The sequence below is a fragment of the Candidatus Solirubrobacter pratensis genome, from assembly GCF_000425945.1.
GTDB lineage: Bacteria > Actinomycetota > Thermoleophilia > Solirubrobacterales > Solirubrobacteraceae > Solirubrobacter > Solirubrobacter pratensis.
Window position 1 is genome coordinate 559,741 of sequence record NZ_AUEK01000003.1, and the last position, 161,855, is coordinate 721,595.

Consider the following 161,855-nt stretch of genomic DNA (forward strand, 5'->3'; position numbering starts at 1 on the left):
CGGCGGCATCTTCATCGTCACCGAGGCCGTCGGGCAACTCGGTGACGGGGCCCATGCGCTCGAGGCGCGCTGGTACATCTTCGTCGTGATCGGCGTCGCGCTGCTGGTCGATCTGTCACGCATCGCCGTGTCTGTGAGCACCGCGCGCAGGTACAGGTCGGCTGCGCTGCGTTCCAACGCCTTCCATTTCGCGGGCGACATGGCGGGCTCGCTGGCGGTGCTGGGCGGGCTCGTCGCCGTGGCGGCCGGCTTCGCGCAGGGTGACGCGGTGGCGGCGCTGGTCGTGGCATGCATCATCTTCGCGGCCGCCGCCCGGCTGGTGTACGAGAACGCGCGCGTGCTCATGGACACCGCGCCCGCCGATGCGCACGCCCGCGCCCAAGCCGCCATCAACCGGCTCGGCGACGCGGTGGAGCTGCGCCGGCTTCGCGTGCGCGAGTCCGGCGGCCACTACTTCGCCGACGCCGTCGTCGGAGTGCCGGCGGGGCAGGCGGTCGTGGAAGGACACGGCACGGCGGACGCGGTCGAGGCCGCCGTCCGCGATGCGCTGCCCGACACCGACGTGGTGGTGCATCTCGAGCCGCGACAGGAGGGCCTGGATCTGCGCGACCGCGCGCTGGCCGTCGCCCTCGCCGAGCCGCTCGTCCGAGAGGCGCATGACATCACCATCTACGAGCACGGCGGCCAGACCAGCGTGTCCCTCCATCTCAAGATGGCGCCCGACGTCGGCGTCGGAGAGGCGCACGACGTCGCCGAGCGCGTAGAGGCGGCCCTGCGGGACGAAGGCGGCGTCGATGACGTCCAGACGCATCTCGAACCGCTCGAGCAGCCGGTGGCGGCGCGCCCGGACGACGACCACGCTCGTCCCAACGAGGCCCAGCGAGAACGCATCGGCGCGCTCGTTCGCGACCGCACGGGCCAGCCGCCGCGCGAGCTTCGCCTGCTGCACGCGGCGGGAGGGCTCGTGGTGTTCGTCTCGGTGGCCGTGCCCGCCGACATGACGCTGTCCGCGGCGCACGACCTGGCGAGCCGGCTGGAGGACGACATCCGCGACGGCCAGCCGCACATGCAGGACGTCGTCGTGCACACCGAGCCGTGACCGCGGCGCCCCACGGCCGCGGGCGAGCTCGGTGTGATACCAATTAGGCCGTCCTAATTCGGGCGACCTAATCCAGGAGCACGCATGTCCTTCGCCGAAACCGCGGGCCTCGGAGCGATCGCGGGATTCACGATCTTCCTCGGCCTGCCGATCGGGCGCGCCGAGGGCCTGAGCACCCGGGTCCGGGTCGGCCTGTCGATGCTGTCGGCCGGAATCCTCGCGTTCCTCTTCATGGACGTCGGCGCCGAAGGGCTCGGGATCGTCGAGTCGCATCTCGACGCCTTCAAGTCGCACGAGGCCACGCTCTGGCCGGTCGTGGGGCTGTTCGCGCTGCTGAGCGTCGGCTTCCTGGCCGGCGTCGGCGGCATCGCGAGCGTCCAGCGCCGCCTCGCCGGCCCTCGACGCGAACCGCCGCGGATCGCCGGCGGCGAGTCGGCGGCCGTCATGAGCCAGGCGGAGCTCGCCGAGCACCGGCGCGCGTTCGCCGACGTGGATGCCCGCGCGTTGCGCACGGCCATGGTGATCGCCGCCGCGATCGGCCTGCACAACTTCGCCGAGGGCCTGGCGATCGGCGTCTCGGCGCACGCCGGCGAGATCGGGCTCGCGACGGTGCTGATCATCGGCTTCGCGCTGCACAACTCGACCGAGGGCTTCGGCATCGTCGGCCCGCTGAGCGGCGTGCGTCCTTCGTGGCGCTGGCTCGCGCTCGCGGGCGTGGTGGCCGGCGGCCCGACGTTCCTGGGAGCGATGGTCGGCTACCAGGTGACCAGCGACGCGCTGGAGCTCTGCTTCTTCGCGCTCGCCGGCGGCGCGATCCTGTACGTGATCGGCGAGATCTGGTCCGGGGTGCGCCGCCAAGGCCACACCGAGCTCGGGCTCTACATGCTCGGGGTCGGCTTCCTCCTCGGCATCGCCACCGACCTCGTGGTCGCCTACGGCGGCGCGTGATCACGGCTAGGAGCCGTTGCTCGAGACGAGCTTGAAGAAGGTGCTGTCCTCGCCGCTCGCCTTCTGCTCCTGGTAGAGGAACGCGAGGCCGTTCGCGTCGAACTTCTCGAACCAGTCGTCCCAGGAGATGTGCTCGAGCGCGTCCTCGCCGGCGCCTCCGGGGAAGTCGATCCGGAGCACCCCGGCGTCGTCGCCCTCCTCGGTGCCGCGCACCGTGGCGGGCTTGCCGTCGTGCTCCTCCACCCAGCGGCGGATCTCGTCGTGGTCGGTCGTCGTGTTGGTCTTCGAAGCCATGACCGATCCTTTCGTCGACTACTCCGAGGGCCTACCCACCGTCTCCTCTCGATGCGCCGTCAGCTGCCTGACGGCCTGTATCGCGGCGTCAGCTCGCGGTCACCGACACCGCTTGCACGTCGGCGCGTCGCCCGCGCCGGGGTAGAGCCGCGCTGGGATGGAAGGCCGGTCGCGATGACTCGACTGGGGACGCCGGCGGGAGCAGGTCCCCGTGTGGGCCTGGCAGGTGTCCTGCTCGCGCTCGCGGTGAGCGGATGCGGTGGGGGCTCGAACCCGAGCCGGACCGCGACGCCCTCGCCCACGACCGCATCGTCCTCCGCCGAGCCCCCGGCCTCGGCGGGCCGCGCGACTGACATCCCGTCGCTGGTCAGGCGACTGTCGCCGTCGGTCGTCGACATGCAGGTGCAGACGGCGCAAGGCGGTGCTGAAGGCTCGGGTGTGGTGTGGGACGACAAGGGCGACATCGTGACCAACAACCACGTCATCGACGGCGCGACGCAGGTGCTGGTGCAGGCGACGAAGGGCGGCCGCCTGCCCGCGAAGGTCGTCGCGGCAGACCCTCGCACCGACCTCGCTGTCGTCAAGGTCGACGCGGACCTCCCGCCCGCGGGCTTCGCCGACGAGCTGCCCGAGGTCGGCTCGCTCGCGCTCGCTCTCGGAAGCCCGCTCGGGCTTGCGAACACCGCCACCGCGGGCATCGTGTCCGGGCTCGATCGCTCGCTGCCCACCGACCAGGACCAGGAATCGCTCGTCGGGCTGCTGCAGACCGACGCGGCCATCTCGCCCGGCAACTCCGGCGGCGCCCTCGTCGGGCCGAGCGGCACGGTGATCGGGATCAACGTCGCCTATCTGCCGCCGCAGGCGACCGGCGCCGTCTCGATCGGGTTCGCCATCCCCGCGCCGACGGTCCGCGACATCGTCACCCAGTTGATCGACAAGGGCCGTGTCGAGCATCCGTACCTCGGCGTCCGCCTGGCGCCCGGCGCGGCCGGGACGACGCCGCAGGTCGTGGTCGCGGCGGTCGAGAGCGGTGGGCCCGCGGACGACGCCGGCATCCGGCCCGGCGACGTCGTGACGAGGATCGGCGACCGCGACATCGCCGCCATCGAGGACGTCTACGACGCGCTGCGCGGACGCAAGCCGGGTGACACGGTCTCTGTGGTCGTCACCCGCGGCGGCGAGCGGAAGACGCTGAACGTCAAGCTCGGAGAGCGCCCGGAGCCTGCGGCCGGCGTTCTGCCCCGCGAAGGCTGAGGCGTGAGGGTGGCGATGGAGACTCGAACGCGGAGCGACACCGGTAGGGCCACCCCCCGGCGGGCGGGCGCAGCCCGCAGTTTGCGACGCGGGCTCGCGGCGTGTGGGACGCCTGCCAGCCGCCCGGCGACACCCGCCGTCGGGTGCGAGAGTTCGAGGTGTCGTGAATCCCTCCTTGATCCACCTCCTTCGCGCCGACGCATCTAAGGCCGACCGCACGTCGCGCCGTCGCTCCCGCAAGCCCCGCCGCTAGACAGAGAGCCCCTGCCATGACCTTCCGCGCCGCCACCACCGCACGCCACCGCCCCGCCTCGCACGCCTTCGTGGTCCCGGTCGTGCGCGAGCTCCCGGCGCAGACGCAGGGGGCGTCGGCCGGCTCGGCCTGGTAGCCGGGGTCGATCTCAGCCGGCGCAGGCGCGCACCGCGCCGGTCATCACGTCCGCGGCCGCGGCGTCGTCGAGCCCCTCGCGGTCGAGGCGCTGCCAGGTCCAGAAGTCGAGCGCGAGCGCGACGAGCGGATTCGCCTCCGGGCGGCCGAAGCCCGCGGAGAGGCCTGCGGCGAGCTCGGCGAGCATCGGATCCGTCGACCGCGCCATCCACGCGTCGAGCTCCGGAACCGTCGCGCGCTCGCCGCCCCGCTGCGCCGCCACAGCCGCGAGGACGAGTACTCCTACGTGCTCGAAGGGCGGATGGGCGCGCTGCTCGGCGACGCCGTCGTCCACGCCGAGCCGGCGACCTCGTCCACAAGCCGCGCAACCAGTGGCACACGTCCTGGAACGACGGGGACGAGCCCTGCCGGATCCTCGAGATCATCGCCCCCGGCGGGCTCGAGCGCTTCTTCGACGAGCTCGCCGTCGCGGGCGCCGCCGGACCGCCCGCGCCCGAGTGGCTTGCCGCGCTCGACGCTCGCTAGGGCCTCGAGTCCGACCTCGGGTCGATCCCCGCGCTGTGCGAGCGGTTCGGGCTCACCTTCGGCTGAGCTCAGGCCGGCTGGGACTCGAGCAGCGCCCCCAGCCCCCGGCGGATCGCGTCGACGTCGGCGCCGAGCGCGCGGAGGGTCCGGGCCGCGCCGCCGGTTTCGTCGATCAGCGTCCCGAGCAGCAGGTGCTCGACCTCGATCCGGCCGCGGCCGCGCCCGCGCGCCTCGCGCGCGGGCGCCGCGAGCAGCGCATGCATGTCCTCGGTCCCGGCATCGCGCTGGAACAGCGGCGTGCGCGGGGTCGCGGCCTCGACCTGGGTGCGGGCGCGCTCGAGCGTGATGCCCGCGCTGCGCAGCAGCGCCGCGGCCGGGAGGTCGGCGGCGCGCAGCACGGCCAGGACGATGTGCTCGCCGCGCGGCGGGTCGGCGCCGAGCGCCGCCGCCTCCTCGCGCGCGTAGCGGAGAACGCGCCGCGCCTCGGGTGTCGTGAGCAGCGGCAGCTCGGCCGCTGCGAGCTCGCGGAAGCGGCGGTGGGCGGCCTGGCGCGAGACGCCGAGTCCGCGGGCGATCCTGGCGAAGGTGGCCCCCTCGGCGAGCGCCCGCGCGACCTGCTGGCGCTCGAACGTGTCGAGCTCGCGGCGGAGCTCGGTCACCCTTCGCAGCGCCTCGAGCGGCGTCGACGCCGCGGCCGCCTCAGCCGCGAGCTGGGTGATCCGCTGACCGGCGGCCAAGCGATTCGCCTACCTGTCGGCTGGGAGCCCACATGGGACGTATCAGCACAAATTGACGGACGAGTCCTGCCAATACAAATTGACCTGGCGCTTCTCCGCTCGGTCAACGCATCTTGACGCGCGTGTCAACGTCTGTTTCTCCAGCCGAGGCTCTCATCTCGGTCAAGGCCCGTTGACGCCAAGCGGATATCGCGGATTCTGGCCGTTTTGCCGGTACGGCGAGCCCCGGCGCGCTCGGCTCAGCGGCGAGGGGCGCGTTTTTGCCACACCGCTGCTTCGGCAGCGGCAGGCTTGGGTAGCCGCCACGCCAGGGGAAGCTCGGCAAGGCGGTATCCCCCAGCGTCCGCCTCGCCCGAGAAGCGACTGCACCTGGAGGTGCGGAATATGGCTGAGATCACAAAGCAAGCCGCCCGCCGCGGCAAGAACGTGACCGAGCAGGCTGACGGCGCGCGCGGCGAGGAGGAAGCGCCCGATATGACCGAGGACTCCGAGTCCAACCGGACCATCACCAGCGAGCTCAGGGACACGTTCCGGGAGGCCGCGATCGAGGTCCTGAAGCCTGTGATGCGCAAGGCGACGACGTCTGCGGCCAAATACGCCGTCACTCAGGGCCCGGGCCTGGTGAAAGACAAGGTCGCGCCGCGAGTCCAGGAGGCGGGGGGCGCCGCCGCCCTCGCCAAGGGCGTGGCCTCGAAGGGCGGCGGCGTTGCCGAGATGGTCGGCGGCGTCGCATCGGGGCTCGGCGGCAAGTTCGGCGGGAAGAAGAAGGAAGGCGAGTCGCCGAGCGGCACCGGCCGCGGCCGGCGGCTGCCGGTCGAGGAGTTCATCGACATCGGCGCCGACCTCGAGACGGTCTACGACCAGTTCACGCAGTTCGAAGAGTGGCCGAAGTTCATGCACCGCGTCGAGCGGATCGAGCAGCGCGACGACACCACGCTGATGTGGCACGAGAACATCTGGAGCGTCCGGCGCTCCTGGGAGGCGGAGATCACCGATCAGGAGCCGTGCGTGCGCATCGCCTGGCGCAGCAAGGGCGGCCCGCAGACGGTCGGCGTCGTCTCGTTCCACCGGCTCAGCGAGCACCTGACCAGGATCTGCATGACCGTCGACTTCCAGCCGAAGGGCCTGTTCGAGAAGACCGCGTCGGGCATGCGGATCTCGCGCCGCGCGATCAAGTCCGACCTGATGCGCTTCAAGGCGTTCATCGAGCTGCGCGACGAGGCCACGGGCGAGTGGCGAGGGCGCATCGAGGAGGGCGAGCTCGTCGAGGAGGAGGAAGGCCGCGAGGACGAGGAGCCTCGCGCCGCTGAGGACGAGGAGATGGAGGAGGACGAGGAGCCTGTCGCCTCCGAGGACGAGGAGGAAGAGGAGGAGCCCGTCGCCTCCGAGGACGAGGACGAATACGAGGAAGACGAAGAAGAGGAGGAGGAAGAGGAAGAGGAAGAGCCGGCGGCGAGCGGTAAGCGCGGCCGTTTCGCCCGCGACGAGGAAGAGGCCGAAGAGGAGGAGCCGGAGGAGGAGGCGCCGAAGCCTCGCCGGCGCCGCCGTTCCACCGCCCCGCCGAGCCGCGGAGCCTCGTAGACATGGCCGTCTCGGCATCGCAGAACCGGTACGTCGGCGGGCCCTCGCCCAGCGGGCTCGCCGACGTCCTCGACCTGATCCTCGACAAGGGCCTGGTCATCGACCTCTACCTGCGGGTCTCGCTCGTCGGGATCGAGCTGCTGACCGTGGACGCCCGGATCGTCGTGGCGAGCGTGGACACGTACCTGCGCTTCGCCGAGGCGGTCGGGAGGCTGAACATCGACGAGGACGGCAAGCAGGGCCTCCCCGAGCTCGTCGAGGGCATGACGAGCGGCGCCGCCAAGAGCAAGACGAGCGGCGCCATCGACTCCGCCAAGGAGAAGTTCGAGGAGGTCTTCTCCGACGACGACGATGACGAGAAAGAGCGCGCGCCCGTGCGCCGGCCGCGCCGCAGCAAGCGCCGGGAGGACGGCGAATGACCCGCAGCGGCGGATCGCCGGCCGCCGGACTGCCCGCCACGGACGGCGGGACGTCCTCCGTCTATGTGTACGCCGTCGTCCGGGCGCCGTTCGACGGCGTCTCGGGCGACGGCGTGGGCGCGCGGCCAGGGCCGGTGCGCAAGATCGAAGCCTCCGGCTTCGTCGCCGTGGTCAGCGACGTGCCGGAGAGCTGGCGCGCCGCCGGCCGGGCGGACGTGGAGGCCCACGACCGCGTCCTTGCCGGGCTGCTCGAGCGCTGGACCGTGGTCCCGATGCGCTTCGGCATCGTGATGGCGACCGACGACGAGGTGCGCGAGCGCCTGCTCGAGCGCCATGCGGAGGATCTGGAGGCGCTGTTCGAGCGGCTCGACGGCCGCCAGCAGATGACCGTCAAGGCGTACTACGTCAACGAAGGTCTCTTGCGTGAGGTGCTGAGGCGCAATCCGGAGCTCAAGCGGCGCTCGGATGCGCTCGAGCGCGAGCCGCCCGCCGCGTCGCATCAGCAGCGCATCGACCTCGGCCGCGAGGTGGCCGCGGCGGTCGAGGAACAGCGCGCGCTCGACGAGCGCGTGCTGGTGGAGCCGCTCGGCGAGGCCGCGGAGGCCATCCGGGTCGAGCCGCCCGTGAGCGAGAAGCAGGCCGTCACCGTCCAGCTCCTGGTCGACGCGCAGCGCCGGTCGCGGCTCGACGCGGCGGTCCAGCGCCTGTCCGCCGAGCACGCCGACCGGCTCGCGTTCCGGTACGTCGGCCCGCTGCCGCCGTACTCGTTCTGCGACCTGATCCTCGACGAGGAGCGGTGAGCGTGGGCCTCTTCACCGGTCTCTTGACGCTGCCGCTGGCTCCCGTGCGCGGGACCATATGGATCGCCGAGATACTGGCGGAAGAGGCCGAGCGCGAGCTGGAGATGGCCGAGTCGCCCGAGCGTGGGCTCGCGGAGCTGGAGGCGGCGCACCTGGCGGGCGAGCTGTCCGACGAGGAGTTCGCGGAGGCCCAGGCCCAGCTGATCGATCTGACGATCACCCTGCGCGCGCACCAGGAGGGTCGTTGACGTGGTGTCGCGGAAGCTGCTCCACGCCGCGCGCCAGCAGGTCGCCGAGGTGACCGGCCGTCCCGTGGAGACGATCTCCGGCTTCCACCGCAACGGCGACGGGTGGGTCGTCACCGTCGAGGTACTCGAGCTCGAGCGCGTGCCGAACACGATGGACCTGCTCGCGACCTACGCCGTGACGATCTCCGACGACGGCGACGTGCTCGGCTTCGAGCGGCGCCGGAGATACCACCGCGCCGCCGTCGACGAAGGGGGCTGACGTGGCGATCAATCACCGCACCGGCAGCGAGCTGAGCGGCCACCCGCGCAGCGACAGCCTGGCCGACGTCCTCGAGCGGGTGCTCGACAAGGGCATCGTGATCGCCGGCGACATCCAGATCAACCTGCTCGACATCGAGCTGCTGACGATCAAGCTCCGGCTCGTCGTCGCCTCCGTCGACAAGGCCAAGGAGATCGGGATCGACTGGTGGGAGAGCGACCCGGAGCTCAACAGCAACTCCCGGCGGCTCGTCGAGGAGAACGACCGCCTGCGCGAACGGCTCGAGCGGATGGAAGGCCAGCTCGCGCGGCTCGAGAAGGGCGGCGATCGGGTGGAGGAAGGCGGCGATGGCTGACGCGCTGCTGTGGGCCTACGGGGTCGTGCCAGGTCCGGCGGCCCCGCCCGCGCGTGGCGTCGCCGGCCGGCCGGTCACGCCGATCGCGCACGGCAAGCTCGCCGTGCTGGCCAGCGCCGCGCCCTTCTCGGCCGGTGAGCTCCAGCAGCGCCTCGAGGACATGGAGACGCTCGCGTCGCTGGCGCGCGCGCACGACGCCGTGCTCGAGGCCGCCTTCGATCGGGGCGACGTCGTCCCGTTCCGGATGGGGACGCTGTACGAGACGCCGCAGGCGATACGCGACATGCTCGCCGCCGAGACCGACCGCTTCGCAGCCGTCCTCACGCGGCTGCACGACAAGGCCGAATGGGGCGTCAAGGCGTTCCTGGCGCCCCCGCGCAGCGAGCCGTCGCCGTCCTCCGGCACCGAGTACCTCGCCCGCCGGCGCGCGCAGCGCGATCAGACCGAAGAGAGCTCCGAGGCGGCGGCCGACGTCCACGCCCGCCTCGCGGAGTACGCCGCAGGCGCGGTCCTGAGCCGGCTGCAGGACCGTGGGGTGAGCGGGCGCGACACGGAGATGGTCCTCAACGGCTCCTACCTCGTCCCGCGCGCCGAGGCCGCGGACTTCGCCGCGCTGGTCGAGGCGCTCGGGCGCGAGCACCAGGGGCTGACGCTCGAGCTCACCGGACCCTGGCCGCCCTACCACTTCGTCGCATGAGCGCCACGCGCGAGGACATCGCCCGCCAGCGCGAGGTCGCCCTCGTCGATCTCGTCGACCGGCTGCTCGCCGGAGGCGTCGTGATCGGCGGCGACATCACGCTCTCGATCGCCGACGTCGACCTCGTCTACGTCGGCCTGCGCGCGCTGATCACCTCGGTCGCGACCGCCGAGGAGCTCGGCATGTCCATCCGCCCGGTCCCCGGAGCGCCGCACCGATGATCTGGGTCTACGGCATCTGCAACCGGCCCACACTGACCCCGCCCCGGCGCCGCGGGCTCGCACAGGCTCCGCTCGAGGGCATGCGCGAGGGCGCGCTGCTGGCCGTGTTCACGCGCCACGAGCGGTCGGTCGCCGAGCCGGCGCCTGACGCGCTGTGGAGGCACGAGCGCGTGGTGGAGCGCCTGATGCTCGACCGCACCGTGCTGCCGATGCGCTTCGGGAGCCAAGTGGACGACGAGGACGCGCTGCGGCAGTTCCTCGTGGAGCGGCAGGACTCGCTCGTCGCCGCGCTGGAGCGCGTCGGCGGCCACGTCGAGCTCGGCGTCCGTGTCCTCGAGCCGGCCGCGCGCGAAGCCGTCGCCGTCGCGGCGCCGGCCTCCGGGCGCGACTACCTGATGGCAAAGCTGCGCGACGGCCGGCGGTCGTCGTCCGTCCACGAGGAGCTGCAGGCGCTGGCCACCGAGGCGCGCACGCAGGCGAGGCGCAGCGGCGACGAGGTCCTCAGGAGCGCGTACCTCGTGCCCCGCCGCGTCGTCCCGCGGTTCCGGACGGCGGTCGAGCGCCTGCAGAACGCGCACCCCGACCTGGCCATCCTCTGCACGGGACCGTGGCCCCCCTACACGTTCGTCGACGACGCCGAGGAGTGACATGACGGACTCGCCCGCCGACAAGCTGCTGGCCGCACCCGCCAACCTCGACCCGTTCGCGCGCGACCTGCGCCGCCTCGACGACGCGCTCACGAGCCGCGTCCGGGCGGACCCGGAGAACGTCGAGCGCGGGCTCGCCTCGCTCGTGCTGACCATCGTCGAGCTGCTGCGGCAGCTGATGGAGCGTCAGGCGCTGCGGCGCGTCGAGGCCGGCGGCCTCGACGACGAGACCGTGGAGCGGCTCGGGAGCACGCTGATGGCGCTCGAGGCGCGCATGAACGAGCTGAAGGAGACCTTCGGTCTCGACGACGAGGACCTCAATCTCGATCTCGGCCCGCTCGGCCGGCTCTTGTGACCGTCAAACACCCACCGAGGAGACTGCGATGACCCGTGACGAGGCGAATGGATGGCTGGTCAACGTGCTGATCCAGAAGATCCGTAACGACCGCTATCCGAGCGCGACCCAACTCGCGATCATCGAGGAGGTCCTGCCGCGCGAGATGGTGCCGGACTATCTCGAGGTCCTGATGGAGAAGGCGGCGCAGGACAACGTGCCGAGCGTCCCGCTCCTGCGGCGGATCGAGCGCTTGGCCGCGACCCTTCCCGCCGCCGAGCGGAGGCGCTGAGCACGCCTCGCGCGGGTCAGCGCGCGAGCGGGTGCCGCTTGTCCTTGAGCGCGACGCGGTAGAGGGCGAGCAGGATCATCACGCCGATGATCGCGCCCAGCAGTCCACCGAGGTCGAACATGCGGTCGTCGCCGATGCCGAGCAACTCGGTGAACACCAGGAAGCCGATGACGGCACCGGCGAGCCCGAGCAGCATGGTGGCGATGAACCCCATCTTGTCGCGGCCGGGCATCAGCAACCTGCCGAGGTACCCGGCCACGATTCCTAGAACGATCGCTCCGATCACGGTCTTCCCCTTTTCCGAGAGCGAATGGCGAGATCAGCGTCCCCGCGGAAAGTGCGCTCGAAACGGATCCCCGGAATTCGGCGTGGCACACGTCAACACGTACTGACAGCTCCGCCGGTCACTGTCAAAGTGCATTGACCCGCGGTGGTTTCGAAGCCGGCTCACGGTGGGAAGAGCAGGGCAACGACCTGAAAGTGAAGGTGCGGCCCCAATGCCCCATAGAGGCGCCCTCACCAGCCCCATCGCCCTGCCGCGGAGCACGTGGAAGGGCACGCTCGCCCGTACCGCGGTCGAGTTCAAGCACGACAAGCTCAACCACTGGGGCGCCGCCCTGACCTACTACGCGGTGCTCTCGCTGTTTCCCGCGCTGCTCGTCCTGGTCTCGCTCGTCGGGCTGTTCGCGAGCCCGGAGCGTGTCACCAAGGTCCTCACCGACACCGTCTCACAGCTCGGCCCCGCGTCCGCCGCCAAGACCTTCCAGGGGCCGATCGAGTCCATCACCGCCAACCGCGGCACCGCCGGGGTGATGTTCGTCGTCGGCGTGCTGTCGGCGCTGTGGGCGGCATCGGGCTACGTGAGCGCGTTCGCCGACGCGTCCAACACCATCTACGAGGTCGACGAGGGACGGCCGTTCTGGAAGCTCAAGCCGCTGCAGGTCGTCGTCACCTTCGTGCTGATCGTGCTGGCCTCGCTGGTCGCCCTGGCGCTCGTGCTCAGCGGGCCGATCGTCGGCGCGCTCGGCGCCTCGCTCGGCATCAGCGACATGGCGCTGACGGCGTGGCGGCTCGCCAAGTGGCCGGCCATGGTGATCCTCGTGCTGGTGATCTTCGGCGCGCTCTATTACACGTCGCCGAATGCGCGCGTCAGCGGCGTCCGGTGGGTCACGGGCGGAGCGCTGCTCGCGCTCGCGTTGTGGGTCCTGGCCTCGATCGCCCTGGCGCTCTATGTGGCCAACTTCGGGTCATATGACAAGACGTACGGAACCCTCGGCGGGGTGGTCGTGTTCCTCGTCTGGCTGTGGGTCACGAACATGGCGATCCTGCTCGGCGCGGAGTTCAATGCCGAGACCGAGCGGGCGCGCCAGATCGAGACCGGTGTGCCGGGCGCCGAGGACGACCTCAAGCTGCAGGAGCGCGAGCCCGCTCGCGCCGAGTGAATGACGCCAAAGCCCCAGAAAGGATCGATCCAATGAGGTCGTCACGACGCGATCGCGCCGCGGGCGCCGTCGATACCCTCGCCGGCCGCGTCCTCGAGGCGTTCGGCAAGCTGACCGGCAAGCGATCCACCGCCGCCAAGGGCAAGGCCGCACGGGGGCGCGGCGCCGGCCGGTCGGCCAAGGGACGCGTCAAGCGCGGCGCTCGCCGCTAGCCGTCGTCCGAGCCGCCGCCTGACCGCAGGAGGCGGTAGGCGAGCACCGCGGCGCCGGCGCCGATGATGATGGCGGCGCCCAATGCGCGCAGCCGCGACGGCTCGTCGCCCGCGAGGCGCTGCGTCACCGCTTCTCCTACGAAATCGGACATGGGTCACCGTTACCCATGATGGTCCGCTCGGTTAACGGTAAGTGATCAGTCGTCGGGGATGGCGTCGGCGATCTCGTCTGTGACGGCGTCCACCGCGCCTCCGGCGGCGGCTCTTTTCATACGCGACTTCGCGGTGCGCTTGAGCTCGAGCGGCGTCTCCTTCGCGGCCTCCAGATCGAGCCGGCCGACGGCCTCGGCGAAGCGGAGGTAGGTGTCCACGCTGGCCACGACGATGCGGGCGTCGACGGTCAGGATCTCGATGCCGACCAGCGACAGGCGGACGTAGGCGTCGATGACGAGGCCTTTGTCGAGGATCAGATCGAGCACGTCGGCCAGTCCGCTGGGCGACGGCCCGCCGGCGTACCGATTCGAAGCGGCCATCCCGCATCCTTCCGGCGCCGGAGCGCCGTTGGTGATGTGCGAAGGGCGTACCGAGGCCGCGCGGGCCGCAAACACGTCCGCGCCCGACGTGGCGACGGTCAACGGCACGCCGAGCACGGTCTCGGTGTTCCTGAGGCAGCCGGGCGGCGGGTTCGCGGAGGAGGCCGGCTCGCCGTTCGCGGTCGGCTCGGGGCCGGGCGGCGCTGCGGTCGGCGACTACAACGGCGACGGCCTACTCGACCTCGCGGTGGCCAACTACAGCTCCAGCAGCGTCTCGGTGCTCCTGCGGCAGCCCGGCGGCGGGTTCGCGAGCGGGCAGACGATCTCAATCCCGGGCAACCCGCAGGCGATCGTCGCGGGCGACTTCGACGGCCAGGGCCTCACGGACCTCGCGGTGTCGCTCTACAACGCCGGCCAGGCCGCGGTCCTGCTGAACACGGGCACCGGGTTCGCGCCACAGCCGGACATCGCGACCGGGACCCAGCCCTCGGTCAACACGGCGGCCGACTTCAATGGCGACGGGCTGACCGACATCGCGCTGATCAACGTCGGCAGCAACAGCGTGTCCGTCCTGATCCGCGTGCCGGCCGGCGGGTTCGCCGCCGAGCCGCAGGTCCCGGTGGGCCAGCGCCCCGGCGGCATTGCCACGGCCGACTTCAACGGCGACGGCCGCGCCGACCTCGCGACGACCGACTACGGCTCCGGCACCGTGTCGATCCTGCTGCGCAACGCGCAGAACAGCGGCTTCGCCGAAGAGGCGGGCTCGCCGATCGCCGTCAGCGCCGGTCCTGTCGGCATCACCGCCGCGGATCTCGACCGCGACGGCCGGCCGGATCTCGCCGTCGCCGCGAACAGCGGCGCGGTCGACGTGCTCCGCCGCAACGCCGCCGGCGGCTTCACGCGCGACCCCGCGATCCCGCTCGCCGGCGCGCAGAACGGCATCGCCGCCGCGGACTTCGACGGCGACGGACGCCCGGACCTCGCCGTGTCGGAGATCACGAACGAGACGTTCAGCGCGCTGTTGAACCCCGCGCCTCCGCCGCCGCCCGCCCCGACGCCGGTTCCGCCATTGCCTGCGCCCGTCGCCGGCAAGACGGTCAACGTCACGCCCGTCTCCGGCAAGGTGCTGATCAAGCTGCCGCGCGGCACCCGCTACACGCCGCTGACCGCCGCCGCGCAGATCCCCGTCGGCGCCTCGATCGACACGCGCGCCGGGCGCATCACGATCACCGCCGCGCAGGGCAAGGGCAGGACCGCCTCGGCCGACTTCTACGACGGGCTCTTCACGCTCACGCAGACGAAGGGCTCCAAGCCGCTCGCGACGCTCACGCTGACCGAGAAGCTCAGCTGCCCGCGCCGCGGCCGCGGCTCTGCGGCGGCCGCGAAGAAGAGGTCGCGCAAGCTGTGGGGCGACGGCTCCGGCGCCTTCCGGACCCGCGGGCAGTACAGCTCCGCGACCGTGCGCGGCACGCGCTGGCTCACGCAGGACAGCTGCGGCGCCACGCTCACGCTCGTGGCCAAGGGCGCCGTGAGCGTCCGCGACCTCGTCAGGCGCAGGACGGCGATCGTTCGCGCGGGCAAGCGCTACACCGCGCGCCGCAGGCGCTGACCGCTCCGCACCTGCAGGTACGGCCAACCCCCGGTCGCCGGGTGGAACCCCGACCTCGAAACGCGGGTTGAGTCCGCGCGAGACGCCAGCCAGCCGTGTGCCATCGCGGCCCCGGCTGCGAGAACGTTTCCAGTACACCGCAGCTCCTCCAAAGCCGCCACGCAGACAGAGAGCCAGCCATGACCGTCCTCGCCACCTCCAGCCGCCGCCCGTCCACCGACCACTCCTTCGTGGTTCCCGTCGTGGAGGAGGTCTCGCCGCAGCAGGCAAAGCCCGCGGCGGGCCCCCGCCTGCTGACGGCCCAGCGCGGGTAGACAGTCGTCCATGGACGACGACGAGCGGGTCGACCCGAGCGAGCAGCGCGGCGGGACGACACCGGGCGACGCCGAGGCCCGGGAGAAGGGCGAGTGGGTCCAGGCCGCGGCGGAGGGCGTCGTCCCCGCCGGGCTGGGGGGATCGGATGCGCCCGAGGAGAAGCTCGGCACCGATCCCGAGCTCAAGAGCGCCGCGCTCGGGCGCACGACGGGCAGCGACGAGCCCGCCACCTCGGAGGGGATCGACCTCGAGGCCGGCGACGCGGCCGACGCGACGACCGACGCCCGGCCGCCGATCCCCGCGGATGCCGAGCCCGACCTCAAGGATGCGACGGCAGGCCCGCGCAAGCCGGACGCGGACTCGGCGGCGTAGCTCGGCCGCTAGCCGAACAGGCCGGCGAGCCAGGAGCCGCCGAAGAGCAGCACCGCGACGAAGACGGCGAGCGGAAGGCGATAGCCGGCCCCGAAGCTGAGCGCGGCGAGAAACGATCCGGCGCGGTTCAGCGCGCCCGGCCCCGAGTCCCAGCGGCGCGTGTCGAGATCGGCGCCGCAGATCGCGCAGCCGGCCGCGTAGGGCGAAACTCGCTCCCTGCAGTCGGGGCAGCGGCTGCGATCAGGCATCCATATCCATTCCGGTCATGTGCCGCGAAGAGTAGGCGCAGCGGCGCTCGCCGCCAACTGGACGTCCGCACTGGGATCACGTGCCGCCGCAGGCGCGCGGCGTCGTGACGGCGGGATCCGGGATCGGATCCGGGCGGCCGGAGATCTTGCAGTAGGCGAACCGCCCGCTGTCGAAGTGCACGAGGGCGCGGTACGGATAGCCGATCGCGCCCGCCTCGCCGCCCGCGCTGCGCTGGATGTCGGCGACCACGGCGACGCAGGCGTAGCGGCCGTCGGTCCGCGAGAGGTCGCGCTCGGGCGGCGTCCCGCCGACGGTGCGCGGGAAGCGCTCGCAGGTGGCGCGCAGGATCGGTCCGCGCAGGCGGCGCTCCGCCACGCGCCGGCGGGCGTCGGTGAGGATCGCCGAGGAGACGTCGGACATGAGCCCCGCGCGGGCGTCGAGCCGGGCGTGCGAAGAGGCGCCGGCCGGGGCCACCGAACGGGAGCGGCCGCTGCGCGGGCTCTGCTCGGCCTGCAGCTCGCGGATCATCCGCGCGTGCTGCGCGGCGACGATCCGCGCCGAGCGCGCCGAGCGCTCCGAGCGCGAGTGGCTGATCGAGGGCGCCAGCACCGCCGCCGCGGCGATCGCTGCCACCAGCGTCACGCCCACCGCGATCCGGACCGCGACCCCGGTCCGGCGCCAGAGCCAGCCCGGGAGCTGGGCGAATCCGGGCAGCGGCTCGTAGCGGTCTGAGGACACGCGCCGAGTGTGCGGGGCGCACAGCACAAGCACAAGCACCGATGACTACCGCCGAGCGTAAGCTCAGCTGATGCTCGACGTCAAGCGCCTCCGCCTCCTGAGCGAGCTTGCGCGCCGCGGGACGATCGCCGCCGTCGCCCGCACGGTCGGCTACACGCCCTCGGCGGTCTCCCAGTCGCTCGCCCAGCTCGAGCGCGAGGCCGGCGTGGCCCTGCTCGAGCGCGACGGCCGCCGCGTCCGCCTGACGCCGGCCGCGCGTGCCCTCGTGCGGCGTGCGGACCGGATCCTGCAGGAGCTCGACGCCGCCGAGGCCGCGCTTGCCGCCGAGCACGAGACGGTCAAGGGCGCGCTCGTGATCGGGGCGTTCCCGAGCGCCGCGACGGCGCTCGTCGTGCCCGCCGTCAGGCAGCTCGCCGTCCGCCACCCGGAGCTGGGCTGCACGATTCGCGAGCACGAGCCGGAGGAGGGGATCCCGCTGCTGCGCGCGGGTGAGCTGGATCTGCTCGTCTCCGAGAGCTACGACGGCGTCGCCGACGCGCCCGCCGGCGGGCTGGAGCGCCACCCGCTGCTGAGCGAGCCGCTGCTGCTCGTGCTCCCCGACGGCCCGGCCCCGGCCGACCTGGACGCCCTGCCGTGGATCGGCGGCCTCGCCGGCACGCAGTACGCCGCCGCGCTCCAGCTGGCCTGCCGCGCGGCCGGCCTGCAGCCGCGGTTCGCGCACCGCGCCGACGAGGCGTCGGTGCACGTCGCGCTCGTCGCCGCCGGCCTCGGCATCGGGCTGCTCCCGGCGCTCGCGTGCACGCCCGCGCCCGGCGTGCGCTTCACCGAGTTCGAGCACGCCCCGCGCCGCCACGTCTTCGCGCTCGCCCGCCGCGGCGCGGCGCGGCGGCCGACGGTCGCCGCCGCGCTGGAGGCGATGCGCTGAGCTGCGCTACGCGTCGTGCACGCGCTCGCGCAGCTCGGCGGCGATCTCGTCCTCCGGCCGGTTGCCGTCGACCTCCACCAGCACGTCGCGGTAGTGGTCCACGAGCGGGCGCGTGTCGCGCTGGTACTCGCGCAGGCGCTCGGCGATCACGTCCTCGCGGTCGTCTTCGCGCCCCCGTCCGAGCAGCCGGCGCACCAGCTCCGTCTCGGGCACGTCGAGGTGGACGACGGCGTCGAAGTCCACCTGCCGGGCCTGCGGAAGCGTGCGCGGGAAGCCGTCGAGCACGTAGCCGTCGTGGTGCCCGAGCACCGGCAGGACGGCCTCGGTCACCAGCTCGTCCGGCGCGAGCCGGCCCGCGTCCATGTGCGACGCGACCTCGCGGCCGAGCGGCGTGTCCTCCGCCACGGCCTCGCGCAGCAGGTCGCCGGAGGAGATGTGGTCGACGCCGAGCTCGCGGGCGAGCCGCGCGCCTTGCGTGCCCTTCCCGCTCCCGGGCGCCCCGAGCATCAGTACCTTCATCGCTTAACCAGTACCCGCTCAGGGGGCGCAGCGCCAGAACGGCTTCACGAATGGCGCTTGCCCGTACGCGCGGGACTCCGGTAGCGTCGCGCCGTGACCCGGCCGGAGCGTGAGCAGCGGGAAGCGCAGCCGGGGCCTGAGCGCGCGCCGAAGCCGCCCTCCGCTCCCGCCGCCCCGGCCGTCGGCCGCCTGCTGGCGCTGCAGCGCGCGGCGGGCAACTCCGCCGTCACCGCGATGCTGGCCCGCATCGGCGGCGCTCCCGCCGTCGCGCCGCCGCCGGTCGCCTCGGTCCATCACACGCAGGCCGAGCTCGAGGCGATGACGCTCGAGGAGTTCGAGAGGTTCGCCGAAGGCCAGGCCGACTGGGCGGCCGAGCCGGGGCGGCCCGCCGCCACGCCCACGCTGGGGCCCGCGTTCAAGGCCAAGCTCCGCGCGCTGCTGGAGTTCGCGCGCGAGGACGACGGCGGCGTCCGGCCGGTGCTCGCCGGCTGCGGCACGATGACCGTCCGCGACCTGGTCGCGACGGGGCTGACGTTCAGCGTGCGGGCGAAGCTGCGCAGCTACGCCCAGGCGGTCGCGCAGTCGCACGTCACGATCCAGGTGCAGCCGACCGCCGACGTCGCGCGCGCCCAGGTGCTGGGCGAGGCGGTGAGGAAGCTCGAGGCGATGCCGGGGCCGGGCGTCAGCCACACGATCTTCAAGCAGACCGATGCCGACTCGCTCGGCGACCTGGTCGACTCCGGTCACCTGGACGACTTCATCGCCTATTGCCGCCGCTGCCACCCGCTGCTGGAGGCGCCCGGCGCCGAGATCGACTCCTATCTGGCGCTGCGCAACGAGGGCGCCGATCCGATCGCCTACAGCAGCCGCCTGGCCGACGTCCGCAACTTCCACCGCTTCGAGAAGGCCGCGCTGGACGCGCTCGTGCTCAACCGCCGCCACACGGCCAAGGACCGGCCGCTGTTCCTGATCCTGCACTCCAACTTCGACCACAACGGCGCCTTCCACCGCGATCCGAACCTGACCGCGGTGATCACCGAAGCGCGCCATCTGACGCTGCTGATCGAGGGCAAGGAGACGCTGGACGAGATCTCCTCCGAGCTCTCGCCGCTCGCCCATCGCTACGGCCAGGGCAACCAGGTCTCGCAGGTGATGTTCGCCGGACACGGCAACAGCAACGTGATCCAGATGGCGGGCACGATGGACACCACCGCGCTGGACGCCGGCGAGGCGCCCGAGCGTGCGGAGCTCGGTCACGACATCACGTCGGCGCCTGGTCAGACCGCGGACACGGACAGGCTGCTGCACGAGCTGCTGGCGCACATGGCGACCGACGGCAGCGCCCGCATCGTGCTCAACGGCTGCCTGACGGCGTCCAACTCGGTCAACGCGCCGCTGGACCCCGACCCGAGGAGGGCGGCGGCGCAGGTCCAGGCCGCGATCTCCGCCGAGCCGAGCCTTGCCACCTACCTCGGCCAGGCCGCGGCCGCGAGCAACGTCAGCGTGCGCGGCGCCAACGCCTCCTTCGGGCAGGTCGGGCTGATGGACCCGTCCGGCAACCTCGACATCGTCGCGGCCGGCGGCGCGGATCCGATGCTGACGGCGCCCAAGATCGACTACATCCGCGGCGGCACCGAGCCGCAGGGCGCGCTGCGCGCGGTGCTGGAGGTGTGGGCGGCGGACCGCGCCGCCTCGCCGCCGGGCACGTCGGCGCTGGACGCGATGCGCAACCGGCTGGCGACCGAGGCGCCTACGCCCGACTGGGACGCCCGCATCATCCGCACGCTCTACACGATCGTCGGCGCCAACTCCGACAACGGCGAGCTGATCCGCCGGCTCGGCAACTGCGCGGGCGACCTGAGCGAGCTCAAGCACGCCGAGCAGTGCCGCGTCGGCGCGCTCGCGAGCGTTCCCGCGGCGCAGGTGGCGACGATCTTCAACGGCGTCACGCCGACCGACCTGTGGGCGACGCAACCGCGCATCCCGCTCGTGATCCTCCAGCGCTGGCTGCACGACGACGCGACCAAGAAGGCGGCGTTCCTCGCCCAGCTCGGCGGTGCGGCGTTCACGTGCAACACCGCCAAGGGCTTCGTCGACATCCCGCTGCTGGGCGCGAAGCTCGGCGAGCTGATTCCGGTCGCCGACGCGCCGCGCGCCACGCCCGGGCAGCTGAAGCTCTCGCTCCTCGGCGCCGCCCGCGGCGCGCCGGACGCGACCTGCCGCGACTTCCTGCGCGCGGTCGTCGGCGGCAACCCCGGATTCCCGCCCGCGCTCGGCATCGACGGGCTGCTCGGCGGCATGTCGACGCAGGCCGACGTGGAGATCGCGATCGGCGTGCGCGGGCCGGCGGCGACCCCTCCGGTGGGCGGTCCGGCGGCGCCCCCGAACAACGTCGACCTCGACGGCGACGGCGTCAACGACTTCCGGGTCGAGCCGATCACCCGCCGCGGCGCGGTCACCGCCTCGAGCCTGCACGTGCGCCGGCGCCCCGACGTCGGCGCGGACTCGCTCGACCTGCTGCCGCGGGGGGCGCGCGTGAGCCTGATCGGCACGTCGGGCGACTGGTACGCGATCGAGCACCGTCCCGGGACGGCGTTCGTCCACCACGACTGGGTCGAGCTACGCGACCAGCTCTAGGGCTGCCACGCCGCCGGCCGGCCCGGCGCGCGCGGCCAGCAGGCGCTTGCCGGAGGGGTGGAAGGCCAGGCCGGTGACGGGCGCGCCGGCGTCGAGCTGACCGAGCAGGTCGCCGGCGAGCGACCACAGGCGCACGAGGCCGTCCTCGCCGCCGGTCGCGAGCGCCTCGCCGCCGGGGTGCCACGCGAGCCCGGCCGCCTCGCCCTCGTGCGCGAGCCAGCGCGCGACCTCCTCCCACGTGCCGGAGTCCCAGACGGCGACGGTGCCGTCCGCGGAGCCGGCCGCCAAGTGCGCGCCGTCGAGCCGCAGCGTGCGGGCGACGGTGGCGAACGCGGCGAGCACCGCGAGCGGGCGGCCGGACGCGCGGTCGCGCACGTCGATCGCGCGCCCCCCGGAGGCGACGAGCGCGTCGCCGACGACGATCGCCGTCCTCGGCTCCGAGCGCGTGCCCTCCCAGATCACGAGCGGCGCGTCGCCGTCGAGCAGCACCAGGCGGGCCGGCGGGCCGCTCCAGCCGGCGCCGGCGGAGGTCCCGCGCGGCGGGCGGTACTCGCCGTAGAGCGCGAGCGCGCTGCCGTCAGGCGCCCAGGCGCCGGCGCTCGCCATGAAGCCCTCGGCGGCCTCGCTCGGCAGGCCGGTCGCGAGCGTCTCGGCGACGGGCGGCCGCGGAGCCCAGGCGCGCGCGCCGCGGTCGTAGGCGAGCGGGGCGACGAGCACGCGGGCGCCGTCGGAGGAGAACGTCAGCTCGCCGAGGATCTCGCCCGCGACGCCCTCGGCCGCGACGAGCGCATCGTCCTCGAACAGGCGCAGCTCCTGCCGGGACGAGCAGGCCCACGCGCTGCCGTCGGGCGCGTAGGCCACGCGCTGGCCGATCGCGTCGTGCCATTCGCGCGCCAGCTCGAGCCCGACGGCGGTCATGCGCGAACCCTACCTGGGGCGCGGTGGCCGGCGGCAGATCAGGCGTGCGTCAGGACGGGCTCGCCGGCGCCGTGCGGCGCCTCGGCGGCCTTGGGCTGCCGCAGCACCGTCAGCGCGACGCCGATCGCGGCGACGGTGAGCGCGGCGGCGACGTAGAACGCGAGGTGGTAGCCGCCGGTGAGCGACGCCGGCGTGGGGTGCGAGCCGGCGCGAGACGAGGAGAGCGTCGCCAGCACCGCCAGGCCGAGCGCCCCGCCGACCTGCGCCGTCGTGTTGATCAGGCCGGACGTCAGGCCCGCATCCTCGGGCGTCGCGGCCGACATCGCGAGGCCCATCAGCGCCGGGAAGCAGAGGCCGGCGCCCGTGCCGAGCAGGACCATCACCGGCAGCACGTGCGTCGCGTAGCTGCCGTCGACCGGCGCCTGCGCGAACAGGACCAGCGCCGCCGCGATCAGGACGAGGCCCGGGAGGAGCGTGTTGCGCGCGCCGAAGCGCGTGATCAGCGGCTCGCTGTAGCGGACCGACAGCGTGCCCATGATCAACGTCACCGGCAGGAACGCGAGCCCGGTCTCGAGCGCGTCGTAGCCGAGGATGCGCTGCACGTAGAGGGCGCCGAGGAAGAACGTGCCGAACATCCCGGCGACGGACAGGACCTGCACCAGGTTGGCGCCCGTGACATTGCGCGAGCGGAAGACGCGCAGCGGCATGAGCGGGTTGGCCGCCGTCGCCTCGCGGACGACGAAGGCGGTCAGCAGTGCCAGGGCGATCGCGCCGAGCGACAGCGTCCCGGCGTCGCCCCAGCCGTTCTCGGCGGCCGGCTTGACGATCGTGTAGACGGCCAGCATCAGCGCGCTCGTGACGAGCGCCGCGCCCGGGAGGTCTGCGCCGCGGGAGAGGCCGATGCCCTTGTCGTGGTCGATCAGCCGCGAGGCCAGGATCGCGGTGGCGATCCCGATCGGGACGTTGATGAAGAAGATCCAGTGCCAGTTGATGGCCTGCGTGAGCACGCCGCCGGCGAGCAGGCCGACCGCGCCGCCGGCCGAGGCGACGAACGCGTAGACGCCGATCGCCTTCGCCATCTCGCGCGGCTCGGGGAACATCGTCACGATCATCCCGAGGATCACGGCCGAGGTCAGCGCGCCGCCGGCGCCCTGGAGGAAGCGCGCCGCCACGAGCATCTCCTGGCTCTGCGACGCGCCGCACAGCAGCGATGCAGCGACGAAGACCCCGAGGCCGGCGAGGAAGACGCGCTTGCGGGAGATCAGGTCGCCGAGCCGGCCGGCGAGCAGCAGCAGGCCGCCGAACGCGATCATGTACGCGTTCACGACCCACGCGAGGCTGGAGGACGAGAAGCCGAGGTCGTCCTGGATCGACGGCAGCGCCACGTTCGTGACGGTCGCGTCGAGCACGATCATCAGCATTCCGGCGCACAGCACGTAGAGGGCGAGCCGGCGCTGCCCTTGCTCGTTCGCGGTCATCTCGATCCTCCGGTTCGTCATTTGCCTGTTGAGACCAGACCGGGGCCTGGAACTCATCGCTCATGACCAGGTCGGAGTCAGCCGGCGGGACTCGACATCGCCGGTTGCGGCAGCCGTCCCGCGCCGCGCGGGAGCGACGCCAGCGCCAGCGCAGCGATCAGCGCACCCGCCAGCGCGACCGCCAGCACGCCCGTCCCGGTGGCGACCGCGGCTGACGCTCCCGCGTGCTCGCGCGCGCGGTAGATCGTCTCTGCCGCCGCCAGCGCGATCGCGCCGCCGATCTGGCGCCCGAGCAGCAGCGTGCCCATCGCCGCGCCGATGTCGGCGGGGGCGATGGAGCGCTGGAGCGCGATCTGCAGTCCTGAGAGCGTCGGCCCGATGCCGACGCCGAGCAGGCCCATGAACGCGAGCGACTGCCAGTCCGGCGTCGAGCCGTCGAAGGTCGCGAACCCGAGCGCGCCGAGCGCCGCCAGCGCGTAGCCCCACAGCACCGTCCCGCGGAACGCGAGCCGGCGCACGATGATCGCCGCCGCGACGTTGACCGCGACGAGCAGCCCGAGCATCAGCGGGTAGATCAGCAGCCCGGAGTGCGTCGCGCTGACGTCGCGCACCGTCTGGAAGTAGCGCGGCAGCAGCAGCACGCCCGCGAACAGGCCGAACATCGCCGTCGCGCCCGACAGCAGGATCGCGCCGGTGCGCCGGTCGGTCAGCAGCCGCAGCGGCACGATCGGCGCGGCCGCCCGCCGCTCGATCGCGACGAACGCCGCCAGCAGCGCGAGGCCGGCGGCGATCAGGCCGCCGACGCGCGGCTCCGTCCAGGCGGGGAGCATCCCGGACGCGTCGGCGCGCGTGCGCTCGTTGAGTCCCACCAGCAGGAGTCCGACGGCCGCCGTCAGCGATATGATCCCGGCGACGTCGAGTGGGGTGGACCGCGCCTCGCTGCGTCCGATCCAGCCCGGCAGCACGCGCGCGACGACGGCCATCGCGGCGACGCCGACAGGCAGGTTGACCGCGAAGACCGAGCGCCAGCCGACCTGGTCGGCGAGGAACCCGCCGATCAGCGGCCCGGCGATGAAGCTCACGCCCATCAAGGCCGCCAGCGCGCCCTGCAGCGCCGCGTTGCGGCGCCCGCCGAAGAAGTCGGCGACGAGGATGAAGCTCAGCCCCTCGAGTGCGCCCGCGCCGAGTCCCTGCAATCCGCGGAACGCGATCAGCTGCGTCATGTCCTGCGCCGTCGCGGCCAGCGCGGAGCCGGTCAGGAAGAGCGCCATGCCGGTCAGCAGCAGCGCCTTGCGCCCGTAGCGGTCCGACAGCCGCGCGTAGATCGGCAGGGTGACGGTCGCCGGCACGAGATACGCGGTGATCGCCCACACGTACAGCGACGAGCCGCCGAGCTCGCGCACGATCGTCGGCAGCGCGGTCCCGACGATCGTCTGGTCGAGCATCGCGAGGAGCAGACCCGACATGACGGCGGCCAGCAGCAGCCGCTGGCGGGCAGGGGAGAACTGGTCGGCGACTGGCATATGTCGAGACTGACATGTCAATTCCGACATGTCAAACTTGGGACATCTCGCTCCGCCACTCGATCCTCGGACTGCTCGCCCTGGCGCCGTCCAACGGCTACGAGCTCACGCGGCGCTTCGACGACTCGCTCGGCCACGCCTGGCATGCCGGGCACAGCCAGATCTATCCCGAGCTGGCCAAGCTCGAGCAGGCCGGGATGGTCGAGGTGGTCGGCGAGGGCGCGCGCGGGAGCCGCACGTTCGCGGTCACCGACGCGGGTCGCGCCGAGGTCCGGCGCTGGATGGCCGAGGAGGAGCCCGGCCGCGGCCAGCGCAGCGAGACCGCCGTGCGCTGGTTCCTCGCGTTCCTGCTCGAGCCGGCCGAGCGGCGCGCGTTCTTCGAAGGCGAGCTCGCCTATCTCGAGGCGCACGACGCGAGCATGCGCGCGCTGCGCGAGGAGCTCGAGGCGTCGGGCCGGCGCGGCGGCTTCCGCCCGGTGCTGGAGATGGGGCTTCGCGTCAACGATGTCATGCGCGAGTGGCTGCGGGAGCAGATCCAGGCCGCATCGGCGGCGGAGTGAGCGCGGCGGCGGCGATCACGAGCGCGAACGCGGCGAGGCGCACGAGCAGCGCGCCGGCCTCGGTCGGCAGCGGCTCGCCGAACACCACGGGCCCGGCGGCGATCGTCAGCGCGTTGGCCGTCGCGCTCGTCAGCGCGATCACCGACACGACCGGCCCGAGCTGGAGCGAGCGGGCGGACACGAGCAGGCCGACGAGCGAGAGCGCGAGGATCACGAACGCGAACGGGTGGACGATCACGAGCACGCCGAGGTCGCCGGCCTTCCCGCTCACCGCCTTGATCGTCACGTCCGACCCCGCCCACATCAGTCCGGCGGCGACCGCCAGCGGCGGGCCGGTGCGCCCGCGGTAGGCGAGCGCGGCGCCGGCGATGGTGACGGCGCCGACCGCCGCCAGCAGGACCAGGTCGTCGTAGTCGGCGTGCGCGGAGTCGCCGGTCTTCTCGAGCGTGGCGGCCAGGAAGGCGAGGCCGGCGGCGGTGAGCGCGACGCCGATCCACTCGCGCCGCGTCACGGGCTGGTGGAACACGCGGCCGGCGACCATCGTGACGAGCACGAGGCCGCCGGCGATCACCGACTGCACGAGCGAGATCGGCGCGAGCGCGAGCGCGCCGACGTGGAAGCCCCACGACGTCGTCGCCACGACGCAGCCGATCGTGTAGACCGGCGAGCGGAACAGCGCGACCGTGCTGGCCCAGGGCCGCCGCCACTCCACGGCGGGGGCGGCGACGGCGCCGGCGTGCTTGAGGAAGAACCCCACGACGCTCATCAGTGAGGTGACGAGCGCGAGCAGCAGGCCGAGCTGGACCGAGAATGGCACGGCCGACAGTATGGGGTCAGCGCTCGAGCGTGACCTTCAGCGACCCGTCGAGGGCGCCGAAGCGCACGGTCACGAGCAGCTTGACGCTGCGCTTGCGGCGAAGCGACCTCTTCGCGGCCTTCGTGAAGCGCAGGACCACGGTGGCCGGACCGGCCTTCTTGACCTTTGAGGAGCCCGACGCGCCCTTGGCCGTGGCGGTCAGCTTGCCCGCGGACGGCACGGTCACCCGGAGCTTGAGGCCGTGGGCGAGGGCGCGTGCCAGCTTCACCTTGCTCGCCGAGACGGCGAGCGCCTTCGTCGCCCCGGGCGTCGTGTTGGGGCCGGGCGCCGGTGCGGCGCCGCGGGTGACGTGCTCGCAGTCGGGGGCGACGACGTCGACGGCGTCCGCGTAGACCGTGTCGTCGCCGAAGCCGCAGCTGACGCTGTCCTGCTCGCCGTCGCGCGCGTCGATCGTGTCGTTGCCGAACGGCAGCTTGCACCAGATCGGGCCGCAGTCGCCGCCGCGGCGGTCGCCCGCGATGCTGTCGCGGCCGGGGCCGCCGGTGATCGTGTCGTCGCCGAAGCCGGCGTCGATGTTGTCGTCGCCGGCGCCGCCGTCGATCGTGTCCGGGCCGTCGCTCGCGCGCAGCGTGTCGTTGCCGCCGCCGCCGCGGATCGTGCTGGGCGACGTGACCTGGACGACCTCGAGGTACTCGTCGGCGTCGGTGCCGACCAGCGTGCTCGGGCCGTAGGTCTGGACCTTCTCGACGTTGCGGACGTCGTCGCCCTCGCCGGGCAGGCCGTCGTCGGCGCCGGCGCCGAGCGTCACGTTGTAGGTGTTCGCCTCCGTGTAGCTGGAGCGGGTCCAGTCGATCCGGTCATAGCCGGGGCCACCGTCGATCACGTCGGGCGAGGGCTGGCGGTTGGCGTCGCCGCTGAGCACGTCGTCGCCGGCGCCGCCGTCGAGGCGGTCGGAGCCCGACCAGCCGTCGAGGTCGTCGTTGCCGTCGCCGCCGATCAGCGTGTCCGTCCCGGGGCCGCCCTGGAGCTTGTCGGCGCCCGGTCCGCCGTCGAGCGTCGTCGGCTGGCCGTCGAGCGAGGCGCGCAGGTCGTCGTTGCCGGCGCCGCCGGAGATCGCCATCGGGACATTGGGCAGGTCGGAGGAGATGTAGCCGTCGTCGTCGCCGTCTCCGAGGTCGACGCGCACGCCGGCCGCGGGCAGCGGACAGCTCACGAGGTCGACGCCGATCGCCGCGCACGTCGCCGGCGCCGTCACGGTCAGGTCGGGCTTGCCCTCGTAGACGCGCACCCGCGTCGTGTCGCTGGGATCGGACTGGATGCCGATGCGGTTGGTCTCGCCGGGGGCGGCGGTCACCACGAGCGCGCCATCGGCGCCGTAGGTGACGGTGCTCGCGTGGGCGGCGGGCACGGCGACGCCGGCCAGGCCGAGCGTCACCAGTGCGGTCAGGATCATCTTCATCCGCGGACCGTCGCCGCCGCCGGTTGCCCGCGGCTTGCTGCGACGTTGCCATCCGCTCGCCGCTGCGCGAGGGGGCGCTCGTCTCGCCGCCGGGCATGGGGTCCCCGGGCGACGGAGTACCACCCGGGGCTCGAGCGCGCGACGCTCGCGAACCTGGCGGTCTCCACGGCGTTGACGCAGCCGGGCGACCGGCGGGCATCTCAACCCCATGCGGCCGGCGCGCCGGGCGTGCGCGGCTCGAGGTCGTCGACGACGTCGACGCGCTGCGGGTGTTCCTGGAGCGCGAGCTGCGTGCCGTGTTCGCGTCCGTCACGCCCCTTCTCTCCCGGCGAACGTCAACTGCGCGGTAGTTCGAAGGAACGTCGCGCACCCCCTCGCACGCCGTGATCGTTTGGGCCGCCGTTGACGTCCGCCGGCGCCCTGCGACAGATCGCGGCTCGGCGCGGAGCGCGGGTGCACCGCCCCCCACCCCGTGGTGATCGACGCTCGCCGGCACCGGATTGCGATGGTGCCTCGGGGCTGCCGATCTTCCATGACATGCGGATCGCGTGGGGGCTGGGAGCCGTCGTGTTCGTCGCCGGCCTGGCGGCGATCCTGTTCGTGCGCGGCGGGACGGCGGACCTGGTCGAAGGCTCGTTCGCATCGCGTGGGGACGGGCGCTGGCGCGACGGCTCGGGCGCCGGCGGCGAGCCGGTGCGCACGCTGCTGCTCGCCTACCGGCCGGGCGAAGACGCGAGCCTCACGCTGTCGGTGCGCAACCGCGGAAAGCGGGCGGTGAAGCTCGTCGGCGCGGAGGTGCTCGGGCGCGGGCTGATGTTCGCGCCGCGCGCGGCTCGCTTCAAGCCGACGCCGGCCGAGCCGCACGCCGTGCGGCCCGGCGCCGCGGTCTCGCTGCCCGCGGGCAAGGAGGCCGCCGTCGAGCTGACGGGGCGCTTCACCGGCTGCGGGGACTACGAGCGCGGCGCGGAGACGTCGGACCGCACGCTGACGGTCGCGTACGAGTCAGGCGGCGAGATGCGGACCGTGGACGTGCCGCTGCGCGACGAGATCCGCGTGATCTCGCCCGACCCCTGCGCCTAGTAGCGCGGGGACCAGTGCCGCGAGTGCGGGGCGCGCCGGCGGCGCACGGCCTGCGACACCAGCAGCCCGAGCAGGATGAACGGGCCGAACGCGAAGCCGAGCACGAACACGGCGACCATGATCGCCATCACCAGCGCCATCGCGACCGCGACGCCGCCGGCCAGCAGCGTCGGCACGGTCAGCAGGGCGAGCAGCGCGAGGCCGAGCATCAGCACGACCGGAGGGTGCTGGCGGCGCGCCGGGCGCTGCGGCGCGACCCGTGCGGCCGGCACCCGGCGGTGCGGCAGGTCCTCGATCAGGTCCTCGAGCTCACCCGCCGTCTTCGCGCGGTAGGCGCCGCCGATGCGATCTTCGAGCTCCTCGTGATCCAGCCGACCCTCGAGCGCCTGCTCACGCAGGAACGCGGCGACACGCTCGCGCTCGTCGTCGGATACGCGCATCCGGCGGGGATCCATGGTCCAAGTGTGCGGTGATCCGCGCTCGATTGCAAGGCGGGATCGGGTTAGCCCCACCTCCGCGGAGTGCGGAGGGATCTGCACGCCGAAGTGGTTGACAGCGGAGTGGCCGGACCGGTTCAGTCCTCCTGCCCGGAATCAACGGATGGGAGGGGTCCGTCGTGAAACTGCTCTGTGGGCTCGCGTGCGCCGTCGCGTGCATGCTCGCCGCCGCGCCTGCCCGCGCCGCCGGTCAGGCGCTCGATCTCGAGCGCCTGACCGTCGCCGACGCGCAGGCGCAGATGGCCGCCGGCGAGCTGACGAGCGTTCAGCTCACGCGCGCGTACATCGACCGCATCGCCGCGGTCAACTCACGCGGCGTCGGGCTCAACGCCGTGCGGATGATCAATCCCGCCGCGCTCCAGGAGGCCGCGCAGCTCGACCTCGAGCGCGCCACCGGCCACGTGCGCGGCCCGCTGCACGGCGTGCCCGTGCTCGTCAAGGACAACCTCGACGCCGCGGGGATCCCGACCACGGCCGGCTCGGTCGCGCTCGAGCACTCGGTCCCCGACCGCGACAGCACGGTCGTCGCGAAGCTGCGCGCCGCCGGCGCCGTCATCCTCGGCAAGACCAACCTGACCGAGTTCGCGAACTTCATGTCGTCCTCGGGCATGCCGAGCGGCTACTCCTCGCTCGGCGGCCAGGTCCTCAACCCGTACGACATCGACGCGACGCCCAGCGGCTCCTCGAGCGGGTCGGGCGCCGCCGCCGCTGCCGGCCTCGCGATGGTCACCATCGGGACCGAGACGTCGGGTTCGATCGTCAGCCCGTCCGCCGCTCAGGGCGACGTCGGGCTGCGGCCCACGATCGGCCTCGTCAGCCGCACCGGCATCGTGCCGATCTCGGCGACGCAGGACACCGCCGGCCCGATCACCCGCACGGTCGCGGACGCTGCTGCCGAGCTGCAGGCGATCGCCGGCAAGGACCCCGAAGACGCTGCCACGGCCGGCGCGCCGCCGGTGCCGGACTACCTCGCCGGGCTGACGACGACGGCGCTCCAGGGCAAGCGCATCGGCGTCATCGCCAACGCCAATGCGCAGTACCAGGCGGCGATCCAGGCCGTCCAGGCGCTCGGCGCGACCACGGTGACGGTCGCCGCGCCGGCCGCGCCTGCGGCGCCCGACATCCTCACGCCTGAGTTCAAGCGCGATCTCAACGCCTACCTCGCGCGCCTGCCCGCGAGCGCGCCGATGAAGTCGCTCGCCGACATCATCGCCTACAACGCCGCGCACGCCGGCGAGGCGCTCAAGTTCGGCCAGGGCCAGCTCACCGCCAGCCAGGCGACCGACCTCACCGACCCGGCCCAGCAGGCGCAGTACCAGCTCGACCGCGACGCCAGCCGCAATCCCGCGCGGGCTGCGATCGACGCGACGCTCACGTCGAACGGCCTCGACGCGATCATGACGCCGTCAGGCACGCTGACCGGGCTCGGCGCCCGCGCCGGCTACCCGCAGCTCGTCGTCCCGGCGGGCTACAGCGCGACCAATCGCACGCCCGTCGGCATCGCCTTCAACGGCACGGCCTACAGCGAGGCGAAGCTGCTCGCGTTCGGCTACGCGTACGAGCAGGCGACGAAGCTGCGCCGGCCCGTCTCCTTCATCAACCCCGCGGTCTGGCGCTGCATCCCCGGCGGCGCGTTCGGCCCGCGCTCGTGCGGTCCCGGCCGGGAGCTGCTCGACACGCTCGGGGCCGTCCCCGACCTTCCGTTCTCGCTCGAGACCGCGACGGTCGCCGACCTGCAGGCGCGCATGGCCGCCGGCAGCCTGAGCGCGGTGCAGCTTGCGAAGGCCTACCTGAAGCGGATCGCGCTCACCAACCGCGAGGGCCCGTCGCTGAACGCCGTCCGGTCGCTCAACCCCAAGGCGCTGCAGGAGGCCGCAGCGCTCGACGCCGAGCGCGCGGCGGGCCACGTCCGCGGCCCGCTGCACGGCATCCCCGTGATCGTCAAGGACAACCTCGACGCCGCGGGGCTCCCGACCACGGCGGGCAGCGTCGCGCTCGAGGACTCGATCCCCGACCGCGACTCGCCCGTGGTCGCCCGGCTGCGCGCCGCGGGCGCCGTGCTGCTCGGCAAGGCGAACCTGAGCGAGTTCGCCAACTTCCTCACGAACGGCATGCCGAGCGGCTACTCGTCGCTCGGCGGCCAGGTCCTCAACCCGACCGACGCCGACACCACGCCGAGCGGCTCGTCGTCCGGCTCCGGCGCGATCGCGGCGTCGGGCCTGGCGGCGATCACGATCGGCACCGAGACCTCGGGCTCGATCACGAGCCCGGCGGCGGCGCAGGGCATCGTCGGGCTGCGGCCGACGATCGGCCTCGTCAGCCGGACCGGCATCGTGCCGATCTCCGCTACGCAGGACACCGCCGGGCCGATGACCCGCACCGTGGCCGACGCGGCGGCAGAGCTGGCCGCGATCGCCGGCAAGGACCCGGAGGATCCGGAGACGGCGGGGCAGCCGCCGGTCCCCGACTACCTCGCCGCGCTCTCGGCCGACGCGCTGCGCGGCCGGCGCATCGGCGTCATCAGCAGCTCCAACGCGCAGTACCAGGCGGCCGTCCAGGCGATCCAGTCGCTCGGCGCCACGACCGTGACGGTGAGCACCCCGTCGAGCAGCGCGCCCGACATCCTCACGCCGGAGTTCAAGCGTGACCTGAACGCGTACCTCGGGAGGCTCCCCGCGAGCGCACCGATGAAGTCGCTCGCCGACATCATCGCCTACAACGACGCGCACGCGCAGGAGGCGCTCAAGTACGGCGAGACACAGCTGCTCGCCAGCCAGGCGACCGACCTGACCGACCCCGCGCAGCTCGCGACCTACACGGCCAATCGCGCCGCGTCGCGCGGCAACGCCCGCACGGCGATCGACAACGTGCTGGCGCAGAACGACGTCGAGGCGATCATGACGCCCGCGGCGACCCTGACGGCGATCGGCGCCCGCGCCGGCTACCCGCAGCTCGTCGTCCCGGCCGGCTACAGCGCGACGACGCGCAACCCCGTGGGGATCGCATTCAACGGCACGGCCTACAGCGAGGCCAAGCTGCTCGCGTTCGGCTACGCGTACGAGCAGGCGACGAAGCTGCGCCGCCCGCCGAGCGAGACGAACCCGAGCCTGTGGCGCTGCGTGCCGGGCAACGCGTACGTCGTCGCGCGCGGGGCCTGCGCGCCCGGCGAGCCGGCCAACGCGGACGTCGTCGCCGCGCCGGTCGGCGGCACGGTCCCCGCGACGCTCTCGCTCTCGCTCGGCGCGCCGGCGAGCTTCGGCGCGTTCGCGCCCGGCCGCGACGCGGAGTACACGGCCGCCACGACCGCGACCGTCATCTCCACCGCGGGCGACGCGGCGCTCGGCGTCTCCGACCCCGGCCACCTCGCCAACGGCCCGTTCTCGCTGCCCGACCCGCTGCGCGTCGAGCTGTCGAAGACGGCGTGGACCGCGCCGGTCTCCAACGATCACGTCGCGATCACGTTCCGCCAGCACATCGGCGCGACCGACGCGCTGCGAACCGGGAGCTACGCGAGGACGGTGACGTTCACGCTGTCGACCTCGAGGCCCTGAGCGCGGCGAGCTCGGCTCCCACGCGCAACGCGTTCACCTGGCCGCGGGCGTCCGCCGTCCACGTCCCGGCCAGGTCGAACGCGGTGCCGTGGTCGACCGAGGTGCGGATCACCGGCAGCCCCAGCGTCGCGCTGACCGTCCCGAAGAAGTCGAGCGTCTTGGACGCGATGTGCCCCTGGTCGTGGAACAGCGAGATGACGCCGTCGGAGCGGCCCTCGTGGCCCTGGTGGAAGACCGCGTCGGCGGGCACCGGGCCGGACACGCGGATGCCGTCCGCGCGCGCCTGCTCGACCGCCGGGCGCAGCACCTCGATCTCCTCGTCGCCCATCATCCCGCCCTCGCCCGCGTGCGGGTTCAGCGCGGCGAGCGCGACGTGCGGATCCTCGACGCCGAGCTCGCGCAGCAGCCCGTCGACGCGCACGATCCCGTCGTGCACGCGCTCGACGGTCAGCGCGTCGATCGCGTCGCGCAGCGACAGGTGGCGGGTGAGGAAGAAGATCCGCAGCTTGCCGACGACGAACATCGTGAAGACGCCGCCGGGGTCGGCGCCGAGCAGGTCGGCGAGCAGCTCCGTGTGACCCGGGAACCGCATTCCCCCCGCGCGCGCCGCCTCCTTGTTGATCGGCCCGGTGACGATGCCGTCGACCGCGCCCTCGCGCGCCAGCGCGCACGCTCGCTCGATCCAGTCCAGCGCGGCGCGCCCGTGCGCGGCGTCGATCTCGCCGAAGCGCGCCTCGGCCAGGTCGCCGGCGTCGATCAGGTCGATCGTGCCGCGCTCGCCGCGCGCGCCGGCGGGCGCGTCCACCACCCGCACCGCGAGCTCCAGCTGCGCACCATCGATCACCTGCTCGAGCACGCCGCGCGAGCCGATCGCAACCGGCTTGAGCAGGTCGTAGGCGGAGCCCTCGGCGAGCGCCTTGGCCATGATCTCGGGGCCGATCCCGGCGGGATCGCCGAGCGTCAGCGCGAGCGTGGGGCGGTCCATTTCAGGTCTCCTTCCAGAGGTCGTCCACCAGCGCGGCGAGCGTACCGTCGGTACCGATCAGGCCGCCCTTGGTGATGACGGACAGGCCCGACCAGGGACCGCCTGCGACGGTACCGCGCGCGCACAGCGGCACCACCTCGCCGGCGACCGCGAGCCGCGGTGCGTCCAGCGCGTCGACCAGGCGCGAGGCCATGTGGCCGCCGCTGGCGACGATCCCGCGGCAGCGCTCGCCGCGCGCGTGGGCCGCCTCGAGCAGCGCGGCCGCCTCGTCGGCGGCGCGGTCGGCCAGGGCGGGATCGCGGCGCCGGTCGTCGGGCGTCGAGCCGAGGATCGTCTGCACGACGCGCGTGCGCGCGTCGCCGCGCTCGTTCAGCCGCGCCAGCTGGCGGTGGTTGAGCTCGGTGTTGGACCCGAGCACGACGAGCACGAACTCCCCGCGCGAGCGCGGGTGGTACTTCAGCCAACCGCCGGGCGAGGCCGTCACGACGCCGAGCCCGTCGACCGCCTGGGCCGTCGCGCGCAGGTCGTCCTCGCTCTCGCCGTCGACCACCAGGCGCGTGGCGCCCGCGTCGAGGCGCGCGCGAAGCGCCTCGGGCCGCACGACCTCCGCGGCCGCGCCGAACAGGCGCTCCGCCACGTCCACGCCGGCCTGCACGCCGCCGGTGCACACGCGCCCCGCCGCCGGGAACGCCGGTACGGCGACGACGGGCGCGTCGCGCAGGTCAGCGCCCTCCAGCAGGCCGGACAGCTCCTCGGCGGGCGCGCCGCGCAGCGTCGAGTCGATCCGCTGCTCGAAGCGCGCGCAGCCGAGCTCGCGCAGCCGGGCCGCCCAGGTCGCGGCGGTGCGGCGCGGGCCGAGCGGCGAATCGCGGGTGCGCATGTCCACCACCGCCGCGCGCGGCGGCTCGCGCAGGTCGCCGGGGCGCCAGACGACGACGGGATCGAGGCCGCCCGCCTTCAGGCGGGCGGCCGAGCCGAGCGCGCCGGTGAGGTCGTCGGCCAGGACCCCGATCGCGGTCACCTGACGAGCTGCGCGTCCCTCGCCGTCTCGGTGCGCGTGAAGCGGCCGGTGCGCTCGCGCGGGGCGTGCTCCGCCGCCGGGTCGTGCGCGACGCGCGTCGCGACGACCGAGCCGATCGCCAGGATCGCGGCGAGCGTGAGCAGGCCGCCGTCGGTCGACCCGGTGGCGTCCTTGACGAGGCCGACCAGGTACGGGCCGCCGAACCCGCCGAGGTTGCCGATCGAGTTGATCATCGCGATGCCCGCGGCCGCGGCGGTGCCGCCGAGCAGCGCCGCCGGCATCGTCCAGAAGACGCCGTGCACGCCGAGCAGGAAGAACAGCCCGACGGCGAGCGCGCCGACCGCCGCGACCGGCGACACGATCGTGCTGATCGCGAAGGCGGCCGCGGCGAGCGCGAGGCATGCCGCGACGTGGAGCTTGCGCTCGCCGGTGCGATCGGAGTGGCGCGGGATCACGACCATGCCGACGATCGCGATCGCGTACGGGATCGCCGTCACGAAGCCCTTGCCGACGTCGCTCAGCCCGTTGACCTTGTCGACGATCTCGCCGACCCAGAACGACAGGCCGTAGACGTTGATCACCATCGTGAAGTACAGGAGCGCGAACACGAGCAGGCGGCGGTCGCGCAGCACCTGGGTGAGCGGAGCGTGCTCGCGCGCATCGTCCTCGCCGTCGAGCCGCATGCGCAGCCAGTCACGCTCGTCCTGCTCGAGCCAGCCCGCCTGCTCCGGCCCGTCGGGCAGCTTCCAGAACACGAGGACGCCGCCGACGATCGCGGGGATCGCCTCCAGCACGAACAGCCACTGCCAGTCCTTGAGCCCGGCGACGCCGTCGAACACGGACATGATGCCGCCGGAGATCGGCGCGCCGATCGCGTAGGAGATTGCGATCGCCGACATGAACAGGCCGACCGCGCGGGCGCGCTCGCGCGCCGGGAACCAGTACGACAGGTACAGGATCATGCCGGGGAAGAAGCCGGCCTCGGCCATGCCGAGGAGGAACCGGACGACGTAGAAGCTCGCGGCGCTCGACACGAACATCGTGCAGGCCGAGATCAGCCCCCAGGTGATCATGATCCGCGCCATCCACTTCCGCGCGCCGAAGCGGTGGAGCGCAAGGTTGCTCGGCACCTCCAGCAGGAAGTAGCCGATGAAGAAGATGCCGGCGCCCAGGCCGTAGACGGCGCCGGAGAAGCCGAGGTCCGCCTCCAGCTTGTCCTGCGCGAACGTCACGTTCACGCGGTCGAGGTAGGCGACGATGTAGAGGACCAGCAGCGCCGGGATCAGCCTCGTGACCACCTTGCGCATGGTCCGCGTCTGCAGATCGGTTGTGAGCGTCTCTCCTCCCATGCCAAAAGGGTGCCCTCGAGGCGCCGTCTGAAACGATTGCCGGCGATGAGGATCACCGGTGTGCATACCGCCGTCGTCGAGGCGAACTACGACTGGACCTTCGTGCGGATCGACGCGGGCGAGGAGCTCTCCGGCCTCGGAGAATGCTTCACCGCGCCGGGCCTGACCGGCATCGTCCGCGACCTCGCGCCGCTGCTGATCGGCGAGGATCCGCGCGACGTCGACCGTCTGTGGAGCAAGCTGCGCTGGGGGGCGTCCGGCGCCGGCTCGCCCGGGGGCATCGTCTACAACGCGATCTCCGGCATCGAGGCCGCGCTGTGGGATCTCGTCGGCAAGGCCTACGGCGTGCCGATCCACCGCCTGCTCGGAGGTCGCTTCCGTGACAGCGTGCGTATCTATGCGGACTGCCACGCGGGCGAGGCGCTGCACTCGATGGACGCCACCATGGTGCCGCGCCCGGCGCGCTGGGCGCAGGAGCCGCCGGAGGCGATCGCCGCCGGCACGCTGCGCAACCCCGAGCACGGGCGCGCGTACGCGAAGGCGGCGCCGGACGAGTTCTTCACGGCCGAGATGTACGCGGCGCGGGCGCGCCAGGTCGTCGACGAGCTCGGCTTCAGCGCGCTGAAGTTCGACCTCGACGTGCCGACGCCGTACCAGCAGGACACGGCCTCGGGCACGCTCACCCGGGCGGAGATCGGGGCGATGGTGGAGCTCGCGGCGGCCGTGATCGAGGCGGTCGGCCCGGAGGTGGACGTCGCGTTCGACTGCCACTGGCGCTACCAGGTCGCCGACGCGCAGCGGCTCGCGCACGAGCTCGAGCCGCTCGGGCTGCTGTGGCTCGAGGACCCCGTCCCGCCGGAGAACGCGGCGGCGCTGCGCCGCGTGACGGAGTCGACCACGACGCCGATCGCGACCGGCGAGAACGGCTACCTGCGCCACGGCTTCCGCGAGGCGTTCGAGACCGGCGCGATCTCGATCGCCGCGCCGGACTTCCAGAAGACCGGCGGGCTGCTCGAGGCGCGCCGGATCGCCGACTTCGCCGACACGCACTACATCTCGCTCGCGCCGCACTGCATCGCGAGCCCGATCGGCACGGTCGCGTCCGCGCACGTCGCCGCGGCGATCCCCAACTTCCTCGCACTGGAGTGGCATGGCATGAGCGTCCCGTTCTGGGAGGACCTGGCGGTGGGCTTCGACGGGCCCGTGATCTCCGGCGGGCGCATCCAGGTGCCCGAGGCGCCGGGGCTCGGCGTGGAGCTCAACCTGGACGTGGCGCGCGAGTACGCGCGCGAGAACGAGCCCTTCTTCGACGAGTGATGCGCGCCGCGGTCTATCGCGCCGACGGCGTGCTCTCGGTCGAGGAGGTCGAGACCCCGTCCCCCGGCCCGGGCGAGGTGCGCGTGAAGGTGACGGTGTCGGGCGTGAACCCGACGGACTGGAAGTCGCGCGGCTCGGGCGCCGAGTTCCAGGTGCCCAACCAGGACGGCGCGGGCGTGATCGAGTCCGTCGGCGAGGGGGTAGATCCCGGCCGGGTCGGCGAGCGCGTGTGGCTCTACCTCGCGGCCTATCAGCGGCCGTGGGGGACGGCGGCGGAGTACACCGTCGTCCCGGCCGAGCAGGCGGTGCCGCTCACGGCGCCGGACGACCTCGGCGCGTCGCTGGGCGTCCCGGCGCTGACGGCGCACTTCTGCCTGCTCGCGGACGGCCCGGTCGAAGGGCGCACGGTGCTCGTCCCCGGCGGCGCCGGCGCGGTGGGCCACGCGGCGATCGAGCTCGGCAAGTGGGCCGGCGCACGGGTGATCAGCACGGTGTCCTCCGAGGAGAAGGCCGAGCTGGCGCGCTCGGCCGGCGCCGACGCGGTCGTCAACTACCACGATGACGACGCGGCCGAGCAGATCCGCGCGGCCGCGCCGGACGGCGTCGACCGCGTGGTGGAGGTGGCGCTCGACGCCAACCTCGCGCTCGACCTCGACGTGGTCGCGCCGCACGCGGTCATCACCAGCTACGCGGCCTCGCCCGACACGGAGGCGGTCGTGCCCGTGCGGCGGCTGATGGGGCCGGGGATCGTGCTGCGCTTCATGCTGCTCTACACGATCCCGCGGGACGCGCTTCGCGCCGCGGTGCAGGACGTCGGCCGGGCCGTGGATGTGGACGCGCTGACAACGTTGCCGGTGCACCGCTTCCCGTTGGATCGCGTCGCTGACGCGCACGACGCCGTCGAGGGCGGCGCGGTCGGGAAAGTCGTCATCGACATCCCCTGAACGGCTTTGTAGGGTCGGGGGCATGACGGAGCGGGAGCACGAGGAAGTCGCCGTCGCGCGGGAGCGGCGGCGCGAGCCGGAGCCGGCGCCGCCGGTGCGGGCAGGATCGCTCGAGTGGGCCTCGGCGGTCGGCAGCCAGGCGGTCGCGCGGCTGGCGCGCGAGCGGATGGTCGCGCGCGAGGCGGTCGAGGAGGAGGAGCCGGAGGCCGAAGGCGCGGAGGCGCCGCCCCAGGCCATCCTCGAGGAGGACGAGCTGCCCGAGGACGAGCTGTCCGAGTAGGGCGTGAAGCAGGGCCATGAGCGGGACGCGGCGGTCGCCGCGAAGCCGGACCGTGCGCCCGAGCGCCCGGCGGTCCTCCCGAGCCCGAAGGCGCCGCTGACCCCGGCGCGCGTCGTCGCGCTGCAGCGGCTGGTCGGCAACGCCGCCGTCTCCGCGCTGGTCGACGAGCGCCGCCCGGCGAAGGAGGGGTCGCCGCCGGCCTCGGCCGAAGCCTCCTTGAAGGACCCGCACGCCGACCCCCGCTTCCAGTCGATGAAGGCGCGGGCGAAGTCCGCCGCCGGCGGCGCCAAGGCCCATGCGCCGGCGAAGTCCGGGGCGGCCGCCGCGCAGGCCGCCGCGCTCCCGCCCGGCAACGACGTGGCCAGCCAGGCCGCGGCCGCGCAGGTCGACACGATGTCCGAGCAGAAGCCGGGCGCCTTCGACCGCGCCGCGTTCATCGCCGCCGTCAAGGCCGCGATCGATGACGCGGCGCCGAAGAACCTCGAGGAGGCCGACGACTTCAAGGCCGGCGGCGTCAAGGAGGCGGTGTCCGGCCAGGTCAAGAACGGCAAGAAGGGCGCGGAGAAGGACATCAAGGGCGCGACCGATGCGGCGCCCGACACCTCCAAGGCCAAGCCCAAGCCGGTCACGCCGCTGGCGCCCGAAGAGGTCGGCCCCGCCCCGCCGAAGGTCGGCGCGGGGGACGCGATGCCGGCGAAGGCCCCCGCCGCACAGACCGATCTCCGCGACGGTCCCGCGGAGGTCGACAAGCAGATGGCCGACGCGGAGGTCACCGACGAGCAGATCCACAAGTCCAACGAACCGGACTTCAAGGCCGCGCTCGGCGCGCGCGACGCGGCCAAGGAGCACGCGCAGACCGCGCCGGACGGCTACCGCAAGCAGGAGCAGGACGTGCTCGGCAAGGCGCATGGCGCCGCCGAGCAGGCGGAGCTCGCGCAGCTCGCGGGCATGCACTCGGCGCGCGGCGGCGCGCTGGCCAAGGCCGCCGGGCACAAGCAGGGCGCGAAGTCCCAGGACGAGGCCAAGCGGGCCAAGGTCGCGACCGACGTCCAGGGCATCTACGACCGCACCAAGGCCGACGTCACCAAGACGCTCGACGGGCTCGACGGCAAGGTCGACTCGGCATTCACCGCAGGCGAGGCGGCCGCGCGCAAGCGCTTCGAGGACTACGTCTCCCAGCAGATGGACGCCTACAAGGAGGACCGCTACAGCGGCCTCCTGGGCAAGGGCCGCTGGCTCAAGGACAAGCTCACGGGCATGCCGGCGGAGGTCAACCGGTACTACGCGCAGGGCCGCAATCGCTACGTCGCCGAGATGGACGCCGTCATCGGCCGCGTCGCCGACGTCGTCGGCGCCGAGCTGACCGCCGCGCGCGCCCGCATCGCGCAGGGCAAGGCCGAGGTCCACAAGTACGTCACGTCGCTCCCGAAGGACCTGCAGGAGGTCGGCAAGGAGGCGGAGTCCAACCTCCAGTCGCAGTTCGACCAGCTCTCCTCCGACGTGGACTCCAAGCAGGACGAGCTCGTCGACACGCTCGCGCGCAAGTACGTCGAGGCGCGCGACGCGCTGGACTCGCGCATCGACGAGATGAAGGCGGCGAACCGCGGCCTGGTCGACAAGGCGATCGACGCCGTCGGCGGCGTGATCAAGACGATCCTCCAGCTCAAGACCATGCTGATGGGCGTCCTGGCCAAGGCCGCGGACGTGATCGGGGAGATCATCAAGGACCCGATCGGCTTCCTCGGCAAGCTGATCGACGGCATCAGGGCCGGGCTGACCCGCTTCGTCGGCAACATCGCCTCCCATCTCCAGGAAGGCCTGATGGGCTGGCTGTTCGGGACGCTCGGCGGCGCCGGCATCACGATCCCGAAGACGTTCGACCTCGCGGGCATCGTCGATCTCGTCCTGCAGGTCCTCGGCCTCACCTACCAGAACATCCGCGCCCGGGTGGTCAGGCTCGTCGGCGAGCCGGTCATGCAGCGGCTCGAGCAGACCGTCGACGTGTTCAAGACGCTCGTCAGCGAGGGCGTCGGCGGCCTGTGGAAGTGGATCAAGGACCGCGTCGGCGACCTCGAGGAGCTCGTCCTCGGCCAGATCAAGACGTTCATCATCGAGAAGGTCATCAAGGCCGGCGTCGTCTGGCTGATCGCCTTCCTCAACCCGGCCGCCGCGTTCATCAAGGCGTGCAAGGCGATCTACGACATCGTGATGTTCCTGGTCGAGCGCGGCAGCGAGATCATGAGCTTCGTCAGCTCGATCCTCGACTCGCTGGGCGCGATCGCCAAGGGCGCGATCGGGATCGTCGCCGAGAAGGTCGAGGGCAGCCTCGCCAAGGCGCTGCCGCTGGCGATCTCCTTCCTCGCCGGCCTGCTCGGCCTCGGCGGCATCAGCGAGAAGATCCACCAGGTCATCGACAAGGTCCGCTCGCCGATCAACAAGGCGGTCGACTTCGTCGTGATGGGTGCGGTCAAGGGCGCGCGCAAGCTCTTCGGCCGCGCACGGGGCTGGGCCAAGGGCAAGGTCAAGGGCGCCAAGGACTGGGCGCGGGGCCAGGCGCAGGGCGTCAAGGACCGCTTCACGGGCAAGCGGCGCGCCGGCCAAGAGCGGGACGGGCAGCAGCCTGGCGCCGCGGAGGACGCCAAGCGCGTCGAGGCGCCGTTCACGATGCACGGCAAGCCGCACAAGCTCGTCGCGAAGGGCGGCAAGGGGCGAGAGCTCGAGATGCACTCCACGCCGCTCGACCTCGTCTCCAAGATCGAGTCGATGTACGACGCGCTGACGCAGGCGAAGCCCTCGGAGGCGGGCGGCGCCGGCATCGCGGCGCTGCGGCAGGAGATGATCCAGGAGTCGCACGTGCTGCTGGAGGCCGCGATGGACCTGTGGACCCGGGCGGGCCGCGATCCGTCGGTCGTCCCCGCCGAGCTGCCCGGGCTCGCGGCGAGGATCTCGTCCTTCGGCGAGCGCTTCGACCGCCGCGACATCGATCCGGCGGCCGCCGAGGCGGCGAAGGCCCGGCGCAGGGACCTGGTCACCGATCCGGTTCCGGCGCTGTTCGAGGGGATCGATCCCCAGCGGCCCCCGCGCGGCTGGACGTTCACGGACACCGTGATCGAGCGGGGCCCGGACATCGTCCGCGTCGAGACGGCGATCACGGACCCCACCGGCGGCACCGGGAACATCCGGCGCGAGTACGACCGCAAGACGAAGAAGTGGACGCTCAGCTCGGCGTTCCTCGATCGGCTCGAGGCGTGGGTGCCCGCGACGGTGCCGCTCGGGAGCCGCGGCATCAACCTGGTCACGTACGCCACGCTGCGCCAGAAGAAGCTCGCCGGCGTCGGCGCGGGCGACGTCCAGCCCGCCATCAAGAAGCAGAAGTGGTCCAGCATCGTCAACGAGCGCACCATGCTGCAGCTGGCCAAGCTCGGCGGCGACGAGGGCCGCCGCGACGGGGCGATCACCTCGACCCACAGCTGGAGCTACGCCATGACCGCACTGACGCAGGCCCGCTATCGGGTCGTGCCCGGGACCGCGCGCGTGCTCGGCGGTCTGCCGCTGCGGGTGCGCGAGATGGACACGTTCGTGCGGGCGATCCAGAGCGACGGTGAGGCGAAGGCCGCGGAGAAGCTCGCGAGGATGGACGCGAGCCTGACCCTCGACAGCACGACCTGGTACGGATTCGACATCGAGGCCGAGGTGGAGCCGATCCCGTGACCGGGTTCCTGCTGGCGCCGGAGGGCGTCGTCACGATCAACGAGGGCGGCAGGCCGCCCGTGCGCGTGCCGCTGCGCGAGCAGCGCGGCTACGACCGGCTCGCGAGCGCGCTCGGGGAGCGGCTCGGAGCGACGATCGAGGTGGTCACCGAGGCCGGCCCCGCGCTGCGCGACTCGTTTCCGCAGCTGGTCCCGGCGATCGTCGCCGACGACGCGCCGGCGCCCGAATCGACGATGCTCCTCGACGCGTCGCCGAGCGACGCGGTCCAGGTCGTGCGGGGCTCGATGCTCGGTGCGCTGACCGCCGAGGGGCTCGACCGCTGGCGCGCCGGCGAGCCCGCAGGCGACCGCGCGCTGCTGGGCCGCGCGGACGTGGCCGAGCGGATCGACGGGGTCACCGCGGTCCCGCATCCGGGCGGCTACGCGTATCTGTCGAGCACGGAGCCGACCGACCTGATCGTGCTCGTGGCGGCCTACCTGCGGGCCGCCGAGGAGGTCCGGCGCCAGTAAGGTGGGTCGGGCGGTGAGGGTCGGGCTCTTCGTCACCTGCCTGGTCGACCTCGTCTCGCCCGAGGTGGGAGTGGCGACGGCGCGCGTGCTCCAGCGCGCGGGGCACGAGGTCGTGTTCCCCGAGGGGCAGACGTGCTGCGGGCAGCCGGCGTTCAACTCCGGCTATCGCGACGAGGCCGCCAAGGTGCTGCGCACGACGCTCCGCGCGCTGGCGGCGGCGGACGCCGACGCGTACGTCGCGCCGGCCGGGTCGTGCACGACGATGATCCGCACGTTCGCCGAGCAGCTCGACGACTCGCCGGAGCTCACGGCCGTCGCGCCGAAGCTGTACGAGCTGAGCGAGTTCCTCGCCGCGCATGGCGGTGCGCTGTCGGGCACGCTGCGCGCGCGGGTCGCGTACCACGACTCCTGCCACATGCTGCGCGAGCTTGGGCTCGCGCGCGAGCCTCGTGCCGCGCTGGAGCGGCTCGACGGCGTCGAGCTGGCGGACTGGGACGCGGAGCGCTGCTGCGGCTTCGGCGGCACGTTCGCGGTGCGCCAGCCCGAGCTGTCGGTCGCGATGGCCGACGAGAAGCTGCGCACGCTCGGCGGCGCCGACACGCTGTGCGGCGCCGATCCTTCGTGCCTGATGCACCTGCGCGGGCGCCTGCGGCGGCTCGGCTCGCAGGTGCGGGTGGCGCATCTGGCGGAGCTGCTCGAGGAGGGGACGCGGTGACGCTGCGCGAGCGCGAGCGGGCGGCGCTCGCGGGCGACGGGCGCCTGCAGGCGTCGATCCGGCGCAGCGCCGACAACGTGCACGACCGCTGGCTGCTGACGCGCACCGAGCTCGAGGACGCGGACGGCCTGCGCGAGGCGGCGCGCTCGCTGCGCAGCGCGGCGATCGCCCGGCTGCCGGAGCTGCTCGCGCAGCTCGCCGACAACGTCGAGGCGGCGGGTGGGAGCGTCTTCTTCGCCGGTGATGCGGAGGAGGCCTCGGGCTACGTCGCCGGCGTCGCGCGCCGCCGCGGCGTGAAGCTGGCCGTGAAGTCGAAGTCGATGGTCAGCGAGGAGATCGGGCTCAGCGAGCGGCTCCAGGCGATCGGCGTGGAGGCGATCGAGACCGACCTCGGCGAATGGGCGCAGCAACTCGACGGCGAGCCGCCGTCGCACATCCTCGCGCCGGCGATGCACAAGTCCTACGAGGACTGGGTGCGCGTGCTCGCGCCGCTGGGCTACGACGGCGGCGTCGACGCGAACGCGATGACGGCGTTCGCGCGGCGCACGCTGCGGCAGTCGTTCCTCGAGGCGGGCATGGGCATCACCGGCGTCAACCTCGCGATCGCCGAGTCCGGGACCCTGATGACGGTCACCAACGAGGGCAACGGGCGCCTGACCGCGGGCCGGCCGCCCGTGCACGTCGCGATCATGGGGATGGAGCGCATCGTCGCGAGCTGGGCGGAGGCGGACCTCCTGCTCGCGCTGCTCTCGCGCGCCGGCGCGGGCGTCTCGATCGGGACCTACGTGAACTTCGTCACCGGCCCGCGGCGGCCGGGCGATCTCGACGGCCCCGAGGAGCTGCACCTCGTGATCGTCGACAACGGGCGCTCGAACGTGCTCGGGAGCGCGAGCCAGGAGGCGCTCAACTGCATCCGCTGCGGCGCCTGCCTGAACGCGTGTCCGGTCTTCCGGCAGATCGGCGGGCACGCGTACGGCGACGTCTACTCGGGGCCGATCGGCGCCGTGATCGTGCCGCTGCTGCGCGAGGGGCAGGAGGAGCTCTCGCACGCGTCGTCGCTGTGCGGGGCGTGCTGGAAGGCCTGCCCGGTCGCGATCCCGCTGCACGACCTGCTGCTGCAGGGCCGCGCTGACCACGCCGGCTCCGAGCGGGCGCTGTGGCGCGCCTGGGCCGCGGCGTGGTCGAGCCCGCGCGCGTTCGCGCTGTCCGGCGCGCCGGCCGGCCTGCGCCCACCCCAGTCGCTCGTGCCGCCACCGTTCCGCGAGTGGGCGCGGGGGAGGGAGCTCCCGCATCGGGAGGGAGCCACGTTCCGGGCGCGCTGGCGGCGCGGCGAGGTGCTCGAGTGAGGCGCGGCGGCGATGACCTGCGCGTTGCGCCACGCGGGGACGAGGGGCGTGGCGCGCGGCGCGGGGATGACGGGCGTGGTTCGCGGCGCGGGGATGACGGGCGTGGCGCGCGGCGCCGCCATCACGCGGGCGGTGCGCGGCATGGCGGGGCGGCGCCGTGAACCGGGAGGCGTTCCTCGGGCGGCTTCGCGAGCGGCTGGAGCACGCCGTCCCGCCCGGCACCGCACACCCGCCGGGGCCTCCGCCCGCCGCCGTCCCGCGCGTCGACTACCCGCCGGACCCGCGCCCGCTCGAGGAGCGCTTCGCCGCCGCGCTGCACGCGATCCGCGGCCGCGTCGCCACGGCGGACGAGCTGCCCGCGCTGCTGCAAGCGCACGGCGTGCGGACCGCGGTCGTGACCGAGGAGCGCGTGCCGCTGCCGCCCGGCATCGAGCGGCTCCCGCTCGATCGCGCCCACGAGGCCGACGCCGGCTTCACGGCCGCGCGCGCTGCGTGCGCCGTGACCGGCACGGTCGTCGTGTCCGACGCGTCGCGGATGGCGAGCCTGCTCCCGCGCGTGCACGTCGTCGCCGTCCCCCGCGACCGGCTCGTGGAGACGCCCGGCGACGTCCTGCGCGACCTCCCGAGCCTCTTCCCCGAGGGCCTGCCGGCCAACTTCGCCCTCGCCAGCGGCCCGAGCCGCTCGGCCGACATCGCCGGCGAGGTCGTCTACGGCGTCCACGGCCCGCTCGCCGTGATCGCCGTCTTCGTCTGACCCTCAGGCCGTCCTGCCGATCGCCTGCAGCGCGGTCGGCAGGATCGTCAGCTCGGGCACATACGCGCGCGGAGGCAGGCCGACGGCGAACACGCACGCCGCCGCGACGTCCTCCGGGTGCAGCATCAGCGCGCGCGTCTCGGCGTCCGGCGGTTCCGGGCGGTTGTCGAGGATCGGCGTGTCGACCACGCCGGGCAGGATCGCGGTCACGCGCAGCTGCCCGTCGGCCTCCCAGCCGATGGCGCGGGCGAGCGCGAGCACCCCCGCCTTGGCGGCCTGGTAGGCGGCACCGGAGCGGTCGGGCCAGCTGCCCGAGACGCTGCCGATCAGCACGATCGACCCGCGTGACGCGAACAGCGCGTCGCGGAACGCATGCACGAGGTTCCACGTGCCGGTCAGGTTCGCGCCGAGCACGTGGTCCCACGACTCGTGGGAGAGCTCGCGCAGCCGCCGCTGCTTGATGTTGGCTCCCGCCGAGACGACCAGCGCGTCGAGCGCGCCGATCTCCTGCGCCAGCGCCGCGACCGCCTCGCGGTCGGTGACGTCGAGCGCGTGCGCCGTCACGCCCGGCGCGTCGATCTCCCGCCGCGCCGCCGCATGGACCGCGTCGCCGAGCTCCGCGAACGCGCGCGCGGTCGCCAGCCCGATGCCGCTCGACGCCCCCGCGACCAGGACGCTGCGGCTCACGCCTCGCGGCCCGCGCCGGCGAGGAAGACCTTGAACTCGGCCGGCGTCCCCGCCGCGAGCCGCGCGAACTGCTCGGGTCCTTCTTCCAGCGGCCGCACGGCCGTGAGGTCGTCGCCGAGGCTCGCCTCGCCGCTCACCAGCCACGCGTGCGCCTGCTCGAAGTCGTCCATCGTGTACGCGTAGGAGCCCTGGATCCGATGCTGGCTGCGCACGATGTCGTGGAAGCCGAGCGTCGTCTCGTCGGCCGCGAGCCCGATGCAGACCATCGTCCCGGCCGGCCGCAGCAGCTCGAGCCCGAGCTGCCGCGTGGCCTGCGCGCCGACCGCGTCGAGCACGAGGTCGAAGTCGCGCTCATCGCCGACCTCGTGGGCGCCGAGCGCCAGCGCCCGCTCGCGCCGTGCGTCGTGCCGCTCGACCACCGCCACGTGCGCGATCCCCGACAGCAGCGCGGCCTGCAGGGTGACGAGGCCGATGGTGCCCGCCCCGAGCACGACGGCGCGCTCCGCCGGGCCTCCCAGGCGCACGGCATGCACGCCGTTGGCCAGCGGCTCCATCAGGGCGCCCACGCGCGCCGGGACGCCGTCGGGCAGCACGCGGGCGTCGGCGGCGCGCACCTTCACGAGGTCGGCGAACGCGCCCGGCGCGTGGACGCCGACCAGGACGCGGTCCTTGCACACGTTCGAGAGCCCGGCGCGGCACAGCGCGCACTCGCCGCAGCCGCTCAGGGGATTCACGGCGACGCGCGCGCCCTCGAGCTCGTCCGCGCCGGAGCCAACGGCGACGACCGTCCCCGCGAACTCGTGCCCCATGACCAGCGGCGGCTTGCGGTTGCCCATGTGCCCGAGGTAGCCCTCGACCTCCGAGCCGCAGATGCCGACCGCCTCGGCCCGCAGGATCAGCTCGCCCGGGCCGGGATCGCCCGGCTCCGGCACGTCCTCGATCGTCATCCGCTCCGGTCCCTGCCAGACGATCGCCTTCACGAGCCGACCTCCTCGACGGTGTTCACCAGCTCCCCGAGGCCCGTGATCGCGATCCGCACCTCGTCGCCCGAGCGCAGTGTGAACTCCGGCTCGGGAATGATCGACGTGCCCGTCAGCAACACGACGCCGGCCGGGAAGTCCTGGGCCCTGAAGAGCCAGCGCACGAGCTCGTCCGGCGTGCGGTGCAGCTTCGAGAGCTGCGTGAAGCCGGTGAAGATGTCCTCGCGGTCGCGCGCGATCGTCAGCGAGATCTCGAGCTCGGCCAGCGGGGGCGCCTCGTCGACGCCGATGATGCACGGCCCGAGCGCGCACGAGCCGCGGTAGACCTTGGCCTGCGGCAGGTAGAGCGGGTTCTCGCCCTCGATCGAGCGCGAGGAGACGTCGTTGCCGATCGTGTAGCCGAGGATCTTCCCGGCGGCCGAGATCATGAGCGCCAGCTCGGGCTCAGGGACGTCCCAGCCGGAGTCCCCGCGCACGCCGATCAGGCCGCCGGGCCCGCGCACGCGTCCCGGCGCCGCCTTGAAGAACAGCTCGGGCCGCTGCGCGTCGTAGACCTTGTCGTAGAAGTCGTGGCCGCCCGACTCCTCGTTGCGCGCGACGCGGCTCGACTCGTAGGTCACGCCCGCCGCCCACACCTCCTGGCTCTGGACCGGCGCGAGCACGACCGAGCCCGCGGGCACGGCGCCGGCGCCCTCGCCATCGAGCGATCCGGCGGCCAGCAGCCGGTCGATCGTCAGCCCGTTCGGCAGCAGCTCGGAGGGCCCGGTCTCGACCGGGCCCTTGGCGAGCCGCTCGCCCTGCGCGGTGCTGATGCGCCAGATCGCCACTACGCGCCGAGCGGCCCGATCGTGATCGTGTGCGTGGACGTGTAGAGCTCGCGCGCCGCCTTGCCCTGCTCGCGCGGACCGAACGAGGACTGCTTCTCGCCGCCGAACGGCGCGTGGAAATCGACTCCCGAGGTCGGCATGTTGACGCGGATCATGCCGGATTCGAGCCCGTCGACGACGGTGAGCGCGGAATCGACGTCGCGCGTGAAGACCGAGGTGACCAGTCCGAACGGCACGCCGTTGGAGATCTGGACCGCCTGCTCGGCCGTCTCGGCGCGCAGGACGGTGACGATCGGGCCGAAGACCTCGTCCTGCGCGAGCCGCGCGTCCGGCGACTGGCCGTCGACGACCGTGGGCGTGACGAACAGGCCCGGGCCGTCGATCGCGGTGCCGCCGGTCACGATGCGGCCGCCGTCGGTGGCGACCGCGCGCGCGGCGTCGAGGACCTCGTCGCGCGCGGGCGGGTTGATGACCGGGCCGACGACGGTGTCCGCGGCGGCGGGATCGCCGAGCGGCAGGCCCTCGACGGCGGCCGCGAGCGCATCGGTGATCGGCGCCGCGTCGCCCACGACGATCACGCGGCCGGTCGCGGTGCACTTCTGGCCGGCGTAGCCCATCGCGGCGCCGGCGATCACCTTCGCGGCCGCCTCGACGTCGGCGTCGGGCAGCACGATCGACGCGTTCAGGCCGCCCATCTCGGCCTGGCTGGCGATCCCGCGCGCGGTCGCCGCGGCGGCGACCTGGAGGCCGACCGCCGTCGACCCGGTGAAGGAGACGACGTCGGCCTGCTCGATGATCGCCTGGCCGGTCTCGCCGCCGCCGGGGACGACGGTGAAGACGCCCTCGGGCAGGTGCCGGTTGAGGATCTCCTCGAGCAGCAGCGCGGACGCCAGCGCGTCCGAGGACGGCTTGAGCACGACCGCGTTGCCGTAGGCCAGCGCGGGCGCAGCCTTCCACAGCGGGATCGCGAACGGGAAGTTCCAGGGCGTGATCAGCCCGGCGACGCCGCGCGGGCGGCGGCGGCTGAGCAGCAGCGTGCGCAGGTCCGACGGCGGCGCGGCGGGGTAGGTGTCGCCGTCGGGGTCCAGCGCCGACTGCGACTGGTAGCGCAGGATGCGCACGCTGCGCGCGTGCTCGCCGACGGACTCCGTCAGCGGCTTGCCGACCTCGCGGATCATCAGGTCGACGATCTGGTCCTTGGCGGCGTCGACGGCGGCGGCCGCGGCGGTCAGCGCGTCGGCGCGCGCGAGCGCGGAGCGCGACCACTCCCGCTGCGCGGCGCGGGCGCGCGCGACCGCGGCGGCGACCGCGGCGCGGTCGGAGGCCGGGGCGGTGACGACGACCTCTGACTGGTCCTGCGGCGAACGGCTCTCGATCGTGGCGGTGCTCATGACGCGACGGACGCTAGCGCGTACCGGTCCGCGTCAGTACTGCCAGCAGTGCTTGAGGGCGATCTTGCCCTCGGTCTTGAACGCGAGGGCGTTGGTCTTCTCCACGCGCTCGCCCATGCCGTTGAGGTCGCTCTTCGAGCTCCCGCTCGGGCCGATCGAGAAGGCGCCGGTGGTGTCCACGCCCGCCCCCAGACCGAGGAAGGCGGTGTTGACGTTGGCGTAGCCCTTGGCGTTGAGGCAGTCCAGCGTCAGCTCGCCGCCGATCGTGCCGTAGAGCGGTCCGTACTTCTCCGTGATCTCCGCCACGACCGTCGTGCCGGAGTCGGCGACGTCGCCGTTGAAGTCGACCGAGACGCCCGCGCCCGCCCCGAGCCCACCCTCGGCGCAGACCGAGTCCTTGCCGTTCTCGATGTTGTGGCAGTACGTCACGCCGCCGCCGATCACGTCGTAGAACGAGCCGCCGATGCAGTACAGACCGGTCGGGTCGCGGTGGCCGACGGGGTCCGAGCCTGCATAGGCGTAGAGGTTGCCGCCTGAGCCGTCGAAGAAGGAGGGGTCGCGGGCGGTGAAGCGGCCGCTCGCGGGGTCGTAGTCGCGCGCGCCCATGCGGACCAGGCCGGTCAGCGGGTCGGCGAGCCCGCCGGCGAAGCCGATCGGGAGGTCGAAGCTCGGGTCGCTCTCCGACAGCAGCCGGCCGAACGCGTCGTAGGCGCGCGTGTCGACGACCGTGCCGTCGCCCTTGAACACGACCTTCGGCGTGCCGGTCTGGTCGGCGCCGACGTAGTAGCGCGTCCCGCCGCGGTCGAAGGCGAGCAGCGCGCCCTCGTCGTCGTAGAGGTAGGTGGTCAGCACGCCGTCGCGGCGCGATGCGGTCAGCCGCAGCGGGTTGCCGGGGTCGCCGTAGAGATACTGCTCGGTGACGCCGCCCTGCGTGCGCGCGACGCGGCGGCCGAGCGCGTCGGAGGCGTAGGTGACGGTCGTGCCGCCGGCCGTCGCCGAGAGCAGATCGCCGGACGCGCCGTAGTGGAACGTGGCGTCGCCGCTCGCGTGCAGGATCCCGTCGGCGTCGAACGTCTGCGCCGGCGCGCCGCCGCGGTTGCCGTCGAGGTCGTAGGCATAGGCCTCGAGCGCGCTCGCGCCCTGCTTGACCGAGGTCAGCTCGCCCAGGCCGTCGTAGCCGTAGTCGAGCGGGGCGACCGTGCCCGCGACGGTCTCGGTCCGCCGGCTCACGCGCCCGCGGGCGTCGTAGGTGAGCTCGGACCTGTACTTCTCCGTCCCGCCGACGCTCAGGCTGCGCGTCGCGAGCCGTCCCAGCGCGTCGTGCGTGTAGGCCGCCGTCAGCGTGCCGTCGGCGATGCCGCTGACGGCGCCGTCGGTGCTCGAGCGCGTGAGCGTGAGCGAGCCCTCCTTGGTGACGAGCCCGTCGGCGTCGTAGCCGTAGGCCGTCTGCGCGGTGTCGGCGCCGGCGGTCAGCGTCGCCTGCGTGAGGCGCAACGCGTCGCCGTACTCGTACGAATACGCGCCGGCGTCCGCGCTCAGCCCGGTCGTCAGCGCGCCGTCGCGCGCGAAGGCGAGCGACTGCCCGCTGCGCGTGACGCTGTCGGGATCCTCGCTCGAGCCGGTGTAGGCGTAGACGTCGGCCTCGTCGCCGTAGCCCTCGCCGGTCTGGCGGCCGGCGGCGTCGTAGGACGGGTCGCGCGCGGCGCCGCTCGGGAGCGTGAACAGCTCGAGCGCGCCGTCGCGGTCGAACGTGCGCGTGTAGCTCCCGCCTCCCGGCGGCGCGTAGCCCATGACGCGTCCGTCGGCGTCGGTGGTGAACGTGTGCACCTGGCCGCTCGGCATCGTCAGCGTGTGCGGAAGCCCGCCGGCGGTATATCCGTAGCGGTAGGTGCGGCCGCCGGGGAGCTGCGCCTCGGTCAGCCGGTCGGCGTCGTCGTAGGCGTAGTGGACGGTGGCGCCGCCGGCGTCGGTGCGCGAGGACACGCGGCCACGCGCGTCGTAGCCGTAGGTCTCCGACTCGCCGCCGCGGGCGATCTTCGCGATCCGCCCGTGCGCGTCGTAGGCGACCGTCACCGGCGCCCCCGCGCCGGCCGAGACGACGCGCCCGCGGGCGTCGAGCGTGGTCGTGGCGGTGCGGCCCGCGGGCGAGGTGACGGTGATCGTGTGCCGCGCCGCGTCGTAGGCCGTGTCGGTCTCCTCGTTGGTGCCGCGCACGACGGCGGTGTCGAGGCTGGTGACGCTCAGCGGATCCTTCGGGTCGGCGAGCACCGCGGTGCGCGACTCGCGCACGGTCGACGTCTTGCCTGCCGGAGTGACGGTGGTCGTCGAGGCCGCGATCGGGGCGAGCATGCCCCAGCGCGGATCCTGGCCGGGTACGGTCGTCGTCTTCGTGCCGTCGGGCCCGGTCAGCACCTGCGTACCGTCGGGGTGCACGATCAGCGTCGTGGTGGCGCCGCTCGGGAGCGTCACCGTGCGCCGCCGGTCGCCCCCGGCCAGCGCCTCGGCCACGTACTTCGTGACGCGCTGCTCGCCGCCGGTGACGTCGACCTCGGTGCGGTCGGCGGTCTCGGTGCGGGCGAGCGTCTGCACGGCGCCGGACGGGCTCGTGTCCTTGGTCAGGCGGCCGCCGGCGTCGTACTCGAACGTCGAGGTGCGGTCGCCGGGCAGCGTGAAGCGGTTCAGCAGGCCGCCGGCGCCGTACGCGAGCGACGTCGTCTCGCCCGCCGGGTCGGTCACGCCCGTCACGCGGCCGCCGCTCATCGCGAGCGTCGTGCGCTGCCCGCCGGGTGCGACGATCGCGGTCGGCGTGCCGTCGGCGGTGCGCTCGATCGCCAGCGTGTTCCCGTCGCCGTCCGCGACGGCGCCGAGGCGGCCGGCCGCGTCGTACGCGAAGCTCCAGCGCACCGCGCCGGTCAGGCCGTCGAGCGTCTTGAGATGGCGGCCCGCCGGATCGAAGACGTAGACCTCGGTCCCGTCGGGGGACGGCAGCGCGACCGAGTCGGGACCGAAGCCCGGCAGCGCCGGCGTGATGCGACGCACGACGTAGCGGCCGTCGCTGATGACCGGGATGCCGTCCGGCTCGACCTCGAGCCCGACGGAGTTGCTCGTGATGTAGGCGCCGTTGGCCGGCGCCCCGTCGGGATCCAGGCACGAGTTGCAGGCCGGCGCCGTGGTGCGGCCGGCAACGGGGTCGATGATCCCGTCGGCGCCGATCTTGACGACCTTCACCGGGCTTCCGGACTGGCGGTAGTCGTCGTTGACGCGCACGTAGAGCGTGCCGTCGGGTGCCAGGGCGACCTTGGTCGGCGCGCCGATCGCGTTGCCGGCGGCGAGCGATCCGGTTGCCACAGGCGCGTTCCTCGGCCCGCCCGCGACGCGGGTGAGGATGCCGTTCGGCGAGACCTTCTGCACGCGCTGCGCGGTCGGGTCGGCGAGGTAGAGCGTGCCGTCGGGCGCGACGGCGATGCCGTAGACGACGCCCAGCGCCTGGTCGCGCGCAGGCTCGCCGGCGCCGAGATCCTGGTCGTCGGCCGCGTTGTCGGTTCCGCCGCCGGCGACCGTGGTGACGATGCCGTTCGGGGCGATCTTGCGCACGACCGCCTTGTTGGCGTTGGAGTAGCCCGCGCGCTCTGAGAAGTAGAGGCTCCCGTCCGGCCCGATCGCGATGTCGCGCGGGTCGGACAGCTTGGCCTGCGCGGCCGGGCCGCCGTCGCCGTTGGCGCCGGAGGCGATGTGGACGGGGCTCGACGTGCTGCTGGACCATTTCGTCCCCGCGATCGTGGAGAGCGTCCCGTCGGGCGCGATCTTCCGGATGTAGCCGACCGACGAGGCGCCATCGGTGACGAAGTAGACGGACCCGTCGGCCCCGATCGCCAGCGCGCCCGCGTCGACGCCGAGGACGGCGCCGAGCGCCGGGCCGCCGTCGCCCGCGGGCTCGCCGGAGAACGCCGGACCGACGCCGCCGCCGATCGCGCGCACCGTGCCATCAGGCGTCGCGCGCCAGATCTGGTGCTGGTTGAGGCCCGAGGAGCCGTAGACGCTGCCGTCCGGCCCGAGCGCGAAGTCGTTGAGGTAGTCGATGCTGACCTTGCTCGCGTCCTGCGGCGCGCCTGTCGGGAACGACCCGCCGGGGCCGACCACGTTGTCGAGCACGGTGCCGAGCGGCTCGCTGCGGATCGTCGTCCCGTCGCCCTTGTAGACCACGCGCTCCTGCGGGTCGTAGCCGTGGTGGACGCTGAGCGTCAGGCCGCCGAGCCCGTCGACCTCGCCGGCGTTCCACGCCCCGATGGCGCGGTGCGTGGTCTGGCGCGAGTCGATCCCGCAGTAGAAGTGCTGGGAGCGGTTGGCGTCCCCGCGCAGCCACGGATTCTGGTTGCCGCAGTAAGGGGCGCCGTTGAACGTCTCCGTGCCCTCCGGAAAGGCGCCGAAGCTGGCTTGGAAGTCGTCCTTCGCGCCGTAGTAGTTGAACTCGTAGACGTAGGTGACGCGTACGGTGGCGACAGGCCGCCCGAGCACGGGGCGCCCGTAGGCGTCCTTGCCGTCCCAGCCGAGCGTGTAGCTCAGGTTCGGCGCGACGTCGTCGAGGCCGGCGCAGGTCACCGACGTCGTGGTCGGGAAGCTCGGGTCGCACCAGCGCTTGGAGAAGTGGCGGCCGGCGACGTCGACCTCGACCTCGACCCCCTTCAGCAGCGGCGGCAGCGAGGCGCCCGTGACCGGTACCTGCAGGCTCGCGGAGGCGTTGTAGCCGGGGCTGCGGCTCGACGTGTAGTCGAGCGCGATCGGGGTGCCGGTGATCGGGATCTCCTCGCCGAGCGTCTGGGACTCGCAGCCGATGATCGAGCCCTTCCTGATGCAGGGGTCGCTCGGGTCCTTCCACTCGAAGTCCTTCAGCTTCGGCGGCTCGGCTCCGGGCGGCGGGCCGTAGGGCCAGTTGAAGTCCCACGGGGTGAAGTGGTCGATCGCCACGCGCCACAGCTCGGTGCCGGCGCCGTAGCGGTGCGCCAGCTCGGTCAGCTCGTCGTCGCCGATGGCCAGCCCGGAGGCGCCGTCGAGCACGGCCTTGCCCCCGGACACGGACGTGATCCTGATCACGCGGCCATCGGCCGACGGCACCCAGCGGCCGGCCGCGCGGTCGTAGTAGGCGGCGGGGACGGGGCTGCCGACCGGCGCGCCGATGAAGTTGGGCGTGTAGTCGATCACCGGCTTGGAGAACGTCACGCTGCTCGTGCCGGCCTGGTCGACGGTGAACTCGGCGGCGTACGTCGGGCCCGCGGTGCCCGGCATCGTGCCCGGCAGGCTGTCGAGGCCCCCGGCGGGGTATTCGGTCACCCGTACGCCGAGCGGCCCGGAGATCGGGCCGCCGGCGGTCGAGGCCTGGTCGCCCTTGGGGAACAGCAGCGTCGAGGGCGGGCCCCCGTTGGGCGGCGCCTCGCCCTCGGCGGCCTGGAACGGCGCGGCGGCGCTCGTGTCGACGCTGGTGACCTTCGCGCTCAGGGGCGTCATCGCGGCGGTGTCGACGATCGCGTAGTCCTGCCACGGCGCGTCGACCAGCCGCTGCACCGGCAGATAGCCGGCCTTCGCGTAGGCCAGCGTGATCCGCGCACCGTTGACGACCATGTCGAACCAGCCGTCGGCGCGCGTGTGCGTGACGCCGTACTCCGGGCGCCCGAGCACGGTGACGGTGACGTCCGGCAGCGGCTCGCCGCGCTCGTCGGTGATCTGGCCGCGCAGGACGGCGACGCGCCGGTCGGAGATCGTGCCGGGCGCGACGCCGGTCTGGACCGCGCCCGACCCCCGATACAGGAACGCGCTCGAGTCCTGCAGGGACGGGACGGTGCCGGGCATGCGCGGGGTGGGAGCGCTCGGTGTCGCGTTGGGCGTGGGCGCCGGCGTCGGCGCGGTGGTCGGCGCCGGCGTCGGCACCGGCGTCGGCACCGGCGTGGCCGGGGAGCCGGCGGGAATCGGCGCGCCGGTCGCGGGCGGCGCCTGGGGAACGCCGAACGCGGGCGCGAGCACGCGCAGCGGCGCGCCCGCGAGGCAGTTGTTGCGCTCGTTCGTCTCGCGCACCTTCGCGCCGGAGTCGGCGCAGGCGATCAGCCGGTAGGCGCCCGATGCCGGCGCCGTCGCGCGCATGTGGATCGTCACGCGCTTGCCGGCCGCGAGGGCCTTGACCTTCGCCGTGGCCAGCCGCGCGTCGTGCTTGTCCGCCTTGGCGTCGGCCGAGAGCAGCAGCTGCAGCGTGCTCGCGTGCGCCTTCGCGCGACCGATGTTGCGGATCGTGACGGTCAGCTGCAGCGACGCGCCCGGCCGGACGGTCGCGGGCGCGCCGCTCAGGGCCGCGGCCCGTAGGTCGGGGCCGCGCCTGGCGGCCCCCGCGGCGGTGGGCGCGAGCAGCGCCACGGCGATCGCGAGGATCGCGCACCGAGCTTCCTTGCCGGTCATCGTGCGTTGACTATCCGGAGGCCATGCGCCGGCGCAAGAGCCAAGCCCAAAGTTCAGGGGAGATCTTGGGGGGTGTCGCTAATGTGCCGCGGCTGTGGATGCCTTCCAGGCCATCGTCCTCGGCATCGTGCAGGGACTGACGGAGTTCCTGCCGATCTCGAGCACCGCGCACCTGCGCATCGTTCCCGCCTTCTGCGGCTGGGAGGATCCGGGCTCCGCGTTCACCGCCGTCGTACAGCTCGGAACGATGGCCGCGGTGCTGATCTACTTCCGCGAGGATCTCTGGCGGATCGCCAAGACCTGGTGGCTGAGCCTGCGCCGGCCGGAGCTGCGGTCGACGCGCGACGCGCGGATGGGCTGGTACATCGGCCTCGGAACGATCCCGATCGGCATCTTCGGCTTCATCTTCCGCGACCAGATCGAGAGCGGCGGGCGCGACCTGTACCTGATCGGCTGCACGCTGATCGTGATGGGTCTCGTGCTGCTGTACGCCGAGCACGTCGCCAAGCGCAACCGCGACCTGACCCGGATCGACTCTCGCGACGCGACGGTCATCGGCTTCGCGCAGGCGCTCGCGCTCGTCCCGGGCGTCTCGCGCTCCGGGGCGACGATCACCGCCGGCCTGTTCCGCGATTTCGACCGCGAGTCGGCCGCGCGCTACTCGTTCCTGCTCTCCGTGCCCGCCGTCGTGCTGTCCGGCCTGTTCGAGGCGCGCAAGATCGGGGATCCCGGCGGCGCCGGCTTCGCGCCGACGCTGATCGCCACGGTGCTCGCCTTCATCGTCGGCTATGCGTCGATCGCGTGGCTGCTGCGCTGGCTGGTGGGCCACTCGACCGCCGTGTTCGTCGCGTATCGCGTCGGCCTCGGTGCGCTCGTGCTGGCGCTCACCGCCGCCGGCGCGATCTCTTAACATCATTCGGAATGGCCGTTCGCGAGCGCGTGCGCATGGCGCCGTCCGTCTTCCGCCTGCCGGTCGAGAAGCTCCGCGACGGCTACTACTCGGACGCGTACTTCAACCTGACGAAGTCGCTGCTGGAGGCGGACGACCACCATCCGCGCGTGCTGATGCAGGTCTTCCAGCGCAATGAGTCGATCCTCGGCGGCATCGACGAGGCGATCGCGGTGATCAAGCAGGGCGCGGGCCACTACGACGGCGATCGTTGGGTCGACGGCTGGGACCGCCTCGACGTGCGGGCGCTGCACGAGGGCGACGAGATCTCCCCGTGGGAGACCGTGCTGACGATCGAGGGCGACTACGCGGACTTCGCCCATCTGGAGACCGTCTATCTCGGCGTGATGGCACGCCGCACGTTGATCATGCGCAACGTGCGCGAGGTCGTCGACGCCGCGCGCGGCAAGCCGATCCTCTACTTCCCCGCCCGCCACGACCACTGGCTGGTGCAGACCGGCGACGGCTGGGCCGCGCACATCGCGGGCGCGATCGGCGTCTCGACCGACGCGCAGGCGTCATGGTGGGGCGGCCGCGGCGTGGGGACGGTCCCGCACGGGCTGATCGCGGCCTACGGCGGCGACACCGCCTTGGCCGCGCGCAAGTTCGCCGATCGCTTCAAGCGCGACATGAACGTCACCGTCCTGGTCGACTTCGAGAACGACTCGGTCAAGACCGCGCTCGAGGTCGCCGAGGTGCTGGGCGAGGACCTCTGGGGCGTGCGGCTGGACACGTCCGACAAGCTCGCCGACGCCTCGCTGCAGCGCCTGCACGGGACTGCGGCTCCGACGGGCGTCGCCGCCGAGCTCGTGCACCTGGTGCGCGACGAGCTCGACGCTCACGGCCTCCCCGCCGTGAAGATCGTCGCCTCGGGCGGCTTCAACGCGTCGCGCATCCACGAGTTCGAGGAGGCCGGCGTGCCGGTCGACTCCTACGGCGTCGGCTCGTCGCTGATCCGCGGCGCGAACGACTTCACGGCCGACGTGGTGATGGTCGACGGGCGCCCGTGCGCGAAGGTCGGCCGCGAGCTGCGCCCCAACCCGCGCCTGGAGCCCGTCCGCTGACTCTCGCCGGCCTCGAGGCGCTCGTCACGGAGCTGTGCGCCGTCCCGGCTCCGTCAGGCGCCGAGGCGGAGCTCACCGGCCTGCTGGAGCGGCGCTGGGCGCCGCGCTGCGTGGAGGTCCGCCGCGACGCGGTCGGCAACCTCATCGCCCGCGCGGGCGGCGCCGGGCCGCGGCTGCTCGTGCAGGCGCACATGGATCAGGTGGGCTACCTCGTCCGCCACGTCACCGACGAGGGGTTCCTGCTGCTCGACGGTTCGCAGGGCGACCGGCGCATGGGTCCCGAGCGGCGCCACCCGGTCGGCCAGCCGGTCCGCGCGCTCGCCCGCGACGGCTCGTGGCTCGAGGGCCTGCTCGCCGCGGCCAGCGGGCACGTGCTGACCGCGGCGCAGCGCGAGGAGCATCGCCTCGGCTACGACGACTTCTGGGTCGAGCTCGGACTCCCGGACCGCGAGGCCGTGGTCGGCGCCGGGATCCACGTCGGGTCGCCCGTGGTGTTCGCCGCGCCGGTGCGCCGGATCGGCGAGCTGCTCGCCGGGCCGGCGATGGACGACCGCGTCGGCCTCGCGCTCATGGACGCGCTGCTCGACGCGGTGGCGGACGGGACGCTCGGATGCGAGCTGTGGCTGGCGGCGACGGTCCAGGAGGAGAACGGGCTGCACGGCGCCCGGGCGCTCGCGCACGCCGAGCGCTTCGACGCGGCGATCGCGCTCGACGTCGGCCTCGTCGGCGACATCCCGGCGGTCCAGGAGCGCGAGCACCCGACGCGCCTCGGCGCCGGACCGATCGTCGTGCACCGCGACACCGGCATCGTCTACGACCGCGCGCTCAGCCAGCACCTGCTGGCGCTCGCCGCCGCCAACGGCGTGCCGGCCCAGGACGGGCTGTTCGCCGGCTACGGCTCGGACGGCCTGGCGCTGGCGGAGTCCGGCTCGCCGACGGCGCTGCTCACGGTGCCGACACGCTACACGCACACCGCGTTCGAGACGATCCACCCGGGGGATCTCACGGCGACCGTCGAGCTGCTGCGCCTGCTCGCCGCCGGCGGGCCGCCATCTGGCAGGCTGTGAGCGTGGAGCTGATCGAGCGACTGCTGGGAATCGACGTGTCGGCGCTGTCGGACGCCGACAAGACTTTGCCCGTGCTTGACCCGGGGATCCGGGCCATGATCCCCGATGTGCGGATGGCGGGCACGGCGTTCACCGTCCTCGCCGAGGACGACCATCTGCCGGTGATGAGCGCGCTCGCCGAGGCCGGCCCCGGCGACGTGCTCGTGATCGCGACCAACGGCGGGTCGCGCGCCGTCTTCGGCGAGCTGTTCGCGACCGAGGCGCACCGGCGCGGGCTGGCCGGGATCGTGGCGGACGGGTTCTGCCGCGACCTCCAGGGTCTGCGCCGGATCGGGCTGCCCGTGTTCGCGCGCGGTACGACGCCGCGCTCCGGCACGACCGTGTCGCGCGCCGCGCTCGGCGCGGCGATCCGCTGCGGCGGGGTGGAGATCGGCCCGGGCGACATCGTGTTCGGCGACGACGACGGCGTGCTGGTCGCGCCGGCGGCCGGCATCGAGGCCGCGCTGGAGGCCGCCGAGCTGATCGGCCGCAGCGAGCGCGCCATCCTCGCCGCGCAGGCCCGCGGCGAGGCGCTGCACGGACTCACCAACCACGCCGATCACGTCGCGGCGCTCGACCGCGGCGAGTCCAGCGCCCTGGCGTTCCTGGTCGATGCCTGACTTCGCGCACGCATTCGCGCGCCGGACGCGCCTGCGCGGCGGCGACGAGCTGACCGCGATCCTCGCCGGCAGCCCGCCCGGCGTGCTGTCGATGACCGGCGGCTTCCCGAATCCGGCGACGTTCGCCACCGACGAGCTCGACGCGATCGCCGGGCGGCTCGTGCGCGAGGACGCCGCGGTCGCGCTGCAGTACACGCCCTGCACCGGCATCCCGAGCGTGCGCGAGTACCTGATCGAGCGCCAGGAGGAGCTGCAGGGCCGGCGCCCCGCGACCCGCGAGCTGATGGTGACCAGCGGCGGGATGGAGTGCATCGCGCTGATGTGCCAGGCGCTGATCGATCCGGGCGACGCGGTCGCCGTCGAGGCTCCGACGTACCTCGGCGCCCTGATGGCGTTCGGCGCCGCGGAGGCCGAGGTCGTGCCGGTCGCGATGGACGAGGACGGCCTGCTCGTCGACGCGCTCGCCGAGCGGCTCGAGGCCGGCGTGCGCCCGAAGTTCCTCTACACGATCCCGGACTACCAGAACCCGACCGGGCGGACGCTGCCGCTCGAGCGCCGCCGCGCGCTGGTCGAGCTGTGCCGGCGCCACGGGGTCCTGATCCTCGAGGACGTCGCGTACCGCGAGCTGACCTTCGGCGGCGCGTCGCTGCCGACGCTGTGGTCGCTCGCGCCGGACGTCGTGCTCCAGGCGGGGACGTTCTCGAAGATCCTCTTCCCCGGCGTGCGGCTCGGGTGGGCGGCCGGTCCGGCGGACGTGATCGCCGAGCTCGCCGCGGCCAAGCAGAACACCGATCAGTGCGCGGGCGGCCTCGGGCAGCGCCTCGTGGAGGAGTACGGCCGCGCGGGCGGGTTCGAGCGCCACCTCCCGGCGGCCAGGGCGCTGTACGCGTCGCACTGGGCGGCGCTGTCGGGCGCGCTCGCTGCGACGATGCCCGCGGAGGTCTCCTGGACCGAGCCGTCCGGCGGCTTCCTGACGCTGGTGACGCTGCCGGAGGGCATCGACACGCTCGCGCTGCGCCCCGCCGCGCTGGCCGCCGGCGTGGCCTACGTCCCCGGGCCGCCGTTCTACGTCGGCGACGCGGGCGCGAACACGCTCCGGCTCTCGTTCAGCCACCTGGGCGAGGCGGACCTCGCCGCCGCGGCGGAGCGCCTCGCAGGCGTCGTGCGCGAGGCGCTCGAGCGGCGGGCGGCGGCCTAGGAGCCTGTTGGACTTTCCCCGCCGCGCGATGCGGCACGCCCGCGGCGCCGGATTGGCCGGGCCCGTGCCCAGGAAGACGCGCCGGTATGCCTAGGCACGGGCCCGGCGCCCGGCATCCACGGGCGCACCACCTCGCATCGACGGATCGAAGATCAACAGACTCCTAGATCAGCGGGACGAAGCGCACGCGCTCGAGCGAGGTCCGCTCCAGGCCCGCGGCGCCGCGGCGCAGGAGCACGAGCCGCTGCTCGCCGTTCTCGACCGGCGCGACGAGCCGGCCGCCGGGGGCGAGCTGTTCCTCGAGCGCGTGCGGGATCTCGGCGCCGGCGGCGGCGACGTTGATCGCGTCGAACGGCGCGGCGTCCGGGAAGCCGCGCGTGCCGTCGCCGACGGCGAGCGTGACGTTGTGCACGTCAGTGGCCTGCAGGTTGCGGGCGGCCGCCGCCGACAGCGCGGCGTGGCGCTCGACGCTCCAGACGTGCGCGACCAGCCGGGCGAGCACCGCCGCGTGGTAGCCGGAGCCGGTGCCGACGTCGAGCACGCGCTCGTCCCCTTCGAGCTCGAGCAGCTCGCACATGCGCGCGACCACCAGCGGCTGGGAGATGGTCTGGCCGCAGCCGATCGGCAGCGGCGCGTTCTCCCACGCCTGCTCGGCCAGCTCCTGCGGGACGAACGCGTCACGCGGGACGGCGGCGATCGCCTGCAGGACACGCTCGTCGACGACGTGCTTGCGCAGCGTGGCGAGCAGCTTGTCCTTCACACGATCACGCCTCCGGCCGCGCGGATCTCCTCGAGCGCCCGCTCGGAGTCGCCCGGCTGCACCTCGACGCCCCGCACGCCCGCGCCGTCGACCGTGACCGCGAACCCCTGGCGCAGGCCGTCGAGCGCCGTGTGCTTGACGCAGTAGTCGGTCGCCAGCCCGACGATCGTCAGGGTGTCGATCCCGCGCTCGCGCAGCAGCGACTCCAGCGCCGTCCCCTCGAAGCCGCTGTAGCCCTCGGCGTCGGCCGTCACGCCCGTGTCGATCACGTCCTCGACGCGCGAGCGGTCGAACGCCGGGTGGAAATCGGCGCCGGGCGTGCCCTGGACGCAGTGCGCCGGCCACGGCCCGCCCTGCTGCCGGAACGAGCGGTGATCGGCCGGGTGCCAGTCGCGCGTCGCGACGACCAGGTCGAAGTCGCCCGAGGCGGCGAGGGCGTTCACGCGCGGCGCGATCTCGTCGCCGCCGGCGACGGCGAGCGCACCGCCGGGGGTGAAGTCGTTCTGGAAGTCGACTACGACGAGCGCGCGGCCCATATCGTGCCCGCCAGGTCCTCTTCACCGTGGCCGGCGGCGATCGCCTTGGCCATCTGGTCGCGGATCGCGGCGGGGAGCGGCAGGTCGAGACCTGCCGCGCGGGCGGCTTCGTCCACCAGGCCGGCGTCCTTGGCCGCGTGGGCGAGCGGGAAGCTCGGCTGGAAGTCGCGCTCGATCATCGCCGTGCCCTTGAGATTGGCATACGGGGAGCCCATCGGGGCACCGTCGATGATGTCGAGGAACAGCTGCGGATCGAGCTCCAGCCCCTCTGCGAGCGCGATCGACTCGGCGACGCCCTCGACCAGCGTGACGATCCACAGGTTGAGCACGAGCTTGAGCTTCGTTGCGGCGCCGATCTCGTCGCCGAGGTCGACCACCTTGGCGGCCACCGGCTCGAACACCGGGCCCAGCCGGTCGCGTCCCGGCCCCGACGCGAGCACGGTGAGCTTGCCCTGCTCGGCCGGCTGGCGCGTGCCGAGCACCGGACCGTCGGCGAACTGCGCCTCGCCGGCGAGCCGCGCCAGCCGCTCGGTCGCCGCGATGCCGACGGTGCTCGACTGCCACCAGACCTGGCCGGCCTCGAGCGCGACGCCGTCCATCACCGACTCGACCGCGTCGCCGTCGGACAGCATCGTGATCAGCACGTCGGCGCCCTCGGCGGTCGGCGCCTCGAGCACCTCGAGGCCCATCTCCTCGGCCTTGGCGCGCGTGCGGTTCCACACGCGCACGTCGTGGCCGGCGGCGGCGAGGTTGCGGGCCATGGGCGCACCCATGATGCCCGTGCCCAGCACCACGATCCGCATCAGAATCTCAGGACCGCGCCGATCCCGCCCAGCGGCTGGAGATCGTCGAAGTAGCGCACCACGACCGGGCTCGCGGACTGCTCGAGCGCCTTCTCGATCGCCGGCTCGACGATGTCCTCGACGGGCTCGCCCGCGTCGGCCTCCTCGGGCAGCAGCAGCCCGGCCTCGAAGTCCCGCCGCCCGCCGGCGCGGAAGTTCTCGGCGATCAGCAGCGTCTCCACCCGCGCCTGGTTGAGCGCGTCGAGCACCTGCGAGATCCCGGCGGCGCCGCGGCCGCCGCGGCCCACGGCCTCCACGAGCCGGTCCAGCGCCTCGCGCTCGCACTTGCGCGCGTGCGCCTCGATCGCGACCGCCGCCTCGGCGCGGACCTCGTCCAGCGACGCGTTCTCCACGTCGACGCCGATCTTGCCCGCGATCCGCTCGCGCAGGTACGGGTGCAGCTTGCCCTTGAACTCGTGCAGCAGCTCCTCCGGCGCGCCGATCAGCACGCGGTCCACCCCGCGCCGCTTGTAGATCTCGAACGCGACCTCTGCGGCACGGCCGAGGTGGTCGGACACGTCCTTCTCGATCGAGCGCTGGTAGTTGAGCTGCGACCAGCCGCCCTGGTCGTGCTGGGAGTGCACGTCGTCGACGATCCGGTCGGTCTCCGCCAGCGCGTCACCGGGACCGACGAAGATGCGCGCAGCGCGCCGGTTGGTGAGGACGACCATCCACTGCTCGTCGGTGCCCTGCATCACCAGCGGCTCCACGAACGCGGTGCGGTCCAGCACCACCTTGGAGTCGACCGGGCGCCGCAGCCGGACGACCTCCAGCAGGCCGGCCTCGCCGCAGGCGAAGACCGCGACCCCGCGCGTCCCGTTGCCGGCGATGCCCGAGCCGGCCAGCACCTCGCCGACGCGCTCGACGTCGGCGCGCAGCCCGATGCGCTCCTCGTGGCTCAGGCCCTCCTTGGACTCGATCTTGTGCGCCGCCGCCGTCATCACCGACGTGATCGCCGACGATCGCGCGGGAGGCGTGGCGAACTCGGTCGGATCGAGGTTCAGGAAGACGGACAGCACGCGACCGCGCTCCGGGCGCACGTCTGCGAGCGCGCGAAGGCGGGTCTGAGTGATCGGTTCGGCCATGTTCGGTCGCCTACCCCACGGGTGCGGAGGTCGAACCGCGGGGTGTGAGCACCCGCACGCGCGGCTCGCCGCCGGTCGTCGGCTTCGCCTCGGGTACCACGCCGAGGCCTTCGAGCATGACGAAGAACGCGCGTGCGAAGGGCGACTCGCCGGTTCGCGCACGGACGTCGTCCCAGTCGATGCGCTCGCGCAGCGCGCGCGAGATCGCCAGCAGCGACTCGTAGCGCAGGGCGTGCTCGGACAGCGCCATCAGCTTGGTGACCAGCACGTCCTCGAGCGCCATCACGCGCATCTCCATGCCCAGGACGGAGAGTACCTCCCCGCGTGCGAGCGCCTCGTCGTCCATCGGGATGCCCTTGGGAGCGAAGATCAGGTCGACCAGGGTGTTGCCGTCCCACGCCTTGACCAGCCACTCCTCGGGCGGATCCTCGAAGCGCATGCCGGCCTCCTCGAGCGCGGCGACCGCGCGCTCGACGTCCTCCGGCTTGATCATCAGGTCGAGGTCGTGCCGCGTCTCCGGCCCGCCGCGGGCCCAGCTCGCCAGGCTGCCGCCGAGCAGGAACGGGACACCGGCCCGCCGCAGGGCCGCAGCCGAGCGCTTCAGCGCCTGCTCGAGATCGGAGAACGGCTGCTCGTCTTCACTCGCCATGGGTACCTCATTACCCGGATCGGGTAGCCGCACAGCGATGGACCAGTGCCGGATACGGATCGCTGCCGCAGGGGACATCCACTTCGGCGAGCGCCCGAACGACCGTGAGCGCGCCGCCGAGGCGTTCGGCGGGCTCGCCGGGCGCGCCGACGTCGTGCTGCTGGCCGGCGACCTGACGACGCACGGCGAGCCAGAGCAGGGCGCGATCGTCGCCGGCGCAGTGCGCGACCTCGACATCCCGGTCGTGACCGTGCTCGGCAACCACGACTGGCACTCCAACCAGGCGGGCGAGCTGACCGCGGTGCTCCAGGAGGCCGGGATCACGGTGCTGGACCGCTCGCACACGATCCTCGACGTGTGCGACGTCGAGGTCGGGATCGCCGGCGCGAAGGGGTTCGTCGGCGGGTTCGCGGGCAGCCACCTGCCCGATTTCGGCGAGCCGTCGCTGCGCGCGGTCTACGCCGAGGGGATGGACGAGGTGCGCGGGCTCGACGAGAGCCTGCGCGCGATCGCGCTGTGCCCGTTCCGGATCGCGCTGCTGCACTACGCGCCCACGAGCGACACGCTGGTCGGCGAGCGCCGCGACATCTGGACGTTCCTGGGCACCGACCGCCTCGCGCCGCCGATCCTCGAGCACGCGCCGAACCTCGTCCTGCACGGCCACGCGCACGCCGGGACCTTCGAGGGCAGGGTCGGCGAGGTGCCCGTCTACAACGTCTCGGTTCCGGTACTCGGCGAGGACTGGTGGGTCTTCGAGCTGGCGGGGGAGGCCCGGGCGCCCTCGGAAGTGCGCTGAGAGACTAGGCTCAGCGGTCACTAACCCTCCTTCACGGGAGCTGAACCTGTGTCTGACAATTCCTTCGACGCCCGTGCCGACCTCGAGGTCGGCGGGCGCAGTTATGAGATCCATCGCCTGGACGCCCTGCAGGAGCGCTTCGACGTAGCGCGCCTGCCCTTCTCCTTGAAGGTGCTGCTCGAGAACCTGCTGCGCAACGAGGACGGCGTATCCGTCCGCAAGCAGGACATCGAGGCGCTGGCGGGCTGGGACCACACCGCCGAGCCATCCAAGGAGATCGCCTTCACGCCCGCGCGCGTGGTGATGCAGGACTTCACCGGCGTGCCCGCGGTGGTCGACCTCGCCGCAATGCGCGACGCGATGGCCGACCTCGGCGGCGATCCGGCGAAGATCAACCCGCTGGTGCCGGCCGAGCTGGTGATCGACCACTCCGTGCAGGTCGACGTGTTCGGCACGCGGGATGCCTTCCGCATCAACGCCGAGCGCGAGTTCGAGCGAAACAAGGAGCGCTACGCGTTCCTGCGCTGGGGCCAGGGCGGGTTCGAGGGCTTCGTCGTCGTCCCGCCCGACACCGGCATCGTGCATCAGGTCAACCTCGAGTACCTCGCCCGCGTGGTGTTCGAGAACGAGGGGACGCTGTATCCCGACACGCTGGTCGGGACCGACTCGCACACGACGATGATCAACGGCCTCGGCGTGCTCGGCTGGGGCGTCGGCGGCATCGAGGCCGAGGCGGCGATGCTCGGCCAGGCGATGCCGCTGCTGATCCCGCGCGTGGTCGGCTTCAAGCTGTCGGGCGCGCTGCCCGAGGGCGCGACGGCGACCGACCTCGTGCTCACGGTCACGCAGATGCTGCGCGAGCACGGCGTCGTCGGCAAGTTCGTCGAGTTCTACGGCCCGGGCATCCCGAACCTGCCGTTGGCCGACCGCGCGACGATCGGCAATATGAGCCCGGAGTTCGGCTCGACGTGCGCGATGTTCCCGATCGACGCCGAGACGCTGCGCTACCTGGAGTTCTCCGGGCGCTCGAAGGAGCGGATCGAGATCGTCGAGGCCTACGCGCGCGCCCAGGGCCTGTGGCACGACGAGGACTCCGAGGAGCCGACCTACTCCGAGACGCTGGAGCTGGACCTCGGCGACGTCGTGCCGTCGCTGGCCGGCCCGAAGCGCCCGCAGGACCGGGTCTCGCTGACGGAGTCCAAGGCCGCGTTCCGGCTCGCGCTCGAGGACCTGCTGCCGGAGAAGGACTCGCGCGGCGTCGACGAGGAGGTCGCGGAGTCGTTCCCGGCGTCCGACCCGCCCGGCCACAACGGCAGCGGCTCCGGGCACGACGACTCCGAGCCCGTCCACGGCGGCACCGGCGGCCTGCAGGTCGCCGAGCGCGAGGAGCACGCGGTGCCGGTCACGCTCGCCGACGGCAGCGAGACCGAGCTCGACCACGGCCACGTGGTGATCGCGGCGATCACGTCCTGCACGAACACGTCGAACCCGTCGGTCATGCTCGGCGCGGGCCTGCTGGCCAAGAACGCCGTCGAGCGCGGTCTGAAGGCCAAGCCGTGGGTCAAGACATCCTTGGCCCCGGGGTCGAAGGTCGTCATGGAGTACTACGAGCGCGCCGAGCTCATCCCGTACCTGGAGCAGCTCGGCTTCCACCTCGTCGGCTACGGGTGCACGACCTGCATCGGCAACTCCGGCCCGCTGCCGGAGGAGATCTCCGCGGTCGTGCAGGCCGAGGACCTCGCGGTGGTGAGCGTCCTCAGCGGCAATCGCAACTTCGAGGGCCGCATCAACCCCGACGTGAAGATGAACTACCTCGCGTCGCCGCCGCTGGTGGTCGCCTACGCGCTGGCGGGGACGATGGACATCGACCTGCTCGACGAGCCGCTCGGGCAGGACTCCGAGGGCGCCGACGTCTACCTCAAGGACGTCTGGCCCTCCGCCGAGGACGTCGCCCGGCTGGTCGAGGAGGCCGTCCACGAGGACATGTTCACGTCCTCCTACGGCGAGGTCTTCGACGGCGACGAGCGCTGGAACTCGCTCGAGGTGCCCGAGGGCGACCGATTCGCGTGGAACCCGGAGTCGACGTACGTGCGGCGGCCCTCGTTCCTCGAGAACGTGCCGAAGGAGCCGACCACGCCCGGCGACATCGAGGGCGCGCGCGTGCTCGCCAAGCTCGGCGACAGCGTCACGACCGACCACATCTCACCCGCGGGCGCGATCAAGAAGGGCTCGCCGGCCGCGCTGTACCTCAACGAGCACGGGGTCGAGCAGAAGGACTTCAACTCCTACGGCTCCCGCCGCGGCAACCACGAGGTGATGGTGCGCGGCACGTTCGCCAACATCCGCCTGCGCAACCAGCTCGCGCCGGGCACGGAGGGCGGCGTCACGCGCCATCTGCCGGACGGCGAGGAGATGTCGATCTACGACGCGGCGATGAAGTACGCCGAGGAGGGCGTCCCGCTGGTGGTCCTGGCCGGCAAGGAGTACGGCTCGGGCTCCTCGCGCGACTGGGCTGCCAAGGGCACCAACCTGCTGGGCGTGCGCGCGGTGATCGCGGAGTCCTTCGAGCGCATCCACCGCTCCAACCTGGTCGGCATGGGCGTGCTGCCGCTGCAGTTCATGGATGGGGAGAACGCGGAGTCGCTCGGGCTGTCGGGGGAGGAGGAGTTCTCCATCACCGGCATCGACGGCGGCGAGGCCAAGGAGGTCACCGTCCGCGCCGGCGACAAGGAGTTCACCGCGCGCGTGCGCATCGACACCCCGAAAGAGGTGCAGTACTTCCAACACGGCGGCATCCTCCCGTTCGTGCTGAGGCAGCTGCTCGCGCAGTAACCTCCCCCGCCGCATGTCGCTGCCTGAAACGCTCCACAAGCTGGTGACCGCCGCCGGGCCCTCGGGGTACGAGCAGGCGCCGGCGGCCGTCTTCCGCGAGGCGGCCGCCGCGTTTGCGGAGGTCTCCTACGACTCGGTCGGCTCGACCGTCGCCCGCGTGCCCGGCACCGGCGACGGTCCGTCGGTCGCGGTCGTCGGCCACATCGACGAGATCGGCCTGATCGTCCACCACATCGACGACGACGGGTACCTGTGGTTCACGGGCGTCGGCGGCTGGGATCCGATCATCCTCGTGGGCCAGCGGGTCGAGGTGGCGACGCGCGCGGGGCGCATCGCGGGCGTGGTCGGCAAGAAGCCGATCCACCTGATGCGCGACGACGACCGCAAGAAGGTGCCGCAGCTCAAGGACCTGCACATCGACATCGGCGCCGCCGACGGCGACGCGGCGCGCCGCCTCGTGCGCATCGGCGACGTCGCGGTGATCGACGCGGAGCCGGTGGAGCTGCCGAACGGGCGCTACGTCTCGCGCTCGTTCGACAACCGGCTCGGCTGCTACGTCGCGCTGGAGGCCGCGCGGCTCGTCTCGGAGGCGGGCGGGGCAACGGGGGACGTGTTCGCGGTCGCGGTCACGCAGGAGGAGATCACCTTCGGCGGCGCGCGGACGACCGCGTACTCGCTGGAGCCCGACATCGCGATCGTCGTCGACGTGACGTTCGCCACCGACCAGCCGGGGATCGACGAGAAGGAGCTCGGCAAGCACCGGTTCGGCTCAGGCGGCGTGCTCAACCGCGGCTCGACGATGGACCCGCAGGTGTTCGAGCTGCTGCACGCGGCGGGCGAGGAGGAGGGCATCCCGTTCACCGTCTCCGCCTCGGCGCGGGCGACGGGGACCGACGCGGACGCGTTCCACATCTCGCGCGGCGGGATCCCCACGGGCGTCGTGTCCGTGCCGCTGCGCTACATGCACTCTCCTGTCGAGATGGTCCAGCTCGACGACGTGGACAACGCGGCCCGGCTGATCGCGGCCTTCGCGCGCCGGCTGCGCCCGGACATCGACTTCAAGCGCTGAAGCCTCTACTGCTCCTGTTCGACATCGACGGCACGCTGCTGCAGCGTGCCTCGGTGGAGCACGCCCTGGCGCTGCGGGAGGCCGCCGCGATGGTGCACGGGCTGCCGTCGCTGGACGGCCACGTCGTCGAGGCGGCAGGGCGGACCGACCTGGCGATCGGGCGCGACCTGCTGCTGGCGGCCGGGGTGACGGCGGACCGGATCGACGCCGAGCTCGGAGCGGTGGCCGGCGCGACGGTCGAGGCGTTCGAGCGGCTGTGCCCGCGGGACCTCTCCAACAAGCTCGCGCCGGGCGTGTTCGCGCTGCTGCCGAAGCTCGCGTCGCGGCCGCACCAGTACCAGCTCTCGCTCGTGACCGGGAACCTCGAGGCGGTCGCGCGGCTGAAGCTCGATCGCGCGGGCATCGGCGGCTACTTCCCGCCGGGCCAGGGCGCGTTCGGCTCGGACTCCGAGAACCGCGACGAGCTGCCGGCGATCGCCCGCTCGCGCGCGGCCCTGCCGGCATGGCCGCGCGAGCGGACGGTCGTGATCGGCGACACGCCGCGCGACATCGCGTGCGCGCGGGCGGACGGCGTGCGCGTGGTCGCGGTGGGGACGGGCCCGTTCGGGGTCGAGGCACTGGCGGACGCGGACGCCGTGGTGAGCGACGCCCGCGCCCTGCTGCCGGTGCTCGAGGACTGGATCAGCGCCCCGGAGTGACCACCGCCGCGGCTCCTCCGCCACGGCGCTTCGGCTCGGCCACGGCGACGAAGCTCGGGCCGCGCCTACGGCTCTTTCCGCGCCGGAACTCGATCCCGGTCGCGGCGCCGATCTCGTTCCCCGCCGGCAGCCGGTACGCCTCCTTGTAGGTGCTGATCAGCTGCTGCCCCTCGGGCGCGGACTGGAACGCCGGCTCGGCCTCCGTGGTCGCCGAGTTGCGCTGGCTCGCGCGCGGCGCGGCGATGGCGTCGGGCAGCGTCATGTGGAGGTCGATCCGGTCGACCAGTATCTGCAGCACCGTCGTGATGATCGAGGCTCCGCCGGGCGAGCCGACGGTCATGAACGGCTGCTTCCGTCGCGTGACGATCGTCGGCGCGATCGAGGAGCGCGGCCGCTTGTGCCCCTCTGCGCGGTTCGGGGCGGTGGTGGACGCGGTGTCGAAGTCGGTCAGCTCGTTGTTCAGCAGGAAGCCGTAGCCGGGGACGACGATGCCGTTGCCGCCGGTCTGCTCGATCGTGAACGTGTAGGCGACGACGTTGCCCGAGCGATCGGCGACGCTGAGGTGGGTGGTGGAGCCGACGCGGTCGACCGAGGCGGCGTCGCCGGCGGGCACGGTGGCGGCCGGCTCGCCCGCCGCTACGGGGCCCTGCGGCGCGGTAGCGCCGATCAGCGCGGCGCGCTGGGCGGCGTAGCCGCCACTGAGCAGCCCCGCAAGGGGGTTGCGCACGAAGGCAGGGTCGCCGAGGTAGGCGTTGCGGTCGGCATACGCGAGCCGCGAGGCCTCGAGGTAGCGGTACAGCGTCTGGATGCGGCTGGCCGGCGGCGTGCTGTGCTGGAGGATGTTCAGCGCTTCGAGGCTCGTCGTGCCGCCCGAGGACGACGGGGGCATGCCCCACACCTCGTAGCCGTGGTAGTCGATGTGGACCGGGACGCGGCGCCGGACGCGGTAGACGCTGAGGTCGCTCTTCGTCATCAGCCCCTTGCGCCAGGTGTGTGTCGCGGTCGGGGCGAGCGGCGGGTTGTCGGCGGCCGCCACGATCGCGGCGGCGAGTGGGCCGCGGTAGAACCCGCGCTCGACGCCCTTGCGGGCGATCAGCCTGTACGTCTTCGCGAGGTCAGGGTTGCGGATCGTGCTGCCGACGTCGCGCGGCGTGCCGTCGGGGTCGAGGTAGATCGCCGCCGTCGAGGGCACGTCGGCGAAGTAGGGGACGTTCGGGGTCGTCTGGTCGAAGAACGTCTGGTCGACGGTGAAGCCGTGCTCGGCGACCCTCTCGCCGTAGCTCAGTGCCTTGGCGAGCGAGTACGTGCCGTAGCGGCGCAGGACGTACTCCCACAGCGCGGGCGTGCCGGGGACGCCGGTGCTCAGGCCGCTGTAGCGGTTGATGGGGAACTGCGCGTCGGTCGGCGGCTGCCCGTCGATGAAGAACGAGTTCGGCGTCATCGCCTTCGGCGAGGTCTCGCGCGAGTCCAGTGTGACGATCCGGCCGCTGCTTCCCTCGCGGATCGTCATGTAGCCGCCGCCGCCGACCCCGCTGCTGTACGGCTCGACCACGCCGAGCACGCTCGCGGCCGCGATCGCCGCGTCGAACGCGTTGCCGCCCTTGCGCAGGACGTCGATCGCCGCTCGGGTAGCGAGCGGATCCACGCTCGCCGCCGCTCCGCCGGTGCCTCGGGCGGTCGGCTGCTTCTCCTGTGCCGCCGCGACCGGCGCGGCAAGGACCGCGCACGCGGCGGTGACGCCGAGCAGCGTCCGGACTCGTCGCATCATCAACGCCTCCCTGTGGAACTATGCCGGAGGCTCGCTTACCCCTTCGCCTGGGGTCACAAGCTCATCGTCGACTCGTGATGCGCAGGACCGCGGTCTCCGTCGGCGCGCCGGCCCGCTGTCGCAGCCGGGTGACGTAGACGGCGTCGGCGGCGGTGGCGGTCGTCGTCAGCGTGATCGCCTCGCCGGCGCGGGGACGCGGCCAGAGGTCGCGGCGGTGCCCAGGCGCGTTCTTGTGCTTGCCGCCTTCCTCGCCGGCGTCGCGGCGGCCGGTCGGCACGGTGCCGTAGAGCGCGCGGTCGCGCGCGGGCGACCGCCGGGCGAGCGGTCCGGTCAGCACCTGCTGGCGGCGGTAGGTGGCGCAGACGTAGACGAGCTGCCCGTTCAGCGCCGACGGCCCCCGCAGCTGGGCGCGGGCCTGGCGGCGCAGCGTCGTCCGCGCGCCGGTCGCGAGGTCGATCCCGTCGATGCGCCTGGCGGCGACGTCGAAGACCAGGAGGCCGCCGTCGAGCGCCGGGCGGCCCGCGTCGATCGCCACGCGCGCGACGGCGCCGAAGCCGGTCGGGAGGATGGGCGCGACCCACAGCGCGGTGGCGGCCCGCCACGCGACATAGGTCGCCGACACCGCGACGGCGTTGACGCCGGCGGCCGGGATGGCGCCGACGTTCGCGACCACCACGGCGTCGCCGGCCACCCACGCGACGCGGCCGCCGCCGACCGCGGGACGCGCGCCGGGAGCGGGCTGGATCCCGGCCGGCCCGCGCAGCTCGCCGATCCCGCCGGGGCGGTGCAGCGCGAGCGTCGCCCCGTCCGCGCTGGGGTCGGCGAACCCGGGCGCCGCGATCGTCGCGGCGGCCTGGGCGGGGGAGGCGAACAGGGCGATGGCGCAGGCGGCGAGCGCGGCGGCGTCGACGGCGCGCAGCGAGCGCAGGATGCGCGGCCGCTCGGCCATCGCCGCCGCGAACGCGCCGCCGCCCGAGGGCGCGAGCGCGATCACCGGCAGCGCGCGTCCGGCGCCGAACGCGAGCCCTGCCGCCGCTCCGAGCGCGGGATCCCCGAGCGCCACGCTGATCCCCGCCAGCGCCCACACGGCGAACGAGAGGATGAAGGTGGTGAAGCCGAGGCCGAGCAGGACGCCGTAGAGGCCGGCGGCGAGCGGCACTGGCATGACGCGTCGCCAGGACTCCGGCACCTGGCGCCGGACCTGCGGGACGATGCGAGCGCCGCGCGCCTCCCCGGCGGCGGCAGCGAGTGCGACGAGCGCCGCGACCGCGGGCGCGCCGGCGCCGAGCGCCCGCCCGAGCAGCGAGAGGCCGCCGAACGTGACGACGCCTCCGGCGAGCGCGCCGAGGGTGAAGGTCACGCACGCGACGACGGTCGTCCTCACCCGCCCGGCGTAGCCCGCGGGCGCGAGCGTCTCGACCATCGAGAACCCGCACGGCGACCACGCGCCGGTCACGCCGGCGGCCACGGCGGCGACGACGATCACCGCCGTCAGCACTTCACCCTCGTGTCGTAGTACGTGACGCAGAAGACCTTGCGGCCGTGGTAGCAGTAGCCCGTCAGCGCCCCGTCGCCGTTGATCCGGTTGCGGACGTATCCGCAGCAGTCGACGAGCTTGCGCACGTGGCCGCCGCAGCAGCGGTACCACGCGCCGTCGATCTGCGGCTTGAACCCGTGCGCGGCGCCCGCGGCGGTGCACACGCGCGTGCGCGACGCCTTGGGGAGCGGCGCGCCGTCGGCATCGACGAGCGGGCGCCCGTCGTCGCCCACCGGATCGCCCTGCGCGTCGACGTAGCGGCCGAGGTCGTCGACGGGGCGGCCGTCAGCGGCCTTCAGCGGGAAACCCTTCGCGTCGATGCGTGGGAGGCCGGTGGGATGCGGGCACGAGTCGGTCGTGTAGATGTGGCCGCAGAAGTGGTATGCCTCGGCCTCGCCGGGCGCCACCAGCGCCCCGACCGTGCGGGCGCCCGCGAGTCCCATCACGGCGCCGCCGACCTTGGCGAGGAAGCCCCGCCGCGAGCTCGACGCCGCGACTGAGTCCGCGATCCGCCCGCCCGCGCCCGCACCGTCACGCGACGCTCCGCCGCGCCGCCTCAAGCCCGCACGGCTCCTCGCCGCCGCTCCGCCGCCGCCAGCACGGTCTCGAGCTGGGCACCGGTGTTGAACGTGCCCTTCGCGAGCACCGTCCCATCGGCGTCGAGCGCGACCGCGAACGGACTCCCAGGCACGTCAGCCGCCGCCCAGGCGTCCGCATCGGTGACCTCGTCGAATGTCCGCAGCACGATCGCCGAGTGCATCCCGAACGCGGCGACCGTCGGCGCCAGCGCCCGGCAGAGCCCGCAGCCCTCCGAGGTGAACACGGCGAGTCCGACCTGCGCGAACGAGATCTCGCCGCCGAACGCGTCCCAGAGCGGCGAGCGCGCACCGACCTCCGGCCCCTCGTGCGAGACCTCCAGCGCCCCGCGCGGCGACACCGCCAGCCGGAGCATCCCGACCTCGCGGGCCAGCGCGAGCACCACCACGCCCAGCGCGGCCAGCCCGAGCAGTGCGACGGCCAGCCCGATCGCGAGCCACCCCTCACTCGACACCTCGTCGCGCGGCAGCAGCGGCAGCAGCGCGAGCCCGGCGGCGAGCGCCGCGGCCCGCCCGGCCGATCCCGACCCGACCCGCCCGCGAGCGCCGAAGCACCCGCACGGAGCCCCACGCCGCCCGGCCGCGATCGCCCCGACCTGCACCGCACACGCCGCGGCCATCAGCACCGCCGCGGCCTCCGAAGCCCAGTCCAGCCCGGCGCCGACAGCGACGCCGAGACCACCCTCGACCACGACCAACCCAGCCCACACGGGCCACGTGAACCGCCGGATCCCGTACGTCCCCAGCGCCTCCCGAGCCGCCGCCCCATTGAAGGCCTTCAGGCCGGCAGCGGCGATCAGGACGAGCCCGAGGACCAAGCAGGCGACAACCGACACCATGTAAGACCGCGAACCTACAGCACCAGGCGGGGAAGGGCGGCACCACGCCGTTTAACGGCGCGGCGCCACTTCCCTCAGCAGGATGCGGGCTTCGTCGCCCCCGGCGGCAGGCACTGCGTGGTCACCTTCGGCGCCTTGCGCTTGCCGACCTCCATGATCTTCACGGCACCGATCGCTCCGGGCCGGGTGACATCGACCCGCAACCGCGTCCCCGCCTTCAGCGGCTTGGAGATGAGCTTGGACAGGTTGATCGTGCCGAAGGCATCGCGGAGGACGAGCGGCTTCGCGACCAGCGTCGTCTGCTTCTTGCCGCGCTTCTTGACGGTCTTCTTCTTCACCAGCGCCGTCGGACAGGTGCCCTTGATGCACGTCACGGTCACCGTCGCGCCGGCGGGCACGCCGCTCACGCTCAAGCGCGTGAACTTCGTGAGCTTCGCGGTCGAGCTCGAGAACGCGAAGCCGAGCACGACGCTGAGCTTCTGCGGCGGCTGAGGAGGCAGCGGCGCGGGCGTCGGCTGCGGCCCGGGCAGGACCGCCGGCGCCGGCTGCACGTCGAGCGTCACCGTGGCCGCCGAGGAGCGCACGCCCTGACCGGTCGCCGTGTACTGGAAGCTGTCGGGTCCGCTGAACCCGAGCGGCGGGCTGTAGCGCACGGTGTTGTTGCTCGAGTCGATCGTGCCGCCGCCGCCGAGCGTGCCGTTGAGCGGCTGGGCGGCGACGGCGAGGCTCAGCGCGTCGCCGTTGCGGTCGGTGCACGTGAGGGGGACCGCGACGGACGTCTGGTACGGCACGCTGATGGTCTTCGAGTCGCACGTCGGCGCGAAGTCGCGATGCATGGTGACGACGGCGCCGGGGCCGTTGCCGGTCAGATAGACGAACTGCGAGTCGGCCGACACGACCGCGTTGCCGAAGCCGCCGAGCGCCGGGAGGGCCTCGCACGAGCCGCCGCTGCCATCCGTCGTCAGGCAGCGCTTCGTCCCGGCCTTCTGCGACAGCGCGCCGGTGTTCGGGTCGCGCGTCAGGAAGGTGAAGCCATTGAACGTGTTGCTACCGGCGATCAGGTCCCCGCCGTCGGGCGTCACCGCCATGCGATAGACGTCGCCGATCGCGGTCCCGTCGGTGCACCCGGCGATGCTCATGCCCGCGCGCCGCAGGCAGCTCTTCTCGGTCAGCGCACCGGACGCCCCGTTTCGTGCGTACGTGATGATCGCGTTCGCGGTTCCGACGTAAACGGAGTTGCCGTCGGGGGAGACCGTGACGCTGCGGGCCTGGTCGAGCGCGTCATTGCCGTCCTTGCACCGCATCGGCGCGAGAGGGGTGAAGAAGCCGGCGCCCCCGGTCGCGCCGGTGTTCGAGATGCAGCCGTTGGGGTCGGCGGCCTGCGTCAACGTGCCGTTGGCCTTGCGTCCGAACACCGCGACAGAGCCGGTCGGCGGCTGGTTCACCGCGCAGATCGTCGGAGGATTGCCGCAGATGCTGAAGGAGACGAGGTACCCGTCGTTGTGGCCGACGGTGTAGAGGTTGGTGTTCGTGACCGCCATCTGCCAGCCCTGTTGCGCGATCCCCGCCGCCGTCGTGCATGAGCCCTGGGGGGCCTCCGACCAACATCCATCCGGGGCGGCCTTCTGCGTGAGCCGGCCGTCCGCGGAGCGGGTGAAGACGAGCAAGGTGCCAAGTCCCTGACCGGAGCCGGCCGCGGACTGCGTCGTCCGCGCGTACAGCGTCGTGCCGTCCGGCGAGAGCGCCAGCGAGTGCGGGACGCCCATCCCCGTGATTGCCGTGCACGGCGCGCCTATGCCCTGGCACTCGTTGATCAGCGTCAGCGAACCGTCAGGCGCCCGCCGCAGCTCGATGATCGACCTGGTGTTCACGTTCGACACGTACACGCTCGTGCCGTCCGGGCTGATGATGATGTCCTGCGGGTTGTCGAGTTGCGACGCCTGTACGCAGGCGCCGGAGCTGCCCGTCTTGGTGACGCACCCGTTCGGCCGCCGGGCCAGCTTCCCAGTGGCGGGGTCGCGGTCGAACGTGATCACCGCGGCGGGTTCGCTGGCCCCATTGCCGGCGGCGGCGACGTACAGCTGCCTGCCGTCGGGCGAGAGGACCTCCGGCCACGCCGCGCTGATCCCCGGCGCCGCCGCACAGTTCGGCTTCGCCGCTCCCGTGTTCAAGCACGCGTCGACGAACTCGTCTCCGACCGCGGCGCGCGCCACGGTCGCCGTCCAGGGCCACTCCCATGAGAGCGAGCGCCATTGCCGCAACGGCAAGAACTCCGGTCCGCCGCCTGCTCGTCAAACCCTGCATTCCGCCCTCCGGAGCTTCCTTGTGTGCGTCCTTGGCATCCTCGTCCCTGCGAACGCGGACGCTATCCGCGGGATTTTCGCGGCGTCAACACCATTTGGAGGGCGGGCCCGAGCGGCGGGCGTCCGGCTGGACGCGTGTCGCAGGCGCAGGTCAGCGCGAAGACATCACCGTCGCGACCCGCGGCGGCGTCCCCTACGCCCGCGTGAGCTTCTTGTACGTGATCCGGTGCGGCCGATCGGCGTCGGCACCGAGACGCGCGTGGCGGCTCTCCTCGTAGGCCTCGAAGTTGCCCTCGAACCAGACGACCTGCGAGTCGCCCTCGAACGCGAGCACGTGCGTCGCGACGCGGTCCAGGAACCAGCGATCGTGGGAGATGACCACCGCGCAGCCCGGGAACGCGAGCAGCGCCTCCTCGAGCGCGCGCAGCGTGTCGACGTCGAGGTCGTTGGTCGGCTCGTCGAGCAGCAGCACGTTGCCGCCGCGCCGCAGCAGCTTCGCCAGGTGCACGCGGTTGCGCTCGCCGCCGGAGAGCACGCCGACCTTGCGCTGCTGGTCGGAGCCCTTGAAGTTGAAGCCCGCGACGTACGCGCGCGACTGCACCTCGCGCTCGCCGAGCTTGATGTGCTCGTAGCCGTCGGAGATCTCCTCCCAGACGGTCTTGTCCGGGTCCAGCGCGTCGCGCGACTGGTCGACGTACGCGAGGTCCACGGTCGACCCGAGCTTCAGAGCGCCGGCGTCAGGCTGCTCCTGGCCGACCAGCATCCGGAACAGCGTCGTCTTGCCGGCGCCGTTGGGCCCGATCACGCCGACGATGCCCGCGGGCGGCAGCGAGAACGAGAGGTCCTCGATCAGCAGCCGCTCGCCGAAGCCCTTGCGCAGCGCCTCGGCCTCGATCACCGTCGAGCCGAGCCGCTGCCCTGCCGGGATGTGGATCTGGACGTCCTCGAGCTTCGCGTTGCGCTCCTCGGCCAGCAGCGCCTCGTACCGGTTCAGGCGGGCGCGCGACTTCGTGCGCCGGCCCTTCGGGTTCGTGCGCACCCACTCGAGCTCCTGCTTGATCGTGCGCTGGCGGGCGGACTCGGTCTTCTCCTCCTGCGCGAGCCGCGTCTGCTTCTGCTCGAGCCAGCTCGAGTAGTTGCCCTTGAACGGGATGCCGTACCCGCGGTCCAGCTCGAGGATCCAGCCGGCGACGTTGTCGAGGAAGTAGCGATCGTGGGTGACGGCCACGATGGTGCCCTTGTAATCGGCGAGGTGTTGCTCGAGCCAGGCCACCGACTCAGCGTCCAGGTGGTTCGTCGGCTCGTCCAGCAGCAACAGGTCGGGGGCGCTGAGGAGGAGCCTGGCGAGTGCGACCCGGCGCTTCTCGCCGCCGGACAGCGACGCCACGGGCGAGTCGCCCGGCGGACAGCGCAGCGCGTCCATCGCCTGATCGAGCATCTGGTCGAGCTCCCACGCGCCGGCCGCGTCGATGCGGTCCTGCAGGCGCGAGAACTCGTCGGCGGTCTCGTCGGAGTAGTTGGCCGCCAGCTCGTTGAAGCGGTCGAGCAGGTCGCGCAGCTCGCGCACGCCGTCCTCGACGTTGCCGCGCACGTCCTTGGACTCGTCCAGGTGCGGCTCCTGCTCGAGCAGCCCGACGCTCGCGCCGGGCGCCAGCTGAGCGTCGCCGCGGTACTCGGTGTCAAGCCCGGCCATGATCCGCAGCAGCGTGGACTTTCCGGTCCCGTTGAGTCCGAGGACGCCGATCTTGGCCCCGGGGTAGAAGCTCAGCGAGATCTCCTTCAGGACGGTCTTGTCCGGAGGATGGACTCGGCTGAGCTTGTACATCGTGTAGATGTATTGGCTCGACATCGCGCCCTGGAGCATAGAAAGCGACCGATTGTCGAAACCCGCGGCGCCGAAGTTGGACAAGCGGGGGGTGTGGTCCGCCGCCGAAGTGCCGATCATCAGGGAATGCGCCCCTTGATCGGCGTCACCACCTCCGAGATGCGTGCCAGCACGCTGGCGACCACGCGCCGCCACGGCGAGCCGCCGCATCCGGAGATGGCGCTGGGCATGACGTACATGCGCACGCTCGAGGCGGCCGGCGCGATGCCCGTCGTGCTGCCGCCGGTCGGGGACGCGGGCGCGTACCTCGACCGCCTCGACGCCATCTGCGTGTCCGGCGGCCCCGACCTCGACCCGGGCGCCTATGGGGCGCGCGAGCGCCATCCGGAGCTCGGGCCGACCGAGCCGAGCCTCGACGCGTTCGAGCTCGCGCTGATCAGCGGGGCCCTGGAGCGCGGGCTGCCGATCCTCGCGATCTGCCGCGGCGCGCAGGCGCTCAACGTCGCCTGTGGCGGAACGCTGCACCAGCACGTCCCGGGCCACCGCCAGACCGAGCTCGCGACGCAGCCGAGCCACGACGTCGCGCTCGTCGCGGGCACGCGGCTGCACCGCATCATGGGCGCGCGCGAGCTGCCGGTGAACTCCTTCCATCACCAGGCCGTCGACCGCCTCGGCACCGGCCTGCGCGTCGTCGCGCGAGCGAGCGACGGGACCGTCGAGGCGATCGAGGGCCCCGGCTTCGTCGTCGGCGTGCAATGGCACGCCGAGACGCTGATCGAGCACCGCCGCCTGTTCGAGGCGCTGGTCCTCGCCGCCTCGCAGGACGAACTCCTCGCCGCCGCGTAAGCCGAGCTTCGACGCCGGCTGCGATGAGTCCGGGGCGCCGCCCTGGTCTACACCGGCATGAGCACCCTCCATTCCGCCGACGGCACGGTCATCGCGTACGAGACGACGGGCGACGGGCCGCCGGTGATCCTCGTCGACGGCGCCCTCTGCCACCGCTCGTCCGGTCCCGCCCGGCCGCTCGCCGCCGAGCTGGCGCGCGAGTTCACGGTGTACACCTACGACCGCCGCGGCCGCGGCGAGAGCGGCGACACCGCGCCGTACGCCGTCGAACGAGAGATCGAGGACATCGAGGCGCTGGTCGAGGCGGCCGGCGGCCCGGTCTGCGTCTATGGCATCTCCTCCGGCGCGGCGCTCGCCCTCGAGGCGGCGGTGCGGATGCCCGCCATCGAGCGCCTCGCGCTCTATGAGGCGCCGTTCATCGTCGACGACAGCCGGACGCCGATCGCGCTGAGCTACGACGGCCTGAGCCGCGCCGCCGCGGTACGGGCGTTCATGCGCGCGGTCGGCGTGCCGCGGCCGTTCGCCGCCCTGATGAGCCACATGGGCAAGCTCAAGGCGGTCGCGCACACGCTGCCCTACGACGCCGCGATCGTCGGCCCGCACCAGCTCGGCAAGCCGCTCCCGCGCTGGCACGTCACGGCGGACACGGTCGTGATCGCGGGCGGCAAGAGCCACACGTGGATGAAGAACGCCAACCGCGCGCTCGCGGAGGCGACGGACGCCGAGTTCCGCGTGCTCGAGGGCTCGAACCACATGGTCAAGGCGAAGGCGCTCGCGCCCGTGCTGGCGGCGCACTTCGCCGCCCGTCATCCTGAGAGGGCGTGAGCGCCCTCCGGCTGAGCGGAGTCGTCAAGCGGTTCGGCTCGCTGACCGCTGTCGACCACCTGGACCTCGACGTGCCGGAGGGCACGTGCGTCGGCCTGCTCGGGCCCAACGGGGCGGGCAAGTCGACGACGATGAAGCTGCTGACCGCCCAGGCGCTGCCCGACGCGGGCGCGATCGAGATCCTCGGCTACACGCTCCCGCGCGACTCCAAGGCCGCGCGCGCCGAGTGCGGCGTCGTGCCGCAGCTCGACAACCTCGACACGACGCTGACGGTCGAGCAGAACCTCGTCGTGTTCGCGCACCTGTACCGCATCCCGCGCGGCAGGCGGCGCGCCGCGGTCGAGCGGGCGCTCGAGATCGCCAACCTGGGCGATCGCCGCGACACCGTCGTGGACAAGCTCAGCGGCGGCATGCGCCGGCGCCTGCTGATCGCGCGCGGGCTCGTGCACGAGCCGCGGCTCGTGCTGCTCGACGAGCCGACCGTCGGCCTCGATCCGCAGGTGCGCCAGGAGCTGTGGGCGCTGATCGACCGGCTGCGCTCCGACGGCGTCTCGATCCTGATGTCCACGCACTACATCGAGGAGGCCGAGCGGCTCGCCGACACCGTGACGATCATGTCGCACGGGCAGGCCGTCGCCACCGGACCGCCGGGCGCGCTGATCGCCGAGCACGCGGGCGAGCAGGCGGTCGAGGTCTACGGGCCGCCGGCGAAGCTGCTCGATGTCGAGCGCGAGGCGCGCGAGGCGGGCCACAAGACGCGCCGCACCGGCACCAGCGTGTCGATCCTCGGCGCCAACGGCTACCAGGGCGAACGCCGCCCGGCGAACCTGGAGGACGTGTTCGTGCTGCTGACCGGAGAGGAGATCTCGTGAGCCGCGCGATCGGCCGCCTCGAGCGCCCCGCCCTGATGGGCGTGCTGGTGCGCGAGATCATCAACTTCAGCTCCTTCTGGCGCTCGAGCACGTTCAGCGCCACGGTGGAGCCGACCGTCTACCTGCTCGCGTTCGGCTTCGGCTTCGGCTCGCTCGTCTCGACGGTCGGCGGCTACGACTACGTCGACTACGTCGGCACCGGGACGGTCGCGACCGCCGTGCTGTTCTCGAGCGCGTTCCCCGGGATGTTCTCGACGTTCGTGAAGTACAAGTTCCAGCGCACCTACGACGCGATCCTCGCCGCTCCGGTGGACACCGAGGAGCTCGTGACCGCCGAGGCGCTGTGGATCGCGACGCGCGCCGGCACGTACGGCTGCGCGCCGATGCTCGTCGCGATGGTGTTCGGGCTCGATCCGAGCTTCGGGATGCTGCTGGTGCCGTTCATCGGCTTCCTGGCCGGCTTCGGCTGGGCGTGCTTCGGCATCGCCGTCGCCGCGCGGATGAGCTCGATCGACAACTTCAGCTACGTCATCAGCGCCGTGCTGACGCCGCTGTTCCTCATCGCCGGGACGTTCTTCCCGATCGACGGGCTGCCGGAGTGGGCGCAGGTCGTCGCGCAGGTCAACCCGCTGTACCACCTCGTGCAGCTCGTGCGCCACGCGGTCTTCGGCCTGGAGGCCGTCGATCTCGTGCACCTCGGCGTGCTGCTGGTCTACGGCCTGCTCACCTGGCGGATCAGCGTCCGCTGGATGGAACGCCGGCTCGTCGTCTAAGCCTGGATCTCAGGCTAAGCCGGCGGCCCGAGGACGAACGGGCCGTCGAGGACGCCGCGTACGCGGCGCTGGACCTGCAGCTCGGTCTCGAGGTCGGCGATGTGGCCGAGGTGCTCGGTCTGGCGCCCGCGCAGGACCTGCGTGGCGAACAGCCAGACGAGCCTGCCGTCGAGCTGCGTGCCGGCGACGCGGCGCAGCTCGTCCTCGGCCTCGGCGGCGGACATCGGGATGCGATAGGAGTCCGGCGCCGTCAGCACGTCGTAGACCTCGGCGACGGCGAGGATGCGCGCGGCCATCGGGATCGACTCGCCGCCGAGCCCGTCGGGGTAGCCGCGGCCGTCGATGCGCTCGTGGTGGGCGAGCACGGCGGCGGCCACCTCGCCCATGCCCTCGACGCGCAGGAGCAGGCGCGCGCCGTCGGCGGGATGCCGCTCGATCAGCCGCCGCTCGGCCGGGTGCAGCTCGCTGCGCCCGAGCAGGATGTGGTCGGGCAGCGCCTCCTTGCCGAGGTCGTGCAGCAGGCCGGCGGTGTGCACCACCGCCTGTTCGCGCTCCGACAGCCCGGCCGCGCGCGCGAGCTCGTGCGCATAGTGCGCGACGGCCGCCGCGTGGCGGGCGGCGGACGGGTCGCGCAGGGCAAGCGTCTCGAGCAGCAGCCCGAGCATCCCCTCGTGCCGCACGTCCAGCTGGTCGGTTCTTCGCTCGATCTCCTCCGAGTGCATCTGGCCCTCGAGCAGCGCGCGCAGCAGCAGTTGGTAGGCGCCGAGCGCCAGCGCGAACAGGCCGATGATCCCGGCGCCGTAGGCCTCGAAGCCGTAGACCGCCATCGCCGTCATGACGGCGCTCGCGATCTCCCATGGCAGCACGGGGAGGAAGACCGTCCGCAGCATGTCGGGGAGCGAGCCGCCGCGTAGGATCCGCGTGTGCCCGGCGATCATGAGGAAGTTGAGCGCGTTGGCGGCGATGAAGACGCCGAACACCGCGACCGCGTAGCCGCCCTGCTCGGGCTCGGAGTTGTCCAGCGCGTGCAGCACGGCGCCGCCGAGCAGGGGGAACGTGACGTACGTGAGCAGGTTGTTGAGCAGATACGTCCCGCGCACCCGCCGCCGCACGGCGTCGATGCTCGCCGAGGCCAGGCCGAGCGCCGCCGCCGGAGCCGGCCCGAGCAGCGCCATTGCAAGGACCAGCCCGGTGAACGAGCCGCCGATCCGGAAGCGCTTGGCGTCCAGGACGAGGATGTCGCTGCCGAGCACCAGCAGGGCGATCAGCCCGACGAGCGGAGCGGACTCCCACTGATCGGTCGAGGAGAGGTACGCGGCGCTGCCGATGGCGATGACGAGCAGCACGGCCTGAGTGGCCGCGAGCAGCTTGCGGCGTCCGGCGAACGGCGCTCTGGGCCCGCGCGGCCTCGCATGGCGATCGGGATCGGTCGTCACCGGGCGGTCGGAGCCGGCCGCCGCGCGTACGACGGACAGCGACCAGACGACCAGCGCCAGCCATACGACGAGTGCCAACCAGACCACCACGGAGAGCACGGTAGTGCGTATCGCGCCGTCTGCGCAATCAGGCCCCGGCCTTAGTCGAGGTGCCTACCCGCAGTGACCGCGTTTCAAATGAACATCGCGCCGGAATGCGGTTGGTGACATAGTGCTTGTTGGTGCGGGCATCTGCACCGCGAGTTCCGAGGTCCACGACCAACAGGGGGGTCATCATGGGTTGGCGGAACTAGCCGGCAGCTGCGGCGTGCCGGCCCGGCGGGGTAGTAGGGGCCGCCGGGCCGGCAGCAGCTTCCGCCAGCACGCGCCCGCGGTGCGCTTGGTACACGCGCGTAACCACCCGTTTCCGGGGTGAGCTAGGCCCGCTACCGTAAGGGCGTTATGCCTCAGGTGCTGGACATCGAGCAGGCGGTCCTGCTTTTGGAGATCGAGCCGCCGTTCGACAAGCGCGACATCCAGCTCGCGCGCCGGAGGCTGGCCAAGCAGTGGCATCCCGACATCGCGCCGCCCGGCAAGCAGCTGGAGCACGAGCGCCACCTGAAGGCGATCAACGAGGCGGCGGACCAGCTCGAGAGCCTCGCCGAGGACTCGCGTGGCGGGCGCGTGACCAAGAACGCCGTCAAGGTCTCCGCCGCGGCGGCCCGCAAACGGCGCGCCGAGGAGGGCGCCAGGGCGTATGCGGAGGATCAGGAGCGCCGCGCGCACGACGCCGACCGCGCCGAGCACGACCCGTTCGGCTCGCGCGTGCCTGACCACTCGGTCGTGCACCGTTACGCGCGCTGTCTCTCCTATCCGGAGTGGGGCGTCGGGAGCGTGAACGGCATCTACTTCACGGGCGACGGCGACGACGTCCAGCAGTGGGCGCGTGTGAGCTTCCAAGTTGGCATCCGGACGGTACCCGCAGGCTCGCTGCAGTTCGTCGACTTCACGCGGCCCGATCCGGGAGCCGACCGCGTGCAGCGCTTCATGACCGCCGCGCAGCACGCGCTGGCGGAGGGCGACTTCGCGCTCGCCGCCCGGCGGCTGATCTTCGCCCGCGACGCCGAGCCCGGCAATACGCAGGTGCTGCGGCTGCTGACGCTGGCGTTCTGGCAGTCCGCCGACTACTCCGCGGCGGCGCGCGCGGCGCGTGACTGGATCCGCGCCGAGCGCGAGCGCCCGGCGCCCTACCGCTACGCCGCGCGTATCTATGAAGACATGGGCGCGCTGTCGCAGGCCGTCGACGCGGCCGAGCGCGAGGTCGAGGCGGGGCCCGACGACGCGAGCGCGTGGGAGCGGCTCGGGCGTCTGCGCCTACGGGTGTTCGACCGCGCCGGCGCGCGCGAGGCGCTCGAGCGCGCGCGGGAGCTGCAGCCGAGCGAGCAGGGCCTGCTCGACCTCGCGCTCGTCGCGAACCTCGAGGGCGACGTCGGCGCCGAGGTGACCGCCTGCGAGCAGGCGACGACGCTCTACCCGGAGTCCCACGCGTCCTGGGCGCGCTACGCCCACGCGCTCGCGCGCACCGATCGCGTGTCGGCCTGCCTGGACGCGTGCGAGCGTGCGCTCGAGCTCGGCGACGACCCCGAGGTCCGCGACCTGCGCGACCAGGTCGCCCGCTCGGCGCCGCGCGAGCTGCGCGCCGCTTAGCCTGGATTCACCGATCCCCGCGGCGCCTCGCCGCCGTGGCCAGCGCCCCTGGCCGATCGGCCGGGACCCGAAGGGGCCACCCTGCAGGTGCCCGGCCGATCGACCATGGACGGAGCCCACGACGCCGAGGCATCCACGGATCATCGGTGGATCCGGGCTTAATCGGCGCGCGTCTTGAGCGGGTGCTCGGGCAGTGCGAGCGCCAGCGCCAGGATGAGCGCCGCGAGCGGCACGACGGCGACGAACACGGCGTGCGTCGCGCCGGCGAGCTCTGACGGCGAGCCCGTCCCGCGCGCGACCAGCAGCGCCCCGAGCGCCGCCACGGCGACGCTGCCGCCCATCGAGCGGAAGAACTGGATCGCCGCCGTCGCGACGCCGAGCTCGGAGCGCTCGACCCGGTTCTGCGTCGCGATCACGAACGTCTGGAACATCGTGCCCATGCCGATCCCGATCACCACGAGATCCGCCGATACGGCGGCGCGCGAGGAACTCGCGTCGAGCTGCGTGAGCAGCACCGTGCCGGCCAGGACGAGGATGCTCCCGATCAGCGGGTAGACGCGGTAGCGGCCGGTGCGCGCGATCAGCTGGCCGGACACGACGCTCGCCGCCACCCAGCCGAGCGACAGCGGGATCAGGATCACGCCCGAGCTCGTCGCCGAGGAGCCGAGCACGCCCTGGGTGTAGACGGGGACGTAGATCGTCACGCCGAACAGCACGGCGCCGATCAGCAGCGACGCGGCCGTGCTCACCGCGACGGTGCGCATGCGGAAGAGCTCGAGCGGGACCAGCGGCTCCGCCGCGCGCCGCTCCGCCCAGGCGAAGGCGGCCAGCGCGAGCACGGCGACGACCGCCGCGCCGGCGACTTCGACCGAGTCCCACGGATACGTCGTCCCGCCCCAGGCGCACGCGAGCAGCGCGGCGGTGACGCCGACGGTCAGCAGCGTCGCGCCGCGGTAGTCGATCGAGTGCTCGCGCGGCTCGAACGGCACGCGCAGCGTCTTGACCACGACCGCGAGGGCGAGGATGCCGAGCGGCAGGTTGATGAAGAAGATCCAGCGCCACGACACGCTGTCGGTCAGCGTGCCTCCGGCCAGTGGCCCCGCGACCGCGGCCGTCGCCCACATCGCGCCGACGTAGCCCTGATAGCGGCCACGCTCGCGCGGCGAGAAGAGGTCGGCGATCGCCGCCTGGCTGAGCGGGATCAGGCCGCCGGCGCCGACGCCCTGCAGCGCCCGGAACGCGATCAGCTCGCCCATGCTCTGCGAGATCCCGCACAGCGCGGAGCCGAGCAGGAAGACGCTGATCGACACCACGAACAGCCGGCGGCGGCCATAGAGGTCGCTCAGCTTGCCGTACAGCGGCACGGTGACCGTGGTCGTGAGCAGGTATGCGGTGACGACCCACGAGAGGTCGTCGAAGCCGTGCAGATCGGCGGCGATCTTGGGCAGCGCCGTGGCGACGATCGTCTGGTCCAGCGCGGCCAGCAGCGTCGCCAGCATGATCGCGCCGAACGCGACCAGCACCTGGCGCTGGGAGCGAGCTTCGGTGGCCATCGAACGACTACGGTAGCCATCCGGGGTGGGCGCTAGCTTGCCTGCTCCGATGCGCCTGATCGTCGCCCGCTGCTCCGTCGACTACTCCGGCCGCCTTTCCGCCCACCTGCCGGAGGCGCTGCGGCTGATCATCCTCAAGGCAGACGGATCGGTGCTCGTGCACGCCGACGCGGGCGGCTACAAGCCGCTCAACTGGATGACCCCGCCGACGGCGATCACCGAGGAGGGCGACACGCTGGTGGTGCGCAAGCTCAAGGGCGAGGACATGCTCGAGATCCACCTCGCCGAGGTCGTCTCGGACGTCACGCACACCATGGACTTCGACGCCGACCGCCTGAGCAAGGACGGCGTGGAGGCGGACCTGCAGATCGCGCTGGCCGCGGCGCCGCGGTTCTGCGGGGAGGGCTTCCGGCTCGTGCGGCGCGAGTGGCCGACGGACATCGGTCCTGTGGACCTCATGTGCCGCGACGAGGCCGACGGCTGGATCGCGGTCGAGATCAAGCGGATCGGGACGATCGACGCCGTCGAGCAGCTCGCGCGCTACCTCGAGCGCATCCGGCTGGACCCGGGCAAGGCCGAGTGCCGCGGCGTGCTCGCGGCGCAGCTGATCAAGCCGCAGGCGCGCGTGCTCGCCGAGGCGCGCGGGATCGCGTGCGTCGAGGTCGATCTGGCGGAGCTGCGCGGCGAGCGCGAGCCGGCGCTGACGCTATTCGCCTGAGAGCGTGAGGATGAGCGCCCGCGGGCCGCCGCGGTCGCGGTGCTCGCACAGGTAGATGCCCTGCCAGGTGCCGACGGCGAGGCGGCCGCCGGACACGGGGATGCTGAGCGACGGGCCGAGCAGGGAGGCCTTGATGTGCGCCGGCATGTCGTCGGGACCCTCGAGCGTGTGCGTCCAGTAGCGCGCGTCCTCCGGCACGGCCTCGTTGAAATAGGCCTCGAAGTCGTCGCGCACGTCCGGCGACGCGTTCTCGTTGAGCGTCAGCGACGCCGACGTGTGGCGGATGAAGACGTGCAGCAGGCCGGCGCGCAGCGCGGCGATCTCGGGCATCGACTCCAGGACGTCGCGCGTGATGAGGTGGAACCCGCGCGGCCGCGGCCGCAGCGTGATCTCGCGCTGGACCCACATCACGGCACCCGGGCGGCGCGCATGTCGACCCGCTCCCCGCGGAACGGCACGCCCTCGGCCTCGAGCAGCCTGCGCTGTCTGTCGCCCTGCGTGAGCGAGCCGTCGGCGCGGACGATCCGGAACCACGGGAGATCCGGGTCGCTATCTCCGTGCAGGACGGCGCCCGCGAAGCGCGGCGCGCCGGGGGAGACGTCCCCGTAGGTGCGCACGAAGCCGGGAGGCGTCGCGCGGATGCGCGCGAGCACCGCCTCGCGGCGCTCGCCGGCGTCCCGCCCGCGTGTCGCGCCGCCGCCGTCGCGGGCCCAGCTCGCGGCACCGCCCAACCCTTCGCGGCGCCCGAGACCGTCGCGGTCGCTAGTGTCGCCCCGATGCGGCATGGCACGTATTCAATCGTGGCCCTCGATCCCGAGACGGGCGAGCTCGGTGCGGCGGTCCAGTCGCACTGGTTCTCCGTCGGCTCCCTCTGCGTCTGGGCGCGAGCGGGAATCGGCGCGGTGGCGACGCAGTCGGTGGTCGAGCCCGCCTACGGCCCGGACGCCCTGGACCGCCTCGCGGACGGCATCGGCGCCCAGCAGGCGCTCGGCGAGCTGCTGTCCGCCGATCCGATGGCCGCCGTGCGGCAGGTCGCGGTCGTCGACGTCCACGGCGGCGTCTCGGTCCACACCGGCTCCGAGTGCATCGCCCACGCGGGTCACGTCTCCGGCGAGCACCACAGCGCGCAGGCGAACATGATGGCCCGCGACACCGTCCCGACGGCGATGTCGGCGGCGTTCACGGCGGCCGAGGGCCCGCTCCACGAGCGGCTGCTGACCGCGCTGGAGGCGGCCGAGGGAGAGGGCGGCGACGTCCGCGGGCGCCAGAGCGCCGCGCTGGTCGTCGTGCCCGCCGAGGGCGAGTCGTGGCGCCGCACGGTCGACCTGCGCGTCGAGGACCACGCCGACCCGCTCGTGGAGCTGCGCCGGCTCGTCAAGCTCCAGCGCGCCTACGACCTTGCCGGAGCCGGCGACGAGCTGCTCGCCGCCGGCCGCGTCGAGGAGGCGGGCAACCTCTACCGCGAGGCCTCCCGCCTCGCGCCCGAGTCCGACGAGCTGCTCTTCTGGGCCGGCCTCGCGCTGGCCCAGGCCGGCGACTTCGAAGGCGGCGTCGCGGCCGTCCGGAGGGCGGCCGAGAAGCAGCCGAACTGGATCGTGCTCCTCGACCGCCTCACACCGGACTTCGCGCCGGCCGGCGCCGCGGTCCGATCGGCGCTGCGGGCCGGCTCCTAGCCCGTCACGCGCACCGAGACCGGGCGGCTGTACGTGGCGGCGAACGGGTAGCCGCCCTGGCGCAGCACGCGGATGCGGAAGCGGTAGCGGACGCTTCCCGTGGTCGCCGTGAACCGGTACGCCGCGCGGAAGCGGCCCGCCGGAGTCGTCCGGATCGTCTTGAAGGTCAGCCAGCGACCGTCCAGCCCGCTCGCCTGCAGGCTCAGCGTGAGCCCCGTCGGCGGGATCGAGCCGCCGGTGACGCGCCCGCCGAAGCGCACGCGCCGCCCGGTCCGGAGCCGCTTCGGGCTCGCGCTCAACGTCGTCCGCGGCCGCACGTTCACGGTCAGCGAGCGGCTGTCCACGAACGTCGGGCTCTCCGAGTCGCTCACGTACGCGAACCGCACCTCGCGCGAGGGTCCGGGCGCGAGCCGTACCCTGACGCCGCCGAGCCGCGACGTCGTCAGCGACCGCGTCGCCCGCCACGTCCGCGAGCCCGACTCCCGCTCGATCACCGACACGACCGCGTTCGCGACCGGCTTTCCGCCCGCCGTGACGCGCGCGATCAGCGTCGGCGACGACGGATACGTGCTCGTCGCCCGCGCCGGCCGCCCGATCTGGCGCCCGTGGCGGACGCGCCGCGCGTACGCGTCGACCACCGCATCCCGCGAGGCGTTGAGGCCATTGGCCACGTACCCGGGCCGGTCGCCCATCGGGTTCACCAGCCCCACCACGCCCCGCGCGTCGAACAACCGCCGCGCCGGGTCCGACAGCACGTTCATCGCCCCGCTATAGATCGCCCGCGAGTTCCCCGCGGCGTCCTCGATGCTCGCCGAGATCTCGTGCGCCCCCGGCGCGATCCGGTTGAGATCGAGCGCGATTCGTCCGTCGACCTTCGCCGCACACGGAAGCGTGTAGTCGAACTCGTACGGCGTCCCCCAACCCGGCATCGCGTCGTAGCACTTGCCGCCATTGCCGTTGGCGACCTCCTCCACGAGCGTGTTCCCGTCGACCACAAGCTTGTGCCGGTACACCCCGCCGCCGACGTCCGTGGCCTTGTACGTCAGGCTCGCGACGCCCCACACGGGTCGTGTCGAGGCGAGCGACCCCCCAACCTCGGAAGTCGTCGGCCGCGCATTGTCTTCAAGCACCATCCTTGCCGCGGAAACGTAGGCTGCTGTGCTAGGGCCATAGCCGCTGTCGGAGCAAGCGCCGTTCTCGCAGGCGACCTCGACCACCACCTCAGGGAATCCGAACTGATCAGGCGAGCGGCGAAGGTCGAGGCCGCTGACCGTCACATCCCCATCAGGGATCGCTGTGCATGACAGCCGAGGATCGCAGCCTTCGCGCACGACCTCGTTGACGCCGCTGATGCTCGAGCGGGTGATCGTGCTGAGGCGGTACGTGAAGTTGCCCGTCCCACTGGAGGGGGACACGTTTACGTGCCGGTGCAGCATGAACGCTCTAAGCGTGACGCCCTCGCTGGGAATCCAGCTGATCCGAGCACTCGCAGGACCCGTCGTGTCGTAGGGCACCCACGCATACATGGCAAGCGCGGGCGAGGCGCATGCCCACGCAAGCCCGCCCCCTCTCTGATCGGGCCACCAGTTGTCCGTCGGCGCGCGCGTGCCGTCGGGATGCTGGCAGGAGAACTGGGTATAGGTGCCCGCTCGCGCCGAGGGTGGTAGCGCGGACAGGACCAGCGCGATGAGCGTCGCGGCGCGAAGGAGATGAGTCCACATGCTCGGCATAGCCACACCGTACGAAAACTCGCCCCCTTAAACGACGGAGCCCGCGGCATTGCCGCGGGCTCGGTCAAGACCGGCTTGTCGCCGATGTTCAGCAGATGACCTGCAGGTGGAACGAGTTGTCGAGGGTCCCCCCGAGATTGACGGTCACCTTGGTCGGCTGGTTCTGAGTCGACTGGACACCGGGCGACGTGGCTGCCGCGGCGCCGACGACCGACGCGGTGTACGAACACTTGCTCACGTCGCGGTTGAACTCGACCGTGTAGACGGGGGTCGTCGCGTCCTTGGTCGACGAGATGGCGCCGCGCTTGTTGTCGCCGAGGCTGCCATTGGCGTTGACCGTGGCGAACAGGAGACCGGCAGACAGCGCCTGGACATCGCTCGCCGCTGCGAAGTCCGTCGCATCCTTGCCGTCGACCTTGTCGGCGTTCAGGCCCGTGGCCACGCCGGTCGCGTTCGTCGTGAACGGGGCGCCCGTCGTCTTGGCGACGGTGATCGAGCCCGCGGTCGAGCCGGTGGTGGTGAACTGGAACGCCTGGCCGCCGTTGAGATTGGACGCGCGGACGCAGGCCGGCGCGCCGGCTGTCGCCGCGGCGCGACAACCGTAGATGGCGCCGCCGCCGGAGCCCTTGTTGGACTGGCGGGTGCCGTAGGTCGAGTTGCTGGCGATGATCTCGGTCTCGCTCGTCAGCGTACGGGACCCGCTGGAGGACGGGTTGCGCTTACCGAGCAGGAGGTTGCGGCCCTCGCCGAAGCCCATGGCGGTCGTGGGCACGCCGATGGCGAAGATGAGCGCGCAGATGATGGCCGCGCGGCCGGAGAATGGAATCCGCTTCATGCACATTCCGACACCCCTACGCAGTGAGAGTTGCGCCCTGCAAGAGCAGTGTCAGGCCGCCGGCGCGGGGCGCGGAAACACCGCAACCCGGCGCCTGCGACCGCGGGCGAGCGGCTAGCGCTCGCCCGGCTGCTTCTTCGGATTCACCGACACCGGGATGTCGAGATCCAGCGCGGTGCGGATGATCCGGTTCTGCTCGATCGTGTGGGCGGCCGGGTAGCCCTCGCCCGGCGACGCGCGCTCGGGACGGCCGATGTAGCCGAACTCGATGTCGGCCGGCAGGATCTGCAGCAGGCGCGGCGACATGTGCGCGCGGGCGCCCATGTTGCGCGGCTCCTCCTGCACCCACACGACCTCGCGCAGGTTCGGGTAGCGCTTGACCTCTTCCATGATCTGCGCCTGCGGGAACGGGTACAGCAGCTCGACGCGGGTGATCGCGACGCCCTCGTTGTTCTCGCGCGTCGCGTGGCCCTTGAGGTCGTAGTAGAGCTTGCCGGTGCAGAGGACCAGGCGCGTCACCTTCTCCTCGTCCACCCGCGGCTCCGGCAGGACCGGGAAGAAGCGCCCGTCGGCCAGGTGGTCGACCCGCGACGTCGCCTGCGGGAGGCGCAGGAGCGACTTCGGCGTCATGATCACCAGCGGCCGCTGCTTGGCCACCCGCGCCTGGCGGCGCAGGAGGTGGAAGTACTGCGACGGCGTCGTGAGGTTCGCGACGCGGATGTTGCCCTCGGCGGCGAGCGTGAGAAAGCGCTCCATGCGGGCGGAGGAGTGCTCCGGGCCCGAGCCCTCGTAGCCGTGCGGGAGCAGCAGCGTCAGGCGCGTCGTCTGACCCCACTTCGCGAGCGCGCTCACGATGAACTGGTCGATGATGACCTGCGCCGAGTTCACGAAGTCGCCGAACTGCGCCTCCCACAGCACGAGCGTCTCGGGCGCCTCCATCGAGTAGCCGTACTCGAAGCCGAGGCACGCGACCTCGCTCAGCGGCGAGTTGTGCAGCTCCATCGGCGCAAGCGCGCCCGGCAGCGACTGGATCGGAGAGATCCGCTGGCCGGTCTTGGCGTCGTGCAGCACCAGGTGGCGCTGGGAGAACGTGCCGCGCTCGGCGTCCTGGCCGGTCAGGCGCACCGGCGTGCCCTCGGTCAGCAGCGACGCGAAGGCGAGCGCCTCGGCCTGCGACCAGTCGATGCCGCCGTCGGGACCGATCGTCGTGCGCCGGCGATCGAGCTGCTTGACCAGCTTCGGATGGACCGTGAACCCGTCGGGGACGCGCAGGAGGTCCTCGTTGAGCGACTCCAGCCGCTCGCGCGAGACCGCCGTCTTGACCTCCGGCGAGGCCGAGCGGTCGAGCTCATAGCCGCCGGTCGGCTGCTCGGCACCGGCCGAGGCCAGGCGCTCCTTGAGCTCGCGGTGGCGGCGCGCGAGGTCGTCCCAGATCTCCTGGGCGAGCGCGTCGGACTCCTCCTGCGTGATCACGCCGGAGGACACGAGGGCTTGCGCGTAGAGCTCGCGGGCAGGCTTCTTGGCCTTGATCTTGGCCGACATCTCCGGCTGCGTGTAGGCCGGCTCGTCGGCCTCGTTGTGGCCGTAGCGGCGGTAGCCGATGAGGTCGATCAGGACGTCGTGGCCGAACTCCTGGCGGAACGCGAACGCGAGCCGCACGGCGGAGATGCACGCCTCGACGTCGTCCGCGTTGACGTGGATGATCGGGACGTCGAAGCCCTTCGCGAGGTCCGAGGCCCAGCGCGTGGAGCGCGAGTCGTCGGGGTCCGTCGTGAAGCCGACCTGGTTGTTCTGGATCAGGTGCAGCGAGCCGCCGACGGTGTAGCCGTCGAGCGCCTGGAGGTTGAAGGTCTCCGCGACGACGCCCTGGCCGGGGAAGGCCGCGTCGCCGTGCAGGATGATCGGCATCGCCGCGTTGGTGTCCAGTTGCGCATGCGTGCCCTGGCGCGTCGTCTGGACGGCGCGCGTGGCGCCCTCCACGACCGGGCTGACGTACTCGAGGTGGCTCGGGTTGGACTCGAGCCGGACGAGCACGGACTGGTCTTCGGACAGCTGGTAGGTGCCCTGCGCGCCGTGGTGGTACTTGACGTCGCCGGTCCCGCCCTGCGGGATCGTCGTGACGGCCTCGATCGACGACGCACCCTCGAACTCGCGGAAGATCGTCTCGTACGCGCGCCCGAGGTTGTGCGCAAGCACGTTCAGCCGGCCGCGATGCGCCATGCCGATGACCACCTCGCGCGCCCCCTCGGACGCCGACAGCTGGATCATCTCGTCCAGCATCGGGACCGTCATGTCCAGGCCCTCGACCGAGAACTGCTTCTGGCCCAGGTAGGCCTTGTGCATGAAGCGCTCGAGCGAGTCGACCTGGGTCAGGCGGCGCAGGAGCGCCTTCTTCTCCTCGTCGGTGAGCGGCGTGCGGTAGACGCCGGTCTCGATCTTCTCGCGCAGCCACACGCGCTGCCGGTGCGACGCGATGTGCTCGATCTCGTACGCGATCGTGCCGCAGTACGTCTCGCGCAGGTGCGGCAGGACGTCGGCCAGCGTGTCGCCCGGGACGCCGACGCGCAGGATCGACGCCGGGATCTTGCGCATCAGCTCCGGCGTCAGGCCAAGCGGCTCGGGGTCGAGCGCCGGATCGCCCTCGGGCTCGGAGCCCAGCGGATCCAGCCGGGCGGCGAGATGGCCATGCGTGCGGTGCGCCTTGATCAGCGACATCGCGGCCTGGACCGCCTGCAGCAGCGCGAGGTCCGGCTCGGCCGAGACCGTCGGCGCGGGGGCGGGAGCGGTGGTCGGCGCGGACACCGTCCCCACGGGCCCGGGCGCCGGCGGCGCGGCGGGCGCCTCGATGCCGAGGTCGCGGAAGACCTGCTCGTAGAACTCGTGCTCGCCCTGGAGGTACGCCTCGACGACCTGCAGGAACTGGCCCGACTCGGCGCCCTGGATGATCCGATGGTCGTACGTCGACGTCATCGTCATCACCTTCTCGGCGCCGATCGTGGCCCCGATGGCGCCGAGGCCGGGCGGGTAGCCGATCGAGCCGGTGGCGACGATCGTCCCCTGGCCGTTCATCAGGCGCGGGACGGAGGCGATCGTGCCGATGCCGCCCGGGTTGGTGAGCGAGACGTTCGCGCCCTGGAGGTCGTCCGCCGTGAGCTTGTTCTCGCGCGCCTTGGCGATCAGCTCGTTGAAGGCGTCGAGGAACTGCGGGAAGGTGAGCCGGCCCGCGTCGCGGATGACCGGCACCATGAGGGTGCGGCCGCCGCCCTTCTTCTCGACGTCGACGGCGATGCCGAGGTTGACCTGGCCGTCGTCGATCACGTGCGGCTTGCCGTCGACCTCGGCGAAGTGCGTCGCCATCACCGGCATCGACTCCGTCGCGGCGCGCGCGATCGCGTGTGCGATCAGGTGCGTGAAGGAGACGCGGTGGCCGGCGTCCTTGAGCTGCTTGCGGCGGCCGTCGAGGACGCTGACGGTGATCGTGCGGAAGGACGTCGCGGTCGGGATCGCCCGCGACTCGTCCATGTAGCGCGCGAGCATCGCGCTCGCGCCCTTGAGCAGCGTGGACTTGGCCTGGACGGGAGCCGCGGCCGTCGCGGGCGCGGCGTACCCGTTCTCGGAGTAAGACAGGACGTCGGACTTCGAGATGCGGCCGGCCGGGCCGGTGCCGTGGACGTTGCCGAGGTCGACGCCGTGGGCGGCGGCGACGCGGCCGGCGACCGGCGTCGCCTTGACACCTTCGGGCAGGCGGACCGTCTCGACATCGCCCGCGGGACGCGGCGCGGCGGTCGGCTCCGGAGCCTTCGGCGCGGGCTTGGCGCCGTTCGCCCCGGCGCTCATGCGCGCGATCACCTGACCGACCGTGACCGTGTCGCCGGCGTCGGCGAGCACCTCGGTCAGCGTGCCGGACGCGGGCGCGGGGACCTCGGCGTCGACCTTGTCGGTCGAGATCTCGACGATCGTCTCGTCCTCGGCGACGGAGTCGCCCGGCTGCTTGGCCCACTCGAGGATGGTCCCCTCGGAGACGGACTCGCCCATCTGGGGCATCACGATCTCGACGACGGACTCCTGGGCCGCGGGCGGGGGAGATTCTTCGGCGTCGACCGGCGCCGGCGGACCGGACCCGTTGCCCGGCGCGATCTCCGCGAGGATCGCTCCGACGTTGACCGTGTCCCCCTCGGCGGCGTGGATCTTCACCACGGTGCCGGAGATCGGCGCGGGGACTTCTGCGTCGACCTTGTCAGTCGAGATCTCGACGAGTGTCTCGTCCTCTGAGACCTCGTCGCCCTCCTGTTTGTGCCACTCCAGGATGGACCCCTCGGAAACCGAGTCGCCCATCGCGGGCATGACCACTTCGACCGTGGTGTTGACCGCCATATCGAGACCTAGACCATACCGCGCTGGACAGGACGAGAAGTGGAACTTCCTCGCCGTTCTTCATACACAAAGCCGATGCTTCCGGCGAACGGACCGACACCTCCGATGACGGCCACCATGACACCGAGCCACAGGGGGATCGTCCGCGACCTGACCGCGGCGATCGCCAGCAGCGACATGACGATCCAGCCGATCCCGTGGGCCCATCCGAGCACGTACTTGAGGTCGTCCGCGCCGGCCACCCAGCTGATCAGCAGCGCCGTGTAGACCGCCGAGTGCGTGAACGAGAGGTATTTGAGCGTGCGGAAGCTCACACGAGCAACAACGTCGCCATGCGCCGGAGTTGCGGGTGTGCCTCCTCCGGCCAGTCCGCGGGGTCGCGCGGCCACCACGCGTGCGCGTCGTGCTCGGCGTCGCGCGTGAGCTGCGCGCCCTCCGGCAACCACGCCTGGCCGACCAGCATCGCCATGTCGCCGGGGGTCGCGATCAGCGCCTCGACGGCGAGGCGCTCGGGCACCACGCCCCATTCCTCCTCGAGCTCTCGCGCGAGCGCGATCGCGGGATCCTCTCCGACGTCGACCGCGCCGCCGGCGCCGAGCGCCCACACGCCGGCCCAGGTCGCGACCCACGAGGCGCGCCGGCCGGCGAGCCAGCGGCCCTCGTGGTCGCGCACGACGCACAGGACCGAGAGCGCGCCGGACGCTCCACCGTTCACAAGTCGTAACGCCCAGCGCATCGGCTGCAACTCGAGTTGCAGCTCGCCGTCGGCAACGCTGTAGCCCTCGAGCCGCGCCGCGACGCCGTCGTGCGCCGGCGAGCCGCGCTCGCGCAGCGCCTCTATCGCCTCGTCGGCGGCGGCCAGCTTCTCCGCGCCCGGGTCGTAGCGCTCGTCGCGCCAGCGCGCGGAGACCCGGCCGGGCGGCCAGGGACCGCGCGCGAGGATGCCGGGCGGATAGGGCAAGACTCCTCCCAGGGTACGATCAAAGCGTGTCCCTCGAAGCCTCCAGCAAGAACATGGAAGCCGTCTGCAAGGCGAAGGAAGTGCACGACCGCACGTGCGTGTGGGGCGGCAAGGCGACCGAGGTCCACCTCGCCTACTTCGACATCGAGCGCATCGGCTGGGAGGAGGGCGACGTCATCTGCGGCCTCGTCGTGGTCGGCGACGCCACGGTGGCGACCGGGATGATGCGCGTGACCTGCGACGCCGAGCCCGACGACGATCGGCAGGAGGAGGAAGAGGTCGAGGAGGTCGTCGACGCCGTGGCCGACCGCGAGCTCGTGATCCCCGGCCGCAGCACCTCCTACAACTAGCTTGAAGCTCGACCTCGGCCCGGACGAGCTGCTCTCGACCACGCGGTCGGTCCGGCTGCGGCTGGATCTCGAGCGGCCGCTCGAGCGCGAGGTGCTCGAGGACTGCCTGCGGCTGGCGCAGCAGGCGCCGACCGGCGGCAACGCGCAGGGCTGGAGCTTCGTCGTGGTCACCGATCCGGCCAAGCGCGAGCAGCTCGCCGTGTGGTGGCGCGAGGTCGCCGACGGCTATCTCGCGGCGCGCCCCGGGGGCGGCCGCATCCGCGACGGCGTCCGCCACCTCGCCGACAACCTGCAGCGCGTGCCGGCGCACGTGATCCCGTGCATCTCACCCCGCACCGACGGCAAGCCCGCAGCGGCGCAGGCCGGCACGTGGGGCTCGATCATCCCGGCGGCGTGGAGCTTCATGCTCGCGGCGCGCTCGCGCGGACTCGGGACCGTGTGGACCACGTTCCACCTCGCGCACGAGCGCGAGGCGGCGGAGCTGCTCGGCATCCCCTACGAAGAGGTGATGCAGGTCGCGCTGATCCCGGTCGCCTACACCAAGGGCACCGACTTCAATCCGGCGCCTCGCCGCCCGCTCGGCAGCATGGTCCGCTGGGACGGCTGGGACACCGCCTAGGCACCCGGTCAGGCTCGCCTGTCCAAACTGGACTTTACGTCGAGAGGCGGACCTGTAAATCTGGACGCACCCGCCCTTCGCCGGCGTAGGTGACGCCGGTTTGCTCCCCGGAAGGTCAACGTCCCGCCGGAGGTCGCATGAGCAAGGTCACCGCTGCACCCCCTTCCGCCCCTGCGGCGGCGGATGAGCACCATCTCGCGAAAGACGTGCTCGGGCTGCCCCAGGTGCTGTTCTGCATCGTCACGGGCGCCGCGCCGCTCGCGGCGATGATGTTCAACGTGCCGGTCGCCGTATCCGGCGGCGGCTACGCCGTGCCTGCGGCGTTCATCCTCGCGACCCTGGCGCTGACGATCTTCTCGACGGGCTACATCGAGATGGCGCGGCGCGTCACCGCGGCCGGCGGCTTCTACACGTTCATCTCGCGCGGCCTGGGCCAGGTCATGGGGATGGGCGCGGGCCTGCTGATCGCGTTCTGCTACATCATCTTCGCCGCCGCCGTGACCGGCGTCGGCAGCTACTTCGCGTCGACCTCGATCGACACGTGGTTCGGCATAAACGTGCCCGCCTGGGGCTACATGGCGTTGTTCCTCGCGCTGATGACGAGCTTCGCCTGGTTCCACATCGAGCTGACCGCCAAGATCCTCGGCGTCGCGCTCGTCTCCGAGGTGCTGGCGCTGCTGATCCTGGCCATCGGGATCATCGTCAGCGGCGGAGGGCCGGACGGCTTCAGCGCGGCGCCGCTGAACCCGGCCAACATCTTCGACAACGACGCCGCAGTGAAGGTCTTCGGCGCCGCGGCGGCGGGCGTGGCGCTGTTCGGCGCGTTCTGGTCCTGGGTCGGCTTCGAGATGGCGCCGAACTACGCGGAGGAGTCGCGTGAGCCGAAGAAGATGATGAAGTCCGCGACGTACGGCTCGGTGATCGGGCTCGGCATCTTCTACGTCTTCATCTCGTACATGTTCGTCACCGGCTGGGGCCTGACCGGCTCGGCCCAGGCGGTCAAGGCCCAGTACGACGGCAAGATCGCCTCGGCGTTCTATCCGCTCAGCGACAAGTTCGTCGGCGGCGGCCTGACGACGATCATCGAGATCCTCATCATCACGAGCTCGTTCGCGTGCGCGATGGCCTTCTACAACACCGGCTCGCGCTACCTCTTCTCGCTCGCGCGCGAGGGGGTGATGCCGAAGGCGCTCGGCCGCGTGCACCCGACGCAGCGCGGCCCGGTCAACGCGTCGATGACGGTGTCGGCGATCGTCGGCGTCTACATGCTCGCGTTCGTGATCTCGGACTCGAGCACGCTCGCCTCGCTGCTGAAGCTGGGGACCTGGACGCCGCTGCTCGGCGTGCTGGGCATCCTCGCCGTGCAGGGCATCTGCTCGCTCGCGATCATCCGCTTCTTCCTGACGGAGGCGCGCGACGGCTTCCACTGGTTCAGGACGCTGGTCGCGCCTGTCATCGGCTTCCTCGCGATGGCAGGGGCGTGCTACCTGCTGATCGACAACCGCGCGGGCCTGTCCGGCGCAGGCGACGCCCTCTACATCAAGCTCGTGCCTTGGGTCGTGCTCGCGGTGTACCTGATCGGCATCGCGATCGCGCTCTACCTGCGGGTCAACGCTTCCGACCGCTACCAGAACATCGGGCGCTTCACGCGCGAAGACGAAGTGGAGGTGATGGCGTGAGCATGCTCGACGCGCCGCCGGTCCTGCACCCGCTCGAGCCGCTCGCCGCCGAGGAGGTGAGCGCCGCCTCGGCGATCCTGAAGGCCGAGAAGCGCCTGGGCCCGACGGCCCGGTTCGTGTTCATCACGCTGCACGAGCCGCCCAAGGCGGCCGTGCAGGCGGGCGAGACCGTGCCGCGCGAGGCGTTCGTGGTGCTCTACGAGCGCTCGGAGCGCAAGACCTACGAGGCGGTGGTCTCGCTCACCGACGAGCGCGTCGTCGCGTGGAAGCACGTCGACGGCGTCCAGCCGCCGATCACGTTCGAGGAGTTCATGGCCTGCGAGGCGGCTGTCCAGGCCGACCCCGGCTGGCAGGAGGCGATGCGCAAGCGCGGCGTCGAGGACTTCTCGCTGGCGATGATCGACCCGTGGGCGGCCGGCTACATGGGCGAGGAGGACGCCGCCACCGCGCGGCGCATCCTGCGCCCGCTGACCTGGGTGCGCTCGGAGCCGGGAGAGCACGGGTACGCGCGGCCGGTGGAGGGCCTCGTCGTCGAGTTCGACCTCGACAAGATGGCCGTCGCCGCCGTGCACGACTACGGCGTCGTCCCGCTGCCGCCGAAGGCCGGCAACTACGACGCCGAGCGCGTCGCCTCGCCCGAGAACGTGCCGAGCTTCCCCGCGCCGCGCGCGGACCTCAAGCCGATCGAGATCACCCAGCCCGAGGGCCCGAGCTTCACGGTCGAGGGTCACAAGGTCACGTGGCAGAAGTGGCAGGTGCGGATCGGCTTCACGCCGCGCGAGGGTCTCGTGCTGCACGACATCGGCTATCTGGACCGCGGCACGCTGCGGCCGATCGTCTACCGCGCGTCGCTGGCGGAGATGTTCGTCCCGTACGGCGACCCGGCGCCGACGCACCGCTTCAAGAACGTGTTCGACATGGGCGAGTACGGCGTCGGCTGGCTCGCCAACCCGCTCGCGCTGGGCTGCGACTGCCTCGGGGAGATCCGCTACTTCGACGGCGTCGTCAACGACCAGGACGGCGAGCCGATGACGATCCCGAACGCGATCTGCATGCACGAGGAGGACGTGGGCGTCGGCTGGAAGCACACCGACTTCCGCACCGAGGAGGTCGAGGTGCGGCGGCTGCGGCGCCTGGTCATCTCCACGATCGCGACCGTCGGCAACTACGAGTACGGGTACTTCTGGTACCTCTACACGGACGGCACGATCGAGTACGAGGTCAAGCTCTCGGGCGTGATCTCGACCGGAGCGGTGCCGGTCGGGGAGAAGCCGGGCCACGGCACGCTCGTCGCGCCGGGGCTCTACGGGCCGCACCACCAGCACTTCTTCTGCGTGCGGCTGGACATGGCGGTCGACGGCAACGAGAACTCGGTCGTGCAGGTCGACTCCGAGCCGATGCCGCCGGGGCCTGACAACCCGATGGGCAGTGCGTGGGTGACCAAGCGGACCGTCTACGCGAGCGAGGCGCAGGCGCAGGCGCGCATCGACCCGCTGAACGGGCGCTACTGGCGGATCGAGAACGCCGGCAAGCCGTCCGCGCTCGGGGACCCGGTGGCGTACAAGCTCGAGCCGGGCGCCAACGTCGCGCCGATGTTCGCGCCGGACTGCCGCTTCGCCCAGCGCGCGGGCTTCACGCGCAACCACGTGTGGGTGACGGCGTACGACCCGGAGCAGCGCTTCGCGGCCGGCGATTACCCGTACCAGCACTCGGGCGGTGACGGCCTGCCGCGGTTCTCCGAGTCCGACCGGCCGACCGAGAACACCGACGTGGTGCTCTGGTACACGTTCGGCGCCCACCATGTCGTGCGGCCGGAGGACTGGCCCGTCATGCCCGTGACGCACATCGGCTTCAAGCTCAAGCCGAGCGGGTTCTTCGACGGCAACCCGGCGCTGGACATGCCGGCCCCGTCACGCCACTGCCATCACGAGGCGTAGAAGGAGGCCTCTTCGCGACCCAGCTCCGTGACCGGCGGATCGCCGTAGATCCACTCGCGGGCGATCCGGTGCCAGTTGGCCCGGGCACGGAGCTGGCCGAGGACGGCCAGCGTCAGCATCTCCACCCGCCGGCCGAAGATGTGGTCGGCGGGCAGGGTCTCGTGGCGCATCTGGCCGAAGTGCTCCGAGCGCGGGTCGGACATGTCGATCATGACCTGCGTGGCGATCTCCGGCCCGAGCGCGATCTCCTCGTCGGTCAGGTACCACCAGGTCGCGTCGAGGAACTGGGAGAGCAGCTTGTCGGGCCGGAACCGCTCCGGCTTGCGGAGCAGGCCGCCCTCGGCCCAGATCTCCCACAGCCGCTGCGCGTCGCCCTCGTGGCCGGCGCGCTGGGTCTCGAGCTCGAGGTCGATCAGGCGCTGCGGCATGACCTTGAAGAGCCCGAAGTCCACGAACGCCATCCGGCCGTCGGGCAGCATCAGGAAGTTGCCCGGGTGCGGATCGCCGGAGAACTGCCGGTGGCGGTACATGCAGCCGAAGTAGAAGCGGAAGACGATCTCGCCGGCGCGGTCGCGCGTCGCCTGGCCGGTGTGCTTGAGCGTGTCGAAGCCGTCGCCGTGGACGTACTCGCTCACGAGCACCCGCTCGCGTGAGAGGCTCGTGACCACGTCGGGGACGACGATGAACGGGTGGCCCTTGAAGATCCGCGCCAGCGCGCGCTGGTTGTGGGCCTCGAGCTCGTAGTCGAGCTCGTCGCCGATGCGCCCGCGGATCTCCTCCGCGGTGGCCTTGACGTCGAGTCCCGGCGCGATCCGCTTCATCAGCCGCAGGATCATCCCGAGGTTCTGCATGTCCGCCCGCACCGCGGCGGCGACGCCCGGGTACTGCACCTTGACCGCGACGTCGCGCCCGTCGTGCAGCACGGCGCGGTAGACCTGACCGATCGACGCCGCGGCGATCGGCTCGGTGTCGAAGTGCGCGAAGATGTCGCGCAGCGGCGCCTCGAGCTCGGCCTCGATCACCTTGCGCATGTCGTCGAACCGGACCTTGGGCGCGGCGTCGCGCAGGGCGCCGAGCTTGCGTTGGAACTCCTCGCGGTGCTCCTCCGGGACGAGCCCGACGTCGAGGAAGCTCATCACCTGCCCGAGCTTCATCGCGGCGCCCTTCATGGTGCCGAGCGCGGTGACGATCTGCTCGGCCGCCTCGAGGTGGCGGCGCTCCAGCGCGGCGCTCCTGCCCTCCTGCGAGCGCGCCAGGTTCGTCGCGTGCGTGCCGAGCTGGCGCGCGGCCTGCCCGGCGGCCAGGCTCGAGACGCGCGCCGTCCGCGAGACCCTGGAGGTCGGGATCCTGTCCTTGGCCACTAGGGCGTGACCGTCGGCGTCGGCGCGGCCCCCGCGGGGGTGGCGGTCGGCGTCGCCTGCGGCGGCGTCGCGCTCGCCGAAGGGGTGGCGCTGGGCGTGGCGCTCTCGGTCGCGTCGGGCGTCGCCGTTGGTGTGCCGGTCGGCGTCCCGGAGGGCGTGGCGGTCTCCGTCGGCGTGGGCGTCGGCGTCGGCGTCGGCGTCGACGTGCGGGCCTTGCCGCCCCACAGGCCCGTGGAGCGGCTCGGCTGGCCGATGCTGTGCTTGAACACGGCGAGCTCCGACGCCGTGACGACCCCGGCGCCGATCACCGCGGCCAGCAGGCCGGTGAGGACCGCGATGCGCAGTGGCATGCGGCGCCGCGGGCGCTCTTCGGCGTAGAGGCCGAACGGGTCGTCGCGGCGCGGCGGGAGCTGCTCGGGGCCTTCGCCGCGGGCGCCGACGCCGGTCGGTGTCTGCCGGCGTACCGCGGCGCCGGTCGCGGTCCGTCTCGTGACGCGCGGCGCGACGGTCTGGATCGCCTTGGCCGGGCGGTTGAGCGCCTCGCTGACGATCGCGACGATCATCGGCGTCACGGCCGTGGCGATCAGCGACCCGCGCTCCCAGAACATCGGGACGACGATCGCCGCGGCGACGGCCGCGAGGCTCGAGATCAAGAGCGTGACGAGCGACAGCCCGCCGCCGCCACCGTTCTTCGGCTCGGGACTCACGCCCTCCGAGACTAGCGCTCGACCCTGGAGCCGCCGACGATGTCGTCGGAGCCGTCGGGCCAGCGCACCCATGCCTTGTGGCCGCCGTCGTAGTCCGGGCCCCAGAGGATGAGGGTGGCGGGATCGCCCAGCGCGGTGACCTGCTCGGCGCCCTCCTCGTCGAGGCCGCGCCAGATGCGCACGAACGCGTTGCCCTCGAGCTCCTCGGCGACGGTGGTGGGGTCCGTGTGGCCGGGGCGGATGACGGTCTCGGGCGGGAGCGCGAGCAGCGTCTCCATGACCGAGCGCTTGAGGTCGGCGTAGGACGTCGACCCGGGCGCGCGGACGCCGCCGACCGAGCCCTTGAAGAGCGTGTCGCCGGTGAACACCTGACCGTCGACCAGCAGCGCGAGCATGCCGGCGGTGTGCCCCGGCGTGTGCAGGGCCTTCACGGTGAGCCCGCCGATCTCGACCTCGTCGCCCGGCTTGAGATCCCCCGTCGTGCCGGGCACGCGCTCCTCGGGGTGCGCGAGCACGGTCGCCTCCGGCCAGCGCTCGAGCGCGGCGCCCAGCTCGGCTACGTGATCGTGATGATGGTGGGTGAGCAGGATGTGCGTCACGGTCAGTCCCTGTGCGTGGGCCGCGGCGAACAGCGGGTCGAGCGGCCCGCCCGCGTCGACCAGGAAGGCGTCGGAGTTCGGACCTGCCGCGACCAGGTAGGTGTTCGACAGCCAGCTGTCGTTCATGGAGCGCTCGACGATCATGGGCGCCACGGTACCCTCGCGAGCGTCATGGAGCTCATACATACGTGCTACCGGATCGGCGAGATCGACCGGTCCGTCGCCTTCTATGAGGCGCTCGGCTTCGAGGAGCGCCGCCGGATGCCGATCCGCGAAGAGGCGATCAACGTCTTCATGGGCCTGCCGGGCGACGGCGATCGCCTGGAGCTGACCTACAACCACGGCGTCGACTCCTACGAGCTGGGCACGGGGTACAACCACATCGCGCTCACCGTGGACGACCTCGACAGCACGCTGGCGAACCTCGGCGAGAAGGGCATCGACCCCGAGAAGCCGCCGTACCGGGTGCGCGAGGGCGGATCGCGGATCTGCTTCGTCCGCGATCCGGATGGCTACCGGATCGAGCTGATCGAGAAGAGCTAGGGCCATGGAGGACCGGCTCGCCGTCATCGACGTCGGGTCGAACTCCTTCCGGCTGGTCGTCTTCACCTCCACCGAGCACTGGTGGAAGCGCACCGACGAGATCCACGAGTCCGTGCGCGTCGGAGAAGGGCTCGACGCGGCCGGGGAGCTGCAGCCTGAGCCGATGGAGCGCGCGCTGGAGACGCTCGAGCTCTACGCGCACTTCTGCCGCGCGACGGGGATCGAGCGCGTGCGCCCCGTCGCCACCTCGGCGATCCGCGACGCGGGCAACCAGGCGGAGTTCCTGCGCGCCGCCAGGCAGCGCTCGGGGCTCGACGTCGAGGTCCTCCCGGGCGAGGAGGAGGCGCGCTACGGCTATCTCGCGGCGGTCAACTCGACGACGCTCGAGGACGGCGTCGTGCTGGATCTCGGCGGCGGGTCGATGCAGCTGACGCGCGTGCGCGGACGCCGCGCCGCCGAGGCGCGCTCGTGGCCGCTCGGCGCGGTGCGCATGACCGAGCGGTTCTTCAACGGCGGTGCGGCCAAGCGCAAGCAGCTCAAGGCGCTGCGCGAGCACGTGGCGGCGGAGCTCGAAGCCGCGCCGTGGCTCGCCGACGGCGGCCGCATGGCCGGCATCGGCGGCACGGTCCGCAACCTCGCGGCGGCCGCGCAGCTCGCCGCCGGCCTGCCGTCCTACGGGATCCAGGGCTTCCGGCTCACGCGCGACGCGCTCGGCGAGCTGATCGGCGAGCTCGCCGCGATGACGCCGGCCGAGCGCGGCAAGGTCGCGGGCATCAAGTCAGAGCGCGGCGACCTCATCCTCGCCGGCGCGCTCGTGGTCGAGGCGGTGATGGAGGCCGCCGGCTACGACGATCTCGAGGCGACCGAGGCGGGCCTGCGCGAAGGCGTGTTCTTCGAGACGCTGCTCGGCGACCCGCCGCTCTTCGAGGACGTGCGCGTCGCCTCGGTGCACAACCTCGCCGCCCAGTACCACGCGGACTTCGCGCACACGAACCACGTGGCCCAGCTGGCGCTCGAGATGTGGGACGCGCTCGCCGCGCAAGGCGTGCATCGCGGCGACGCCGAGGAGCGCGACCTCCTGTGGGCGGCGGCGATGCTGCACGACATCGGCGTCGCGGTCGACTACGACGATCACCACAAGCACTCGCGCTACCTGATCCTCAACGCCGGCCTGCCGGGCTACTCGCCGCGCGAGTCGGCGCTGATCGGCCAGGCCGCGCGCTATCACCGCAAGGGCACGCCCGGCCTGGGCGAGTTCGCGCCGCTCGCGCGCGCCGGCGACGCTGAGATGCTCGACCGGCTGTCGGCGATCCTCCGGCTCGCCGAGCAGCTCGAGCGCTCGCGCGACCAGGCCGTGCACGCGACCGACGTCGACGTGCACGACGGGAGCGTCGAGCTCCGGCTGCACGCGTCCGAGGACGTGACGATCGCCCGCTGGGCGGCGGAGCGCCAGGGCGACCTCTTCCGCCGCGCCTTCGGCCGCGACCTCAGCGTGAGCGCATGACGGCCTCGCCGCGCGGCGAGAGCCGGTAGCCGACCGGCAGGCTCTCGGTCAGCCCGAGCTCCTTGAGCTTGCGCACGTCGAGCTTGAACGGCTGGGTCTCGCGCCCGTAGCCGGCGGCGAGATCCGGCGCGCGGACGCCGGGGCGCTCATGGATCGTGCGCAGGTAGTCGTAGGTCCACGCACCCATGCGCTCGAGCCGCGCGTGGATCGCCGCCAGCTCCTCGGGCGCCGGCTCGGATTCGCGCAGCGCGATCCGCGGGTCCGGCCCGGCGAGGTGCAGCTCGATCCGGTAGAGGTCGCCTTCCCGCCCGGCCCACGCCTCCTGCATCGCGGCGGCCGACGCGTACCCCGCGCGCCGGGCGTCGCGGTCGGACACGCGGCTGACCTTCTTCACGGCGTCGAAGGCGATCACGCCGATGCGCGTCCGCTGCGAGCCGCCGGGCTTCACGCGCGGCCTGTCCCAGCGCCGGAACGCGAGGTCGATCGTTCCGGCCTGGATCCCGTCGAGGTCGCGCTGCGGGAACAGCATCAGCGCGCGAAGCGGGCGGTGAAGCCGGGGCCTTCAGGCGCCGCGCACATCGGCCCGGCGAGCACCGTCGCCTCCGGCGGCAGCGGCGCGAGCCGGATCGGCTGCTCGCCCGCGAGCAGCTGCACCGCGTCGCGGTCGCGGACGGCGCGAATGCTCCACCAGCCGTCGGCGTCGGGCGGCGGCGCGGGCTGCTGGGACCAGTCCGAGAGCCCGCGCGTCACGACGACGCTGAGCCAGTCGCGCCCGTCGGCGCGCTCGATGCCGGCCTTGATCCACGTCTCGGCGTCGACGCGCAGCATCAGCCCGGCCTGGTCGTACTGCGCCGCGAAGTCGCCCCCGAAGCGCAGCGAGATCTCGCCCGCGAGCTCCTCGTAGGCGAAGTGGCCGCTGTCGCGCACGAAGCCGTAGTGCGTCGTGCGCCAGAAATCGGTCTCCGGCTCGACCTCGACGGTCAGCGCGCCGAGGTCGCCGGACCAGCGCGCCGGCTCGTTGAGCCAGCGCACCGCTAGACCTCCTGGATCTGCAGGAGGCTCGTCGTCCCAGGCTTGCCCGACGGCAGGCCGGCGGTGATGCCCACGCGGTCGCCCTTCTTCAGCCAGCCCAGCTCCACCACGCGCGCGGCGGCCGCCGCGATCAGCTCCTCGGTGACCTCGTAGCGGCGCATCGACGCCGCCTGCACGCCCCACATCAGCCCGCACCGGCGCACGGTCTCGCGCCCCGGTGAGAGCGCCAGGATCGGGACCGTCGGCCGGTGGGCGGAGATCAGCCGCGCGCTGCGGCCCGACAGCGTCGGGCACACGAGCGCGGCGAGCCCGAGCTCATGCGCCGCGCGCGTCGCGGTGTAGGCGAGCGTGTACGCCGGGTCGCGGCGGTCGCGGCGCACGCGGCGCTCGTTCCACTCGCGGTACGGCGCCGTCATCTCGGTCCGCACGGCGATCGACGCGAGCATCGCGACCGACTCGACCGGCCACTGGCCCGCCGCGCTCTCCGCGGAGAGCATGACCGCGTCGGTGCCGTCGAGGATCGCGTTCGCGACGTCGGTCACCTCGGCGCGCGTCGGGCGCGAGGAGATGATCATCGACTCGAGCATCTGCGTCGCGGTGATCACCGGCCGCGCGAGCGCGCCCGCGAGGCTGATGATCTGCTTCTGCACGATCGGGACCTCCTGGATCTCCATCTCGATCCCGAGGTCGCCGCGCGCGACCATCACGCAGTCGGCCGCGCGCACGATCTCCTCGGCGCGCTGCACGGCCTGCGGCTTCTCGATCTTGGCGATCAGCGGCAGCCGCGTGTGCTTGCGCAGCGCGGTGATCTCCTCCGCGCGGCGCACGAACGACAGCGCGATGATGTCGACGCCGATGCGCTCGCCGGTGCGGACGTGCTCGAGGTCCTCCTGCGGCACGGCGGGCAGCGCCGCCGTCTCGCCCGGGATGTTGAGGCCCTGGCGCGAGGCGACCGAGCCGCCGATCTCCACCTCGGCGTCGATCTCGCCGTCGCCGGCGCGCACCGCGGTCACCCGCAGGCGGACGGCGCCGTCGGCGAGGTACATGATCTCGTTGTCCTCGACGGTCGAGGCGAGGCCGGCGTAGGTGATGTACATGCGGCTCGCGTCGCCCTCGGCGCTGTTCTCGCCGCACACGAACGTCGTGCGGTCGCCCGGCTTGAACTCCACGACGCCGTCGCGCAGCTTGCCGATGCGCAGCTTCGGGCCCGGCAGGTCCTGCAGGATGGCGACCTGGCGACCCGCCCGGCCGGCGGCTTCGCGGACGAGCCGCGCGGTCTCCGCGTGCTCCTCCGCGCTGCCGTGAGAGAAGTTGAGCCGGGCGACATCCATCCCGGCTTCGACCATGCGGGCCAGCACCTCCGGATTGCGGGAGGCCGGCCCGATGGTGGCGACGATCTTCGTGCGGCGCTGCATCTGAGGCCGCACGATAGAGCGGCTAGGTTCCGAGCACGTAACGGGGCAGTGTGTAGGTCCTCATGAGGCGTGTGTTGAGGGCGTCGTACCGGACTTTGGTGCGGAACCGGAACACGTAGACGCGGTCGGTCTTCGGGCCCTTGAGCGTGACGTGGAAGCGCCCGTGCGAGTCAGGCTTCAGGCGCGCGACGACGCGCACGTTCCCGCACGAGATCCGGCGCGTGACGGAGATCTCCTGGACCGGCGACGCGAGCGGCCGCGTGACGTGCCCGCTCAGCTGGACGCGCCGGTTGCCGAGCGCCTTGACGCTGGTGACGAGCATGCGCCGCTCGAGCTTGAGGTCGAGCGAGCGCTCGCCGCCGATCGCGGCGCGGTAGCGCGCGCGGTTGGTGTGGCGCACGGAGCCCGGCGGGAGCGCGACGCTCGCGTGGAACAGCCCGCTCTTGGAGACCTTCAGGCGGGCGACCGTGCGCCCGTCCCAGCGCGACACGATGCTCACGCGCCTGCCGGCGAACCGGCGCGGGTCGGCGGCGCCCTGCAGCTTCACGCGGTTGCCGCTCCGCAGCACGTCGATCAGCGTGATGCGGCGCTTGGTGCAGTTGTTGCCCCGGCCGGCGTGACGAGCGCGTTGAGCGCGGGCCGGATGTCGACGCTGCCGATGCCGGGGGCCGACAGCACCCCGCCGCCGGGAAGCGCGGAGAGATCAGGCGCCGGGATGCCGGGCAGCGGCGACGTGACCGTCAGGTCGCCGATCCCGGCCGACGCGGTCGCGACCTGCGAGAGCGGCTCGGCGCCGGTGAGCGTCGTGCGGGCGAACACGGCGCCGCCGGTGACCGGCAGCGGCGTGGCGGGCAGGGCGCCGCCGGACTCGGCCGGCGCGCAGGACGACGCGCCGGCATTGGCGGTGACGGGCTCCTGAAGGGCGGTGCCGGCGACGGCCAGCCGGAGCGCGCTGGCCTCGCAGTTGAAGGACGCGGCGTGAGCCGAGGATGGGGCGGCGATCAGCGCCGCAAGGGCGGCGGCGCAGAGAAGGGGACCCCGATGCACCGGAGGCTTGTACCAACGCGGTGTCAGCCCGTGCGCCGGTTCGTGAGCTCCTCCGAGCGCCGCCAGAGCTCCTGCGCGAGCCGGTCGTCCTGCGCGGCGGGGCTGGGCGTGACGACCTTCTCGTCGTGCACGTACACGCCGCTGAGCCCGGCGGCCTCGTTGCTCAGTGCCAGCCACACGAGCGAGCGCGCTCCCCGCTGCGGCGACCGCAGGAACGGCCCGATCGCCGTCAGCCCCGCGCGGTACAGCAGCCCGTCGTTCTTGCCGAACCCGGTGCGCACGACGCCGGGGTGCAAGCAGCTCGCCGTGATCCCGGTGCCCTGCTCGCGCCTTGCCAGCTCGCGCGTGAAGAGGATGTTGCAGAGCTTCGTCGTGCCGTAGGTGCCCATCGGCCTGAAGGAGCGCTCGGACTGCAGGTCGCCGAAGTCGAGCGCGCCGCCGGTGTGCGCGTTGCTGGCGGTGGTCACGATGCGGGCCGGCGCGCTCTCACGCAGCCGCTCGATCAGCAGGCTGGTGAGCAGGAACGCCGCAAGGTGGTTGAGCGCGAACGTGCGCTCGAAGCCGTCGGGCGTGACGTGGCGTGACGTGAACATGGCGCCCGCGTTGTTGGCCAGCACGTCGATCCGCGGGTGGCGGTCGAGCAGCTCGTCCGCCAGCCGCCGGACCTCGTCCATGCGCGTGAGGTCGGCGACGTGCTCGTGCGCGGAGCCGGCGGCCTTCGCGGTCGCGCGCACCCGCTCGGGATCGCGTCCGACGATCGCCACCTCGGCGCCGCGCCGGGAGAGCTCGATCGCGGCGGCTCGCCCGATCCCGCTGGTCGCGCCGGTGAGCACCACGAGGGGCATCGGCAAAGTGAAGCGCACGACACGCTAGGTGAAGGCGCCGTCGGCGAGGATCACATCGCCGTCGGCGCTCAGCCGCCCGCCCTGGCGCAGGTCGCAGATCATGTCCCAGTGGACCGAGGACTCGTTCGTCCCGCCGGTCTCGGGATAGGAGCGGCCGAGCGCGAGGTGGACCGTGCCGCCGATCTTCTCGTCGAAGAGGATCGCGCCGATCGGGCGGTCGATGCCGAAGTTCGTGCCGATCCCGAGCTCGCCGAGGACGCGGGCGCCGGGATCGGTCTCGAGCGTCGCCTGCAGGTACGCGTCGCCGCGTTCGGCGCGCGCGCCGACCACGCGCCCGTCGCGCAGCTCGAGCGTCACGTCCTCGATCACGACGCCGCGCGGGGAGGTCGGGATCGTGAAGCGGATCACGCCGTTCGCGGAGTCCTCGCGCGGGCCGGTGAAGACCTCGCCGCTGGGCATGTTGCGCTTGCCGTCGGAGTTGATCCAGGTGCGGCCCTCGACGTTGAGCGTGAGGTCGGTGCCCTCGGCCTCGATGCGGATCTCGCGCGCGGGCGCGAGGCGCTCGATCAGCTCGGCCTGGAAGCCGCGCAACTCGCCCCAGGCGGCGGCCGGGTCGTCGCGGTCGAGGAACAGCGCGCGCGTCACGAAGTCCTCGAGCTCGAGCGTCCCCATCCCCGCCTGCTGCGCGGCGGCCGGCGTCGGCCACAGGGTGATCGCCCAGCGGTGGGCGAGGGTCGCCTCCCGCAGCGGCCCGCGCGAGCGGGCGAAGCGCGTCAGCCGCGCCGGGTCGACGCCCGCGAGCGCGTTGGCGTTCTCGGTCGCGTGGATGCGCAGCGTGGCGTCGAGGCGCCGGGCGAGCGCGAGGTCGGCGTCGGGGAACGCGTCGAGGTGGGCGTCGCGCGCGGCGGCCCAGAACCCCTCGCCCTGCCCGGGCAGCGAGACGTCGAGCAGCGGCCACGCCTCGCGCTGCAGGATCTCGCGTTGGAGCGCGAGCAGCAGCGGCGCGGCGAGCGTCGTCGAGCTCACCTGCACCTGCTGGCCGGGCTCGAGCTCGAGGCAGTAGCCGGCCAGCAGCTGAGCGAACTTGTCCGTGTTCACGGCGTCTCCATATCGGGGAAGTGCTCGGCGAGGTGCTCGCGCAGCACGCCGCGGATCCACTGCCGCTCGGCGGCCGAGGCGAAGCGGAAGCGGCCGAGCAGCTCCTTCTGCTTGGTCAGCGGCTCGGCGCCGGCGACGTCCCAGCGGACCGCCAGGCGCTCGAACAGGAACTCCACCGCACGCTGCCACGCGTCCTCCTGCGAGAGCACGTTGCCGTGCAGCTCGGCGGCGTACTGCTGCCGCGTCGCGGGCGTCAGGGAGCCGCGCAGCACGAGCACCGACCCGTGCTCGTCGCGGTACTCGGACTCGGGGGCGCGGATGCGCTCGCGGCGGCGGCCCTTCTTCGCCATTCCCGGCACGCTAGCGAGTCGCCTCGTCGTAGCGCGGGAGCAGGAACGGGGTCGGCCAGGATCAGCAGGCCGGCGATCGCGATCGCGGTGCGGGGCTCGTGATGCCGGCCGGCAGTCCCCACAGCGCGGTCATGGCCGCGATCCACTGCGAAGGCGAGAGGAGCCTAGTAGGCCCGCTGCACCACGTCCGGATGCGCGGCCAGCCACTCGGCTTCCTCTCCGGCGTGCGGGAGGATGAGCCCGAACTCCATCGAGTTCGACGAGTCGAACTCGGTGAGCCACGCGACGAGGTGCATCTGCGAGAGGCCGGTGATGTTCTGCCACGACGCCGAGATGCGCTTGAGCAGGCGCTGCTTGGTCTCGAGCGTGCGCCCGGCGCGGATCGACCCTTCGATCATCGAGGACTCGGTGTCGAGCCTGCCCGAGATGTACGCGTCGCCGCGCGGGACGTCGTGGAAGAACACGCGCACGAACGCGCGCGGCGCCCCCGTCTCCTCGGAATGCGCGTCGGTGATGGCTTCGGCCATCCGCGCCTTCATCGAGCCGGTGAGGGCGCCCTCCGGGGCTGAGCATCGGTAGATCGGCACCTGTTCGATCATGCACACGGCCGCCCGCCGCTCTCCCGGGGCCTCGGCGCCCTCGACACCATCGGGCGTCGGCGGCGGATCGCCGGACCGAGTCGGATAGCGTCCCGCGCGTGCGCAAGCCGACTCGCCCGAGAGAGGTGGGAAGGGGCGAGCGGGTGCTGCCCGGCGTCTGGCGGCTCCGCCTGCCGTTGCAGCTGCCCGGCGTGCCGCACTGCAACGCGTGGGCGCTGAAGGCGGGCGATGGGCTCGTGCTGGTCGACACCGGCATGCACGAGCGCGGCTCGATGGCCGATCTCGAGCGCGCGCTGTTCCAGGCCGGCTTCCGCGTCGAGGACGTCCGCCTCGTCCTGATCACCCACGCCCACATCGACCACTGCGGCCAGGCGCCCGCGATCGCCGCGCGGGCCGGGTGCGAGGTGTGGATCCATCCGGCGTTCCGGCTGCACACCGGCCGCGACGACGTCGATGACCCGCTCGAGCACGCCGTCGAGGCCGCGCTCCAGAGCGGCGTTCCGAAGGCGCCGCTGCGACGTTGGGCGGAGCGGCGCAAGGGGCTGGGGAGCGGCCAGGCGGGAACGCTGGCGTCCGATCGCGACCTCCTCCCAGGCGTCGAGATCGAGACCGACGTCGGCACGTGGCAGGTGGTCGAGACGCCCGGGCATGCGCCGTCGCACGTCTGCCTGCACCAGCCGGAGCGCCGCCTGCTGATCTCGGGCGACCACCTGCTCGGGCGCGTGTCGCTGTACTTCGACGTCGGCTACACGCCTGATCCGGTGGGCGAGTTCCTGCATTCGCTCGACGTCGTCGCCGGCCTCGACGCGCGGCTCGCGCTCGCCGGCCACGCGCGCCCGTTCACCGACATCGAGGGCCACGTAGAGGCGAACCGCGACCTCGTCGCGCGCCGGCTGGACGCCGTCCGGGCCGCGTTGCAGGCGTGTCCGTGCACGCCCTACGAGGTCGCGCGCGCGGTCTACGGCGGCGCGTTCACGGAGGAGATGGCGAGCTGGCTGCTGACCAAGACGCGCGCGTGGCTGACGCACCTGGACGCACTCGGCGAAGCCTCCGCGGACGACGAGAGCCCTGAGCGCTGGACCCTAGACTGACCGCATGCGCATCGACGAGCGAATCGCCGGCGGGGGCGAGCCGGCGTTCTCCTTCGAGTTCTTCCCGCCCAAGACGCCCGAAGGCGAGGCCAACCTCGACACGGCGCTCGCGGAGCTCGCTCGCCTGGACCCGACGTACGTGTCGGTCACCTACGGCGCCGGCGGGAGCGCGGAGCAGAAGCAGAAGACGATCGAGATCGTCTCGCGCATCAAGGCCAGCCACGGCCTGGAGGCGATGGCGCACTTCACCTGCGTGGGCGCGAGCGTCGCCGACCTGCGCGCGACGCTGGACCGCATGCGCGAAGCCGGCATCGAGAACGTGCTCGCGCTGCGCGGCGACCCGCCGGCCGGGATCGCGGCGCACGAGTGGCAGGCGGCCGAGGACGGCCTCACGTACTCGCGCGAGCTGATCGAGCTGATCCGTGCGGACTACGACTTCGCCGTCGGCGCGGCGTGCTTCCCGGAGGTGCACCTGGCGGCCGAGTCGGCAGAGTCCGACCTCCGCTACACGCGCGAGAAGGTCGATGCGGGCGCGCGCTTCCTGATCACGCAGCTCTTCTTCGACAACACGGTCTACTACGACTTCGTCGCCCGCGCGCGCGAGGCCGGCATCGACGTCCCGATCATCCCCGGGATCATGCCGATCACGAACGTCGCCCAGATCCGGCGCTTCACGAGCATGTGCGGCGCGTCGATCCCTGCGGGCCTGCTGCGCGAGCTCGACCTGCGCTCCGACCAGCCCGACGCGGTCGCCGACTTCGGCGTCGCCTACGCGACCATGCAGTGCGCCGAGCTGCTCGCCAACGGCGCGCCGGGCATCCACTTCTACACGCTCAACCGCTCGCCCTCCACGCGCGCGATCCTGAGCGCGCTGCGCGTGATGGCGCCGTGGCGGCGCGCCGTCACGGCCTAGCCCGCGAGCGCCTACGCCAGCAGCTGCTCGAAGGTGGCGGCGAGGAGGCGGTCCAGCGGCGCGCGGTCGCCGCTGACCTTCGCGCGCGCCACCGCGCCCTCGTAGGCGTCGACGATGTAAGGCCCGAGGCGGGCGGCGTCGAGCGACGCGTCCAGCTCGCCGGCCGCCTGGGCCTGGCGCAGCGCCTCGCTCACGGCGCCGCTCCAGGCCTCCAGCGAGCCGGCGACGAGCTCGCGGATCGGGCCGCTGTGCGTCGCCAGCTCGGTGGAGAAGTTGCCGAGCAGGCAGCCGTACTCGACGCCGCGCCCGGTGTTGCGCGCGACGATGTCCTCGAAGAACGCGTGCAGCCGCGCCAGCGGAGGGCCGTCGCCGTGAGCGAGGCGCTCGAGGTCGTAGCCCTTCCCGTAGCGGCGCGTCACCTCGAGCGCGAGCGCCTCCTTGCTCTCGAAGTGGTTGTAGAACGAGCCCTTCGGGACGCCTGCGGCGGCGACGATGTCGTTGACGCTGGCCGCGTGGTAGCCCTTCTCATAGAGCACCCGGAAGCCGCCCTCGACGAGCTGCTCCCTGAGGTTCCGCTGCGGCACGCGTCTCAACCCAGGAACGCGTTCACGTCGGCGGCGAACTCGGGCGCGTACTGGAACAGGAAGCCGTGGCCGGCATCGGGGTAGATCCGGGTCTGCGCCTCGGGCAGGTGCCGGGCCAGCAGGTGCGTGTTCTTCGTCGGCACCATGCGGTCGTGGTCGCCGTTGGCCACGAGCCCGGGCTGCGCGATGCCGGCGAGCCGCCGCAGCTTGCCGGGGTCGGGGATGCCCCACGCGGTGATCGCGTGGAGCTGGGCGTCGCGCGTCGCGAGCGTCGTGGGCGCGTCGCGGTCCTCGGCGCGCGTGAAGATCCGCTGCACGAACGCCTCGCCGCCGGCGACGCTGGTCCGGGTGCGCTCGAAGAACAGCGCCGGGTCAAGCGCGGAGGCACCTTCGGGCGCCGAACCTTGGTACAGGCGCGGGCTGCTGGGTATGACAGAACCGTGGGTATCGCCGGCAGCGCGCCGCAGACGGAACGATGGGCCTTCTGAGCGGCCTGCTGCGCGCCGTCGGCGGCCTGCTCCTGGGCGTCGGAGGGCTGCTCAAGGGCGTCCTGACCGGCGTCGGGCGCCTGGTCCGCCGGCTCGTCTAACGGCGGCGGCCGCCGGGCTTGACCGCGTACAGCTCGCGGTCGGCGACCTCGAGCAGCTCCATCACGTCGGCGTCGGCCTCGGTCACCGTCGCGACGCCGACCGAGACGCCGAGCGGCGTCGTGCCGCCCGCGAGCGGCTCCGGCAGCGAGCCGGCGACATCGTCCATGATCGCCCGCGCCGTGCGGTGGCCGGCCTCGCCGTCGCCCGCGACCCAGACCCCGAACTCGTCGCCGCCGAGGCGGCCCGCGAGCCCGTGGCGCGAGAGCACGCGCGCGACCTCCGTGAGCACGAGGTCCCCGGCGCGGTGGCCGTGGCCGTCGTTGACGGCCTTGAAGCCGTCGACGTCGCAGATCAGCAGCGCGCCCCCGCCGTGGGCGGCCACCTCGCGCCGGACCGCCTCGATCCAGGCGCGGCGGTTCGCCAGCCCGGTGAGGTCGTCGGTGTGCGCGACCGCCTCGAGCCGCCCGACCTGGTCGGCCAGCTCACCGTGCGGGGCGACCGCGGCGGCGACGCCCGCACGCTCCGCGACCTCGTCGAGCAGGTCGGGGCCGCGGCCCAGGCGCTCGAGCGCGGCGTTGAGCACGGTCCAGTCGGTCTCGCCCTCGTTGAGCAGGTGCGCGACCGCGTTGCCGATCTGCACGCACGCCGCCTCCGGGGTCGGCGAGGCGTCGCCGCCAGGGCCGCCGTGGTGGTAGGCGATCGCGCGCATGACCTCGTCATGCGGGTCCGACAGGCCCACGAGCATCGCGCCGGCCGCGGCGTGATCCATGCCGAGGCGCCGGCGCTCGAGCGCGGCGCGGGCGGCGCCGGAGGCGGCCTCGCGCGCGATCCGCTCGATCGCCGCGACGCCGAACGCCGCCGGCATCAGCAGCTTGCCGACGTCGTGCAGCAGGCCGGCGAGGTGCGCCGTGTCGCCGTGGGCGCCGCACAGCTCCGCGGTCGTGAGCGAGTACGCCGCGACGTTGACGGCATGGACGTGCAGCTGCCCGCGCGAGACCGAGGCCCCACCGGGGAAGTGCTCCAGGAAGCGGTAGGTCTCGGCCTCCAGCGCGATCCGCACGAGCCGGCGCCGGCCCGTCAGCGTGATCGCCTGACGGATCGTGCGCGCGCGGATCGGCCGCGCCGCGGCGGCCGAGTTCGCGTAGCGCAGCAGGTTCGCGGAGAACGCCTCGTCGGACTCGACGACCGTCACGAGGTCGGCCGTCGTCCCGTGCGGGTCCTCGGCGAGCGCGCGGATCCGGGCGACCGTGCCGCCCAGCACGGGAAGCGCGCCGATGCGGTGCAGGGCCTCCAGCACTCGGGTGTCGGGCTTGGGCGAGCGAAGCATTCGCCCCTCTGATCGGCCACTCCCGAGCTCCCCGAGGATTCCTGGCGCCTTTGCGCTCATGATCCCGATTCGGGTGTGCTCCGGACGATGTCGAGCGCGTGCGCGACCTGCGGGCGCCCCTCGGCCTCCCACGCGACGTCGACCTGGTCGTTGCGCCGGTAGGTCCCGATTCCCCAGGCGCCGAGGAACCAGCGCCAGAACCCGAGCCTGCCCTCCTTCATGAGCTCGCGGCTGAAGACCAGCTCGCCGCCCGCGACGCGGTAGTCGTGGCCGAGCTCCTGGCGCACGCCGTTCACGTAGACCGTGAACGGCTCGCGCACGCCGGCCGGCAGGGGGACCCGGGATTCCGCCACGCCGGGATCTTGTCAGGCGGCCCTTCTAGGCTGCTGCGGCCGATGGCCAGGCGAGCCCGTCAGCGAATCCCGCCACGCCCGGATGCGGCACATCCGCGGCGCTGGACGCCACCGCCGCACGTTCCGTGACGAGCTCGTACCGCATCCGCCGCTCGGATCGCGCGCGCCGCATCCGCGTCAGCGTCGACGGTGACGGCGAGATCGAGGTCGTGCTGCCGCGCCGCTCGCCCGAGCGCCACGCGGCCGAGGCGGTCGCGCAGCTCGCGCCGTGGATCGAACGCCGGCGGCGCGCCGTGGCCCGCGCCGCGGCGGAGATCGCGCGCCCGCCCGGCACCGTCCCGTATCTGGGGGAGATCCTGACGCTGCAGCCAGAGCCGGGGCGCACGCGCGTGCACCGCCGCGGCGCCGTGCTGCTGGTCCCGCCCGGCGAGCCGCGCGAGGCGCTCGAGCGCTGGTACCGGCGCCAGGCGAAGGCGGAGATCGCGCCGCGCCTGGACGCGGCGACCGCGCGCGCGGGCACGCGCTACACGGGGCTGACGATCCGCGGCCAGCGGACGCGCTGGGCGTCGTGCTCGTCCAAGGGCGCGATGTCGTTCAACTGGCGGCTGCTGCTGGCGCCGCCCGAGGTGCTCGACTACGTGGTCGAGCACGAGGTCTGCCACCTCGAGGTGATGGACCACTCGCCGCGCTTCTGGCGGCTGCTGCAGGCGCGCGTGCCCGAGTGGCGCGCGCGCTCGGCCTGGCTGAAGCGCTACGGCTCGACCTTGGTGCTCTGAACCGCGCGCCTCAGCGCGGCATAGGCGGTCTCGCCGCCGACCATCGTGATCTGTTCCCGCCGCATGCCGCCCGACCAGGCGACGATCGATCCGTCCCCGCGCACGTCGATCCCGGCGTGTATGAACGGCCGCAGCCGCTGCGGGCCCTTGAGCTCCGCCCGCGCCGAGATCTGGTCGGCGGGGGAGAACGTGCGCACGTGGACGTCCACGGCGTCGAGCTTGGGTCCGTTCGCGACCGCGCGGGCGCGCTCCTCCAGTGCGTCGAGCGCCTCCGGCAGCGTCTGACAGCGCAGCTTCTCGACGTGCGGCCCGTGGCGGACCACGATCCGCCACGGCACGCTCAGCGCACCTCGCTCAGCAGTGGCTGCATGTGCTCCCAGCGCGTGATCTCGCACCCGTCGGTGCGCTTGAAGCTCGCGTCGACGTGGTCGCCGCGCAGCGTGCCGCTGATCGAGGCCGTCTGTGGGCCGCCGTAGATCTGCGTGCAGGCCCGGTCGCCAGGGGGCGGCGCGAGGTCCGACTGGGAGACGCCGGCCGCGGCCCCGCACGCCTTGCTCTGCGTGGGGGTATCGCACTTCAGGGTCAGTTGGCGCGCGGCGTCGGGGCCCTTGGCGCCGTCGTCGTCGACGCGGACCACGATGTCGGCGAGACCGGCGTTCGCAGGCCGGACGGCAGCTCCTTCGCTGCCGCACGCGGCGAGCGTCGCCGCACAGATGAGTGCGAGAGGAAGGAACCGCATATCCCCACGGTAGCCAATCCGGAGCGTCAGCTCCCCTCGCGCGCCGCGAGCGCGGCCGCCAGCTCGGCGACCAGCGCGTTGCCGTCGCCCGAAGACGGCTGCGTGACCGGCTCTCCCCAGCCGAGCGCTCCCGCCGGGCGTCCGTCGCCGTCGCGCGCGAGCGACCAGCGCCAGGTGACGGGGAACGGCCGCCCGTCGCCGCCGGCCAGCGGCTGCTCGAGCGCCAGGATGTCGCCGTGCTCGCCGGCGAGCAGGCGCGCGAAGGCGGTGCGGGCGCTTGCGCGGTGGGACTCCGGCAGCGCGGCGGCGAACCAGTCGCGCCCGAGCAGCTGCTGCTCGTCGGCGCCGAGCCGCGCGCACGCCGTCGCGTTGGCGAGCTCGACGCGGCCTTCGGCGTCCAGCCCGACGACCAGCGTCGTGGCGCCGTCGAGGCTGCGGGCGCGGGAGCGCAGGCGGCGGCGGGACAGGTACTGCGCGAGCTGGCCGCCGACGCTCGCGAACATCGCGGCCACCTCGGCGTTCGGTTCGCGGATGGCGCCCGAGTAGAGCTCGATCACGCCGAGGCACTCCTCGGCGGCGGCGAGCGGGAACGCGACCGCCGTCACCAGGCCGGCGCGCAGCGCGTGGTCGGCGCGCGGCATGTTGCTCTCGCGCCCGACGTCGGCCACCCAGGCCGTGCGCCGGAACGCCCACACGCGGCCCGGGAGGCCCTGGCCGGGGGCGAAGTCGAGGTTCGTCGTCTCGGCCGCGAAGGCCGCGACCGCCTTGCGCGCGCCGGGCGCGTGCCAGACCGAGGCGCACTCCAGCGTCGCGCCGTCGCGGCGCGGACGCCAGGCGGCGCCGACGCTCCAGCCGAGCGCCTCCCCGAGCGCGGCCAGCACGCGCGCGCACAGCACGTCCGGCTCCAGCCCGGCCGCGAGGTGGTCGGTGATCGCCTGCTGGGCGTCGAGCAGCCTGTGCGCGCCGCCGACGCGGCGGCGCATGCGCGACTGCTCGACCTCGCGGGTCAGCACGGCGGGGAGCCGGGCGGGATCGGAGACCGTCGGGACGCCCGCGGGCAGCGCGCGGACGAGCGCCGCGAGGTCGCCGCGGCGGAACTGCGGCGAGACGGCGATGAAGGGAAGGTGCGGGTCGGCGAGGCGCACGAGCGCGAGCGCCTTGCGGGAGGGCACGGCGTCGCGTCCCTCGCCGCCGTAGAGCACGACCTCCCAGCCGCGCCGCTGCAGCGCCGCGGTCAGCCCCTCGGCGCCGCCGGCGGAGAACGCGCGGACCTTCCAGCCGGCCTCCTCCAGCGCGCGCTCGAGCTGCGCCGCCTGGCCCGGCGGGATGTCCACGAGCAGGGCGCTGATCGAGCGGAGGCGGCTCACAACATGAGGATCGGCGCCGCCCCGGGCGGCTTGAGGGGCAGTGGTCGCCGGCGGACCAGTGCCCGGGACCGCCTAGCCCGTCGGACAGGCACGCCGCGGCCCCGCAGGCCTCAGGATCGAGGCATGAGGTTGCTGCTCCTGCTGGTGGCCGTGCTCGCGGTCCTCGCGCTGTGCGCGCCCGTCGCCGGCGCCCAGACCTGGCCGTCCTGGGGCACGGGGACCGACGGGGCGGCGACCGGGTGCATCGGCAACAACCCGCGCGCCGTCAACGGCGGTCCGGGCTCGCCCGGCATCTCCGTGTGCGGCGGCGTCACGCTCGCGTTCGTGGGGCCGACCGTCGGCCAGGTCGCCAGCGCGATCGGCCCGACGATCATCGGCGCGCCGGTCATCCTCGCGCCGATCACGGTCTCCAACGGGCCCGTCCAGGCCGGACCCTGACGTTCTAGGCCGCCGCGGCGACCGGCGCCCCGACGCGCACGACGACCTCGCGCACGCCGCCGGAGAGAACGCCGCTCTCGAGCGGACCGAGCGCGCGCATCAGGCGGAGCGCGCCGCGGTTGGTCGCGAGCATCGTGCCCGCGACGCGGGCGACGCCCATCGCGCGCACCAGCTCCTGCGCCAGCGTTCGCCCGATCCCCTGGCGCTGGGAGCAGTCGGCGACCACGATCCCCAGCTCGGCCGTGTCCGGGCGCGCGGGATCGCGCACCAGCCGGCCGACGGCGACCAGGTCGCCGTCGGCGTCGAGCACGACGAGCGCCATGTGGTCGCACCCGTCGATCTCGGTCAGATAGCGCAGCTCGGCCGGCGTGAGCCGGGGCTTTCCGGTCAGGAACCGGCCGTAGGCCGATTCAGGGGACAGGCGCCCCACTCCTGCCTGGAGGAGGGCCTTGTCCTCGGGTGCGATGGGGCGCATCCGGGTGCCGTCGGGAAGCATGGTTTCGGAATGAAACCACACCGTTGCATGAAACAACTAGTTGGGCTGGCACGAAGGTGCCAGCCCCGGGGATATCGGGTTTCGCCCTCCCGTCATCTTCCCTTCGAGGGCTTGCGCCGCGACGCGCACAGTCGAGGGGAATCTGACGTCCGTGCGACGTTAGACGCGGTCGTCCAGCGCCACGTACTCGCGCGTGCGCTCGCCCGTGTAGATCTGGCGCGGGCGGGCGATCTTCTGCTCCTTGTCCTGGATCATCTCCAGCCACTGCGCGATCCAGCCGCTCGTCCGCGGGATCGCGAACAGCACCGTGAACATGCCGACCGGCATCTGCAGCGCCTCGTAGATCAGGCCCGAGTAGAAGTCGACGTTCGGGTACAGCTTTCGCTTGACGAAGTACTCGTCCTCGAGCGCGATCTTCTCCAGCTCCAGCGCGATGTCGAGCAGCGGATTGGTGCCCGTGACCTCGAAGACGTCCTCGGCGGCGCCCTTGATGATGCGGGCGCGCGGGTCGTAGTTCTTGTAGACCCGGTGCCCGAAGCCCATCAGGCGCTCCTTGCCCTCCTTCACGCCGGCGATGAAGTCGGGGATGTTCTCCTTGCTCTCGATCCGGCGCAGCATGCGCAGCACCTGCTCGTTGGCGCCGCCGTGCAGCGGGCCGTAGAGCGCGGCGACGCCCGCGGCGACGGCCGAGTACGGGTCCACCTGCGAGGAGCCGACCGCGCGGACCGCATTGGTCGAGCAGTTCTGCTCGTGGTCGGCGTGCAGGATGAAGAGGATGTCGAGCGCGCGCTCCAGCCGGGGATCCGGCTTGTACTTGAGCTCGGTCATCCGGAACAGCATCGAGAGGAAGTTGCCGGGGTAATTGAGGTCGTTGTCCGGATAGACGTACGGCTGGCCCATGTTGTGGCGGTACGCGAACGCGGCCAGCGTCGGCATCTTGGCGATCAGCCGGACGATCTGCAGATAGCGCTTCTCGACGTCATGGATCTGATTGGCGTCTGGATAGAACGTCGACAGCGCGCCTACCGAGGCGAGCAGCATGCCCATCGGATGGGCGTCGTAGCGGAACCCCTGCATGAAGCTCTTCACGTTCTCGTGCACGAACGTGTGGATCGTGATCTGGTGCGTCCACTCCTCGAGCTGCTGCTTGTTGGGCAACTCGCCGTGGATCAGGAGGTAGGCGACCTCGAGGTAGCTCGAGTTCTCCGCCAGCTGCTCGATCGGATACCCGCGGTACTCCAGGACGCCCGCCTCGCCGTCCAGATACGTGATCGCGCTGCGACACGACGCGGTGTTCATGAACGCCGGGTCGTAGGACATGACGCCGAAGTCGTCCTCGTCGACCTTGATGTCCCGCAGCGCGGTCGCGCGCACGGTCCCATCCTCGATCGGCACCTCGTAGGTCTTGCCGGTCCGGTTGTCGGTGATCGTCAGCGACTCAGAAGCGGTGGCCACGCCACCGCCGTTCGTGCTCTGCTCCTCGGTTCCCATTGCGCTCCTCAGCTGGGAGGGGGTTCAAGACTCTCCCTCCATTGTGGCGAGGCCGCGCGAGCGGGGGAGTCAGGCGGTCAGAACCGCACTGAGCATGGTGCCCGCGACGAGCAGCACGCAGACGCCGATCAGGGCCGTGGCGACCCCGCGCGAGGGCGGGAAGGTCTCATGCCGGGCCACGCCGACGGCCGAGAGCGAGAGGGCGAACACGACCAGGGCGGCCGCGAGGATGTAGAAGGGCGTCTTCGACGGCTCGGCCCCTTCGGCCGCGAGCAGCAGCGTGGCCAGCATGCCGCGGAAGCTACCGCATGTAGCGGCTCTCGGTGGCCGCGACCTGGCCCTGGTAGTGCGAGCCGAGCTCCTCCGAGCCGTACGGCCGCTCCGCGGGCTTGTCCAGCGCCATGAACGAGAGCTGGGCGATCAGCAGCCCCGGGTAGAGCTTGATCGGGACGCGCGTGAGGTTGTTGAGCTCGAGCGTCAGCGTGCCCTTCCAGCCCGGGTCGATGAAGCCCGCGGTGGCGTGCACGATCAGCCCGAGGCGGCCGAGGGAGCTCTTTCCCTCGATGCGGGCCACGACGTCGCCGGGCAGCTCGACCCACTCCTCCGTGCGGCCCAGGCAGAACTCGCCCGGGTGGATCACGAAGCCGTCCTGCGCGCTCGCGGTGACCTCCTCTGTCAGCCCCGGCGGCGGCCCGTCGCGGAGGTCGATCAGCGGCGCCACGTGGTTGTGGAAGACGCGGAAGGAGTCGCCCAGGCGCAGGTCGATCGACGCCGGCTGGACCAGCTCGGGGCTCCACGGCTTGATGACGATCTCGCCGGCCTCGACCAGTCGCCTGATCGTGCCATCGGAGAGGACGGAGACGGGCACGAGCGGGAAGGCTACCCGCGGGAGCGCGGGGTGAGCAGCCCGCGGTCGAACGCGGCGGCCACCGCGGAGGCCCGATCGGGCACGCCGAGCTTGGCGTAGAGGTGCACGAGATGGGTCTTGACGGTCGCCTCGCTGATGAACAGCCGCTCGGCGGCCTCGCGATTGGTGGCGCCGCGGGCGACGAGCTCGAGCACCTCCAGCTCCCGCGCGCTGATGGCCGGCTCGCCTGAGCGCGCGGCGCGCAGGACGCGGGTGGCGATCGGCGGGGAGAGCACCGCCTCGCCGCGCGCGGCGGCGCGGACGGCGCGGTAGAGCTCCTCGCGCGGCGCGTCCTTGAGCAGGTAGCCGGTCGCGCCGGCCTCGATCGCCGGCAGGACGTCGGCGTCGGAGTCATAGGTCGTGAGGACGAGCACCCGCCGCCCGGCGAGCTGCCGGATCGCCGTCACGCCGTCCATCCGCGGCATCCGCAGGTCCATCAGGACCACGTCGGGGTCGAGCCGCCGCACCAGGTCGACGCCGCGCTCGCCGTCGTCGGCCAACCCGACCACCTCGAAGCCCTCGGCGCCGCTGAAGATGCCGCTCAGGCCGTCGCGCACGACCGGGTGATCGTCGACGATCACGAGCCGGATCATGCGGGCACGCTCGCCGACACGGCGGTGCCCGAGCCGGGCTCGGACTCGATCGCGAGGCTGCCCTGGAGCCCCTGGACGCGCTCGAGCATCGACGTCAGCCCGAAGCCGCCGGGACGTGGCGCGGCGCCGCCCACGCCGTCGTCGCGCACGTCCAGCGTGACGAGGTCGTCCATGTAGGAGAGCGTCAGGCCCACGCGCGAGGCCGACGCGTGCTTGGCGACGTTGGCGAGCGACTCCTGCGCGGTCCGCAGCAGCGTCGCCTCGACGTCGACCGGCAACGGCCGCGGCGCCCCGGTCGTGCTGACGGCCGCCGCGATCCCGTGGAGCGCCGACCAGCCGTCGGCGACCTGCGCGAGCGCCTCGGGCAGGCGCGCCCGCTCGAGCGGCTGCGGGCGCAGCGCCCGGACCGAGCGGCGCGCCTCGGCGAGGCTGTCGCGCGCGAGCTGGGCGGCGGCGTCGAGGTGGCGCCGGGGCTCGTGCGCCTGCTCGGCCGCCTCGATCTGCGTGACGATCCCGATCAGCCCCTGCGCGATCGTGTCGTGGATCTCGCGCGCCATCCGCGCGCGCTCGTCGAGCATGCCCGCCTCGCGCGCCTGCTCGAGCAGCTGCGCGTGCAGGCCCGCGTTCTCCCGCAACGCCGCCTCGAGCATGCGCCGCTGGTCGTCCTGCTTGGCGCCGACGACCATCATCGTGCCCGCCACACCCGCATTGGCGATCACCACGGCGACGTAGACCAGCCAGTCGCTGAATCCGCCCCCGGGCCAGCCGCCGACCTGCGAGGCGGCGGTCACGGCCGCGACGCCGAGCACGCCGGCCGGGATCCATCGCCGCGGCAGCAGAAACGCCACCGCCAGATAGCCGGACCACACGAAGAACCCGTAGATCGGCGTGCAGGCGACCAGCGCGGCGCTGAAGGCGAGCAGGCCGACGAAGTGGACCGGGGCCGGGATCCGGTTGCGCGTGAGCGCGATCCAGAGCGCCGTGGCGCCGGCGATCGCGAGATGCGCGGCGTCGGCGCCGTCGATCAGCTGGTCGAACGCGGCCGAGGCGACGAGCAGCAGGAACGGCAGGACCGCGAACACCCGCTGCTCGAAGTGGTCCGACGACGCGTTCACTGCCAGCGGAAGAGCCTAGTCGCGGCGACCGCGCTGACGACGGCGTAGGCGAGCATCACGAGCAGCTGCTTCGCGTCCGGCCAAGCGCCCGCCGAAGCGTCCTGGAGCGCCTGGACCGCCGCGCCGAGCGGCGTGTAGTCCCCGATGTCGCGCAGCGTGGCGCCCATCGTCGCGCGCGGCGCCCACAGTCCGGCGAAGAACATCAGCGGGAAGAACAGCATCGTGCCCATGGCGCCGGCGATCCGGGCGCGAGGCGCGAGCGCGGCGATCACGAGGCCGATGCCGAGCAGCGCGGCGGCGGCGAGGATCAGCGCGAGCAGGAACGCGAGCGGCGCGCCGGGGAGGCCGACCCCGAATGCCGTCCGCGCCAGCGCGAGGATCAGCACCGCGGTCACGGCCGCCATCGCGCCGCTGGTCGCGAGCTGGGCCGCGAGCACGCGGCTGGGCCGCAGCGGCGTGGTCGCGAGCCGGCGCAGGACGCCGCGCTCGCGGTAGGTCGCGACGGCGGTCGGCAGCGCGCTGACGCCGAGGATCGTGAACGTGAACGCGACGAGGATCGGCACGTAGGACTGCACGAGGCTGAGCCCGCCGAGGTCCGGGTCGGGCTTGTCGCCCGCCAGCCCCATCACGGTGAGGAGCACGAGCGGGAACGCGACGCCCCAGAACAGCAGGATCGGCTCGCGGAGCAGCAGCTTGGTCTCGGTCTTGAGCAAGGCGGTCATCGGGTCAGCTCCACGAATGCGTCCTCGAGGTTCGCGTGCTCCACGCGCAGGCGTTCGGCGACGATGCCGGCGCGGGCCAGGGCGGCGGCGACGTTCTGCACGACGGCGGGCCCGCCGGAGACGACGACGAGCTCGCCCTCGCGGCGCACGGTCGCGACATCCGGCAGCGCCAGCAGGTCCTCGTCGGCGACCGGCGCCGACGGGCGGAAGCGCAGCCGCTGCTCGCGCAGGGAGCCGAGCGCGGCGGGCGCGTCGAGCGCGACGACGCGCCCGCGGTCGATCACCGCGACGCGGTCGCACAGCCGCTCGGCCTCCTCCATGAAGTGCGTCACGAGCAGGATCGTCACGCCGCGCGCGCGGACGTGCTCGATCAGCGCCCACGTCGCGCGCCGCGCCTGCGGGTCCAGCCCGGTCGTGAGCTCGTCGAGGATCGCGAGCCGCGGCCGCCCGATCAGCGCGAGCGCGATCGAGAGCCGCTGGCGCTCGCCGCCGGAGAGGCGCCCGAACGCCGTGCCGCGGACCTGACCGAGCCCGAGCGCCTCGATCAGCGCCTCGACGTCCTCGGGGTCCTCGTAGAAGGCGCGGTAGAGCTCCAGCGCCTCGCCGACCCGGATCCGGTCCGGCAGCGCGCTGTCCTGCAGCTGCACGCCGACGAGCCGGCGCAACTCGGGATCCGACGGGTCGCGCCCGAGCACGCGCAGGCGGCCGGCGTCGGGCGTCCGCAGGCCGGCGATGCACTCCACCGTCGTGGTCTTGCCGGCGCCGTTGGGACCGAGCACGCCGAAGATCTCGCCCTCGCGGACGGAGAACGACACGTCCTCCACCGCCACCGTCTCGCCGTAGCGCTTGCGCAGATTGCGCACCTCGATCGCGTCCATGCCGGAAGCGTCGCGGCCCGGCGCTGCATGCACATCGCCCGCGAAGCCAGACCTCGATCAACCGATCGGCCGACCCCCGGGTGCGGCTGGTACTACCGGTGCGTCTCTCGCGCGCGCCCGACGGCGGTCACCGAGCGGACGCGCGGCGGCGAGGCCATGCGCGTGCCGGCGGCGTGCGGGCCGCCGCGGCGCGGCGGGCGTGGGCGCTTCGGGCGCGGATGCCGCGGGCGGGGGCGCAGCGGCGTGCCGCCGTCGTTGCGCACCGGCTCGGTGTCCGGGCCCTGCTTGACGGCCCACCAGATGATCCCGCAGGCCGCCAGGATCGGCAGCTTGAGGAACACGAAGAGGTAGAGCATCGTCCAACCCACGCGCGGAATGCTACGCCCGGGCCGGGGCTCCGCAAGCCACCGGCCCGCGATCTGACGTCAATCAGGCGCGCAGCGGCACCGGAGACGCGTCGAAGCGGGTCACCCGCTGCAGCTCGGCAACGCGCTCGGTGACCTCCTCCGGCTTGAGCGTCTGCATGCGCTCGGTGCCGAACGCCTCGACGTTGAAGGACGCCAGGGCGGTTCCGTAGGCCATCGCGCGGCGCAGCAGCTCGTCGTCGATCTGCTCGTCGGCGTGCGCGGCGACGTAGCCCATGAAGCCGCCCGCGAACGTGTCCCCCGCGCCAGTCGGGTCGATGACGTCCGCCGTCGGGTAGGCGGGAAGGCCGAACGCGCCCTCCGGCGTGTACATCGCCGAGCCGTACTCGCCCTGCTTGACGACCACCACGCGCGGGCCGAGCTCCATCACCGCGCGTGCGGCACGGACCAGGTTGGGCTCGTCAGTGAGCTCCTTGACCTCGCTGTCGTTGACGATCAGGCAGTCGACCGTCCTGATCGTCCGCAGGAGCGACTCGCGCGCGATGTCGATCCAGAGGTTCATCGTGTCCAGCGCCGTGAAGCGCGCGCCGGTGCACTGCTCGCGCACCGCGCGCTGCAGGTCGGGCTGGATGTTGGCCAGGAACAGGACGTCCGCCGCCTTGGAGGCATCCGACAGCTTCGGCTCGAAGTGCTCGAAGACGTTCAGGTCGGTCTGAAGCGTGTGGCGGATGTTGACGTCGCGCTCGTAGCGCCCGGACCAGAAGAACGTCTTGCCGCCCGGGACGTGCTCGACGTCGTCGGTGTTGACGCCGCGATTGTGCAGCACGGCGTACTCGGCCTCGCCGAAGTCGTCCCCGACGGGGCCGACCACGCGGGTCTCGGCGAGGAAGGAGGACGCCAGCGAGAAGTGGACGGCGGCACCGCCCAGCAGGCGGTCGCGTTTGCCGGCCTGCGTCTCGACGGCGTCGAAGGCGATGGAACCGACGACGGTGAGCGACATATCGGCGCGAGAGGGTAGCCTCCGCGCGTCGATGCGCGCGATTCGCATAGACCGGTGGGGCGGCCCTGAGGTGCTGCGGCTCGTCGAGGACGCCCCGGTCCCGGTCCCAGATGAGGGCCAGACGCTGATCCGCGTCGAGCGCGCCGGGGTCAACTACGCCGACACCCACGCCCGCGACAACACGTATCTCGCGCGCTACGAGCTGCCGCTCATCCCCGGCGCCGAAGTCGCGGGCACGACGGAGGACGGGACGCGCGTTGCCGCCCTGGTCCCCAATGGCGGCTATGCCGAGTACGCGGTCGCGGACGCCGTCGCCCCGATCCCGGACGCCGTGTCCTACGGCGCGGCGCTGGCCCTCGTGCTCCAGGGCCTGACGGCCTGGCACCTCTACAAGACGTCCGCCAAGCTCGCCGCGGGGGAGACCGTGGTCGTGCACGCCGCGGCCGGCGGCGTCGGCTCGCTCGCCGTCCAGCTGGCGAAGGCGTTCGGCGCCGGCCGCGTGATCGCGACGGCCTCGACCGCCGGCAAGCGCGAGCTCGCGCTGGAGCTGGGCGCGGACGCCGCGGTCGACGTCAACGCCGGCGACCTCGCCGCCGAGCTGCGCGAGGCCAACGGCGGCCGGCGCGTCGACGTCGTGCTGGAGATGGCCGGCGGGCGCGTGTTCGACGCCTCCCTGGACGCGCTCGCCCCGTTCGGCCGCGTCGTGGCGTACGGGATGGCGTCGCGTGAGGCCAATCGCGTGCCCAGCGGCGTGCTGATGCACGGGTCCAAGGCGGTCGTCGGGTTCTGGCTCGTCCACGCCATGAGGCACCCGGAGATGGTCGGGCCGCCGCTGGAGGATCTGTTCGGGCGCGTCGCGGACGGCTCGCTGCGGGTGGTCGAGGGCGGGACCTACCCGCTCTCGGAGGCCAGGCGCGCGCACGAGGACCTGCAGGCACGCCGCACCAGTGGAAAGCTCCTGCTCGACCCGCGCCGCTAACGTGCTTCACCTCAGATGACGACTTTCGCCGAACTCGGCCTGTCCGAGCCCTTGCTCAAGGCCCTCCGCGACGTCGGCTACGAGTCACCCAGCCCGATCCAGGAGCAGACGATCCCGCCGCTGCTGGAAGGCCGCGACGTGATCGGCCAGGCACAGACGGGAACCGGCAAGACGGCGGCGTTCGGCCTGCCGCTCCTGCAGTCGGTCGACCCGTCCGAGGCCGAGGTCCAGGCGCTCGTGCTGACGCCGACGCGCGAGCTGTGCATCCAGGTCACGCAGGCGCTGCGCGCCTACGCCGCCCACAAGGGCATCGATCCGGTGGCCGTCTTCGGCGGCGCCCCGATCCGCACCCAGCAGGCGCAGCTGCGCCAGGGCGGGCAGGTCGTGGTCGGGACCGTCGGCCGCGTGCTCGACCTGATCTCGCGCCACTCGCTGATGCTGCATTCCTGCCGCTACATCGTCCTCGACGAGGCCGACGAGATGCTCGACCTCGGCTTCCTCGAGGACGTCGAGAAGATCCTCTCGCTCGCGCCCGGCAGCCGCCAGACCGCGCTCTTCAGCGCGACGATGCCGTCGGAGATCCGCCGCCTCGCCGAGCGCCACCTGTACAACCCCGAGACGATCAAGGTCAAGGCGGCGACGCTGACGATCGACACGGTCGAGCAGTTCTATCTCGAGACCAAGCCGCAGGGGAAGGTCGACGCGCTCGTGCGCGTGCTCGAGGCCGAGCGCCCCAAGCAGGCGATCGTCTTCACGCGCACCAAGGTCCGCTGCGAGCAGCTCTTCCGCACGCTGCGCGACAAGGGGATGAACGTCAAGGCGCTGCACGGCGACATGAGCCAGGGCTCGCGCGACGGCGTGATGATCAACTTCAAGGGCGGCCGCACGACGATCCTCGTGGCGACCGACGTCGCGGCCCGCGGGCTGGACATCTCGACCGTCACGCACATCATCAACTTCGACGTCCCCACGTCGCCGGACGTCTACGTGCACCGCATCGGCCGGACCGGCCGCGTCGGGCGCTCCGGCCGCGCGATCACGTTCGTCGAGCCGCGCCAGCGGCGTGAGCTGGAGGCGATCGAGCGCCACGCGTCGACGCGCATCTCGCCGTGGGCCGAGGGCGCGCACGTCGCGCCGGCGCAGGCGTCCGAGCCGCGCAAGCGCCATCGCAAGCCGCACGACGCGGCGGTGGCCAACGGGACCGGCTACACGAAGCTGATCGTCAGCGCGGGCCGCCACGAGGGCGTCGAGGCCAAGGACCTGATCGCGGCGATCACGGCCGGAGGACTGGACGGCGAGGCCGTCCGCAACGTGCGCATCCTCGAGCGGTTCGCGCTCGTCGAGGTGCCGGCCGGCGAGGCATCCCGCATCGTCCAGCGTGTCACCGAGGTTCAGGGGCGGCCGGTGGCCCTGGAGCCCATTCGTTCTTGAAATGTAACGTCGTCCGGAGGTCCGAGCTTGCGAGGACCGGAGGCCGAAAGAGGTTCATTCATGTCTGAAGCGACCATGACCACCAACCACGGTGAGATCATCTTCGAGCTGTTCGACGAGGACGCGCCGAAGACCGTCGGGAACTTCCGCAAGCTCGCTCGCGACGGGTTCTACGACGGGCTCACGTTCCACCGGATCATCTCTGACTTCATGATCCAGGGCGGCTGCCCCGAGGGCACCGGGACCGGCGGCCCCGGCTACACGTTCGAGGACGAGATCAACCAGCACAAGATCGTCCGCGGCGCGCTCGCGATGGCCAACGCCGGCCCGAACACCAACGGCTCGCAGTTCTTCATCGTCACGGTCGGCCAGGCGCCGTGGCTGGACGGCAAGCACACCGTGTTCGGCAAGGTCACCGGCGGGATGGACGTCGTCGACAAGCTCGAGTCGCTGCCGACCGACGGCCGCGACCGCCCGCGCGAGGACGCGCGGATCGACAAGCTCGAAGTCACCGACTGACCGTCGCTCACCGCGCTCTGGCGCGAGCCGGCGCGGTGCGCACGTCAACGTCCCGGTGGCGATGGCGGCGCTCGCGGCGGGGCTGGCGCTGCTGAACCTGCTGATCGGCGTCGTCTCCGCGCCGCGCTTGAAGCCGGATGAGGCGGTCGTGGCGGAGGCGGTGGCGGGCTAGGCTCCCCTCCATGGCCACCGTCGAGCAGGCACAGGCGACCATCGCGGTCGAGAACCCGGCGACCGGCGAGCTCGTGCGCGAGGTTCCGCTCACGGCCGACGTGGGCGCGCTGGTCGAGCGCGCCCGCGCGGTCCAGCCCGCGTGGGAGGCGCTCGGCTACCAGGGCCGGGCGCGCGTGCTGCTGCGCGCCCGCAGGTGGCTGATCGAGCACGCCGAGGAGGTCGTGGCCACGATCGTGTCCGAGACGGGCAAGACCGACGAGGACGCGCGTCTCGTCGAGCTGGCCTACGGCGCGAACGCACTCGGGTTCTGGGCCCGGAAGGCGCCCAAGTACCTGGCCGACGAGAAGGTCCGGACCGGCAATCCGTTCGTGCTCGGCCGCAAGCTCGTGGTTCGCTACCGGCCGGTCGGCGTGGTCGGCGTGATCGGGCCGTGGAACTATCCGCTCGTGAACTCGGTCGGCGACGCCATCCCGGCGCTCGCGGCGGGCAACGCGGTCGTCGTGAAGCCGTCGGAGGTGACGCCGCTGACGTCGCTGCTGATCGAGCGCGGGCTGCTGGAGAGCGGGCTGCCCGAGGGGCTCTACCAGACGGCGATCGGCGGCCCGCCGACCGGCGAGGCGCTGATCGACGCGGTCGACATGGTGATGTTCACGGGCTCGACGCGCACCGGGCGCAAGGTGATGGAGCGCGCCGCTCGCACCCTGACGCCCGTCTCGCTCGAGCTCGGCGGCAAGGACCCGATGATCGTGCTCGCCGACGCCGACGTCGAGCGCGCCGCCAACGCCGCCGTCTACTACTCGATGCAGAACGGCGGCCAGACGTGCATCTCGATCGAGCGCGCGTACGTCGAGGCGCCCGTCTACGACGAGTTCGTCGCCAAGGTGGCCGCGAAGGTCGCCAAGCTGCGCCAGGGGCCGCCGGCCGGCCCCGGCTCGATCGACGTGGGCGCGATGACGTTCCCGCCCCAGCTCGACGTCGTCGCCCGCCACGTGCAGCAGGCGCGCGACGCCGGCGCGCGCGTGCTCACCGGCGGCCGCGAGCGGCCCGGGGCGGGCCGCTTCTACGAGCCGACCGTGCTCGCCGACGTCGACCACTCGATGGCCGCGATGACCGAGGAGACGTTCGGCCCGACGCTGCCGGTGATGAAGGTCGCCGACGCCGACGAGGCGGTCCGGCTCGCCAACGACTCGCCATACGGCCTCGGCGCGGCGGTCTTCACCCGTGACGTCGCGCGCGGCGAGGCGATCGCCTCGCGGATCGAGGCGGGTGCCGTCTGCGTCAACGACGCCGCGCTCAACTACCTCGCGCTCGAGCTGCCGATGGGCGGGTGGAAGGAGTCGGGCCTGGGAGTCCGCCACGGCGCCGGCGGCATCCGCAAGTACACGCGCTCCCAGGCCCTGCTCGTCACGCGCTTCGCGCCCAAGCGCGAGATCCACTACTTCCCGTACAGCGCACGGGTGACCAAGCTGCTGGACCGCGGCGTGAAGCTGTTCTACGGCCGCGGGGGCTCATAGGCGCCGACCGCGGCGTCGCGCAGCACGCGAGGCGCCACCTCGCAGCGCTCGGCGATGCCCTCCTGGAAGCGCCGGAACGCCACCAGCGAGCCGAGCGCGAAGTCGCCGGACGCGACGTGGACGAAGTCGCGCCCGTCCTGGAAGGTCGCGTAGCGGAAGCCTGGCGGCTGGAGCGAGAAGAGCTCGGCGTAGACCGCGCGGACCAGCTCCGCGTTCTCCTCCTCGCGGCCGGGCTTGACGGTGTAGCGGACGAGTGTCATGAGGGGCTCCCTTCGGGCAGCGGTTGCGTGATCGACAGACGGCGGCCGCCGAGCATGAGGCCGGCGAGCGCGCCCGCCAGCGAGAGGCCGGCGGCGACGAGCATCGCCGCGGTGAAGCCGTCGCTGAACTCCTGCGCGGACGTGTAGCCGCCCGCGCCGGTGAAGACCGCGACCGCGATCGCGATCCCGAACACGCCGCCGAGCTCGCGCAGCGTGCTGTTGGCTCCCGCGGCCTTGCCGATCGAGCCGGCCGGGACGGCGTTGACGGCGGCGTTCTGCGCGGACGGCAGCGCCATCGAGACGCCGCATCCCGCCAGCATCAGCGCCGGGACCAGCTCCACGTACGACATCCCGGGCGACGCGACGAGCGCGATCCAGGCCAGGCCGAGCGCCTGCAACGCGAGGCCGCCGGCGAGGAACGGGCGCTCGCCGTAGCGGTCGACCAGCGCGCCCGCGACCGGCGCGACGAAGAACAGCGTCGCCGTCCACGGCAGCAGCCGCATCCCCGCGCCGAGGGGGCCGTAGCCGAGCGAGGTCTGGAGGAACTGGGCGAGGAAGAAGACGGCCGAGAAGAGGGCGGCGAACGTCAGGAAGATGCCGCCGTTGCCGGCCGAGAACGCGCGCGAGCGGAATAGACCGAGCGGCAGCATCGGCGTGCGCGACCGCGCCTCCCACCAGACGAAGGCGACGAGCAGCGCCAGCCCGGCCGCCAGCGAGGCGACCACCTCGGCGCTCTGCCAGCCCGCCTGATTGCCGCGCACGAGCCCCCACACGACGCCGAGCGCGGCGCCCGTGACGAGCCCGAGCCCGCGCAGGTCGAGGGCGCGCTCGCTGCCGAAGCCCTCCTTGACCCGCGCGAGCACGAACGGCACCGCGAGCAGTCCGATCGGGACGTTGATCCAGAAGATCCACTGCCAGGCGACGCCTTGCGCGATCGCGCCGCCGATCACCGGCCCGCTCGCGACCGACAGGCCCGTCAGGCCCTGCAGCGCGCCCATCGCGGCGCCGCGCCGCTCGGGCGGGAACGCCGCGCCGACCAGCGCCAGCGCGAGCGGCATCACGAATGCGGCGCCCGCACCCTGCACCGCCCGCGCGGCGATCAAGGTGCCGGCGCCGGGCGCCAGCGCGCACGCCGCGGAGGCGAGCGAGAAGACCACCAAACCGAACGCGAATCCCCGGCGCCGTCCATAGCGGTCGCCGAGCGCGGACGCCGTCATCAACAGCACCGCGAAGGAGAGGTTGTAGGCGTTGACCGTCCACTCCAGCTGCTCGGCGCTCGCGCCGAGATCGAGCCGGATGGTCGTCAACGCCGTGGACACGACGAGCGTGTCCAGCGCCACCATGAAGGAGGCGACCGCCGCCAGGCCGAGAACCCAGCGGCGGGAGGCGTGTGCATGGGTCATGCTCCGTTAGACCGCCGCGCCGCCGCGAATCCGCCGATGAATTCCGGCCGCGCCGGCCGTCCAATCTCCGATGACCCCGATCACCGCCGACGAACGCGGGCTCCTCGCCGCCGCCCAGGCGGGCGACGAGCGCGCGTTCCGCTCGCTGGTCGAGCCGTACCGCCGCGCGCTCGACGTCCACGCCTACCGCATGCTCGGCTCGATCCACGACGCCGAGGACGTCGTGCAGGAGACGCTCCTGCGCGCCTGGAGCTCGCTCGAGCGCTTCGAGCGCCGCGCCTCGGTCAAGACGTGGCTCTACCGGATCGCCACGAACGCCTGCATCGACGAGCTCGAGCGGCGTCCGCGGCGCCCCGAGCCCTCCGTCGACCCGTATCCCGACGATCGCGTGCCCGACGCCGACCCGGCCGCGCACTACGCGCAGCGCGAAGGGATGGAGATCGCCTTTCTGACCGCGATCCAGCGCCTGCCCGCCCGCCAGCGCGCCGTGCTGATCCTGCGCGACGTGCTCGGCTGGACCGGCGCCGAGGTCGCCGACCTGCTCGACTCGACCGGAACCGCCGTCAACAGCGCGCTGCAGCGCGCGCGGGCGACGATCGAGGCGGAGGAGCGCGCCGTCGCGCCCGGCGCGACGCAGCGCGAGCTGCTGCGCCGCTATGTCGATCTGTGGGAGAGCGCGGACATCGACGGGCTCGTCGAGCTGCTGCGCGAGGACGCGGTGCTGACGATGCCGCCCGAGCCGTCGGTCCACGGCTCCTCGGCGATCCGCGCGTTCTTCGCCGGCGTGCACCCGGGCGGCGCGCCGTCCGAGACCTGGGCCAACGGGCGTCCCGCGGTGATCCTGCGTGGCCACCGGCTCCTGGTCCTCGACGTCGAGGGCGACCGGATCGCCGCCATCCACGCCTACCGGGATCCCGCGGTGCTCGCGGCGTTCGGGGTCTAAGCGGCGAGCGGCGCCGGTGCCCGGCCCTGGTCGGTCAGCTCGCGCCGCCGCCGCCGCCGCGCCCGGTGCTCGAGTGCGGCGTTGCGCGCCACGCGCAGCAGCCATGCCGCGAACGGGGTGGCGCCGGACGTGTACCGGCTCAGCGCACGCGGCAGCCTCGCCGCCGCGTCGGGAACCAGGCCGACCGCGGCCACGAACGACCAATTGCTGGGCCTGATCGCGCACGAACGATCATCGCCGCCCACGAGCGCAAGGGGTGCCCTACGAACCTTCGAACTGTTCGAAGCTTCGTCGTGCACCCCCTCGCCCGCCGCGGCGAAACGATCATCGCTGCCTACTGGTGTGGCCGTTTCTCCCGTGGGTGGCCTCGTGGGCGTGGGGGGTCGGCGCGTCGACCGGGGGCGGCGTTCGCGCCTGGCACGCGGGGCTCGGGTCGACCGGCGACCCGGGTCCCACGAGGACAGGACCCGCGGGCCGCGCGAACCCGGCCCTCGGGTGTGACCGTCACGCGAGTGGTGGCCTCGTTGGGCAGGGGCGGCGCAGCCCTCTGATGTAGACGCCCAGCACGCCGACACGACCGGCGGATGGCTGAGTTGACGGCGGCGCCGGTATCCCGACCGGGCCGCCGTCGCCTCCAGACGGTCCGCTGCACGGCGGACCGCCACCTGTCCCATTCCGTGAGAGATAGGCACTCCTGCCCCTTGTCCGAGACTCCGACGTCCTTGCCGGAGGTAGGACAGAGCCTTCCACTCACGCCTGCGCGGGTGTAGTCGGACATCTGTCCAGACAGTGCCGGAAAAGTGTCAATCCCGTCAACACGCGGTGCTCCACGCGCGCTCGGCCAGCTCGGGCACGCCGTGCTCCAGCTTGTCGAAGAACGGGTCCTCGGTCGTGCCCGCGAGCCGGCGCTTGTAGGAGCCCTCGAGGAAGATCGCCGACTTCCACAGCGCCAGCGTCGTGTACCAGCGCAGATCCGACATGGAGCGGCCCGAGCCCTCTTCGTAACGCGCGACGAGCTCGGCGCGCGACGGGAACCCCGGCTGTCGCGTGACCGGCGAGAGGCCGACGATCGACCCGTCCGGATCGTCCGGCTGCGCCCACGTCGCCACGAGGTAGCCGACGTCGGCCAGCGGGTCGCCGATCGTGGCCAGCTCCCAGTCGAAGATCGCCGCCAGCCGGTTGCCGGCGAACATCGTGTTGCCGAGGCGGTAGTCGCCGTGGACGATCGTCGCGGGTACCGACTCCGGCCGGTGCGCGCCGAGCCACTCGGTGACGCGGTCGAGCACGGGCAGCGCCCGCGTGCGGTTGTGCTCCCACAGGCCGCCGAAGCGGCGCAGCTGGCGCTCGAGGTAGCCCGTGGGCTTGCCGTAGCCCTCCAGCCCGCACGCGCGCCAGTCGGCGGCGTGGACCTCGATCAGCGCGTCGACCAGCTCCGCGCCGATCCGCGCGGGGTCCGCTCCCGGCGGCAGCTCCGTCGTCAGCACGTCGCCCTCGACGCGCTCCATCACGTAGAACGGCGCGCCGATCACCGCTTCGTCGTCGCACGTCGCGAGCACGCGCGGGACGCGCACCGCGGTGTCCTGCACGGCGCGCAGCAGGAACGCCTCGCGCAGCACGTCGTGCGCGGACGGCGGCAGCGGCGGGCGCGGCGGGCGGCGCAGCACCCACTCGCCTCCGTCACGGCGGACAAGGTATGTCACGTTCGAGTGGCCTTCGCCGATCGGCGACGCCTCGACCGGGCCGGACCCGAGCCCGCAGCCGTCCAGGAACGCCTCCAGCGGGCGCCGCACGAGCAACGGCGGCAGCTCGAGCGCGGCGGCCTCCTCGGGCGTGTCGACGATCGCCGTCAAGCCGCTGATCGTAGACCGCCCACCGCAACCTGCGGCGGCGCGACGCGTTTGTACTGATGCGGACCGGCTATCCCTGTTGAGGCGCCTTCCGCGCTCCCCATCTATGCGACGACTTCTTTTCCTGCTCCCACTGCTCGCCGCCCTGGTCCTGCCGGCCGCGGCCAGCGCCTCCTCCCGCCAGGTCACGACCTTCGAAGCGCCGCGCGAGCTGCTCTCCGCCGCCACGCGCAACCAGACGCTCGATCGGATCACCTCCTTCGGCGTCACGAGCATCCGCCAGCTCGTGTACTGGCGCGACTACGCGCCCGACCCGCAGAGCAAGACCAGACCAGCCTTCGACGCGAGCAACCCCGACGCCTATCCCTCCGGCACGTGGGGCAACCTCGACGCCCTGGTCGCCGCCGCCAAGGCCAAAGGCGTGAGCGTGATGCTGACGCTCACCGGCCCGGTGCCGAAGTGGGCGACGCGCGCCAAGAAGGACACGCTGAGCTACCCGGACCCGAAGGAGTTCGGCGCGTTCGCGACCGCGGTCGGGCGCCGCTACGGCGCCGACGTGTCGACCTGGTCGGTCTGGAACGAGCCCAACCAGCCCCAGTTCCTGATGCCGCAGTTCGTCAAGGGCAAGCCGGAGTCGCCGAAGCTCTACCGCAAGCTCTACCAGGCCGCCTACGCGGGGCTGCGCTCGACGCCCGCCAACGCGAACGACACGATCCTCGTCGGCGAGACGTCGCCGCGCGGCAACGCGCACATCGTCGCGCCGCTCGCGTTCCTGCGCGGGATGCTGTGCCTGAGCTCGACGTGGAAGAAGTCGCGGTCGTGCGGGAAGCTCGCCGCCGACGGCTACGCGCAGCACGCGTACACGACCAGCCAGGGCCCCCGCTTCAAGCCGCCGTCGAAGGACGACGTCACGATCGGGGTGCTGTCGCGGCTCGTGAGCGCGCTCGACAAGGCCGGCAAGGCCGGTGCGCTGCCGAAGGGCCTGCCGATCCACCTGACGGAGTTCGGCATCCAGAGCACGCCGGACACGGTCTCGGGCGTCTCGTTCTCGCGCCAGGCCGCCTACCTGGCGATCTCCGAGCACATCGCGTACGTCAACCCGCGGGTGGCCTCGTTCTCGCAGTATCTGCTGACCGACGACGCGCCGCGCACGTCGGGCTACAAGTACGGTGGCTTCGAGAGCGGGCTGATCACCTCGACGGGCAAGGAGAAGCCGGCCTACCAGGGCTTCCGGCTCCCGCTCGCGGCCGAGACCTACGGCTCGTCCGACGTCCTGTGGGGCCTCGTGCGGCCGCTGCGGGCGCGCACGCAGGTGACGGTCCTGCGCCAGCCCAAAGGCAAGGCGTGGCGGACGCTCAAGACGCTCGACACGACCGCCGCGGGCGTCTACGCGCTCAGCACGCCGCATCACGCGGGCCAGCGCTATCGCGTGCGCTGGACGTCGCCCGGCGGCACCACCTACACGGGGCCGCCGATCCCCGCCTATTAGGGTCCAGACCCGGTGTTCCCGCCGCCGGGGCGATCCGATCCATTGCCTGTCGAGGATCGGAGAACGATGCGCAAGCGATGGACACGATGGAGCCTACTGGGCCAGGAGGTGTGCGACGGCGCCGGCGTGCCGGTCGGGCTCGTCGTGGACACGTACCCGTTCGACGGCGGTGAGATCGAGCTGGTCGTGGTGCGGCTCGACGGCGCCTTCGGCGGCCGGCGCATGCTGCCGCTGCACGAGCTCTGGCACGACGGCTTCGGGCTGCGGACGGCGTTCTCCAACTGGCAGGTGGAGGACTCGCCGGAGCTGAGCACGGGTCGCCACGCCGTCGAGGATCCGGATCGCGCGAAGAGCTTCTGGCGGTTCGAGGAGCCCGCGGACATCATCCACGCCGCGTAAGCTCATGCGGCGATGGCGCCGCAGCTGTGGCTGCTGCGGCACGGCGAGGCCGTGCCGCACGACTCGAAACCGGATCACGAGCGCGAGCTCACGCCGCGCGGCCGCACCCAGGCGGAGCTCGCCGGCGCCGCGCTGGCCAAGCTGGGGCTCGAGTTCGCGGCCTGCTACACGAGCCCGAAGCTGCGCGCGCTCGAGACCGCGCGGCTGGCCTGCCGGTCGCTGAACGTCGAGCCGTCGGTCGCGCGGTCGCTGGCCGGGCGCTTCGACCGCGAGGACGCGCTGGAGTTGCTCTCGGTGCACGGCGCCGACGACCGGGTCCTGGCCGTCGGCCACGAGCCGACGTTCTCGCAGGTCGTCCACGACTTCACCGGCAGCCGCCTGGACTTCAAGAAGGGCGGCGTCGCCGGGTTGCGCGCCGAGCGCGCGGGCGGCGAGCTGCTGGTGCTGCTGCGCCCGCGCGAGCTCGAGGCGATCGCGGGCTAACCCGCGTCGAGCGCGGCGAGGATCACCGCGAGCGCGACCTCGGTGCGCGGGAGCAGTGAGGCCTCGAGCACGAACTCCTCCGGGTTGTGCGCCTTGCCGCCGCGCGGGCCGAGCCCGTCGACGGTGACCGGGATGCCGGCCGCGAAGTGGCTCGCGTCGCTGGCGCCGCCGCGCGCTGCCGGCAGGACGGGGCGCCCGAGCGCCGCGCTCGCGCGCGCCAGCAGCGGCGCGGTCGCGTCCTGGGAGTGCATCCCCGGCCAGCGCCGCGTCAGCTCCGCCTCGAGCCGCACGCCGCCGACCTCGCCGGGGATCCGCTCGAGCACCGCCTCGATCGCGTCCAGGTGGTCGGCGCGCAGATCGCAGAAGAGCTCTCCCGCGCCGGGCACGACGTTGAACGCGTTGCCGGAGCGCAGCACGGTCGGCACCGCGGTCAGGTGCGCCTCGCCGTGCGGGTCGTGCGCGGCCGCGACCGCCTGCGCGGCGGCCGCGAGCGCGAGCAGGGCGTTGCGGCCGCGGTCCGGCGCCGACCCGGAGTGCGAGGCGCGGCCGTGCCCCTCGACGCGGATCGTCCCCGCCGCCTTGCGGCGCACGACGACCGCCTCGTGCTCGTCGCGCAGCTCGCCGGCCTCGAAGCACAGGCAGGCGTCGAACCCTGCGAAGCGCTCGACGTGCGCGAACGGCTGGGTGCGCCACTCCTCGTCGTTGACCAGCAGCAGCGCCAGCTCGGCGTAGGCCTCAGGGCGACGCGCCAGCGCGCGCATGGCGGCGATCGCGATCACGTCGCCCCCCTTCATGTCGACCGAGCCGGAGCCGACGAGCTGCTCGCCCACGCGCGCGAGCGGCTTGTGCTGCGCGTGCGCCACGACCGTGTCGACGTGCCCGAGCAGCAGCACGCGCGCAGTCCCCGTCCCGCGTAGGCGCGCGACCATGTCCTGCGCGTGCCCGGGCGAGGAGCAGGGGATGCGCTCGATCTCCGCCTCGTCCGGGAGCAGCAGCGCGCACACGGCGATGCACTCCTCCGCGCCCGCCGCGTCGCCGGACGGCGAGGATACGCCGACCAGCGCCTCCAGCTCGCGGGGGAGGCGATGGGCGATCTCTGCGGCGGTCTCGGCGATCCAGCTGTCCATGGTGCGGCGGCAGGCTAACGTCTTGTCGATGCCTGAGCTGCCGGAGATGGAGATCGTCGCCCGCAGGCTGGCCGCGGCGCTCCCGGGGCAGGCGATCGAGAGCGCGATGACGCCCGGCATCAACGTGCTCAAGACGTTCGACCCGCCGCTGAGCGCGCTCGACGGCGCTACGTTCACCGACGTGCGCCGGCGCGGGAAGCTGCTCCTGCTCGAGGCCTCGACCGCGTCTCACGGGCCGCTCACGCTGCTCACGCACCTGATGTCCGCGGGCCGGCTGCAGCTGCAGCCCAAGCGCGGCTCTCTGCGCGACAAGACGGCGCGCGTGCTGATCCGATTGCCGGACGACCACGAGCTGCGATTGCGCGAGTTCGGCACCAAGCAGGCGGCGTGGGTGAAGCTGCTGACGCTCGACGGGCTCGAGGAGGAGGACTCCCTGCGCACGCTCGGTCCGGAGGCGTGGCCGGACCCGCCCGAGCTCGGCGAGCTGCTCGCCTCCCCGCGCCCGCTGCACTCCCTGCTGCGCGACCAGCAGGTGATCGCCGGCATCGGGCGCACCTGGGTCGACGAGATCCTCCACGCGGCCAAGCTCTCGCCGTTCAAGCGCGGCGACGACCTGACCGAGCGCGAGGCGAAGGCGCTGCGCGACGCGATGGCGGGCGAGCTCCAGCGCGTGCTCGACGTCTACGAGGACACGGTCCGGCTGCCGCTCCCGGAGAAGTTCCCGAAGCCGACGCGTGTGCACGCCCACCAGGGCGAGCCGTGCCCGCGGTGCGAGACCGTCCTCGAGGCCGTGTTCTACGAGGACTACGTGATGACGTACTGCCCCCACTGCCAGACCGAGGGCCGGATCCTCAAGGACCGCCGGCTTTCAAGGCTCCTTAAATAATCTGGAGTCATTCCAGATCTGTGGCACACTGACAGCGTGCCCGCCGTGACTGAACTCGAGCGCATGCTGCGCGGGGCCTTCTTGCGCGTGACGCGTCCGCGCGTGGCGGTGCTGGCCGCGGTGCATGACCATCCGCACGCCGACACGCAGTCGATCCTCGGGGTCGTCCGCCAGGTGCTCGGCGAGGTGTCCCAGCAGACCGTCTACGACGTGCTGCATGCACTGACCGACGCGGGCCTGGTGCGGCGCATCCATCCGCCGGACTCCGTGGCGCGCTACGAGTCGCGGGTCGGCGACAACCATCACCACGTCGTGTGCCGAGCGTGCGGCGCGATCGCCGACGTCGACTGCGCCGCCGGCACCGCTCCCTGCTTGACCCCGGCCGACGACCACGGCTTCGCGATCGACGAAGCCGATGTCGTCTACCGGGGCCTTTGTCCCGACTGCTCAACCGAAAGGGTCACCACCCGTGTCCGATAGCCCCGACGCCGTCGTAGGAGAGATGAACGAGCCGACCGGGAACGGCTGCCCGGTAGCGCACGAGCGCGCCGCGCACCCGACCCAGGGCGGCGGGAACCGGGGCTGGTGGCCGGACCGGCTCAACCTGAAGATCCTCGCCAAGAACCCGGCCGTGGCCAACCCGCTCGGCGAGGAATTCAACTACGCCGAGGCGTTCAACACCCTCGACCTCGCCGAGGTCAAGCGCGACATCGAGGACGTGTTGACGACCTCGCAGGACTGGTGGCCTGCCGACTACGGCCATTACGGCCCGTTCATCATCCGGATGGCGTGGCACAGCGCCGGCACGTACCGCATCAGCGACGGCCGCGGTGGCGCGGGGGCCGGCCAGCAGCGCTTCGCGCCGCTCAACAGCTGGCCGGACAACGGGAACCTGGACAAGGCTCGCCGGCTGCTGTGGCCGGTCAAGCAGAAGTACGGCCAGAAGCTCTCCTGGGCGGACCTGATGGTCCTCGCCGGCAACGTCGCCCTGGAGTCGATGGGCTTCAAGACCTTCGGCTTCGCCGGCGGCCGCGAGGACGTCTGGGAGCCCGACGAGGACGTCTACTGGGGCCCCGAGACCACCTGGCTGGGCGACGAGCGCTACACCGGCGACCGGCAGCTCGAGGAGCCCTTGGGCGCCGTGCAGATGGGCCTCATCTACGTCAACCCGGAGGGGCCGAACGGCAACCCGGACCCGCTCGCCGCGGCCACGGACATCCGCGAGACGTTCCGCCGCATGGCGATGAACGACGAGGAGACGGTCGCGCTGATCGCCGGTGGCCACACGTTCGGCAAGACCCACGGCGCGGCCGACCCGGATCGGTATGTCGGCCGCGAGCCCGAGGGTGCCCCGCTCGAGGCGCAGGGCCTCGGCTGGATCAACAGCTACGGCAGCGGGAACGGCGCGGACACGATCACCAGCGGGATCGAGGTCGTCTGGACGGCCACGCCGACGAGGTGGAGCAACAGCTTCCTCGAGAACCTGTTCGGCCACGAGTGGGAGCTGACCAAGAGCCCTGCCGGAGCCCACCAGTGGCAGCCGAAGGGCGGCGCCGCGGCGGGCACCGTGCCCGGGCCGATCGACGCCTCGGACACGCGTACGCCGATGATGCTGACGACGGACCTCGCGCTGCGGATGGACCCGGTCTACGGGCCGATCTCGCGGCGCTTCCTCGAGCACCCGGACGAGCTCGCCGACGCGTTCGCCCGGGCGTGGTTCAAGCTGACGCACCGCGACATGGGGCCGGCCGCGCGCTACCTCGGGCCGGAGGTCCCCAGCGAGACGCTGCTGTGGCAGGACCCGCTCCCCGACGTGACGCACGAGCTCATCGGGGCGCAGGACATCGCCGCCCTCAAGCGTCGGATCCTCGAGTCAGGGCTGCCCGTCTCCCGGCTGGTCGCCACCGCCTGGGCCTCGGCGTCGACGTTCCGCGGCAGCGACAAGCGCGGCGGCGCCAACGGGGCGCGCATCCGCCTGGAGCCGCAGAACGGCTGGGAGGTCAACGACCCTGCCGAGCTGGCGACCGTGCTGCGCACGCTGGAGGGGATCCGAGCGGCCTTCGACAAGCCGGTCTCGCTTGCCGACCTGATCGTGCTCGCCGGCTGCGCCGCCGTCGAGCAGGCCGCCAAGGACGGCGGCGTGGACGTCGAGGTTCCCTTCACGCCGGGGCGCACGGACGCATCGCAGGAGCAGACCGACGCGGAGTCCTTCGCCGCGCTCGAGCCGACCGCGGACGGGTTCCGCAACTACCTCCGGGAGGGTCACCGGCTGCCGGCCGAGTATCTCCTGCTCGATCGCGCGAACCTCCTGACCCTGAGCGCGCCGGAGATGACCGTCCTCGTGGGCGGCCTGCGCGTCCTAGGCGCGAACCACAAGCAGTCCCCGCTGGGCGTGTTCACCTCGAGGCCCGGGTCGCTGACCAACGACTTCTTCGTGAACCTGCTCGACCTCGGCACCAAGTGGACGGCGACGCCCGACGGCCAGTACGAGGGCCGCGACGTCGCCACCGGCGAGCTCAGATGGACCGGCAGCCGCGCCGACCTTGTCTTCGGCTCGAACTCCGAGCTGCGCGCGCTCGCGGAGGTCTACGCCGGCGATGACGCGCGCGAGAAGTTCGTGCACGACTTCGCCGCGGCGTGGGTGAAGGTGATGAACCTCGACCGGTTCGACCTGAAGTAGCCTCGACCACATGATCGAAGCAGGCACGCAGGCTCCGGACTTCACGCTCCCCGACCAGGACGGCAACGACGTGACGCTCTCCGAGCTGAGAGGGACGACCGTCGTGCTGTACTTCTACCCGAAGGCCGACACGCCCGGATGCACCACGCAGGCGTGCGGGATCCGCGACCACCACAACGACTACGCGGACGCCGGCGTGACGGTGCTCGGCGTCTCGCCCGACTCGGTCAAGGACGTCAAGAAGTTCTGGGACAAGCAGGGCCTGAACTTCACGCTGCTCGCCGACGCCGATCACGCGGTGGCCGAGCAGTACGGCGTGTGGGCGGAGAAGTCGATGTACGGCCGCACGTACTGGGGCAACCTGCGCGCGACCTTCATCATCGACGGCGACGGCAAGATCGCGCGCGCGTTCCCGAAGGTCTCGCCCAAGACGCACGACGACGTCGTGCTCGAGGCGCTCAAGGAGCTCGCCGCGGCGTAGGCTGCCTCGCAGCTCCCGCTGACGCCGCCGTGATGGCGGCTGCACAGCGCCGCCGAGGCGCTGTGCAGCCCCCTTCAGCCTCTCCCGCTTGCCATGTCGGCATGCTTCACGCATGAGCGTCTTCGGTCTCATCCACGGGGCGTGGCACGGCGCCTGGTCATGGGAGCAGCTCGTGCCGGCGCTCGAGGTCCGCGGGCACCACCCCGTGGCGGTCGAGTTGCCGTGCGACGACGAGGACGCGGGCCTGGACGAGTACGCGCGGATCGTCGACGAGGCGCTCGGGGACGCCGACGATGTCGTGCTGGTCGCGCACTCGCTCGGGGGGCTCACGGTGCCGCTGATCGCGGAGCGCCGGCCGATCGCGCGCATCGTGCTGATCGCCGCCCTGCTGCCGAAGCAGGGCCTGAGCCTCGTCGACCAGCTGCGGGCCGACCGCGACATCCTGATCGGCCGCAACGAGGGCCGCCGGATCGACGAGAACAAGCGGCTCGAGTGGACGGACGCGAGCGCCGCGATCGACACGCTGTACACCGACGTGGAGCCCCAGGTCGCCGCCGCCGCCTTCGTGCGCCTGCGCCCGCAGGCCAACAAGCCGCACGTCGAGAAGGCGCGCGCGCCGTGGCCGGACCTCCCCACCGAGTACCTCGTGTGCGCGCAGGACCGGATGGTCTCGCCCGGCTATCAGCAGCGCGCCCCGTTCACGCGGCAGGTCCTCGCGAGCGCCCACTCGCCGATGCTCTCGCAGCCGTCCGAGCTGGCCCGGCGGCTGTGCCCTTGAAGGAGCGTCGAGTTCGTCCGCGGGCTCAAGGGCCGGCCGGGCCGCGAGCTGCAGGTCCACGGGAGCGGGCGGCTCGCTACGGTCGGGGAATGTTCACGTCGCCGCTCGCCGAACAGCTCGCCCCGGACCTGCTCGAGCGCTTCCTGCGCTACGTCCGGGTCGACACGCAGTCCGCGCGCGACCGGACGCAGAGTCCCAGCACGCGCGGCCAGCTCGACCTCGGCCGCATGCTCGCCGACGAGCTGCGCGCGATCGGGCTCGCCGATGCCGCGCTCGACGAGAACGGCTACGTCGTCGCGACGCTGCCGGCGACCGTCGAGGACGCGCCGGCGATCGGCCTGATCGCGCACGTCGACACGAGCCCGGACGCGCCCGGCGCCGGCGTCGAGCCGATCGTGCACCGCGGCTACGACGGCGGCGTGATCGAGCTCCCGCGCGGCGGCACGCGCGTCGGCCCGCACCCGTCCGCGGCGGGGCACGACATCGTGACCTCGAGCGGCGACACCCTCCTCGGCGCCGACGACAAGGCCGGCGTCGCCGAGATCATGGCGGCCGTCGCCTACCTCGCCGGCCACCCCGGGCTCCCGCGGCCGACGCTGCGGATCTGCTTCACGCCGGACGAGGAGATCGGGCAGGGGCCGGCGCTGTTCGACGTCGAGCGCTTCGGCGCGGCCGGCGCGTACACGCTCGACGGGTCCAGCCTCGGCGAGCTGCAGGACGAGACGTTCAGCGCCGCCGAGGTCACCGTCACGATCGACGGCGTCGACGCGCACCCGGGCTGGGCGTACGGCACGCTCGTCAACGCGACGCGGCTCGCGGGCGAGATCGTCGCCCGGCTCCCCGCGGACCTGACGCCCGAGCGCACGCGCGGCCGCGAGGGCTTCATCCACGTCTACGAGCTCGCGGGCTCGGCGGGCCGCAGCGTGATCCGCGCGATCGTGCGCGACTTCGACGACGACAAGCTGCACGCCCACGCCGAGCTGCTGCGGCGCACCGCCGAGGAGGTCGTCGCGGCCGCGCCGGGCGCCCGCGTCGCCGTCGGGGTCGAGCCGCAGTACCCGAACATGCGCCGCTTCATCGAGCGCTTCCCGCACGTCGTCACAGCGGCCGAGCGGGCGCTCCGCGCGGAGGGCATCGAGCCGGTGCGCAAGCCGATCCGCGGCGGGACCGACGGCGCGCAGCTGAGCGCGATGGGGCTCCCGACGCCGAACCTGTTCACAGGCGGGCACGACTACCACTCGCCGCGCGAGTGGGCGTCGCTGCCGGAGATGGCCGCAGCGGCGGCGACGGTGGTGCGGCTGGCGGAGGTGTGGACCCAGGCGGAGTTCCGGGCCGCGGCTCTCGGTGCAGCGCCACTCCCGCGATGACGAGCGCGATGCCGGTCAGGTCGGTCGCCGTCGGGATCTGGGTCAGCACGACGAGCCCGACCACCGTCGCGGTGGCCGGCAGCAGCGAGACCATCAGGGCGTAGGTCGCGCGCGGCAGGCGCGCCATCGCGAGCTGGTCGGCGACGTACGGGATCACCGAGGAGGAGACGCCCACGCCGACGCCGGCGGCGAGCGCGACCGGGTCGGCGAATGCCGGCGCGGCGGCCCAGCCGGCGAACGGCGTGACCAGCGCCGCGGCGACCAGCATGGCCGCGCCCAGCGCGTCGATGCCGGCCTCGCGCGAGGCCTTGTGGGCGAGCACGATGTAGGCCGCGAACAGGGCCGCGTTGGCGAACGCGAGCGCGACGCCGAGCGGCTCGCCCCCGAGCTGGACGCCCGTGAGCAGGTAGACGCCTCCAACGGCGAGCGCGAGCGCGGACGCATTGCGGCGGGTGCGCGCGCCCAGCGCGGCGAGCAGGATCACCGGCAGGAACTCGATCGCGGCGACGGTCGCGAGCGGGAGCCGGTCGATCGCCTCGTAGAAGCAGCAGTTCATCGCCGCCAGCACGGCGCCCCAGGCGAGCACGGTGCGGTTGGCGAGCGCGCGCCACGGCCGCCGCCAGGCGGCGAAGATCAGCGCCGCGGCGGCGATCCGCAGCCACGCGACGCCGAGCGGCTCGACGCGGGCGAACAGCAGCACCGCGAACGCCGGGCCGAGGTAGTGGAACAGCGCGCTGACGACGAAGTAGGCGTGCGGTGGCAGGCGCTTGGTCACGCCGGACAGGATCGTCGGTACGGACGCGGAAGACCATGGGCGATCGAAGGTAGTCTGCGTGCATGGCGATCGATTCGAAGCCATTGGACGCGACCGACCTTCGACTGCTCGCCGAGCTGCAGGAGGAGGCGCGCCTCAGCCAGGCGGAGCTCGGGCGCCGCGTCCAGCTCTCGCCGCCCGCGGTCGGCGAGCGGCTCGCGAGGCTCGAGCGCGACGGCGTGATCACCGGCTACCGCGCCGGGGTCGACCCGCACGCGCTCGGCTACGCGCTCGCCGCCGTCGTGCGCATGCGCCCCGCGCCGCGCCAGATCTCCACGGTCGCCGACATCGCGCGCGCGACGCCCGAGGTCGTCGAGTGCCACCGCGTGACCGGCGAGGACTGCTTCTACATGAAGGTCCACATCCGCTCGGTCGAGCACCTCGAGGAGGTGATCGACCGCTTCACGCCCTACGGGCAGACGACGACCTCGATCATCCAGTCGTCACCTGTTCCCGGGCGGGGCGTCGAACTGGGCGCTTGAGCGCCTAGTGTGCGTCGCCGTGCGCGCTCGCGGTCACGGGTCGCTCCCCCTTTACGTCGGCGGCTTCCTCGGGCCGTTCGGCGGCGGCATGGTCGCGGTGCTCGTGCCGCAGCTGCGCGAGGCGTTCGATGCCACGACCGGCGCCGTCGCCGCATCGATCCCGGCCTACCTGATCCCGTTCGCGGCGCTCCAGCTCGTGTCAGGGACGGTCGGGGAGCGGCTGGGCCGGCGGCGCGTGGTCCGGACCGGCTACCTGTTCTACGCGCTGTTCTGCGTCGCGGCGGCGCTGGCTCCGGGGATCGGCGCGTTCCTCGTCTCGCGCGCGCTGCAGGGCGTCGCGAACGCGTTCCTGACCCCGCTGCTGCTGGCGGGGCTGGCGGATGAGGTGCCTCCGCGGCAGATCGGCCGCGCGGTCGGGACGTTCGCGGCGGTGCAGACGGCGGCCGTCGCGCTGGCGCCGCTGGTCGGCGGCCTGCTCGGGGCGCTGGACTGGCGGCTCGCGTTCCTCGTGCCGGCGGCCGTCGCGGGTGGGCTGGCGCTGCTGCCGCCGGCCGACGGCGTGCCGCGCGACGAGGTGCCGCGTCTGCGCTCGGTCGTCACCCCGCGCGTCGGGCTGTTGAGCGCGGCGGCGTTCGCGGCCTATGCGGGGGTGACCGGCGTCGGGTTCCTGGTCGCCGTCCTCGCCGCCGACGACTTCGGGCTGTCCTCGATCGAGCGCGGGCTGCTGCTGGCCGGGTTCGGCGTGGCGGGCATGCTCGTGGGCCGCGCTGCGGGCGGCGCCGTGGACCGCTTCGGCCGCGTCCCGATCGTGCTCATGGGCGCCGCCGTCTCCGCTGCGCTGGTGGCGACGCTGGGCTTCGCGCCGAGCGCCGGCGCGCTCGCGGTCCTGTGGTTCGCGACCGGGCTCGGCTCGGCGCTCGTGTGGGCCGGCATCAACACGCTGGCCGTCGAGGCGGTGCCCGGCAACCGCGCCGGCGGGACGTCGGTCGTCTCGGCGTTCAAGTTCGCGGGCAACGCCGCGGCGCCGGTCATGTGGCTGCCGCTCTACCACGCCGACCCGCGCGCCGGCTTCATCGGCGCGGCGGTCATGGCCGCGCTGACCGGTGCGTTCGTGGCACCGCTGCGGCGACGAGGGCGGAGATGATGCCACGCTAGGGGTGATGCAGCTCGCGTCCATCGGCGACTCCTTCACCTCGTTCTTCGACGCGGTCGGCTCGTTCTTCTCGAACCTCGCCGCCGTCCGGTGGCCGTCGCTCTTCTTCGCGCTGCTGCTGTTCCTCGCCTACCTCACGCTGCGCTCGCGCGCGTCGTTCAACATCCTGCGTGCGGCCTATCCCGACTCCCGCTTCGAGTTCAAGCGCATCTGGGGCGCGTACTTCGCCGGCTACGGCTTCAATTCGGTCATCCCGGCGCGCAGCGGCGACGTGATCCGGCTGTTCTTGACCAAGAGCTCGATCCCGGCCTCGAGCTACCCCGCAACGGCCGCGGCGTTCTTCGTCGAGTTCGGCTTCGACCTCACGATCGCCGTGCCGGTGCTGGCGTTCGCGTTCTCGCAGGGCGTGTTCCCGAAGCCGCCCGATTTCTCGAAGCTGCCGGCGTTCGATCTCGCGTTCTTCGCGCAGCACCCGCGCTTCACGCTGTTCTTGCTCACCGTGCTCGGGATCCTCGTGCTGGCGGGGTTCGCGCTGCTGTCGGCGCGCGTGCGGTCGTTCTGGGCGCGCGTGCGGCAGGGGCTGACGATCCTCTCCGATCGCAGGCGCTACTTCCGCGAGGTCTGGCTGATCCAGTTCGCCGGCTGGCTCTGCCGCTTCGCCGCGTTCTGGTTCCTGCTCGAGGCGTTCAACGTGGGCGGGTCGGTGCGCAACGTGCTGCTCGTGCTCGGGGTGAACGCCGTCGCGGCGCTGGTGCCGTTCACGCCGGGCGGCGCGGGCGTCGCGCAGGCGCTGCTGGTGAAGGTGTTCGGCGGGAGCGCGACCGTCGCGGCGTACTCCGTCGGCCAGCAGATCGCGATCGCCGCATGGACCTTCGCGATCGGTCTCGCCGCCGTGGTCTTCATCTTCCGCTTCCGCTCGTTCAAGGAGGTCATCGCCGCCGGGCGGGCGGAGCGCGAGGCGGGCAAGGCGGCCGAGACCGCCGCGGAGCCGGCGAAGCCCGAGCCGGCGTGATCCTTGCTGCGCGGGCGCCGTTCGCCGGCGCGGCGCTGCTCGCGTACCTCGCGGCGCGCGTGATCCCCGGCGTCGAGGAGGTCGCCGATGGCGCCTACCGCCGCAGCCTGCGGCTCGCCCGCGGCTTCGGCGTCGCCGAGCTGTCTCCCGAGCGCGACGGCATGCGCGTGTCGTTGCGGCTCGACGACCCGCGCGACGAGCAGGAGGCGCTGGCGCAGGTCGGCGCGCTGCTCGACCTCGACGCCGACGCCCCCGCGATCGCCGCGCACCTCGGCGCCGACGCGCTGCTCGGACCGCACGTCCGGCGCGAGCCGGGACGGCGGGTGCCGGGGACGGTCGACGGCCCCGAGCTGTGCTTCCGCGCCGTGCTCGGCCAGCAGATCTCGCTCGCCGCCGCGGCGACCCACGCGGGGCGGCTCGTCGCCGCGGCCGGGGAGCCGCTGCGCGAGCCGCGCGGCGGCGTCACCCACGTCTTCCCGTCGCCCGCGGCGATCGCCGCCGTCCCGGACGCGGTGCTCGCGATGCCGGCGTCCCGCCGGCGCACGATCCGCGCGCTCGCCTCCGCGCTCGCCGGCGGCACCCCGGTCGCGCCCGAGCGGCTGCTCGAGCTGCCGGGCATCGGGCCCTGGACCGCGGCCTACATCGCGATGCGCGCCGTCCACGACCCGGACGCGTTCCTCCCGACCGACCTCGGCGTCCGCCACGCGCTCGCGCGCCTGGGCGTCTCGCAGGACCCGCGGGTGCCGGCGGAGCGCTGGCGCCCCTATCGCGCCTACGCGGTCCTGCACCTCTGGGGCACGCTGGCCTGACCGGCTCAGCCGCGGGACGGCCGGCTGAGCGGATGATCGCGCGCGTGCACGGCCGCCGACCCATCCGCGGACCCGGCGAGGCCGGGACCGCGAGAGGTGAATCGTTCAGGAGCCCATGCCCTGGCGCGCTTCGCGCACCAGCGTGACGGCCTCGGGGAAGACCGTCGCCATCACGGCGCGGATCTGCTGGGCCTGCTGCTCCGTAGTGCCCTGGATGTTGACGCGGTTGATCGCCGCGACCGTCATGTCGACGGCCAGCTTGATCGCGTTGTCGGCCCACGCGATCGTCTGCGCCGACTGCATCTGCTCCGCCATCTCCTGCATGCGGCGCTGGAACTCAGGGTCGTTCAAGAATCCGCCGAAGCCTTCCATGGGGCCGAGTCTACTTGGTGCAGTAGCAGGGCTCCGCGGCGCGGCGGCGAGGCTCCTGCCGCGGCCGCGGGGGAGCGACGGGCAGCACCTCGCCCGCGTCCTCGCGCTCCCACTTCGCGACCGTGCGCCGCAGCGACGCGAAGGCGACCGCGCCCGGGCCGATCGGCAGCCAGAAGGCGAAGAAGCGGTACGCAAGCACGGCGACGATGGCGAGTCCGGGATCGGTTCCGAAGGCGACGAGCGCGCCGACCATGCCGCCGTCCACGCCGCCGACGCCGCCGGGCAGCGGGAGCAGGTTCGCGAGCGTGCCGACGAAGTAGGCGACGATCAGCACCCCGACCGCGGGGGACTCGCCGAAGGCGTGGAAGCACGCCCACAGCACGGCGATGTCGAAGCCCCACCAGACGATCGCGCCGACGAGGCCGAGGTTGCCGGAGCCGACCAGGCGGCGCGCCTCGCGGACGCCGTCGCCGACCGGCGAGAGCCAGCGCCGCAGCCGCGAGGCGCCCGGGCGCACGAACTGCGCCGAGGCGACCACCGCGACGACGACGGCGCCGAAGATCGCCGGCACGACGGTGATCGCGAACGAGCCGCCGCCGGGGATGACGCCCGACCACAGCCCGAGCCCACCGACGACCAGCGCGGCCATGTAGACGAAGTAGAGGAGGACGAGGAACGTCGTCATCCGCGCGGCGACGTCGCGCCGGTCCATGCCGGCCTTGCGCATCGCCCACGCGGTCAGCGCGATGCCGCCGGCGCCGCCCGCCGCGAACAGCCGCGTCGCCATGTGGCCCGCGAGCGTGATCTCGGTGCTCGCGCGCATGCCGATCCGGCCGCGCGCGTCCAGCGAGACGGCGCGGAAGAGGATGATGTGGCCGACGAACGACAGCGCCTCGAGCACGAGCGCCAAGCCGAGCCACGACATGTCGCCGTGCGCCAGTCGCTGCCACACGTCCGGCAGGTCCGCGATCGCCGGAGCGAGGACCACGGCACCGACCACGAGCAGCGCGCTCGCTCCCGCCAGGACCGCCACCTTGCGCAGCGACAGGCTGCCGATCGCGGGAACGCCGGCGTCCGCGGGCACGGGAGCCTTGGCCCCGTGGGCGACTCTCAGCGGGGCGAGACCCGTGGGCGTTTCGTCGCGGTCGATGGCGGTGGCGGCCATGCCCGGGAGTCTCGTAAGAAATTCGTTCGGCTTCTAACGAGCCAGCATGCCGCTTTAGGGTGCGGTTATCCCGACGAGCGCCGCCGCGCCACCCCCGCGCAGCAGCTCCGTGCGGTGCACGAGCCGCGGCGAGGCCAGCGGCACGCCGGTCGCCACCACCTTCTCGGGCAGCAGGGCTAGTCCCTGTCCGGCCTCTACCAGCGCGAGCAATCCTGCGACGTCCTGGCCGTCGTAGACGAGCGCCGCGCGGAACCCGTCGGCGCGCGCGAGCATCGCGAGATCGGCCAGCGGGGCGGTGACGGCGGGCGCGTCGATCCAGCGCGCGTCGACGAGGTCCTCGAGCCGAGCGCCGCGCACGCGGTTCCCGCGGCCCAGCAGCGGGTGGTCCGGGGGCAGCGCGAACGCGAGCTCCTCCTCGGCCACCTCAGCCGCCGGGAGTCCTGTCTCAGGCAGCCGCAGCGGGTCGTTGACGGCGGCGATCCCGTCCACGATCCCGGCGTCCAGCTCGCCGGTCGCCACGGCGGTCGCGATCGCCTCGCGCGTCCCGATGCGCAGGCTCGCCTCAAGCGGCGGCAGCGCGTTGCGCGCCGCCGCGACCGCGCGGGCAGCGACGCGCGCCGAGAGCGGCGTGGCGCCGACGGCCAGGCGCGTCGGCGGCCCCGTCGCGACCCGCATCACGTCGGCGCGCGCCGCATCGAGCCGCAGCAGGATCGCGCCGCCGTGCTCGAGCAGCCGCGTCCCCGCCTCGGTCGGCGCGACCGGCCGCCGATGCAGCAGCGCCGTTCCGAGGTCGGCCTCCAGGGCGGCGATGTGCTGGGAGACCGCCGACTGCGTGTAGCCCAGCTCTCGCGCCGCGGCGGAGAACGACCGCAGCCGCGCGACGGCGGCGAACGTGCGCAGGAAACGGGGGTCCACATCCATCAGTATCGCTGATGGAGAGAGCACGAACGATCGTTGGACGTGAACTCGGCGGCGAGCGACGATGCGGGGCATGCCAACCGTCGCCCTCGTCGGAGACCGCTCGCCGAGCGTCCGCGCCCACGCCCGCATCCCCCAGCTCGTCGACGCTCTGCGCCGCCGCGACGGCGTCGTGCTCGACCCCTACTGGGTCCCGTCCGAGGAGGCGGAGTCAGGGCTCGACGGGTTCGACGGCATCTGGGTCGTTCCCGGCAGCCCGTACCGCAGCGCCGAAGGCGCGATCGCCGCTGCACGCACGGCGCGCGAGCGCGGGGTCCCGTTCCTCGGCACCTGCGGCGGCTTCCAGCACGCCGTGCTGATGCTCGCGCGCGACCTCGCCGGCATCGATGACGCCGTGCACGCGGAATACGGCCTCGCCGAGATCGACTCCCGGGTGAGGCCCCGCGGGCCGCACTCGAAGCCGGACGAGCCCGCAGGGCGAGGCTCGGCCGTCATCGTCGAGCTCGAGTGCTCGCTCGTCGGGCACGAAGGCGCGATCACGTACGCGCCCGGCTCGCGGATGCAGCGCATCATGGGCGCCGGCCGCAGCGTCGAGCGCTACCACTGCTCCTACGGGATCGACGCGGCGTACCTGAGCGCCCTGACCGACGCCGGCGTCGTGTTCAGCGCGCGCGATGACGCGGGCGAGGTGCGCGCGCTCGAGCTGCCCGGCCATCCCTTCTTCGTCGGCACGCTCTTCCAGCCTGAGCTGGCGGGCGACGGCTCGCGAGCGCACCCGGTGATCCGCGCCTTCGCGGACGCGTGCGCGAGCCACCAGGAGGCCCAGGCCGCGCGGGTGGGCTCCGCCTCGGTCTAGCTAGGTCACCGCGCGAGCGCGCGTGCCGAAGTCCGGCATCGCGGCGCGCGTGATGCGCGCGGACAGCCGCGCGGCGAGATCCTCGTCGGTCAGCCGCGAGGCGAGGTCGTCGAGCGTGACGACGCCGACGAGGAAGCCGGCCTCGACGACGACCAAGCGGCGCACGCCCTGGCGGATCATCAGGTAGGCGCCTTCGTCGACCTCCATGTCGGGGTCGGCCGTGATCACGGGCGTGGACGCGTGGTCGGACACGCGGTCCGCGCCGTCGCGGCCCTCCGCGACGACGGAGACCGCCAGGTCGCGATCGGTGATGAAGCCGACGGGGCGGCCCTTGTCGGCGAGCACGACCGAGCCGACGCCGCGGTCGCGCATCAACCGCGCGATCTCCCGCACCGTGGACTGCGGATCCGCGACCACCACAGACTCCGTCATGACCTCGCGAACCAGCATGGCCGCGAGTCTACAATCGCGCGACCGTGCCACACAGGACCGCTTCACAACTCGCCAACCGGCGGCGCGTCGAGGCGCTGATCCGGCTGCTGGCGCCCGTGCTCGACGCGACGCTCTATGTCGGCGACCGCGTGTCGCGCGTCGCGGGCCGGGGCGAGCTGCCTCCCGAGCCTGCGAGGCGGCGACTCCCCACTAAAGTAAGCGAGTAGTGGCCGTCGTCTCCGAGGACCCGCAGAAGCAGCTCGACTGGGAGGCGCGTCAGCGCCCCCGCGCAGGGATCGCGGCGATCGTCGCCGTCCTCACGCTGATCGGCGGCTTCTGGGGCAACGTCCAGGTCGGCAACGACGCGCCGACGCCGTCGGGGCTGGAGGCGCTGCAGCGCGGCGTGCGGCCGGGCCCCGTCAACGACCTGCCGTCGCTGCAGATCCCGCGCATGCAGTACATCGTCGATCACCAGGCGCTGCTGCTCGTGCTCGGCGTCGTGGGGCTGATCGCGGGCATCGCGGCCGGGTGGGCGCTCGGCTTCCTCGCGGTCGCGACGCGCGCGCGGCGCCCCGAGCTCAAGCGCTGGGTGATCTACCTGCCGATCGTCGGCGGTGTCCTCTCCGGCCTCTACACGCTGCTCGGCATCGTCGGCGAGGTCGTGCACGACAACCAGGTGCTCGACAGCGGGCGGACGGTCGCCGACGCGGCCAAGGGCAACGGCCTGCTCGTGTTCGCCAACGCGCTCGGCTTCTTCGCGCTGATCGCGTCGGCCGGCGCCTACGTGCTGGTGTCGCTGAACGCGATGCGCGCCGGGCTGCTCACGCGCCTGCTCGGCGTCGTCGGCATCGGCACCGGCGTGTTCTTCATCCTGCCGCTGCCGCTGTTCGGCCCGCTGCTGCAGGTGCTCTTCCAGGCCGCGCTCGCGCTGCTGCTGTTCCGGGCCTGGATGGGCGGGATCCCGCCGGCATGGGACACCGGCCGCGCCGAGCCGTGGCCCGCGCGCCAACCCGCGCCCCGACGCGGCGCTCCAAAGCCGGAGCCCACGCCGCAGCCGGCCGGCCCCGCGGCGCCCGAGCGCCGCAAGCGCAAGAAACGTCATTGAACTTTCATCTTCCCGGCCTACGGTGGGATGTGTCGCACACCGTTCCGCAGGGAGGATTCTGCAATGGCTGCCAGTGCACGCATCGGCGACGATCGCATCGTCAGTCCGGTCGAGTCGCCTGCCAGCACGCTCCCGCCGGTCGCGAACCCCGCCCCGCTCGGGCTGGCCGCGTTCGCGCTGACGACGTTCGTGCTGAGCATGTTCAACGCCGGCCTGCTGGCCGCGGGAGGTGAGCCGGTCGTCTTCGGCCTGGCACTCGCCTACGGCGGGTTGGCGCAGCTGCTCGCCGGCTTGTGGGAGTTCCGCGCCGGCAACACCTTCGGCGCGACCGCGTTCTGCTCCTACGGCGCCTTCTGGCTGTCGTTCTGGGCGTTCGTGGAGTTCTTCGAGAAGAGCATCCCGGCCGCCGACGCCGGCCATGCCGTCGGCCTGTACCTGATCGCCTGGGGCATCTTCACCGCCTACATGTTCATCCCGTCGCTGCGCACGACGATGGCCATCTCGGTCGTCTTCGCGCTGCTCGCTCTGACCTTCATCGTGCTGGGAATCGGCAACGCCGGCGGCCACTCCGGCATCATCAAGATCGGTGGGTGGCTCGGACTGGCAACGGCGGTCGCCGCGTGGTACGCCTCCTTCGCGGAGGTCAGCAACGCGACGTTCGGCCGGACGGTGTTTCCCGTCGGTCCGCTGCGGCGATGAGTCGGTGACGTAGAGAGAGGAGCTGGCATGGCGACGGAAGGGCAGACGCTCGAGCAGCAGCTGGACGAGCTGCTGGATCAGGAGAGGTTCCCGCCACCGGAGGACTTCAAGGCGAACGCGGTCATCTCAGACGCCTCGATCTACGAGCGCGCCGAGGCCGACTTCGAGGGGTTCTGGGCCGAGCAGGCCGAGATGCTCGATTGGGACACCAAGTGGGACACCGTGCTCGACTGGTCGAACCCGCCGTTCGCGAAGTGGTTCGTAGGCGGCAAGCTGAACGTCTCCCACAACTGCCTGGACCGGCACGTCGCCGCCGGCCGCGGCGATCGCGTCGCGTACCACTGGCGTGGGGAGGAGGGCGAGGAGCTCGACATCACGTACGCCGATCTGCACCGTGATGTCCAGAAGCTCGCCAACGCGCTCAAGGACGTCGGCGTGGCGAAGGGCGACGTGGTGGCGATCTACCTCCCGATGGTCCCCGAGGTCGCCGTCGCGATGCTCGCCTGCGCACGCATCGGCGCGATCCACAACGTCGTCTTCGGCGGGTTCAGCGCCGAGTCGGTGAAGGAGCGCATCGAGTTCTCCGAGGCCAAGGTCCTGATCACGGTCGACGGAGCCCGGCGCAAGGGCAAGACGGCGCCGATCAAGAGCAACGTCGACGAGGTCATCGGCGACCTCGTCGACACGATCGTCGTCGTCCGGCGCGCCGACAACGACGCGCCGATGAAGCAGGGGCGCGACCACTGGTACCACGAGCTGCTCGAGGCAGCCGCGGACGAGTGCCCGCCCGAGCCGATGGACGCGGAGGACCCGCTGTACATCCTCTATACGAGCGGCTCGACGGCCAAGCCGAAGGGCATCCTCCACACCACGGGCGGCTACCTGACCGGCGTGGCGTACACGCACCGCGCCGTGTTCGACCTCAAGCCCGACGAGGACGTCTACTGGTGCGCCGCCGACGTCGGCTGGGTCACCGGGCACTCCTACATCATCTACGGGCCGCTGGCCAACGGCGCGACGTCGGTGATGTACGAGGGCGCGCCCGACTACCCCGACAAGGACATCTGGTGGGAGATCGTCGAGCGCTACAAGGTCTCGATCCTGTATTGCGCCCCGACCGCGATCCGCGCGTGCATGAAGTGGGGCGCCGAGTACCCGGAGCGCCACGACCTGTCGTCGCTGCGGCTGCTCGGGACGGTCGGCGAGCCGATCAACCCGAAGGCGTGGCTGTGGTACTGGAAGGTGATCGGCGGCGGCAACTGCCCGATCGTCGACACCTGGTGGCAGACCGAGACCGGCGCGATCATGATCACCACGCTCCCGGGCGTGCTCGAGGCCAAGCCGGGCTCGGCGGGGCGTCCGCTGCCGGGCATCGACGCCGCCGTCGTCAATGAGCAGGGCGAGGACGTCGGCACCGAGCAGGGCTACCTCACGCTCACCCGCCCGTGGCCCGCGATGCTGCGGACCCTCTTCAAGGAGGACGACCGCTTCGTCGAGACCTACTGGGACAAGTTCGGGCGTGAGACGTACCTGGTCGGCGACGCCGCGCGGCGCGACGAGGACGGCTACTTCTGGATCATCGGGCGCATCGACGACGTCGTGAACGTCTCCGGCCACCGGCTCTCGACGGCCGAGGTGGAGTCGGCGATCGTCTCGCACCCGAAGGTCGCCGAGGCCGCCGTGATCGGGCAGACGGACGAGGACACCGGCCAGGCGATCACCGCGTTCGTCACGCTCGAGGGCTCGCTGGAGGGCGACGACGAGCTGGTCGGCGCGATCCGCGAGCAGGTCGCCGGGCGGATCGGCAAGTTCGCGCGGCCCAAGCGGATCATCTGGGCCGACGACCTGCCCAAGACGCGCTCGGGCAAGATCATGCGCCGGCTGCTGCGCGACATCGCCGAGGGGCGCGAGCTGGGCGACGTCACGACCCTGCGCGACCCGGACGTGATGGAGCAGCTGGAGGGCAAGATCCGCGAGCGCGACGCGGAGGGAACCGGCTAGCTCCGCCGGCCGCCCCATCGGTATGGCGCGACCGCTCGTCGCGCCATGCCGACCGCCCCGTTCGTCGGACGTGACCGCACCGAAACGCGCTGCGCGCGAAGATGACCGCTCGATGAGCTCGCGCCGGCGGCGCGGGCTCGACGTCACTTCGACCGGAGGTAGCAGATGGGTGCGGTACACGTACACGAGTTCATGAGCCTCGACGGCGTGATCGACGCGCCGACGTGGACGTTCGACTACGGCTTCGACCCGGAGATGGGGGAGACCATCGGCGGGTTCACGCAGCGCAGCCGCGGCATCCTGCTCGGGCGCACGACCTACGAGATGTTCGAGCCGGCGTGGTCGACGCGGACCGCGGAGGACGATCCAGGGGCGCCGTTCTTCAACGACACCACCAAGTACGTCGTCTCGGGGACGCTGGAGACGGCGACCTGGCGGAACTCGAAGATCGTCGGGCCCTATGACGCCGAGGCGCTCCGCGCACTCAAGGACGAGGTCGACGGCGACCTCTACATCAGCGGCAGCCGCACGCTCGTCCGGGCGATGCTCGACGACGGCCTGATCGACGAACTGCACCTGTTCGTGTACCCGCTCACCCTCGGCTCCGGCCCGAGGCTCTTCCCCGACGGTGCCGCACCCCACAAGCTCTCGCTCGCGGCGACCCGCTCGTACGCGAACGGCGTCGTCTACCTGGGCTACCGGCCGCAGGCGTAGGGCCGCCGGCTGGACACCGTCAGGCCTTAGCCGTAGGCTCGCCGTCGCGTGGCGGGACGCCTGACTGCATTCCTAGTCGCAGGACGGAGAGACCATGCTGAAGAACACACAGATCATCGTCCTCGCGTTCGGGCTCGTTGCCGCCGTCCTCGGCATCTACGCCGCGCAGGAGTCGCCGTACACGCACATCGCTGCCGGCGCGGTTGCGATTGCGGCGGTCGTCGCGGCGGCACAGGCCGTCCAGGCGGCACGCGAGGCCGATTTCGTGAAGCAGATCCTCTCCCACCTCGCGCGTTCCACACCGGTGAGCGCGTGGTGGAGGAAGAGGGTCAACGAGCTCGTGCGAACCGGCGCGGCGTCCCGCGGCTATCTGCTGGACAAGATCCTGTTCGACTCGTCCGACGGGGATGACCCGGCAGCCAGCGCGATCTTCGTCTTTCGGTCTGCCGATCCTCCCGACAGCGAGCGGACCGGCCTGCTGGTGCTGACTCCGGCAGACTATGCGGAGCTGTCACTGACCTCTCAGGGCCGGCTGCCAAAAGACGTCGCCGCATTGATGACCGGCAGTTGGGCCGGCTCCACCGAAGCCGATGTCGCGGCGCGTCTCTGTCAGACCGCGACGGCACTGTACGGCTTGTCCACCCGCGACGGTTTCCGCGTCTCGCTCACGCCGCACAGCTCCTCGACGCCGTTGACGATGGAACTGGGAAGCCTGCGCCTCTCGTTCTCGCCATCGAAGGTGGCGGAGCTCGTTGCCGAGGCCCCGATACGACGTGACGACCGGATCGCATCGGCCATCGAAGCGCATGAACCGGATGTGGCGAGGTATCTCCAGCTGTAAGGGAGTCTGGGTGCGTGGCGCGTTCAGCAGCACTCAGCGAGCCGCCGCCACATCTAGAGACGTCCCGTCGGACGTATAAAACAGGACCGTGAAACCGCTCACGTCCATGAGCCTGCGAGAGCAGGCGCAGCAGATGATCCGCGCCAGCATCCTCGCCGGCGAGCTCGCGGCCGGCGAGATGTACTCCGCCTCCGCGCTCGCGGAGCGCCTGGGCGTCTCGCCCACACCGGTTCGCGAGGCGATGCTGGAGCTCGCCAACGGCGGGCTTGTCAAGCCTGTCCGCAACCGCGGTTTCCGCATCCTCACACCCGACGAGGCCGACCTCGACGAGATCAGCCAGCTACGCCTGATGCTCGAGGTGCCGTCGATGCGGATCGTGGCCGAGCGGGCGAGCGACGCCGATCTCCGCGATCTGCGCGAGATCGTCGAACAGATCGAGGCGACCGCGGCGGCGGCCGACGTCGCCGGCTTCTTGGTGGCCGACCGTGCGTTTCACCTCGGCATGCTCGAGTTGACGGGGAACGGGCGGCTCGTGCGTCTGGTCGCCCAGTTGCGCGACCAGACGCGCATCGCGGGCATCTCCGAGCTCGCGCGCGAGGGCAACTTGACGAAGTCGGCGGCGGAGCACCGCGACATCCTCGACGCGCTCGAACAGCGCGATGCCGCCGAGGCCGAGACGCTGATGAAGCGCCACCTCATCCACACGCGCGGCATTTGGGCGGGGCGCGCCGACCCGGAGCCGGGCGCGATCGCCGTGCCCTAGTTACTTCCCCCGGATAAACGGGTGAAGTGAGAACGGCCGCGCGGGCGGCGCGGCCGTTCATCGGGCGGGTCGTGGGCGGGCGGCTCCGCGACCGGTGGTGATGGTGTCAGGCGGTCCGGACGGGTGTGGCGGGCGGTGGTTGGCGGGCCCGCCGGCCGTTCAGCGGATCGCGTCGCCGGTCGCGTCAGGTGGTCCTGAGGGCGAGCGTGTCGAGGTTGTAGGCGAGGATCGCCCAGGCGGCCCAGGTGCGGGCGCCGGTGTGGCCTTTGAGGCGGGATCGGTCGAGGCCGTAGCGTCGCTTGAGGTGACTGATGCGGCCTTCGGCGCCGACGCGGAACTTGGCCAGCCGGCGGTTGGTCTTGCGGCCGTGGGGGGCGTGGCGGCCG

165 protein-coding genes and 2 pseudogenes (1 of these 167 running past the window's edge) are annotated in these 161,855 nt (G+C 72.7%); 84 read left to right on the plus strand and 83 right to left on the minus strand.

The annotated features are described in order from the left end of the window. A protein-coding gene (locus tag H958_RS0102870; protein WP_028057549.1) for a cation diffusion facilitator family transporter crosses the window boundary here: on the plus strand, positions 1-1,099 show its 3' portion. Its footprint begins 317 nt before the window's first position; only the last 1,099 of its 1,416 coding nucleotides appear in the window; the start codon falls outside the window, past its left edge; its stop codon occupies positions 1,097-1,099. A gap of 84 nt (positions 1,100-1,183) precedes the next feature. Then, positions 1,184-2,047 (plus strand): ZIP family metal transporter, encoded by an 864-nt coding sequence (locus H958_RS0102875; protein WP_028057550.1) that lies wholly within the window; start codon positions 1,184-1,186, stop codon positions 2,045-2,047. Positions 2,048-2,053: 6 nt separating this feature from the next. On the opposite strand, the gene H958_RS0102880 is transcribed toward H958_RS0102875, so the two are convergent. Then, positions 2,054-2,341: a hypothetical protein gene (locus H958_RS0102880; protein WP_028057551.1), complete on the minus strand. Its 288-nt coding sequence runs from the start codon at positions 2,339-2,341 to the stop codon at positions 2,054-2,056. Between the two features lie 213 nt (positions 2,342-2,554). Here H958_RS0102880 and H958_RS34575 point away from each other — a divergent pair, with 213 nt between their 5' ends. Then, positions 2,555-3,595, plus strand: coding sequence for a S1C family serine protease (locus H958_RS34575; RefSeq protein WP_051323734.1), 1,041 nt, complete (start codon positions 2,555-2,557; stop codon positions 3,593-3,595). A 401-nt stretch (positions 3,596-3,996) separates the two neighbouring features. On the opposite strand, the gene H958_RS45830 is transcribed toward H958_RS34575, so the two are convergent. Together H958_RS45830 and H958_RS0102900 are read right to left on the minus strand one after the other, a co-directional pair. Continuing rightward, positions 3,997-4,317 carry a hypothetical protein gene (locus H958_RS45830; protein ID WP_028057552.1) on the minus strand — a complete coding sequence of 107 codons (321 nt, stop codon included), beginning with the start codon at positions 4,315-4,317 and terminating at the stop codon, positions 3,997-3,999. Positions 4,318-4,576: 259 nt separating this feature from the next. After that, entirely contained in the window at positions 4,577-5,245 is a 669-nt protein-coding gene (locus H958_RS0102900; protein ID WP_028057553.1) for a Clp protease N-terminal domain-containing protein, read from the minus strand. Positions 5,246-5,629: 384 nt separating this feature from the next. On the opposite strand from H958_RS0102900, the gene H958_RS34580 reads away from it, so the two are divergent. From H958_RS34580 to H958_RS0102955, 11 genes are read left to right on the plus strand one after another with little or no spacing between them, the layout of a single operon-like run. After that, on the plus strand, positions 5,630-6,826 hold the full coding sequence (locus H958_RS34580) for an SRPBCC family protein (RefSeq protein ID WP_051323735.1): 1,197 nt from the start codon (positions 5,630-5,632) through the stop codon (positions 6,824-6,826). Between the two features lie 2 nt (positions 6,827-6,828). Then, the gene (gene gvpJ, locus H958_RS0102910; RefSeq protein ID WP_028057554.1) at positions 6,829-7,245 is read left to right on the plus strand and encodes a gas vesicle protein GvpJ; all 417 of its coding nucleotides are present in this window, start codon (positions 6,829-6,831) and stop codon (positions 7,243-7,245) included. Next, on the plus strand, positions 7,242-8,045 hold the full coding sequence (locus H958_RS0102915; RefSeq protein WP_028057555.1) for a GvpL/GvpF family gas vesicle protein: 804 nt from the start codon (positions 7,242-7,244) through the stop codon (positions 8,043-8,045). The genes gvpJ (H958_RS0102910) and H958_RS0102915 overlap by 4 nt, the downstream gene beginning before the upstream one ends. 2 nt (positions 8,046-8,047) lie before the next feature. After that, a complete protein-coding gene (locus tag H958_RS0102920; RefSeq protein WP_028057556.1) occupies positions 8,048-8,293 on the plus strand; it encodes a gas vesicle protein GvpG in 246 nt (81 codons plus the stop codon). A 4-nt stretch (positions 8,294-8,297) separates the two neighbouring features. Next, the gene (locus H958_RS0102925; protein ID WP_037409138.1) at positions 8,298-8,552 is read left to right on the plus strand and encodes a gas vesicle protein GvpO; all 255 of its coding nucleotides are present in this window, start codon (positions 8,298-8,300) and stop codon (positions 8,550-8,552) included. A gap of 7 nt (positions 8,553-8,559) precedes the next feature. After that, positions 8,560-8,907 carry a gas vesicle protein gene (locus H958_RS34585; protein ID WP_051323780.1) on the plus strand — a complete coding sequence of 116 codons (348 nt, stop codon included), beginning with the start codon at positions 8,560-8,562 and terminating at the stop codon, positions 8,905-8,907. After that, a complete protein-coding gene (locus tag H958_RS0102935; protein ID WP_037408861.1) occupies positions 8,900-9,604 on the plus strand; it encodes a GvpL/GvpF family gas vesicle protein in 705 nt (234 codons plus the stop codon). Before H958_RS34585 ends, H958_RS0102935 begins: the two co-directional genes overlap by 8 nt. After that, positions 9,601-9,825, plus strand: a complete 225-nt coding sequence (locus tag H958_RS0102940; RefSeq protein WP_028057559.1) for a gas vesicle protein — start codon at positions 9,601-9,603, stop codon at positions 9,823-9,825. Before H958_RS0102935 ends, H958_RS0102940 begins: the two co-directional genes overlap by 4 nt. Continuing rightward, positions 9,822-10,472 (plus strand): GvpL/GvpF family gas vesicle protein, encoded by a 651-nt coding sequence (locus tag H958_RS0102945; protein WP_028057560.1) that lies wholly within the window; start codon positions 9,822-9,824, stop codon positions 10,470-10,472. Before H958_RS0102940 ends, H958_RS0102945 begins: the two co-directional genes overlap by 4 nt. A 1-nt stretch (position 10,473) precedes the next feature. Beyond that, positions 10,474-10,827 carry a gas vesicle protein K gene (locus tag H958_RS0102950; protein ID WP_081685537.1) on the plus strand — a complete coding sequence of 118 codons (354 nt, stop codon included), beginning with the start codon at positions 10,474-10,476 and terminating at the stop codon, positions 10,825-10,827. Between the two features lie 28 nt (positions 10,828-10,855). After that, a complete protein-coding gene (locus H958_RS0102955) occupies positions 10,856-11,098 on the plus strand; it encodes a hypothetical protein (protein WP_028057562.1) in 243 nt (80 codons plus the stop codon). Between the two features lie 16 nt (positions 11,099-11,114). On the opposite strand, the gene H958_RS0102960 is transcribed toward H958_RS0102955, so the two are convergent. Beyond that, the gene (locus tag H958_RS0102960) at positions 11,115-11,384 is read right to left on the minus strand and encodes a GlsB/YeaQ/YmgE family stress response membrane protein (protein ID WP_028057563.1); all 270 of its coding nucleotides are present in this window, start codon (positions 11,382-11,384) and stop codon (positions 11,115-11,117) included. A gap of 211 nt (positions 11,385-11,595) precedes the next feature. On the opposite strand from H958_RS0102960, the gene H958_RS34590 reads away from it, so the two are divergent. Further along, positions 11,596-12,540, plus strand: a complete 945-nt coding sequence (locus tag H958_RS34590; RefSeq protein WP_051323736.1) for a YihY/virulence factor BrkB family protein — start codon at positions 11,596-11,598, stop codon at positions 12,538-12,540. Positions 12,541-12,572: 32 nt separating this feature from the next. Then, positions 12,573-12,752, plus strand: a complete 180-nt coding sequence (locus tag H958_RS34595) for a CsbD family protein (RefSeq protein WP_037408863.1) — start codon at positions 12,573-12,575, stop codon at positions 12,750-12,752. On the opposite strand, the gene H958_RS45835 is transcribed toward H958_RS34595, so the two are convergent. Both H958_RS45835 and gvpJ (H958_RS0102980) read right to left on the minus strand, forming a co-directional pair. Next, the gene (locus H958_RS45835; protein WP_156027640.1) at positions 12,749-12,904 is read right to left on the minus strand and encodes a hypothetical protein; all 156 of its coding nucleotides are present in this window, start codon (positions 12,902-12,904) and stop codon (positions 12,749-12,751) included. The genes H958_RS34595 and H958_RS45835 overlap by 4 nt on opposite strands. A gap of 45 nt (positions 12,905-12,949) precedes the next feature. Beyond that, on the minus strand, positions 12,950-13,285 hold the full coding sequence (gene gvpJ, locus H958_RS0102980) for a gas vesicle protein GvpJ (protein WP_028057564.1): 336 nt from the start codon (positions 13,283-13,285) through the stop codon (positions 12,950-12,952). A gap of 88 nt (positions 13,286-13,373) precedes the next feature. Here gvpJ (H958_RS0102980) and H958_RS42660 point away from each other — a divergent pair, with 88 nt between their 5' ends. From H958_RS42660 to H958_RS0102995, 3 genes are all read left to right on the plus strand, one after another. Continuing rightward, on the plus strand, positions 13,374-14,894 hold the full coding sequence (locus tag H958_RS42660) for an FG-GAP repeat domain-containing protein (RefSeq protein ID WP_196807174.1): 1,521 nt from the start codon (positions 13,374-13,376) through the stop codon (positions 14,892-14,894). Positions 14,895-15,073: 179 nt separating this feature from the next. Further along, positions 15,074-15,208: a hypothetical protein gene (locus tag H958_RS48650; RefSeq protein WP_255325389.1), complete on the plus strand. Its 135-nt coding sequence runs from the start codon at positions 15,074-15,076 to the stop codon at positions 15,206-15,208. 10 nt (positions 15,209-15,218) lie between these two features. Continuing rightward, on the plus strand, positions 15,219-15,581 hold the full coding sequence (locus H958_RS0102995; RefSeq protein WP_028057565.1) for a hypothetical protein: 363 nt from the start codon (positions 15,219-15,221) through the stop codon (positions 15,579-15,581). Between the two features lie 8 nt (positions 15,582-15,589). On the opposite strand, the gene H958_RS0103000 is transcribed toward H958_RS0102995, so the two are convergent. Then, positions 15,590-15,829, minus strand: a complete 240-nt coding sequence (locus H958_RS0103000; RefSeq protein WP_028057566.1) for a hypothetical protein — start codon at positions 15,827-15,829, stop codon at positions 15,590-15,592. 76 nt (positions 15,830-15,905) lie between these two features. Further along, complete coding sequence (locus tag H958_RS0103005) at positions 15,906-16,568, minus strand: hypothetical protein (RefSeq protein ID WP_028057567.1); 663 nt, start codon at positions 16,566-16,568, stop codon at positions 15,906-15,908. Positions 16,569-16,638: 70 nt separating this feature from the next. On the opposite strand from H958_RS0103005, the gene H958_RS0103010 reads away from it, so the two are divergent. Next, positions 16,639-17,493 (plus strand): LysR family transcriptional regulator, encoded by an 855-nt coding sequence (locus tag H958_RS0103010; protein ID WP_028057568.1) that lies wholly within the window; start codon positions 16,639-16,641, stop codon positions 17,491-17,493. A 6-nt stretch (positions 17,494-17,499) separates the two neighbouring features. On the opposite strand, the gene H958_RS34605 is transcribed toward H958_RS0103010, so the two are convergent. Next, positions 17,500-18,012: an adenylate kinase family protein gene (locus tag H958_RS34605; protein ID WP_037408865.1), complete on the minus strand. Its 513-nt coding sequence runs from the start codon at positions 18,010-18,012 to the stop codon at positions 17,500-17,502. Positions 18,013-18,105: 93 nt separating this feature from the next. Here H958_RS34605 and H958_RS0103025 point away from each other — a divergent pair, with 93 nt between their 5' ends. Continuing rightward, positions 18,106-20,649, plus strand: a complete 2,544-nt coding sequence (locus tag H958_RS0103025; protein WP_028057569.1) for an SH3 domain-containing protein — start codon at positions 18,106-18,108, stop codon at positions 20,647-20,649. Here H958_RS0103025 and H958_RS34610 read toward each other — a convergent pair. From H958_RS34610 to H958_RS34615, 3 genes are all read right to left on the minus strand, one after another. Then, on the minus strand, positions 20,632-21,567 hold the full coding sequence (locus H958_RS34610) for a WD40 repeat domain-containing protein (RefSeq protein ID WP_037408866.1): 936 nt from the start codon (positions 21,565-21,567) through the stop codon (positions 20,632-20,634). The genes H958_RS0103025 and H958_RS34610 overlap by 18 nt on opposite strands. A gap of 38 nt (positions 21,568-21,605) precedes the next feature. After that, on the minus strand, positions 21,606-23,045 hold the full coding sequence (locus H958_RS0103035; protein ID WP_037409147.1) for a DHA2 family efflux MFS transporter permease subunit: 1,440 nt from the start codon (positions 23,043-23,045) through the stop codon (positions 21,606-21,608). A gap of 77 nt (positions 23,046-23,122) precedes the next feature. Next, complete coding sequence (locus H958_RS34615; protein ID WP_051323738.1) at positions 23,123-24,568, minus strand: MFS transporter; 1,446 nt, start codon at positions 24,566-24,568, stop codon at positions 23,123-23,125. A 14-nt stretch (positions 24,569-24,582) separates the two neighbouring features. Between H958_RS34615 and H958_RS0103045 the strand changes: the two genes are divergently transcribed. Further along, entirely contained in the window at positions 24,583-25,128 is a 546-nt protein-coding gene (locus tag H958_RS0103045; RefSeq protein ID WP_028057571.1) for a PadR family transcriptional regulator, read from the plus strand. Here the strand turns inward: H958_RS0103045 and H958_RS0103050 are convergent. Further along, a complete protein-coding gene (locus H958_RS0103050; RefSeq protein WP_037408867.1) occupies positions 25,076-25,945 on the minus strand; it encodes a DMT family protein in 870 nt (289 codons plus the stop codon). The genes H958_RS0103045 and H958_RS0103050 overlap by 53 nt on opposite strands. A gap of 16 nt (positions 25,946-25,961) precedes the next feature. Next, on the minus strand, positions 25,962-27,404 hold the full coding sequence (locus H958_RS0103055) for a calcium-binding protein (protein ID WP_028057573.1): 1,443 nt from the start codon (positions 27,402-27,404) through the stop codon (positions 25,962-25,964). Between the two features lie 537 nt (positions 27,405-27,941). Between H958_RS0103055 and H958_RS0103060 the strand changes: the two genes are divergently transcribed. Further along, a complete protein-coding gene (locus H958_RS0103060; protein ID WP_028057574.1) occupies positions 27,942-28,484 on the plus strand; it encodes a hypothetical protein in 543 nt (180 codons plus the stop codon). Here the strand turns inward: H958_RS0103060 and H958_RS34620 are convergent. After that, entirely contained in the window at positions 28,481-28,939 is a 459-nt protein-coding gene (locus H958_RS34620; RefSeq protein WP_051323739.1) for a DUF1707 SHOCT-like domain-containing protein, read from the minus strand. The genes H958_RS0103060 and H958_RS34620 overlap by 4 nt on opposite strands. A 161-nt stretch (positions 28,940-29,100) precedes the next feature. On the opposite strand from H958_RS34620, the gene H958_RS47280 reads away from it, so the two are divergent. Then, positions 29,101-32,532 carry an amidase family protein gene (locus tag H958_RS47280; RefSeq protein ID WP_196807175.1) on the plus strand — a complete coding sequence of 1,144 codons (3,432 nt, stop codon included), beginning with the start codon at positions 29,101-29,103 and terminating at the stop codon, positions 32,530-32,532. Here H958_RS47280 and pdxA read toward each other — a convergent pair. From pdxA to H958_RS34635, 3 genes are read right to left on the minus strand one after another with little or no spacing between them, the layout of a single operon-like run. Continuing rightward, positions 32,507-33,517 carry a 4-hydroxythreonine-4-phosphate dehydrogenase PdxA gene (pdxA, locus tag H958_RS0103080; RefSeq protein ID WP_028057575.1) on the minus strand — a complete coding sequence of 337 codons (1,011 nt, stop codon included), beginning with the start codon at positions 33,515-33,517 and terminating at the stop codon, positions 32,507-32,509. The two genes, H958_RS47280 and pdxA, sit on opposite strands and share 26 nt — an antisense overlap. A gap of 1 nt (position 33,518) precedes the next feature. After that, positions 33,519-34,538, minus strand: a complete 1,020-nt coding sequence (locus H958_RS0103085) for a four-carbon acid sugar kinase family protein (protein ID WP_028057576.1) — start codon at positions 34,536-34,538, stop codon at positions 33,519-33,521. Beyond that, the gene (locus H958_RS34635; RefSeq protein WP_081685540.1) at positions 34,535-35,887 is read right to left on the minus strand and encodes an MFS transporter; all 1,353 of its coding nucleotides are present in this window, start codon (positions 35,885-35,887) and stop codon (positions 34,535-34,537) included. The genes H958_RS0103085 and H958_RS34635 overlap by 4 nt, the downstream gene beginning before the upstream one ends. A gap of 45 nt (positions 35,888-35,932) precedes the next feature. Between H958_RS34635 and H958_RS34640 the strand changes: the two genes are divergently transcribed. From H958_RS34640 to H958_RS42670, 8 genes are all read left to right on the plus strand, one after another. Further along, positions 35,933-37,204 (plus strand): mandelate racemase/muconate lactonizing enzyme family protein, encoded by a 1,272-nt coding sequence (locus H958_RS34640; protein ID WP_037408868.1) that lies wholly within the window; start codon positions 35,933-35,935, stop codon positions 37,202-37,204. Beyond that, positions 37,204-38,148: an NADPH:quinone reductase gene (locus H958_RS0103100; protein ID WP_028057577.1), complete on the plus strand. Its 945-nt coding sequence runs from the start codon at positions 37,204-37,206 to the stop codon at positions 38,146-38,148. Before H958_RS34640 ends, H958_RS0103100 begins: the two co-directional genes overlap by 1 nt. Before the next feature lie 22 nt (positions 38,149-38,170). Continuing rightward, positions 38,171-38,428, plus strand: a complete 258-nt coding sequence (locus H958_RS0103105) for a hypothetical protein (protein ID WP_028057578.1) — start codon at positions 38,171-38,173, stop codon at positions 38,426-38,428. Positions 38,429-38,431: 3 nt separating this feature from the next. After that, positions 38,432-42,139, plus strand: a complete 3,708-nt coding sequence (locus H958_RS42665; protein ID WP_051323740.1) for a phage tail protein — start codon at positions 38,432-38,434, stop codon at positions 42,137-42,139. Continuing rightward, a complete protein-coding gene (locus H958_RS0103115; protein WP_028057579.1) occupies positions 42,136-42,648 on the plus strand; it encodes a hypothetical protein in 513 nt (170 codons plus the stop codon). The genes H958_RS42665 and H958_RS0103115 overlap by 4 nt, the downstream gene beginning before the upstream one ends. Positions 42,649-42,661: 13 nt before the next feature. Then, positions 42,662-43,363, plus strand: coding sequence for a (Fe-S)-binding protein (locus H958_RS0103120; protein ID WP_028057580.1), 702 nt, complete (start codon positions 42,662-42,664; stop codon positions 43,361-43,363). After that, positions 43,360-44,709 (plus strand): LUD domain-containing protein, encoded by a 1,350-nt coding sequence (locus tag H958_RS34650; RefSeq protein ID WP_051323741.1) that lies wholly within the window; start codon positions 43,360-43,362, stop codon positions 44,707-44,709. The genes H958_RS0103120 and H958_RS34650 overlap by 4 nt, the downstream gene beginning before the upstream one ends. A 157-nt stretch (positions 44,710-44,866) precedes the next feature. After that, positions 44,867-45,463, plus strand: a complete 597-nt coding sequence (locus H958_RS42670) for a LutC/YkgG family protein (RefSeq protein WP_051323742.1) — start codon at positions 44,867-44,869, stop codon at positions 45,461-45,463. A gap of 3 nt (positions 45,464-45,466) precedes the next feature. On the opposite strand, the gene H958_RS0103135 is transcribed toward H958_RS42670, so the two are convergent. Genes H958_RS0103135 through H958_RS0103155 form a run of 5 tightly spaced genes read right to left on the minus strand, consistent with a single transcriptional unit; the run spans position 45,467 to position 55,789 of the window. Beyond that, positions 45,467-46,150 (minus strand): SDR family oxidoreductase, encoded by a 684-nt coding sequence (locus H958_RS0103135; protein WP_028057581.1) that lies wholly within the window; start codon positions 46,148-46,150, stop codon positions 45,467-45,469. Then, a complete protein-coding gene (locus tag H958_RS0103140; RefSeq protein ID WP_028057582.1) occupies positions 46,147-47,130 on the minus strand; it encodes a zinc-dependent alcohol dehydrogenase in 984 nt (327 codons plus the stop codon). The genes H958_RS0103135 and H958_RS0103140 overlap by 4 nt, the downstream gene beginning before the upstream one ends. Further along, a complete protein-coding gene (locus H958_RS34660; protein ID WP_081685541.1) occupies positions 47,127-47,957 on the minus strand; it encodes a fumarylacetoacetate hydrolase family protein in 831 nt (276 codons plus the stop codon). Before H958_RS34660 ends, H958_RS0103140 begins: the two co-directional genes overlap by 4 nt. Then, positions 47,957-49,348 carry an aldehyde dehydrogenase family protein gene (locus H958_RS0103150; protein ID WP_028057583.1) on the minus strand — a complete coding sequence of 464 codons (1,392 nt, stop codon included), beginning with the start codon at positions 49,346-49,348 and terminating at the stop codon, positions 47,957-47,959. The genes H958_RS34660 and H958_RS0103150 overlap by 1 nt, the downstream gene beginning before the upstream one ends. A 33-nt stretch (positions 49,349-49,381) precedes the next feature. Next, entirely contained in the window at positions 49,382-55,789 is a 6,408-nt protein-coding gene (locus H958_RS0103155; RefSeq protein ID WP_028057584.1) for an NHL domain-containing protein, read from the minus strand. Between the two features lie 94 nt (positions 55,790-55,883). Between H958_RS0103155 and H958_RS0103160 the strand changes: the two genes are divergently transcribed. Genes H958_RS0103160 through H958_RS0103180 form a run of 5 tightly spaced genes read left to right on the plus strand, consistent with a single transcriptional unit; the run spans position 55,884 to position 60,726 of the window. Beyond that, positions 55,884-56,699, plus strand: coding sequence for an undecaprenyl-diphosphate phosphatase (locus H958_RS0103160; RefSeq protein ID WP_028057585.1), 816 nt, complete (start codon positions 55,884-55,886; stop codon positions 56,697-56,699). 11 nt (positions 56,700-56,710) lie between these two features. Continuing rightward, positions 56,711-57,802 carry a nicotinate phosphoribosyltransferase gene (locus H958_RS0103165; RefSeq protein ID WP_028057586.1) on the plus strand — a complete coding sequence of 364 codons (1,092 nt, stop codon included), beginning with the start codon at positions 56,711-56,713 and terminating at the stop codon, positions 57,800-57,802. Beyond that, positions 57,745-58,869, plus strand: coding sequence for a M42 family metallopeptidase (locus H958_RS0103170; RefSeq protein ID WP_051323743.1), 1,125 nt, complete (start codon positions 57,745-57,747; stop codon positions 58,867-58,869). The genes H958_RS0103165 and H958_RS0103170 overlap by 58 nt, the downstream gene beginning before the upstream one ends. Before the next feature lie 2 nt (positions 58,870-58,871). Next, entirely contained in the window at positions 58,872-59,528 is a 657-nt protein-coding gene (locus tag H958_RS0103175) for an RraA family protein (RefSeq protein ID WP_196807176.1), read from the plus strand. Then, the gene (locus H958_RS0103180; RefSeq protein ID WP_028057588.1) at positions 59,521-60,726 is read left to right on the plus strand and encodes an aminotransferase-like domain-containing protein; all 1,206 of its coding nucleotides are present in this window, start codon (positions 59,521-59,523) and stop codon (positions 60,724-60,726) included. Before H958_RS0103175 ends, H958_RS0103180 begins: the two co-directional genes overlap by 8 nt. A gap of 163 nt (positions 60,727-60,889) precedes the next feature. Here H958_RS0103180 and H958_RS0103185 read toward each other — a convergent pair whose 3' ends face one another. The 5 genes from H958_RS0103185 to H958_RS34665 are packed head-to-tail and all read right to left on the minus strand — an operon-like array spanning position 60,890 to position 64,598. Beyond that, on the minus strand, positions 60,890-61,486 hold the full coding sequence (locus H958_RS0103185; protein ID WP_028057589.1) for a protein-L-isoaspartate(D-aspartate) O-methyltransferase: 597 nt from the start codon (positions 61,484-61,486) through the stop codon (positions 60,890-60,892). Continuing rightward, entirely contained in the window at positions 61,483-62,022 is a 540-nt protein-coding gene (locus H958_RS0103190) for a nicotinamidase (protein ID WP_028057590.1), read from the minus strand. Before H958_RS0103190 ends, H958_RS0103185 begins: the two co-directional genes overlap by 4 nt. Beyond that, the gene (locus tag H958_RS0103195) at positions 62,001-62,825 is read right to left on the minus strand and encodes an NAD(P)-dependent oxidoreductase (RefSeq protein WP_051323744.1); all 825 of its coding nucleotides are present in this window, start codon (positions 62,823-62,825) and stop codon (positions 62,001-62,003) included. The genes H958_RS0103190 and H958_RS0103195 overlap by 22 nt, the downstream gene beginning before the upstream one ends. Beyond that, entirely contained in the window at positions 62,825-63,949 is a 1,125-nt protein-coding gene (locus tag H958_RS0103200) for a baeRF10 domain-containing protein (protein WP_028057592.1), read from the minus strand. The genes H958_RS0103195 and H958_RS0103200 overlap by 1 nt, the downstream gene beginning before the upstream one ends. Positions 63,950-63,959: 10 nt before the next feature. Continuing rightward, positions 63,960-64,598 (minus strand): nucleotidyltransferase, encoded by a 639-nt coding sequence (locus tag H958_RS34665; RefSeq protein WP_051323745.1) that lies wholly within the window; start codon positions 64,596-64,598, stop codon positions 63,960-63,962. A 37-nt stretch (positions 64,599-64,635) separates the two neighbouring features. On the opposite strand from H958_RS34665, the gene H958_RS34670 reads away from it, so the two are divergent. From H958_RS34670 to H958_RS34675, 4 genes are read left to right on the plus strand one after another with little or no spacing between them, the layout of a single operon-like run. Continuing rightward, positions 64,636-65,394, plus strand: coding sequence for a metallophosphoesterase family protein (locus H958_RS34670; RefSeq protein WP_037408869.1), 759 nt, complete (start codon positions 64,636-64,638; stop codon positions 65,392-65,394). A 48-nt stretch (positions 65,395-65,442) separates the two neighbouring features. Then, on the plus strand, positions 65,443-68,226 hold the full coding sequence (gene acnA / locus H958_RS0103215) for an aconitate hydratase (RefSeq protein WP_028057593.1): 2,784 nt from the start codon (positions 65,443-65,445) through the stop codon (positions 68,224-68,226). 13 nt (positions 68,227-68,239) lie between these two features. Then, positions 68,240-69,295, plus strand: coding sequence for a M20/M25/M40 family metallo-hydrolase (locus H958_RS0103220; protein ID WP_028057594.1), 1,056 nt, complete (start codon positions 68,240-68,242; stop codon positions 69,293-69,295). A gap of 23 nt (positions 69,296-69,318) precedes the next feature. Further along, positions 69,319-69,993 (plus strand): haloacid dehalogenase-like hydrolase, encoded by a 675-nt coding sequence (locus tag H958_RS34675; RefSeq protein ID WP_255325398.1) that lies wholly within the window; start codon positions 69,319-69,321, stop codon positions 69,991-69,993. Here H958_RS34675 and H958_RS0103230 read toward each other — a convergent pair. The 6 genes from H958_RS0103230 to ettA all read right to left on the minus strand — a co-directional run bounded on the left by H958_RS0103230 (position 69,977) and on the right by ettA (position 78,885). Further along, the gene (locus H958_RS0103230) at positions 69,977-71,761 is read right to left on the minus strand and encodes a gamma-glutamyltransferase family protein (RefSeq protein ID WP_028057595.1); all 1,785 of its coding nucleotides are present in this window, start codon (positions 71,759-71,761) and stop codon (positions 69,977-69,979) included. The genes H958_RS34675 and H958_RS0103230 overlap by 17 nt on opposite strands. A 61-nt stretch (positions 71,762-71,822) precedes the next feature. Then, positions 71,823-73,259 (minus strand): hypothetical protein, encoded by a 1,437-nt coding sequence (locus H958_RS0103235; protein ID WP_028057596.1) that lies wholly within the window; start codon positions 73,257-73,259, stop codon positions 71,823-71,825. Next, a complete protein-coding gene (locus H958_RS0103240; protein WP_028057597.1) occupies positions 73,253-73,858 on the minus strand; it encodes a hypothetical protein in 606 nt (201 codons plus the stop codon). The genes H958_RS0103235 and H958_RS0103240 overlap by 7 nt, the downstream gene beginning before the upstream one ends. After that, positions 73,855-74,733, minus strand: coding sequence for a MauE/DoxX family redox-associated membrane protein (locus H958_RS0103245; RefSeq protein WP_156027644.1), 879 nt, complete (start codon positions 74,731-74,733; stop codon positions 73,855-73,857). The genes H958_RS0103240 and H958_RS0103245 overlap by 4 nt, the downstream gene beginning before the upstream one ends. Positions 74,734-74,807: 74 nt before the next feature. After that, entirely contained in the window at positions 74,808-76,946 is a 2,139-nt protein-coding gene (locus H958_RS0103250; RefSeq protein WP_028057599.1) for an Ig-like domain-containing protein, read from the minus strand. Positions 76,947-77,229: 283 nt separating this feature from the next. Next, positions 77,230-78,885 (minus strand): energy-dependent translational throttle protein EttA, encoded by a 1,656-nt coding sequence (gene ettA / locus H958_RS0103255; protein WP_028057600.1) that lies wholly within the window; start codon positions 78,883-78,885, stop codon positions 77,230-77,232. A gap of 102 nt (positions 78,886-78,987) precedes the next feature. Here ettA and H958_RS0103260 point away from each other — a divergent pair, with 102 nt between their 5' ends. Genes H958_RS0103260 through H958_RS0103275 form a run of 4 tightly spaced genes read left to right on the plus strand, consistent with a single transcriptional unit; the run spans position 78,988 to position 82,177 of the window. Then, positions 78,988-79,707 (plus strand): gamma-glutamyl-gamma-aminobutyrate hydrolase family protein, encoded by a 720-nt coding sequence (locus tag H958_RS0103260; protein WP_028057601.1) that lies wholly within the window; start codon positions 78,988-78,990, stop codon positions 79,705-79,707. A 57-nt stretch (positions 79,708-79,764) separates the two neighbouring features. Further along, entirely contained in the window at positions 79,765-80,532 is a 768-nt protein-coding gene (locus H958_RS0103265) for an alpha/beta fold hydrolase (protein WP_028057602.1), read from the plus strand. Further along, the gene (locus H958_RS0103270) at positions 80,529-81,404 is read left to right on the plus strand and encodes an ABC transporter ATP-binding protein (protein ID WP_028057603.1); all 876 of its coding nucleotides are present in this window, start codon (positions 80,529-80,531) and stop codon (positions 81,402-81,404) included. Before H958_RS0103265 ends, H958_RS0103270 begins: the two co-directional genes overlap by 4 nt. Before the next feature lie 35 nt (positions 81,405-81,439). Next, positions 81,440-82,177, plus strand: a complete 738-nt coding sequence (locus H958_RS0103275) for an ABC transporter permease (protein WP_081685575.1) — start codon at positions 81,440-81,442, stop codon at positions 82,175-82,177. A 14-nt stretch (positions 82,178-82,191) separates the two neighbouring features. Here H958_RS0103275 and H958_RS42675 read toward each other — a convergent pair whose 3' ends face one another. Continuing rightward, positions 82,192-83,703, minus strand: a complete 1,512-nt coding sequence (locus H958_RS42675) for an HD-GYP domain-containing protein (protein WP_156027648.1) — start codon at positions 83,701-83,703, stop codon at positions 82,192-82,194. Between the two features lie 351 nt (positions 83,704-84,054). Here H958_RS42675 and H958_RS34685 point away from each other — a divergent pair, with 351 nt between their 5' ends. After that, the gene (locus H958_RS34685) at positions 84,055-85,299 is read left to right on the plus strand and encodes a J domain-containing protein (RefSeq protein WP_037408870.1); all 1,245 of its coding nucleotides are present in this window, start codon (positions 84,055-84,057) and stop codon (positions 85,297-85,299) included. A 158-nt stretch (positions 85,300-85,457) separates the two neighbouring features. On the opposite strand, the gene H958_RS34690 is transcribed toward H958_RS34685, so the two are convergent. Then, complete coding sequence (locus H958_RS34690; RefSeq protein WP_081685543.1) at positions 85,458-86,852, minus strand: MDR family MFS transporter; 1,395 nt, start codon at positions 86,850-86,852, stop codon at positions 85,458-85,460. Between the two features lie 49 nt (positions 86,853-86,901). Here H958_RS34690 and nucS point away from each other — a divergent pair, with 49 nt between their 5' ends. Continuing rightward, positions 86,902-87,570: an endonuclease NucS gene (nucS, locus tag H958_RS0103295; protein ID WP_028057606.1), complete on the plus strand. Its 669-nt coding sequence runs from the start codon at positions 86,902-86,904 to the stop codon at positions 87,568-87,570. On the opposite strand, the gene H958_RS0103300 is transcribed toward nucS, so the two are convergent. Further along, on the minus strand, positions 87,559-87,978 hold the full coding sequence (locus H958_RS0103300; RefSeq protein WP_028057607.1) for a secondary thiamine-phosphate synthase enzyme YjbQ: 420 nt from the start codon (positions 87,976-87,978) through the stop codon (positions 87,559-87,561). The two genes, nucS and H958_RS0103300, sit on opposite strands and share 12 nt — an antisense overlap. Next, entirely contained in the window at positions 87,978-88,355 is a 378-nt protein-coding gene (locus H958_RS0103305) for an MGMT family protein (protein ID WP_081685544.1), read from the minus strand. Before H958_RS0103305 ends, H958_RS0103300 begins: the two co-directional genes overlap by 1 nt. Before the next feature lie 15 nt (positions 88,356-88,370). Here H958_RS0103305 and H958_RS34695 point away from each other — a divergent pair, with 15 nt between their 5' ends. Continuing rightward, positions 88,371-89,243: a DUF1028 domain-containing protein gene (locus H958_RS34695; protein ID WP_051323748.1), complete on the plus strand. Its 873-nt coding sequence runs from the start codon at positions 88,371-88,373 to the stop codon at positions 89,241-89,243. On the opposite strand, the gene H958_RS0103315 is transcribed toward H958_RS34695, so the two are convergent. The 5 genes from H958_RS0103315 to H958_RS0103340 all read right to left on the minus strand — a co-directional run bounded on the left by H958_RS0103315 (position 89,240) and on the right by H958_RS0103340 (position 97,143). Next, entirely contained in the window at positions 89,240-90,307 is a 1,068-nt protein-coding gene (locus H958_RS0103315; RefSeq protein WP_028057608.1) for a hypothetical protein, read from the minus strand. The genes H958_RS34695 and H958_RS0103315 overlap by 4 nt on opposite strands. Before the next feature lie 754 nt (positions 90,308-91,061). After that, on the minus strand, positions 91,062-91,808 hold the full coding sequence (locus H958_RS0103325) for a hypothetical protein (RefSeq protein ID WP_028057609.1): 747 nt from the start codon (positions 91,806-91,808) through the stop codon (positions 91,062-91,064). Positions 91,809-91,922: 114 nt separating this feature from the next. Then, entirely contained in the window at positions 91,923-96,182 is a 4,260-nt protein-coding gene (locus H958_RS0103330; RefSeq protein WP_028057610.1) for a multifunctional oxoglutarate decarboxylase/oxoglutarate dehydrogenase thiamine pyrophosphate-binding subunit/dihydrolipoyllysine-residue succinyltransferase subunit, read from the minus strand. An 8-nt stretch (positions 96,183-96,190) separates the two neighbouring features. Then, positions 96,191-96,496 (minus strand): hypothetical protein, encoded by a 306-nt coding sequence (locus tag H958_RS0103335; RefSeq protein ID WP_028057611.1) that lies wholly within the window; start codon positions 96,494-96,496, stop codon positions 96,191-96,193. Beyond that, positions 96,493-97,143 carry an NUDIX domain-containing protein gene (locus tag H958_RS0103340; RefSeq protein WP_231379160.1) on the minus strand — a complete coding sequence of 217 codons (651 nt, stop codon included), beginning with the start codon at positions 97,141-97,143 and terminating at the stop codon, positions 96,493-96,495. Before H958_RS0103340 ends, H958_RS0103335 begins: the two co-directional genes overlap by 4 nt. Before the next feature lie 26 nt (positions 97,144-97,169). On the opposite strand from H958_RS0103340, the gene H958_RS0103345 reads away from it, so the two are divergent. The 4 genes from H958_RS0103345 (at position 97,170) to H958_RS0103360 (ending at position 101,728) form a co-directional block, all read left to right on the plus strand. Then, positions 97,170-97,493 carry a hypothetical protein gene (locus H958_RS0103345; protein ID WP_156027650.1) on the plus strand — a complete coding sequence of 108 codons (324 nt, stop codon included), beginning with the start codon at positions 97,170-97,172 and terminating at the stop codon, positions 97,491-97,493. 1 nt (position 97,494) lies between these two features. Then, the gene (locus tag H958_RS0103350; RefSeq protein WP_028057614.1) at positions 97,495-98,112 is read left to right on the plus strand and encodes a nitroreductase family protein; all 618 of its coding nucleotides are present in this window, start codon (positions 97,495-97,497) and stop codon (positions 98,110-98,112) included. Positions 98,113-98,249: 137 nt separating this feature from the next. Beyond that, positions 98,250-99,791, plus strand: a complete 1,542-nt coding sequence (locus tag H958_RS0103355; RefSeq protein WP_028057615.1) for an APC family permease — start codon at positions 98,250-98,252, stop codon at positions 99,789-99,791. Positions 99,792-99,793: 2 nt separating this feature from the next. Then, positions 99,794-101,728 carry a primary-amine oxidase gene (locus tag H958_RS0103360; RefSeq protein ID WP_037408872.1) on the plus strand — a complete coding sequence of 645 codons (1,935 nt, stop codon included), beginning with the start codon at positions 99,794-99,796 and terminating at the stop codon, positions 101,726-101,728. On the opposite strand, the gene H958_RS0103365 is transcribed toward H958_RS0103360, so the two are convergent. From H958_RS0103365 to H958_RS42680, 3 genes are read right to left on the minus strand one after another with little or no spacing between them, the layout of a single operon-like run. After that, on the minus strand, positions 101,716-103,089 hold the full coding sequence (locus tag H958_RS0103365; RefSeq protein WP_028057617.1) for an ABC1 kinase family protein: 1,374 nt from the start codon (positions 103,087-103,089) through the stop codon (positions 101,716-101,718). The genes H958_RS0103360 and H958_RS0103365 overlap by 13 nt on opposite strands. Continuing rightward, on the minus strand, positions 103,089-103,796 hold the full coding sequence (locus H958_RS47285; protein ID WP_028057618.1) for a hypothetical protein: 708 nt from the start codon (positions 103,794-103,796) through the stop codon (positions 103,089-103,091). The genes H958_RS0103365 and H958_RS47285 overlap by 1 nt, the downstream gene beginning before the upstream one ends. Positions 103,797-103,807: 11 nt before the next feature. After that, entirely contained in the window at positions 103,808-104,539 is a 732-nt protein-coding gene (locus tag H958_RS42680) for an MBL fold metallo-hydrolase (protein ID WP_051323750.1), read from the minus strand. A gap of 27 nt (positions 104,540-104,566) precedes the next feature. Between H958_RS42680 and H958_RS0103380 the strand changes: the two genes are divergently transcribed. Both H958_RS0103380 and H958_RS0103385 read left to right on the plus strand, forming a co-directional pair. Beyond that, entirely contained in the window at positions 104,567-104,938 is a 372-nt protein-coding gene (locus H958_RS0103380) for a VOC family protein (protein WP_028057619.1), read from the plus strand. Positions 104,939-104,942: 4 nt separating this feature from the next. Then, positions 104,943-106,442: a Ppx/GppA phosphatase family protein gene (locus H958_RS0103385; RefSeq protein ID WP_028057620.1), complete on the plus strand. Its 1,500-nt coding sequence runs from the start codon at positions 104,943-104,945 to the stop codon at positions 106,440-106,442. On the opposite strand, the gene H958_RS0103390 is transcribed toward H958_RS0103385, so the two are convergent. The 9 genes from H958_RS0103390 to H958_RS34705 form a co-directional block, all read right to left on the minus strand. Continuing rightward, positions 106,426-106,971: an ASCH domain-containing protein gene (locus H958_RS0103390; protein ID WP_028057621.1), complete on the minus strand. Its 546-nt coding sequence runs from the start codon at positions 106,969-106,971 to the stop codon at positions 106,426-106,428. The genes H958_RS0103385 and H958_RS0103390 overlap by 17 nt on opposite strands. Further along, complete coding sequence (locus H958_RS0103395; RefSeq protein WP_028057622.1) at positions 106,971-107,474, minus strand: DUF1349 domain-containing protein; 504 nt, start codon at positions 107,472-107,474, stop codon at positions 106,971-106,973. Before H958_RS0103395 ends, H958_RS0103390 begins: the two co-directional genes overlap by 1 nt. A 2-nt stretch (positions 107,475-107,476) precedes the next feature. Beyond that, on the minus strand, positions 107,477-108,889 hold the full coding sequence (gene pyk / locus H958_RS0103400; protein ID WP_028057623.1) for a pyruvate kinase: 1,413 nt from the start codon (positions 108,887-108,889) through the stop codon (positions 107,477-107,479). Positions 108,890-108,911: 22 nt separating this feature from the next. Next, entirely contained in the window at positions 108,912-109,457 is a 546-nt protein-coding gene (locus tag H958_RS0103405; protein ID WP_028057624.1) for a hypothetical protein, read from the minus strand. A 5-nt stretch (positions 109,458-109,462) separates the two neighbouring features. Continuing rightward, the gene (locus tag H958_RS0103410; protein ID WP_028057625.1) at positions 109,463-109,936 is read right to left on the minus strand and encodes a hypothetical protein; all 474 of its coding nucleotides are present in this window, start codon (positions 109,934-109,936) and stop codon (positions 109,463-109,465) included. A gap of 23 nt (positions 109,937-109,959) precedes the next feature. After that, positions 109,960-110,781, minus strand: a complete 822-nt coding sequence (locus H958_RS0103415) for an SDR family oxidoreductase (RefSeq protein ID WP_037408874.1) — start codon at positions 110,779-110,781, stop codon at positions 109,960-109,962. Positions 110,782-110,805: 24 nt separating this feature from the next. Continuing rightward, entirely contained in the window at positions 110,806-111,879 is a 1,074-nt protein-coding gene (locus tag H958_RS0103420; RefSeq protein ID WP_028057627.1) for an aminopeptidase, read from the minus strand. Further along, the gene (locus H958_RS0103425) at positions 111,876-112,229 is read right to left on the minus strand and encodes a hypothetical protein (protein WP_028057628.1); all 354 of its coding nucleotides are present in this window, start codon (positions 112,227-112,229) and stop codon (positions 111,876-111,878) included. The genes H958_RS0103420 and H958_RS0103425 overlap by 4 nt, the downstream gene beginning before the upstream one ends. A gap of 164 nt (positions 112,230-112,393) precedes the next feature. Continuing rightward, complete coding sequence (locus H958_RS34705; protein WP_196807177.1) at positions 112,394-112,816, minus strand: tautomerase family protein; 423 nt, start codon at positions 112,814-112,816, stop codon at positions 112,394-112,396. A gap of 110 nt (positions 112,817-112,926) precedes the next feature. On the opposite strand from H958_RS34705, the gene H958_RS0103435 reads away from it, so the two are divergent. Beyond that, positions 112,927-113,919, plus strand: a complete 993-nt coding sequence (locus tag H958_RS0103435) for an MBL fold metallo-hydrolase (protein ID WP_028057629.1) — start codon at positions 112,927-112,929, stop codon at positions 113,917-113,919. A gap of 4 nt (positions 113,920-113,923) precedes the next feature. Beyond that, the gene (metF, locus tag H958_RS0103440; protein WP_028057630.1) at positions 113,924-114,832 is read left to right on the plus strand and encodes a methylenetetrahydrofolate reductase [NAD(P)H]; all 909 of its coding nucleotides are present in this window, start codon (positions 113,924-113,926) and stop codon (positions 114,830-114,832) included. 11 nt (positions 114,833-114,843) lie between these two features. On the opposite strand, the gene H958_RS0103445 is transcribed toward metF, so the two are convergent. The 4 genes from H958_RS0103445 to H958_RS0103465 all read right to left on the minus strand — a co-directional run bounded on the left by H958_RS0103445 (position 114,844) and on the right by H958_RS0103465 (position 117,686). After that, entirely contained in the window at positions 114,844-115,416 is a 573-nt protein-coding gene (locus H958_RS0103445; RefSeq protein WP_028057631.1) for a TetR/AcrR family transcriptional regulator, read from the minus strand. Between the two features lie 5 nt (positions 115,417-115,421). Next, entirely contained in the window at positions 115,422-115,733 is a 312-nt protein-coding gene (locus tag H958_RS34710) for an alpha/beta fold hydrolase (protein ID WP_051323752.1), read from the minus strand. A 268-nt stretch (positions 115,734-116,001) separates the two neighbouring features. After that, positions 116,002-117,333, minus strand: coding sequence for a sensor domain-containing diguanylate cyclase (locus tag H958_RS42685; RefSeq protein ID WP_196807178.1), 1,332 nt, complete (start codon positions 117,331-117,333; stop codon positions 116,002-116,004). Between the two features lie 56 nt (positions 117,334-117,389). Next, positions 117,390-117,686 (minus strand): hypothetical protein, encoded by a 297-nt coding sequence (locus H958_RS0103465; protein ID WP_156027654.1) that lies wholly within the window; start codon positions 117,684-117,686, stop codon positions 117,390-117,392. A 125-nt stretch (positions 117,687-117,811) separates the two neighbouring features. Between H958_RS0103465 and H958_RS0103470 the strand changes: the two genes are divergently transcribed. After that, complete coding sequence (locus H958_RS0103470) at positions 117,812-118,462, plus strand: M48 family metallopeptidase (RefSeq protein ID WP_028057633.1); 651 nt, start codon at positions 117,812-117,814, stop codon at positions 118,460-118,462. Here the strand turns inward: H958_RS0103470 and H958_RS0103475 are convergent. The 3 genes from H958_RS0103475 to H958_RS0103485 are packed head-to-tail and all read right to left on the minus strand — an operon-like array spanning position 118,438 to position 120,568. Beyond that, positions 118,438-118,800, minus strand: a complete 363-nt coding sequence (locus tag H958_RS0103475) for a hypothetical protein (protein ID WP_028057634.1) — start codon at positions 118,798-118,800, stop codon at positions 118,438-118,440. The genes H958_RS0103470 and H958_RS0103475 overlap by 25 nt on opposite strands. A gap of 2 nt (positions 118,801-118,802) precedes the next feature. Continuing rightward, on the minus strand, positions 118,803-119,201 hold the full coding sequence (locus H958_RS0103480; RefSeq protein ID WP_037408877.1) for a hypothetical protein: 399 nt from the start codon (positions 119,199-119,201) through the stop codon (positions 118,803-118,805). 26 nt (positions 119,202-119,227) lie between these two features. Further along, the gene (locus H958_RS0103485) at positions 119,228-120,568 is read right to left on the minus strand and encodes a PAS domain-containing protein (protein ID WP_028057636.1); all 1,341 of its coding nucleotides are present in this window, start codon (positions 120,566-120,568) and stop codon (positions 119,228-119,230) included. A 123-nt stretch (positions 120,569-120,691) separates the two neighbouring features. Here H958_RS0103485 and H958_RS0103490 point away from each other — a divergent pair, with 123 nt between their 5' ends. Further along, entirely contained in the window at positions 120,692-121,006 is a 315-nt protein-coding gene (locus tag H958_RS0103490; RefSeq protein ID WP_028057637.1) for a hypothetical protein, read from the plus strand. Between the two features lie 4 nt (positions 121,007-121,010). Here the strand turns inward: H958_RS0103490 and H958_RS42690 are convergent, their stop codons facing one another. The 10 genes from H958_RS42690 to H958_RS0103540 all read right to left on the minus strand — a co-directional run bounded on the left by H958_RS42690 (position 121,011) and on the right by H958_RS0103540 (position 128,573). Continuing rightward, a complete protein-coding gene (locus H958_RS42690) occupies positions 121,011-121,481 on the minus strand; it encodes a GNAT family N-acetyltransferase (protein WP_196807179.1) in 471 nt (156 codons plus the stop codon). Between the two features lie 180 nt (positions 121,482-121,661). After that, complete coding sequence (locus H958_RS0103500) at positions 121,662-122,993, minus strand: citrate synthase (protein ID WP_051323755.1); 1,332 nt, start codon at positions 122,991-122,993, stop codon at positions 121,662-121,664. 69 nt (positions 122,994-123,062) lie between these two features. After that, entirely contained in the window at positions 123,063-123,284 is a 222-nt protein-coding gene (locus H958_RS0103505) for a hypothetical protein (protein ID WP_028057639.1), read from the minus strand. A gap of 10 nt (positions 123,285-123,294) precedes the next feature. Next, positions 123,295-123,861 (minus strand): dCTP deaminase, encoded by a 567-nt coding sequence (dcd, locus tag H958_RS0103510; protein ID WP_028057640.1) that lies wholly within the window; start codon positions 123,859-123,861, stop codon positions 123,295-123,297. Between the two features lie 11 nt (positions 123,862-123,872). Then, entirely contained in the window at positions 123,873-124,493 is a 621-nt protein-coding gene (locus H958_RS0103515) for a response regulator (RefSeq protein WP_028057641.1), read from the minus strand. Then, a complete protein-coding gene (locus tag H958_RS0103520; RefSeq protein ID WP_051323756.1) occupies positions 124,490-125,608 on the minus strand; it encodes a sensor histidine kinase in 1,119 nt (372 codons plus the stop codon). The genes H958_RS0103515 and H958_RS0103520 overlap by 4 nt, the downstream gene beginning before the upstream one ends. Next, positions 125,605-126,330 (minus strand): ABC transporter permease, encoded by a 726-nt coding sequence (locus H958_RS0103525; RefSeq protein WP_028057643.1) that lies wholly within the window; start codon positions 126,328-126,330, stop codon positions 125,605-125,607. The genes H958_RS0103520 and H958_RS0103525 overlap by 4 nt, the downstream gene beginning before the upstream one ends. Further along, positions 126,327-127,208 (minus strand): ABC transporter ATP-binding protein, encoded by an 882-nt coding sequence (locus H958_RS0103530; protein WP_028057644.1) that lies wholly within the window; start codon positions 127,206-127,208, stop codon positions 126,327-126,329. The genes H958_RS0103525 and H958_RS0103530 overlap by 4 nt, the downstream gene beginning before the upstream one ends. Positions 127,209-127,300: 92 nt before the next feature. Then, positions 127,301-127,576, minus strand: coding sequence for a hypothetical protein (locus tag H958_RS0103535; protein WP_156027655.1), 276 nt, complete (start codon positions 127,574-127,576; stop codon positions 127,301-127,303). A gap of 61 nt (positions 127,577-127,637) precedes the next feature. Continuing rightward, positions 127,638-128,573 carry a PfkB family carbohydrate kinase gene (locus H958_RS0103540; RefSeq protein WP_028057646.1) on the minus strand — a complete coding sequence of 312 codons (936 nt, stop codon included), beginning with the start codon at positions 128,571-128,573 and terminating at the stop codon, positions 127,638-127,640. Between the two features lie 31 nt (positions 128,574-128,604). Here H958_RS0103540 and H958_RS0103545 point away from each other — a divergent pair, with 31 nt between their 5' ends. The 4 genes from H958_RS0103545 to H958_RS0103565 all read left to right on the plus strand — a co-directional run bounded on the left by H958_RS0103545 (position 128,605) and on the right by H958_RS0103565 (position 133,190). Next, positions 128,605-129,552, plus strand: coding sequence for a quinone oxidoreductase family protein (locus H958_RS0103545; protein ID WP_028057647.1), 948 nt, complete (start codon positions 128,605-128,607; stop codon positions 129,550-129,552). Positions 129,553-129,567: 15 nt separating this feature from the next. Beyond that, the gene (locus H958_RS34725) at positions 129,568-130,983 is read left to right on the plus strand and encodes a DEAD/DEAH box helicase (RefSeq protein WP_037408879.1); all 1,416 of its coding nucleotides are present in this window, start codon (positions 129,568-129,570) and stop codon (positions 130,981-130,983) included. 60 nt (positions 130,984-131,043) lie between these two features. Then, a complete protein-coding gene (locus H958_RS0103555; RefSeq protein ID WP_051323757.1) occupies positions 131,044-131,502 on the plus strand; it encodes a peptidylprolyl isomerase in 459 nt (152 codons plus the stop codon). 182 nt (positions 131,503-131,684) lie between these two features. Next, the gene (locus H958_RS0103565) at positions 131,685-133,190 is read left to right on the plus strand and encodes an aldehyde dehydrogenase family protein (RefSeq protein ID WP_028057649.1); all 1,506 of its coding nucleotides are present in this window, start codon (positions 131,685-131,687) and stop codon (positions 133,188-133,190) included. Here H958_RS0103565 and H958_RS0103570 read toward each other — a convergent pair. Both H958_RS0103570 and H958_RS0103575 read right to left on the minus strand, forming a co-directional pair. Then, positions 133,169-133,450, minus strand: a complete 282-nt coding sequence (locus H958_RS0103570; RefSeq protein WP_028057650.1) for a hypothetical protein — start codon at positions 133,448-133,450, stop codon at positions 133,169-133,171. The genes H958_RS0103565 and H958_RS0103570 overlap by 22 nt on opposite strands. Then, positions 133,447-134,853, minus strand: coding sequence for an MFS transporter (locus H958_RS0103575; RefSeq protein ID WP_028057651.1), 1,407 nt, complete (start codon positions 134,851-134,853; stop codon positions 133,447-133,449). Before H958_RS0103575 ends, H958_RS0103570 begins: the two co-directional genes overlap by 4 nt. 70 nt (positions 134,854-134,923) lie before the next feature. Between H958_RS0103575 and H958_RS0103580 the strand changes: the two genes are divergently transcribed. Then, positions 134,924-135,796, plus strand: a complete 873-nt coding sequence (locus H958_RS0103580; RefSeq protein ID WP_028057652.1) for a sigma-70 family RNA polymerase sigma factor — start codon at positions 134,924-134,926, stop codon at positions 135,794-135,796. Here the strand turns inward: H958_RS0103580 and H958_RS47290 are convergent. Together H958_RS47290 and H958_RS34730 are read right to left on the minus strand one after the other, a co-directional pair. Continuing rightward, positions 135,793-135,990 carry a sigma factor gene (locus H958_RS47290; RefSeq protein WP_028057653.1) on the minus strand — a complete coding sequence of 66 codons (198 nt, stop codon included), beginning with the start codon at positions 135,988-135,990 and terminating at the stop codon, positions 135,793-135,795. The genes H958_RS0103580 and H958_RS47290 overlap by 4 nt on opposite strands. 618 nt (positions 135,991-136,608) lie before the next feature. Continuing rightward, positions 136,609-137,646 carry a phosphotransferase family protein gene (locus H958_RS34730; RefSeq protein WP_231379161.1) on the minus strand — a complete coding sequence of 346 codons (1,038 nt, stop codon included), beginning with the start codon at positions 137,644-137,646 and terminating at the stop codon, positions 136,609-136,611. A 103-nt stretch (positions 137,647-137,749) separates the two neighbouring features. On the opposite strand from H958_RS34730, the gene H958_RS0103595 reads away from it, so the two are divergent. From H958_RS0103595 to H958_RS42695, 3 genes are all read left to right on the plus strand, one after another. After that, entirely contained in the window at positions 137,750-139,132 is a 1,383-nt protein-coding gene (locus tag H958_RS0103595; protein ID WP_028057654.1) for a cellulase family glycosylhydrolase, read from the plus strand. A gap of 66 nt (positions 139,133-139,198) precedes the next feature. Continuing rightward, on the plus strand, positions 139,199-139,531 hold the full coding sequence (locus H958_RS0103600; protein ID WP_156027656.1) for a hypothetical protein: 333 nt from the start codon (positions 139,199-139,201) through the stop codon (positions 139,529-139,531). Positions 139,532-139,543: 12 nt separating this feature from the next. Further along, a complete protein-coding gene (locus H958_RS42695) occupies positions 139,544-140,014 on the plus strand; it encodes a SixA phosphatase family protein (protein ID WP_051323758.1) in 471 nt (156 codons plus the stop codon). On the opposite strand, the gene H958_RS0103610 is transcribed toward H958_RS42695, so the two are convergent. After that, a complete protein-coding gene (locus tag H958_RS0103610) occupies positions 140,011-141,141 on the minus strand; it encodes a M20/M25/M40 family metallo-hydrolase (protein ID WP_037409192.1) in 1,131 nt (376 codons plus the stop codon). The genes H958_RS42695 and H958_RS0103610 overlap by 4 nt on opposite strands. Before the next feature lie 28 nt (positions 141,142-141,169). Between H958_RS0103610 and H958_RS0103615 the strand changes: the two genes are divergently transcribed. From H958_RS0103615 to pepT, 6 genes and pseudogenes are all read left to right on the plus strand, one after another. Beyond that, entirely contained in the window at positions 141,170-142,027 is an 858-nt protein-coding gene (locus H958_RS0103615; protein ID WP_028057657.1) for a DNA-formamidopyrimidine glycosylase family protein, read from the plus strand. A 63-nt stretch (positions 142,028-142,090) separates the two neighbouring features. Beyond that, positions 142,091-142,507: a Fur family transcriptional regulator gene (locus H958_RS0103620; RefSeq protein WP_196807184.1), complete on the plus strand. Its 417-nt coding sequence runs from the start codon at positions 142,091-142,093 to the stop codon at positions 142,505-142,507. Beyond that, positions 142,497-144,707, plus strand: a complete 2,211-nt coding sequence (gene katG / locus H958_RS0103625) for a catalase/peroxidase HPI (protein WP_028057659.1) — start codon at positions 142,497-142,499, stop codon at positions 144,705-144,707. The genes H958_RS0103620 and katG overlap by 11 nt, the downstream gene beginning before the upstream one ends. Before the next feature lie 10 nt (positions 144,708-144,717). Continuing rightward, positions 144,718-145,188 carry a thioredoxin-dependent thiol peroxidase gene (gene bcp / locus H958_RS0103630; RefSeq protein WP_028057660.1) on the plus strand — a complete coding sequence of 157 codons (471 nt, stop codon included), beginning with the start codon at positions 144,718-144,720 and terminating at the stop codon, positions 145,186-145,188. Positions 145,189-145,300: 112 nt separating this feature from the next. Next, entirely contained in the window at positions 145,301-145,966 is a 666-nt protein-coding gene (locus H958_RS0103635; RefSeq protein ID WP_028057661.1) for an alpha/beta fold hydrolase, read from the plus strand. Between the two features lie 89 nt (positions 145,967-146,055). Beyond that, positions 146,056-147,225, plus strand: a pseudogene (pepT, locus tag H958_RS0103640) (peptidase T); the annotation flags it as partial. Here pepT and H958_RS48945 read toward each other — a convergent pair. Continuing rightward, positions 147,182-148,192 (minus strand): EamA family transporter, encoded by a 1,011-nt coding sequence (locus H958_RS48945; RefSeq protein ID WP_156027657.1) that lies wholly within the window; start codon positions 148,190-148,192, stop codon positions 147,182-147,184. The pseudogene pepT and the gene H958_RS48945 sit on opposite strands and share 44 nt — an antisense overlap. On the opposite strand from H958_RS48945, the gene H958_RS0103660 reads away from it, so the two are divergent. From H958_RS0103660 to H958_RS34750, 4 genes are read left to right on the plus strand one after another with little or no spacing between them, the layout of a single operon-like run. Beyond that, positions 148,171-148,629, plus strand: a complete 459-nt coding sequence (locus H958_RS0103660; protein ID WP_037408882.1) for an Lrp/AsnC family transcriptional regulator — start codon at positions 148,171-148,173, stop codon at positions 148,627-148,629. The genes H958_RS48945 and H958_RS0103660 overlap by 22 nt on opposite strands. A 19-nt stretch (positions 148,630-148,648) precedes the next feature. Further along, a complete protein-coding gene (locus H958_RS34740; RefSeq protein ID WP_156027658.1) occupies positions 148,649-149,773 on the plus strand; it encodes an MFS transporter in 1,125 nt (374 codons plus the stop codon). 16 nt (positions 149,774-149,789) lie between these two features. After that, positions 149,790-150,794 carry a lysylphosphatidylglycerol synthase transmembrane domain-containing protein gene (locus H958_RS34745; protein WP_051323760.1) on the plus strand — a complete coding sequence of 335 codons (1,005 nt, stop codon included), beginning with the start codon at positions 149,790-149,792 and terminating at the stop codon, positions 150,792-150,794. After that, the gene (locus H958_RS34750; protein WP_051323761.1) at positions 150,791-151,603 is read left to right on the plus strand and encodes a DNA-3-methyladenine glycosylase family protein; all 813 of its coding nucleotides are present in this window, start codon (positions 150,791-150,793) and stop codon (positions 151,601-151,603) included. Before H958_RS34745 ends, H958_RS34750 begins: the two co-directional genes overlap by 4 nt. Before the next feature lie 105 nt (positions 151,604-151,708). Here the strand turns inward: H958_RS34750 and H958_RS0103675 are convergent, their stop codons facing one another. Genes H958_RS0103675 through H958_RS0103685 form a run of 3 tightly spaced genes read right to left on the minus strand, consistent with a single transcriptional unit; the run spans position 151,709 to position 154,061 of the window. After that, entirely contained in the window at positions 151,709-151,975 is a 267-nt protein-coding gene (locus tag H958_RS0103675; RefSeq protein ID WP_028057664.1) for a hypothetical protein, read from the minus strand. 10 nt (positions 151,976-151,985) lie between these two features. After that, positions 151,986-153,140, minus strand: coding sequence for a lysylphosphatidylglycerol synthase transmembrane domain-containing protein (locus H958_RS34755; protein WP_051323762.1), 1,155 nt, complete (start codon positions 153,138-153,140; stop codon positions 151,986-151,988). A gap of 54 nt (positions 153,141-153,194) precedes the next feature. Further along, complete coding sequence (locus tag H958_RS0103685) at positions 153,195-154,061, minus strand: LysR family transcriptional regulator (protein ID WP_051323763.1); 867 nt, start codon at positions 154,059-154,061, stop codon at positions 153,195-153,197. Positions 154,062-154,131: 70 nt separating this feature from the next. On the opposite strand from H958_RS0103685, the gene H958_RS34760 reads away from it, so the two are divergent. After that, positions 154,132-154,914 carry a glutamine amidotransferase-related protein gene (locus H958_RS34760; protein ID WP_037408883.1) on the plus strand — a complete coding sequence of 261 codons (783 nt, stop codon included), beginning with the start codon at positions 154,132-154,134 and terminating at the stop codon, positions 154,912-154,914. Here H958_RS34760 and H958_RS34765 read toward each other — a convergent pair whose 3' ends face one another. Next, positions 154,915-155,364 (minus strand): CBS domain-containing protein, encoded by a 450-nt coding sequence (locus tag H958_RS34765; RefSeq protein WP_051323764.1) that lies wholly within the window; start codon positions 155,362-155,364, stop codon positions 154,915-154,917. A gap of 26 nt (positions 155,365-155,390) precedes the next feature. Between H958_RS34765 and H958_RS45840 the strand changes: the two genes are divergently transcribed. The 7 genes from H958_RS45840 (at position 155,391) to H958_RS34770 (ending at position 161,469) form a co-directional block, all read left to right on the plus strand. Beyond that, on the plus strand, positions 155,391-155,573 hold the full coding sequence (locus H958_RS45840) for a hypothetical protein (RefSeq protein WP_156027659.1): 183 nt from the start codon (positions 155,391-155,393) through the stop codon (positions 155,571-155,573). Further along, a complete protein-coding gene (locus H958_RS0103700; RefSeq protein WP_028057666.1) occupies positions 155,573-156,451 on the plus strand; it encodes a hypothetical protein in 879 nt (292 codons plus the stop codon). The genes H958_RS45840 and H958_RS0103700 overlap by 1 nt, the downstream gene beginning before the upstream one ends. Before the next feature lie 63 nt (positions 156,452-156,514). Next, a complete protein-coding gene (locus H958_RS0103705; protein WP_051323765.1) occupies positions 156,515-157,150 on the plus strand; it encodes an acetate uptake transporter in 636 nt (211 codons plus the stop codon). Between the two features lie 27 nt (positions 157,151-157,177). Continuing rightward, on the plus strand, positions 157,178-159,151 hold the full coding sequence (gene acs, locus H958_RS0103710) for an acetate--CoA ligase (protein ID WP_028057668.1): 1,974 nt from the start codon (positions 157,178-157,180) through the stop codon (positions 159,149-159,151). Between the two features lie 165 nt (positions 159,152-159,316). Continuing rightward, positions 159,317-159,865, plus strand: coding sequence for a dihydrofolate reductase family protein (locus tag H958_RS0103715; RefSeq protein WP_028057669.1), 549 nt, complete (start codon positions 159,317-159,319; stop codon positions 159,863-159,865). 94 nt (positions 159,866-159,959) lie between these two features. Next, complete coding sequence (locus H958_RS0103720) at positions 159,960-160,706, plus strand: hypothetical protein (protein ID WP_028057670.1); 747 nt, start codon at positions 159,960-159,962, stop codon at positions 160,704-160,706. Positions 160,707-160,812: 106 nt separating this feature from the next. Next, positions 160,813-161,469 carry a GntR family transcriptional regulator gene (locus H958_RS34770; protein ID WP_037408884.1) on the plus strand — a complete coding sequence of 219 codons (657 nt, stop codon included), beginning with the start codon at positions 160,813-160,815 and terminating at the stop codon, positions 161,467-161,469. 184 nt (positions 161,470-161,653) lie between these two features. Here H958_RS34770 and H958_RS0103730 read toward each other — a convergent pair. Next, positions 161,654-161,855 (minus strand): annotated as a pseudogene (locus H958_RS0103730) (ISNCY family transposase); the annotation flags it as partial.

Bases quoted from the DNA above. Each gene is read 5' to 3' on its own strand.
- H958_RS0102875 (WP_028057550.1), top strand. From the start codon at position 1,184: ATGTCCTTCGCCGAAACCGCGGGCCTCGGAGCGATCGCGGGATTCACG.
- H958_RS0102880 (WP_028057551.1), bottom strand. From the start codon at position 2,341: ATGGCTTCGAAGACCAACACGACGACCGACCACGACGAGATCCGCCGC.
- H958_RS34580 (WP_051323735.1), top strand. From the start codon at position 5,630: ATGGCTGAGATCACAAAGCAAGCCGCCCGCCGCGGCAAGAACGTGACC.
- gvpJ (WP_028057554.1), top strand. From the start codon at position 6,829: ATGGCCGTCTCGGCATCGCAGAACCGGTACGTCGGCGGGCCCTCGCCC.
- H958_RS0102915 (WP_028057555.1), top strand. From the start codon at position 7,242: ATGACCCGCAGCGGCGGATCGCCGGCCGCCGGACTGCCCGCCACGGAC.
- H958_RS0102935 (WP_037408861.1), top strand. From the start codon at position 8,900: ATGGCTGACGCGCTGCTGTGGGCCTACGGGGTCGTGCCAGGTCCGGCG.
- H958_RS0102940 (WP_028057559.1), top strand. From the start codon at position 9,601: ATGAGCGCCACGCGCGAGGACATCGCCCGCCAGCGCGAGGTCGCCCTC.
- H958_RS0102945 (WP_028057560.1), top strand. From the start codon at position 9,822: ATGATCTGGGTCTACGGCATCTGCAACCGGCCCACACTGACCCCGCCC.
- H958_RS0102950 (WP_081685537.1), top strand. From the start codon at position 10,474: ATGACGGACTCGCCCGCCGACAAGCTGCTGGCCGCACCCGCCAACCTC.
- H958_RS0102955 (WP_028057562.1), top strand. From the start codon at position 10,856: ATGACCCGTGACGAGGCGAATGGATGGCTGGTCAACGTGCTGATCCAG.
- H958_RS34590 (WP_051323736.1), top strand. From the start codon at position 11,596: ATGCCCCATAGAGGCGCCCTCACCAGCCCCATCGCCCTGCCGCGGAGC.
- H958_RS34595 (WP_037408863.1), top strand. From the start codon at position 12,573: ATGAGGTCGTCACGACGCGATCGCGCCGCGGGCGCCGTCGATACCCTC.
- H958_RS45835 (WP_156027640.1), bottom strand. From the start codon at position 12,904: ATGTCCGATTTCGTAGGAGAAGCGGTGACGCAGCGCCTCGCGGGCGAC.
- gvpJ (WP_028057564.1), bottom strand. From the start codon at position 13,285: ATGGCCGCTTCGAATCGGTACGCCGGCGGGCCGTCGCCCAGCGGACTG.
- H958_RS48650 (WP_255325389.1), top strand. From the start codon at position 15,074: ATGACCGTCCTCGCCACCTCCAGCCGCCGCCCGTCCACCGACCACTCC.
- H958_RS0102995 (WP_028057565.1), top strand. From the start codon at position 15,219: ATGGACGACGACGAGCGGGTCGACCCGAGCGAGCAGCGCGGCGGGACG.
- H958_RS0103000 (WP_028057566.1), bottom strand. From the start codon at position 15,829: ATGCCTGATCGCAGCCGCTGCCCCGACTGCAGGGAGCGAGTTTCGCCC.
- H958_RS0103010 (WP_028057568.1), top strand. From the start codon at position 16,639: ATGCTCGACGTCAAGCGCCTCCGCCTCCTGAGCGAGCTTGCGCGCCGC.
- H958_RS34605 (WP_037408865.1), bottom strand. From the start codon at position 18,012: ATGAAGGTACTGATGCTCGGGGCGCCCGGGAGCGGGAAGGGCACGCAA.
- H958_RS34610 (WP_037408866.1), bottom strand. From the start codon at position 21,567: ATGACCGCCGTCGGGCTCGAGCTGGCGCGCGAATGGCACGACGCGATC.
- H958_RS0103035 (WP_037409147.1), bottom strand. From the start codon at position 23,045: ATGACCGCGAACGAGCAAGGGCAGCGCCGGCTCGCCCTCTACGTGCTG.
- H958_RS34615 (WP_051323738.1), bottom strand. From the start codon at position 24,568: ATGCCAGTCGCCGACCAGTTCTCCCCTGCCCGCCAGCGGCTGCTGCTG.
- H958_RS0103045 (WP_028057571.1), top strand. From the start codon at position 24,583: ATGTCAATTCCGACATGTCAAACTTGGGACATCTCGCTCCGCCACTCG.
- H958_RS0103055 (WP_028057573.1), bottom strand. From the start codon at position 27,404: ATGAAGATGATCCTGACCGCACTGGTGACGCTCGGCCTGGCCGGCGTC.
- H958_RS0103060 (WP_028057574.1), top strand. From the start codon at position 27,942: ATGCGGATCGCGTGGGGGCTGGGAGCCGTCGTGTTCGTCGCCGGCCTG.
- H958_RS34620 (WP_051323739.1), bottom strand. From the start codon at position 28,939: ATGGATCCCCGCCGGATGCGCGTATCCGACGACGAGCGCGAGCGTGTC.
- pdxA (WP_028057575.1), bottom strand. From the start codon at position 33,517: ATGGACCGCCCCACGCTCGCGCTGACGCTCGGCGATCCCGCCGGGATC.
- H958_RS34635 (WP_081685540.1), bottom strand. From the start codon at position 35,887: ATGGGAGGAGAGACGCTCACAACCGATCTGCAGACGCGGACCATGCGC.
- H958_RS34640 (WP_037408868.1), top strand. From the start codon at position 35,933: ATGAGGATCACCGGTGTGCATACCGCCGTCGTCGAGGCGAACTACGAC.
- H958_RS0103100 (WP_028057577.1), top strand. From the start codon at position 37,204: ATGCGCGCCGCGGTCTATCGCGCCGACGGCGTGCTCTCGGTCGAGGAG.
- H958_RS0103105 (WP_028057578.1), top strand. From the start codon at position 38,171: ATGACGGAGCGGGAGCACGAGGAAGTCGCCGTCGCGCGGGAGCGGCGG.
- H958_RS0103150 (WP_028057583.1), bottom strand. From the start codon at position 49,348: ATGAGCACCGCCACGATCGAGAGCCGTTCGCCGCAGGACCAGTCAGAG.
- H958_RS0103155 (WP_028057584.1), bottom strand. From the start codon at position 55,789: ATGACCGGCAAGGAAGCTCGGTGCGCGATCCTCGCGATCGCCGTGGCG.
- H958_RS0103165 (WP_028057586.1), top strand. From the start codon at position 56,711: ATGGCCGTTCGCGAGCGCGTGCGCATGGCGCCGTCCGTCTTCCGCCTG.
- H958_RS0103180 (WP_028057588.1), top strand. From the start codon at position 59,521: ATGCCTGACTTCGCGCACGCATTCGCGCGCCGGACGCGCCTGCGCGGC.
- H958_RS0103190 (WP_028057590.1), bottom strand. From the start codon at position 62,022: ATGGGCCGCGCGCTCGTCGTAGTCGACTTCCAGAACGACTTCACCCCC.
- H958_RS0103195 (WP_051323744.1), bottom strand. From the start codon at position 62,825: ATGCGGATCGTGGTGCTGGGCACGGGCATCATGGGTGCGCCCATGGCC.
- H958_RS0103200 (WP_028057592.1), bottom strand. From the start codon at position 63,949: ATGGCCGAACCGATCACTCAGACCCGCCTTCGCGCGCTCGCAGACGTG.
- H958_RS34665 (WP_051323745.1), bottom strand. From the start codon at position 64,598: ATGGCGAGTGAAGACGAGCAGCCGTTCTCCGATCTCGAGCAGGCGCTG.
- H958_RS34670 (WP_037408869.1), top strand. From the start codon at position 64,636: ATGGACCAGTGCCGGATACGGATCGCTGCCGCAGGGGACATCCACTTC.
- H958_RS0103220 (WP_028057594.1), top strand. From the start codon at position 68,240: ATGTCGCTGCCTGAAACGCTCCACAAGCTGGTGACCGCCGCCGGGCCC.
- H958_RS0103230 (WP_028057595.1), bottom strand. From the start codon at position 71,761: ATGATGCGACGAGTCCGGACGCTGCTCGGCGTCACCGCCGCGTGCGCG.
- H958_RS0103245 (WP_156027644.1), bottom strand. From the start codon at position 74,733: ATGGTGTCGGTTGTCGCCTGCTTGGTCCTCGGGCTCGTCCTGATCGCC.
- ettA (WP_028057600.1), bottom strand. From the start codon at position 78,885: ATGTCGAGCCAATACATCTACACGATGTACAAGCTCAGCCGAGTCCAT.
- H958_RS0103260 (WP_028057601.1), top strand. From the start codon at position 78,988: ATGCGCCCCTTGATCGGCGTCACCACCTCCGAGATGCGTGCCAGCACG.
- H958_RS0103265 (WP_028057602.1), top strand. From the start codon at position 79,765: ATGAGCACCCTCCATTCCGCCGACGGCACGGTCATCGCGTACGAGACG.
- H958_RS0103275 (WP_081685575.1), top strand. From the start codon at position 81,440: ATGGGCGTGCTGGTGCGCGAGATCATCAACTTCAGCTCCTTCTGGCGC.
- H958_RS34685 (WP_037408870.1), top strand. From the start codon at position 84,055: ATGCCTCAGGTGCTGGACATCGAGCAGGCGGTCCTGCTTTTGGAGATC.
- H958_RS34690 (WP_081685543.1), bottom strand. From the start codon at position 86,852: ATGGCCACCGAAGCTCGCTCCCAGCGCCAGGTGCTGGTCGCGTTCGGC.
- nucS (WP_028057606.1), top strand. From the start codon at position 86,902: ATGCGCCTGATCGTCGCCCGCTGCTCCGTCGACTACTCCGGCCGCCTT.
- H958_RS0103300 (WP_028057607.1), bottom strand. From the start codon at position 87,978: ATGTGGGTCCAGCGCGAGATCACGCTGCGGCCGCGGCCGCGCGGGTTC.
- H958_RS0103305 (WP_081685544.1), bottom strand. From the start codon at position 88,355: ATGCCGCATCGGGGCGACACTAGCGACCGCGACGGTCTCGGGCGCCGC.
- H958_RS0103325 (WP_028057609.1), bottom strand. From the start codon at position 91,808: ATGAAGCGGATTCCATTCTCCGGCCGCGCGGCCATCATCTGCGCGCTC.
- H958_RS0103330 (WP_028057610.1), bottom strand. From the start codon at position 96,182: ATGGCGGTCAACACCACGGTCGAAGTGGTCATGCCCGCGATGGGCGAC.
- H958_RS0103355 (WP_028057615.1), top strand. From the start codon at position 98,250: ATGAGCAAGGTCACCGCTGCACCCCCTTCCGCCCCTGCGGCGGCGGAT.
- H958_RS0103360 (WP_037408872.1), top strand. From the start codon at position 99,794: ATGCTCGACGCGCCGCCGGTCCTGCACCCGCTCGAGCCGCTCGCCGCC.
- H958_RS42680 (WP_051323750.1), bottom strand. From the start codon at position 104,539: ATGATCGTCGAGCGCTCCATGAACGACAGCTGGCTGTCGAACACCTAC.
- H958_RS0103380 (WP_028057619.1), top strand. From the start codon at position 104,567: ATGGAGCTCATACATACGTGCTACCGGATCGGCGAGATCGACCGGTCC.
- H958_RS0103385 (WP_028057620.1), top strand. From the start codon at position 104,943: ATGGAGGACCGGCTCGCCGTCATCGACGTCGGGTCGAACTCCTTCCGG.
- H958_RS0103390 (WP_028057621.1), bottom strand. From the start codon at position 106,971: ATGCTGTTCCCGCAGCGCGACCTCGACGGGATCCAGGCCGGAACGATC.
- pyk (WP_028057623.1), bottom strand. From the start codon at position 108,889: ATGCAGCGCCGCACGAAGATCGTCGCCACCATCGGGCCGGCCTCCCGC.
- H958_RS0103415 (WP_037408874.1), bottom strand. From the start codon at position 110,781: ATGCCCCTCGTGGTGCTCACCGGCGCGACCAGCGGGATCGGGCGAGCC.
- H958_RS0103425 (WP_028057628.1), bottom strand. From the start codon at position 112,229: ATGGCGAAGAAGGGCCGCCGCCGCGAGCGCATCCGCGCCCCCGAGTCC.
- metF (WP_028057630.1), top strand. From the start codon at position 113,924: ATGCGCATCGACGAGCGAATCGCCGGCGGGGGCGAGCCGGCGTTCTCC.
- H958_RS42685 (WP_196807178.1), bottom strand. From the start codon at position 117,333: ATGCTTCGCTCGCCCAAGCCCGACACCCGAGTGCTGGAGGCCCTGCAC.
- H958_RS0103480 (WP_037408877.1), bottom strand. From the start codon at position 119,201: ATGCGGTTCCTTCCTCTCGCACTCATCTGTGCGGCGACGCTCGCCGCG.
- H958_RS0103490 (WP_028057637.1), top strand. From the start codon at position 120,692: ATGAGGTTGCTGCTCCTGCTGGTGGCCGTGCTCGCGGTCCTCGCGCTG.
- H958_RS42690 (WP_196807179.1), bottom strand. From the start codon at position 121,481: ATGCGCCCCATCGCACCCGAGGACAAGGCCCTCCTCCAGGCAGGAGTG.
- H958_RS0103500 (WP_051323755.1), bottom strand. From the start codon at position 122,993: ATGGGAACCGAGGAGCAGAGCACGAACGGCGGTGGCGTGGCCACCGCT.
- H958_RS0103505 (WP_028057639.1), bottom strand. From the start codon at position 123,284: ATGCTGGCCACGCTGCTGCTCGCGGCCGAAGGGGCCGAGCCGTCGAAG.
- H958_RS0103515 (WP_028057641.1), bottom strand. From the start codon at position 124,493: ATGATCCGGCTCGTGATCGTCGACGATCACCCGGTCGTGCGCGACGGC.
- H958_RS0103525 (WP_028057643.1), bottom strand. From the start codon at position 126,330: ATGACCGCCTTGCTCAAGACCGAGACCAAGCTGCTGCTCCGCGAGCCG.
- H958_RS0103530 (WP_028057644.1), bottom strand. From the start codon at position 127,208: ATGGACGCGATCGAGGTGCGCAATCTGCGCAAGCGCTACGGCGAGACG.
- H958_RS0103540 (WP_028057646.1), bottom strand. From the start codon at position 128,573: ATGTCGCTCACCGTCGTCGGTTCCATCGCCTTCGACGCCGTCGAGACG.
- H958_RS0103545 (WP_028057647.1), top strand. From the start codon at position 128,605: ATGCGCGCGATTCGCATAGACCGGTGGGGCGGCCCTGAGGTGCTGCGG.
- H958_RS34725 (WP_037408879.1), top strand. From the start codon at position 129,568: ATGACGACTTTCGCCGAACTCGGCCTGTCCGAGCCCTTGCTCAAGGCC.
- H958_RS0103555 (WP_051323757.1), top strand. From the start codon at position 131,044: ATGTCTGAAGCGACCATGACCACCAACCACGGTGAGATCATCTTCGAG.
- H958_RS0103565 (WP_028057649.1), top strand. From the start codon at position 131,685: ATGGCCACCGTCGAGCAGGCACAGGCGACCATCGCGGTCGAGAACCCG.
- H958_RS0103570 (WP_028057650.1), bottom strand. From the start codon at position 133,450: ATGACACTCGTCCGCTACACCGTCAAGCCCGGCCGCGAGGAGGAGAAC.
- H958_RS0103575 (WP_028057651.1), bottom strand. From the start codon at position 134,853: ATGACCCATGCACACGCCTCCCGCCGCTGGGTTCTCGGCCTGGCGGCG.
- H958_RS0103580 (WP_028057652.1), top strand. From the start codon at position 134,924: ATGACCCCGATCACCGCCGACGAACGCGGGCTCCTCGCCGCCGCCCAG.
- H958_RS0103595 (WP_028057654.1), top strand. From the start codon at position 137,750: ATGCGACGACTTCTTTTCCTGCTCCCACTGCTCGCCGCCCTGGTCCTG.
- H958_RS0103600 (WP_156027656.1), top strand. From the start codon at position 139,199: ATGCGCAAGCGATGGACACGATGGAGCCTACTGGGCCAGGAGGTGTGC.
- H958_RS42695 (WP_051323758.1), top strand. From the start codon at position 139,544: ATGGCGCCGCAGCTGTGGCTGCTGCGGCACGGCGAGGCCGTGCCGCAC.
- H958_RS0103610 (WP_037409192.1), bottom strand. From the start codon at position 141,141: ATGGACAGCTGGATCGCCGAGACCGCCGCAGAGATCGCCCATCGCCTC.
- H958_RS0103615 (WP_028057657.1), top strand. From the start codon at position 141,170: ATGCCTGAGCTGCCGGAGATGGAGATCGTCGCCCGCAGGCTGGCCGCG.
- H958_RS0103620 (WP_196807184.1), top strand. From the start codon at position 142,091: ATGCTGCGCGGGGCCTTCTTGCGCGTGACGCGTCCGCGCGTGGCGGTG.
- bcp (WP_028057660.1), top strand. From the start codon at position 144,718: ATGATCGAAGCAGGCACGCAGGCTCCGGACTTCACGCTCCCCGACCAG.
- H958_RS0103635 (WP_028057661.1), top strand. From the start codon at position 145,301: ATGAGCGTCTTCGGTCTCATCCACGGGGCGTGGCACGGCGCCTGGTCA.
- H958_RS0103660 (WP_037408882.1), top strand. From the start codon at position 148,171: ATGGCGATCGATTCGAAGCCATTGGACGCGACCGACCTTCGACTGCTC.
- H958_RS48945 (WP_156027657.1), bottom strand. From the start codon at position 148,192: ATGGCTTCGAATCGATCGCCATGCACGCAGACTACCTTCGATCGCCCA.
- H958_RS34745 (WP_051323760.1), top strand. From the start codon at position 149,790: ATGCAGCTCGCGTCCATCGGCGACTCCTTCACCTCGTTCTTCGACGCG.
- H958_RS0103675 (WP_028057664.1), bottom strand. From the start codon at position 151,975: ATGGAAGGCTTCGGCGGATTCTTGAACGACCCTGAGTTCCAGCGCCGC.
- H958_RS34755 (WP_051323762.1), bottom strand. From the start codon at position 153,140: ATGGCCGCCACCGCCATCGACCGCGACGAAACGCCCACGGGTCTCGCC.
- H958_RS0103685 (WP_051323763.1), bottom strand. From the start codon at position 154,061: ATGGATGTGGACCCCCGTTTCCTGCGCACGTTCGCCGCCGTCGCGCGG.
- H958_RS34760 (WP_037408883.1), top strand. From the start codon at position 154,132: ATGCCAACCGTCGCCCTCGTCGGAGACCGCTCGCCGAGCGTCCGCGCC.
- H958_RS34765 (WP_051323764.1), bottom strand. From the start codon at position 155,364: ATGCTGGTTCGCGAGGTCATGACGGAGTCTGTGGTGGTCGCGGATCCG.
- H958_RS0103705 (WP_051323765.1), top strand. From the start codon at position 156,515: ATGGCTGCCAGTGCACGCATCGGCGACGATCGCATCGTCAGTCCGGTC.
- acs (WP_028057668.1), top strand. From the start codon at position 157,178: ATGGCGACGGAAGGGCAGACGCTCGAGCAGCAGCTGGACGAGCTGCTG.
- H958_RS0103715 (WP_028057669.1), top strand. From the start codon at position 159,317: ATGGGTGCGGTACACGTACACGAGTTCATGAGCCTCGACGGCGTGATC.
- H958_RS0103720 (WP_028057670.1), top strand. From the start codon at position 159,960: ATGCTGAAGAACACACAGATCATCGTCCTCGCGTTCGGGCTCGTTGCC.
- H958_RS34770 (WP_037408884.1), top strand. From the start codon at position 160,813: ATGAGCCTGCGAGAGCAGGCGCAGCAGATGATCCGCGCCAGCATCCTC.